Here is a 230686-nt window from a genome sequence, read left to right as displayed (position 1 = left end):
CGAAGTTACAGAAGGTCATGTCTGAAATTGATCAGGCGTCTAATGAAGTGGCTGAGTCTGCGGGCAGTAATGTTCGTTTAGCGAGTGATTCTAAACGCTTGATGGGTGCACAGAATGAAAGAACCACAGAAGTGGCTTCGTCCATGTCAGAAATGGTATCTACGGTAGATCAGGTGGCAAAAAGCTCAGAAATTATTTTGCATCAGATTCAATCAGTTGATCAAAGAGCTAATCAAAACCGCGAACAAATGGATACCAACATTCATAAGATCGAACATCTTCTCGATCAAATAGAAGAGTCGACTTCGGTTGTGAATGAACTGGATGAGCATTCGAAGAGTATAGATCGTATTTTGGAGGTGATCCAAGGTATTGCGGAGCAGACGAACTTATTGGCATTGAACGCGGCGATAGAAGCGGCTCGTGCTGGAGAGCAAGGTCGAGGCTTTGCCGTGGTAGCAGATGAGGTTCGTACTTTGGCGACTCGAACGCACAGCTCCACTGAAGAGATTCAGCACGTTATCGCACAATTACAGCAAGGCGTGACAAAAACCGTTGCTAGTATGGAGGATAGTCGTAAAAGCGCAACTTCTAGTGTTGAGGAAGCCCGCACAGTCGGATTATCACTGGTTGAATTGCAAAGCAGTATGGCTGAGATTCGAGACTTGAGTATGCAAATTGCCACCGCCGCCGAAGAGCAATCTGCCGTGGCACAAGAAATAAAACAAAATGTATTAGAAATATCTGAGATGTCTGAACAAGCAGCATTGGGGTCTGATCAGAGCGAGAAAGACAGCGAAGGATTGTCTAAACTGGCATCTCATCAGAAGCAACTACTTAGTCAATTTAAGATTGTTTGATGGTTTTTCTAAGATAGGTTGCGTTAATATTGGGGTAACTTAATTCTCTGGAGATAAAGTTCATGTCGATTCTTATGGGTGATATGTTACCTCATGGTGCGTTTCAGGTGATGGGAGAAGAGGGTCCAGAGACAGTAGATGTCACTGAATTCTTCTCTGGCAAAACTGTGTTGATGTTTGCCGTACCGGGTGCTTTCACTCCAACTTGTAGTGCTAGCCACTTACCTGGCTTTGTTGTGCACTTTGATGCTTTAAAAGAAAAAGGGATAGACGACATTGTTTGTCTTTCTGTGAATGACGTTTTTGTTATGAATGCTTGGGGTAAGGCAAATAACGCTGAAAACCTGATAATGGCCGCTGACGGTCTGGCTGAGTTTACTTGCTCTATGGGATTAGAGCTGGATATTTCCGCCGCTAAAATGGGCATTCGTAGCCGTCGATATGCCATGTTAGTGACCAATGGCATTGTTCAGCAGTTATGGTTGGATGAGCCTGGTGAATACAAAGTGAGTTCAGCTGAATATGTTTTGTCTCAGCTATAAGCTTTTTGTTTAGCCTTATTAGTCAGGCAAAAAAAACGACGCACCGAGCGTCGTTTTTTTATATCTCATCTTTATGCTTCGTTCATTATTGGTTAATAACCAAATAAGGTTGGTAAGAAGGTTACCGTACTTGGCACAAAGGTAATCAAGATTAGTACTGCCAGCTCAACTAAGAAGAGTGGCATGATTTGTCTTGATATAGCTGCAATACCTACGTTAGCAATCGAGTTAGACACGAATAAACAAATTCCCATTGGTGGTGTGACAAGGCCGATCATCAGGTTGAAAATCACCACAATACCAAAATGTACTGGATCGATACCAAGACTCATCGCAATAGGATGCAGAATCGGTAGCAATATTAACATCGCTGCGATCCCTTCCAGGAATAGACCGACAACCAGTAAAATTACGTTGACTAGGATTAGGAACATCCAAGGACTAGATACTTGCTCTAGTACCATTTGGCTAACCGTTTGTGGCACTCTTGAGAAAGTTAATAACCAGTTCGCTGCAGCAACAACGCCAATCACGATTAGGATTACAGACGAGTCACGCATGGCTCGAATGAAAATGCGTGGCAAACTCGATACTTTCAGGCTTTTCAGGATGAATATACCTGCCAATAAAGCATAAGCAGCAGCAAAGGCAGCAGCTTCCGTTGGTGTCACAATGCCGGTAAGGATTGAGCCCACAATGAAAATTGGCATGAATAGCGGAATCCAAGCTTCAACGAAGGCTTTCCAGCGCTCTTTCATGGACAGTTTTGCTTTTAAAGGCGCGTAATGACCCGCAAAAAAGTAAACATAGATAGATAAACCAATAGCTAGAAATAGTCCAGGTGTTACGCCCGCAAGAAAGAGTGCAGGGACAGAAACACCGGTAGTGATCAAAGCATAAATAATCACTGGAATACTTGGCGGAATCATCGGCCCGATAACAGACGATGCGGCGGTTAATGCCGCAGCAAAAGAGCGCGGATAACCTTCTTTTTCCATCGTCGGAATAAAAACACGTCCAAGTGCCGAGGTATCGGCAACAGCTGAACCAGATAATCCGGCAAAAATGACAGATGCCCAGATGTTTACATGGGCAAGGCCTGCTTTCATATGACCAACTAAAGCGTTAGCAAAGTTGATAATTCGGCCTGTAATACCACTTTCATTCATTAGCTCGCCAGCCAGAACAAAAAGTGGAATCGCTAAAATAGAAAAAGAGTCTAAGCCGCTGAAAATACGTTGGGCGACGAGACTGACATTAAAAGGTAATGTGTAAACATGACCTACAACGCCTAGTAAAATGGCGAACGCAATAGGGCTGCCAATAATCAAAAGAACAATAAGAATCCCAAGACCTAGCATGATTACTGTCCTTTCTCTAACGTTGTTGATTGAAAATAGTCGATTAGACGAATGAGTGCGGCAATAGTTAGACACACGCCACCAATAACCATGGCGACTTGAAAATAATACATCTGAATGCCTGTGCCAGGAGCTTGTATTGCACCTCGCTTCATCATGAAAATGTAGCCGGAATAGGTCAGTACGCAGCCGCTTACTAGTGCGATAACGTCAGATATAAAATGTAGAGCATGACGAATTTTGGCTGAGACCAAGTCTTCTAAAAAAGTAAAACGAATGTGAATGCCTTCTAAATAACACAATGCCATCCCAAACATAGTGCCGTAGATCATGGCGTATTTTGCGACTTCCTCGCTCCATTGGATCGGTGAGTTAAATAAGTAGCGACTCAAGCTACTAACTAAAACAACGCCAAAGATAACGAATAGGGATGTACCAGTTAAAATTGCGAGAGTATTTTTATAGAGGCGCTTCATGGTGAGCTTTCCGGGTTGTGACAAAGGAAAAGTAACCGAAAACCATAAGCAAAGTTTTCGGTTACCTGATTTCAAATACTGAACTTATTGCGAATTGCTAACGACTTTTACAGACATTTGAGCACGTTCGATCCACTCTGGTTGCACTTCACCTTTCAACCAGTTTATAACAGCTGGTTGCGCAATATCGCGGAACTTAGCTAGTTGAGCAGGTGTTGGCGTGGTGATTTGCATGCCGTTTGCTGCAAGAGACTTTAAGCCTTTAGCAGAGTTAAATTGCTGTACTGCACGACCTAAGGTTCCTGCTACTTTAGCTGCGCGGTCAATAATAGCGCGGTCTTCATCGCTCAATGATTGATAAAGATCTTCGTTGATTAGCAAGAAATCTGTGCCGTAAACGTGACCGTCTAGTGTTAGGTATTTTTGGAACTCATAGAATTTGTTCGCTTCAATAACACTAACAGGGTTTTCTTGTCCGTCAACCACGCCAGTTGTTAATGCAGATGGCACTTCAGGCCATGCGATTGGTGTAGGTTCTGCGCCCATCGCTTTTACCATTTCTACGTACAGAGGCAATGTTTGAACGCGGATTTTCAAACCATTCAAATCTTTTGGTTCTGCAACAGGACGTTTAGAGTTAGTGAAGTTACGGAAGCCTGTTTCGCCATAGGCAAGAGTGCGTAGTCCGCTTTCTTTTAAGCAATGCTCAGACAATGCTTTACCGAATTCGCCGTCTAGAACTTCCCAGGCCACAGGGGCTGATGGGAATAGGTAAGGAATTTCTAGAACCGCTGCTTCTTTACAAACTTTAGCAAAGGCGCCAGATACCATTGTCATGCTCAATGTGCCTTCTTGAGTAGACTGAACAAGATCCGTTTCGCCGCCAAGCTGGCCAGAAGGGTAAACATTGACTTCAATACGACCACCAGACTCTGCTTCCACTAAGTTTTTGAAAACTTCAGTTGCAGCGCCTTTTTTAGAGGTCGTCCAATCTTGAGGATCTACGTGGCCAATAGTCAAAGTTAGGTCTGCTGCGCTAACGCTACTTACTGCCCCAGCTGCAAGTAAACCAAGTGTGATTTTTTTTGTTAGATTCATTTTTACGTCTCCAAGCTCGGGATCGTGTGTCCCGGTCGTATTATTTTTGTATTTTCTGTCTTACTTTGTCGTAAGTCAGGCTGTCCTGTATTCGCAATTCACATTTTTACGCTTTTAAATAATATAGGATCATTCCAAAAATACCCTATATTTTTTCCTAAAGACCGACAAACACGTAAATGTAGTGTCTTTGCATAATTCTCGATATTCGCTTGTTGGCCTGCTTTGCTAAGCAACACCATCAAAATGTCGTAATTTTTGCATTTTTAGAAATGAATTTTTTATGACTCTTATATATCGAAAAAGGAATACAAAAACATTTTTTGTCTGCATGTTTTTTATAAAGTCTATATATATCAATGTGGTGGCTTAGTTTTTAGTATAGGGCAGGCCTACAAAAAAACGAATTCCACCAGAATAAATATCTGAAATGAGTAGATATGACACCTGTATTTAAAAACAGCTATCTCAAAATGCAATACCCTTTCGGCCAAATTGAAATAGCCAAATTGTCTACACTTAAAGAATACTCTGAACATATTGGGATTGAATGACTGTTCAAATAAAAAAGGTAAGGAACATAAAAGTAGACGCCTAATCTTCTATTCCACAGCAATTGCCTTAAATGAAAGCAGTGTCTCAAATAAAAACAACGCCTTAAATAAGAATAGAGAGTAGTAACATGATTATAGATTGCCATGGACATTACACGACGACACCACCTGGTGTTGGTGAATACCGCGATAAGCAAAAAGCTCAGGTTGCTAAAGACCCTGCTTTTGTTGGTGAAAAAGGTAAAGTCATTGTTTCGGATGACGAAATTCGCGACAGCATTATCAATAATCAACTGCGTTTACAGCAAGAGCGTGGTACTGACTTAACTATTTTCTCTCCTCGTGCTAGCTGGATGGGACACCATATTGGTAATGAGTACACCAGCCAATATTGGACCGAACACCAAAACGATTTGATTCGCCGCGTTTGTGATCTTTTTCCTGAGAACTTTGCTCCTGTTGCACAATTACCACAATCACCAGGTGTTGACCCAGGCAAGTCAGTTGCTGAGATTGTTCGTACAGTTGAAGAAATGGGCTTTATTGGTATCAACTTGAACCCAGATCCAAGTGGCGGTTATTGGCAAGATAAGTCTTTGGCAGATCGTTCTTTTTATCCTATCTATGAAAAAATGTGCGAATACGACATCCCTGCGATGATCCATGTAAGCGCGGCATGTAATGACTGTTTCCACACCACTGGATCGCATTATTTAGGCGCAGATACTACTGGTTTCCAGCAATTGATGATGTCCGATGTCTTTAAGGATTTTCCTGAGCTAAAAATCATCATCCCTCATGGTGGCGGTGCCGTTCCTTATCACTGGGGACGTTTCCGTGGCATGGCACAAGACCAAGGTTTTGATCTTGCTGAACGTGTGTTGAATAACATCTACTTTGATACTTGTGTTTATCATCAACGTGGTATCGATCTACTTCTTGATATTATTCCTACTAAGAACATTTTGTTTGCTTCTGAGATGATCGGTGCTGTACGTGGTATTGACCCAGAAACAGGTCATTATTTTGATGACACGAAACGTTATATCGACAACAACACAGTGCTATCCGCAGAGCAGAAACAAGCTATTTTTGAAGGCAACGCTCGTCGTGTTTTTTCCAGACTTAAGGCGTAAGACTTTCGATTAAAAAGGGATAAAAAATCATGCGAAACAATGTAGTAGTACAAAATATTGAACGTGCCGACCAAGCTGTAATCGATGGTTTAGCTGAGTGCGGTGTAGCGACGATTCATGAATCTCAAGGCCGTGTTGGTCTATTGGCGCATTACATGCGTCCAATCCAGATGGATAAAACCATTGCTGGTTCTGCTGTCACTATTTCTGGCGCCGCTGGTGATAATTGGATGATGCACGTGGCGATTGAACAGTGCAAAGCGGGTGACGTGATGGTGTTTGCGCCAACGTCTCCTTCGAATCACGGCTTCTTTGGGGATTTGTTAGCAACATCAGCGCAATCTCGTGGTGTGGTTGGCTTGATTATCGAAGGGGGCGTTCGTGATACTCGCGATCTTCGCCAAATGAACTTCCCTGTTTGGTCAAAAGCCGTGTTTGCTGAAGGTACAATTAAAGAGACTGTTGGTTCTGTGAACGTGCCTATGGTTTGCGCTGATGCATTAGTTAACCCAGGTGATGTGATTGTGGCTGACGATGACGGTGTGGTTGTCGTGCGCCGTGAGAATGCTGCTGAAGTATTAGAATTGTCTCGTAAACGTATGGCAAACGAAGAAGCAAAACGCGTACGTATGGCGAATGGCGAATTGGGCTTAGACATTTATGAAATGCGCCCACGTCTAAAAGAGAAAGGCTTAAAGTATGTCTAAACATTCAGGCGTTATAAAGAGTGCGCCTTGTATGTGGATGCGTGGCGGCACATCAAAAGGGGCGTATTTCTTAGCGGAAGATTTACCTGCTGATGTTGATGCGCGTGCGCAGTTTTTATTGCGCGTGATGGGCTCGCCAGATGAACGTCAGATCGACGGCATCGGTGGTGCAGATCCATTGGCATCAAAAGTCGCTGTGGTGAAAAAGTCTGCACGTGACGATGCCGATGTGGACTATTTATTCTTGCAGGTGTTTGTTGATCAAGCGATTGTGACCGATGCGCAAAACTGCGGCAATATTTTAGCGGGGATTGCGCCATTTGCCATTGAGCGAGGCTTGGTCGAAGCACAAGAGGGCGAAACCTCCGTACGTATTTTCATGGAAAACACAGGTCAAATCGCAGTAGCACGTGTGTTAGTCAAAGACGGCGAAGTGCAATACGAAGGCGATGCTCGTATTGATGGCGTGCCTGGTTTCTCTGCTGCGGTGCCGATCATTTTCCAAGATACCGCTGGATCGAGCTGTGGTGCTTTGTTGCCAACGGGTAACGTAGTCGATGTGATTGATGGCATTGAAGTAACTTGCATCGATAACGGTATGCCTGTTGTGATCATCCGTGCTGTTGATATGGGGATTACTGGTACTGAATCTCGTGAAGAGCTTGAAGCCAATGACGAACTGCGTGCGAAGCTAGAATCCATTCGTTTGCAAGTTGGTCCTATGATGAATCTGGGTGACGTGAAAGAGAAATCCGTGCCTAAGATGACCATGGTGAGCGCTGCAACAAATGGTGGAGCGATCTCGACGCGTACGTTTATTCCTCATCGCTGCCATGCCTCTATTGGCGTATTAGGCGCAGTCAGTGTGGCAACAGCGGCGGTTCTGAAAGGCTCTCCTGCTAATGAAGTAGCTAAGTTTAAGTCAAGTGCTCGTATGACTTTGGATGTTGAGCATCCGATTGGCGCGATGACGGTGATTTTAGATCAAGATGAGAACGGCGATGTCGGTTCTGCCGCCATTTTACGTACCGCAAGAAAGCTATTTGACGGGCAAGTATTTGCCCATGGCAATGGTTTATAGATGCGCGATTTTAATTGATAGTAAAACGAATTATAAAAAATAGGTATTTGAACATGATGGACAAAGATTATATTCCATTTCATCCTGCTCCAAGCAAACCCGCTTTCAAAGCGCCAGCAGGCGCGGTAGATGCGCATTGCCACGTTTTTGGTCCAGCGGATAAATTTCCCTACCATCCAAAACGTAAATACACGCCTTGCGATGCGTCAAAAGAGCAGTTGTTTGCCTTGCGTGATCATCTAGGTTTTTCTCGCAACGTAATTGTTCAAGCGTCTTGCCACAGTACCGATAACTCGGCTTTGATCGATGCGTTAGAAGCCGCTGGCGACTTGGCTCGAGGCGTCGCGTTTGTGGATGATTCCATTACCCACGAAGAACTTGAAAAAATGCACGCGGCGGGTGTTCGTGGGGTGCGTTTTAACTTTGTTAAACGTCTTGTAGACAGTACGCCAAGAGAAGTGTTTTTCTCAATTGCTGACAAAATCCGTCCTTTCGGTTGGCACATTGTGGTGTACTTTGAAGCCGCGGATCTAGAAGACTTGATTCCTTTCTTGAAAGAATTGAATACCACTATTGTGGTTGACCACATGGGAACGCCAAATGTTGCCAATGGCGTGGATCATCCAGATTTCCAGCGTTTTGTTAACTTCATGGCGGATAATGACAATGTTTGGTGCAAGGTTAGTTGCCCTGAGCGTTTAACACAGCACGCACCTGATTATTCAGATGTTTATCCTTTTGCTCGTATGTTGGTGGAAAAATTCTCCGATCGTGTATTGTGGGGAACGGATTGGCCGCATCCTAACATGAAAGTCGAAGCGCCAAATGATGGCCACCTTGTAGATGTGATTCCTCATATCGCGCCGACGCAAGAGCTACAGCAAGCGTTGCTGGTGGATAATCCAATGCGTCTGTATTGGGAATAATCCAAACTCAGCCGCGAAGTATAAAAATAGAGGTTACCAACATGGCTAGTAACTACACAGATCGACAGTTCCAAGGTACGTACCTTTTTGATGGTCAAATGGCCAAAAAAGGCTATGGCTTAAATAAAATGTGTTACTCGTTTAATGATCAAGTGGCACGTGACGAATTTAACGCCGACCCAGAAGCTTACTGTGAAAAGTTCAAACTCACAGAAGCGCAAAAAGAAGCCATTCGTAATAGAGATGTGATTGGGCTTTTGCGTGAAGGTGGCAGTATTTATTATTTAGCAAAGTTTACTGGTTTGCTAAAGCTAAACATGCAAGATATTGGTGGATTGCAAACAGGCATGAGCACTGATGAATTCAAAGCAATGCTAGAAAAAAATGGGCGAGGAGAAGTCTAATGGCTAAAATTATTGGTGCAGTAACGACTTCTCATATCCCTGCGATTGCGAACGCAATGGCAAATGGGTTGGAAGAAACGCCATACTGGAAACCATTTTTTGATGGTTATCCACCAGTGCGAGATTGGCTAAATGAGAAAAAGCCTGATGTCATCATCTTGTTTTACAACGACCACGGCTTAGAGTTTTTTATCGATAAAAAGCCAACGTTTGCAATGGGGGTTGCAGATGAGTATTACAACTCTGATGAAGGCTGGGGTATTCCGACGATTCCACCAGTGACTGGTGAGTCTGATTTGTCTTGGCACATTGCTAACAGCATTGTCGACGAAGGCTTTGATATGACGATCTGCCAAGAAATGAAGGTTGATCATGGTTTAACGGTTCCACTGAACCTTATGTGGCCAGGTCATAAATATGGTCATGTAAAAGTTATTCCAGTATGTATCAACTGTGAACAGTACCCAATGCCTCAACCTAAACGCACGTTTGAGCTGGGCAGAGCGATTGGCCGTGCTGTGGAATCTTACGAAAAAGACATCAATGTGGTTGTCTTTGGAACTGGCGGCATGTCTCATCAGCTGGATGGCGAACGTGCGGGCTTTATCAATCGTGCATTTGATATCGATTGCCTTGATAAGTTGGTTACTGACCCTGAAGCCTTAACGAAATACTCTAATATTGATCTTGTTGAGCAAGGTGGAGCGCAAGCTGTTGAGCTAAATATGTTGATTGCTATGCGTGGAACCTTGTTGGGTAAAGTGACAGAATTGCATCGTAACTATCATGCGCCAATTTCGAATACTGGCTCTGGCTTGATGTTGCTAGAGAATGAATCGCCAAAATAACAAACCTGCTTGAATAGACGGTTGTTGTTAAGACCAATATATCCGCTATCTACAAAGTAGATGGCGGATTTTTTACTTCTCGATATTCAAAAGATTATTAACCGTATTAGAAACGTGTATCGCGCCTTTCAATATCTCATCTATGATGCCAGACGCTTCGTCTATTAATTGTGCGTTCTCTTTGGAGCGTTCGCTTACTTTGCTCATGCTTGTTTTGGCTTGGCGGGTTAGGTTGCTGTTTTGTGCAACCATGTCTTCAATTTCAATAGTAGATTTACTAGTGCGAGAGGCTAGAGTTCTCACTTCATCCGCTACTACAGCAAAACCACGGCCATGTTCGCCTGCGCGGGCTGCTTCTATCGCGGCGTTAAGCGCCAATAAGTTAGTTTGGTCAGCAATTGAGCCAATGGTAGTTACTATTTTTGCGATGCTTTCAGACTGATGATTAAGCTGTTCAATAAGGTCTGTAGAGACTTCAACATCAGCAACGATTTTGTCTGATGTTTCGACAGTACGGCGCAAAATTTGTGCGCCATTTTCTGAAACTTGCGCGGTTTCTACAGAAGTTGAATGAGCCACTTCGGCAGCATGTTGAATGGCGAGTTGAGTATTAACCCTATCAGTAATATCAGAGGCTACTTTAAGTACTTTAACGACTTTACCAAATTGGTCGAAAATAGGGTTGTAACTGGCTTCTAACCATACAGTTTGTCCTTGTTTACCAACACGCTCAAATTGGCCAGTTTTGAAGTCGCCATTAGCAAGCTCTGTCCAAAAGTCTGGGTTGTCCTGATAAAATTGTTCAGTACAAAATTTACGGTGATGCTGGCCAATTATGTCTTTTTTTGACTGATAACCTAATGCCATTAAAAAATTGTCATTTGCGCTAATTACAGTGCCGTCTGGTGTAAATTCAATGGTGGCAGAAGAGCGGTCAATAGCGTTGTAAACGGCTAGCTGACTGTCTGCTATAAGTTTAGCCTTGGTCACATCGGAAGCAATCTTTATTACTTTCACTACTATGCCATCTATTTCAACAGGAAAATAAGTCGCCTCAAGCCAAATATCCGAGCCGTCTTTGTGCTTGCGCAAAAAGGTACCTTCTTTGCTTTTTCCTGTCGCTAGGTCTGGCCAGAAATTTTTGTAATCTAGGCTAGATGTGATTTGAGTCGGGCAGAATAGGGCGTGCTTTTGTCCTTGAACTTCTTCAAGAGAGTAGCCAACCGCATTAAGAAATAGGGGATTTGCTTCTAGTACGGTGCCATCAGGTAAAAAACTGATAGTAGCGCAAAATTTGCTCATTGCTTCTATTGCTGCACTATCGACAGATTGAACTGGTTTATATTCGGTCTGTTTTTTACTGAAAAACATCTGGTGACTCTCCCAAAAGTAATTTTCTTTTAGTTTTTTCTGCTTGATTTATGATCAAACTATAAAGAGTGTTTATAGTTTAAGCTGTCGTTAAAATGTCCAGAAATGTAATGGTTAGGTAGATTTTTTGTAGGTTAAGGTAATTACTTTTCTGTATACAGCAATGTACTTACTGTATTTGAAACGTGTTTAGCGCCTTTTAAAATCTCATCAATGATGTCTGATGCTTCATTAATTAGTTGTGCGTTTTCGCTTGAGCGTTCACTTACTTTACTCATGCTATTTTTTGCTTGAAGGGTTAAATTACTATTTTGTTTGACCATGTCTTCAATTTCGACCGTGGATTTACTTGTTCTGGCGGCGAGCGTACGAACTTCATCAGCGACAACAGCAAAACCTCTGCCATTTTCTCCTGCACGGGCGGCTTCTATCGCCGCATTTAGCGCTAACAAGTTGGTTTGATCGGCAATCGAGCCAATGGTGGAGACTATTTTGGCGATGCTTTGCGATTGGTGATTTAGCTGCTCAATCAGATCGGTAGATACTTGAATATCTGCTACGATTTTGTCAGAGGTATTAACGGTACGGCGTAATATATCTGCGCCATTTTCAGACACTTTGGCGGTTTGTAACGATGTTGAGTTTGCCACTTCAGCAGCGTGCTGAATTGCTAGTTGCGTATTTACTCGTTCTGTAATGTCTGAAGCGACTTTAAGAATCTTAATAACTTTGCCAAATTGGTCGAAAATTGGGTTGTAGCTAGCTTCGAGCCAAATTGTTTTGCCTTGTTTGTTTATACGTTTGAATTGTCCTGTTTTGAAATCACCATGAGCTAACTCTGCCCAGAATTTAGGATTTTCTTGATAAAATTCAGGTGTGCAAAATTGACGGTGATGTTGACCAATAATGTCTTTTCGAGAACGGTACCCCATAGTAGAAATGAAATTATCATTAGCCGTGATAATAGTGCCGTCAGGCATAAATTCTATGGTTGCTGAGGATCTATCAATAGCGTTATAGACAGCACTTTGGCTATCAGTAATGATTTTATTTTGCGTAACATCGGAAGCAATTTTAACCACTTTGACTATTTTTCCATCGACTTCGATTGGAAAATAAGTGGCTTCAAGCCAAATGTCTGAACCGTCTTTATGCTTACGTAAAAAAGTGCCTTGTTTACTTTTACCAGCGGCTAAATCTGACCAAAAATATTTGTAATCTTGACTGGATATAACTTCAGTTGGGCAAAATAGAGCATGTTTTTGACCTTGAATCTCTGCCAGTGAATATCCCACGGTATTGAGGAATAATGAATTAGCGTCTAACACTGTGCCGTCAGGTAAAAAATTAATAGTTGCACAAAACTTTTCCATCGCTTTGATGAAAGCCGAATCTTCGTTCTTAGGTATGATTTCTTCGTTAGCTTTCTTTTGTTTCGTAAAAAACATTACAGTTCCTCGCTTGGGATGTTTCGTCAGTAAGACAGCAGTATCCCCCTGATTTCGTGTAGGCATATTCCTACAGAATTGGTTGAATTTTACACTGTAATGCTTGGCTTTAATGTGTGATAAGTGTCATATACGTGTGATGTTTGTTAGTGGTTCACTAATACTGAGTAACACTGTGTGAATAGATGTTGTCTTTTGGGGAAGAAAAAATGATTAGCTATGAGTGGCCCTGTAGATAAGGAAGTTAGCCTTCTCTAAAGGGCCTGAATAAATTATTTTTCAGTCATTCGAGAAAACATGGTTTCAAACTGACCGATATTCTGTTGGATATAGTCAATAAAAGAACGCATCGCTGGGGTTGGGTGACGTCCTTGTTGATGGATTAAACACCAAGATCGGCGAAGGGGAAAGTCTTTGATCGGTACTTCGATTAAGGTGCCAAGAGTTAATTCAGAGAGAATGCATAGTCTGGGCAATACAGCCACACCAAGCCCTGCAATAACAGCGTGTTTTATGGCATCATTGGAGCCAATTTCCATTTCTGCTTGCAGGCGAATGCGTTGTTTTTGGCAATGCAGTTCTAGTGCTAATCGACTGCCTGAACCCGCTTCTCGAAGTAGTAAATTGTTTTCTAAAAAGGTACTTAATGAGGTCTCTTCTAGAGTGAGAAGAGGGTGGTTTTGTGGTACGACAGCGATTAACTCATTGTTCAAAAAAGGTATGCTAAACATAGGCTTATCATTCTGTACCATGCCCATTATTGCTAATTCATCATGGTTTTCGTTGAGTCGTTCAATGGCCGCCGCGCGGTTCATGACTTTCACATTTATGGTGACGTTTGGATGCAGGCTGGTATAAGCCCGAAGTAAGTAAGGCACCACATATTGCGCTGTACTCACAGCAACCAAGGTTAACTCACCAGATATCAGCCCCGCTTCTTCTGATAAGTCATCTTGAAAACGTTGTATTTCATCAAACATGGCCTGAATGCATTGAGCTAATCGCTTCGCCGTCGCAGTGCTGTAAAGCTGGCGACCAACGTATTCAAACAGTGGTTGTTCCAGTGCTTGTTCAAGTTGTCGTATTTGGTTGCTAACGGCAGGCTGACTAAGACCCAACATATCGCCAGCTCGGCTGTAGCTGCTTAATTCATAAACGCTCTTAAATACTTGCAACTGTCTAAAAGTGAGTCGGCTGACTAAACTTTGTACACTTTGAGGCATTGTTTTTATTTCCCCTTGGTTTATCTATTTTTTCTTATCTATCAGGAATAGCTTATACATAAATGTCGTAATATCAATTTTTACTTTGGTTGGTATTTGAGTAGTCTGAATATTCAGAGATATTTGTACAAAAGTTGTGCTGGCTACGTTGTGCAGTGATCTCTTCAAACAAGAAAGGAGTGACTCATGTTAAAAAAAGTGTTGATCGCTAACCGAGGTGAAATTGCGGTTCGTATCATTCGCGCTTGCTCAGAGGCTGGGATTCGCTCTGTCGCGATATTTACGGAACCGGATCGATATGCGTTGCATGTCAAACGTGCAGACGAGTCTTACTCGTTAGGCGATGATCCACTTGCCGGTTACTTAGACCCTTTGCGTCTAGTGAACTTAGCCATAGAAACAGGTTGTGATGCGATTCACCCAGGTTATGGTTTTTTGTCTGAAAATGCGCATTTTGCAGAGCTGTGTGAGCAAAAAGGCGTTACCTTTATTGGGCCTCATTCTTCTGTCATTCATAAAATGGGCGATAAAACCCAAGCGCGGGACAGTATGCGTGCTGCAGGTATTCCAATTACACCTGGCTCAGAGGGGAATTTAGCGAACCTTGAAGAGGCGCTTGCCTTAGCTGGGAAAGTGGGTTATCCGGTGATGATCAAGGCAACCTCTGGTGGTGGCGGTCGAGGCATTCGCCGCTGCGATACACCAGAAGAATTAACCTCCCAATATCCTCGTGTTATTTCAGAAGCGACCAAAGCCTTTGGTTCAGCTGAAGTGTTTTTAGAGAAATGCATTGTTGACCCTTGTCATATTGAAGTGCAAATTTTGGCGGATTCCCAAGGTGATGCGATTCATTTGTATGAACGTGATTGCTCGATTCAACGTCGTAACCAAAAGCTCATAGAGATTGCACCAAGCCCACAACTCACTCCAGAACAACGCCAATACATTTGTGATCTCGCGGTGCGAGCAGCCAAAGCAGTAGGCTATGTCAACGCGGGTACAGTGGAGTTCTTATTGTCTGGTAATGAAGTGTATTTTATGGAAATGAATACGCGAGTTCAGGTTGAGCACACGATTACCGAGCAAATCACCGGTGTCGATATTGTGCGTGAACAGCTTCGTATCGCGGCTGGTTCGCCGCTCAGCTTCCGCCAAGAAGACATTAGTTATCGTGGTTATGCGATGCAGTTCCGTATTAACGCGGAAGATCCAAAGAACGATTTCTTACCCAGCTTTGGGCGTATTACTCACTACTACGCACCGGGTGGACCGGGGGTTCGTGTGGATACGGCGATTTATACTGGTTACGAGATTCCACCTTACTTTGATTCCATGTGTTTGAAGTTGGTGGTGTGGGCGCTGACCTGGGATGAGATGGTGGCGCGCGGTCGTCGGGCTATTGACGATATGCGTTTGCATGGTATCAAAACCACGGCCAATTATTATCAGCAAATTCTAAAACATCCAGATTTCATCAAAGGGAAATTCAATACTGGATTTGTTCCAGCGCACCCTGAATTATTAAATTATTCCGTTAGACGCCATCCAAGTGATATCGCTTTGGTGTTGGCAGCCGCTATTGCAGCGCATGTTGGTCGATAATCCGCAGGAGGAAGGAAAATGAGTCAAGTTAAACAAAAAATAGAAGTGACAGATGTCACCTTGCGTGATGCTCACCAATCACTTATTGCTACACGTATGCGTACGGAAGACATGCTACCTATTTGTGAGAAACTCGACCAAGTAGGCTTTTGGTCTTTGGAAGTGTGGGGCGGCGCAACTTTTGATGCCTGCGTACGCTTTTTGAAAGAAGACCCTTGGGAGCGTTTGCGTCAGCTTCGTGCGGCTTTGCCTAATACTCGTTTGCAAATGCTGCTGCGTGGTCAAAACCTTTTGGGTTATCGCCATTATGCTGACGATGTTGTGGAAGCTTTTGTGCAAAAAGCCGCAGACAATGGTATTGATGTTTTCCGTGTGTTTGATGCGCTAAATGATCTGCGCAACATTGAAACGGCTATGAAAGCGGTGAAAAAAGCCGGTAAACATGCTCAAGGTACGATTTGTTATACGACCAGCCCAGTGCATACGCCAGCCTTGTTTGTCGAGCAAGCCAAAGCCATGCAAGCCATGGGCGCGGACTCTATTGCCATTAAAGATATGGCGGGATTGTTAACACCTTATGCGACTTATGATCTGGTGAAAGCCATCAAAGAAGCAGTCGACTTGCCTTTGGTCGTACACAGCCACTCAACCTCAGGTTTGGCGCCTTTGTGTCAGCTTAAAGCCATCGAAGCGGGTGCCGACCGTATTGATACCGCGATTTCATCCTTTGCCAGTGGCACCAGCCACCCAGCGACTGAGACTCAAGTGGCGGCTTTGAAAGATACCGATTACGACACGGGTTTAGATTTGGCCTTGTTGTCAGAGATTGCCGATTACTTCCGTGATGTTCGTAAAAAGTATCATCAATTTGAAAGTGAATTTACTCGCGAAGATGTGTCTGTTCAGGTTAACCAAGTACCGGGCGGCATGATGTCCAACTTGGCGAACCAGTTAAAAGAGCAAAATGCCTTAGACAAGATTCGTGAGGTGTTTGCCGAGATTCCTCGTGTTCGTGCTGACTTAGGTTATCCGCCTTTGGTAACGCCTACCTCGCAAATCGTTGGTACACAGGCGGTTTATAACGTATTGGCAGGTCAGCGTTATAAAACCATCACCAATGAAGTGAAACGTTACTTGTTGGGTGGCTACGGCCAACCGCCAGCGGCAGTCAATCCAGACGTGCAGAAAAAAGCCGTAGGTAATGAATCGGTTAACGATGCTCGTCCTGCAGATTCATTGTCTCCAGAGCTTTATAAGCTGCGCAAAGAAATCGGCGAGTTAGCGAAATCAGAAGAGGACGTACTGACCTTTGCTATGTTCCCTGAACTAGGCCGTGAGTTTTTACAGCAACGTGCTGACGGAACCTTGGTTCCAGAAGTCTTGCTACCGCCAGAGCAGGCTGGCCAAGGTGCAGCAGCGGGTGGCTTAGCTACCGAGTTCAAGATCGATGTGCATGGTGAAGTCTACAATGTGGAAATCACCGGCGTGGGTGACTTTGGGGTTGGCAAGCGCAAGTTGTACTTGTCTTTGGACGGTATGCCAGAAGAAGTGGTGTTCGAATCTCTGAACGAATACGTTGCTGAAGGTGGTGCGGGTCGCTCTCGTGCCACAGAACCAGGCCATGTTAGCGCAGCAATGCCAGGTAATATCATTGATGTCTTGGTCAAAGAAGGCGACACGGTAACAGCGGGTCAAGCTGTACTCGTCACTGAAGCGATGAAGATGGAAACCGAAGTGCATGCCAATGTGGCGGGTACGGTAAAAGGCGTTTTCGTTAAGAAAGGCGACCGAGTTACCCCGGGTGAAATGCTGATTGAGATTGCGTAAACCTAGGTTCGGTTAATACCCTAGAAAACGCTTTAAAAACAAAGCCCCTTTGTTATCGACAAAGGGGCTTTTTATTGGCTGAGCAGGTTTGCTAAGGTTAAAACTCTTCTGTATCGATTTCGGCTTGTTGGGCTGCGGTATATCGCGTGCCGTGGACGTTATTTTGATTAATCATCTCGTCTAGCAAGCTGACTTGTTTGGCATCTAGCTTTAATTGCGCCGCTTCAAAATTGTCTCTCATATGGTTAACCGAACGAGTGCCCGGAATAGGGACAATATTTTCATCTTTTGCGGTGAGCCAAGCCAAAGCCAGTTGCGCTGGAGTACAGCCGATGTCTTTGGCAAGGGCAAAGTAATCGTTCAACAAGGCAAGATTATTCGGGTAATGCTCGGCGTTAAAGCGTGGCATGTTATTACGAATATCTTTGGCTTCTAAATCGGCGATGTCTTTCAGAGTACCGGTTAAGAACCCGCGTGCTACTGGGCTGAAAGCGACAAAAGTAATATCTAATTTTTTACAGGCTTCTAAAACCGCGATTTCTGGATTGCGTGTCCATAAAGAGTATTCGGACTGAAGGGCGCTAATAGGGTATTCGCTATGGGCACGGGTTAAGGTTTCGGCGGACACTTCGGATAAACCAATGGCTCCAATTTTGCCTTCTTTTACTAGCTCACCCAGTGCGCCTGCGCTTTCTTCGATGGGCACATTGAAGTCCAAGCGATGCAAATAATACAAATCGATATGCTCTGTTTGCAGGCGTTTTAGGCTGTCTTCGCATTGCTTACGGATGTTTTCTGGTCGGCCGTTAATCTCTTTTTTGCCATCCACCATCGCCATGCCACATTTGCTGGCGAGGAAGATTTCATCTCGGCGATCTTTTAGCGCTTTGCCAACCAAAAGCTCATTGTTGCCGCCGCCATATAAAGTCGCGGTATCAAAATGGCGATAGCCCATTTCAAAAGCTTGATGAAGTGCCTTGATAGCTTGATCTTCTTCAACCGGTGAGCCATAAGCATGGGATAGGTTCATGCAGCCTAAGCCGATTTTGGGGCTGGCTAAGTGAGGGTGTTTTGACATAACAATATCCTTAATAAAAACAGGGAGCCGAAGCTCCCCGTTTGAGTGTTGTTGAGTCACTTTAGAGTCTTGTCACTTTAGACTATTGCGACCTAGGCTTCTAGGCATTCTTCTAAGCGATGTAGGGTTTCCATCGCTTCAATGGCTTGAGTCACACAAGAGTTTGGTGCACGACCTTCTTGAATCGCTGCAATGAATTCTCTGTCTTGTAGTTCGATGCCGTTATTTGAAACCGCTACGCCAGATAGGTCAATCTTGTTTTCGCTGCCGTCGAATAGATCGTCGTAGCGCGCGATATAAGTGCCATTATCGCAAATATAACGGAAGAAAGTACCGAATGGACCGTCGTTATTGAAGGACAAAGATAGCGTACAGATTGCACCGTTAGGCACTTTCATACCAATGCTCATGTCCATGGCGATGCTCAGTTCAGGATGGATCGGACCTTGAAGTGCTTGAACCTTGCTTGCTGTTTCGCCAGTTTGGTACTGGAACAAATCCACAGTGTGGCAAGCATGGTGCCATAGAAGGTGGTCAGTCCAAGAACGTGCTTGGCCAAGGGCGTTTTTGTTGGAACGGCGGAAAAAGTAGGTTTGCACGTCCATTTGTTGAACGTTTAATTCGCCAGCCATTATCTTGTTATGAATCCACTGGTGCGAAGGATTGAAGCGACGAGTGTGTCCTGCCATGGCAACTAGGCCAGTTTTCTTTTGTACTTCAACCACTTTGCGAGCGTCTTCAATGTTGTCTGCCATTGGAATTTCAGACATAACATGTTTGCCAGCTTCTAGGCATTGAATCGTTTGTGCTGCGTGCATTTGAGTTGGGGTAGCTAGGATTACCGCATCAACGTCATCACGAGCTAGGCTTTCTGCTAGATCCGTTGTGTAGTGATGAACACCGCGCTCTTCAGCGAAGGCTTTAATCGCATCGATTTTTGTGCCAACCACAGAAACGACTTCTGCACCTTCAATCGCCTTAATGGCGTCCATGTGTTTCATGCCGAAAGCGCCTGATGCACCAGCGATACAAATTCTCATTAGTCAGCTCCTGTAAATATGAGTCTGTTATTTTAAAAAATTAGGCTTTGATATTATTAAAGAATCTAACATTCGTCGCCTCTTGGGGGTAATCCATTAACCGCATAAGCTATTCATTTTTTGCAATGACAGTTTTTAGCTTTCACCGAAAATGTTCTGAGATATCTCGTAATAAACTCAGAAAGTGGGATTGAGTGACGGTCGGAAGCCAGCTTTTTCGCACACAAAGCCCAATTGGTCGGCGTGTATGGTCCAACGGAAAGTTGATGACATTGAGCAATTCAATATTAATTTCTCGCTCCACTTGGTGTGCCGAGATGAGAGTCAACCGATCGCTTTCGATTAATAGCTCACGAATAAGTATCTGTGAACTGGATTCAACCAATCGTGTTGGTAAGGCGATACCAGCGTCTTTGAAAATGTCTTCGAAAGCTTGCCTAGTCGGTGTGCCTTTGGCGGGAACGACCCAAGCAAACTCGGCGAGGTCTTGTGCGCTGATGGTGCTTTTGCTCATTAATGGATGATCTTTACGAGCCACTACCGACAATGGTGGCGCCCATAATTCTTCCTGAACCACATCATCCGCCGGTGTTGGATGACGTAAGGCACCTAATATAATGTCGATGTCGCCTTGGCGTAGGTGATGAAGCAAATCCGCATACGGACCTTCGGTTACATTGATGTTCACATCAGGATGACGCTCGTTAAACTGTAAAATCGATTTTGGCAAAATGGTCATACGTGCCAAAGGCATGCTGCCTATTGTGATAGTACTGACATCTTTAAACTGTAAGGCGTTGATCTCGTAAATGCCTTGGCGTAATTCGCTGAAGGCCAATTTTGTTGCTTTTGCTAAGATTTGAGCTGCTTTGGTTGCGCTGGTGCCTAAGCTGTTTTTTTCGAATAATATAACGCCGAGCAGGCGCTCTAAGTCACGAGCCGCACGATGCACTGAAGACTGCGACACAGCTAGATTTCGGCTCGCAATGCTGAAGTTTTGCGCTTCGCTCACAGCAATTAAAGCTCTTAATTGTGTGGTGCTAATTAAGGCGATGAGATTTTTAGGTGTACGTTCTTTTTGAGTCGCGTCTTTAACGATTTCTTGTGTGGCGGTTTGAATGTAATCTATGGCGCGACTAACACGGTTTTGCCATACCTCGCCTGACGGTGTGGGATACATGCCATCTGAATGGCGCTCAAAAAGCGGTGCACCTAATAAGCCTTCTAGCTTGGCGATGGCTTGCGTGATAGCTGGCTGAGATAAAAAGATATGTTCAGAAGCTCGGGTGATGCTTTTTAGTTCTGCGACTGCTAGAAATACCCGTAAATGCCGTAAGTTGGGAATTGCTATCTCCATGAGACCTCCTTAGTTTTTTATAAACTATATCAAAAATGAATATCAAAGGAATCAAGGATTAAGATTAATCTCTGATTGTTTGATATATGCAACCAGAATGGCCTGATCATCTAGAATACATGGAAATAATGCGTTCTATTTTTCAAATGGTAATAATAGATTTGGGTACAACTTTTTTATTGTTCGTTTGTTTTGATGCCTGCTGTTTGATACAGGTAATGCTGATATAATTTTTTCACTCAAAATACATGTCAAATTGTCATACAACAAAACACGAGTTTTGGTATACGCTTCTTCTATCTTTGATAAAAGAAGCGTTTTTGTATCAGTGACCTGTGTTGCTTACGTAAGACTTAACAAGGGGTTTCGTTCCAGAAGGACTCCTTAATAGAGCATTAACACACTGTTAGTAGCAGCGTTTTTTTATCTTCTAATTCTCAATTATTAACGCTATGACATTCTTTTTTGGAATACGTTGGAGGCAATTACAATGTTACATTTAGGTCTAATTGGTCAGGCTATTGCCGCTTCTCGATCTCCTTCTCTACACATGATGTTGGGTGAACTAAAGCAGTTGCCAGTGGATTACCAGTTGCAAGTGCCAGAAGATGAAACGGCTGAATCCTTTAACGCCAAGCTTGCTGAAATTCGTGCTTTAGGCTTTGTCGGTACGAATGTGACTTTTCCCTATAAACAAATTGCCATTGACAGTGCGGATGAAGTAAACGACGCGGTGAAGAAAGTTGGCGCCAGCAATACCTTGTTACTAAAAGACGGCAAAGTCTGTGCTTTTAATACTGATTACACGGGCTTTATCCGAGGCTATAAAGGCCGAGTTGGGGATTTGCCAGCAGGTAAAGTACTGATGATTGGCGCTGGTGGTGTGGGCCGAGCGATTGGTTTTGCCTTGTTTGAAGTGGGTGCGACAGAAGTGTTGGTCACCGATTTGAGCGAACGCAGCGCGCAATCTTTGGTTGATGCTATTAATGAAGCAGGTTACAAAGCACGCGTTGTTGCCAAAGAAGACATTGCTGAAGCGGCAGCTGAAGTTGATGGTTTGGTAAACTGCACGCCTGTAGGTCATTTGAAAAGCCCTGGCATGCCATTGGCGGCAGAGTTGATTCAAGTGCAGAAATGGGCATTTGATGCGGTTTACACCCCAATGGATACTGAATTCTTAGTGGAAGCGAATAAAAAAGGTCTGCAAATTGTGTCAGGCTTTGATTTGTTCTTTTATCAAGGAATCGATGCTTTCGAAATCTTCACTGGTCAGGAAGTAACGGATGTTAAACCTGTTTGGGATCAATTCCGTGAAAAATACGATGTAGTGAGCTCATTGATCTAGAGAGATTGTTGGTAACTAAATAAATTCATAGAATGAGTGATGAAGAGAAGACGCCAAATGGCGTCTTCTAGTTTGGTTTATCCACTAAGATAACTTTGCTCGTGATATAGTGCAGAGGTCTTACAAGAAAAAGAAAAGGCCTTTAAAATTTTCTATGATTAACTCCGATGACCGTAAATTGGTTGGGCAATCTGTTTATGAGCAGCTACGTTCAGATATCGTAACGGGTAAGCTTTCTCCAGGTGAAAAGCTTAAATTAAACGCTTTGCGTATTCGTTACAGTGCCAGTGTTAATACCTTACGTGAAACCTTGATGCGCTTAGTATCAGATGGTTTTGTACTATTTGTAGATCAAAAAGGTTTTACGGTAAAACCCGTTTCTACCGCCGATTTGCGTGAATTATTAGAGCTGAGACAAATGTTGGAGTTGTCGGCAGTACGCAAATCAATGGAAAATAAAATAGGTCATATGGAATGGAAGTCCGCTTTGATCAGCGCGCATTTTCGTTTGAACTGTGTTGAAAAGCTGATGATGGAAGATGAAGGTAGCCATGTTCAGGCATGGGAAAAAGCTGACCGAGACTTTCACGTTACCATGGTGTCTCATTGTGGTTCGCAGCAGTTGATTCGTTACCACGCATCAGTGATTGAGCTTTATATGCGTTATCAGGTGTTGGCGTTACACCGCCGGCCATTTCGCGGCCAAGCTTCTGTAGAAGAGCATCAGAAACTGCTTAAACACCTTCTTGATGATGAAATTGAGTCAGTATTGACTATCTTAGATTCGCATATTCAGAAAGGGTTGGTCCTACCAGATCCTGAAAAAATATCGCTCAATACAAAATCTAAAGCTATCGCTTAACGCTCATTCGATATGATTTCTATGATGAAAACTCTAGCCGAGTTAAAAGCATATAACGCAATAAACCACGAGGATATGGTGACATGGAAGCCGTAATAAACATCACAGCACCGATCTTTTTTTTGATATTTGTGGGATTTATCTGTGTTCGATATTCCTTTCTGCCGCAAGCTGCAATTCCTGGGTTAAGTCGTTTTGTTTTGTATCTTGCCTTGCCTGCTTTGATTTTTATGAAATTATCAAGCATGGAGCTGAAAGAAGTCCTGCATTTTGACTATCTTGCTGTGTATGCAGCGAGTGGTTTAGCGACTTTTTTTATTACTGTGTTGCTGAGCTGGCGATTGCTTAAAAGTGGTTTGGTTGATGCTGGCGTAAGAGGTGTTGGGGCAACCATGTCAAACAGTGCTTTTATTGGCTTTCCTGTCCTATTACAGTTTTTTGATCCTCCTTTGACGCAGGCATTTGTGATGTCGTTGATGGTCGAAAATATTATCTTTCTGCCAATTTGCTTAATTTTTATAGAAACAGTGTTGGGTAAGAGTGAAAGCAGTGGTAAAGCGCTTTTCATTGTTGTTTTAAAGCGCATCTCGACTAATCCATTATTAATTGCGTTAGTCGCTGGCCTAACGTTTTCTATTTTTGAACTAGGTTTGCCGAACTTTATTGGCAAAGGCTTGGATTTACTGGCTGCATCGGCTTCTGCAGCTGCGCTTATTGTGATTGGCGGCTCTTTAGTTGGCGTATCTATTAAAGGTCAACTAAGCCCTATTTTGCTGGTGGCTGCTGGTAAGTTAGTGCTGTTTCCAGTGCTGGTTACCTTGTTCTTGTTGCTTACACCTAACATGGCAAACGAATTCAAAATCGCGGTAATTATATTCGCTTCAGTGCCTATGTTTAGCACTTATCCCATTGTTTGCGGGGCATATGGCGCGCGCAGTTTTTGCGCCAGCACTTTGTTAATAACCACTGTGTTGTCATTTTTTACCTTGAGCGTCTTATTGCGATTCTTTGTATAAGAGTAAGACCATCCCCCAGTTTGTTTGAATATTTATATTGATTTATAGGAGCAATTATTATGTCTACCATCATGGTATTAAACGGTCCAAATTTAAATTTACTTGGCACTCGTGAGCCAGCAACTTATGGTTACGAGACGCTCGCTGATGTTGAAGCTATGTGTCGTGAAGCGGCGGCATCATTAGGTCATGAGGTGGAATGCCATCAATCTAACCATGAAGGTGTTTTGATTGACCTCATTCATGAAGCGGGACGTCGTATTAAAGCGGGCGAAGTATTGGGTGTGGTATTCAATCCAGGTGCTTATACTCATACATCTGTTGCGCTTCACGATGCGATAAAAGGCGCGGATGTGCCAGTGATTGAAGTCCACATTTCCAATGTACACGCTCGTGAAGCCTTCCGTCATCATTCTTATATTTCCCCTGCAGCAACGGGAATTGTCGTTGGTATGGGCGTTCAAGGGTATGTGTTGGGGATTCAGGGCTTAGTGCATAAGATCAAAGCTTAGTGCTTGCTAATACTTTGTTAAAAACAGATTCAAAATACTCATTTATAATCCATTTTTGTCTTTCTGATGGTCTTAGCTTAAGCCCATCAGAGACAAAATAACGGCAAGCGTGACGAATGACGCCAGTGTGGTGATCAATAAAATACTTGCACAAAGAGAACGGAATCCATACTGGCTACCGATAATGGGATAAATACTCATCATAGGAACGGCCGCAATCAAGATACCACCGAGCAGCAGGTTACGGTCCATTTCTGGCATAAAGAGTGCCACGACAGCAATCATCAATGGATGTAGTACTAGTTTTCCTGTGGTGACAAAGCAAATATCTTTGGCATTGCCTGCTAGGCTGGTTCCGACTAATGAACCACCAAGTACAATGAGTGCGAGTGTGGCAGATGCTCCGGATAGCATGACCAATACTCGATCAATCACAGCAGGCAATTCTAGATGAAAGGTCGAGGCTAATACACCGCCAGTGACGGCCAGAATCAACGGATTTTTGATCAACCTTTTTACCACGGTATAGAGCATGTAGGAGGGTTTTAAGCCTTGTCCTCTGGAAGCGCTTATTTCTAGAATCACAAAGGTGATTGGCAGAACCAGAATGTTTTCTATGATTAATGACATGGCAAATGCTGCCGTTGGGGGATCACTAAAGGCCAGTAACATCACAGGATAAGCGAAAAATGCCGAGTTTGAACAGGACATTCCCGCGCCTTTCAACGTACTCTCTATTAAAGAACGCCCCATTATTTTTAAGCTAATCACCATTCCAATAAGAAGGGTTAAGATTGAACCAATGGCGTATGTGGCAAGATAGGTTGGGACAATAACCTCATTAAATTCCATTCTGGCCAAGGTGCTAAAAATCAATGCAGGAAGCGTGAAATACATGACGATTTTCGCCATGCCCGCAATGGTGTCACCAGGAACCAACTTAACGCGAACCGCAAAGTACCCCAACATAATCATGATAAAAATTGGAGTAGTGATCGCAACAATAGTCAGCATCTAAGGTTCCTGTTTTTGTAACTAAAAGAGCAGTTTAAATGGCTGGGCCATCTTTATGGTGATGATCAATCGGTTTGTAGTAGCTGTCTAAGGTTTGTGCCGTATCTCGAATGGCATTCATAAAGAGTTTAAGCGCCATAGACGGCACCGAGTCCGCTCGTGTTGTTAAACCAACCGCCCCTAGCGTTTCTTTTGTGTCGATAGGCAATTCATCCAGTTCGCCATCCGAAATTTCTCGCGCTACTACGCCACGGGAAATGATCCACACTGCATCGTTGTTGCGAATAAACTCCTTACCAAATGAATCTGATACGGTGTCGATTCTATCGGTGAGAGTGCTAACCCCTTGGGATAATAAAAAACGATCTACATAAGGTGCGGTAATGGAACCTTTTGGCGGGTAGAGCACGGTGTAATTGGCAATATCGCCGATTTGGAAGTTTTCTTTTGTTAACAATGGGTGATTGGGGCGAACGGTAAAAGTTACCTGTTCAGAATACAAATGTTGGAATGACAAGCCAGACATGGCTTCTGGAACGCCTAAGCGGCCAACTACTAAATCCAATTCGCCAACTCTTAGTTGGCTCATTAATAAGGCGTTGGGGCCAGAGACCAAATGCAGACGAACATCAATACCACCAGTGCGAAAGCGCTTCACGGATTCCGGTAAAATACTGGTCGCAACGGTTGGTAAAACACCAATACTGATTCGGCTGATGCCTTTTTGTTGTGCTTGAACAACGCGTTCGGTGCCTTCTCGTAATGCGGCAACACTGGTGCTAGCGTGCTCCAGAAATACATTGCCGAATGGAGTCAACTCAACGCCTTTTTTACTGCGCTCTAAGAGCCTGACGCCTAAAATGTCTTCCAATTCTTTCAGTTTTTTTGATACAGCTGGTTGGGTGAGAGCTAATACATCGGCGGCGCGAACAACGCTGCCTTGGCGAGTGACTTCTAAAAAACATTGAAGGTGGCGATATTTAATACGGTTTTCTAACATAAAAAGTCTCCCATCGTACACGCATGGTTTCAGTCGCTGCTAATTGGTTATTAGGTAGTCAGCCACTAAGTAAGAAACACTAAGGAATCAGGCTCATTACAAGCGCTAATAAGGGAATGATTTTCCTATATTACACTCCTATGTCACGTTTTTGGAAAGATGCTATGTATTCCTTTTTCGATATATTTTTGGCGCTTTATTTCATTCTTAAGATGACGTTCAATTTCAAAGTCTTGTGCTAGCATCAATATTAGTAAATATAGAAGCAAAAAACAGGTTTGTTTCTCATATATCGTTTTCGTTATGAAATGTAGACAGTCAGGGCGTAAGAATGAAAACAGCACTCGCAACCGTAACCATATCTGGCACGCTGAGAGAAAAATTCGAAGCGGCGGCAAAAGCTGGCTTCCAAGGTGTGGAAATCTTCGAGAATGACTTAACTCAGTTCGATGGTTCGCCAAAAGATGTGCGCCGTATGGCGCAAGATCTAGGCTTGGAAATTATTGCTTTGCAACCATTCCGCGATATGGAAGGCATGCCTGAGCCAATGCGCTCGCAAAAGGCAAAGATGTTGCAACACAAAATAGATGTTGCTCATGAGCTGGGTACGAATCGTTTGTTGTTTTGCAGTAACGTGCAGCCTTATTCTTCTGCGGATCGTGATGTTTGCGCGGCGGACTTATTTGCTCTGGCTGAAATAGCTAAAAAAGAAGGCATCATGCTGGGTTATGAAGCCCTAGCTTGGGGTTTCCATATTGCTGATTATCATGAAGCATGGGATTTAGTGAAGCGTGTTGATCATCCGAACTTGGGGATAATTTTAGATACCTTCCACATGTTTTCCCGTGGCAACACGCTAGATGTTCTGCGTGATGACATTCCTTTAAACAAGATTGCGCTGGTGCAAGTGGCTGATGCGCCAAGTCTACAGATGGACGTGTTGCAATACAGTCGACATTTCCGTTGTTTCCCTGGCCAAGGCGACATGCCAGTGGTCGAGTTTCTACAAGTTTTGAAAGACAAAGGGTTTGATGACTATTTGTCTCATGAAATTTTCAACGACGAATTCCGCTCTTCTTCTCCACTGGAAAAAGCCATTGATGGCATGCGTTCATTGATTTGGCTCGATGACCAAACAGTGAGTAAGCGTGAAGAAAAAACCACTCCGATTGTGGCGCCACAAGTGAGCGATGTTGAGTTTATTGAATTTGCGATTGAAGGTGAAAGCGGAGAAGCGCTGACCAATACCTTGGCTCAGCTGGGTTTCCATGAAACACACAAGCATCGTTCTAAAAACGTCAGTTTGATGCGCCAGGGCAATATTAACCTGATCCTTAATCGCGAGCCGAAAAGCCAAGCTCACGAGCATTTCCAAAAGCATGGAGTATCTGTTTGTGCTATGGCGTTTGCCTCTGAAAACGTCAAAGCGACCTTGTCTCTTGCAGAGCGCTATCGAGTTGAGCGTTTTGATAATCAGGCAGGCCCTGGCGAATTAAATATCCCAGCGCTTCGCGGTATTGGTGATAGCTTGGTGTACCTTGTTTCAGCAGATGCTGCAGTGCGTTTTTTCGAAGTGGATTTCAAACCGATTCAGGGCATTCAAGGCGAAACAGGCGTTGGCTTAACCCGCTTTGATCACATTGGCCAAACGGTTTCCAATACCGATTTTCTATCGGCGACTTTCTTTTATAAGTCCTTGTTTGGCTTCGATATCGATGCCAGTCAAGACTTGCCGGACATTCATGGGTTGGTCGTGAGTCGTACCGCGCTAAGTAAAGACAAGCGTGTACGTATTCCATTGAATATGACCAACGCTCGTGGCGCGTCGGCGCAGCGTTTTATTCAGAAATCAAAAGGTTCTGGTGTGCATCAAATTGCGTTTGCTTGTGATGATATTTTTGCTGCGGCAAAAAACATTGATAGCGAAAAACAGCTGCCAATCCCACAGAACTATTATCGTGATATTGAAGCGCGCTTTGGCTTGCCTGCAGAGATGATTAAAAAATTGCAGTCACACAACATCATGTATGACCAAAATGACGAAGGTGAATTCTTCCATTTTTATACAGAAGAAGTGCATGGCGTCTTTTTTGAAGTTGTACAACGAGTTGGTAATTACAGCCGTTATGGCGAAGCGAATGCATTTGTCCGTCTTGCCTCACAGGCGCGCCAAGAGAAAAAATAAATCATTGTCATTGCGGGGAATGATGTATTTTAGGCGTATCCTTTTGTGAGGAAACTATGCCGGAGGAAGGAAACTTCCTCCGGTTTTTTTTGCTTTAATAAAGTGAAAAAGACAGTTGCGTCTTTTTGTTATTTGGCGGTTACTTGGAACTGACCAACCAGCGAGTTGAGTTTTAATGCTGACAATCCAACGCGGGACGAGCGTCTTTGTAGTGCAGCAATCGAGCGTTGCATTTGTTCTGTCGCTGCACCCATTTCATGGGCAGTTTTTGCATTTTCTTTGTTGCTTTCATTGAGCAATAAAATAGTCTCAAACATGGTGTCGACTAAGGCATACAAGGCACTGTCGCCAGTGTTGGTTTGTTCGTTTGCCATGAGATTTTTATCGACATTTTCTGCGCCTTTTTCCATAAAACTCACCGCACTGCGTGTTTCTTCCTGAATACCTTCTAGCATGGATTGTATTTCTTCTGCAGCGGCGGCTGTTTTGGACGCTAGACTGCGTACTTCATCGGCCACCACGGAAAATCCACGTCCATGTTCGCCCGCTCTTGCGGCCTCAATAGCGGCGTTTAATGCCAATAAATTAGTTTGGTTGGTGATGTCCGAGATGGTGGTAATGATACCGGCAACTTCATTGGTTTTTTGATCTAGTGACTTTACTGATTCCGCCGTGGCACGTACTACATCGCGTATTTCTTGTGTGCCTTTTTTGGCGTCTAGCAAGCGAGATTGTGTTTCTGCTGCTACTTGATTCATCGCTTGCTTCAAATCATCCGCGGTTTTCGATGCGTTTTGCACTTCGTTTATTTGTTGTTGAAATACGTTAAGCATGCTTTCTACGGTGGACTCGAGATAATGTGAGGCTTGGCTAGCTTCTTCATTAGTACGAACCATAAAGTCATTAGACTTTTTAACGTTGGTGCTGGCAGAGATAACTTGTCCCATGGTGGTATCTAGGTTATCGATAAAGCTGTTCATCCAGCGTCCCATATCGCCGGTTTCGTCATTAGCGAGGTCGTCGTCAAGGCGTTGTTTAAGGTTGCCTTCACCTTCGGCGATGGTTTGAATCACTTCTGTCATTTGGCTCATGCTATTGCTTATTTTTTTGGTGCTGAGCCTATTAAACAGCAGCCCAGCAACGCCTAAGCTGGCGAAAGCCGCCACGCTGGTCAAGACGATGGATAAATTGGTGTAGGCTTGTAATGAGGTACTAACGACAAGAGGAACACTGGAGGCCATTAGGTAGCTTTTCATTAATTTTAGATTGATAGAGCGACGACGATAGACTTCTTCCAAATCGCTTTCACACATCATTCCCCATGTGTCTGGGCTGCCTTTTAACTGAAAGGTGACGCCTTTACCGATAACGGGAATGTGTCGATAGTCAGAATAGCCTGGGTAAGTTACAAAAAGATTCTGACCGTTTTTAATGGTTTCTCGTACCCCTGGATGCAATTCTTTTGTTGCTGGGTCAGTAAAGCGGATTTCAAATTCGGTATGCTGTTGAACTTTTACAGCTCCCCAATTTGTTGTGATTCCGCCTTTTAGATTCTCTCCATGGCTGAAGGTATTGTCTTCAAAACGTGAACGGGAAAGCGCTGTTCCGGGTAGTAGGGATTTGTCGAACTCAGATTTCACCATGAACAAATAGTTGTCGCCGGATTCTTTATAAATATGTCCGGCTTCGCGCTGAATCAGGTCGCCAACAACATCATTGGGAACACGAGCGCAAATGGCACCTACGCTGACACCGTTTTGTTTAATTGGCAGATAGAACATCAGGGTCACTGCATCATGGAATTTTGAGCTGGAAGCACCAATGCTTAGCGTGTTTTGGTCCACATAAGGTCCATGGAGGAACTGATGATTTAAGCCAGCTTCTACTGCTTTAGCTTGTAAGTCTATTTTATTAACGCGATCTTTGTATGTGGATTTGAGCACTTTGCCTTGAGTATCAATCACAAAATATTCGGATACATCAGGCACTATGTTTAGGCGTTCTTCTAGCGCTTCTTGTTCAATATATGGGAATGAGCCGGTGATGATTTCTAACAAAACATCCAACTGCGACCATTGATTATTTACCCAAGTATTGAGTAGTTTTACCCTTGTGTTGGCAATGCTTTCAAAGGTTTTTTCGATATTAGGATAGGTTTCTTTATTTAAGTAGCATGACCAAAAAAGAGAGAGTCGACCAGTATTGCCAAACCAAGGTAACCAACGACGTTCTTTTGCTGAAAGTAACATCTGATTGCTTTTCAAACTCATGTCTATATCGCTCCATTGCGTTAAGCACTACTTCGTTGCAGGCGCTTAGGGGAGCTTTAAAAAAGCAATTTTTTTGCCATTGTTTTCTCAATTTAAAACTTTAGTTTGATGTACTGCAAACTTATAAAGTGACATTATAATTCGACTGGATATAAAGAATAAAACAGTGTTTTATTTAATCTTGATATTTTAGGCTTGCACCGTATTGGTTTTTTTATGGTTTTTATTGCTCCAGATTGGTTCGTTTTGGCGATAAGAATCAACAATATGGCGCTTTCAGATGTAAATTGAAGGATTAGCCAAGAATCAATAATAAGTATTTTTGAATGGTGGAGCCTAAAAAAACCGGCTGTGTCATTGATTAAACGAGACAGCCGGTGTTTGTTTATTGCTAATAAAAAGCTATGCAGATGGGCGAAAAACTTTCCGTTTTAACCATTTCGTCCAAATAGGAGATTTAGTAAAGAGGATCAATACAATCACGCTGAACAATACGGTTGATAGTGGGCTATGGAGCATATTGATAAACAAATCGCTTACGCTGCCGCGCTCCGTCAGAATGGCACGACGCCAGTTTTCATCGGTTAGTGAACTCAGAATTACACCTAAGATTACAGGGCCAACCGGAAAACCATAGAGGCGCATAAAGTAGCCAAACACGCCAAAGGCTAACATCCACCAAATATCTGTAATGGCATTGTTAATTGCATAAGCGCCAACAATAGATAAAAGGAAAATCAGCGGAATCAAAATGCCTTTAGGGCATTCGACGATTTTCGAGAATAGTTTGATGCCAGTTAAGCCAAAGATCAGCACGAAAATATTGGCTAATGTTAGGTTGCCGACGGTAAACCAGAACATGTGAGGTTGTTCGACTAACAGCAAAGGACCTGGATTCAAACCATGTATAAACAAGGCGCCAATGAATACCGCGGTTACTGCGTCGCCAGGAATTCCCAAAGTTAACATTGGAATATAAGCACCACCGACTGCGGCGTTATTCGCCGATTCTGGTGCGATCAAGCCTTCTTTAGCGCCTTCTCCAAATGGAACTTTTGGATTTTTGGTAACGCGTTTAGCGTGGTCGTAAGCCATCAGAGCGGCAATATCACCGCCGGTTCCCGGCAGCGCTCCCACAATCACACCAATGAAAGAGGTTTGTAGACTAAGTGGCATGTACTTTTTAATGTCTGACCATTTCGGAATGATGCGAGATATCTTCTGCTTCACTACGGCTTTGTTCATATGGTGTAACTGATGCAAGGCTTCAGAGATACCAAACATACCAATCATCACCGCAACAGGGTTAATGCCATCCCAAAGCTCGACCACGCCAAACGTAAAGCGCTCCTCAGCTGTCATAGGGTCTAGACCAACGGTACCTATCAATAGTCCAAGAGCGCCCGCAAAAATACCTCGTGCCAAACTGCTACCAGACAAAGAGCCTACTAACATAATGCCGAGTATGCCCAACATCATGTAATCACGTGGTTGAAAGGTGATGGCAAACTCACTCACTGTCGGTGCCGCAATCGCCAAGACGATAATGCCGACAAAACCACCGACCACGGACATAACCGTAGACAAACCAATGGCTTCCCCAGCTAAGCCTTTTTTCGCCAACGGGTAACCGTCTAATGCCGTAGCAATCGCGGAAGGTGCGCCTGGGATATTGAGTAATATAGCGGTACGAGAACCACCATAAACTCCGCCCATATAGACGCCAACCATAAGACACAGTGCGTAATTCACGTCCCATGAGAACGTAAACGAGATCAAAATAGAAACGGCCATAGTGACCGATAAGCCGGGAATCGCGCCGACATAAATCCCTAAGAAAGTACCTAGCGCTGTTAAGCCTAGTAATTCTGGGGACAGCCAAGACATGGCGAAATAATTAAAAGCATCCATAAGATGACTATCTCCACAAAGATGTTATTGAGGATAGAATTTCGCGCTCAGGCATTATGCCTTCGGGAAGCACGACTTGAAAAACGAGGCGGAAAATAATGTACACAACAATCAGTGATAGCAATGTAATAGCGAGCGTCGTGAGTGGACTGCGTCGATATAAAAACTGGATGGAAATAAACAGAAAAACAAAGCTTGTCAGAACGAATCCTAGACTTTCTAAAACCACTGAATAGATGAGAATCAACGCCATAATAAACGCCACTACTGGCGGGAAGCAGTGATAAACGAAACGAACATCTTCTGCGGCTGGTGCTTTCAGCGTATTCAAAAACGTCACGCAGGATGCCAGTACCATGGCAGCGGAGGCGGCAAGTGGAAAAGCGCCAGGAGAGCTTAACGAGCTGAAGCCTGAAATTTTATAAGCTTGCCAAAACAGATAAACACTTCCTAAAACCAGCAGAAAACAAAAAATACGCTCGCCGGGTTTGCGAGTTGTTAATGAAGGAGATTGACTGGACATTGTAACTCCAGATAAAACAAAAGATGGGACGCGCTTACAGTGAGTAAGTCGCGTCTAGGATCAAAAAGGAGTGACTGCCTTATGGTTTACGGATGCCAAACTCTTCTGGTGAGAACTTACTAAAACCAGCGTCATGTACTAGCCAAGAAGACGTTGAACGGTAAGCTTCTAGGAAGTAATCAGCTTCTTTACCAGAAATATTCATGATGGTAAAACCGCGCTTTTGCATTAGGTCAACAAAGTCCTTGTTGTAAGCAGCTTTTTGGAAGGCCGCTTGTAGTTTTTCTACGGCTTCATCTGGTGTGCCTTTTTTTACGAACACGCCAAAGAAAGGTCCCCATGGTAAGTAAGATTTCATACCTGGTAATGCATCGGTAATAGGCGCAAGGTCAGGAAGTAGCTTATTTGACTCCACGTCGACAAGGCTGATGGCTTTCATTCGGCCCGCTTTAATTTGTTCGATGGTCGCGCCTAATACAGCAGGCATTACATCAATAGCACCACCTTGTAGTGCTGTTAACGCTGGACCATCACCATTGTACGGAATGCTGATGTAGTTTAGTTTGACTTGAGAATCCAGCATGGCAGTCACAATAGAGGTTAATCCGCCAGGGCCTGTAGAGCCGAATTTTACTTCGCCTGGATGAGCTTTTGTATACTCGATGAGTTCTTGCATGGTGTTAAATGGTGCGTCGTTGTTTGCCACAATAATTGGCGTTCCACGAGCCAATACATTTATTGCAATCATATCGCTGTAGTCGATATTGGAAAGCCCTAGGATTTTATACATCTGAGGATTTTCGGCGCCCATCAGAAGGGTGTAACCGTCGGCTTTTTTTGCATTGACATATTTAGTCGCAATAGCACCAACGCCGCCAGTTTTGTTGGTCAGGATGATATCGCCGCCAAGCTCTTTTTCAACGTGTGGGGCAATAGAGCGCATAACTGTATCAGTTGAGCCACCGGCTCCCCATTGGATAATGCCTTGAATGTCTTTGGTAGGATAATCAGCGAGAGTTAGACTGGAAGTAAGGGATAGTGCTGCTAGTAACGCAATTGTTGTTTTTTTCATTAGGGGCCTCTGTAGCGTCCATCTTGCGATGGTTTTGGCTTGGTTAGTGTTTTTTTTATTATCGTCTATAAATACCTGATTAATCCTTAAACAGATATTTTGCAACCGTTGTAACCTTAGCCGATGAGTGATTATTGATAAATACTATATGTATTCCATATTTTACTCATTTTATTGTCTTTTAGTTATAGATGACTAAGTTTAAATATGTAAATTACGGGAGATTCGGCCAGAAAAAAGTAAGATTGTAGGCTTCATCAATATCAATCCTTTGATATTGATGAAGAAGTAAACGATTTTGCTTAGGCTTGATTGGAAAAAGCGATGCGAGTGAGGTTTTCTGGCTGGTCGTTTTTCACCACAACATTGTCTTCAATACGGATGCCGCCATAAGGCATGAAGTGCTGAATACGTGCCATATCGCAACCGTGATTTGATACCTCTGCCTTCATCTTGTCGATCAGCATTGGAATAAAATATAAGCCAGGCTCTATGGTGATCACCATATTTTTCTCTAATGTTCTGGTGAGGCGCAAGAATGGAGCACTATCGTCTGGCTTGCTTAATGTACCCGCTTGATCAATTTGATGACCGCCCACATCGTGAACCTGCAAGCCAAGCAAGTGACCCAAACCATGGGGAAAGAAAACTTGTGGAATGCGCTTGGTTAACTGCTCCTCAACACTTAACGAGCAAATCTTATGCTCAAGAAGTAACGTCGCAATACCCACTAGTGTGTCTTGATGCAAATCTCGGAAGCTAACACCAGACATGGCGCTGCGGCAAAGCTTTTGCTCCATCGTATCGAGGTCATTGATCAAGGCGTTAAAGTCATCATCGTGGCGGGTAAAGGTACGCGTAATGTCACTGGCATAACCATGCTCGTTGGCACCTGCATCAATAAGCAGTGTACGAGAATTCGTCATTTGCTCTATGGATTTATGTTCATAATGCAGCACTGCAGCGTGCTCGTTTAAACCGACAATGCCTGGATAGGGTTCTTGAAAAGCGCTTTGCTGGCTGGCTTTTAAGAAGGCGAGATGAATTTCTAGTTCGCTCCCGCCTGCTAAGAAGGCTTCTTTTGCTGCGATATGACCGGCAGAGCCGCGCATGCTTGCTTGGCGCATGGCTTGAATTTCGAAATCAGTTTTTACCGCTTTGGCAAAATCTACATAGGCTTTTAAGCCTTCACAGGCCACAGCGAATGGCATCGATTGTGGGCCAAGCCAAGCGGTTTGTTTAGGTAAGTCTGCAAACCATTTATCTGCTTTTCGTGCGGTAACAATGTTCCAATCGTGTTGCCAATCGCCGCTCGGAACGGGGTTTGGAGCGTGCCAAAAATCATCACGAATAGGCCATATTAAGGTCGGCTTTTCGCCCGTTTTTAGTACAACATAGGTTTCTGCACCTAGAGTAAAAGGTAACCATTGCTGTGCGCCAGAATAGGCATGAAAAGGATGGGTGTGATCATCCTGGAAATAATAGCTTTTTTCCCCTGAGGCTAAAACAATGGCGTCTAGGCCAAAATGTGTCATGGCGTTTTCATATCGATTACTGAGAACGGCAAGATGTTCTTGATAGAGTGTCGTCATAGAAGGGCTCATGTTTATCTGCAAGTGTTAGCTAGAATGCAGGCTTGTATCCATTCAATCTGCATTTTGTATTCAGGGGGATATAAACCATTAGGATACGCTAAGTTTAGCGCGGATTGGCACTATTTTTTGGCTGTGATTCTATTGAAACCCAGTACTAACCCTTTGAATAAGATGAACGCACAAAGTACAGAAAAGAACGCCAACAATAAATCATTTTCTACATCAAACAAGGCTTTAAAAGCATAGAAAAATACAATCGTTAAAATAATGCGCAAAAGACTCTCGACCAATTGCATAACTTTGGGGGAGGTAACCATAGTGTTGTATTTCCTTATAAAGAAATGGGTTGAAAAAATATTTTCCCATAAAACAGCTAAGTCTATTATTTGATGGGTAAATATACTGATGTGACAAAGTCTTTTGAGTGGTTGGTTTGTAATGGCCCCACTTCAAAAACTTCCACACCATAGCGTCGTCGATGAGGTTTCAGATGGTGTAGCCTCATAAAACTGTATAAAACATGCCACCCCAAAGAAAGGTTTTGGTAACTTCCCATATAGCGTAGATGTAAATAACTACCTCGTAAGACAATACGCTCTGGGTAGAGTTCACACGGTACAAGGTTTTGAACGGGAATGCCTAATCGCCCAGAAAAATAATGGTGGGCGATGTCAGCTTTTTTGTACAAGGCGAAACATGGGCCTGCAGGTGGATTTTCTGGACCAAGCTCGGTAATTAAATCGTGGAAACCTTGATCCATTTTTTGTGACATTGGCTGGTTACTTACCACAAAAGGTCGAGTCACCGCATCCACATTATCCAGCCTGGTTCGTTCGAGCCACTCAAAGGCGGGAGCGTTGTATTCATGGCTTGATGCTTTGCTGTATTTGTTTAGGTAAGCCAATAATTTTAGTAGCGCGAGTTCTGTGTCTTTATCTGCGCGGAGGCCGTAGTTTCTTTGTTTCCAACGGCTGAAAAAAGGCAGTTTACCAGTAATCTGGATGGTGACTAAGGTGCGGTCTTTTTGTTTGGTTAGATCAATATTGAAATGCACATCGTTTGGATAAAAAGCTGGTGCTTCTAATAGTGTATGAAAGTAATGAGCGCTAGAGCGAGATGGCTCTAGAGTAATATAGCCATCTTTAATGAGTTTACCTTGCCAAACTAAGCAAGTAGGTAAAACTGAATGAATGCCTGAGTTTAAGTATTCATAGTCAACATAAGCTTTAGGTTCATAAATAAGCCAAGGTAACCAGGTTTTCCAGTTGGTAAGGTCGCTTAAATCTTCTGCTATCACCTCAATAGGTACACCGATGACTGCATTTTGCCGACTAAAAAAGCGACCATTAAATAAAAATAGATACGCTAACAATACTGTGGTGCAAAATGTAATCAGGAATACAATGACAATCATATTTTTGCCCTATCCGTCGAATGTTGATAATGCTCAGAGATACGCGTTTATCTGCTAAGTGCTGAAAATAGGCAATCAGAATCTTGCTTTTCACAGCATAGTGTTTAATGTCACCTTTTAGCAAGAGCATGTTTTTTGCACAAGAATGAAATCGGGCGCTGAATATTGGCAGGAGATCATAAAGATGAAATCAACATTAGTGTGGGATTGGCCTGTGCGCATTAGCCATTGGCTGATGGTGCTTTTGTTTACAGGTTTGATTGTGACAGGGAAATCAGACGGTGATTATATTCAGTACCATTTTTATATGGGCTATGGTTTGTCTGCGGTGATTATTGCTCGTGTTCTTTATGGTTTTTATGGCTCTTATTACGCGCGTTTTAGTCAATTTGTGAAAGGGCCAAAAGCCGCTTTTCGCTTTGCTATGTCGCTGCTGTCTGGTCGACCCAAAAAATATTTAGGTCATAACCCGATCGGTGCATTAATGGTGGTGGTTTTGTTACTCGCGCTTTCAGTACAGTGGGGTACAGGACTGTTTACCAGTGATGAAGTGTTTTGGTTCGGCCCATTTAATTCTTTAATTTCAGAAGATTTAGCTAGCCAATTAGCGTCGATTCATCACTTCTTACCTAACGTCCTACTTGGGCTGGTCGCTGTGCATGTGTTGGCTGTGTTATATCATGAGCTATGCCTCAAAGAGCGTCTAATTGAAGCTATGATTCTTGGTCGAAAAAAGCATCACACAGCGACATCTATTGAAGCGGCTCCTGTTGAGGTGAAGACGCCCCGCTGGGGCGTGATCTTTTCTTTATTGATGGGGCTTTCGTGGTTAGCTGCACTCTGGCTGGCACCTATTTAGTAGTGTATAGACAAGTTTATTGTTTGTTCTTGCCGACTCACGATATAATTTCCCCTTAAATTCATGAACATATGGAATCTCTAGTGTCTGACGTAACCGCTCCCAATTTAGCTAACTTGTTCGATGATTTACCAGATGCACCACAGCCTATTTATGCCAAACTAAAACAGGCTATCTCGTTAAAAATTTCATCGGGTGAGTGGCAAACGAATCAACGTATACCTTCGGAGGCGGAAGTCGTTAAGGCATTGGGTGTGAGTCGTATGACGGTGAATCGTGCATTACGTGAATTAACGGCAGAAGGCTACCTTGTTCGTCACCAAGGCTTAGGTACGTTTGTTGCGGAGAAAAAAGCTCATTCAGCGTTATTTGAAGTTCATAACATAGCGGAAGAGGTTGCTGCTCGTGGCCATAAACATCGTTCTGAATTATTAGTACTGGAATCTGCCAAAGCCTCCATGGAAGAGGCAATGACGCTCGGCGTTCGTACAAATCATGGCATTTTTCGCTCTGTGGTTTTGCACTTCGAAAACGATTTACCTATTCAAATAGAAGAACGAATTGTTAATGCAACGTTAGCACCAGATTACGATAAACAAGATTTTGCCAGACACACGCCTTATGAATACCTGATGAGCGTAGCACCGATGACGGAAGGCGAGCATTTAGTGGAAGCTGTCTTGCCTAATGCTGTCGAATGCGAACGCCTACAAATTCAAGCATCAGAACCTTGTTTACAAATCAAACGTCGTACTTGGGCGGGCGATGATATCGTCACGGCTGCTCGCCTATTACACCCTGGTTCGCGTTTTCAACTATTCGGACATTTTGGTCGTTAGTTTTTTTGTTTTATTTTGGTGCGTCGAAGCCCTTTTTAGTGCATAGAAAGGGCTTTTTTATGTGCTGTACGACCTATCTTTTCTTATTTTCCTTTATTTCTCTCGCGATTAGTTTGAAAAAAAATGTTGGCATATGGCTTGCTTGTATATACATGTTACTACCAGTTGTTGTATAAAATATTATTGATGCAATTAATTCCATTAGGTGTGGGTTAGCTGAGGCGCATCGATAACTTGTGGCCAAATTAAAAAAACGAACATGAGGAACGATCACATGAAAGTAATGAGCAAAGTAAAATGTGTTGCTGTGGGCCTTGCTTTAACTGCTGGCGCAAATGCCAGTTTTGCCAGTGATTGGTGCGATTCAGGTAAAGCGGTGAAATTTGCAGGACTGAATTGGGAAAGTGGCATGCTGCTAACTGAGATCATGCAAACACTTTTAAAAGAAGGTTATGGCTGTAAAGTAGATAGCTTACCTGGTAACTCTATCTCAATGGAAAATGCTCTTAGCACCAATGATATTCAAGTGTTTGCGGAAGAGTGGGTAGGCCGAAGTGAAGTGTGGAATAAAGCGGCTGAAGCGGGCAAAGTCGTAGGTGTTGGAGCGCCAGTAGTCGGCGCGGTAGAAGGTTGGTACGTACCACGTTTTGTGGTTGAAGGGGATGCTTCTCGTGGTATTAAAGCCAGCGCTCCTAATTTAAAAAATATTGCCGATCTCGCTCAGTACTCTGCTATTTTTCGAGATCAAGAAGAGCCCTCTAAAGGTCGCTTCTATAACTGTCCTGCTGGCTGGACATGTGAAACAGAAAACACAGAAATGCTAAAAGATTATGGTTTAGAAAACAGCTATACGAATTTCCGATCCGGCACGGGCCCTGCCTTAGATGCAGCAGTACTGTCTAGCTATAAACGTAAAGAACCTATTTTATTCTATTACTGGTCACCAACCGCGCTTTTAGGTCGTGTTGATGTAATCAAATTAGAGGAAAAACCGGGCGTAGACAAAAGCGTTACTATTCAAGTTGGACTATCTAAAACCTTTCACGATGAAGCGCCTGAGCTTGTGAATGTGCTTTCGAAAGTAAATATCCCTATTGATCTGTTAAATACCTATTTAGCGCGTATGAGCGTAGAGCATATTGATGCGCCTGAACTTGCCAAAACTTTCTTAAAAGAAAAGCCTGAGATTTGGACGACGTGGGTGAGTGCTAACGCGGCGAAAAACATTCAAAGCGGTCTTTAATCATGACGCCTTCTCTTAAAGGAAATGCAGAGAAGGCGCATTTTTCGAATAAAAATTAGGTACTGATATGTTTCCACAGCAGTTTACTTTTACAACCGCTAATTGGATCAACGCTTGGGTTGATGATCTTGTAACCAATTACGGTGATGTCTTTCGACATATTTCTGATGTCCTTTTAATTTCCATCGTGAATCTTGAAAAGTTTCTCCGCTTTGTACCCTGGTGGATGATGCTTATATTTGTGGCGGTCATTGCTTTTCATGCGACTAGAAAAATTTTGCCAACGGTGATTCTTACAGGCTTGCTCTTTTTTGTCGGAGCGGTTGGCTTGTGGGATAAACTCATGCAAACCTTGGCGCTGATGCTAATTTCCACCTTTATTTCGGTATTGATTGGTATACCGATGGGAATACTTTCTGCGCGCAGTGATAGGTTGCGAAAAGTACTTATGCCGATGCTGGATATCATGCAAACCATGCCTAGCTTTGTGTATTTGATTCCTGTGCTTATGTTGTTTGGCTTAGGGAAAGTGCCTGCTATTTTTGCGACAGTTATTTATGCTGTGCCACCTCTTATACGGTTAACAGATCTGGGTATTCGCCAAGTGGATAAAGAAGTTATTGAAGCTGTGCATTCTTTTGGTGTGACACGTTCTCAGCTGCTCTTTGGTGTGCAGTTGCCTTTGTCCTTGCCTAGCATTATGGCGGGTATTAACCAGACGACCATGATGGCTCTTTCTATGGTTGTGATTGCTTCTATGATTGGTGCTCGAGGATTGGGTGAGGACGTTCTTATTGGTATTCAGACATTGAACGTTGGGCGTGGGCTCGAAGCTGGATTGGCCATTGTTATTTTAGCTGTGGTGTTTGACCGAATCACACAAGCCTATGGCAAGCCAAAATACGGAGCATAAGTATGACCTCTTCAAAGCAAAAAATAGTAATCGAAAACGTATTTAAGGTATTTGGCGACAATGTTCCCGCTGCAATAAAACTGATCGAAAGCGCTGAATCAAAAAGTGATATTTTGGCCAAAACCGGTTGTGTGGTTGGCGTAAATGACATTTCAATGAGCATCGACTCTGGCGAGATTTTTGTCATCATGGGGTTGTCTGGTTCAGGAAAGTCGACCTTAGTACGCCACTTTAATCGTCTTATTGACCCGACAAGTGGTCATATTTACGTAGACGGTGAAGACATCCTGCAATACAACTCAAATCAACTACGTCAGTTCCGCCGTAATAAAATCAGTATGGTGTTTCAAAGCTTTGGTTTATTGCCTCACAAAACCGTATTGGACAATGTTGGTTACGGTTTAAAAGTACGCGGTGAAACCAAAGCGTACCAAGAAGAAAAAGCCAATTATTGGATAGACACGGTTGGCCTGAAAGGTTATGAATCTCGTTATCCTGCACAATTATCTGGCGGGATGCGTCAGCGTGTAGGCTTGGCGCGTGCGTTAGCTGCGGATACCGATATTATTTTGATGGATGAGGCGTTTAGTGCCTTAGATCCGCTTATTCGTACTGAAATGCAGGATCAGCTTTTAACATTGCAAAGTACGCTTCACAAGACCATCGTATTTATTACCCATGATTTGGATGAAGCGCTACGCATTGGTAACCGCATCGCCATCATGAAAGACGGACAGCTTATTCAAGTTGGTACTCCCCATGATATTTTGAATAATCCAGCGGACGAATACGTAGACCGCTTTGTTCAGCGTCGCGCTGCGACAGTGTGAGAAATGAGTTAAATCATGAACAATAAAGAAACTGTGATCATTACTGAGCAAGCTATTTACTGGCAGGACGTTGTGCAAGTAGCACGTTATGGCGCCTTGCTAGAGTTATCGGACTCTATTTGGGAGAAAATTGATAATGCCCAGCTTATTGTTCAATGCATTGTTAAAAGTGGCAAAAATGCTTATGGCATTAACACAGGTTTAGGGTCGCTTTGTAGTGTGAGTTTGACGGCAGAGCAACTGAGTAAGTTGTCTCGTAACACCTTGCTCAGCCATGCTTGTGGCGTTGGGCCAATCTTACCCGATGAGCAGTGCCGCGCCATTATGTGCGCGGCGGTGGTGAATTACAGTAAGGGAAAATCTGGTATTCACCGCAATCTGGTTCAAGGCTTATTGGATTTCTTGAATCGTGGAATAACACCTCAGGTGCCTAGCCAGGGATCAGTCGGTTATTTAACGCATATGGCGCATATTGGTGTTTGCTTATTAGGTATCGGAACCGTTTCTTATCAAGGCAAGGTAGTACCAACCACCGATGCTTTTTTGGCGGAAGGGTTGGAGCCAATTAGATTGGGTGCAAAAGACGGTTTAAGTCTAGTGAACGGCACGCCATGTATGACAGGGTTATCTTGTCTTGCGATAGATGACGCATGGCGCTTAACCAAATGGGCAGATGTTATTAGTGCGTTAAGTTTTGAGGCATTAGAAGGCCAGCAAGATGCACTCGACCCAGAAGTCTTATCGTTAAAGCCTTATGAAGGTGTACAAACGGTTGGACGTAATTTACGAGGTCTGCTCAAAGGTAGTGAAAATCTAACGAGTCATCACGGCATTCGCACTCAGGATGCCTTAAGTGTTCGCTCTATTCCTCAAGTGCATGGCGCGGTAAGAGATCAACTTAAGCATGTTGCTATGCAAGTAAATACGGAGCTTAGTTCGGCTACTGACAATCCGTTGGTGCTTGGCACGCCGGAAAATTATCGTGTGGTCTCGCAAGCCAATCCTCACGGTGAGAGTGTGGCCATTGCGGCGGATTTGATGGCCATCAGCATTGCTGAGTTAGGAGGCATTTCTGAACGCCGCTTGGATCGACTGGTGAATCCATTGGTCAGCGGTTTACCTGCCTACTTGGTGTCTGAACCAGGTGTGAACTCTGGCATGATGATTGTTCAATATGTGGCTGCTTCTTTGTGTGCCGAGAACAAACGCTTTGCGGTACCTGCAGTGACAGATAATTATGTGACTTCTGCCTTGCAGGAAGATCATTTGAGTATGGGCACCATGGCTGCGCTTAAGTTATTAACCGTACTGGAAAACACTAACAAAATCTTAGCGATCGAGTACCTTTGTGCCGCCCAAGCCTGTGAGTTTATTGAACCTGGCAGCATGGGAGAGGGAACTTTTAAAGCGTGGGAGCTGATTCGTGAAAGTATTCCTTCTTATGATGAAGATCGCTGGTTAGCACCAGAAATCGAAAAAAGTAGTCTGTTGGTTCGCAGTAACGCGTTGCTAGCAACGCATTTTGCGGATGTTCAGTAATATTCAATAGTAAGAAAGTCGCTCTAAAAAAAGACCCTTTCAACTTAGATTGGTTGAAAGGGTCAAGGGAGTACTTTTTTAAAGTGTATGCTTGTCCGAGTGAAGCGTTAAATCGCGGTCACTTTTATCAATATGCCGTTTCCTTGAGCCAATGTCGCATTGGTTTCTTCTGAAAAAATTACCATGCTGTGTGCTTTGATTAGCAAAGGAGTTGCGCTCTCTATATCCATCACAGTGTCCTCAGCAGCATAAAAACCACTGAACAAGGTGTCACTAGTTGAGATCGAGGTATCGTTATTTGAAAGTAATACCGAGCAAGGTGCTGAGTATGCTTCTACTTTTGCTTGAGTGTCGGTGTCTCGCACCATGATATTCAGGTCTTCAATTTTGCCACTTTTCAGTGTGGCATAAGTTTCATCACCACCTGAGAAGCGCGCTATGTCTAGTAGCTTGTTTAAAATATGACTGCTTTTGCTGCTGCTATCTGTGTGTTCGAGTGTCATGCCTTCACCAGATAACAACACCAAGGTGCGATGCAATCCGCTGAAATCGGAAAACATGCCGTTTTCCACAACCGAAGCCTGGCTGATACGAAAACGTAGGCCTATTTCATCTTCATGACGTTGAATCTCTAGGGTTTCGCCAAGGCCGTTTTTCCATGGCATTCGCAAGTATTGTGATTGCTCGATAATAATGAAATTAGGCATGGTACATGGCCTTTTTAATGACTTGAGTAAAGGCCAGACGGCTGCTGTCTTCATGCTGGTGGTGGAAGTCTTTTATAGTGTGTTTGCCAGCGACAAAAACGTCTTTCACAAGGTTTTCATTAGTGGCGAATAGCCAGCGATTGAGTAGGTCTTTTGCTTCACTTGCGGCGATAAAAGGATGAGATTCGTCGAGCACTATAAAGTCTGCTCGGTTACCTTGAATTAACCCTAATGACACATCGCAGGCTTGATTGCCACCCAACAAAGCTTGCTGATAAAGGTTGTCACCAATACTGGTTTGGTCGGCACGATATAAACGATTGCGTTGTTGGTCGCGTAGGCGCTGCCCGTATTCGTAAGTTCGTAATTCTTCGACAATCGACAAGCTCACATGGCTGTCTGAGCCAATACCCCAACGGCCTCCGTCTTGTTCGAACGCTACACCTGGGAAAATGCCATCGCCTAAATTTGCTTCTGTCGTCGGGCAAAGCCCTGCTACCGCTTGGTTGCTGGCGATGGCTTGGCGTTCTGTATCGGTTAGATGAGTGGCGTGAACTAAGCACCAGCGACCATTTAGGCCGACTTCATTATGTAGCCATTCCACTGGACGTTGCCCGCTGAAAGCTAAGCTGTCTTGCACTTCTTTTTGTTGCTCGGCGATATGAATGTGTATCGGAACGTCTTGTTTTAACGCAGAAAGTACAGTTTCAATTTGTGGTTTGGTCACAGCGCGCAGCGAGTGAAAACAGATCCCCAATTTATGGCGAGGATGATTTGCTAATGCTTTATCGCAGGCTTGATGTAACGCCAAATAAGAATCTGTGCTGTTGATGAAGCGCGCTTGTCCGGCGTTCGGTGCTTGTCCTCCAAAACCAGAGTGAGAATACAGCACAGGTAGCAACGTTAAGCCTAGCCCAGACTCGTCTGCTGCAGCGATGATCTGATTCGACATTTCTCCGAGCTGGCCATAATGCTTTCCGCCAACATCGTGGTGTAGATAGTGGAATTCCCCGACTTGTGTATAACCGGCTTTTAGCATGTCGATATAAAGCTGTTTGGCAATGATATGAGCATCATCTGGCGTAAGTTTTTGCACGATCTTGTACATCAAATCGCGCCAACTCCAAAAACTATCATTCGGATTTAAGCTGACTTCTGCGGCTCCCGCCATTACTCGCTGAAAGGCATGAGAATGCACGTTGGCAAGTGTTGGTAAGACGGGGCCAGATAAAACATGGCAGTCTGTTGTTGGCACGCTGTCTGCTGAAAAAGAGTGAAATTGACCATTTTGAACAGAAAAAAGCACATCTTTCGCCCAGCCAGAAGAGAGCAAAGCGCGTTGCGCAAAATAGTATTGAGTGCTATCGCAATGAGTGGGGTTATGGCTAGTCACAAGTCCTGTCCTAATGAATATTGATGCTTTGAGTGTAATGGAAAATATAATGTATATACAAGTGTGTTTTTTATGAGTTTCTTTTTCATCCGGTGATTCACTTATGTCGTGCTTGATTGTTAAGGTTTTTTTGCTTTTTAGTGTGTGTCACTTGTCCTTTTTAATTTGAATTCGTTGGATTTATTTTCAAAAATGGCTTGCATCTAGAAAAATTAGATTTTATCTTTAGATGAATTGTATATACATGTTCGTTAAATCTTCCTTTTAATCAGAATCAAAAGACATTCTTTGATAGGTGAAAAAATGACTAAGCAAACACTCGCTCAAAAACGTTACCGCGCAGGTGTCGTAAAAGCAGCAACTGGAACAACATTGACAGCTAAATCTTGGTTCACTGAAGCGCCAATGCGTATGTTGATGAACAACCTGGATCCTGATGTAGCGGAAAACCCAGAAGAATTGGTGGTTTACGGTGGTATTGGTCGTGCGGCGCGTGATTGGGAATGTTATGACAAGATTGTTGAATCCCTAAAAGAGCTAGAAGAAGACGAAACCTTGTTGGTGCAATCAGGTAAGCCAGTGGGTGTATTCAAAACCCATAGCAACGCACCTCGTGTATTAATCGCTAACTCAAACCTAGTGCCACATTGGGCCAACTGGGAACATTTTAACGAGCTAGACGCGAAAGGCTTGGCGATGTACGGCCAAATGACAGCGGGCTCTTGGATTTACATCGGTAGCCAAGGCATTGTACAAGGCACTTACGAAACCTTTGTTGAAGCAGGTCGTCAGCATTACGATGGTAAATTGGCTGGTCGCTGGGTATTAACGGCGGGTCTTGGTGGCATGGGTGGTGCTCAGCCACTAGCAGCAACCTTGGCTGGCGCGTGTTCATTGAATATTGAATGTCAGCAAAGCCGTATAGATTTCCGTCTACGTACTCGCTATGTGGATGAGCAAGCGACTGATTTAGACGATGCCATGGCGCGCATTAAAAAATACACAGCGGAAGGCAAGGCGGTGTCTATCGCGCTTTGCGGTAACGCTGCAGAAATTCTACCTGAAATGGTAAAACGTGGTATTCGCCCAGATATGGTGACAGACCAAACATCGGCTCACGATCCATTAAACGGCTACTTACCACTAGGTATGAGCTGGGAAGAGTACCGCGAGAAAGCACAAACTCAGCCAAAAGAAATCGTAACTGCTGCGAAAAAATCCATGGTGAAACATGTTCAAGCCATGTTGGATTTCCAAAAAATGGGTGTGCCAACGTTTGATTATGGTAACAACATTCGTCAAATGGCGATGGAAGAAGGTGTCGAAAACGCCTTTGATTTCCCAGGTTTCGTACCTGCTTATATTCGTCCGTTGTTCTGCCGTGGTATTGGGCCTTTCCGTTGGGCGGCTTTGTCTGGTGATCCAGAAGATATTTATAAAACCGATGCCAAAGTAAAAGAGTTGATTCCTGATGATGAGCATTTACACCGTTGGTTAGACATGGCTCGTGAGCGTATTCAATTCCAAGGTTTGCCAGCGCGTATTTGTTGGGTCGGTCTTGGCCAACGTGCCAAACTTGGCTTAGCTTTTAATGAAATGGTGCGTAGCGGTGAATTGTCTGCGCCAATCGTTATCGGTCGTGACCATCTTGACTCTGGTTCTGTATCTAGCCCGAACCGCGAAACGGAAGGCATGAAAGATGGCTCAGATGCCGTATCAGATTGGCCTCTATTGAATGCCTTGTTGAACACAGCATCTGGTGCGACTTGGGTATCTTTACACCACGGCGGTGGCGTAGGTATGGGCTTCTCTCAGCATTCCGGCATGGTAATTGTGTGTGACGGTAGTGACGATGCGGCAGCGCGTATTGCTCGTGTTCTTCATAACGATCCAGCGACTGGTGTGATGCGTCATGCGGACGCAGGTTATGATATTGCTATCGATTGCGCGAAAGAGCAGGGGTTAAATTTACCTATGATCACTGGTGCTCAAGCGAAATAATCCGCTGTTGATGGAAAATTTGTAGGCCGGATGAGGGAGGAACGACCGTTATCCGGCGTTTTGATTTGAGAATAAAAAGATTAAGGAACACTATGTTTGAATTAACCATAAAACCAGGTCAATTGACTCTAAACGAATTGCGTCAAATTAGCCGTCGTCACGTTAAGCTGACGCTAGACGAAAGCGCTTTCCCCGCGATTCACGCCAGTACACAAGTTGTTAATGATGTAATTGCAGAAAATCGCACTGTGTATGGTATTAACACTGGCTTTGGTTTGTTGGCGAATACGCGTATTGCACCAGAAGATTTGGATGAGTTACAGCGCAGCATTGTGTTGTCTCATGCGGCGGGTATTGGTGCTTTGATGGAAGACAAAACCGTCAAACTGATTATGGCGCTGAAAGTAAACAGCCTTGCCCGTGGATTCTCTGGTATTCGCCTTGAAGTGATTCAAGCTTTGCTGACCTTGATTAACAAAGAAGTGTATCCATGTATTCCGAAAAAAGGCTCTGTAGGCGCATCGGGTGATTTAGCACCATTGGCTCACATGAGTACTGTGTTATTAGGTGAAGGTAAAGCCCGTTATCGTGGCGAAGTGATTTCTGGTCAAGCGGCCTTGTCTATCGCTGGATTAGAGCCAATTGCTCTTGCGCCAAAAGAAGGTCTAGCGCTATTGAACGGTACTCAAGCCTCTACAGCGTTTGCATTAGAGGGACTGTTTGAAGCAGAAGATCTATTTGCTTCCGCGATTGTCTGTGGTTCTTTGTCTGTGGAAGCTGCGCTTGGTAGCCGTAGTCCATTTGACGCGCGAATCCATGAAGTACGCGGTCATCAAACGCAAATCGATGCAGCGGCAGCGTATCGTCATCTATTAGGCGAAACATCAGAGTTGGGCGATTCTCACCAAGGCTGTGAGAAAGTCCAAGATCCGTATTCTCTGCGTTGTCAGCCGCAAGTGATGGGCGCATGCCTAGAGCAAATTCGCAGCACCGCAAAAGTCTTGTGTGTTGAAGCCAATTCCGTATCCGATAACCCATTAGTATTCGCCGCGGAAGGCGACATCATTTCTGGTGGTAATTTCCACGCAGAACCTGTCGCTATGGCAGCGGATAACCTTGCTTTGGCGATTGCTGAAATTGGTAGTTTGTCTGAGCGTCGTATGGCTTTGCTGATCGACAGTAACCTAAGTAAATTACCGCCATTCTTGGTGGACAACGGCGGTGTAAACTCTGGTTTCATGATTGCGCAAGTAACGGCGGCGGCATTGGCGAGCGAAAACAAAAGCTACGCGCACCCAGCGTCAGTAGACAGTTTGCCAACATCAGCGAACCAAGAAGACCACGTTTCTATGGCGACCTTCGCTGCGCGCCGTTTGAAAGATATGGCGGAAAATACACGCGGTATTTTGGCGGTTGAGATTTTGTCTGCGGTACAAGGCTTGGACTTCCGCGCACCATTGAAATCCAGCAAACGTCTAGAAAACGCTCGTGCGACATTGCGCGCTCGTGTGCCTTTCTACGATAAAGATCGTTATTTCGCGCCAGATATCGAAAAGGCCAATGAATTGCTATTAGAAGCGGTGCATAACGAGACGATGCCAGAAGGGCTATTGCCTAGTATTAAATAGCCAAGTTTAGTGGTTTAAGAAAAGGAAAAGCTATGACAAACGATACTCCAATGAAGTTAGACAGCCTATGGCGCGGCGCTCATATCGCCACCATGGAAGATGGCCTGTATAGCGTGATTGAAAACGCAGCGATAGGCGTCGTCGGCGGCCGTATCGTTTGGATTGGTGAAGCTCAAGAATTACTAAACTACGACACTCGAAACGAACACGATCTGGGCGGCGGATGGATCACGCCGGGGTTGATTGATTGCCACACGCACCTTGTGTTTGGTGGTAATCGCGCAGGTGAATTCGAACAACGGTTGAATGGCGTAAGTTATCAAGAAATCGCCAAGCAGGGCGGCGGTATCGCTTCCTCTGTGAAGGCAACTCGTGACGCCAGCGAAGTGGAGTTAATCGCTAGCGCTTCTCGTCGTCTGAAAAGCTTAATAGCCGATGGTGTGACCACAGTTGAGATCAAATCTGGCTATGGTCTGTCCCTCGATTCAGAATTGAAAATGCTTAGCGTAGCGACGGAACTAGGAAAGCAATTTCCCGTGACGGTAAAACGTACTTGTTTGGCTGCACATGCCATGCCGCCAGAATATGACGATAAAGACGCTTATATTGATTACCTATGTGACACGGTTCTACCAAAAGTGGCTGAGCTTGGCGTGGCTGATGCGGTGGATGCTTTTTGCGAAGGCATTGCCTTTAGCACCGAGCAAGTGGCGCGCTATTTTAAAACCGCAGAGTTATTGGGCTTGCCAGTGAAAATCCATGCGGAGCAATTGTCTTCTTTAGGTGGAACTTCTATGGCATCGTCTTTCAAAGCCTTGTCGGCGGATCATATTGAATTTATCGAAGAGTCTGATGTAAAAGCTATGGCAGAGTCCGGCACGGTGGCTGTGTTATTGCCGGGGGCGTTTTTTACACTAAAAGAAACCCAACGTCCGCCGATCGCCTTGCTGCGCCAATATGGCGTGCCGATGGCGATTGCCACGGATGCCAACCCAGGAACATCGCCCGCGTTATCGCTTCGACTGATGATGAACATGGCGTGTACCTTGTTCGCACTGACGCCAGAAGAGTCGTTGGCGGGTGCGACAATTCATGCAGCAAAAGCATTGGGTATAGCAGATACTCATGGTAGTTTAGAAATCGGGAAAGTTGCCGATTTTGTGTGCTGGGATGTAGAAAGCCCTGGCGAGTTAAGCTATTGGCTTGGCGGCAACCTAGTAAAAAATAGAATCTATGAAGGCAAAAGTAGTTAAGAGGAAACATAATGACAACGCATGACGTATTAACCGTACCGGCATTTGATTTTATTCAGGGCGATTCGCCTTTGCTGGTCAGCATGCCGCATTCTGGTTTGAACTTAACGGCTGAGGTACAAGCAGGATTGACAGATCAAGCTAAAAAACTGCCCGATACCGATTGGTTTATCCCTGAGCTTTATGATTTTTTAGAATCGTTGGGTGTGGGTTTTATTAAGGCTAACTACTCTCGTTATGTCATCGACCTTAATCGTCCCTATGATGACAAGCCACTTTACGCGACGAAAACCACGGGCTTGTTCCCCGACATTTTATTTGAAGACACGCCTGTTTTTGCTGAAGGCAAAGCACCAAGTGACGAGCATAAAACCTTTTGTAAAGAGCATATTTGGAAACCCTATCACGGCACGATTGAGCAAGAACTCGCGCGATTAAAAGCCAAGTTCGGTTACGCGATTTTGTTTGATGCTCATAGCATTGCAGCTGAAGTGCCTATGTTGTTTGATGGGAAACTTCCTGATTTCAACTGGGGGACAAACGAAGGCAAAGCTTGTGACGAGACAATCGCCAATGCCGTCACGCAAATACTGCGACCACACTACACGCAAGTACTCAATGGACGTTTTAAAGGCGGCTACATTACTCGTCATTTCGGCCAGCCTGATAACAACATTCACGCGATCCAACTCGAACTTTCTCAAGCAACGTATTTAAATGATGAGTTGGCAAAACAGTCAGAATATCAATTGGATGAAAAGAAACAGCCATTGATTATACAACAGCTGAAAGACGTGATTGAGGCTTGTCAGCACCTTAGTTTATAAAATCAGCTGTTTTATAGTTTAAGAGTCCTCATGTTGTGAAAGCAGCATGGGGATTTTTTTTTGATGCTATATCTAGTCTCTTTTTTCTTGACGGTAGTGTCACGTAGCGTCATCGTTGTTACATCAAACTTCATAGGAAAAGGAATTCTTATATGTTCAAAGGCTATTTTTTAGCGTCTTCTGCTGTTATCAATCGTTGCTCAATTATTAATCGACAAATCACGCCATTGGCGTATAATTTGGAGGTGTCATGGTAATTGTTGAAACGCCTATTTTTACCAAACTCATTAATGAAATAATGAGCGACGATGAATATAAAGAGTTGCAGGAGGCTTTGGTTATAAAGCCCGATCTTGGTGTATTGATTAAAAACAGTGGCGGCTTAAGGAAAATTCGCTGGTCTGTGGATGGTCGTGGAAAAAGGGGCGGCGTACGAATCATCTATTACTGGATGACAGAGAATGAGCAACTTTACATGATGTATATTTTTCCCAAAAGCACTCAAGAGAATTTAACCGATGCGCAAACCAAAGCGCTAAGACAAATAGTAGAAAGGTGGTCACAATGAATGACGACATGTTCAATGAATTGCTAGAAAGCGTACAACAAGCCGATAGCATCATAAAAGGCCAAGCCACGGCAGCACGAATCACAGAATTTGCAGACCCAGAAGTGAAAGCCATTCGCACCAAAACAGGCCTAAGTCAAAGTCGTTTTGCTAACTTGCTTGGTGTAAGTAAACGTACGTTAGAAAACTGGGAGCAAGGCCGTCGTCACCCAACGGGGCCAGCACGCGCCTTACTTAAAATCGTTGATGTTGATCCAGAATATGCGCTAAAAGCGCTGCATGGTTAGAAAACAGTAAACTATATTTTATCTATTGGGGCGGTGCATTAATGAATTAGCAGTTCATTTCATCTATACTCACGGTTGAAAAATGAACATCAAATAAGTGTGGATATCATGGCCAGTTCAACTCAAATTAAAGCTTTAATGCAGTCGCATATCGACCAAGATGACGATAGGTTTTTATCTATCGCGCTTCAGGTTGCCGCGCATGAAGCGAGAAGTGGTCATGACAAGCTTGCTCAAGAGTTAAAATTACTTGTTGATAAAGCTAAGAAAAAAAGTCGCGCAAACCTTCCTGTATCCATTGCAAGCAGTATTAAAGACTCTACAGGATTATTATCGACAAGCCATCCTAAGCTTCGTTTTAGTGACCTGATTGTCTCCTCAGAAGTGAAGGGACGATTAGAGCGTTTAGTCAAAGAGCAGAAGCATTTAGTCACGCTTAAAAATCATGGCCTCTCACCTAGACGAAAGTTGTTGCTGGCAGGAAAACCTGGAACAGGTAAAACCTATACGGCTTCCGTTCTAGCTGGGGAGTTGAACTATCCATTATTTGAAGTCCGCCTTGATGCTGTTATTACAAAGTATCTTGGGGAGTCTTCTACTAAGTTACGCCAGATTTTTGATGCTATTAGAGATGTCAGGGGGGTCTATTTTTTCGATGAGTTTGATGCTCTTGGTTCGCATCGTGGATCAAATAATGATGTCGGTGAAGCAAGGCGTATATTGAACAGCTTTCTACAAATGATTGAGCAAGATGACTCAAATAGCGTTATTGTCTGTGCGACTAACCATATTGAGGCGCTCGATCATGCGTTATTCCGCCGCTTTGATGACGTTATCCGATATGAGTTACCAACAGAAGATGAAATTGTTCTGCTTTTTAAGTCTCGTTTGCGTTCATATGTTGCTAAGAATTTCGCTTGGAAAAAATTAGCCTCGTCTGCTCAAGGTCTAAGTAATGCGGAAGTAACCCTCGTTGCCAACGATGCGATCAAAGAAATGCTCATTCATGATTATCCTGCAATTTCACTAGAAATGCTTAATTACGCCATCCAAGATAGATTAAATATGAGTAAGCATTTCACCATTTAATAAGGAATATAAATGGCGAATAACGATTTTGATAAGCCACATTTTTTCTTAAGCTTTACCGCCATTCCAAAAAATTACACCGTGCCACCTTCTGGAGGTGGTGGAGACCCTAAGCTGACACCGGCCCAAAACCGTTTTTTACATAGTAGAAAACTGCGTGGTGATTTAGTTACCATTTCAGCAGATTTGGATTCACTCAAGCATGATATTGCTGCTACTTCATTAGAGATGGAAGTAGGTATTCAAGTTGAATTCGAAAGTTTTCCTGACATCGAATTGGCTGTAGAAAGTCTTGCGGATGAACGTAAAAAAATTGATCTACTCAATGTCAAAACAGTTATTAGTGGTGAGCATGAAAAAACTATGGCTACTGTTTTTATTCCTGATGGACAGTTAGCTTATCTTGAGCAAAAAATAGCAAGTTATTTTAATGAAGATAAAGATATAAACGGTAAACCCAGAGATAACCAGAAGCTTATTGATTCGATTCAGTCAATACGTAGAGCTGTATTCTCCGCTATATGGTCGGATGGTAAAGATCTTTTACCTGAAGATAAAGATGCTTCAATTTTGTGGGAAATATGGCTGTCTACACCAAATAGAAATAAACCTAAAAAAGCGGGAATTAATAATTTTAGTAAAGAAATTGTGTCCGACTTTACTAAAATTGCCAACCAGTTAGAAATAAAAGTCTCTCCTCATAAATTGCTCTTCCCTGAGCATACAGTCCTTCAAGTTAGCGCCAGTCAGAATCAACTTTCAAGTAGCTCATTACTCTTAAATCGTGTCGCAGAAATTAGAGCGCCTAAAGTGACAGCCGAGTTTTTTGATGTTATGCCAAGTGAAGAGCAAGAAGAGTGGTCTAAAGAGTTATTAGAGCGTTTGAATAAAACGGATAATGGCAACGAACCTTACATTTGTATTATTGATACCGGTGTCAATATTGAGCACCCATTGCTAAAGCCTTTTACAGGTACTAATAACCAGTTGACGATAACTCTAGACGAAGACCCAATGGATAAGAATGGTCATGGCACAGGAATGGCGGGGCTGGCTATGTGGGGGGATTTAACTGATGCGCTTGCCACAAATGATGCATTAGATATTAGTCATAGACTAGAGTCCGTTAAAGTACTAAATCACAACGGTGATAATAAAGATAAACCTCTTGGTCTAGTAACTGCTGATGCAGTTGCTGAAGCCGAAAATACAGACTCTTCTCGTGATCGTATTTTCTCAATGTCGCTATCTGCCAATACAGGTACAGAAAAAGGTAGAGCCTCATCTTGGTCAAGTGCACTAGACTCTCTAGCTTCTGACTATTTAGGCGAACGAAAATATCCGAGATTATTTACAGTGTGTGCAGGCAATACAGATAAAACTTTTTTAATGGATTACCCTGATTATTATACTCAACTACAGGATATACATGACCCAGCTCAAGCTTGGAATGTTATTACTGTTGGGGCATACACAAATAAGATAACACTTACTGAGTCTGGAGATTACCAGCCCTTAGCAAAATCTGGTGGTTTATCGCCTTATAGTACGACATCAACTATATGGGATAAAAAGAATACGCCCATTAAGCCCGATATTGTTTTTGAAGGTGGAAATATTGGCAGAGACCTGTTTGGCTGTACTGGAATGCATGACTTGAGTTTATTGAGTACTAATAGTGATTTTTCTCAACGATATTTTCAAACGACTAATGCCACTAGTGCAGCGACAGCCTTAGCGGCTCGTTTTGCCGCACAAGTGAAGGTTGAATACCCAGATTTATGGCCAGAAACTGTCCGCGCTTTAATGATTCACTCTGCTGATTGGACTGAGGAAATGTATAACTTAATTTCGGTCGATTGTACTCGTGAAAATATTCAGAAAAGCCAGGCAGCTAAGTTAACAAGGATGGTTGGTTTTGGTGTGCCAAATTTAGATGAGGCGATAAAAAGTGCTAACAATTCATTGTCTTTGGTTGTTCAAGATGAGTTACAGCCTTTTTGTAAAGATGGTAGTAAAGTTAAAACCTATAAAATGAATTTATATGATTTACCTTGGCCGAAAGAGACTTTGCAGAGTATAGGGGAAGCGAGTGTTGAGCTAACGGTAACGCTTTCTTACTTTGTTGAGCCAAACCCTTCGAGTCGAAATGTGTTAAATAAGTATGGTTATGCGAGCCATCAACTCCGTTTTGATGTTAAGCGACCGTTAGAGTCTGACACTGATTTTCAAAAGCGTATGAACAAAGCTAGTCGGGCAAATAAAGAAGATAAACCAAATAAAACAGAAGATCCGAATTGGTTGATTGGAACTGATAATCGACATAAAGGCTCAATACATAAAGATATTTGGCGAGGTTCGGCGGCAGATCTTGCTGAACGAGGTCAAATAGCGATTTATCCTGCAAATGGCTGGTGGAAAACTCGTGCCTCTCACGAACGTTATAATTCAAGGGTAAGATATGCACTAGTCGTTTCGCTTTCAGTGCCTGAGGTCGATATTGATATCTATAGTGAAGTTGAGAATGAAATTAAAGTAAGAGCGTCAGTTTCTATAGAGCAAACAGTATAAATTTAGCTTAAACAAACACTTAAACAAGATTGTATGAAATCCGCCATTCTGTTCCTCGTCCTTTTGAGGCGGATCTTGCTGTTGAGCGGATAAACCGTGTTACGTCTTGGGCGCGAGCGAGTGATGTTTTGGTGATCCATGTGCAGCATGAAAAAGCAGGTTCTGTGATCGAATTTGGCTCTGCTGGTTGGCAGTTACAGGCGGGGTTAAAGGTAGAAGAGGGTGATGAGTTTATTCGCAAGACAACACCGGATTCTTTTTTGCGAACTGATCTTGAAGCTTTGTTAAAGCAGCATAGCGTTGAACACTTGATTGTTTGTGGGTATGCCTCTGAGTTTTGTGTCGATACTACAATTAGACGCGCTGCAGGCTTGGGCTATTCAGTTGAACTGGTCTCGGATGCTCATACAACGCATGATAAACCTCATGCAAGTGCCGAGCAGATTAGAGCGCATCACAATGCTACTTTGCCGAATATAGCGAGCTTCGGTGTCAAGATCTCAGCCATTTCATCTAATGAATTGGTCAGGTAGAGGTCTTAAAGAAAAACCTACATTAGACGCTGCTAAAGGCTAATGTAGGTTTTGTAGGGTTGATCTGAAATTTAAGTGTTAGATGTTGGTCTTAACTTCTGTTCCAGATTCGATGGATTCGATACAGGCAAGAGAGATAGCCAGTGCTCGATGAGCGTCTCGACCATTTGGTCCCGTTTGTTTGCCGCTTTGGATGGCATCTGCAAAAGCACGAACTTGGGCTGTGTAGCCGCTAGCAAAAATATGAGAGTCCATACGCCAAGTATCATCTTTGGCGCCATCTTTGTCGAAACAGGTCATGTTGGTTTTACGAACATCACCCATTTGAACCATGCCTAAAGAACCCAGTACTTCAGCTCGCACGTCATAACCATACATGGCACAGAAGTTTGCTTCTGCTACAGCGATAGCGCCGTTGTCAAAGCGTAGCGTGACGGTTGCTACGTCTAGATGGCCATGAGACTTTGCGTCTGGACGTACAAGCGCATCAGCAATTGCGCGAACTTCAGTGACATTGGCACCTTCGTTCAACCAAAGTAGGGTATCAAAATCGTGAATTAGTGTTTCGTAAAAAATTGTCCATGTAGGGATTTTGAACGGATCACCACCCCAAGGGCCAGGATCACGAGTCAATGAACGTAGTTGCTGAGGCGTACCAATAACGCCTTCTTGAATCTTCGCTTTTGCATCGGCAAACGCTCTATCCCAGCGACGGTTAAAACCGATTTGATAAGGAAGGCCAGCGGCTTCAGCTGCGGCAGATACTTCATCGATTTCTGCAAGTGTTAAACCTGCTGGTTTCTCGCAGAATACCGCTTTACCTCGCTCCAGAAAATATTTTGAAAGATTAGCGTGAAAACGTGCAGGGGCGGCAATAACGACGCCATCTATATCTGGGTGGTTGGCAACTTCGTCGATGTTATCAGTAATGAAATCGCAACCTAGTTTTTCGCCTAGCTTTTTGGCGCCTTCTAGGTTCTGGTCGAAAATACCGAATAAATTCGCGTTGCTGATATTAAATGCGATGTTTTCTGCATGGTGAGAACCCATGCGCCCAGCGCCTACCAGTACTAGGTTGACAGGTTTTGTTGTCATGATGTTGAGTCCTTTGTTATTTTTTTTGAGAAAATGCGTTGCGAAAACGAGTAAGAGCAAGTTCTGAGTCGCTTTCAGGGAAACCTTCAAAGCCAATGACGCCTTGGTAGCCTATATTTTCAAGGTGGGCAGAGATGGCTGGATAGTTCATTTCTCCAGTGCTAGGTTCTTGTCGGCCTGGAACATCTGCTACTTGGATTTCACCAATATGAGGCAGGTAACGAGTAAGTGATTCTATTAGGTTACCTTCATCAATTTGCTGGTGGTAAAGGTCCAGCATCATTTTTAGATTCGGGTGATTAACTTCAGAAATTAGTGTGTAGACATCTTCTGCAGTGGCAAATGGAACCCCAGGGTGATCCACTTTACGATTAAGGTTTTCTAGTACAAACATAACGTTGTTGTCGGCGCCAATTTGCGCTATTTCAGACAGTGTTTTGTAGGCTTGAAGCCAATCGCGTCCAGATACAATCGGGCGAGGGTTCACCGGTAAACCTTTATTATCTAAGCCTGTTCCATGTAGGTTTAAGCGTGGTACGCCAAGACGTTTTGCAACCGCAACGGACTCATGGATGGTGGCGATGAGCTTATCTTTATTTTCTATAAAGTCGCCCTCGATGTAGCCTGTCATAGAGGAGAATTCGACACCTGTTGCAACTAACGCATCTATGTCGTGTTTAGTCCAATCCCAAAGTTCTGGTAAGAATCCTAAGCCGGCAATTTTTTGTACGCGTTCAGCGATAGGAAGTTCGGTAAATAAGGTTTCTGCGCAGCAGGAAAGCGAAAATGTAGACATGACTATGACCTCTTTAAAGGGGCTGGAAAAAAACATGGGATTTTTATTTGAATAAGTAGTTCGAAAAAACGCAGCGGCTTGAAATTACCGCTGCAAAAAGTTTCGAGAAAATACAGTCAGAGAATATTTATCTGACATATCCATCAAAAAAGTGATCAATTCCGATAAAAAACCACTAGTTTGATAGATTCTTTAGGGTTAATTTAGATTAGCGAACTCTTCCATATTTGCTGGAGTGACTAATTTAAATGGAACCCACACTTTTTGTGGCACTTCCTCGCCTCTTGCGAGTTTAATCGCTACGTCAACTGAGCCAGCGCCTTGTGCTTTTGCATCTTGGAAAACGGTGACATCTAAATCGCCTTCGCGCATTGCTTGCAGTGCATCTTGTGTTGCATCAACGCCAGCTACTACCACTTTATCCATGTCCATACCGATTGCCTTCATAGCCTGAATAGCACCGATTGCCATTTCGTCGTTGTTAGCAATAAGGGCATCAAATTTAGTGCCTGCAGAAAGCCAGTTGGTCATGATGTTGTTCGCAACAGAGCGCTGCCATAGGCCAGTGTCTTTGATAACGACTTTCATGCCTTTGCACTCAGGTGTATCTATTACATCGTAAATGTCTTGAGTACGTTGGATGCCTGTTTGGTCGGTTAAGGCGCCCATTAAAACGGCTATTTCGCCTTTGCCACCAAGTAGTCGACAAACTTCTTTAGTTTGCAAGGTTCCTGAATCAACTTCATTAGAGGCGATAAATGCTTGATTATCAGGGAGAAGGTCTATGTTGATTGGCTGGCGGTTAACGTAAACAAGAGGAATATCTGCGGCTTGAGCGTCATCACTGATTGACACGGTGGCGTCTGTATCAACAGGGCTGATAATGATGGCATCAACACCTGAAGCGATAAAGTTTTGAACTTGGTTGAGTTGAGTGCCAACTTGGTTTTTGGCATCTTCGATTTGTAAGTCCACGTCATCTATGGATTTTCCACGCGCTTCAATAGCTGTACGTAGTAGGGTGAGGAAGTTGTCATCATAGGTTGCCATAGAGACACCTATTCGCAAATTCTCAGCAAGGACTGTAGGGCTCAAGAAAGTGGCACCTAAAGTGATGCTGGATGATAAGGCGATAGTTACTAGCTTTTTCATATTTTTATTCTCCTAGTGTGTTTTTGCTGAATTTGCTCTCGCGTGCAGAGTCAGTGGTGATGAGTATGCACCCGAGTGCAGAAAGGCGTCAATAGTATTTGGAATGTTTTTTTCAAATTGTTAAAAAAAGAAATAAAATATTTTTTATGCATGATTTGGATGGCAGTCCTAGGGATTCAATGACAAAATAGAATGAATATTCATTAAGTCGTAACCGCATGAAAAATAATAAAATTAAGTCTTCAAAAGTCACTTCGGTAGAAGTAGCTGAGTTAGCTGGTGTTTCACGTTGGACTGTGTCTCGTGCTTTTACTTCAGATAAACCTATTTCTGAAGAGGCACGCCAACGGGTTCTTCTTGCTGCAGAGCAGCTCGGGTATAAACCTAATTTGTTGGCTCGAAGCCTTTCTACTCATAAAACAGGTGTTATCGCTGTCGTTGTTGATACATTCCAAAACTATAATGTGATGAAGCTACTCGACCAATTAACGGTCGAGTTACAAAAGCATGGGTTGAGGGCATTGCTGATTAATGTCATGGATGAAGACAGTGTTGCGGATCTGGTTGAACATGCCGATCAACTACAAACAGATGGGGTTATTTTTCTGGGTGCAACACTAACCGGAGATTTTGTTTCGTTAGCCAGTAGAATTAAAAGAATCCCGCTTGTGATTAGCTTTCGTGACTGTAATTTACCTGAACCATTGGTGCTCAATACAGATGATTATATGGCTGGCAGGGAAATATCTGAGCTATTGATCAATGAAGGTGCATTAAGTTTTGGTTATATTGCAGGGCCTTCTGGTATATCTACCCGCGTCAATCGTCGCGAAGGCTACGAAAGTCATTTAAAGGAAAATGGCTTTACGCTTAATCTCATCTTGAGTGCGACAAATTATGATCAATTTATTGCTTATGACGTTTTCTGTGATTATCTAGAAAGAACAGCTAAAAAAGACAGAATTGACGCTATTTTCTGTGAAAATGACACAATTGCTTTCGGTGTAATTGATGCGTTAAGAGTTCATAACTGCTTAGGATCTATTGCGGTTGTTGGATTTGATGATATTTCTTTTGCAAAAAGTCCTTCCTACAATTTAACAACCTATGCGCCGCCAGTGACTGAGCTGATTGGGTTAACTGTACAAGCCATGCTTAGAGATGATGTTCAACGGACCGTTATGAAAGGCAAGTTAGTTGTGCGAGAGTCGCATAAGCGAAAATGATGTTTTAATTTACAGAATCAGATAAAGGTTATCTGATTCTGTAAGCGGTTATTTAGATTTTATAGTACTGTTAGCACATCTTCGATTGCTAGACGTGATTTAGGCAAGGCTGCGTTGTAATCTTCGTCTTTGTGGTGATAACCGATAGCGAGTGCTACGTCGCACTGGTAACCCTCAAGTTCTGCATTGAAAATTTCACCAATTAGTTCTGGATCAACACCTTCCATCGGTGTGGAGTCAATACCTAGGCGAGCTGCGGTGTGCATGACATTGCCAAGGGCTATGTAGGTTTGCGCTTTTGTCCACGCAGCATTGTTACCACTCTTATCCATGTTCATTTCTGCGAAAGCAAAACCACCAAATGCCTGCTCTCTGTTTTCAGGCTTGGTGCGACCATCCTCAATACCTTTATCGACAACTTTTGCGTAGTCTTCTCGGCTGTAATGGGTTTTGTGAGCAAATAAGATGATGTGCGATGCATCTTTGGCGTGCTTTTGGTTGAACTGAAACTTGTTCGCAAAAGTATCGTGAAAGCGTTGTTTTGCTTTCTCACTTTCAATCACGATAAATTTCCATGGTTGAGAGTTAATAGAAGAAGGCGATAGGCGCATTGCTTCATAAATAACCTCTAGGTCGGCCTGAGAAATTTTCTTTGAAGCGTCGTATTGTTTTGCTGTATGACGCTTTTCTAAGTCGGCAATAATCTGGTGTGACATCTTCTATCTCCACAATAAGTAAAAGTGTTTGGCGCTCTATGAAACTAGAAGCGCTAAAAATAATGGCGCTATAGTAGCGAGACTTTATTAAATGAAGAACAGGGTTTTTATTGAATTATTCTCAAATATTATTTGATAATGGGTAGTAACTTTCTTTTTTGATAAGGGCTAAGTCATGCAACTTGAAGATCTTCGGGTCGTTCTGAAAGTCGCAGAGTTTCGTAGCATCACGGCTGCTGCAACACATTTAGATATGCAAATGGCGACAGCAAGCGCGGCCGTTAAGCGAATAGAGGCTGCACTTGGTGTTGAGCTGTTTGTGCGTACAACACGTCACTTGCGTCTTTCCAGTGCCGGTGAACGCTATTTGCCACAATGTATTGCCGCCATGTCTATGTTGGATCAAGCCAAACAAACTATTCACAATGATTTGGATATCATTAGTGGCGAGATTCGTTTAGCTGTTTCGTCTGATTTGGGGCGAAATATCGCGATTCCTTGGGTGGATGATTTTATGGAGCAGTATCCACAAGTAACCTTAAGAGTACATGTTAGCGACAGCAATATTGATTTCTATCGTGATGCGTTGGATATTGCCCTGCGTTATGGCGCGCCTGCAGATTCAAATTTATACGGTTTTAAAATTTGTAATGTGCCTCGATTATTAGTGGCGAGTCCAAGTTATCTTGAATCACACGGTACACCAGAACATCCTAAAGACTTGCTCAATCATCAAGGTTTGTTTTATCAGCTACAAAATATCTTGAACGATACCTGGCACTTCACATGTAAAGAGTTAGATGAAAATCCTGGTGCAGAGCGCTCTTATAAAATTAAGCCCAAAGCTTATTGTGCAGCGAACGATGGTGATTTGGTTCGGCGTTGGTGCGTGGCTGGGAAAGGCGTGGCAATAAAGTCCTCGCTGGATATTGCCAATGACTTGCTTACTGGTCGTATAGTATCGCTGATGCCGGACTATAAAATCCCTCAAGGTGAACTTTGGTTAATTAGTCCGAGTCGTCAATCTATTACGCCAACAGTGCGCCTTTTGCGAGATATGTTTCGAGAGCGCACCAGGGGGCTTTTAACTCAATTGGTAGATAAAGGGCTGTTAGAGCAAAGTGTACTAGAGGATTAAATGCCCTTCTTTGCGGCATGTTTTATAAAAAATGCTTATTTAAATAGGACTTTTTTTCTAAAAAAAGTACTTGAAAATTTGCTTGGTGATCCTATTTTTAGCAATGTAACAGGTTCGTCTAGTTTAAAGAGAACTTCTGTTACGTCTTTTGATGATTAGTATTTTGCTTCAATTAGGAGGACTTATTATGAACTCAATTGATTTTACCCCACTTTATCGCAGCAGCATTGGTTTTGACCGTTTGGCATCTTTACTCGACAACGCCCTAACAACGGACAATGTGTCAGCTGGTTATCCACCTTATAATATCGAAGTAGTCGATGATAACCGCTACGCCATTTCGCTTGCTTTAGCAGGTTTTGAAGAAAGCGATCTAGATATTAAGGTGGAAAAAAATGTGTTAACAGTCCGTGGTGAGAAAGCGGATTCTGGTGAGCGCAGATATCTCCATCAAGGCATTGCAAACCGCTCGTTTGAACGCAAGTTTAATCTTGCTGACTATGTTGAGGTGACGGATGCCAAGCTAAAAAATGGGCTGCTTACCATTAGTTTGGTTAAAGAAATTCCGGAGGCAATGAAGCCAAGAAGTATTGCCATTAATCAAGCAAGCAATGGTGTACTTGAACATCATAAAGAAGGCTCGAGCGAAAGTAAGTCTAAAGTAGCTTAAGCAAAAATCGTTTATTAAGCGCAAGGGCTGTGAGGAATCACGGCCCTTTTTTTATCTGTTTTTAGTCATCAATGTTATTTTGCAAACAGTTGCTTCATATCTTTAAACGCTTTGAATTCTAGAGCATTGCCACACGGATCAAGGAAGAACATGGTGGCTTGTTCACCCACTTGGCCTTTAAATCGAATATAAGGTTCAATAATAAAATCTGTCTCAGCTGCCTTAAGTCGCTTCGCTAATGCTTCCCATTGCTCCCAAGTTAATACCACACCAAAGTGCGGAACCGGTACATCATGTCCATCCACTGAGTTCGTGCCAGCAGCTTCCTGATATGGCATTTTTGGGTGATGATGGATCACCAGTTGATGACCAAAGAAATTGAAATCTACCCAAGCCTCGGCGGATCGTCCTTCTTCTAAACCGAAAACATCACGATAAAATGCCCGTGCTAGCGGAACATCGTAAACGGGAATGGCAAGGTGGAAAGGTTGTACACTCATTTTTATCTCCTGCAAAGGTCTCGACTGATTTTAAATATTGTAAATCGACAAATAGAACAATAATATCAATGAATATTTTTATAATTGATAAGAAAAATTGATCAATGATTAAAGAGCTCAAAACACTGATTACCGTGGCAGAGGAAGGGACGTTCGCAGCAGCGGGTAATAAAATTGGTCTAACACAAGCGGCGGTTAGTGCTCAAATACAACGATTGGAAAATGAGTTAGGCTTGGCTTTGTTCGATCGAGTAGGGCGTTCTGCTCATCTTAATCATGCAGGATTGTCTGTATTAGAACAGGCGAAAGATATCGTAGAGCGTTGTCGTCAATTAGGCACTACGCCGCAAGCATCGGAAGGCGTTAAGCTCATTAATGTTGGTGCGATTACTTCGATACAAAGAACGCTTTTACCTGCAGCTCTAGCGCAATTTCATCAGCAACATACTCATTGTCGAACTCGAATTTCCCCCGGTGTTTCGATGGCGTTGTTGGATCAAGTAGATTCAGGAGAGTTGGATCTTGCTGTAATGATTAAACCTACTTTCGTGGTGCATTCTGATTTGGTATGGGAGGCCTTGATAGAGGAGCCGTTTGTCCTAATCGTTCCTCGTAGTTATGACGTTAATGATTGGCAAATTGCGCTCAAGCAATCCCCCTTTATTCGTTACGATCGAACCTCGTTTGGTGGGCGGCAAGTGGATAAGTTGCTACAGCATCTGCCTTTTGATCTTGATGAAAGGTGTGAAGTTGATGAGATAGGTGCGATTGTTAAGCTGGTAGAGTTAGGTGTTGGCGTTGCCATTGTGCCGCAAACAGAAGAACATCGAACTTGGCCTAAGTCTGTCAAAGCGTTAAAACTCGGCGATCATAATATACAGCGTGAAATTGGCTTGGTTTATAAAAAACACTCACTTGTTGATCTTGATATAAAGGGGTTAATTCAGTTGATCAAAATGTCACGTGAGTTGCTATAGTGATGAGAATCAATTGTTTTTCCATTGGAATGATGTCGAGGTAGGGATATGGCGGATTTTCTTGTTTTAGGTGCAGGCATGGTTGGTGTGAGTAGTGCACTGGCGCTACAAGCTCGTGGCCATCAAGTAACCATTGTTGATCGTACTGGTGCCGGTCGTGAAACCAGTTATGGTAATGCGGGCATGATCCAAGTCGAGGCGGCTGAGCCCTATGCGTTGCCAAGGGACATGGTAACCTTATTTAAATACGCGCTTGAAATTAGCAATGATGTGACTTGGAAGGTGAACGGTGCGCTACAAATGGCGCCAGCTTTATGGTCATATTTTTGCCATTCTTTACCAGAAAAACACGCTAAGATTTCTCGTGTTCATTCTCAACTAACTTTTCGGTCTACGGCTGATCATGAGCCGTTGATTCGCGATTCCGAGTCTGAGCATTTGATCACTCATTGTGGACTTGTCATGCTGCATCGAGACGAAAAGGAATTTGAGAAAGCCTCGAAAAAAGCTGAATTCCTCATGAAAGAATATGGTGTTACGTCTGATATTTTTGATGGCAAAAGCTACCAACAAAAAGAGCCTGCCTTGAAGAAAGCGCCAGCGGGTGCTGTGCATTATACGCAAAGTTGGAGTTGTTCTTCTCCGGGAGATTTAACCAAGTCCTATTGTGATTTATTCGTCAAACGAGGTGGTCGCTTTGTCACGGGTGACGCAAGTACCTTGCAACATACTATTTCAGGTTGGCAGATTCTCACCAGTGATGGCGAGTTGAAGGTCGAGCAAGTGGTCGTAGCACTTGGGCCTTGGTCACCAGAGTTATTAAAGCGCTTTGGTTATCGAATTCCGATGGTGTACAAGCGTGGTTATCATGGACATTTTCTCGCACCTAAAACGCTTCAGCGTCCTTTTCTGGACGTGGCAAATGGTGTGCTGGCAGCGCCCATGGTTAAAGGTTTAAGAGTTACTACTGGTGCCGCTTTGGTGCCGCTTAATTCTGCTATTGATACTAGCCAGCTTAAACGTGGAGCTCTCGCATTGAATGAAATTATTGATTTAGGCGAGCAAGTGGAAGAGCCGCAATGGATGGGAACTCGTCCTTGCATGCCTGACATGTTGCCACTTGTCGGTGAAGCGCCAAATCATAAAGGCTTATGGTTTCACTTTGGTCATGGGCATCAAGGTTTCACGCTTGGGCCAACAACGTCAGAGTTGTTGATTCAAGCAATAGATGGCGAATCTAGTGAGTTACTAGAAGCGCTTGCGCCAGTTAATCGTTTGTAATCAATCTAAAGAAAAAAAAGTAAAAACAAAAAAAGCAGAGTTTGTGAAAACGTCTGCTTTTTATTGACCAATTCATTAGCGCCTTGAATTAGTTGCTTTTCAAGTAGTTGAGCATAGTGTCAGCATCAGACACTTCGAACGGATCGCTTGGTGCATCGTCTTGGTAGCCCGCTTCAGAGAACATTTTCTTGATCTCACCGTTTTCAACCAGCATAGAATAACGCCAGCTACGCATGCCAAAACCTAGGTTGTCTTTTTTGACAAGCATACCCATTTGGCGAGTGAAGTCACCGTTGCCGTCGGGTAGAAGGAAAACGTTTTTCGCGTTTTGGCTTTTGCCCCACTGGAACATAACAAACGCATCGTTCACAGAAATACAAATTACTGCATCAACGCCTTGTGCTTTGAATTCTTCGTAAAGCTCTTCGTAGCGTGGTAAGTGAGATGTTGAGCAAGTTGGAGTGAATGCGCCAGGCAAAGAAAAAACAACGACTTTTTTGTTGTTGAACAAGTCTGCAGTAGTAACATCTTTCCATTCAAATGGGTTTGGTCCACCTAGTTCTTCGTTACGAATACGGGTTTTAAAGACAACATTAGGTACATTAGTGATCATGTGTTTTCCTTTTCTTTAGGTTAATAATTAGTATTCTTGCGTATTAGCGTTTCAAAAAACCGCGTTTCTGTAAGAAGCTTAGCATATGTTCGCGTTTCTTTTTCTGTACAGCGGCCGCAGTTTGCTCTGACCAATTGCTGCTTTTCTGATTATCTCCACGGCTTTGGTAGTAAGCCTGCATCTGCGCATCATATGCTTTAACATCTTCTGCACAACGGCTGCTGTCGTAGCTGTCTTTGTGAAGGATGACATCAACAGGTAGTCGTGGTTTTAAATCAGGCTGTGCGTCAGGATAACCAAGACAAAGGCCGAAGATTGGATAGACTTGATCAGGAAGATTTAAGATTTCAGCAACTTGTTCTGGATCGTTGCGAATACCACCGATAAACACGGCACCAAGGCCAACAGATTCTGCACCAAGCATTAGATTTTGTGCAAAAAACGTTGCATCGGTTGTCGCTGCAATAAAGTGTTCCGCGTTACCTTCTAACTCACCTAAACCTTGCTCTAAGCTGCAATATTCAACACGGGTAAGGTCTGCACAAATAACAAAAAACTCTGGCGCAGATTCGACCCATTTTTGGCCGCCAGCCAGCGTCGCAATTTTCTGACGGTTTTCTTTGTTAGAGACTTGGACAAGGGAATAGGCCTGAATAAAGCTTGAAGAGGCTGCACCTTGTGCACACTGGATTAGTTGCTTAAGTAATGTTTCATCAATGGCTTTGTTTGTGTATTGACGAATTGACTTGTGATTTGACTGAGCTTGAAGAATTGGGTTCATAGTTAACATCTTTTAAAAATGAGATGCGTAGATACTAGAGGCTTAATGGTTATGGGTCAAAGTGCTTGGAGCTTACAAAAAGGAGATTTAAAGAAAAGGCTTACCCAAATGGGCAAGCCTTGCTATGTGCAGGTGAAGCAATTGTTTAGAAGCGGTATTCAGCACCAACACTGGCTTGTTGGAAGTCAGAGTCGAAGTCTGAATCAGAATCCACATTGTCTGCGTCTAGATCAACGTCGTACCAGGTGTACTGAGCATTAACAAGTAAGTTTTCTGTAACTTTAAAGTTAACACCTGCGCCTGCAAATAAACTTTTGTCGTCTGAACTGCCTTTAACGGAAGCGATGTTATAGTCGGTATCGTGCCAAAGTTGACCTGCTTTCGCAAAGATCTCAACTGTTTGCGTGATAGGAATCGTACCTTTCAGCGCAGCGGTGTAACCCGTTGTTTCTGCACTGGCAGCACTGTTGCCATAGCTACCAAAGTCAATGTAGCTACCTTCTAAGGCAAGAAAAGAGTTGAATCGGTAACCGACAATCCCTTGTGCTACATCGTTGTCGTCATCAAAGTCATCATCGTTTTCCACTTTAAGGTAACCGTAATTACCGCCAACATAAAAGCCACTGTTGTTTTCAGCTGCCATGTCTTCTGCTTTTACTGCTGCGCTGAATGAGGCTATAGCGATACTACCTGCGATTACTGGAATAAACTTTTTCATTGTATAACTCCTTTTAGTTACTTAATTGAGAACTTCGCGAGTTGAGTTACTACTCTGGTACATCGATTTCAGAATGGCTAGGTTTTCGGTGTGAGTTACCTATTTGCTTCATTTTCTATGCGTTAAGCCTAGATATAAGACGCTTTACTGATACTTCAGATGGGGATCACTTGAAAGAAAGTGTTCTTCAAAAACGAAAAATGCCAGCTTTGAAAGTAGGGCTGGCATTTTTTTAGTCTCTTATGCTTTGTCGCTTAAGAGCCGTTAAGCGGTCTTTATTGGTGGCGTTTAATGATATTGATGACTAGCAATTTCTCCCCATAGACTTTCTATTCGATTATCTCGACCGCAGCTGGCGCGATAGTAAGCGTAACGAATGGGATTTTTTGTATAGTAACTTTGATGATATTCCTCGGCAGGGTAAAAGGGAGTGGCAGGGATAATCTCGGTTACAACGTCTTTTTTAAAGGGCTTGGTTTCTTTGATCTTGGCTAACGATGCTTCAAAAACCGCTTTTTGTTGATCGTTTTGGTAAAACATTGCTGTTTTATAAGGAGAGCCTTTATCACAAAATTGGCCTTCAGCGTCCGTAGGGTCGATGGTTTTCCAGTAATAGTCTGCTAACGCTTTTAATGAAACCACGTCATCATCAAAGTGAATTTCGACAGCCTCGAAGTGTCCAGTTTTTCCTGAAGAGACTTGTTTGTAAGTGGGATTTTCAGTGTGACCTCCTGTATAGCCAGAGATAACATCGCTGACGCCTTGAACCAATTCAAAATCAGATTCTACACACCAAAAACAACCACCAGCGACGATCATGGTTTGTGGTGCGGCTTGCGACGCGCTACTAAAAGCTGTTACTCCAGAAAGAAGTAGCAAACCTAAGGCGCTGATGAGTGCGTTTCGGATAATCATTTAGTATGTCCTTTGGTCATAAGAAAGATGTTACGTCGTACTTTGACGTTCTGGGGAATGCTTTTCTTACACTTATGTATTTCTTATTTCTATTTTTCTTACGCTTATATAGTAGAAGTAAACAGTTAAGGAGATGAAGATTTTGAATGCTAGTTAAGGCAATAGCCAATTTAATACGTTATCTTCCTACTTAATGACCTATTTTTTGTACATTTGAATGTCAGACTAGTTGGACATCTAAGGTTAGTCGCTGTTCGACTGTATATATGCTGAGCATATTAAAGACATCTAGATAATCAATTAAACAAATATAGAGTTGTCTTATAGTATGTTTATCAGTCAATTCAACTCTCCTGTTCATGGATACGATCACTGCTAGCTAGTACTGATAGGTAAGCTAGTTTTACCACTGTGCGGTTTGAGGTTTGAAAAGAAATATTCTTTGTTACAAATTTTTATGGGGTAGTCATGAGTGCATTTGTTACTGAGCGCGTTTTAAGCGTTCACCACTGGGATGAAAATTTATTCAGCTTCAAAACCACACGCAATCCAAGCTTACGTTTCGATAATGGTCAATTTGTTATGATTGGCTTGGAAACGGAAACTCGTCCTTTGATGCGTGCTTACAGTATTGCTAGCCCTAACTATGAAGAGCATTTAGAGTTTTTTAGTATAAAAGTACCTAATGGTCCGTTAACGTCGCGTTTGCAGCATTTAAAAGTTGGCGACGATGTTTTAGTAAGCCGTAAACCGACTGGCACTTTGGTAACTCGTGATTTACACCCCGGCAAAAACTTGTATTTGTTATCTACTGGCACAGGTTTAGCGCCTTTTTTAAGTGTGATCCAAGACTTTGATGCCTACGAGCAGTACGAAAAAATTGTGCTGGTTCACGGTGTTCGCCATGTGAGTGAATTGGCTTATGCAGACTTTATTGAAAAAGAACTGCCTGAAAATGAATTTTTTGGCGAGCAAGTAAGAGACAAGCTAATCTATTACCCAACTGTGACGCGTGAACCGTTCCGCAATCAAGGCCGCCTGACCGATTTGATTCGCAGTGGCAAATTGGCCGAAGATATTGGTTTGCCTCAATTAAATCCTGCTCATGACAGAGCCATGATTTGCGGTAGTCCAAGTATGTTAAAAGACACGTCCGCTTTGCTTGATGAGCTTGGTTTTAAAGAATCACCAAAAATCGGTGTGCCAGGGGATTATGTTATTGAGCGAGCGTTTGTCGAACATTAATAGCGAGAGATGTTCTCGTTGACAAATAATTTTAGGAGATTTTATGAGTTCTGATACCAAATCGAATCAAGATTACGTTCCTCCGAAGGTTTGGACATGGGATGCTGAAAATGGCGGTAAATTTGCCAGTACTAACCGTCCAATAGCAGGTGCGACGCACGAAAAAGTCCTGCCAGTGGGTAAGCATTCATTACAGCTACACTCCTTGGCGACACCGAATGGCCAAAAAGTTACTATCATGCTGGAAGAACTTTTGGCTATGGGAATCAGTGCAGCAGAATTCGATGCTTACTTGATTAACATTGGTGAAGGCGATCAGTTTGGTTCAGGTTTTGTTGAGATCAATCCTAACTCCAAAATCCCTGCCTTGATGGATCATAGTACTACGCCACCTACGCGAGTATTTGAATCAGGTTCAATCCTGCAATACTTGGCTGAAAAGTTTGATGCCTTGGTGCCAAAAGACTTAGCTGCAAAAGCGGAGTGTCGTAACTGGTTGTTCTGGCAAATGGGTTCTGCGCCATATTTAGGCGGTGGATTTGGGCACTTCTACGCTTACGCACCGACCAAGATGCAGTATCCTATTGACCGTTTTACCATGGAAACCAAGCGTCAGTTAGATGTTTTAGATAAGCAGCTAGCGAATAACACTTATATGGCTGGCGAAGAGTATTCTATCGCTGATATCGCGATTTGGCCTTGGTATGGCAATTTAGTGTTAGGTAATTTGTACAGCGCGGCTGAGTTCTTAGACGTTGCTAGTTATAAGAATGTCTTGCGTTGGGCAAAAGCGATTGAGCAGCGCCCAGCGGTACAGCGCGGTCGAATTGTAAATAAAGCTTTTGGTGATGGAGTTAAGCTTCAAGAGCGTCACGATGCCACTGATTTCGACGGTCTTATTGAGTAAAATATAAACCTGTAATGGCGCATTTATACTAAGAGGCAAGTCATCAAATGACTTGCCTCTTTTTTTTATTGGCGACAAATAAGATGTGTTCGAAAAATAAACAGTTATTTACGTCTCTTCTGCTGCTTGTCACGATTTTGTAAGACGTGTCTGTGTTAGAGTAGAGGTCTACGAAACCTGTTGGCCAGCATGATGCTGCAACCTACTCTTTGTTTGTGTCCATGTACTAGGCGATGTTTGCCTTTTTTTTGCAGCGGCTAGATAAAAGAGAACAGCTCTACGTCTTATTTAGAGAGCTTTACCATGCAAAATTTAACGCAAGATGGACAAAACCTAGTTAATTCCCTTTCCCGTCGTTACAACCTAAGCTTTGATGCCGTGATGCACATGCTGATTGCCGTAAACAACGGTAGTGGTTCTATGGCACAGTTCAACTGCCCTGAGCTAGGCGGTGGCGGTCAGTGGATGCGTGGCGGAATGACCATGGTTGGAGATATGTTCAACTATGGTTTGAAATCGACAGTGGATAACTTGTGTAATGAATTGGCTAATGGCCTTGCCAATATGCAGGTGTTCATGCCGTTACCAAAGGGCTCGAAATCCAGTAATCAATGGTGGCCGGGCGATCTTGGCCAGCCTTTTAGCAGCGGTGCACAAAACAGCACTCGTTATGCTATTTTTCCGAATCGCCTTGCGGTTGAAGTGAACGGCAATGTGACGGTTTACGATACGTTAGACAATAACATCGGTGGCATCAGCCAGCAGCAGGGCGGTAACTCATCGCTGACTTTTTCCAGCCAATATGGCACGATTCCGGTTAATACCTTACCTATTGTTTCGGGGGCAGGTTCTAATAACTCAAATACGAGCAATCAATCATCACAACAAAACCTAACACCACAGAATAACTTTGTGGCTGCGCCTGCGCCAATGGCGTTTACGCAGGCTCCTGCAATGCAAACGCCTCAGAACTTGACGAATACAGCATCGGTCGATGAAGTTATCCAGTTGATTGAAAAATTAGCGAAGTTACGTGATATGGGGGCTATTTCAGACAACGAATACAATTCTAAAAAAACGGATTTGCTTAATCGCATTTGATTGAGTGAATAGCGTATTTTGTTAGAAATTGCTATTAATTAGAGTGGCAGGATGGCATTAGCTTGTAACATGGCTTGTATGTTATCTGCCGTCATTGGTTTGGCGTAATAATAGCCCTGTCCGTAAAGACAACCCATTTTGATCAGTATATCGGCTTGAGTTTTATTCTCGATGCCTTCTGCAATAGCTTCGCTGCCAAAAGAATTCGCCAGCATGATGGCAGTAGATACAACAGCTTGTTTTTTAGAATCTTGTTCGATGCCATTGGTAAAAGAGCGATCAATTTTTATGTGGTTTACATTGAGATTGCTGATATAAGACAGAGAGCTCATACCTGTCCCAAAATCGTCTATGGCCAATTTGATTCCAGCATTTTTAAAGTCACTTAAACGACTCGATATGTCATCTATGTTAATGCTGGTAGAGGATTCGATTAGTTCTATTTCTAGTTTACGTGGATCAATTTTATGCTTTTTAAGCAGCGTAATGGTGAATTCTAATAGACTTGGGTCAAGTAAATTGTATGGTGATAGGTTGATCGCGATTGGTGTCAATATGCCCTGAGTGTGCCAAATATCAAGTTGTTCAATGGCATTTAGAATTACATAGCGTCCAAACTCTTGAACGCGTCCACTTTGCTCTATAAGGTCAATAAAGTGTATTGGAGCAAGAAGTCCATCGGTGGGATGATGCCAACGAGCTAATGCTTCTACGCCAATAATATGGCCATTTTTAAGTGACACTTTTGGCTGATAGTGCAGTTTAATTTGTCTGTCTGATAATGCATTATCGAGATCCGCACGCAATTTTAAACGTTGGCGACCGCACTTTTTATTACTTTCACTAAACATACTCCAACCACTGCGTTTTTGCTTTGCTTCATGCATGGCGGTATCCGCGCAAATGATTAGGGATTCAGCATCTATTGCGTGGCTTGGGTAGTGTGAAAAACCTATGCTGGCTCCTGTACTGATTGAAAGATTGTTTACCATAACCGGCTCATTGCAGATAAGTATTAACTTCTGAACCAATTTATAGGCTTCTTCTATGCTTAATTCAGGAGACCAAATAATAAATTCATCGCCGCCAATACGAACAAGAGTTTGTGTTTCATTTAGCGCTTGCTTTAGTTTCTGCGCTACTTTTATCAATAGCGTGTCCCCCGCCGCATGCCCAAATGAGTCGTTTACTTCTTTGAATTTATCCAAATCAATAACGAAGAGGCTAGCTTGCTGAAGCGCTAATTTGTCAATATAACCTGATTTTAACGGTTTTGTGTCTATTGGGTTGGGGATGACGTTTTGCATCATATTGGTCAGAAATAGTCTGTTAGGTAGGCCTGTTAACGAATCATGAGTGGCCAAATGAGCAAGTGTATCGTTTTTGCCTTGAACACGTTTATTCATCCACGATGATAGGGTGAGGGCGAACCAAGTCGCTAACCAGAAGACGATAATGGAGGTAATGATTAGGCGTTTCATGACAAAATTTAGCGTGTCATCGATATTTTTCGAGGTCTTAATAATGGTGATTTGGTATTGCTCTCCTAGAATCATCTGCCAAATAAATTGCTTATCGTCCAATACTTCCACACCGTTCGGCATATCTTTCATAGGCATACGCTTGTAGGTATGTGATGCTAATGCTGGCATCAAACGTTCTAACTGAAAGGGGGATATTTTATTAGTAATAGACCACTGTAAATTCGGGCCGGAGAGGTTTAAGTAAAATTCTGATGAGTCTAAATTATCATTGAAATACACCAGTTCGATAAGCTCAGATACCCGTTCTTTTGAATCTTCTTTATCTGTTAATAGAAGTTCGCCTTGCAGTAGCATGGCTTGGCGGTGCAGTGAATCCAGTTCTGTTTTTAATCCTAAGTCAGCGGCAAGGCGATAAGATACAACCACATAAATTGTAGAGACAGATAACGCAACACTCAGACAAATCATTATCAACTTTAAGCGAAAAGATTTATCTCTTTGCAATTCTGATAGTGGTGGCATAAAAACCTTGAAAGATAAGCGTATTTTTATTTTTTACTTTTGTCAGTACTAATACCTGCAAAATGGTAGACGGGACACCATCCAAACAGTAGAGATATCAAATTGAGGGCGCCAAATATACCTATGAGTACTTCTAAAATGGGTTCCTGTAGATAGTCGCCGTTGAAAACAGCAAAACCAGTAAACACAATCCCAACAACACCTCGAATCGCTCTATCTAAAGGGTGTAAGTTTTTCTTCATTTTGGGACGGCCTCTTATTGATTAATATATCGACTACTATGAGATAGTCGACTTTGGGCAGATAAGAAACAAGATTAAGACTGTAAGGAATTGCATCGCAATGTAAGTCTGAGCAGTTTAATTTTATTAAACTCCTTTGATAATTTATTGTGAGCAATGTTTTTTAGAAGCTCATAGACTATGCTTTTTCAGGTGTAGGTTGTTTTTCGTTATACGTGCTAATCACTTCTATGGTTTTAGGATAGACTTTACCGTTCTAATACAAGGTTATGCTTTTATGGTCGTACTGCTTCTTGCTCAGGTAATTCTATTTTCTATTTTTCCTCTGTATTTTTCTTTTCTTAGCGGTAGCTTACGGCGCACATCTTTTTATACTTACATTGCTTTAGTACTGCTAATTGGTGGCTTTTTTGGCAATGTGTACAGCCTTCCAATTACAGAAAAGATTAATATTTCTGGCGGAAATCTTTGTTACGGTGCTTTTATGATGGCATCTGTTCTGTTTGTGTTTGTTGAACGAGACATTTTTATACTTCGCCATTTAGTACGCCTTGTTGTGTTGGTTAATGTGTTCAATGTATCGCTGTCCTTGCTGGTGGGCAAAATTCTTACGACACCAGGCATCATCAACCCTCACAGTATTTCTGCAGCATTATTTGATGTCTCTATTGCTTTTATTATATTAGGTGGCTCGCTGATTATTGCGGAGCTGCTGTTTCTGTTTTATTGCTTTGATGCAGTGAAAAAACGTCAATGGTCTTATCCAGTGACGACTGCTGTTTATATTTTGCTGTTTATTTTTACCTTGTGTCTAGATGGTGTGCTGTTCCCATTTATTGCTTTCGGCATCAATCCTGTCGTGCTTGATATTGTTATCGGCGGATTGAGTGGCAAAATAGTCATGGCTTGTTCCTTTAGTATTCCTCTCATCTTTTTTGCCATCATAGGCCATCGTTCTTTGTCTGCTTACCTAGCAAACGACACGGTAAAATGGTCTTCATTATTTACGATTAACCGTCAGCTGAAACGTGAATTATCCGAGAAAAATTATGGCCTGAAGCAAGCCGCTACCGTGTTTAATAACGTAAAAGAAGGTCTTGCAGTTGTTGATACAAGTGGTCTGATTATCAAGGCGAATCCTGCGTTTTGTTCTATGGTTGGTCTATCTAAAGGGTTAATTCCTGGCGTGACACCTATTCATACACTCTTTTCATCCGCAGATTCAGATATGCACCCTATTGATAAAAGTGGTCATTGGCGTGGCGAGGTTAAGTTTGGTAAGGCTTCTCAAGGATTATTGACAATTACACCTGTTGGCGCTGAATCTAGTCAGGCTGAAACCTATGTTTATTCATTAGTAAACATAGATGAGCTGAAGGAAACACAAAATGAACTTTTTTACTTAGCGCGCCATGACCCATTAACAGGCTTAGAGAATAGGCGTGTATTGGATGAGATAATCACCGACCTTTCTGCAGAGAGCATATGTTTGATTGTTGTCGATCTCGATCATTTTAAAGACGTAAATGACAGTTATGGGCATGGTGCAGGTGACATGGTGTTGTCTGTGGTTGGCCAGCGATTGTTGGGCACGTTAAGTAGTATTCCGACATTTACGGCTCATGTGTGCCGAACAGGTGGTGATGAATTTGCGGTCTTGATTGTTACATCAGATAAAGAGGTGATTGATCAATTAAGCCAAACTATTCAAGGTGCTTGCAAGTCAGTGATAACGCTTCCACAAGGAAGTGAAATTTATGTATCTGCAACCTTAGGCGTTAGTTTTCAAGGCCCTAGTGATAAAGGAGATATATTACAAAAAGCTGATTCTGCTTTGTATGCAGCTAAAAGTGAGGGACGAGGCAGTATTGGCTATTATGAAGAAAAGTTAACCAGTGTTAGCCAGAGAAAAATACAGTTGAGTGTGAAGCTAAAGCAGGCACTTGAAGCCGAACAATTACAAGTTTTCTACCAACCTCAATACGCCAGCGCCACGAAGAAAATTGTTGGTGTTGAGGCTTTAGTGCGTTGGTATGATGCCGAGCTAGGGTGGATTGGACCGGATGAGTTTATCCCAGTCGCAGAAGAAATGGGCTTAATTGAAAAGCTTGGCGAATGGGTTTTGTTGACCGCCTGTAAGCAGGGTAAAGCTTGGCTTGATAGCGGTATAAAGGATATTAAAATGTCGGTGAATGTGTCCGCTCATCAGCTGCGTTTTGGTCAATTTATGAATACGGTCAAACATACTTTGTTAAAAAGTCGCTTACCTGCTTCGATGTTACAACTTGAGTTAACGGAGTCCTCGTTTATTGAGCGTGAGCAAGACGTCATTCCTCAACTTGTTGCGCTAAAAGCCTTGGGTATTCAGTTAGCAATCGATGACTTTGGTACAGGATATTCTTCACTTTCCTATGTTGCTATATTGCCTTGGGATACGTTAAAAATTGATCGTAGCTTTATCAATCGTCTACCCGAAGACAAAGCACAACGCCAAATGACAGATACAATTCTACAGCTCGCTAGCAATATGGATTTAGTCATCGTGGTTGAGGGTGTGGAAACTCAAGCTCAATTTGATTATTTACAATCAAAAGGGTGCGAGATCATACAAGGCTACTATTTTTCTCCTGCTGTGCCAGCCGATAAAATTATTTTCCCGACAAATCGTTCGACATGTATCAGAGATGAAGAGTTATAAAAAACATCAGCCCTTTATAAATAGATAAAGGGCTAATTAGTTTTTATTGAGAAACGCAAAATTTGATTTGAATAACCTTATTTGCGTCTTGCTTGATCAGTGTCTCCAATCTTATTCTGCTGATATAAAGGTTTCTATTTATATCATGGTGAGGATTCTATGCTGAACTGCATGCCTATATCATTATCAAAGGTTCTGTTATTCATAATAAGCGGAATATCCCTTGCAGCATGCTCCGGTAATCGTATTCCTGTATCGGATCATAGTGATGGAAAGATTTTCTATAATGAAGACCGTACGGCTGAGGTCGGGAAGAGTCTTTTTGACGTAATTAAGTGGAAACTATGGGGCGATGCCGAGCCATGGCCTGAATTCGTTGATGATAATTGGAAACCTAATTTTACTCAGCCCCTTATGCCGGGTGAAGGCATGGTTACTTTTATTAATCATGCAACAGAGCTTGTTCAATTTGAACGTCTTACCGTATTAACTGATCCTATTTTTTCCGAGAGAGCCAGTCCATTTTCATGGATAGGGCCGAAACGACACAGAAGTCCGGGGGCTTCTATAGAAGCATTGCCAAAAGTGGATGTCGTTATTATTAGCCATAATCATTACGACCATATGGATCTTGATTCATTAGTCGCTATCAACAAGAAAGATCATCCCACCTTTATTGTGCCTTTAGGGAATAAAAAATACCTCGAAGATAAAGGCATTAAAAATGTTGTAGAGCTCGACTGGTGGCAAAACTATTCATCAAAAGATGGTTCTATTATTACACTTACTCCAATGCAGCACTGGTCTACCCGAGGGCTATTCGATCGCTTTGAAGCGCTTTGGGGAGGATATGTCATTGAGTCCTCAGATTTAAAAGTCTTATTTGCAGGGGACACCGCTTACAATCGTCAGTTTAAAGAAGTGCAAGAAAAAATGGGGCCAATGGATCTGAGTATTTTGCCTATTGGTGCTTATGAGCCACGTTGGTTTATGAAAAATCAGCATATGAATCCTGCAGAAGCGGTTCAGGCTCACCTAGATCTTAAGTCTAAATTAAGCGTGGGAATGCATTTTGGTACGTTTCAATTGACCGATGAGGGTATTGATGATCCCGTGATGGATTTAGCCAAGGAACTGGCTGCTGAAAAACTTGATCCAAAAGAATTTATAGCGCAGAAAAATGGTCAAACTATTTTTTTTAATAATGTTAAATCTGATAATCAATAAGAGGAAATGTACTATTGAAAATACTATTTTTTCTAATTATGACTATATTAACAACAAGTGTCTTTGCTTCGACACAAGATGAAATAAATCATCTATTGGAGTATGTCGAAAAAACAAATTGCCAATATGAAAGAAATGGTTCCATGTATAATGGTAAGGAGGCGTTTGATCATATACAACGCAAGTACGATTATTATCAGGATAAAATCAAATCGGCAGAGGATTTTATCGATTATTCTGCTAGCAAAAGCGCGATATCTGGAAAGCAGTATCTCATTCATTGTGAGGGGAACAAGGTAGTGAAAAGCAGTGACTGGTTAGCTGCTGAACTCAAGCGTTTTAGAGCCGAGTATAGATAGAATGGGCAAACTGTCACATGCTTTCTTGAAAAGCCAACTCGTCGAGATTTCTTCACACCTCTCGACGAGTTGGCTTTTTCGTTTTGAGAAAAATACAAGAATAAAATAGCTGCGAAAAATACAAAATATGTAAGCAGAGGTTTTTCTTTGTTGTAGATAAGTAGATTTCATTTAGCACGGGAATCATCTAAGGTAAACTTTAGCTTAAAGTTTGCTGGAAAGGTCCATTTTTAATGTTTGTAAGGTTCCTGCGTCCAAACAATCTCTCCCAAAAAATGATGCGTGTGATTTTTTCCATTTATTTGGTTGTTACCCTTCTAATCACAAGTTTACAGTTTTTGAGCGAATATCTGAAAACGCAGGATGCTATTGTCTGCGAATTACAGCAATTGGAAGCAACGGTTCGGGGTCCTATTTCTACTAGCTTGTGGCAGTACAACCGCAACCAGTTAGATTCGCTTACCTCGGGGCTGATTCAAATGCCAATTATTGAAGGTGTGGATGTTTTAGACCAAAATTCGCAAAGTATAATATCGAAAAGATTCTACGACTCTAGCTCTGTTCCACTGTCTATTTTTGATTCGACATCAGCATTAAGCTGGACTCTAAATGGCGAAAGCATACCTCTTGGTACGCTGGTACTTTATTCATCCTCAGGTGTGGTGCTAGAACGAGTTTGGTTCGGCTTTGCTTTGATTGCTATTACCGCATTCATCAAGTTAACTGTCTTATTCTGGCTGTTTATTTGGGCCTTTGACCGCTATTTAGCAACACCTTTAAGAGAGCTAATGTCGCAAGTGAATGAGGTGCAGTTAAGCACAAGTATCAGTAAGCGCATTCATTTATCGAACGCTGAAAATAACGAACTTAGTCAGCTTCAAGAACATATGAATAATATGCTTTCCGCTATGTCTTCGGACAGAGAGCGATTGTTAGAAGACGAGCAAGCCAAGCGAGATTGGTTAGAGAATGCCGTGGCAAAACGTACCGAAGACCTACAAATTCTCAATGAAAAACTCAAATACCTCGCAACAAGGGATTCTTTGACGGATGTCTTAAATCGAGGAAGCTTTTTTGAAACAGCCCAACAGTTGTTGGTGCTTTCCCAGCGTCAAAAATCGACAGCGTCTTTTGTCCTGATGGATTTAGATTTTTTTAAGCGTATCAATGATACTTATGGTCATTTTATCGGGGACAAAGTACTCATCCACTTTACCCAAACACTTCAGGGCTTTTTAAGAAAATCAGACCTTCTTGGTAGAGTGGGCGGCGAAGAGTTCGCTATATTTCTTCCAGATACCGGATTGGATGCTGCCTGCCAGCTTGCTGATAAAATACGTCAAACTATAAGTGATGCTGCGTTAGAAGTGGAAGATAAGACAGTCACTTATACTGTAAGCCTTGGTGTTGAATCATCGGAGCCTGAAGATCAGTCAATTGATGAACTGTTTAAACGTGCCGATTTGAAGCTCTACGGAGCGAAAGATAAGGGGAGAGATCGTGTTGAAAGGTAATAAACTAAGAATGCTATCCTTCCTTATGTTTGCCTTGGTAGCTGGCGTGTCGAGTGTTAGCCATGCGAAGACACTAAAAGTGTGTTACGACCAATGGCCACCGATGACCATATTCCCAACAAAAGAAGCTCCTGAGCGTGGTGTCGTCATCGACATGGTTGAGCAAATATACTCTTCAAAAGGATATGCCCTCGAATACTTTGAAGTACCTCTAGCAAGAGGGTTGGACATGGTGGCCGAAGGGTTATGTGATATGTTGCCAGAATATCTCTATTCGAAGAATTCAGAGAAAGGCTTTAGCTACGCCGATGAAGCAACTTTTTCATACGTCACCGCTTTTGTTGTTCGAAGGAATGATTCTTGGCGTTATCAAGGGGTTCAATCTTTAAAAGGCAAACGAATCGCAACGGGTCCTGGTTGGGATTACAGCTCGATGAGTGCTAGCTATCAAAACTATATCGATGACCCGAAAAACGCTAACTTTGTTGAAGTCATCGCGGGTTATGATGATGTCGTTGATCGTATCTTTCAGATGATTAAAGAAAATCGCGTCGATTTATATGCAGATAACGAGCTTGTCCTGCAGTATGTTTTAAACCAGTTGAACTTGAACAATGACCTCATAGTCGTGCGTCCAGGTTTAGAGAAAAACCTAGTTGAAATGCCTATCTTTTCAAAAAAAATCCCCATCGAAAAAAGACAAGAATTGATCAATATTTGGAACCAAGGTCGCTTAGCGATGAGGGGTGAAAAAGAGCGAGCTCTTCTTAGCAAGTATAAAGTCTCGTTGTAAAAGTCGCGTAAGGCCGACCTGCATACCTTTTGAATTGTTGTAGACTAAAGAGATGAGCTTACTGTGAGGTAAACTCATTGAATACTGCCCCATCTAGAATTGACTAATTCAACGGTGAACTTGAGTCACCGTTGCCATCAGCTAAGAGACATCTACTGAAATGCTAAGTAATACAACTGAACTCCAGCTTGACCCAATTGATGCTGTTATCACTTGGGTCGATGGAAATGCTGTGAAACACCGTCAGAAACGACAAAAATATATGGCAATGGAGTCTCTGCCACTACATGAAAATGCGTCGAATCCTCATAGGTGGATGTGTAACGATGAAATCTTATACTGCATACAATCGATCGAAAACCATGCGCCGTGGATAGGTAAAATCTGGATAGTTGTCGATGAAGAAGGCCCAGATTTATCAAGCCTCTCAGAAAGCATTAGAGCTAAGATACATCTTGCCTATCATGCGGAAATTTTTGACGGATTCACGCATGTGTTACCCACATTCAACTCTTTGACCATTGAAAGTATGTTGTGGCGAATTGAGGGGCTGAGTGAGCGATTCATCTACTTTAACGACGATGTATTCTTGGCTGCACCTTTAAAACCGACTGATGTGTTTGATGGTCTAGCGCCTGTTTTGCGAGGCAAATGGACTGATTTTAGTGATCAAATTAGCGGCAGTAAAGCACGTGTTGACCCTGCGAAATTCCATTACTTTATGCAGGTGAATGCTGCTAAAATGTTGGGCTTTTCAGCATCAGAGTTGTATTCCGCCGCTCATGTTGTCCATCCATTTCGACGTTCAAAAATGGCGGAGTTGTTTGCTCGGTTTCCTGATTGCTTTCTAAATAACATCAAGTATAGATTTCGGAACTTGGAGCAATTTTTTCCACAGGGTCTACATAATCACGCTTGTATCATTGACAAAGAGGCCAAGATCAACACGTCAGATGATCACCTTCACATCTCAAGTGGATATGGAAAAGGTCAGCCTCCTGCCGACACTTTAGCGATACTGAGTAGAGCGACAGATCCTAGCATTAAATTTTTATGCGTTAATGACCTTCCTCAACTTATCGAGATCATTCCCAATGCTGCAGAATGGATTGCTCAGGCAGTTGGCGGTTTTCCGTTAAGCGATAGCAATTCAACCAGTGAGAGATTATGTCTGCAACCAGATAGCGTTGAGATAGAGTTTGTAGCGTAAGAGTAGAAAAGCAGAAAGCCGAAAATCCAATGATTTTCGGCTTTCTGCTTTTCTACTAAGTGGTATGAGTATTAGTATTAGTATTAGTATTAGTATTAGTATGAGTATGAGTATTAGTATTAGTACTGAGAGTCTTTTAACACTCGTTCGCCATAGATGCCATTTTTCGGAATCGGCTTGTAGCTAGAGTTCGCTGCGCGCATTACACGAATCCCTTCTGCACCAGCGTCACGGGCAGAAATAATGTCACCATCTGCATCACCATAATACATCTTGATGTCATTCTCCTTGATGTACTTGGTTTTTGTGTATTCAGTACGGCTTGATCCTGCAAAAATGACATCGTGCATATCTTTGATATCAAACGCCTTTTTCAAATATTCCGTGGTGAAGTTACAGTCAGAACCGGTACGACCAGTGATGAAATAAATGCTATCACCACGTTCTTGGTGCATAGCAATTAATTCTTTAGCAATATTTTTAGGCATGCTGAATGCATCCCAACCACAGTTTGCTTTATCCCAAAAGTCTTGATTCGATAGGTAAGAGTAACCATTTGGTGAAAATTCTTGCTGACCACGATAAAAAACTGGCGTGCTAAACAAGGTCGTATCATCGATATCAAAACCAACCGCAAAAGGCGCTTTGCCTTGCAGTTCCTTCTTGATATCCGCAACAGAAATCATCTTCACATCTGCTGGAGTACCTGCAGTCGTCATATCGATAGTGGAATAGCCTTTATGAGTACCTGGTGTTTTTGGATCCGCGTTAGCAGACAAGCTAGCGACACAAGCCAGTGCAACAGTTATCGAGTGTAAAGTATGGTTCACATTGTTCCCTATCGGTTTCATTGTTAGTGACTTGCGTATCTTATCTCTAAAATATATGACTTTCTATCATCTTGTTTAGTGCCAAACTGGAAATCCAAAAATTAATAAATGTGTACTTTGAGAGAAAGTCGTCGATATATTAGGTAGCGCGGAGCGCTTTATTGAATAAGCAATCTTAACTAACACCCATGATTAGATGGTCAAACTAGTTTTGATTTCATAAAAAAGTGATATTGTTAAGCTGATAGCTTAACAATTAATGTACTTATTCATGGCCTAAATAGGAGCATCATATGAAAAGTGATGACAAGTTGATTCTTAAATACGAAGGAGGGCAGACAGATCGACATGTCATTGATGCTATTCGCTTTGGGGAGTCGCTTAAAGGTGTTGGGAAGTTATATTCATCAGTTGCACACCTTTTATTTACAGGGGAACTTTTGCAACCAAGGGCTAAGCCATTAGTGAGAGTTGAAGCATCTGAGAGTGGCTCTGGGTGTTATGAAATAGGAGTTCTTTTAAGCACTGTAGGTGCTCATTCGGATTTATTTTTATCCCAGAATATGGATGTTTATAAGTGGCTTATCTCTAAGATGGTTGGTTTTATTCATAATGATGCAACTGGTAGAGGTGATGCTAAAAAAGTAGCGGATGAAATAATTAAGGCATCAAAAGAAAATCCAGAAGTTAGTCAAATATTAGCTCAGGGAGCTATTGATAATCAAAAGGCTCTTATTGAAATTCTGTCTAGAGTGGCACTCGATAATCGTGGACCTTTGAAGTCGCTTGTAGCTCCTGTCGGACCAGATTGTAAATCACTCCAGCAATTTGAAGGTGGGCTTTTAACCACAGAGGCTGATGCCGATGCAATTCGTTCGAAAAAAGAGCTAACAGTAGGTGATATTCAAGACTATGTTTGCGAGCAAATTACTGGTTTAGATGTATCTACAGGCCTTTGCAAATTAAAAATTAAGGACATTGAAGGTATTGTGAATGGAAAAATCAGTGATCCTGTATTAGAACTCCCTCATAACGTATATTCAACTGCATTAGATATGCATACGAAAATAATCATTACAGCTAAACCTCATTTACAATTAGATCAAATTAAAAAGCTCTACATCTCTAATGCGCTCCCGCATTATCAAGAATAGACTTAGTATTGAAAACAAGTGTGACGCTTCATATGAGGTAGGCGTCAGTTTCGAGTATGAAGCGTCACACGGTTTTCTGTCTGAGGCAAAGAGTCCACTAAAAGTTTAGTTGTTCTTCTTCAACCCCAAGTAGTTCTCTATCCCTTTGATCTGGTCTTCCGCGTGGTGGTTGACGTAAAGCACGGTGGTTTCTTTTCCTTCACAAATTTTCTCGATCAGCGCGAGGACGAGTTGGCGGTTCATGTCGTCTAGGCCAAGGCAGGGTTCGTCTAGGATCAATAATGGTGGGTGTTTCACCATGGCACGGGCGATGAGTAATAAACGCTGGTCGCCGTAGGAAAGCTTGTTAAATGGTTGGTCGGCGCGGTCTGCCATGCCTAGCAGTGCAAGCCATTGGTCGGCGATTTGCTTTTGGTTATCGGTGGATTTGCTGTACATACCGATGCTGTCGTAGAAGCCGGAAATAATGACGTTTTTACAGCTGGTGCTGACGCGATATTCCCATTGCAGTGCCGTAGAAACGTAGCCGATAAATTGTTTGATTTGCCAAATACTTTCGCCGTTGCCGCGCTGGAAACCAAAGACGAAAATATCGTTGGTATAACATTGCGGATGATCGCCGGTGATCAAAGATAAAACGCCTGTTTTGCCGCTGCCATTGGGGCCGCTGAGTTGCCAATGTTGGCCGCGTTCTATGGTCCAATCTAGCTTATCAACAATCACGGTATCGCCGTATTTGATGGTGGCTTGGTTAAGTCTGACCAGCGGTTGGTTTGGGTCGAGTGCTGGCAAGGTGTTGGCTGGATCAGCTTCAGGTACTTGTAGGTCTGTGGTTTTTAAATGCAGTAACTGATACAGCTCGTTAAAGGCACTTTCGTCTTTTTTGTCTACTGTTAGCGCCAGTTCGCCCTTATCTACATAGGCGATATGAGTGATGAAGGTCGGCATTTCATCAAAGCGGTTGAGCACTAAGATCATAGGCGTGGTGTCTATGATGGAAGCAAGATGAGTTTGTAACATGGCTAGAGTGTCGACGTCTAAACCGTCGAACGGTTCGTCGAGTATTAATAAATCGGGTTTGCTAGACAAAGCGCGAATCAGCATGACTTTGCGGGTTTCGCCTGTGGAAAGTTTACGAAAGGCGCGATCCAGCAGTGGATAAATACCAAACTTTTCCACTAACTTTGATGCTAGGTTTGGATCGGCGCATTGATCGAAGATCATTTCCCGCACGGGCGTGCCAAGAGAAATGACGTCCATGATATCTGCGTCGTCTTTTTTCAGTTCTTTAGCGATCAATTCGGCTTGGGCCTCAAAGGAGACTAATCCCACATTTTTCGGTAATCCTGAAATCGAACCGTTTTCAATATCGCCCACTCCGGCTAAGACTGCTGCCAAAGCGGACTTACCGGCACCATTAGTGCCTGTAATCACCCAATGCTGGTTGGGCTCTATGGTCCAGTTAATCTCGCTTAGGGTAAAGCGATCATCAAAGTTCACTGTTACTTTGTTGAGGAGGATGTTGTCTAAGCGGATGCTGTCCATGGTATTTCCTAATGTTTTGTTTAGAACCAGTAGAGACAAAAAAGCCGAGATTATTTATAGAAACAATCTCGGCTTTTTATATAAACATTACGATGTCATGAGCGAAGCCAAGACGAGGCAAAAATAGACGAGAAAGCAGAGTTTATAAGTATAAATGAGCATTTCGAGTCTATTTTTAACAAAGTATTGGCGAGCGCAATAATCGTATTAAACGATTTTTTTCATGTCCGCCATGTGACCACGCAATACCGCGCCAACTGCTTCTACTGGGTGTGAACGAAGCGCTGTATTAACTTCGATCAAGCGAGCATTGTCTACGCCGTTGTCTTCTACAGAAAGACCTTTACCGATAACGTCGGTTTTGATGTCTTTCATGAAGTCAGCCAATAGTGGAACACATGCGTGGTTGTATAGGTAGCAACCGTATTCTGCTGTATCAGAGATTGTCGCGTTCATTTCGTACAATTTCTTACGAGCAATAGTGTTCGCGATTAGTGGCGTTTCGTGTAGAGACTCGTAGTAAGCCGATTCAGCAATGATGCCAGCAGCAGTCATTGTTTCGAATGCTAGCTCAACGCCCGCTTTAACCATAGCAACCATCAAGATACCGTTGTCGAAGAATTCTTGTTCAGAAATTTCTACATCGCCAGCAGGTGTTTTCTCGAAGTTAGTTTCTGCTGTGTCTGCACGCCATTGAAGAAGATTTTTATCATCGTTCGCCCAATCTTCCATCATAGTTTGAGAGAAGTGACCGCTGATGATGTCGTCTTGGTGCTTGTTGTACAAAGGACGCATGATCACTTTTAGCTCTTCAGAAAGATCGAATGCTTTGATCTTAGCTGGGTTAGAAAGACGATCTAGCATGTTGGTCACGCCGCCGTATTTCAATGCTTCAGTGATAGTTTCCCAACCGAATTGGATCAAACGAGATGCGTAACCAGTGTCGATGCCTTCTTCAACCATTTTGTCGAAGCAAAGGATCGAACCTGTTTGCAACATACCACAAAGGATAGTTTGCTCGCCCATAAGGTCAGATTTTACTTCTGCGATGAAAGAAGACATCAATACGCCTGCTTTGTGACCGCCAGTACCAACTGCGTAAGCTTTCGCTAGTGCAAGACCTTCGCCTTTAGGATCGTTGTCTTCGTGAACAGCGATTAGAGTTGGAACACCGAAACCACGAACGTATTCAGCGCGAACTTCAGAACCTGGGCACTTAGGAGCAACCATGATTACAGTCAAATCTTCACGGATTTGCATGCCTTCTTCTACGATGTTGAAACCGTGAGAGTAAGATAGGCAAGCACCTTCTTTCATAAGAGGCATAACTGCTTTAACAACAGGCGTGTGTTGCTTGTCAGGAGTAAGGTTCAAAACAACATCAGCCGTTGGGATCAAATCTTCGTAAGTGCCAACAACAAAACCGTTTTCAGTTGCGTTTTTCCAAGATTGACGTTTTTGTGCAATGGCTTCAGGACGCAAAGCATAAGAAACGTCTAGGCCAGAATCGCGTAGGTTCAAGCCTTGGTTAAGACCTTGTGCACCACAACCGATAACAACCATTTTTTTGCCTTTAAGCGCTTCTACGCCATCTGCAAATTCAGAGCTGTCCATGAAGCGACATTTTGCTAATTGAGCTAGTTGCTCGCGTAGCGGCAAAGTATTGAAGTAGTTAGCCATGTTATACACATCCTATAGATTTGATTAATGTATCAACGATAAAAACACGCTGATATTAAAAATGGATTACACAGTCGCCAAGCAATGATTTTCCTGACGTCCTGCGAGTAGGGTTAATCTAACGTAGTGGAACCTTTTCGTAAATTGATATATTCGCAATATAGCGTCCCATTTTTTGCAAACATGTTTTATGATGAACGGACACTAATCGTGCGAAGGTTTCATGATGAATATTAAGACGCTTAAACAGTTCCTCGCCTTGGCGGAAACATTGAACTTCGGACGCGCCAGTGACGAATGCCATATCAGTATTTCTGCCATGTCGCGTAACATTCGGCACTTAGAGGATGAGCTTGGTGTGGCGCTGTTCAACCGCGACAATCGCACCGTGGCATTGACCCAAGAAGGGCAGAAATTTCTCAAGTATGCGCGTGATACCAGCCGACAATGGAACTTAATTCGTCATGAACTGACGGATAATTCCGACCAGCTTAGCGGTGAAATCAGCCTATATGGCTCGGTAACGGCGAGTTACAGTTTTTTGTATGAGTTGCTGCGGCGTTTTCGTATTGCCTATCCTGCTATTGAAATCAAACTGCGCACGGGTGATCCAGAACACGCTATAGCCCATGTTCTCGATGGTAAAGAAGACATTAGTCTTGCTGCACGTCCAACTAACTTGCCTCGTGGATTAGCCTTTAAACCTATCGCTATCTCGCCTTTGTTGTTTATTGCGCCCCTTGAACAACAAGTGCCGAATGTGCCAACAAATACGCCAACTACGCCAGAAGAGTGGTCAAATATTCCAATGATTCTTTCGGAAAGTGGTGTGTCTCGAACGCGTGTCGATGAATGGTTTCGCCAGCATGATATCGCGCCACGGATTTATGCACAAGTCACAGGTAACGAGGCGATCGTGAGTATGGTGAGCTTAGGTTTTGGAATTGGTGTAGTGCCAAAAATCGTCTTGGATAACAGCCCGTTGGTGGACCGTATAAAGGTGCTAGACGTGCAACCTGAGTTGGAACCATATGATATTGGTTTGTTTACATTGAAGAAAAGCTTGAAGAACCCGCTGGTTGAAGCCTTTTGGAACTTGATGGAAGAAGAGGCGTTGTAGCGCCTCTTCTCTTTTTTGCTGTTTGAGGTGAAAAGCTTAACTTATTTCCAACCGCCCTGGTCCATTAATTTAACCGCTTGACGGTTGTTTTCACCCAAGACACTCAAAGACACTTGATCGGCTTTGAACTCACCAAAAGTCGCTAAGCTTTCTGGAGGTGCGACGCCTTCAATAACCGCGTATTCGTTGTTCACGTTGGCGTACCATTGTTGGCTTTGCTGGTTAGTTAGGAAGTCGACTAATTGTTTGGCGTTGTCTGTGTTTTTAGAAGATTTCGTAATGCCGATACCGCTGACATTCATATGCGCGCCGCGTTGGTTGTTGGCTTGGTTTGGCCATAACAATTTTAGCTTGTCAAAGACAGCGCGCTCATCAGGCTTGTTACTCAAACCTAAACGGCCAAAGTAATAAGTATTTGCTACAGCGATGTCACAAACACCCGCCGCAACCGCTTTTAGCTGATCCGTGTCGCCTCCAGCTGGTGGGCGAGCAAAGTTAGCAACCAAGCCTTTAATCCATTCTAGGGTTTGCTCTTCTCCGTCTGCATCAATCATGGAAGCAACCATGGATTGGTTGTATATATTGCTAGAAGAGCGAATGCAAATTTTGCCTTTCCATTTTGGATCGGCTAGATCTTCGTAGGTTGACAAGTCAGCAGCAGACACGGTTTCAGGATTATAAAATATAACGCGAGCACGTTGAGACAAACCATACCAGTATCCATCGCGATCTTTTAGATGCTCAGGTATAACATCGTTTAGGTTGCTAGTTTCAAACGGCTGAAGCACGCCAGCTTCTTTTGCTCGATATAAACGTCCTGCATCCACAGTGATAAATACATCCGCTGGGCTGGCGTCACCTTCTGATTGTAGGCGACTCAATAAAGCGTCAGCGCTGCCTGTAATTAGGTTGACCTTGACGTTATTCGCTTTTGAATAAAGATCGAGCAGAGGTGCGATGAGTGCTTCGCTGCGAGCAGAGTAGACATTGACCTCGCCACTGGCGTGAACAGATGTGCTACTAAAAGCGAGTATTGAGGTAGCACCAGCTAAGGTGAAGAGTGACGTTTTTATTGTTGAACGTTTCATTTCGAGTACCTTTCTATGAGATAAAATTCATTTGGTTCATGAATAACTTTTATTATAGACAGAAAATAATGAAAATCGTTCCAGTTTACTATTTCTTTAAAGTGTTTGTTATTTACGGGTATACCGGACACACGCAGTTTCGACCGTTTGATTTTGCTTCATATAATGCTTTATCTACCATGTCGAGGGTGTCTTCTAGATCTGCTATTGGATCTAATTCAATAACGCCTGCAGAGAGTGTGATATGCACGGTTTTCTGGTTGATTAAAAAGCTATGAGTCGCCATGTCTTTGCATAATTGCTCGGCAATTTTGAATGCGTTTTGTATATCGGTATCTCGCATTAAAATATAAAACTCTTCGCCACCAACACGAAACAAAGTATCTGAGGAGCGTAATTGGCTTTGTAACCAGTTGGTGATTAATTGCAGTGCTTGATCGCCTCCGCCATGGCCAAATTTGTCGTTAATTTTTTTGAAAAAATCCACGTCTAGGGTCATTAAACTGAGTTTTTTCTCTGAATGTTTTCGTTTTTCGAATTCATTGTGAATGATCAGATTAAACTCTCTACGATTGGACGCTCCGGTTAACGGATCTGTACGAGTGGCTTTATCTAACTGACGAATAAGTTGGTTGCGTTCAGTAACGTCTAGCATGACGCCTACTTGACCAAGGGGTTGTTGCTTTGATCCGGTGAAGACCGCTTTATTGAATTCGATCTCATGAAGAGAGCCATCGCAAAGTAGTACTTCTGCCTCATAGCGTTGAGTACCGCCTTGGGCTAATAATTGGCAATCGGCTTCATAATATTTGTCTGCAAGGTGTTTGGGGGCGATATCGTAGACTGAATGCCCAATCACCTCTTCTCGAGAATGTCCTATAAACTGGCAAAATGCAGTGTTACACCCTCGATAGATGTGTAGGTGATCTTTGAAAAAAATAGGTGCTGGAATAGCATCTATAATGACTTGTAAGATGTCATCTTCCGTTCGATGGAAGCGATTCAAAACAAATTTTGACAGTTCAGATATTAGCCATGCTGTAAGGTGTTCGTCATCACGAGCAAAGCAATTTTCAGCGCCTCTTTGTATCCATTTTACGCTGCTTTCTAAGCTCCATTCGTCGACAATGATAATAGCTTTTCTAGATGCTAGAAGAGGCCAATCTGATACTGCTATATCGTTTTCTGCAAGTAATATTGTTGATAGCGCCGGAGACTGATCAATATCTTGTACAGCTCGCCATTCGATAGTTTTTCCATAAGTTGATAGCCGTGTATCTAATTGCGTCTTCCATGATGCTAACAGTGGAGAAAAATATAAAATAGAAGGAATCATTAGTATCCATGATCGTTTGTTTATTAATCAATATCGTCTCATAGCTTGAAAGGTAGTTGTGTAAAAAAGTGTAGGGATTTTAATAAGCTATGTGTGTTTCATGTTGTTTTTTCATGATGGGAACAGGGGAAATAAAACAGCCTCTCACGCTCAATTATTTGATTAATAAATCGGCGCAAGAAGGCTTTCTATTATCAAGATTAAAGTTTAAAAAAGCTTAATTGCTGCTGCACGTCGACACTGCTTTGAGCCATGTTAAGCCCCGAGTGTTTTGCCATTTCTGCACTTTGTTTTGTTAAGCTTTGCACAGAGTGCATTTTCTTGGTGATGTCTTCGGACACCTCGGTTTGCTCTTCTATTGATTGAGCAATGTGTTGGGCTTGCTCTGACACTCGCTCAATGCCAACTAAAATGTTACTGGTTAACTCGTTGGTTTTTTCGACTTGGTCTTTTGATGATTCAACCAATTTTAAACTCACTTCCATGCGATTAACGGCTTGCCCACTGGCCGTACTAAGTTGTGCCAAGAGTGTTTCAATTTCATTTACGCTGTCTTGTGAGCGCTGTGCTAGCGTTCGAACTTCGTCGGCAACAACCGCAAAGCCTCGGCCTTGTTCCCCTGCACGAGCTGCCTCTATTGCGGCGTTAAGAGCCAGTAGATTAGTTTGCTCTGCGATACTACGAATAACGTCTAAAATGGTTTCTATATTGGTTGTTTCTTGGCGTAGTTGAGTAACAACAGTTCCTGTTTCTTTTAAGGAGTTAACCAGCTGATTTATTGCGTCTAGGGTGCCATTTGCTGTGGTTAAACTATTTTGCGCGACAGTGCGAATGTCGCTGGCAGCATCTGCTGATTGTTGAGTATTGTCAGCAATAGTACGGTTATTCGCTGACATTTGATCAAGTGCCACAACTACTTGTGTGGTGTTGTCCATAATATGGACAGAATATTCGCCGACTTCTTGGTTTACTTTTAATACCTCTTGGCTGTTTTCATTAACCTTCTCTACCGAACTAAGTACGCCCGCAATGACTGAACGTAGGTTTTCAGCAGACTTATTGATGGCATTGCCAAGTTCGGCAATTTCATCAGTTCCTGATACTTTAACGGGTTTGTTGAGATGACCTTGTGCCATATTTTGTGCTGCGTTACGAACCGCCAAAATACCTCGGACTATGTTATTCGATATCAAATAGCTGAGTGTGATGGAGATAACAATCGCGATTAAAATAGAGAGCCAGAAACCAATTTCAATTTCTGCAATAAGACTTTCTGTTTGTTGTTTTGCCTCTATCACTTCTCTGTTTGTTTTGTCGGTGAGAGCAGCGAAGTATTTCATTAAGTCATTGTATGAACCGATGAAGGCAGAGAATACTGGAAAGGGTGCTTTGTTGTCCGTTGAGTTTTCCATTGCGCTTACGAAGGTTTTGCTCTTGCTTTGGAAGTCGTTGACGAGCGTTATAAGCTTTCTCGATTCGTCAGACTGCTTTGAAAGGCCTTTATTAAGCTCATTAATTAGAGACGGTGTGGTGTTGTAACTCTCTGAAATGGCTTGTAAGTAATCGGGGATTTGCTTATCGAGTGATAGTAGATAGGCAATCTGCAAACCTCGCACATTGAGCACTATATTGACTTGTGCTTCTTTCACTCGTTCCAAATTAAGTGAGACGTTATGGTTTTCTTCATAGAATCGGTCAAAGCGATTTGCTAATTCTGTACTTTTTGCTTTTATTAAACTCAGTGCCATCAAAAATATAATGATGATGGATAAAATGAGGGTAATAAATTTTGCCTTGACGGATAGGTTGTTCATGTCGGTTCCTTCAACGTTCAGTGATTGTTTTGCGTTATATTAGTGCGATTTTTTGCATCGTTTTAGTGCGTAGTTTGTATGGCATTTTTCATGAAAAATCAAAGCAATTCTTATGAAAGAAAGATTATTTAGTATGGGAGCGGGCATGTTTAGGTTTTCTGAATGGATCAGAGTCAGTAATAAGATAACTGTCAATAAACATTCATATTTCGCTATTCCGTTACGCTCAAAAAAGTGGACAATAGCGGTCTTTCTTATCGCTCACATTCCTGCAGGTCATCATGATATCAATCCCCTCTTCTGAGGATACGGCTTCTCGTCGTGTTCAATACTTGCGCGTTTTTGTGCTGGGCTTTAGCGCCTTTATTTTTAACACCACGGAGTTTGTTCCGGTCGGATTATTGACGGACATCGCGCAAAGCTTTTCGGTTTCACCAGCTCATGTCGGTTGGATGTTGACTGTTTATGCTTGGATTGTGGCGCTTATGTCGCTGCCAATGATGTTATTGACGCGTAAGTTAGAGCGTAAAACATTACTGCTAGGTCTATTTGCTTTGTTTATCGCGAGTCATATCTTGTCTGTGGTGGCGTGGGATTTCACTGTCCTATTGATCAGCCGAATCGGCATTGCCTTTGCCCATGCAGTGTTCTGGTCGATTACGGCGTCTATTGCCATTCGTGTTGCGCCGCAAGGAAAACATACTTTTGCATTGAGTGTGCTGGCAACAGGAACCGGTTTAGCTATGGTGCTTGGCGTACCTGTCGGTCGTATCATCGGTCAGTTGTTTGGCTGGCGTACGACGTTTGCTTTTATCGCGATTGTGGCATTAATCATCATGTTAGCCATGTACCGTTTATTGCCTAGTTTGCCTAGCTTGTTTTCGGGGTCTCTTAGCAAGGTACCAGAAGTACTTCGTAATAAAGTATTGTTAGGTATGTATTTGTTTATCTTCGTAATTTTCTCAGCTCATTACACGGCTTACAGCTACATAGAGCCTTTCTTAAAAGAAATTGGCGCAGCCAGTGGGCACTTCACCACATTAGTACTATTGTTATTTGGTATGGCTGGGATTTTTGGTAGTTTGCTGTTTAGCTATTTTGGTGAAAGAGCGAATGCCCTGATGTTGATTTCAAGCGTCATTATTGCATCCTTATGCATGAGTGTTTTGTATTTTGTAGCCCCCACTGTGTCCATGCTGATTACTAGTATTCTTTTATGGGGGGCGTCGCTGATGATTATTGGTTTGAGCATGCAGATACGAGTGCTGAAAGTAGACGATACAGCCGCTGATATTATTATGTCTTTGTATTCAGGCATTATAAATTTGGGGATTGGTGCAGGGGCTCTAATTGGTGGTCAGGTCATACAACTTGTCGGCTTGGGTAGTGTTGGTTTTACTGGTGCTTTACTAGGTTTTTGTGCTTTAGCAGTGATTTTGACGCTATTAAAACGGATTAAAAAATCTGCAGAGTAAATGTTCTTTTTTGTTTATTATTTAGGATGATGAATATGGTTCGTTATCCTATCTTGATAAAGATATTAAGTTCATATGTGTTAAGGTGCATGAAACAGGTAGCTGATATTACGCCTGAATTTTGTATGTCTTTAGTGTGACTTAATAAGATCCTTCTATGTTTAATTGGTTTAATGTCTCTATGACACGGAAAGTCAGTAGTCTTTCATTTATTCTTTTGTCGTTCCTTTTTGTGGTGATTCTTTATTCGACGTATCAAACACAAAAAATCTACAAAGAAATGCAAGAAGTTGCTGAGATTGATATTCCTCTCACCGAAGTCATCGCGGATATCGAAATACTACAGCTTAAGCAGCATTTATTGATGGAGAGTATTCGCCTGCAAGGGGATGCTTTCTTTGCTGATGAGGTATTACAGAAAAAAAGCGTCAAAGGCTTTGAAGAGTTTAGTCTGCAACTATCCTTACAGCTTGATAAAAGTATTAACATACTTCACTCAGGTATGAAATTCGGCACTATTCGCATCAACGTGGCCGACCACCAATCTTTGATCCAACAAATTAATGCCCTGCACAGTCATAGAATCGGTTTTGAAAATTCATTTTCACGCTTTTTAGGTAAAAGAGAAAAGCATGATTTAGATTCTTGGGAGAGGCTAGAAAAGCAGAGTGGTTTACTGGATGCGCAATCCGAAAAGTTACTTATAAATATTGAACAACTCACAACTAAAGTCGCTGCGACAGTAGAAAAGCAAGAGCGTGACTTTATGATCGTAAACGCCATATTAGGTTTTTCAGCCTTTGCCATTGGTGGTTACTTAACCCTATTTACGATTTTGTCTTTTCGTCGGAAAGTAGGTTCCTTGCGTGGCCAGATAGAATCGCTACATCGTTCTATTTCTTCTGATGAGAGCAGCAATACATTGCGAAGCAAAGGCACGGATGAATTGGATCAGTTAGAAAAGGATTTAAAAATTCTGGTGGCGCGCTTCTCGTTGGAACAAGATAACCGCGATGAAGTCGAAACCCAACTAATGGAGCTTGCGACAAAAGATAAACTGACGGGAGTGTTTAATCGACATAAATGGGATGAACAGATTAAGGATGAAATCGCGTTAGCCAATCGCGGACATCACTTTAGCTTGATCTTATTGGATGTTGATCATTTCAAAAAAATTAACGATTCTCGCGGCCATGACGTGGGGGATAATGTGCTCAAGCTGCTGGTTAGTACCCTGAGAAAACGTCTGCGTGAAACTGACATACTATTCAGAATCGGTGGTGAAGAGTTTGCCATATTACTTAGAGATACCAATCTTGACGATGCTAGAGTGCTTGCAGAGCAGTTACGTAAAAGAGTCGAAACTTTGAATGAAAACGGTATTCCATCATTCACCATTAGTTTGGGAGTAACTGATTATCAAGACGTCGATGATCAGAGTCGCATCGTAAAACGTGCAGATGTTTTACTTTATGAAGCTAAAGACGCAGGACGCAATTGCGTTATGGCAGGCTAGCCTTTAGCTATTTATCTGATACCTATCAAGAATCTTTATGTTTAATTGGTTGAATGTCTCTATGACCAGAAAAATCAGTAGTCTTTCATTTGTTCTTTTGTCGTTTCTTTTCGTGGTGATTCTTTATTCTGCGTATCAAACACAGAAGATTTATAAAGAAATGCATGAAGTGGCAAAAATTGATGTGCCGCTTTTTGAAGTTATGGCTGACATGGACATGTTGCAGCTTAAACAACACTTATTAATGGAAGGCATTCGTCAGCAGGGAGATGCCTTCTTTGCTAATAAGTCGATGCAAGAGAAAAGCATAAAAGGCTTTGATGAATTTAGCTCACAACTTGCAGCCCAGCTTGATAAGTCTATGGAAATACTTCGAACAGGGCTTGGGTTTGGCAGCGTGAGAATCAAATTGATGGATCATAAGGCATTGATTCAACAGATCAACCTGCTGCATCAACATCGAATGAATTTTGATCTCCTTGTGGACGAGTTTCTAGCACAAGATCAACAAGGCTTTTCAACTGCTTGGCCTTTACTGGAGCAGCAAGACAGTGAATTAGCTGATCAAGCTGATATATTGCTAGTAAATATTGAACAACTTACAACAAAAGTTGCCGCCACAGTAGAAAAGCAAGAACGTGACTTTATGATCATCAATGCTCTATTAGGCTTTTCAGCCTTTGCTATTGGTGGTTATTTAACGCTCCATACAATTTTGTCTTTTCGTCGGAAAGTGGGTTCGCTGCGAGGCCAAATAGACTCTCTACATCGTTCCATTTCTCCTGATGAAAGCCGTAATGCTTTGCGTAATAAAGGCTCTGATGAACTGGACGAGTTGGGACGAGATTTAAAAATTTTGATGGCGCGCTTCTCGTTGGAGCAAGATAACCGCGATGAAGTTGAAACCCAACTTCTAGAATTGGCGACCAGGGATAAACTGACAGGTGTATTTAATCGCCATAAATGGGATGAACAAATTAAAGATGAAATCGCGCTCGCTAACCGCGGTCATCATTTCAGCTTGATCTTGTTAGATGTTGATTATTTCAAAAAAATTAACGACTCCCACGGTCATGATGTAGGCGATAATGTACTCAAATTGTTGGTTAACACATTACGAAAACGCCTGCGTGAAACTGACATACTATTCAGAATTGGTGGTGAAGAATTTGCCATATTACTAAGAGATACCAATCTTGAAGACGCCAAAATACTTGCAGAGCAGTTACGCAAGAAAGTTGCAGCTCTGGATGAAAGCGGCATGCCGCCATTCAGCATTAGTTTGGGCGTGACTGATTATCAAGATTTTGATGATCAAGTTCGTATTGTCAAACGTGCCGATGTTTTGCTTTATGAAGCCAAAGGCGCTGGACGTAATTGTGTTATAGCCGGCTAGTTGGTTGATAAAAAAAAGCCACTTTTGGCAATGGATTGACCGTTTACGAGAATCTCTACTTCATGTAACCCAGCGTAGTAGACTCGTGTAGTGATGGTTTTGAAAGGGTGTTTCTTGCTCATAGAGACTTGCTTACCAGCGGCCAACGTCGCTTTTTTCCACTTAAATACCTTGGGTGTTATTTTGCCGTTTTTCTTCTGATGATGAATTACATAGTCAATCATTAAGGTTTGATCTTCCTTGCTGGTGGATTCAAACAACAATGAAAACTCTAGATGATTATTCAACCTTACCTGTTCATCATGTATTTCTAGCTTAATATTGTCTAACTTTGGCTGGGCATAACCAAATACGTCAAGAGCCTTACGGTTGCCTTGTTTTAACAAGGTACGACAAGCATGGCGAATCAGCTTTTGGCGATTTGCATCTGCGTCTTGCATCCATTTTTCTGCGATATCTGCCACAAGATCGGGGTGATCTTTGGCAATATCATTGAGGTTATTTGCTACGGAGCGGCGTACGTATTCTTCTTGATCGTCTTTTAGAGCTTCAAGCAATTCAATCACCGGTGCAGGATCCTGAATAAAACTCGGTAACTGCATCGCCCAAGGTAAGCGTGGTCGAGTGCCTTCGGAAATCAAACGTCGCACATGTTTGTTATCGTCTTTAAGCCAGCTTTTGAGAGCGTTGAGTGTTTCTTCAGGAGAAGCCAATAAGAAAAAGCGAATGCTAAACTCAGATGTAAAGCGCCGAGTCATGGCGTTCAGCAAGCTCATGGAAAGATCATGATGTGCAAGACCGTGAAGCCCCACATAATCCCCAATGGGCATAACAGCCCAGCCTGAAATTCCGTTACTTCCAATTGATACTTCTTGCTGAAGCTCAGGCGCTGCTTCTTTTGATTCTGGAGCCAAAGAAGCAAGTAGGATATGTCCTGCTTGTTCGAAATTGTCAGGTAAATAACGGCTCATAGCAGCAGTGATTTGTTGTGAGCGAGCTTTTAGTTCCAGTGTTTCAAGCTGATAAGAAGCGGCATCAAGAAACCCTTGTTGATCGAAGTCTTGCCAATGGCGTTGAAAGTGCTCCGCCATATTGCCGATAACGCTGATATTGAAGAGGTTTTTAAAAGGTTCTGTCATATGCCTATCTTCCTGAGTGATGGCTGAAAGAGTAACCTTATCGCTAGCCTCTGTCAGTTGTTGTCAGTATAAAACAGCCAATATTCCAGTGTGAGATTGAATATTGGCTGTGATGATTTTGCTGTCAATTTATTGGTTGGTAAGAATATCTGTTATAGCTTCTGATTTACCTTTTCCATCAAGGCGTCCACTTCTTTGTGACGGCCCATATCAGCAATCGGACGGTTTGGTCTAGGCGCTGCTTTTTTTGCGATGTCTAGGTGTTGTTTCGCGCCTTCATAGTCACCGTCGTCGTATAAAAACTCAGCAAGGAAGTAGTTAGTGTCGATGCTGGTTGGGTTCATTTTGTAAGATTGCACTAGCAGTTCTTTGGCTTTTTTGTCGCTACCAAAGCCAATCGGCCAGCCTGGTACTTTATGATAAAGCACGCCTAAACTTGTCATAGCGGAACCAGATAACGCGCTAGGGTTAATGGTAATTGCGTCTTCGAAGGACTTCTTCGCCGCTTTTGCTAAAGATAACGCACCCAATCCGCCTTTTGCACCCGCTGTGCTCGATTGAATAATACCAAGCCAAATTAGATCATCTGGGTTTTTAGGATCAGCATTAACTAATTCTTGCGCCTTGATCGCAAGATCGTTAAAGGCCGCTTCTTTGGCGTCGTCGCCTTCTATTTGGTAATTAATTTGTGCCCAACGCTGTTGAATCTCTAACAAGCTAGAGGTGTCAGCGGCCCAAGTAGAGGAAACTAATCCTAGAGTGAGTAGGCTAGCAGTGATAAATGATTTCATGATAATGCCTCTTGTGCGGTTTGTTCGACGTCTTTTTCACGACGTAGAAAACGTTTAATAATAGGAAGTTTTTTAAACAACGCCTTGTCCACAATGTGTGGGAAAGCACCGTTGATTTTGACAAAGAGCTTTTCAGGAAAACCGACAAACTGTCTGGCGTGACCTGTTTCAAGTTGCTGAATTAGCGCATTGGCAACGCTTTCTGGTGAATCTACGTTATTGCCCAAGGCTTTGTTCATCGCCATGGCTTGATCGCTGTTAATGCTGGTAGCGGTTGCTCGTGGTGCAAAGTAACTAACATGAACATTGGTATCTGCTAATTCACGGTACAAGGCTTCGGTAAAACCGCGTAGGCCAAATTTGCTAGCACAATAAATCGATTGTCCGGCGAAACCTATGCTGCCAAAGGTCGATCCTACATTGACCAAGTAGGACGGTGCTGGTTGCTGTAAACCGGCTTTTTGTAATAAAGGTAGCAATTCTTGAGTGAGTAGAATCGGTGCTAATAAATTGGTTTCTAAGGTGTCTACAATGACGGCTTCTTCTGTGTCTTCCAACAAGGAGAACTGCCCAATACCTGCGTTATTAATCAGCATACTGATGGCATTCAATTCAGCTACGAGGCAGGTTTTTTCACGGCCCTGCAGTGTGCTGATGTCTGCGACGAGTATCTTGTGTTCGCCAGTCAAAGAGTCGCTAAGCTCTTGCAGACGCGATTCACTTCGACCTTGCAGAATCAAGCTTACGCCTTTGTTAGCTAAGGCTTTCGCGATGGCTTGGCCTATGCCGCCCGTCGCACCAGTTAATAAACAGGTTTGTTGTTGCCATTGCATCATGCTTCTCCTATGCCGCGTCGGCTTGAGCTGCGCCATCTAGCTCACGGAAAATGTTGGCGTACAATTTGAAAAACATTTTCGCACTATGAATGATCTGATCTTGCTCGTTTTTATCGGTGATTTTATTCATCAGATTTTCAAAGAAGACGATGTGTTCTTGATCCAATGAACCATGCGAACGTAAGTAGCTAAAGGCATTCGCTGGCAGGCCGAGTTTGTTTTTGATTTGCTCTGCGGCGTTATCTGCCAAGGCAATGCTGGTGCCTTCCAGTACGAAAACCATACCGAAAAAACGCAATGGATTAATGCGATTGACCGCATCATAGGCGTACGCCACCATCAATTCCGTTGCTGATGCTGGTTGGCTTTTGCGTACTGTTTCTTTATCTGCACCGCAGGCAGCGATGTCGTTTAGGATCCATTCTTGATGACCCATTTCTTCTTCAATGTATTCGCCAACGGCTTCACGTAGCCATTCTTTTTCTTCTGGTAAACGACTACCCACCGCCATCAATAATGGCACTGTGTGTTTGACGTGGTGATAAGCCTGAGTCAAAAAGTCGACGTAGTTTTCTAAGGTAATTTGGCCATGAAAACAACGTTGGATAATAGGTGATGTCACCAAGTATTGTCTTTCAGCTAGGGTTTCTTGTTGTAGGCGTTGGTAAAGTGTCATAGGGATTCTCCATATACGGTATTTAATTGTGAAAACTTGTCTTGGTATAAAAGTTCAATTTGGTCTGTAAAGCGTGCCAGAATTTTGTCGCGAATCGGTTTTCCAGTAGCGGTGACCATGCCAGGAATTGTCATCAATGGCTGCGCCAGTGGGAGCCAAGTACTAATGCGGGCGTAATCTGGCAACTGTTGATTCACCATGGAAACCACCTGTTGAATTTGTTCTTCGGTGATGTTTGCTGCTGCAGGGCTGAGTAATGCCCCGCAATAAGGTTTTGCTTCACCAAACACTAATGCTTCGCGGAAATACCCTGTCGCCATAAGTTCAGCTTCTACCCATTCTGGTGATAAGTTGCGACCAAAAGAGTTAATGATGATGTTCTTCTGGCGACCATCAATATTCAGAAAACCATTGGTTAGACTGACCAAATCGCCAGTGCGTACTTCTTGTGGATAAAAACTGTCGGGTTGATTGAGGTAACCAAGGAATAGGTTGCCAGTGATCACCAATTCACCTTGCTCAATGTGTAGTTGATTGTGAGGCAACACGGCACCAGCGGAAGCTTGGTCCTGTTGCGCAGGTGTATTTAATGACACCACAGACGCGCATTCAGATAAGCCGTAACCTTGGTAAACAGGCAAACCAAGAGCATGCGCTTTTTGTACCAAACCAGCCGCAACTTTACCGCCGCCAACCGCGATAAACTGCAAAGATTTAGGCGGCTTCCAACCTTGTTGGCAGGCGCCAACAAATAAAGAAAGTAACTCTGGCACTAAAATTAAACTGGTTGGCTGCTGCTGGCTGATTAATGTCAGTAACTGCTGTGGCTGAGTCAAACGGCTACCACTAAAGCCGCGCTCTTCTTGGCTTGCCAGAATGATGGTTCCGCCGACCAAAAGAGGCGAATAAATCCCTGTGATATTTTCTAACAAGGTCGCCAAAGGCAATAAACACAAGTGACGAACATCTTGTAATGCCACGGCATCAGCAATGGAATGGGCGACATTTAGCTGGGATTCGTTACTCAAACAAACGCCTTTCGGGCTGCCTGTTGTGCCAGATGTAAAAGTGATCTTGTTGGTGCCCGTTGGAATTCGTGGTTCGTGCTGTACTGTTAAACGAGTAACATAAACCCCTTCAAATGGGCTGTCTGTTGCGTCATGGTTAGCTGAGCTGTTCCTGTTACTGGGAATATTGTTGTCTTGTGTCAGCATCAATTCGATGCCGCTTTCATTTAACAAGTGTGTGGTTTGTTGCGGGCTAAAAAAGCTCGGCACTGGCACACAACAAAGCTCTGCGGCTTGGCAGGCTAGATCAAATAAAACCCATTCAATGGTGTTGTCCATGGCGATGGCGACACGAGACACTTGTTGCTCCATTAACCAGTTTTTACGAGCAGTTACGGCATCGGCTAATGCTTGATAAGTGAGCTGTTTGTCTTGTTGTATTAGGGCGACTTTATTGGCCCATTCTGGAGAAGAGAAATACCACATCATGCGTTCCTTAGCTGCTGCAATAAGTGTTGAAAATTCGCTTGTACAAGATCCATTAAGGCTTCAAGTTCAGGTTGTTGCAGCGCTAGTGCGACTGCTTTTTTTACATCCAAAAACATTACTTTAGGGTTGTTGTCGTAATAGCTTCCCCATTGTGTTTCGTCATTTTTTAGTAGGTTTGGATTCGCATCTGCTAAAAAGGTCAGTGGCAATTTCAGCTTGCCAAGTAGTTGGCGAACTTTATCTGTTCCGGCAAAAACCAAATAATTCACATCAGATAGATACAAACCCATTACGACTGTCATTAATAACGGCAAGGTAAAGCGTTGGTTTTGGCTATAAAGATTCCCCAATTCTGCAACACTGGCGCGTTCTGTCCAGATGCCGTGTTCTTGTAAGCTCTCGGTAATCGACATAGGCAAATACTGTTCGACAAATAGTGGCTGAGTGCCGCGACGAACGCCCATCACTGCTCTTAACCCTTGCGCTTTAATGCCAAGCAGAATCGGCATGAAAGTGTTTACATCGGCTTGATATTTTTTTGCAAACCCGTCTTTAACAAAGATTTCTAAATCCCGTCTAGCGCAACCGTCTGCATTTGCAGCAACAAACTCATAGGGCATAGTTGGGGTAGCGACTTTGGTTCGCATGGTGTCGGTATGTACTGAATCTGAATGCTGCATAATGGAAACCCCCTCAATTTGTATAGCTTCAGATTAAAGGCCTAGGATTAAGAAAACCTTATGCCTAATCATTAATTTATTAATATTGACAAATTAATTTCACCGTTCATTTATCAAGAAAAAAGCATTTATTTTCATTGGGTTATGTTTGATTTTTAGTCTTTTTAAGATGTGTTGATCTCTTCAAAAACAGAGTTTTCTTAAGGATTTTTAAGAAAACTCTTGGAAATTAAGCACTGGATGGCAATGTGATATAAAAATATCGTTATATTTTGTTGAAAAGGTAGGGCTGCTTTTCTGATCCTAAGGTTAGCTCTTGATTTTGCTTTGCCTAAAATGCATGGATACCTTCGAATTATTCCGCTTTTTCGATGCCTTTTTGCGGCTTAACATCGTTCCATTCTAATGACAATGTGAAGAACTCACTAAGAAGGTATGGATGGAAGCATGTGATCTAAACGCAGCTGAAGCGCGCCGCTTGATGGCGCAAAAGTCATTGTCTGTTATGGAGTTGGCGCAAAGTTGTATTGCACGAATGAATGCGGTGAATCATGCGGTGAATGCAATTGTTGCTTGTGATCCAGACGATTTGATGACTCAAGCAAAGCAAGCTCAAAAAGCCATTGATAAAGGCGAGCCGCTGGGTGCGTTACATGGTTTGCCTCTGAGCGTAAAAGACATGGTTGACCTTAAGGGGTTCCCAACAACATTCGGTAGCACAATTTACAAAGATAATATGGCTACATCCGATGACCCAATGGTCGCGCAGTTACGCCAAGCTGGTGCCTTGCCATTAGGCAAAGCCAATAATCCAGAATGGAGTGCGGGCGGTAATACACGCAATGCGGTTTATGGTGCAACGGCGAACCCATTTGATGTGACGCGCTCGGCAGCTGGTTCGTCTGGCGGCTCGGCGGTGGCTTTGGCTTGTGGCATGACGCCATTAGCAACCGGATCGGATACTGGTGGTAGCTTGCGTAATCCTGCGGCCTTTTGTGGCGTGGTTGGCTTTCGTCCGTCACCGGGCGTGGTGCCGGGACACAGTCGGCCAATTGGCTTAATTCCTATATCAACCAATGGACCAATGGCGCGTTCTGTCGAAGATGTTGGTTTGATGTTATCGCAGATGATTCGCCCTGATCGTCGAGACCCTTGGGTTTCTATAGTGGAAGGCGTTGGGCAACATAACGCCGATGCTTATCGTCATTTTCCAGACTTTGATTTGAGCAGCGCGAAAGTGGCGTTTACCAACGACTTTGGTTTTGCCATGACGGAAAAACTGATTAAAGAATCCTTCCAAGAAAAAATCGACAAGTTTGGTGCTGTATTCGCCCAATGTGACAATGCGCATCCTAGCTGTGAGAACGCCGATCATATTTTTGCCGTTCTAAGAGCGCTTAATTTTTCGGGACATCATCGTGATTTGTCTCGCAAATACCCTGATCAAATGGGGCCAAATATTCTGATGAATATTGAAGAAGGCGAGTCATACAGCGCATTAGATGTGGTGAGTGCGCTGAACAAACAAACCGTCATGTATCGAGAGTGGCAGATGTTTTTCGAAGAATATGACTTTATCCTTGCGCCAACCACGACCATTAGCCCACGAGATTGGCATGAACTTTACCCAGAGCAGATTGATGGCAAGCCGACACAAAGTTATTATCACTGGCTTTCTATGGCCTATGCATCGACCTTAACGGGTCATCCGTCTGTGACTTTGCCTGTTGGGCGAGACAAAAACAACATGCCGTTTGGTTTACAGATTATTGGCCGACGCGGTGATGATTTATCTACCTTGGCGTTTGCTAAAGCGTTAGAAGCCTTGTTAGAAAAAACGCCCGATCTAGCGCGCCCAAGAGTCGATATTGCTATGTTGTCTGGTTTGCCAGCGTTGAAAAATACAGACGGTTTTATGGGATTCTAATTTATCGAAAGCTTTCATGGAGTATTTAAGTGACTGACTATATTTCTACCCCTGTTGTGCAGTCGCTCATTGCATTGCAGGAAATTACTTGGGTCAATCCGAAAAAAGTGCGTTTTGATGAGGTTCAATCCAAGCTGTCTCTGCAAATGTCAGACATGCTAGATGCGTCGGATCGACTCTCGCGTTTTGCGCCTTACCTTGCTCAAGTGTTTCCAGAAACAGCTGTCACTAACGGCATCATCGAATCTGAATTAAAGGCCATTCCTGCTATGCAGCATGCCTTGTCGGATTCGATGAATCTAGAAGTCCTCGGTCGTTTATTGATGAAGTGCGACAATCAATTGCCGATTGCAGGCTCCATCAAAGCTCGCGGAGGAATTTATGAAGTCTTGTTGTATGCTGAGCGTTTGGCGCTAGAGAATGGCTTATTGCAAACCACTGACGATTATCGAGTATTGGATTCAGAGCATTTTCGAGCGCTGTTTGCCAAGCATCAGATCGTCGTCGGATCAACTGGGAACCTTGGCTTAAGCATTGGCATTATGAGTGCTAAATTGGGCTTTGATGTCACGGTTCATATGTCGTCTGATGCCCGTGAATGGAAAAAAGCTTTGCTGAGAAGTAAAGGCGTCAATGTCGTTGAACATACTGCTGATTATGGCGTTGCTGTAGAGCAAGGACGACAGGAAGCCATGCAAAAAGACACGGCGTATTTTATCGATGACGAAGATTCCACTTCGCTGTTTTTAGGCTACAGCGTAGCGGCGTTACGACTACAAAAACAGCTAGTCGAGCAGGGCATTGTTGTCGATAAGGACCATCCCTTGTTTGTCTACTTGCCTTGCGGTGTTGGTGGCGCACCTGGCGGTATTACTTTTGGCTTAAAACAAGTATTTTCTGATCATGTGCATTGTTTCTTTGCTGAGCCTACGCATTCTCCTTGCATGGTATTAGGTATGGAAACGGGTTTGCATAATGGCATCTCAGTGCAAGAGCTGGGCATTGATAATCAAACCTGTGCTGATGGCTTGGCAGTTGGCCGACCTTCTGCTTTTGTTGGCCCTATGATGGATTCGCTGCTCAGCGGTATTTATACGGTTTCTGATGATAATATGTATCGTCATTTGGCCATGCTGGTGGATGCAGAAAGTATTCCGGTGGAACCCTCTGGCGCAGCCGGTGTAAGTGGCGTACTGCGAGTGTTAACTGAGGGAGCTGATTACGTAACGGCTCACCAGCTCGGCGATAAAATGTCGCAAGCAACACATATCATCTGGGCAACCGGTGGCGACATGGTGCCGGAAGAAGAAAGAAAAGCTTATTATGAAAAAGGCCAAGCCTTGCTGTCTTAAAGTACATTTGTCTTAATGAAAGAGCCAAAAGTAATACTTTGGCTCTTTTTTTCCTCTCTATTTTTTCTCTTTAATAGCGACGCAGCGGTGCTTTTACGACAGTACCAAGTTTATATCCTCAATGTTCTCTTCATGCTGCATTTTTTCGATCATGTAATCTAAAAATACTCTCACTGCTGCAGGTAAGGTGCGGCCAGATAGGGTTTGTACTTCAATATTGCGAATGTCCATGCCTCGGTCACGAATTGGGATAGCGACCAGTTCGTTGGCAGCCAGTTGGTGGCGCATAGATATTTCTCCCGCAAGATGCACGCCGCCTTCATAGGTCGTAAAGCGATTTAATGTCGCCATGTTGTTGGATACCAAAACGGGATCGAATAACAGATTTAAACGACTGCAACAGATATCAAACAGCTGTCTTACTGTGGTGTTTTCTTCTGGTAAGGCAATCGGATAGGGTTGTAATTGCGCGAGAGTGACGGTTTTTTTGTTGGCCAATGGGTGGTTTGGATGGACAACAGCAACGACGGGTGAGGGCTGTCGATAGGCGACTTGGATGTCTTTGGCAGGAGACAAATTTAAAGTAACGCCTATGTCAGCATCCCCATGACTAACACGCCGCGATACTTCCGCAGGTGAGCTGACATTGATATGAAAATGAATACCTTCATGTTTTTTTCGAAAATTTGCAATGTTACGTGGTAAGAATTCCATCGCAAAACCTTCCGAACACGAGATGTTTACATGACCTCGATTTAGACCTTCCAAAGCGGCAATTTCGGACACAACTCTGTCCGATTCTAGTGCGTTCTTACGTGCATACACGGCTAACATTTCACCAGCTGCACTCAATTCCATGCCGCGAGGGCGGCGTTCAAACAGGGTTGTACCAAGAATATCTTCTAGGCTATTTATCTGCCTACTTATAGCGCTCGCTGCTACATTTAGGTGCAATGATGCCTCACTAATAGAACCATATCTAGCGACCTCTAAAAAGTAACGCAGAGCCGTGTCTTGTAAACGTAATGCGGCTTTCATCGTGTTTTTCCTGCATTTTAGTGAATATTGGCGGTTTTTTATAGCATTTTGATAATTCTGTCATTTCGCCATAGTCATGCTTTTTTGGCAACGATTCTTTGCATTTTTTTTAATTGTGGCAATGGTTGTTTTTGCATAGTGTGAATGAAAGTTGCATTACATGAATATCAAATTTAAGGGCTTAAAAGGAACGAAACGATGAAAAAACTCAGTCAGAATAAGTTTGCTCTATTACCAGTATTAGACCGCGCTCCACGTAGAACTTTTGTCAGCGCTCTTATTGCATGTTCTCTAGTGGGTGCGGCTGCGCCAGCACTTGCTAATAAAGCGAATGATACCTTGGTGTATGCCGTGGGACTTGAGCCAGAAAACGTCAGTCCTTATCACAACAATGTGCGGGAAGGGATTATTTTGTCGCATCTTGCTTGGGATACCTTGATTTATCGAGACATGGAAACAGGCGAGTATCAGCCTTTGTTGGCAACCAGCTGGAAGTGGGAAGATCCGACTCATTTGCTTTTCACTTTGCGTAAAGGCGTCACTTTTCAAAACGGCGATGCTTTTAGTGCAGCGGATGTGGCTTTCACCTTTAATTATGTAACGTCACCTGAGTCTAAAATCGTCACCCGCCAAAACGTCGATTGGATTGATCATGCGGAACAAGTTGACGAGTACACAGTGCGCTTGGTGCTGAAACAGCCTTTCCCAGCGGCATTGGAATATTTATCTGGTCCAACGCCTATTTTCCCTGAAAAATATTTTAAATCCGTTGGCATTGAAGGCTATGCCAAAGCGCCAATTGGTACTGGCCCTTATAAAATCACCGAGGTGCTAAGTGGTGAAGGGGCGAATTTAGAGCGGTATGAAGGCTATTTTGAAGGTGGTCCAATTAAAAAGCCTGCCATCGGTAAAATTCAATTTAGAGTCATTCCTGACCCAGATGCTCGTCTTGCTCAGCTGATGACAGGCGGCGTTGATTGGACTTGGCGCGTGCCCTCTGATCAGGCAGATGAAATGAAAATGATGCCAAACCTAGAAGTGATTAGCTCCGAAACTATGCGAGTGGGCTATTTAGCAATGGATACCAGCAGCGAGGCCTTAAAGGATTCGCCATTTCGTAATAAGTTGGTACGTGAAGCAGTGAATTATGCGATTAATCGTGACGCGCTAGCGAACGAATTGGTACGTGGCGGTAGCCGTGCGATTTATACACCATGTTTCCCTTCTCAGTTTGGTTGCGACGTGTCTGCTGGGAAAAAATTCGAGTACGACCCTACAAAAGCGAAGGCTTTGCTCGCTGAGGCGGGTTATCCAAATGGTTTTCAAACCGATTTTTATGCTTATCGAGACATGGATTTAGCCGAGGCTGTTTTAGGTGATCTTCGCGCGGTTGGTATCACTTCTAAAATGCACATGTTGACCTATGCGGCATTGCGTAAAGAGCAGCGATCAGGAAACGTGCCTTTGGCTTTCCAAACATGGGGTTCTTACTCTGTAAACGACGCATCAGCCATGACCAGTGTTTATTTTAATGGGGGGGCAGACGATATCAATCATGACAAAGAAGTGATGGCTTTATTGGATGCTGCGGATACCAATGTAGACCCTGAAATTCGTAAGAAAAACTACAGTGAAGCGATTAAGAAAATCACAGAAGCGGCTTATTGGGCGCCCATGTTTTCTTATTCAAGTAACTACGCCTTCAGTAAGGAGCTGAATTTCACCGCTTATCCTGATGAATTACCTCGCTTTGTAGAATCAAGCTGGAAGTAATGAGTAAGACGCTTACTGCTGTGCGTAAGCGTCCTAGTTTGCGCTTAGGTGCCTAATGTTCAAAGGCATCTAGGCGTTTTTGGGGAGAGGTTATGTTGGTATTTATATTTCGTCGATTACTGGTGGCGTTTAGTGTGGCGATTACTGTATCTATCGTGAGTTTTATGTTGCTGCATTTGTCAGGCGATTTGGCCATTTCTATAGCGGGTCCAGAATCTACTGCAGAACAGGTAGAGCAAATTCGTATCGATTTTGGCTTGGATAAACCCATGGTCTATCAATACTTTGATTGGCTGTGGTCGGCAGTTCAATTGGATTTTGGTCGTTCTTATTATTTTCAAGATACCGTGATGTCACTGATTAGTGATCGTTTGCCGGTGACACTGACTTTGGGCGGTTTGGCATTAGCATTGGCAACTGTGATTGCCATTCCTCTTGGCGTGATTGCTGCTATCAAGCAGGATACTTGGATTGATCGTTTGGCGTTAACCATCGCGGTTATTGGTCAAGCCATGCCAAGTTTTTGGTTCGGTTTAACCTTAATCGTAATTTTCGCGGTGAATTTGCATTGGTTACCTGCGGGCGGTAATGAGACATGGCAGCATTTTGTTTTACCTGCTATTGCGCTGGGTTATTACGCCATGCCAGCCATGATGCGTTTAACGCGTACTGGCATGCTGGAAGTTTTGAATTCCGATTACATTCGTACTGCTCGCTCTAAAGGTTTGAATGAATCGTCTGTCATTTTTAAACATGCACTGCGCAATGCGGTGATTCCTGTGGTGGCTTTAGCTGCGGTTGAACTGGGTTTTATGTTAGGTGGTTCGGTGGTCATCGAATCGGTGTTTTCTTTAAAAGGTTTGGGCCAGCTCGCGTGGGATGCGATTACCCGTAATGACTATCCAGTGGTGCAAGCCGTGGTGTTGATTATTGCGGTGTTTTATATCCTGTTAACTTTTCTAGCGGATGTGATCAACGCCATGCTTGATCCACGTTTGCGTGTCCGCTGAGGTGTCTACTATGTCTGATTCTACTTCTACTGTTTCAACGGCTGCGAGCGCCAGCACTTTTTTACCAGAGGTTCCCGAGTGGCGCCGCATGATGAATCGCTTCTTGGGTCACCGTGGTTTGTTAATGGGGTCGATTATTCTGGGACTGATCGTGGTACTGGCGATTTTAGCACCTTGGTTGGCGCCTCATGATCCTTATCTACAAAATATTTCACAGCGCATGATTCCACCCGTTTGGCATGAAAAGGGCTCGTGGGAACATGTTTTTGGCACCGATAAATTGGGGCGAGATTACCTAAGTCGCTTGCTTTACGGAGCACGAATTTCGCTGACGATTGGTTTGTCCGCCGCGCTTATTTCTGGGCTGATTGGCACGACATTGGGTGTGCTGGCGGGTTATTTCGGTGGTCGAGTCGATGCGGTGATCAGTTATATCATTACCACGCGTTTGGCCATGCCGGTTGTTCTTGTGGCGTTGGCGATGTCGGCTTTAGTCGGCGGCTCCTTACAAATGGTAATCATCTTATTGGGCTTGCTGTTATGGGATCGATTCGCCGTGGTGGCTCGTTCCACGACTCAGCAATTACGCGATGCTGAGTTCATTGCTTCGGCAAAAGTGTTGGGTGCATCAACGACTTATATTTTAGTGCGTGAATTATTACCCAATATTTTAAGTGCGTTAATTGTAGTGATGACCTTGGAAATGGCTCATGCCATCTTGCTGGAAGCGACCTTGTCCTTTTTAGGCTTGGGCGTTCAGCCGCCAATGCCCTCTTGGGGATTAATGATTTCGGAAGGCAAGGCGTACATGTTTTTCAAAACTTGGGTTATTGCGATTCCTGGCATTGCATTAATGGTGTTGGTATTGGCGATTAACTTAGTTGGCGACGGTTTGCGTGATATGAACGCGCCAGAAGGCCGGAATTGAGGCCAGAGGAGACATCATGAAACGAATACTCGACGTAAAAAATTTACAAGTCAGTCTGCCAACGCCAAATGGCAATTTACGTGCGGTACGTGGTATTGATTTGCATGTGAATAAAGGCGAAATGCTCTGCATCGTAGGGGAATCTGGGTGTGGTAAATCCATGACGTCTATGGCGCTGATGGGCTTATTGCCGAAGCGAGCTGAAGTGACCGCCGAGGCAATGCAATTTGACGGTATGGATTTATTGTCCTTATCGAAAAAAGAGCGAAATCAAGTGCGCGGCATGCGTATGTCGATGATTTTTCAAGAGCCGATGACCTCGCTGAATCCTTCTTATACCTTGGGTAATCAGCTTTGCGAAGGCATTATCAAGCACAAAAAAGTAAGCAAAGACGAGGCCAAAAAACGCGCAGTGTATTTATTGGAGCGTGCTGGTGTGCCGTATCCAGAAAAGCGCTTAGATCAGTATCCGCATCAATTATCGGGCGGTTTGCGTCAACGGGTGATGATCGCCATGGCGTTGATGTGTGAACCAGACTTGATTATCGCGGATGAGCCAACTACGGCATTAGACGTGACGATTCAAGCGCAAATATTGCGATTGATTCGTGAGCTTCAGCAAGAGTTCGGCACCGCCGTTATTTTTATTACTCATGACCTTGGTGTGGTAGCGCGTATTGCCGATCGTGTGGCGGTGATGTACGCCGGACAAGTAGTGGAAACCGCTTCCGCGCAAGATTTGTTTGCCGATCCACAACATCCTTATACCAAGGGCTTGCTCAACTGCATTCCTATCCCAGGTAAAACCTTACCGGGCAGTCATCTAGAGTCTATTCCGGGCGTGGTGCCGAGCTTGATTGGCGAGCTTAAAGGTTGTGCGTTTGAAAACCGTTGCAGTGCCTCGATTGGCGAGTGTTGTTACCGTTCGCCTAGTTTGGAAAATCATCTAGGCTCAGAGGCTCATCAAGTACGTTGTCCTGTTGCGACGGCGTCATTTCAGGAGGCGGTGTAATGGCTGAATACGCTTTGGAACTATCGAATTTGTCCCGTCATTTTTATCTTAAAAATGGCGCATTTAAAGAACCTACATTGCTAAAAGCGGTGGACGGTATTTCGTTGCGCATTCGTCCCGGTGAAACCTTGGGTTTGGTTGGCGAATCTGGCTGCGGGAAAAGCACCTTGGCGAAAATGATTCTAGGTTTATTAGAACCGACCGATGGTGATGTGTTGATTAATGACAAGATGCGAGGCGCAAGCTCTCGTTTGTCGATGTCTCGTCAGCTACAACCGATTTTTCAGGATCCTTATTCGTCTTTGAATCCACGAAAAACCATCGAACAAATCATTCGTTTGCCCTTGCAGTTGCATAAAATTGGTGACGCTAAAAGTCAGCAAAAAGCCGTGCAAGACATCAGTGATTTGGTAGGTTTGCCTGAGCGCTTGTTAAAAAATTATCCAGGGCAATTATCAGGTGGTCAACGTCAGCGGGTTGCTATTGCTCGTGCCTTGATTCTAAAACCTAACATCTTGGTGTGTGATGAGCCGACTTCGGCGCTGGATGTGTCTGTGCAGGCACAAATTCTTAACCTATTGATGGATTTGAAAAAAGAGCTAGGACTAACGTATTTATTTATCAGCCATAACCTTGGCGTGGTGGAACATTTGGTGGATCGAGTGGCGGTGATGTATCGCGGCAAAATTGTCGAGCAGGGTACACGGGAAGAGATCTTTCAAAATGCTCAACACCCTTATACTCAAGCCTTGTTGTCTTCTGTTTTAACACCTGAACCTGCTTTGGGCTTGCCTGAGGTGTTGGATTCTAGCGCGTGGGATCGTGCTTCTTAATCGGTTTGATTTTACCTTTTAGCCTAGCTTTTATTTTTTTAAGGAGACAGCATGAGTCGTCAATCGACCATTCAAGGTGCGGAGTTTTATTTTGATTCCGGTGCTTTTTTTTCGGCGTTAGAACAGCGTGTTAGCGTTCATAGTGAGAGCCAAAATTACGAAGCTTTTGATCAGTTACACGCTTATTTGCAAGACATTATTATGCCCGAGCTTGCTTCTTTGGGCTTTCAATCACGCATTGTTGCCAATCCAGTTACCGAAGCAAATCAACCGGGTTCTTGGCCATTTTTGATTGCGGAACGAATCGAGGATCCAGCTCAACTAACGCTGCTGACTTATGGTCATGGCGACGTAGTACGCGGTTATGATGATCAATGGAAAGCTGGATTGTCACCTTGGAAAGTAGTGGTGGATGGCGACCGTTGGTATGGCCGAGGAACAGCGGATAACAAAGGTCAGCACACCATTAACTTTGCAGCATTAAAACAGGTGATTGATGCGAAAGATGGCAAGCTAGGATTCAACGTCAAAGTGATTCTAGAAATGGGTGAAGAAGCTGGATCACCAGGGTTAGCAGAGCTTTGTGAGCTTCATAAAGAGGAGCTTGCGGCGGATTTGTTTATTGCCTCTGACGGCCCACGATTAAATGCTGAGCATCCGACCATTTTCCTTGGATCGCGAGGTGGTTTTAATTTTGATATGAAAGTGTTGTTGCGCGATGGCGCTCATCATTCTGGTAATTGGGGCGGTTTATTGAGTAACGCTGGTACGCGCTTGGCCCATGCTTGGGCGTCTATGGTGGATGCCAAAGGCAAGATTCTCGTTAAAGGCTTATTACCTGCGCGTTTGCCTGAATCTGTACGTGTTGCTTTAAAAGACATTCCCGTGGGAGAAGGAGTAAACAGCCCAGCCATTGATCCTAATTGGGGTGAGCCCGATTTAACCCCAGCAGAGCGGGTTTTTGCGTGGAACACTTTAGAAATATTGGCCTGTAAAACCGGCAATCCAGAGATGCCTGTCAATGCAATTCCCGGTTACGCCAGCGCCCATTGTCAGCTGCGTTTTGTGGTCGAAAGCGACAGCCAAAACTTCTTAAAACACATTCGAGATCATTTGGATCTACATGGTTTTAGTGATGTTGAAGTCACTGATAGCGGCCATACGATGGAGGCGACACGCCTTGATCCAGAGGACCCTTGGGTGGAGTGGGCCTTGGGTTCTCTTGCGCAAACAACGGGAAAGAAACCAGTGTTATTGCCTAATCTAGGCGGCTCATTACCAAATGATGTGTTTGCCAATATTCTCAATTTACCCACCGTTTGGGTGCCTCACTCTTATCCAGCTTGTAGTCAACATGCGCCAAATGAACACGTATTAGCGCCAGTGTGTCGTGAGGCGTTGCAGATTATGACGGGGCTTTTTTGGGATTTATCAGAACAAGGTTCATCGATTCAGGCAAAACGTTAAGGAGAACGACATGACATTAGCGACAGTAAAAAAGGTAAGCAATAGCGGGCTTGCGCCCTATGCGGATTTACTTTGTGATTGGCTAGCCACTCAAGAGGACGAGATGATTCAGTGTCTGCAAGAATTAGTTGATACCGACTCAAACAGCTATGATAAAGAAGGCGTTGATGCGGCTGGAAAGTTAATGGCGTCTTGGTTAGAAGCCGACGGTATCGAATGTCATTGGCATAAATCAGATAGTTCTGGTGATGTATTGGAAGCACGTATTGGCTCTGGATTTGATAAAAAAGATTCTCAGCCGGCCATCTTTCTGATGGGACATAGAGACACGGTTTTCCCTAAAGGCACTGTTGTAACACGAGGTTTTACGCGTGACGGTATGACGGCGTTTGGGCCAGGCGTGGCGGACATGAAATCTGGCTTGGTGCTGAATTGTTTTGTGTTAAGAGGTTTGCAGCATTTGTTGAATAACTCTGATATTGACGAATTGCCTCACCCCGTTGTTGGCTTATTTACTGGCGATGAAGAAATTGGTTCGCCAGAAGGTCGCCATGTTATTCAGCAAATGGTGAAGGGCGCGAAAGCGGTATTTAATGCCGAACCTGGTCGTATCAGTGGCAATGTGGTATCGGCTCGAAAAGGTGGTGCGAGCTTTGAGATTGTTGTCAAAGGCAAAGCCGCTCACTCTGGCGTAAATCACGCCGATGGTGCCAGCGCTATTGGTGGCTTGGCCTTAATCATCACGGAGCTGCATGCGTTGACCGATTACGAAAGCGGTGTCACGACCAACATTGGTTTAATCAGCGGTGGTATGTCTTCTAACACAGTTGCGGCAGAAGCCAAGGCACGTTTGGATTTACGTTACATTACCAAAGAGCAAATGGTCGATGCAATGGACGCCATTCAGGCCATTATTGATATGCCTAGATTGCATGGTGTGACGGCTTCGGTGCGATTGATATCGGCGTTTCATCCGTTTGAATCAAGCATGAGTGATGCGTTATTGGCGCATTATCAAACGCAGGTCGAGTCGCTAGGGTTTTCCGTTGAAGGGGAATTTACCGGCGGGTGTTCGGATGCCGGTTTTACTTCGTCGATGGGAGTTCCGACTTTGTGTGGAACTGGGCCTGTGGGCGCGAAAATGCACACCGAAGGCGAGCTTTGTTTGCTGGATACCTTTGTTCCTCGTACTCAAGCTGTAGCGAAAAGTGTATTGCTTTTGCCATAAAGGCTTCTATGTATTGCTTTTGCCATAAAGGCTTCTATAAGGAGAGCGTTATGCTTCACCCAATTGAAACCGAATTAGCACCATCTGAATCTGATGTTTGTTCACAAGCAATAAAGTCTGGAAACTGGGCGTTTTTATCTGGACAGATTCCTCTCATAGCTGAAACTAATGCATTGTTGCAAGGCTCGATTGCCGAACAAACCGCTCAGGTTTTTCATAACTTGAGTGCTATAGCAACGGCCTCTGGTGGTTCACTTGAACATGTGGTGAAGCTGACCATTTATCTTAAAGATATGGCGAATCTAGCTGAATTCAATAAGGAAATGATTAATCACCTTAGTTCGCCACTTCCTGCAAGAGCAGTTGTCTCGGTAAGTGCATTGCCAATGGATGCCAAGATGCAAGTGGAAGCCATTATGATGATTCCAGATCCAGTTTGGTCGCTTGCTGTTACTTGATCAATTTTTAGTTCTTCATACTTCTAATTCTCAATAATGGTTTCATACCTCCCTTAGACCGCTTTTTCAGTATGTAAAAGCGGTCTTTTTTTGCTTTAAATTACGCTTTTTTCTCGTTCAATATCTTCGCTAGATTGGTGCTTTATAGGAGAGAATAATGTGTTTTTACTGATGAAATTATATTTCGTATTTATAGTTTTTTTGACTATTTATTTGTCATTTTATTGGTTTATGTTGTTTTTATTTTTCTAAAATAATTGATATTAGAAAGCACCTTTCATAGTTTGTTCGGTAGTCTGTTTATAAGTTAAAACGAACTGCTTACAACGAAGAGCTTAAATCGACAAACTTTAAACTGATAAGGAACGACGACTATGAACCTGAAAAAATTTGAACGTTACCCACTTACATTTGGACCAACGCCAATTGAAAAGCTACAACGTCTATCTGATCACTTAGGCAATATTGAAGTTTACGCGAAACGTGAAGACTGCAACTCAGGTTTGGCCTTAGGTGGTAACAAACTTCGTAAACTGGAATACATAGTGCCAGATGCCATTGCATCCGGTGCGGATACCTTGGTGAGTATTGGTGGTGTGCAATCTAATCATACTCGTTTGGTTACCGCGACAGCCGCTAAAATTGGCATGAAATGTCGCTTGGTACAAGAAAGCTGGGTGCCATTTGAAGATGCGGTTTATGACCGCGTTGGTAACATTTTGATGAGCCGTGTGATGGGCGCAGAAATCGATCTTGTGAATGATGGTTTTGACATTGGTATTCGTGAAAGTTGGAAAAACGCCATTGAAGATGTAAAAGCCAAAGGCGGGATTCCGTACCCAATTCCAGCAGGTGCGTCTGTGCATAAATTTGGTGGCTTGGGTTATGTGGGCTTTGCTGAAGAAGTGCGTGAGCAAGAGAAAGAGCTAGGATTCAAATTCGACTACATCGTAGTGTGTACCGTAACGGGTTCTACTCATGCTGGTATGGCTGTGGGTTTCGCGGCAGATGGACGTTCAAAAAATGTTATTGGTATTGATGCGTCTGGTACGCCAGAGCAAACCCGTGCGCAAGTGCTTTCTATCGCACAAAAAACTGCAGAGTTGGTTGAACTTGGTCGTGAAATGACCGCTGACGACATTGTTATCAATGAAGATTACGCTTACCCAGCTTATGGTGTCCCATCTAATGAAACAAATGACGCGATTCGCTTGGTCGCGCGTTTAGAAGGCATGATGACAGATCCCGTTTATGAGGGGAAATCCATGCAAGGCTTGATCGACTTGTCTAAAAAAGGCTTCTTCCCAGAAGGCTCAAAAGTGCTTTACGCTCATCTTGGCGGTGTTCCTGCTATTAATGGTTATAGCTATATTTATCGTAATGGCTAAGCGTTATTAAGCTATCTAAAACGCTGTGTTTTATCGACAAAAAGGCTTCCACTGAGAAGCCTTTTTGTTTTTAAAGTATATTATGGGCGTGCACCAATCAGTTTGTCGATGCGTCTGAAGTATCGATGCTTTACAATCTTAACTGGCGCATTAGAGAAAATAAAAAAAGCCTTAATGCAGAAATTGCTAACGGGCAAACGTCGCGTTGTGTTGGAAGTCGAAAAGTAAAAACTAAGCAGCTGAGAGGAATCCATGTGGGTGTTTAACTGTACGAAAGCCGCAGTGGAATTATTTACCACTAAGGTAAAAGGTGAAAAACGTACTTGTGTGGAAACGCCGCCACACAAAACCATTACCGAAGCCATTGAACAGGCAAGAGATGGTGTAGTGTTTCCTAATCGTTTAGGACTAACCGATGTGTACGATACGGATTGGCATTGGTTGGTGCATTGTATTTCGGTGAAACGCCAAAAATACTTGCTGGTGATGGACTACAATACGCGTTATTGCATGACCATGTTGGCTCCGAAAAAAGGTGATGTCGCTAGTTTTTTAAACGATTTTGAAGGGCATTTGTATCTGAATATTATGGGCATTACTGCACCGCATAATATGGTTGTAAAAGACATCGCTGAATCGTTAGAAGCGTGCCATGAACTCGGCAACGGTGCGGTGTTTTACCAACGCAGCGATCGCAGTGCGCAAGCTCATATCAATGACGTGTCTTGGCATTTGCAGCGCCATTGCTACGAAGACTTTATACTCGAAGAGGAAGAAGACTTACTCGATTTTAACCTCTTTACTGGTAGAATAATACGTAGCGTGAAAGGCCAAAAAGGTCACTTCTATCCGGTTCAGGCCTTTTTACTGCAATGGCTCAACGCGTATTCTTCTGACCCAGAAAAAACCATCACACCGAATTTACTGGAAGCAAAAAGCTATTTTCAACACTTCTCACTAGACGGTCTGTCAGAAGACGATTCGGATGACAAAACCGCTGAAGCTGCGCTCGACGAATTGCTCAAATCCTTGCCAGCTGGCGTGGCGCATTTGGGTGAAGGCTCATTGAGTCAAAAAAATACCAAGCCAAAAAACACCAACTCCAGTTCTGGAAAAAAACAAGGCGTTAAGCAAAAAGACGTTAAACACAAAGACAATGTCATTGATTTCTCTGCTTATCAAAAGAAGTAAGAAACTGACAGGATGGTATGGCTTAGCGTTATTTGAGCGAATAACCATTTGTTGTCGCCTTTTTGTACGAATCAGTCATCTCTTTTTTGTTTTATTGCGTATAGTTTGTAGTGTAAAAATATAACAATATTCGTTCCCGATAAAACAATAAGGAGATTATATGATTACGGTTCATCATTTAGAGAATTCCCGCTCCCAGCGTATTTTATGGTTGTTGGAGGAGTTAGGGCTTGAGTACGAGATTGTGGAATACAAGCGTGATCCTGAAACGGCTTCTGGACCAGAATCGTTGAAAAAAGTGCACCCGCTGGGTAAATCCCCAGTGATTACTGATGGTGATTTAACCGTGGCTGAGTCTGGGGCGATTATTGAGTATTTGTTAGACCAATACGACACGGAAAAACGCTTGAGACCAACGGATGGCAAGGCACTATTGGATTACCGTTATTGGTTGCACTTTGCGGAAGGTTCTCTGATGCCTTTGCTGCTAATGAAGCTTGTGATGATGAAGGTGCCACAAAGTCCAATGCCGTTTTTTGTAAAACCGATCGCCAAGGCTTTGAGCAGTAAGGTCCAAGAAAAATTCATTATGCCGCGCATTAATCCGCAGATGCAGTTTATTGAAAAAACTCTGGGTGAGCATACTTGGTTGGTTGGTGACAAATTAACCGCTGCAGACATTCAGATGAGTTTTCCATTGCAAGCGTCGAGTACACGTATGGATTTGACTAAATATCCCAATATTGCTCGTTTTATCAAGCAGGTAGAGTCTGTTCCAGCTTACCAACAAGCGTTAGCAAAAGGCGGAGCTTTCACAACCTTGTAATGGGCTTTTTTTAGGGGGCTTCCTGCACCAAGCTGATGGTTTGTTGATTAATCTCAGTTTGGTGTTTGATTTTTATTCTATTTATTGATATTCGTTCTCATTAAGTGTATTTTTGCACTCTCTTTGCAATATTTCCATTTTAATGAGGTTGAGCGGATCAATGAGTCCTGAGTGTCAAGCGTCCCAAAATGTTGGTGAGCTTTATGTTGAACATAGCCGATGGTTAACAGGATGGATTCGAAATCGCCTAGGTTGTCATGAATTGGCAGCAGATATTGCACAAGATACTTTTGTACGATTACTTAAAAAGCCGAAATATTTTTCTAATATGGGCGAAGCTCGAGCCTTTTTAAGTACGATTGCTAAAGGACTGTATATTGATCATTGGCGTCGTAAGCAAGTCGAGCAAGCTTGGTTAGAATCCTTGGCGCATTGTGAAGAAGAATTTGTGCCATCGGCAGAACATTCAGCAGCTATGATTGAGTTGCTTTGTGAGCTAGATGCGATGATCGCTAAGCTGCCTAAAAAGGTAGCAAATACGCTTATTTTGTCTCAACTCCATGGTTTGACCTACCGAGAAATAGCAGAACGCTTGTCTGTTTCCGAACGTATGATAAAGCGCTATATGGCGCAAGCCATGCTGCAATGTCTTTTATTCAAATCCGATCAGTCACTTTAATCTTATGTCATCTTCTAAACCATCTAACTATGTTCATCTGGAAGCCGCTTCAGAATGGTTTGCTGTGTTATCTGATAAGCCGATTTCAGAAGCCGATCGACGTGCTTGGCAGCAGTGGTTAAACGAAAACGAAGCGCACCGTAAAGCATGGCAACAAGTGGAATCGATTGGCGTAATGTTCTCTTCTATTCAAGACAGTAACGCACAGCAGTCGGCGAGTTATGTGTTAGAAAGTGGTAGCTCAATGAGTCGTCGTCAGTTGATGAAAGGCGTGTTAGGAGTTACTGGTGTTGCGGCATTAGGTTGGATTGGTTGGAATGAAACACCATTGCCTAGAATGGCGTCTGCATGGATGGCTGATTTCCATACGCAAGTCGGGCAAGTGGAGGCTTACGATTTAGAGGATGGCGCTAAGGTCTGGCTGAATACGAATAGTGCGATGAACCGATCCTATGGCCGTAATTATCTAGGTCTGTCTCTCGTGACGGGCGAGATGTTGGTGCAAACTCAAGCATCTTCTGACAGCCGAGTTTTGTCTGTTTCCTGTGATCATGGCATTGTTAATTCCGGTCGTGATTTAGCCCGCTTTTGCGTGCGTCAGCTATCAAATAAACAGGCTATTTTAGCCGTTTACGAAGGGGCCGTTTCTCTTACGCCTTTGAATTCAACGCTATCTAAGACGTTTTTCGCTGGTCAAGCAGTGGCTTTTACCGCTAACGCTATGGACGAGACTCAGCCAGCTTCTCTGCTTTATGAGTCTTGGCGTAATGGATTATTAATTGTTGAAGATATGCCGCTAGCAAATTTTATGGCGGAAATAGGGCGTTATCACTATGGCCATATTAATCTTGATCCTAGTGTAGCGGACTTACGTGTTGTGGGGACTTTTCCTACTCACGATATGGATCTTGTGCTTTCTATGTTATCTAAATCTTTTCCTATACGTACAAAGCATCCATTGCCTTGGTGGATTAGTATTTCCGCAGCTTAACGTTCACTGGAATTTATTTTCAAAGTATTTTAAAAAAACATTTTTTTTCATGTCCCTTTCTTCGCTTACATTCGGTAATAGTAATAAGAAGTATTATTATTACGGAGTTTCTATGGCCTTTTTCCGATTACCAAGACAGAGATTCAAGCAGCGTACAACCGCTTCTCTGCTTGCTATAAATACGCTTCTCGCCAGTGGCGTAGCGTTGACGATGACATCCCTTGCTTATGCCGAATCAGCTGCTGTTGAAAAGCGTTACTACAACATTCCTGCAGGACCTTTATCACAAGCCGTTAATACTTTCGCCGCTGTATCGGGTATGTATTTAGGTGGTAATGGGGCGCTTCTTAAAAACAAGAAAACACTCGGTTTTGACGGTGAATACACACCAGGACAGGCATTGGATTTGTTGCTCGCAGGCACAGGTCTTTCTTATGATATTGGTGACGATAAAAGCATTGTTTTAGTGGATTCTAGTTCTATCTCCAAAAGTGCCGACGGCATAACCATGGCGCCATTGTTGGTTCGTGAAGATAAAGTTGTAACCACCTTAGGTACGAGCATATTAAGTGCGAGTGAAATCGAGAGTATGGCAGGAGAGACTGGAAATCTTACTGACTTACTTCGTGGGAATGGTGCGGTTCGTTATAGTCGTTCTTCGAGCACTTCAGCAAGTAGCGCAAGCATGCGTCCTGACGAAGTTTCTATTCATGGTCAGTCACATTATCAAAACTCGTTTGTTATCGACGGGATGTCTGCTAATAATGATTTAAATCCTGGAAACTCCGAAGATACTTATTCCAATCCGATTAATCCGAGTAATTTGAGCATGCTGTCCGGCAGTTCATCTCAAAGTTATTATATTGACCCTGATGCTGTGGAGTCAGTTACTGTTTATGATTCTAATATTCCAGTCGAATTTGGCGGCTTTCTGGGGGGGGTTATTTCCGCAAAATTAAAGCGATATGATGGCGAAGATTATTTGTCAGTAAAATATGCTATCTCTAGGGATGAGTGGGATGAAATGCACGCTGATGAATCTTTAGAGGAAGATATGGCTGATGGTGATTCATTAGAAGGAGAGTATACGCCAGAGTACTTAAAGCAGACCTATACATTGACCGGTGCGCAAGGAATTACAGACAAGCTTGGTATGACATTTACTGCTTCTCGTGCGAACTCTAATTTTGATCAAAGCTATGTAAGAAATATTGGTAGAACTGTTTATGGAAAACAAGGTATTTCTTACGATGATACTATTGATAACTTAATGGCTAGATTTGACTATAAAGCTAATCAAAATTTAGATATTGGTGTGTCTATCCTTTATGCAAATCGTTACCATGATGGAGTGACTAATGCCTCATATGACTCTGCATTTATAAAATCACATAAAGCATCAGGTATTAGCTCTGAAGTGATATATAAAACAGACTCTGGAACATTGACGACGACATTGTCTTACGATGAGGCAAGAGACACTTTGTCTTCCGATGATTCAGAATATATATATCACTATACCGATTATTATAATGGACTGTGGCCTTATACCGGTGGTTATGGAAACATAAATCAGCAACAGAATACGACTACTCTTAAATTCGACTGGCTACACAAAGCATTTGATGTAGGCTCTTTTAAACACACCTTTAAAGTCGGTGCTGAATTGAACCGAAAAAAACAGTTTTATCAAGTAGAAGATCAAATTGTCAGTGAAAACTATCAGTGTGTAATTAGTGGCTGCGGTGATACAAATAGTGATGGTGTTATTGACTATGATGATGAATATCTTCGTATCCTTAACATTGTTGATGCAAATAAGCTGGAAAAATCATCTCATTCAGAAGGTGTTTACTTATCTGATACTATTGAAAATGGAGATTGGACTTATTACTTAGGATTACGTGCGGATTATGAGTCTACTTTAGAAAATTTAAACTTCTCGCCGCGAGTCAATGTTCAATGGGATGTATTTAGTGATAATAAAACCCGTTTAATCACTGGGGCAAACCGTTATTACGGACGAGATTTTTTCCAATATGAGGTTAATAGCCAGTTGCGCTCTTGGCGTACGACTTATCGATATAATACTGATGGTACACTTAACCGGTTTACCTCTTATTCTGATAACTCTTTTTATGATTATGATCTTGATACGCCTTACTCTGATGAGCTGGTATTTGGTGTAATTCAGCAAGTAGGTAATGTTGATGTTACTGTAAAGTATGTGAACCGTGAAACTCGTGACATGGTAACTCGTTCTAAGACTGCATCAGGATTGAATTACTATTCAAATTTTGGCCGTAGCTCTACCGATACTATTTCTTTAAAGTTAACAACTCGAAAACCTTTTGAGTTCGGTGGAACAAAGACTGATGGTGAATTTTCTATTAGTTACCAAGAAAGTGAAACAAATGCGTTGTCAGATGTATCTTATGAGGATGAAATTAACTCTAATCAAATTTATTATAAAGGCAATGTTATTTATAACTCACAATTACCTAAGTCTGACTTCAATATTCCGTTTAGTATAGCATTCTCTACTTCAACGGCTATTCCAGATTGGAATCTAGTTTGGGCTAATCGAATTAATGTCGAATCTGGCGGTAAAATAGCTCAGGATACAGGAGATAATTATACAGATCTATCCGGCAATTATGATATTTATGATGATCTCGAATTTAATAGTTTAATTACTTTAGATACGTCATTTGAATGGAAGCCGGTTGTCTTCAAAGAAGTAGAAGGTTATTTTAAACTTTCTATAAACAATGTGTTTGATGATTATATTGATAAATCTACTAGCTCAGGAAGCTATTCTTATACTTTAGGCCGCTCGACCAGTATAGAGGTTGGTATGCGCTTTTAAGCAGATGTTCCTTTTATCTCCTTTCTTTTCTTGTAAACAAGTGCTCTCTCCAGCATTTGTTTATGGCTGTTTTTAAATAACTTCTTTGTGAGCTGTTTTATGCTTTTTTTACAGAAATTTCTGAGTATTGCTGGGGTGATTTGTTTGTTTGCTCTGACGGCCCAAGTGCATGCAGACGACAACGCTTTACCTTGGGATAAGCGAGTAGTACAAGGTACCTTGGATAATGGTTTTCGCTATTACCTGTTTGATTCACGCCAAGAAAAAGACGCACCAAAAGGGCTGACGTTAGCGAATTTGGTGGTGCTTTCTGGAGCCATTGATGAAGAAGAAAACCAGCTGGGGGTCGCGCACATGGTGGAACACATGGTGTTCCACGAGAGTGATGCATTACCGAATGGTGTGCGAAAAGCTTTGACCGATATGGGGTTAAAACAAGGTCGTGATTTTAATGCCATGACGAATAGCGAAAATACTCGCTACATGGTGAATTTGAAAAATACCACCGCAGAACAGTTGAATACTGTGTTAGGGATTTATCAGCAAATCGCCTTTCATGCCAAGATCAAAGCGTCATCATTGGACAAAGAGCGCTTAATTATTCAAGAAGAGTGGCGTGGCAAGTTGAGTCATCGTTCTCGAGTCAATGATGAAAAAAAAGCCTTATTGCGGGTTGGTTCTTTGTATCCTGAGCGCCCCGTTATTGGCACACAAGCAACCATAAGAAATACTCAGGCAAGTGAGCTTCGTAATTTTTACCAAGATTGGTATGCACCCAATAATATGGCTCTGGTAATTTATGCGCCTGTCGATAGTGTGGAACTAGAGAAACAAATTAAACGTACATTTGGCGAGGAACCGAAACGAATCTTGCCTAAACGCCACACTAAAGACCCCGTTTTAGATGCTGATCTTAAGATAGGTCAACTGACTGATCCTGGCAGTAAAATGAACCGAGTGGCGTTTTTGTACCGTTTTAAAAATGAGCAGTCCAACACGGATGAGAGTCGTCGTGATGGTTTGATTGATTACATGACACGAAATTTGTTAACCGATCAAATTCGCCGACAAAAAGAAGTATTGCCAGACCATGTACGAGTGTTATCCAGTACCAAAGGTTCTGTTTCGCCCAATGTGGATATTCTGGGTTTTTCGGTGAATGTTGATGAGGGGCACCACGCGCTCGGTTTGAAAACGTTAATCCAAGAGCTAGAACGCATCAATGCGCATGGCTTTTATCAGCAAGACTTTGATCAGGTTTATCAAAAAGTCATTGATACAGCAGAGCGCAATAAAGACGCAGCGAAAAGTCGAGGTACTATTTGGGCGGTTAAAATGGTGGATGCGGTGACTTCTAATAAAGTGCTGTATGACCCTAAAGAAAGTAACGATCGTCTGTTGCAGCTGGTAAAAACCATTTCATTGGACGATGTGAATGCTCGTTTGAGGCAATGGCTATCTTCGCCAGATCGTATTCTGTATACGCAAGCTGTTGGAGGAAAAAATATTGATATAGGCACAGCGGAATCCGTTGAAGCTATTTTTAAAGAAATGAAGTCTCGACAGCTTGGAGCCTTAGAAAAAGAAAAAACTGTAGTGGTAAAAACATTACCTGCGGTTACTAAAAGCGGTTCGGTGTTGCTTACATCGAGAAGCGCAGAATTGGGTATATCAAATTGGTCATTATCAAATGGCGATAAACTCACACTGCTCGATCCCAGTGTGTTGGCCGAGCATTATCAAATAGATAAGTCCGAGGAAGATAATAAAACTTATTTTACGGCCCTCTCTGCTGCGGGTTATAACGTAAAAAAAGGCTCTGTTTGGGCAGAACAAATCGCTGCGCAAATGTCTGATGCGACTGGGATATATGGTTGGAGTGATGAAGAGTTCCAGCAATGGCGAAAAGAGAATAGTGTGTTTTTGTCATCTAAGCAAAAGGAACAAAGTCTTGCGTATCGCGGAGCGATTGATGATGAAAAGTTAGATAAGCTATTGGGGCTTTATCATATTAACCAAGTTAACCCCCAAATTGATGCTGATGTTTACGACAGCATAATAAGAAATTTGAAAAGAAGTGCCAGCATTAAGGTAGAGCGTCCTATCGAGGTGTTTTCCCGTCGTCTAGCGCAGGCACGCTTCGGTAAAAGAGAGTTAACGGTTAGCTTATCTAATTTAGCGCCTTTGTCGTTAGAAGTAATACAGCAAACGCGTTACAAGCAAGCGGTGTTGCCTGTTCATTATTTTATGGTGTCTCGTTTGCCTGAAGAGGATATTAAAGACTTAGTTACTTTGTACCTAGCTAATATTCCACGTGACTTGAATGCGCAAATGGATAATACCACTGCAGTTGTACAACAAGCAGGTCAAGTGATTGTTGATGTTTCATTAAATACAGAGCCGAAAGCTGAATATAGGATGTATGCGTATCAATCTATTCCTTGGTCACCTATTGCTGCGCTTCAGTTGACTTATTTAGGTGAGCGTTTAGAGGCGCAGTTAAAACAGCGTCTACGTAGTGAAGTTCAAGGTGTTTACAGCGTAAGAGTAGGTTTGGATCTAAACAAAGATACCAATCGTGCTGAACTTAAAATTCAATATTCGAGTTCACCAGCACGCTTAGATGACTTGGCTGACATGACGAAAGCTGTGTTGTCTGATTTACCAAGCATGGTTACAGAAGATTGGGCGAATGAAATACATGACGCGTTTAAAGATGTTGAGCAGAACCGTTTGGAAAAAGCTTTTGATGCCACCTTATCACATCGTCTTGAATTGAGCGAAACCCTGTATGGTGATGCTCGCTATTTGGGTGAAATGGATGAATTGACATCAGGTTTAACATTGGAAAAACTAAAAAACTTGGTCGATACATTAACTTTTAGCGATAGGGTAATCGGTTTGTATCGTCCTTTGGATTAGGTATTTAGATAACGAACCTACAAAAATCAAATGCCCAACAGTGATATTGTTGGGCATTTTTATTGGGAAATCTTTTCTGATTATATATTTGTGGAACTAAGCTTGTTGCTCGACTTATTAGAGCGTCATGAATACTATGAAAGTCATTATTCTGTGAATTTGTCTTAGTTAGCTGTTTTGGTAAGGAAAGCATGCATGTCGCGTCCCGTGAAATTACTCAGCGTGTCTATCGCTCTTATCTGTCTCTTGTTGGCATTGAACTTTGGTTTGCGTTCATCAATGGGCTTTTTTATGGCGCCCATTTCCCAAGAGTTTGGCTATGGGCGAGAAGTGTTTGCCTTTGCTCTGGCGCTACAAAACTTATGTTGGGGATTATTTCAGCCTATTGCTGGCGCCTTTGCCGATCGTTACGGCACCTTGAAAACCTTGTTCATTGGTGCCGCGTTATATGCATTGGGTTTGTATGTAACCGCGGGTGCTGATGGCGTGCTAGGACTCAATATGGGCGCAGGCGTACTGATGGGCATGGGTATAGCGGCGACAGGTTTTGGTGTGGTCTTGCCAGCGATGGCACGTATGGTATCGCCTGAAAAACGTTCCTTTGCTTTGGGTTTAGGCAGTGCTGCGGGTTCTGCTGGGCAGCTATTGGTTATTCCAGTGGCGCAAGAGTTTATCGCAGGGTATGGTTGGAGCAATGCTTTGCTTCTTTTGGCTTTGGGCGCTTTGATGATGGTGTTGTTGTCTAGTCCGTTTCGCCATGAAAAAGACGGTATGAATGCTAATTCTAATGCGACAGATGTGGCGCAAACCATGAAAGAAGCATTGCGCGAAGCCAGTGCTTATTCGCATTACTGGTTGTTGGTGGTTGGCTTTTTTGTGTGTGGTTTTCAATTAGCCTTTATCACAGTTCACATGCCTGCGTTTTTATCTGACCAAGGTTTTTCCCCAGATATTGCTGTAGCAAGTTTGGCTCTGATTGGGCTGTTTAATATTTTTGGCTGTTTATTGTCTGGCAGTTGGGCAGGAAAGTACTCGAAGAAAAAATTACTCACCATTATTTATGCGCTAAGAGCCTTGGCGATTGCCTTGTTTATGACATTGCCGATGACAGAAATATCGGTCTATGTGTTTTCTATAGTCACTGGTTTGCTTTGGCTAGCGACTGTGCCGCCGACATCGGGATTAGTCGCGCAAATGTTTGGCCTACGTTACATGGGCTTGCTTTACGGCATCGTCTTTTTAGGCCATCAACTTGGCTCGTTTAGCGGCGTTTGGTTAGGCGGTTATCTATACGACAAAACGGGGTCTTACGATGTTGTTTGGTGGGCAGCCTGTATTATTGCTTTGATTACGGCATTGATTCATATCTTAATCGACGAGCGCCCAGTGGCACGTCTTCGTGCCACTGTGGCTTGAGCTTCTACTTCTACTAATGGATTATTTAAAAGTTATATTTTTTCAACAGAAAGTAAAAAAAACAGTATTCCTAAGAATATGGTCATAACTACAATGACACTTATGGTTAGAAGTTTTAATGCTAAATTATACCAAATCGGCATGACTTCATGGCAGTGTCGTATTTTTCGAGTTTTATCTAAAAAAGGAAAAAGTAAAACCGAGCCAAACATGGCCGTTCTCAATAAAGAAACCGGAAACCGACTCATAAAAATGAGTTCGGTTTGTGTAAAATGCGGCTCTTTAAAATAGCTATCCATCAGTTTTTTAGGGGTAAATAAGGTTAACAGAGACCAGAGAGTAGGTATCCATATTAGCCCTCCCATGGCTGTGAACATCATTACTAAAAAAAGATAATCAAATGTGTCTTGAGTTATTTGCATAGTTTATCGACCCCAGATAAAGACACTAGATCTGCTTCACCATCATTGCTCGCCACAATAATTGCTCCTAGCTGGTGTTTATGATGTGTTAGATAATATTCACTGAGAGTAAAAAAAACAGTATTCCTAAGAATATGGTCATAACTACAATGACACTTATGGTTAGAAGTTTTAATGCTAAATTATACCAAATCGGCATGACTTCATGGCAATGTCGTATTTCTCGAGTTTTATCTAAAAAAGGAAAAAGTAAAACCGAGCCAAACATGGCCGTTCTCAATAAAGAAACCGGAAACCGACTCATAAAAATGAGTTCGGTTTGTGTAAAATGCGGCTCTTTAAAATAGCTATCCATCAGTTTTTTAGGGGTAAATAAGGTTAACAGAGACCAGAGAGTAGGTATCCATATTAGCCCTCCCATGGCTGTGAAGAATGCAATCAAAAAAAGAAACTCATAAGTTGGTTGGCTTATTTGCATAGTTTGTCGACCCCAGATAGAGACACTAGGTCTGCCTCACCATCATTACTCGCCACAATAATTGCTCCTAGCTGGTGTTTATTATGTGTTAGGTAATATTCACTGAGAATAAAAAAAACATTATTCCTAAGATCATTATAAACATCAGCATGGAGCTTATGATAAAAACTCTTAATGCCAATTTATACCAAAAGGGCATGACTTCATGGCAATGTCGTATCTTTCGGACTCTATCTAAAAAAGGCAATACGACAACCCAACCAAACACAGCGGTTCTAAACAGGGAAATTGGAAATCGGCTCATAAAAATGAGTTCGGTTTGCGTAAAATGCGGTTCTTTAAAATAGCTGTCCATCAGTTTTTTAGGGGTAAAGAAGGTCAACAAAGACCATAGCGTAGGCGTCCATAGAAGTCCTACCATGACCGTGAACATCATCACTAAAAAAAGATAATCAAATGTGTCTTGGGTTATTTGCATATGCTGTCGACCCCAGATAAAGACACTAGATCTGCTTCACCATAATTACTCGCCATGATAACGGTTCCTAACTGGTGTTTATGATGTGTTAGGCGATATTTACTGAGAGTAAAAAAAACAGTATTCCTAAGAATATAGCCATGATCAGCATGGAGCTTATTATAAAAATTTGTAATGCCAATTTATACCAAATTGGCATGACTTCATGGCAATGTCGTATTTTTCGGACCCTATCTAAAAAAGGCAGTACCACAATCCAACCAAACACAGCGGTTCTAAACAGAGAAATCGGAAACCGACTCATAAAAATGAGTTCGGTTTGCGTGAAGTGTGGTTCTTTAAAATAGGTGTCCAGCAGTTTTTTGGGGGTAAAGAAGGTCAACAGAGACCAGAGAGTAGGTATCCATACTAGCCCTCCCATGGCTGTGAAGAATGCAATCAAAAAAAGAAACTCATAAGTTGGTTGGCTTATTTGCATAGTTTGTCGACCCCAGATAGAGAAACTAAATCTGCTTTTGTTCCCGAAATGGTATACACCTCTCTAAACGCTTTCCCAGCAGCATAGCTGCCAATGGCTGCGGCGCTTCCCAGAACTAATATGGTGGCCCAGCCCACAGGGGTTGATGCTAAAAAAATACTAAGCGCAAGGCCTGTACCAGCGCTCACTAAACTGCCAGCAATAGTCTCTACAAGAATCTCGTTTTTCTCTTGTCGGGATTGGGCGGTTGCGATGTTATAGCACCCCATGCCAACGCCGGCAGCGGTCAATACCACCCCGCCATGAGTAGCGAGTTTGGATAATCTCCCCAAACGATCTAAGTGGTTGGTGACATTGGCTGTGGCGGGGATGGCTTTAGAGCGAGAAATCTGTAGGGCTTGTCTTGCTGTTTGTCCTTTTAGCAGCACTTTTTCAAATGGGCCAAGACGCTGGGCAAACGCTTTTAGGGCTTTTTGTCTGCGGTAATCATATTGCCCTTTGGTTAGGGTGCCTTTCTTGTATTGGTTATACAGTCTTTCTACTTCTTGAATCAGGGCAGTATTTTGCTGGTTAACTAAGCCCCCCATAGAATTTAGCGCCGCTCCTGAGCTGGTCGCTAAGATATCATAATTATCCTGTAGCCAAGATAAAGCCCAAAGCATTTCTTGTTCTTGAGTATCTATTGGTATGTGCATTTTATATTTGTCTAAACCGTCTCCCAATGTTGGGTGGAACTGGTTACTTCTATTACTGAATTCAGCGAGAACTTTTTTATTTTCATCTGATGCTAAGCACATGCCAACCGAGTTAGGTGTCATTGGCATAAGGCGAATAACTTGTTTAGGTTGGAGTAAGTTTGGATTAGTTATTTGCTTATTATGATATGAAACAAGCGCTAGAGCAGATTTGTAAGGTCGCTACCGTAAGTTACATCGTAAAAATTAGAGATAATCTGACTTAACGTGTCTCCTTGCTTAACTGTATATATCACAGGCTTGAAAAGCGGGCTAACAGGAGATAGTGAGGCATTGAAACTATCAAAATCCGACATACATAAGTCCTTTATATTTTTTGGGGAAATACTTTTCCAAATAATCAAAATCTGTTGATATTTGTTAGCAATTCTATCCTAGAAACCACTTACGGGGCAAATGGACTTCCTAGGCTAACTAACTACAGGTATTGTTCTTTAAGGTTGTAAAAAATGGTATTCATATCTTGATTGATGAGCGCCCAGTGGCACGTCTTCGTGCCGCTGTAGCTTGAGGTCTCTTATCCTTGTGCTTGCCATTGTTGTTGGTAAAAACGCTCAACTTTGTCACCCTCCCATTGAAACAAATACAGCCAGCCGTTATCGATCAATTGCCTGACAATGTCATGCTTTGCAGCGATTTTCTCGATCTCGGCTTTTGGGGCGGCAATGTAGACCGCAAGTCGGACCGGCGTGTGCATCCATTTCTCACCATCGCTTAGTGATTGCATAGACAAACCTATGCGCAAGTCCCCACCGTTGCCTTCAAATACACCAATGTTGCCACCCACGGCATTGTGCAGCACTTTATTACCACAGCCGAATTTGAAGTTATCCGTCACCGATAAGTTGTATTGCATGTTGATCCAGTGAGTCACCAGCATGGGCGCCGTTAAAATGCGTTCTAAGATGCTGAAATCGGGGTCATGGTGTTGATCATAGTCGTGCAGAAAACTGCGGCCTTGTAAGTCAAGGTGTCGAGTCTGCTGGCGTGGCGCGATGATAAAGGAATGGTTGTTGGCGAGTCCCCATTCTGGGTTCACTTGTGACCAGTCGTTGGCACGTTTGGTAAAGGCCTTCGAACGTTGTTTGTCTGAAACATTCAGCAAGGAGGCATCTAATTTTGCTGCGCGTTCTTGCTGGGCGAGAAACTGTGCATTTTCAAACCAGCGCGTTATTTTGCTGTTGAGGTCTTTCGAGCCTTCTGTGGTATCAAAGCAAGTTAATTGGTCTGTGGTGGTGTTATGTAACGCAGGGACAAATTGCGTGTCACTAGGAATCTTCATCCCCATGTCGTTTAGTAAGGCGCGTACCTTGTCATCATTTAATAGTGAAGCCAACACTCTCACGTTAACTTCGCCACTTTGGCCGCCGCAAGCGCCACATTCTAGTCCTGCTGCATGAAGGTTATTGCTGGTATGGCTACCGTGACCAACGAGCATGACAAGAGGCGCGTAAGTTGTTAGCTTGATGGTGTCTAAAATCCCCTTTGCCAAATTGGCTTTATCTTGGTCGGTTAAAGCCACGCCTTGTTGGGTCAATTGCCAATGGGTATTTGGTGCTAAACGATTGGCTGGGTGTTCTTGTCGCTTGGAGAAGAGGGTTTGTTTGAACATTTTAAAGGCGTACCACCAACCCATGGATTCCACCATGGAAAACGATGCAGGCGCTGCGTGCCCCCAACGATGCCAGCGGGCTTCTTTTTGCTGGTGGTGAACGTGATTTTTATCACTTTTACATTCGGTTGCAGTGATGGAGGCTTGCAGCAAACCAGGAAGCTGCGGACGTTCATAGTGGCTGTCTTGCGCTTTGTATTCGATAGGTAAGCCAAAGAAGCCGGCAAAGCCAAGGGTCTGAATCGTATCGGACTGCTTTTCCAGCGCGCGGCGAAACACTTCAGAACGAACGTCGATGCAGAAAATCGCTTGGAGTTCAGGTCTAGTTGACAGTGCTGGAACAGGTTGTTCCGTTGTTAGTGTTTTATGTAGGTTTTTTTGTTCACTGTATTCCAGTGCTAAGGCCCATACTTTAGGCGTTAATAGAGCGTCTTGATGGGCTTCAATCAATTGTGGAATGGCATTTTTTTGTGCTGACCATTTTGTTTCTATCGCGGCGTGTAATGGTATCGATGTGTGTTTTAGGTAACGCCAAACAACTAATTCCCAGGCCATTTTGATGGCAAGTAAAGACTCTACATGGTTTTCTTTTGCTAAGTTTTCGTTGTTATCTCCTTTGGACCAATTCAGGTAAGCCAAGTAGCTGCTCCAACCATTAATATCCAGCAATAACGCTTGGGCATAGAAGTGCAGCGCTTGATCGTCCAAGGCCAATTCTTCGATAGCGAGGGCAAACAAGGCTTCTTTATCGCTGGGTAAGTGATGAAAGAAATCGATTAGCTTGGATTCGGCCATGATAATACTTAGGCCTTTGTCTTCATTGGTGACTTCTAGCCAATGGCTGTAAAGATCGAGTTCGCTGTCGATGTTTTGTTGTCTCAGAGTGGGGCTTTGCTGTTGATAATGGGCCGCGCAAAACTGGCTTACTTGGTGAGTGATTTCGTCGTGCCAAGACATTTTATGGGCGGAGCGTTGTTGATCTGTAAGATCAGCAATATTGCGCCATGGAGAAGGCTGCTTATTTGGATTGGATAGATGCTCAAGTAAGTCTTTCGGCGCTAAGTTGATCTCATATTGTCTTGCCGCTCTGACAAGGCAATCTTGTGAAATCCGCCCTTCATCAAACCAGGCTCGATAAGAAGAAATGGGTAGGTAGGTTTTAATGCCCGCCAAGGCAGATAATTCATCTGAGGTTTCATCAAAGGGTTTATTTACCAATGACCAGAGCGGATTCACCGCGATCAGTTTATCCAGCGGCCAGTGGGGCGCGATGGTACTGGCCGCATCAAGCAATAGGTCTTTTTGCAGCATGCTTAACGTATTTGTGGCCTTGATAGTCATGCGATTCTCCTAAGGTTTTAGCGACGGTTGATTATTGGTTGTTTCGTGATGCTGTTGCTTGGTTCTAGCGGGTAAAGTGACTGGCCAGAATTTCAGTACCAGACGTGTTAGCCATTCATCCAGATAAAGCCCTGCGAACAATGCGATTGATAAGCGACGAACAGCACGCCAGCGTACTTGATAATGCAATAGCGCACTCAAGAGGAAGAGCAGGCTAAATAAAACCATGGCCCAGATATCGGCTAGGGAAAAAGCCTGAACCGTATGGGTTGAATAGGTCGGCAATGCGTAGTGCGTGGCGTATTTTAATGCGGCATAAATCACACACAAAAACACGCCCATCGCGAAGGTGTAAACAACCGAAGGCGAGTGCTCGCACGTGCGCCATTGTACGATAAGGACAGTGAGCGCGAGAGCAAATAACCACCAAGTACTAAACGCGCTGTCGAAGCCAAATAAGATTCGCACAATCACCACAATCGCAGTACTTAAACCAAGGGCAAGTAGCCAAGTTTGCGCGTTAGGCACGACGGCTTTGTTCGTCGGTGAAGACTGAGTATTGTTTTTTGCCGCGCTAGAAAGGCGCAATCTAATGGCGTCATTCACCGCGTTGCCGGAGTTGAGGAATGAGTAGGCTTTGTAAAACGAATGGGCGAGCAAATGCAGCAAGACTAATTCGTACAAACCTAAGGCGAACTCTAACAGCATCAGACCCATCTGAGCACAAGTCGACCAAGCAAGGCGAACTTTTACGCTGATTCTAGTGGTCATTATCAAAGCACTGGCGAGAGTCGAAAGCCCTGCCACAACCAATAACAACCAGATAGCGACAGAACTTTGCGCAACCACTGGCGTAAACAAAAGCAGTAGATAGCCACCTAAGTTAATCACGCCGGCGTGCAACAAGGCGCTAACGGTGGTTGGTGATTCTACTACTTGTATTAACCAGCCATGAAAGGGGAGCTGAGCGCATTTGATTAATGCCGCCAAGGCAATCAAACAAGCCGCCACTTGCTCTTGCCAGTGTAATGCCAAGCCGGCGCTAGATTGGGCAACAGCGGTATCGATAATGGTGTTGATGTATAGACTGTCGTATTGCTGGTAAAGCAAGGCAAAGGCGGCAAACAAAGACAGTTCGGCGACTCGCGCCAGCATAAATTTTTTGTGCGCAGCAAGAATGGCTCGCGGACGATCCGCATAAAAGGTTAATAAATTGTTGAGTGACAAACTAATGCCTAACCAACCTAGCCAAAAAATCACCAAATGGTTGGTGGTGACTGTGATAGCTACAGAGGCTAAGGTAAACATCAACCAACGATAGTAGCGATTTAGATTAGCTTGTCCCGCCATGTAATTACGAGAAAAACTGATCAACACCCAGCCCATAACAGTCACGAGGCCAAGCATGATCTGATTGAGTGCCGTGTGGCGAATTAAGATAGAGGATTGCCAAGCATCGGTGAAAAAGTAACTGACCGGAAAGGTAGCGAGAAAGATAATCAGCAAGATAAAGCTTAATCGAGACGCTTTTTGTGCCACGTATTTGGTTTTCTCACGGCCGAGATACCAGCCGCCAAAAAACAGCGTAAAGGGAATGAAAATCGGTAAGAAACTTAACACGACTAAGGACATACACAACCTACGTTTATGGGATTTAATAAATTGGGGCGATTATGAAGTCTTTATTTTGTTAATAAAAATACATATATTGTTATTTAACGTTCACTTTTAGTTATATATTTAAAGGATGATAGGCAATGAGTCGATTGAATTATCATCATCTGTATTATTTTTGGCGAGTCGCTAGGAGCCCAAGCCTGACGGAAGCGGCGGAAACCTTGCATATCTCTCAGTCTGCTCTGTCGGCGCAGATCAAGCAGCTGGAGCAGAGCTTAGATGTGGCATTGTTTATTCGCCAAGGGCGTAAGCTGGTACTGACCGATGTTGGGCGTCGGGTGTTGGCTTATGCGCAAGATATTTTTAATACCGGTGAAGAGTTAGAGAAGTTTATCCAGAAAGACAGCGCCACGCAGGTTCAGCATATTACCATCGGCGTGCAGAGTAATTTGTCGAGGAATTTTATCGAGAGCTTTATTGCGCCTTTGTTAAAAAGCGAGAACGTGGATTTTTCGCTTTCATCAAGAGGCATGACGGATTTGCTCAATGGACTCGTCAATCATGAATTAGATTTGGCGCTGACCAATCGTGCTATTTTGAGCGAAGGTCATGATACGACATGGCGAAATCAGTTGGTTGCTAGACAAGCTGTGGCGATTGTTGGGCCCTATGGCAAAAAGCCCGAGACGCCTTTTCCACAAGGCTATGAAGACAAGAAATGGGTGGTGCCAGGAAAAAATACCGATATTCGTTCGTCATTCGAGTCCTTTTGTGCCACTCATCAATACCAGCCAGATATCAAGGCGGAAGTGGACGATATGGCGATGTTACGATTATTAGCAAGGGACAGTGGTTACTTATCTGTATTGCCGCCTGTGGTGGTAAAAGATGAGATTCAATCGAAAGTGCTACAGGACTATGAAAGCATTCCTCAAGCGTTTGAAAACTTCTATGCCATTACTATGCCGCGAAAATTTACTTCGCAGCCTGTGCTTGATTTGATTAAGATCGCGATTCATCAGTATTCTGTCGATCATTCAATTTAAATGCAGGGCCAAGATTTAAAAGGAAATGAAATATGACACCCTTGCAAGTCTATCAGACTCGTCTAAAGCAGAACGAAGTGACGTTTGATGAGAACCAGCAGCCCGCGTTAAATGAGTTAGAACGAGTTTATCAATTGTTACTGTCGAACCTATCAAATGGCGACGCGTTAGAATCAATCAAAGGGGTTTATCTTTGGGGCGATGTGGGTCGTGGTAAGACGTTTTTGATGGATTTGTTTTACGACTGTTTGCCTGATGGAATGGCGTTAAGACTGCATTTTCATCATTTTATGGCGCGTTTACACCGAGAGTTGAATCTTGCCTTCGGCCAGAAAAATCCCTTAAAAAGCATTGCGAAACGCTTGGCATCAGAATGCCGCGTGCTGTGTTTTGACGAGTTTTTTGTCTCTGATATTGGCGATGCGATGTTGCTGAGGGGGTTGGTTGAAGCCTTGTTTGAAGAAGGAGTGGCGCTGGTAGCAACATCGAATATTGCGGTGGAAAACTTGTTTCAAAATCAGTTACAAAAAGAACGCTTCGCTCCAGCTATTGCCTTGTTGCAAGCGCACTTGAATAGCATTCATCTTGGTGGCGAAGAAGATCACCGACTACGTCATACAGGCTTTTCGCCGATTTATTTTGTTAAACATGAGCAAGATATGTCGGCTTTGTTTAAGCAGCTTGGGCAAGGGGAAGTGAGCCAGCAGCCGCTGCAAATCTGTCGTCGTGCGATTAAGGTGATTGAGTCAGCGGATAACATTGCTTGGTTTGATTTTTATGCTTTGTGTGATGGCCCAAGGTCGTCGTTAGATTACATTGAACTGGCGCGAACTTATCCGATGATAATGCTGACAGGAATTCCTGAACTAAGCAGTGAGCCTTTCGAACACATCAAGGCTCGTGGCACAGAAGACGGCGCTATTGGTTCAGGTCAGACCGGTGATCGTGCGGTGTCATTGAGTGTAAATGACGATGCCGTACGTCGTTTTATCAGCTTGGTAGACGAGTGTTATGACCATCAGGTGGTTTTATTATTAAACGCTGACGTGCCTTTGGATAGCTTGTATTTAAACGGTTCATTGTTGTTTGAGTTTCGCCGCACTTATAGTCGTTTAATTGAAATGAAATCCCATTACTATCAAGCGTTGCGAATAGGAATTGCGGGCAAGCTTTATTGACCAAATAGACGGGTTAAATGGTTGATTTCATTCTGACTATTTTTGCTAAGTTTTTCGTAAAAGCTTGATAAAACCAGAATGCGCGACCACTATATTTAAAGACATTAATAAAATGACAATAAGGAGGGCGATCATGCAGTATGAAGATCGCGTTGATGCGTTAGTCGCACCAAAAGGTTCGTTAGAAATGTTGTCTCAAGATGAGATTTCTCGTTTGTCAGAAGAAACAGGTCCGCTTCATGACCTATTCCACCGTTGCGCCTTAGCTATTTTGAACTGCGGCAGCGATTCTGATGATCCGCAAGCAGCCATGGAAGAATTTAAAGATTTTGAAATCCGCATCGTACAACAAGAACGAGGCGTGAAACTGCAGCTGAAAAATGCACCTGGTAGTGCCTTTGTCGACGGCAAGATGATTAGCAGTGTGCGTGAAATGTTATTTAGCGTATTGCGCGACATTATTTTCACTCAGCACGAATACATTCTTGCTCGTGGTTTAGAAAACGCCAGTTCAGACAAATTAACCAATGTGGTGTTTGAATTATTACGTAATGCCAATGTTTTCCGCCGTATTCAAAACCCAGATATGATTGTTTGTTGGGGCGGCCATTCTATTGCGCGTCACGAGTACGATTATACCAAGCGTGTAGGTCATGAACTGGGCTTACGTGAGTTAAATATTTGTACCGGTTGTGGACCAGGGGCAATGAAAGGGCCGATGAAAGGCGCCGCCATTGCGCATGCTAAACAACGTATCAAAAACGGTGTGTATTTAGGTTTAACAGAGCCAGGCATTATTGCTGCTGAATCACCAAACCCTATCGTCAATCAGCTGGTGATCATGCCAGACATCGAGAAGCGTCTTGAAGCCTTTGTTCGTGCTGGACACGGTATTGTTGTCTTCCCTGGTGGTGCCGGAACGGCAGAAGAGATTTTGTATATTTTGGGTATCTTATTACACCCGAAAAATGCTGATGTACCATTTCCTTTGGTATTTACTGGACCAAAAGAAAGTGCGGATTATTTTGAGCAAATTCATGCCTTCATTGGCGATGTACTAGGCGCGGAAGCGCAGAATAAATACCGCATCATTATTGAAGATGAAGTGGAAGTAGCTCGTGCCATGAAGCAAGGTATGGAAGAAGTTCGCCAATATCGTAAAGCTCATCAAGATGCGTTTTACTACAATTGGAAGCTGCATATTCCAGAAGAGTTCCAGCATCCATTTGAACCAACGCATGAAAAAGTGCGTGAGCTAAATCTGCATTTCAATCAAGAGACGCATTTGCTTGCCGCGGATTTGCGTCGTGCCTTTTCGTCTATCGTTGCCGGCAACGTGAAAGCGCAAGGTGTGGCGTACATCAAAGAGTTTGGGCCGTTCGAAATTCATGGTGACAAAGCCTTATTGGCGAAACTGGATGCCTTGTTACAAGCCTTTGTTCGTCAACAACGGATGAAGTTGCCGGGCAGTGCTTATGTGCCGTGTTATAAGGTGATCACAGATTAGTTGGATGGCTACTGCGCTCGCCAAATACTTCGTTAAGTGCAGTGATACTAAAAAAGGGCTTCTCGTGAAGCCCTTTTCTGTTTTTATGGTTAAGCCTAACCAAATACCGACCAGCCTATGCTTTCTGACAGGGCTTCAAGCGCTGCCATGCCTGCTAGTGAGTTGCCCGATTTATTGAGTTCGGGCGACCAAACACAAACTGAAAAACGATTTGGGACGATGGCTAGAATACCACCTCCAACACCGCTTTTTCCTGGTAGCCCAACACGATAAGCAAAGTTACCCGCTTCGTCGTATAAGCCGCTGGTGGCGAGTAGACCGTTTACCTGAGTCGTTTCTCGCGCACTAAGCACTTGCTCACCACTAAGCTGTGAGTAGCCCTTGTTGGCAAGGAAACTAAAGGCCTTGGCTAAATCTACACAGTTCATGCGCATGGCGCAGTTATCAAAGTAGCTGTGCAGCACGTCTTCGACGTCGTTTTCAAAATTGCCAAAGGCTTTCATCAAATACGCCATAGACGCATTGCGTGCGCGAAATTCGTATTCTGAGCTGGCAACGACTTTATCTGAGTTAAGTAACGGGTTATCGGCTAAGCGACGAATGAACTCTCGCATGGCGTAATGGGGTGAGGCAAAACGTGACTGATTCATGTCGCTGATTACCAAAGCACCAGCATTTATGAAGGGGTTACGCGGTACGCCCGCTTCGTATTCTAACTGTACGAGTGAATTAAACGGATTGCCAGAAGGCTCACGTCCAACCCGTTGCCACATGTCCTCGCCATAATGTTTGATAGCCAAGGTTAAGCTAAAGACTTTAGAAATACTCTGGATAGAGAAGTCTGTATAGGCTTGGCCTGCATGATACAGCTCACCATCGTTGCTATAGATGGCGATGCCAAATTGATTCGGATCGACATTGGCCAATGCGGGTATGTAGTCAGCGACTTTGCCTAAACCGATTAATGGTTTTACTTTTTGTTCAATTGAATGCAGTAAATCTTCCACGTGGTTCTCAGTTTTATTTTATGGGAAGTGAATGGTTGAGCTTGATGGGTGGCTAGTATAGGTATTTACCTAAAGATTTCTAGAGATAAAGGGGGGATTTGGCGAATAAGGCTGCTTTTCAAACACCCCATTTGAATTCTTGGTGTGTTTGAAAAGCAAGAGGGAAGCCGTTATGACGCTTTTGTTTCTCTTATATGTTCTACGTGTAGATTAATCAGTTGTCCTGATATGGTCGCGTTGTTGGGTATATTCGGTAAATTATCGATTGGGTACCAGTTGGCTTCTTCTATTTCACCAGGTGCGGGCGTGATTTCACCTCCGGCATAATCGGCAAAAAAGCCGACCATTAGTTGGTGTGGAAAGGACCAAGGCTGGCTATCAACATAGCGTATGTTGGTAACTTCTAGGCCAACTTCTTCTCTTACTTCCCGTGCAACTGCTTGCTCTAGGGTTTCGCCAGCTTCAACAAAGCCTGCAATATTACTGTATCTATCTTTTGGCGCTAATGGGCCACGGGCCAGTAGTATCTGATCATCTTTGCGGATCGAGACAATGATGCAAGGTGAAATTCGAGGGTAGTGTCGCAGATTGCAAGATGGACAGATTTTTGTATGTTCTGCTGCGTGTTTTTCTCTCATCGCGGTACCACAGCGTCCACAAAATTGATGATCTCTATCCCACGTAGACAACTGATGAGCACGACTTAATAAAATGTAATTGTGTCGATCTTGTAGGAAGAGTAACTCTCTTAGCCCAATTTCTGTAAAGCCTTTAGGAATAGATTCAAAGCGACAGACAAAGATATCTTGCCCATGCCATTGACCGCAATAAACAGCGCTCATATTTGCGTTAGGTTGGAAATGCGTAAAGGGCGTAAGAAATTGATTATCTGACTCTATTAGTACTTGATTTCGGTATAGCAATATATAGAGCGCATCTTGGTGAGGAAGCGGATGGTTTTGAATGCCAATGTCTAACATGTAATTGCTCTGTTTGCGTCTAAAAGAATTACGCTAACGCGATCATCTTCTAGACGCAATAAGCTAGACAGATTTAATTCCAATCTAGAATGACTTTTCCTGATTTACCTGATCCCATAGTGTCAAAACCTTGTTGAAAATCATCAACTTTAAAACGATGGGTAATGATTGGGCTAATGTCTAAACCAGATTGCAACATGGCGACCATTTTGTACCACGTTTCGTACATTTCTCGGCCATAAATACCTTTGATGATTAGGCCTTTAAAGATGACTTGGTTCCAATCAATGAGCGTGTCTTTGCCGGGAATACCTAGCATGGCAATTTTTCCGCCGTGGTTCATGCATTCCAGCATTGAGCGGAAGGCCATGTCATTGCCAGACATTTCCATACCAACGTCAAAGCCTTCGTGCATGCCAAGCTCACTCATGACGTCTTTTAATGATTCACGACTAACGTTGACGGTACGAGTTGCCCCCATCTTTTTTGCCAGATCAAGGCGGAAGTCGTTCACATCGGTTATTACCACATTGCGTGCGCCTACGTGTTTAGCAATGGCGGCTGCCATGGCGCCAATTGGGCCTGCACCTGTGATTAAAACGTCTTCGCCGATTAAATCGAATGACAAAGCTGTATGAGTCGCGTTACCAAACGGATCAAAAATCGCTGCTATGTCGTCGCTAATATTGTCGGGGATCTTGAAAGCGTTGCTAGCAGGAATGACTAAATATTCTGCGAATGCACCGGTTCGGTTAACACCAACCCCGAGGGTTTTTCGGCAAAGGTGACGACGTCCAGCACGACAATTTCGACAAAGGCTACAAGTAATATGACCTTCACCAGATACTCGATCACCTATCTTAAAGCCTGTCACTTCAGGGCCAACTTCGGCAATTTCACCAATAAACTCATGGCCGACAGTCATGGGTACCGGAATGGTATTTTGTGCCCAGTCATCCCATTGATAAATGTGCATGTCTGTTCCGCAGATCGCGGTTTTGCGTATTTTTATGACAACATCATTATGTCCGCATTCGGGGTGAGGGACGTCCGTCATCCAAATGCCTTTTTCAGCGTGAAGCTTCGCAAGCGTTTTCATTATTTATTTCCTTCCTTCAATGACGCCCATCTCGCGGCCTACTTTGGTAAAGGCGTCTATGGCGCGATCAAGTTGTTCCGTTGTTAGTGACGCTGACATCTGTGTGCGAATTCTGGCTTTGCCCATTGGTACAACTGGGTAAGCAAATCCCGTCACAAAAATCCCTTCCTTATATAACGCATTTGCCATCTCTTGTGCGAGCTTTGCGTCCCCTAAAATGACAGGAATAATAGGATGATCACCAGGGACTAGGTTAAAGCCTAAAGCGCTCATTTTGGTACGAAAATATTGGCTGTTTGTTTTTAGTTGCTTGCGGGCTGAATCACCTTGTTTGAGAGCCTCGATAATTTGTAAGCTGGTGGCAGTAATGACGGGCGCCAGTGAGTTTGAAAACAAGTAAGGGCGAGAACGTTGGCGTAACCAGTCGACAATGCTTTTAGAAGCGCTGGTGTAGCCACCAGAAGCGCCGCCAAGGGCTTTACCCAATGTGCCAGTGATTATGTCGATACGACCGAGTACACCACAATATTCATGGCTACCGCGGCCATTTTCGCCCAAAAAACCTACCGCATGAGAATCGTCTACCATGACTAACGCATCGTATTTGTCGGCAAGGTCGCAAACTGACTTAAGGTCGGCGATGATGCCGTCCATGGAGAAGACACCGTCGGTTACAATCAGCTTGGTTTTCGCACCGTCTTTATCGGCTTGTTGCAGTTTGGTTTCTAGCTCACTCATGTCATTGTTGGCGTAGCGGTAGCGCTTGGCTTTGCATAAACGAATGCCGTCAATAATGCTGGCGTGGTTGAGCGCATCACTGATGACAGCATCTTCATCATTAAGCAGTGTTTCAAATAAGCCGCCGTTGGCATCAAAACAAGAAGAGTAGAGTATGGTGTCTTCCATTTGTAGAAAATCACTAAGGCTTTTTTCTAATCGGGTGTGTATGCTTTGTGTACCACAAATAAAGCGAACAGAAGCCATGCCGTAGCCGTAATCATCTAGCGCCTGATGAGCGGCTTTTGTGACTTGGCTATCATTTGCCAGTCCAAGATAGTTGTTTGCACAAAGGTTAATTAAAGGTGTTTTGTCAGCTGTAGTAATTTGGCTGGCTTGTGGCGTGATAAGTGGGCGCTCTATTTTATAGAGGCCTTCTTCTTTAAGTGTTTGAAGTTGCTTGTCCAATTTTTTGTAAAAAGCGGATTTACTCATGATTTTTCCTCTTGTGGAGATAGGTCTTCCTTTTGCTGAAAGCTCCTTGATGTCTCTTGAGTGTAGGAGGGCGGCTTCAATATGAGTAGATGCAGTGACATAGTAAAATGGGCATAACAGTTTTGCCTTGGTGATGAGCTGGTCATCCCCTCTGTTCGTCCGTAGAATGCGTGTGAATATTAAGCAAAGAGGAAACGACATGTTGTCAAAGGTTCATTACGGCATTTTTTTGGGGGCATTAAGTACTAGTGCAGCGTTGCAAGCTCAAGATTACTTGCCTGTACTTCAATATCATCATGTAAGTGCTAGTTCACCGAAATCGACTTCTGTTACTCCTGAGCAGTTTACCGAGCAAATGGACTATTTGAAAAACGCAGGCTTTCAGGTTGTGGATTTGCGTTCTGCGTTGGATGATTTAAAAGCCAATAAACCATTACCTGAAAAAGCGGTCGCTATTTCGTTTGATGATGCTTACCGCAGTATTTACCAAGCAGGCTTTCCAATCCTTAAAGAGAGAAACTTTCCCTTTACAGTGTTTATTAATACAGAACCTGTTGAACGTAAAAGTCGTAGCTTCTTAACTTGGGAGCAGATGAAAGAAATGGAACAGTCTGGTGGTGTATTTGCTAATCACACCATTAGTCATCCTTATATGTTGCGTAAAGAGAAGGGTGAGTCTGATGAGGCTTGGTTGTCTCGTATGACAAAAGAAGTAGATACAGTTGAAGGTTTACTAGAGAAAAACCTTGGCCATTCTCCAAAAATGTTGGCTTATCCCTATGGCGAGTCTAATGGACAGATCCGAGGCATGATGAAAGAGCGGGGGATTATGGCATTCGGGCAACAGTCTGGTGTAGTGAGTGCGGAATCTGATTTCGAAAACTTGCCGCGTTTTCCTGCCTCTGGCGATTATGCCAAGTTATCTACGTTAAAAACGAAATTAAATGCCAAGCCAATGCCTTTGTTGTCTGAAAAGACTGGTGGGGATTATGCAACAGATCAGCCTGTTTCGATTAGCTTGACCTTTAAAGAAGGTCAGTACCGTTTGAAAGACTTAACCTGTTATGTAGCAGGCCAAGGCAAAGCTAAGCTAGATTGGGTATCTGATACAGAAGTAACGGCGACTGCTGAGAAACCATTCGGCGTTGGTCGTGGCCGTATTAACTGCACGATGCCAGACAATTTAGGCAAGCATTATTACTGGTATTCCAATGTTTGGATCCGTTCTTCTCCTGATCAGGGCTATGTGAGTGAAAAAAGTTAAAGTTTTTTAAAAAAGAGGTTGCACTGAAATTTCAAATCAGTATTATACACCTCGCTCGCAACGGAGGGGTGGCAGAGCGGTTTAATGCACCAGTCTTGAAAACTGGCGTAGGTTAATAGCCTACCGAGAGTTCGAATCTCTCCTCCTCCGCCATCTTATAAAGATGGTTGTTGTGAACAAGATAAAATATTAGTTCCTCGATAGCTCAGTTGGTAGAGCAAATGACTGTTAATCATTGGGTCACTGGTTCGAGTCCAGTTCGAGGAGCCATCGGAGTATAGCGCAGTCTGGTAGCGCGCCTGCTTTGGGAGCAGGATGTCGGGGGTTCGAATCCCTCTACTCCGACCATTATATTTTATCATCACCATTGGTAATGGTGGGCGTAGCTCAGTTGGTAGAGCTCCGGATTGTGATTCCGGCGGTCGTGGGTTCAAGCCCCATCGTCCACCCCATTACTTGATAGTTGGGTCGTTAGCTCAGTTGGTAGAGCAGTTGACTTTTAATCAATTGGTCACTGGTTCGAATCCAGTACGACCCACCAACTATCCCTATACAGAATTCTAGTCTGATTAATTCCTCGATAGCTCAGTTGGTAGAGCAAATGACTGTTAATCATTGGGTCACTGGTTCGAGTCCAGTTCGAGGAGCCATCGGAGTATAGCGCAGTCTGGTAGCGCGCCTGCTTTGGGAGCAGGATGTCGGGAGTTCGAATCTCTCTACTCCGACCATTAGTTATTCAAGTTTAAAAAAATTATGAGCGGGTCGTTAGCTCAGTTGGTAGAGCAGTTGACTTTTAATCAATTGGTCACTGGTTCGAATCCAGTACGACCCACCATTTCTCTCATAATCTTCCTGCATTTCGCACATATTCCTTGATATTTATCTAGATAGCTTCAAAATCGTCTATCGTCTATCGTCTATCGTCTATCGTCTATCGTCTATCGTCTATCGTCTATCGTCTATCGTCTATCGTCTATCGTCTATCGTCTATCGTCTATCGTCTATCGTCTATCGTCTATCGTCTATCGTCTATCGTCTATCGTCTATCGTCTATCGTCTATCGTCTATCGTCTATCGTCTATCGTGTTTATCTCTTGGGTGTGTGTCGCTAGGTGTGGAGTGTGGGTGTTTTTTATGTGTATAAGTTTTCCGCTCAAGGGGTGTTGTGTTTCTGTCTTGTGCTGTATGTGGGGGCTTTTGGGGTAGTTTTTGATAGTGGTGTTGTGGTTGATTATATTGGTAGTTTTGGATGTGTTGTGGTTAATGGAGGGTTGTTGCTCTGATTTTGGGTGATGTGTTTTGTGTGTATTGGTACGAAGCTTGTATAGGTGGAGGTGTGTTGGTTCTTAAGTGATTTTTCTTGTGGATAAAATTGTTAATAAGGTGGTGTTTTGTTTTTGATAAAGCGGATGGGTGGAGTTTTGTAAGACGATTTTTATATTGCAGGATGTAAGATATTGAATCTTAGGTAGAAACTGCTAATGGTGGAGGGAGGTGGATTCGAACCACCGAAACTTTCGTGGCAGATTTACAATCTGCTCCCTTTGGCCACTCGGGAACCCCTCCACAGCAGCGCGACGTATAATATACATCGCGCCTTACTATGTAAACAGTTTTTTAAGATTTATTTAACAATAGTGCTAATTTCGCTTTCATACGCTCTTCAGGAGATAGGTTGTCATAAATATCTTCTTGTTTAGGTGCGTTTTGAGCTGGTTTAGGTTTTGAGTTTGCTTTGTTTTTGGCTTGTGTTTTTGGTTTGCTGCGAGCGGGCAGTGAAGGTCTTTCTTTCGCTGGTCTATTATTGGTTGCTGTTTTTGCTTTTTTAGGAATCATTGATTCAGGTAAAGCTGGCTCGTTATTAACAGCGACGCCTTCTAGGTCTATACGTGGCTGACCAGACAATAGGCATTTCTTGTATCTGTCTGAGCGCGTATAAGCGGCTAGGGCGCGTTTTTGCTTGCTGGCATTGAAGTCATCGTCCAGCACCATGTCTTTGTCTATACCGACCTTTAGAGGCTTAGGTTGATTCCAGTCAAACGCTTTGGGATAACGGTCTTCAAGCATTTTGATCAGACGGCGATTATTTTTCTGATTCTTTTGACGCTTTTTTTGTTCAGGCGTCAGAGTCGCTGTCTCTGTGGTGCTGTCACTTGCTTCTGGTACGCTAATGTCGGTATCGACTAGTTTGTCGTCTTCTTGCAAGCCGTTAAGCTCAGGTTGTTGTGTGGTCATGTAATCAATCTGTTCTGTTGTCGTGGTTGTGGTGCTGCTTTCAGCATGCTCGTGTAATAAATCAAAGTTGAGTTGATATTCAACCGCGTTTGATTTTATTACTTTCTCAGAGGTAGATGCGTCATTTAAAAGGTCAAGAGAGTCTTCAATATAAAGCTGCAATTGGTCTTCAGTTGAGCGATCTGCCATATGTTGCAATAGATCCATTGAGGCGCTGTACTCAATGGAAGGATCGTTCTTTTCTTTTAATCTTTGTATTTCCTCGTTGGCACTTTCTAACTGCTTGGTTAGCCAGTTAATCCTTGCTTCGAGTTTAGCGATAAGTTGTTCCATAAAGACACAAGGCTCAATTTTTTATTGGAGTCAGCGGAATACTTGGTGTATTGCTTGTGCCAATCATTTCTTTTCGCTGATCCTCGTTTGGTAGGGTAATGGAAATATTGCTACCTTTCTGCCACCAAACGTAAGTCATTGTTATTAAAAAACTAGCAATGAAAATGGGTAATAATTTCATCTTACTCAGAAAGTAAGTCCTGCGCCAACCATGACGTGTCTGTCGTAGGTGTCACCGCTGCTGTTTAGTACTCTTACGAATATATCTAATCGTGATACATCTGATATCCCAATACGAAAACCTGCTTCTGGATAATAGACGGTACTGTCAAGAAATGACACGCCACCTCCTATAAATGACCACATTGGGATGCCAGGCAAAATTTGAAGTGCGGGTGTTGCGCTATAATAACGAGATCCTAAAGAGATGGAATTCTCGAATTCTTCGCCTGTGACAAATGACAAACCACCATAAAAAGAAATATTTTCTGGCAGAGTGTACTCCATTGATGCATCTATAATGGAGGTGACATTTGTCTCTCCTTCAGGGGTTGTTGGTCGCGCCGCTGTTGATGAAAAACTTACCAAACTCGCAATTTGACCTTCTGCTGATGCGTTGGCACTCACTAGAACTAAAGCTGCAAGTAGAATCGATTTCATTGTTTGTCGTCCATTTGATTTAAGCGATTTAGCATTTGGGAAAGAGATGATTCCCAATTTGACTGTTGCTCTTTGGTTTGAGTTAGTGTGTTTTGGATTTCACTTTTTTCTTCGCTAAGCTCGTAGTTTTGCATTTCTAATTCGGCTATACGTTTACGTAATGAGCCCATTTCTTCTACTGCTTCGTTAATACGTTGTTCTAGGTGGTGTAGTAGTTCGTTATTCATTGTATCTGTCCTAAAAAATAAAAATCGCCGTTTGTGTATGGGCGTAGTTGTATAAAATTACCAGGCAATCACGACATCCTGTTGTTGCACGTTTAATATATGAGAGTCAACAACGAGCTCTCCAACTGAAAAGTTAGGTTGCACCTGTTTTATTGTAACACTGATGTTTGCATTATTCAGCTGAGTTTGAGCAGATTGCAGCTGATTGAAAACCTCGTAACGTCGATAAACGTTGAATTTATCTCCTTGTTTAATTCCGGCTAATGATCCTGCTGCTATATGTATTCTATTGCCTTCTGTGCGAAAAATATTTGCTATGAAGGGTTGGCAACGCAGTTGTTCACTAGTATCTAATGCGCTTTCTTTGAGTGCCTGCTGAACAACTTTACCATAATGTACTGTCCAAAATTTTGCACTACCAAAACCTATCCTTGCGTGATCTGATATATCCCAATTACCTACTTCATTGTATCTATGTTCGAACAATAAGGCGCCACTGAAGCCATCATAAATATAGATATCGACCACAAAGTTTCTTTCTTTATCAATGTTTTCATCTAATAGGTCTTTGGCTTTCTTATCATCTGGATGCCTTAGGTATAGCTCCCCGATGTCTCTAATAACGCCGCTGACAATATATTGAACGCCTAGTTGTTCACTGATTCTTGTGACATTTGTCAGGGAGCCGTCATAATTGGTAGAGGATGGTGCGTTTATGAGGTCAGGATAAATTGCAATGTTAGTTGCTGTTAAGGCTCTTAAGTAGCCTTGTTTGTTTATTTCATCAGCTAAATCTTTTGGAAGCTCTCTGGAAATATTACTGAGCTCTCCCAATCTTGCTTGTTGAGGAACTTGTAATTCAAATCCTGTCACACCAACTGTTTTCTTGTAGTAGCTTGTTGGCCCTGTGCTGCACTGTGAATCTGGCGTGACATCTACGCGAGCTACAATAGTGAGGAAGTCTCCGTTTTGCTCCTCAGAAAGAATTCTAGCTTTTTGTACATAGCCTGAACTACGTATTTCTAAATTAGATTCGAGTTCACCATTATAGAGTTCATCTTTTATATTAACTCTGGATCCAGATTCTAAAACGGCTTGTTTTATAGCTTGTTGAGTGGCTCTATAGCGAGCGTCAGCAATATCATTATTATAAATAACGGCTTCACCGACAGCGGTAATGCTTTTCGCAAAACTGGCTGTTGATAATAAAAGCGTGATGGCTATGATTGGTAAGCGTTTCAAAAGTAACATCTGTTATTCAATGCTGTAAAAGTTGGTCGTTGGCGTTGTATTTTGAACATTCACGGCGCGATAACCTGGTTGAATTTTACAATTTGGATCGGATTGTATGTTGTTGGAGCCTAAACATTGACGAAAATTCTCTTGTAATGCCATTTCAACAACCGTTTCGAATGTGCCGTCTTCATGTTCACGTTGAGAAACGACTTTCGCTCCAACTAGGTAAGCATCAACATAGGTTCTTAACTCATCGTTTTGCATGACCATGTTGCTTAATGAACTTGAGCCATCAATTTTCAAACCATAGACTCGTTCTGATAAGTTTCTATAAGCATCTAACATAGAGCTGCGCATAGTCATAATGCGGGCTTGAGATTTTGTTAAGCGTCTATTAGACATCATTGCTGCGTAACCTGTGGCGGTAACAATGATTGGTTCTTGCTTGATAACAGCAATCGTGTTGTTTGCGTTTAAGGCACCATTCTGTACATAGGCTGACGAGCCGTTTCCTATTACGTTGCCGTTACAAGGAGCGACAGTAGTACAAGGCGTTCCATCTGCGCTTTGTTGGTAAAGACCTTGGCAACCAGCAAGTGTCATTGCACTTATGGTTATAAAAAAAATTCGAAGTGATAGTGTCATGTTGGTGCCCTTTGTATGAAATCTTTGCCTTAATGTCCTGCGTTGAAATAAGTGTGTTTTACATAGTGCGAATTCAACTGAACGACTTAGAACTGCAGGTGTTATTGTGAATAGTTTGCTTAAAAATCCTTTTATTTTTCAACATACCTAATCTAATGGACAAAATGTAAACCATTTTGCTCTCTAGCGTCCATGTTTGGGCGCTTAAAAAAGCGCTTTTTCTTTGTTTTTGATAGTAAAACTGTTATTTCAGCGCATATTTTTGAGTCTTCTCAATTATTTTACGTTCAGTGGCGTTTTTCTAGAAGGAACTTTACATATCTAATTGAGGTGGTGAAGGTGTTTTTGAGATGGTGTAGACTGTGTTTTTGTACAGTAATTTTTGGGATGTTATATTGCAGAATCGAAAGATTATTCATATAGATGCTGATTGCTTTTATGCTGCGATAGAAATGCGCGATGATCCAAATTTGCGAAATATTCCGATTGCTATTGGCGGTCCTGCAAGTGGCCGCAGTGTGTTATCCACTGCTAACTATGCTGCTCGTGTTTATGGTGTTCGTTCTGCTATGCCAACTTCTGTAGCAAAGCGCCTTTGTCCTGCTTTGCTCGTTATACCTGGAAACATGAATAAATACCGAATTGCGTCTGAGCAAATGCACGCTATTTTTCGAGAGTTTACTGATCTTATTGAGCCGCTATCGTTGGATGAGGCGTATCTTGATGTAACGCACTCACCGGATTTTCAAGGTAGTGCCACACGCATTGCAGAAGAAATACGCTCAAGAATATTTAAAGAGATAGGTATTACAGTTTCTGCAGGGGTGGCAACGAATAAGTTTATTGCTAAAGTGGCAAGTGATTGGGATAAGCCTGATGGCTTAACGGTTGTCACGCCAGAAAAGCAGTTTGAATTTGTTTCGAATGTTCCGGTGAAATTCATTTCAGGGATTGGCCGTGTTGCGCAAGAAAAGCTTGCAGCGCTTGGCGTGTTTAAGTGCTCAGATTTACAGGCGTTAGACTTTTCTGTTTTGCAAAAAAGTTTCGGAAGTATGTCATTTCGTTTATCTCAATTTGCCCTTGGTATTGATGATCGTCCAGTGACTGTTTCTCGGGAAAGAAAGAGTATTTCGGTGGAGCATACTTTTTCAAAAGATTTGCTTGATCTCAAAAAATGTCAGGCAGTTCTACCTATCTTGCTGAGCGATCTAAAAAAGCGTATGGCGGGAAGAGACTTCGAATCTCAGCTCAGCAAGTATTATCTCAAAGTAAAATTTGACGACTTTAAGCAGACAACAATAGAGCAACCAATTAAAGCCAAATTATCTGATGACGTGTTTTCACAACTACTGCAACAGGCTTATTCTCGGTCTCGACGCCCAGTTCGTTTAATTGGTGTCGGTTATCGTTTGTCTCCACCAGAGCCTCACCAATTAAATTTACCTTTTGTTTGAGTGTGTAAATTTTGATCAATTCCGTGATGCCTTACTATACTTAAGGGCGAATAATACGGAGGTGCTCATTATGTTGAAGCAACAGAGTAAGTTTGATTATACAAATCTAAGTATGCCTGATCCCTTGTCGCATCGGTTACGATTTGAAGTAGAGCAGACGTTGAGTTGTTTGTATGCAGATGCTTCTTTGGTGGATCAAATGGATGGATTGTATTTGCCTTTTTCTAATTGGTTGAGTCAAAAAGCTCATGCAGGTAAAGGTCCCTTAATTGTTGGCGTTGGAGGTGCGCAAGGGTGTGGGAAAACCACATTTTGTAGTGTTATTAGTCGAATTCTAAGTAAAGGATTCGACCTGAATTGTATTGTGATAAGTTTGGATGATTTATACAGTACTCGGCAAGATCGTATGAAGTTCGCTAGTAAAACAACCTCAATGTTTTCTGTACGAGGTGTACCTGGAACTCACGATGTAAGTTTTGCTCTTACGCTTTTTGAGCGATTGAAAAATCTTAAAGAGGGTGAGGTGATGAAGTTCCCTCGTTTTGATAAATCGATTGATGATCGAAAAGCGGTGCATCTATGGCAAGAAGTTCAGGGGCCTGTTGATGTAGTGCTATTTGAAGGTTGGTGTGTTGGTGCGCCGCCAATAGATGAAATGATGGATCAACCGCTTAATAAGCTTGAAGCAGAGATGGATGCCGATGGTCAGTGGCGTAATAAAGTGAATCAATTATTAAAAGATGACTACAGGCAGTTATTTGCACAAATTGATCTGATGGCTTGGATGCAAGCGCCAGATTATGAAGTCGTTTATCACTGGCGTAATAAGCAAGAGCGTGTTTTGGAAAATCACCTTCATGATATTCATGGCGTCTTACTGGATACAATTGACTTGAAGGTGATGTCTTCAGAAGAGTTGAAACGATTCATGCAATATTACGAAAGATTGACTCGTCACATGCTGGCGGTGATGCCAAGTAAGGCGGATGTGCTGTTTAAGTTAAATGAAAAGCAGGAAGTAACGGAGATGCGCTTTCCAGTTGAGCATTAAATTATGATATTAAAATGTCATTTAAAACGGTGGAGTGAAAGCAAGGTGTCGAGTGGGAAACGTCAATATGATAGGCTATTGCGAATTGCGATAGCCTATTTTTTTGGAGTGTTAAAAAATGACTGAATTATTGCCTTCTGTCTTAGTGGAAACAAACGAGCAGCCTGACGCCGCTATTATTTGGTTACATGGTCTTGGATCAGACGGTCATGATTTTGAGTCTTTGGTTCCTGCTTTATCTTTGTTGCCAACGTTAAAAGTACGCTTTGTTTTTCCTCATGCTCCACGCCGTCCTGTTACGGTAAATGGCGGTATGGAAATGCGAGCATGGTATGACATTTATGAAATGACGCTAGAACGAAAAGTTGATATGGAAAATATCGATGAGTCATGCCTACAAGTTGAACAGTTGATACAAGATCAAATAGATAAAGGAATTGCTCCAAATCGAATTATTTTGGCAGGATTTTCACAAGGCGGAGTTATTGCTTATCAAACCGCTTTGCGAACTAAGCATGTATTAGCAGGTATTCTTGAACTATCAACTTATTTAGTTAATGGTGATGAAGCGCCTGAAGCAGATGTCTGCCCTAACGGGAAAACGCCGATTCTTATTCATCACGGTTTGCAGGATCCTGTGGTTGCGCCAGTGCTGGCAACTCAAGCAAGGGATCTTTTAGTATCTAAGGGGTATTCTGTCGCTTATCAATCTTATGATATGCCTCATTCTGTATGTCCTGAGCAGGTTCAAGACATCTCTCATTGGTTAAATGCGAGATTGGCGTAGCAAGTTTGGTTAAATTTTCTCGTCTTATTTAAGGAGCTTTATAGTGTCTAATCATTATGGTGAGTGGCTTGATTTTGCGAAAAATCTAGCGATTAAGGCTGGCGAGATGATCGTTGAGGCGCGAGAGAATGCAACCTTTGTGCGTGACTACAAAATGGATCATGAGCTAGTTACCTCGACTGACATTGCGGTTGACCAGTACATATGTAATCGCATAGTTAAAAGCTATCCTTCACACCGTATTTTGTCAGAAGAGTCTTCGCCAAATATAGAGCTTGGCAATATTGGCGATGACATACCTATTTGGGTGATTGATCCGATTGACGGTACAGTGAATTTTGCACATGGTCATCATCATGTGGCGGTTTCTATTGGTCTTTATATTGGTGATCAGCGAATTTTAGGTGTGGTAAATGCTCCCTTTTTAAAAGAGTGTTTTTGGGCTGTGAAGGGGTCGGGTGCTTTTTGTAATGATAAGCGCTTGACTATTTCTGGAGCGCAAGAATTAAGGAATGCATTGGTTGCAACTGGGTTTCCTTATCAAAAAACAGCGCTAGCGCCGATTGTAGAAAGGGTTTCACATGTTTTGCACCATTGCCAAGATATTCGTCGTAATGGTTCTGCCGCACTGGATTTATGTTGGGTGGCTGCTGGTCGTTTGGATGCGTATTTTGAAAGCGTGAAACCTTGGGATATGGCGGCAGGGGCTTTAATAGCGGAGGAGGCTGGTGCGAAGGTCGGATATTATTTATCTAACACATCGGTTTGGCCTGATGTGGTGAACGGTGAGGGACTTTTAGTGTCGACGCCTCAATTGTACGATGATCTGCGGGCTCTTATTGATGTTGGCTTATAACGTGTTTATTTCTGGTTGATTGGGTTTTTTTATGTCTTTTACTACATTTATGATTGTTTTGCTCTGTTGTGTTGGTGTTATTGTCGTTTCTCTCTGGTTTATTCGTCAACAATTAAAGTTGAATAAAGCACGAGAAGAAAAAATTCGTGCTGGAGAAAATCGTTTTATTGAAGAGCGTCAAAAAAGAATTGATAGTATTCGAGTTCTTTTGAAAACAGTGGGAACAGAAGAACTCAATTGGATAGAAGCCAGTATTCGAATAAAGCATTTATTAGATCAGTTGAGCGAAGACTTATCCGAACATGAAGATATCTCGGCTTTTTATATTATTAATGAGAAAACTCAGCATATTCCAACTCATGAACAATGGGGGGATTTGCCTAAGCCTGCGAAAATGAAATTTCGACTCGAAATGGATAGTTATGAGGTGGAGCATGCGGAGCATTTGCAGCGCGCTAGATCCTCGTTAATGGCTTATGACTTTAAATAATGTTGCTTCAGCTGCTGGTTTCTATCAGTTTTTTGTTTTTACTGTTAGTTTTACTAGTATTGTTTTTTATTCGTCATCAATCGAAAGTACCCTATTATAGATTGACGCAAGAGCAGTGTGTAACCTTGCTAGAAAAAGCCGTTCAGGGTGTTCTACCTGAATATGAGTGGCATGCTTTTATCGGTATGACTGTAAGGGATGACGATGTACTTGATGACCTAAGAGAGCAATGTTTATTAGTTGATGAGCTTGGGGTGAAGGGAACTCAATTAATTAATGGACGGGTTTGTATTATTTTTAATAAAAAAGGTATTTATCAGCTGGAAATATTGTTGGATGAGTGGCAGCATAAATCAAATTATATAGTCTGATTTTATTTTAAAATGGAAGAGCATAGGGTTTAAGTATATGAATGAAATAGAGGCGTTATTTGATCAAGGCTCTGAGTTGATGCCTTGGTTAGCAGACAGTGTTATTAATTTGGTGGTTGGTCTAGTTGTTTTCTTTGTTGGTAAGTTTATTGCCTCTAAAGTTTCTCACTGGTGTGAGAATCGAATGCTTAAAGCTTCCGTTGATAAGGCTGTTGCAGGTTTCGCATCGAGCATTTTATATGCTTTGATGTTTGCTGGCGTAGCTTTGATGGCACTGGGGCAAATCGGAGTAGAGACGACATCCTTTATAGCTATTCTTGGTGCGGCAGGTTTGGCTGTTGGTCTTGCCTTGCAAGGATCTTTGTCTAACTTTGCATCAGGTGTACTGATAATCTTATTGCGTCCATTTCGTTCGGGTGACTTTATCGATGCCGGCGGTCAGATGGGAACGGTTAACCGTATCGAATTATTTCATACACACCTTAAAACGCCTGATAACCGAGTCATTATCGTGCCAAACTCTTCTGTGATGAATGGTTCTATTGTGAACTTTTCTCGTGAGGCTACTCGTCGTTTAGATCTTGTTATTGGTATTAGTTACGACGCTGATATTCGCTTGGCGAAACAGATCATGGAAGAGATTGTTAATGCTGACGAACGTATTTTAAAAGATCCTAAATGTTTAATCGCGGTTTCTGAATTAGCTGATAGCTCAGTAAACTTCTTCCTGCGTCCTTGGGTTGCAGCGGGGGATTACTGGACGGTGCGAGCGGACCTTTTGGAAAAAATCAAATACACCTTTGATGAGCGTGGTGTTGGTATTCCATACCCTCAAATGGATGTTCACGTTCATAAACAAGAATCGTAAGCTTAGATAGCTTTCGCTTCTTGTCGCTGTAATATGTGAAATGCCGCCAAGCAACAGCTGGCGGCATTTTTGTTTTTACTATCTTTCGTTTTTTAATAACTAAAAAGGCTGCTAATAATGAGTCGATATCGTCCTCCTTCGCCACCAAAGTCCGCTTATATTACTTATGAAGGTGCGCAAGCTTTGTTGGCTGAGCTTAAATATTTGTGGAAAGAAAAGCGTCCAGCTGTGACTGAAACAGTTAGAGAAGCTGCGGCCCAAGGAGATCGTTCGGAGAATGCGGAATATATATATGGTAAAAAACAGCTTCGTGAGATAGATCGTCGTGTGCGTTATTTGGAAAAACGTTTGGATGTTTGTACTGTGGTGGATCGTCTTCCTGCAGATAAAACGAGAGTCTTTTTTGGGGCTTGGGTGACGTTAGAAGACGAAGAGGGCGAGCTGCGTACACATCGTATTGTTGGTCCAGATGAGCTAGATCATGACCCAGCTTACATCAGTATTGATTCACCAGTGGCGAAAGCCTTGTTGAAAAAACAAGAAGATGATGAGGTGACTATTCGTCTGGCAACAGGAGAGAAAACCTACACGATCGTGAATATCGAGTACCATCCAATCCCATCCTTATAGCTCACAATATCTATATTAGGGTGAGTTAAGAGCAACAGTGAGGGGATAAAATTTGCTGTTGCTCTTTGGTTGCGTTAGCGAATAGAAAGCTTATCAATGCAGCTTAGTAAGTGTTGATTAAATATCTCATTTGTCACTATTCCTTTCTCTGCATCGAAATTCTCATAGAAGCTGGGTAACGAGATTGCGCCGATTACTCTGGCAGCAAAGTAGGGCGCTGAAGCTTGTGCGGCGGCTAAAACGCTTTGTGCTCCACTTGGGCCGGGTGAAGTGGACAGCATGAGAACGGGTTTATTTTGAAAGACTTTCATGTCTATTCGGGACGTCCAATCAAACAGGTTTTTATAGGCCGAAGTATAAGAGCCGTTATATTCAGCGAATGACACGACAATGCTATCTGCAGCACCAATGGCATTATAAAAATCGTGGGCGAGTTTTGGGATGCCGGATTCTTTTTCTCTTTCTTCACTGTAAATTGGCATTTCAAAGTCATTGATATCGATTAGCGAAACATCCGCATTGTTTATTTGCTGTGCAGCGTAAAAAGCCAATTGTTTGTTAATGGAGTTTTTGCTATTACTTGCACCAAAAGTAAGTACTTTCATTTTAGTTTCCTTGGTTGACGTGAGTAGTTGGAATAGAGTGTTTTTTCAAAGTGGCGGCACCTGCAATGGCTAGAACTAAAGTAAAAGCCCCTGCTAATAAGTAAAAATCGCTGAATCCTAATTTGGCGATAAGAGCTGAGGTGACAAAAGGTGAAACAAATTGCCCAATGAAGATGCTGCTGGTCAGTACACCAGAAGCGAGTCCGCGTTTGTGGTTTGGCACAAGCTCCATGCCTTTCACCATGAAAGTAGGCATCACCAATCCCATGCAAGCGCCCATGAGGCCGCAGCCAAGAATAACTAAGCTGAACGATGTGGCTTGTGATAGCACGAGCATGCCAATACTCATGGCAATAAAGCCGATGAGTGCGACGCCATAGCTTTGGATTTTGGCGACCAGCTTGCCAAAGAATACGCCAGTTATCGCGGCGATTAATGTCCCCATTCCGATTGCCAAGCCTGATTTACTTGGATCCGTGATACCAATATCGGCCATAAAAAATGGAATTTGTGTTGGTAGGATATAAAAGACGATTAAGTGGCAGAAAAGGAGAATAGAACAGCCGATGAGTGGTAGTTTCCAGCTGGTATTAGTATCGTCTTGTTGGTTATCGCTGGGCTGATTGGTTTGCTTGCGGTCACGAATAGACAGGAATATGAGCGGAAGCAACAGAATAGCAATGGCGTAGGTATAAAAAGGCAGCCTGGCGCTGATGCCTGCTAAATAGCCCGCTGTAACGATGAAAAGAATGCCGCCAATATTAGAGAAAGCTTGTTGCAGTCCCATAAATTGGCTTCTTTTCGGACCAGAATAATAGTCGGTTATTAACGCCGTTACGGCGGTCATTAGTCCAGCGACACATATGCCCAGAATGGCTCGGCTGATAATAATGGCTTCTAAATCTTGCAGCTGTGCGCCAGCAGCACCGGCGATGGCAAAGACGATAGTCGCAATGATGATTTGATTTCGGCAACCGAACTTATCCGCTGTCCAGCCTAAGATCGGCGCAAAAATCACCACAAACAAAGCTGGGATGGGTAATAGCATTTTTACCCAAAAATCGGCTGAGGGTGTTCCTGAGAATTCATTCGCTAAACCAGGTAACGCCGGAGCAATTGTGGCATTGGACATGACGGTCAGTGTGGAAATCAGTAGCAGGCAAAGTGCTCTGGATTCTAATAGATTGGTTTTCATTAAGCTTCTTCCTAGGTACAAATAGTATTTTTTCCCTGCTTTCTCAGCTGTTTATTAAGTACTGTGCTTGAGCTAGCTTGGATTTATAGCTATTCTGCGACCTAAACTTAAGTTGAGGTCAAGCATAAAATGCGAAAAATAATGATGCCTGAATGGATTTCAGTGGGCGTGTTAAGTGAAAGGACGGGCGTATCGGTGTCGGCTTTGCATTTCTATGAAAGAAAAGGGTTAATCAAGAGCCAAAGAAATACATCTAACCATAGGCAGTATCCAAAGCATGTCATTCGGGTTGTTTCTATTATTCAGGTCGCTCAGCGGACAGGATTTTCTTTGGAAGACATTTTATTGGAGCTTGAAGGATTGCCAAATCGCACCCGCGTCACCCTAGAAGATTGGGAAGCGTTGGGTTCACGGTGGCAAAGAGAGTTAGATAAAAAGATCATCCAATTGACGGAGCTGAAAGAAATGATGGCCGATTGTATTGGTTGTGGTTGTCTGTCGTTGGAAAGATGTCAGCTTCTTAATCCTTATGATGAGTTAGGTGAAAAGGGCACTGGACCAAGGCTCATGACGGAATAGACTGTGTTTCTTGGCTTATTTCAGTGAGCTTGTGTGCAAGTTAGCCGAAGAGGTATTTTATTTTCAGTTGGTGTCTTTTATAGATACCATGGACTTTAAGTGATGCGCAATTAAAGTCTTAGTTGTATTTAAGGGTTCTATGAAAATTCATTATGGTATGGCGCAATGGCAGCATCCGGCTTGGGTAAACTGGCTTTATCCTGCTTCACTTCCTACTGCAGGGCGAATTGGCCGATATTCGGAAGTATTTTCGACAGTTGAAGTGGGGAGTACTTTTTATACTAAAGTGGATGATGCTCAGCTATTGCGTTGGTATGAGTCTGTAAATGAGTATTTTAAGTTCAGTTTTAAGGCACCACAAACCGTTACTCATCGATTGTTAGAGCGTCCTTGGCGCGATGTTCGGCATGATTGGGTAGCTTTTATGCTTTCGTTGCAGCCCTTGCAAGCTAAGCTCGGTCCAACCATGTTACAGTTTCCTGCTATATGCGATGAGCGTGCTTTGGACACTATTTTAGCTTTGTGTGACATGTGGTCGTTAGCTACGCCTTTGTCTGTTGAAGTGCGTAATCTTGCTTATTTTGATAAGTCTCAAACAGAGCGACGTTTTCTAACCGAATTGTCTGGTAGAAAAGTGAATCGTGTGGTGATGGATTCTAGACCAGTTTTTTCTACGGAAGCGTATTGCGAAAGCTTGGTTGATGCTCAGAAGAAAAAGCCGAGAGTGCCTTGTCATCCCGTAGTTACTGCGAATCATCCAGTCGTGCGTTTTATTGGTCATCCTGATTTACCGCGTAATGAGATATGGCTTGATCAGTGGTCGGCGAAACTGTCGCAATGGCTATCAGAAGGGCTCACGCCAAGTGTGTTTGTGCATTCGTCGGATAATATTGCTGCACCAACTCTAGCGGCACAATTAGATGAAAAAGTTCGCTCGCTAACGCCCAATTACCAGAGTGCTTTGGTTCTTCCGCAAAGTCAGGAGCAAGTTAGCCTTTGGTGAGTTTAAAGAGTTGATTTCTCGTTTTTGTCAGATCGTTGGAAAATATTATGTATTCATTAGTGTTTTACGTGCCTGAATCTCATTTAGAGTCTGTTAAACAGGCTGTGTTTTCGGCTGGGGCAGGTTCAATGGGAAACTATGACTCTTGCTGTTGGCAAGTAAAGGGGCAAGGGCAGTTTAGACCAACAAAAGGAGCAACGCCCTTTCTTGGACAGGTCGATGAATTAGAGTCGGTTGATGAGTGTCGTGTTGAAATGGTAGTGGGTGATGACGTTAAAGCGAGTGTCTTAGCGGCTTTGTTGTTGGCGCACCCCTATGAAGAGGTGGCCTACCACTTTATTCCGATACAGTGTTGAAATGAATGGTGTCTTCGTGAAAACCATATTGACCTTTTTTATGATCTTCGATGAAAAGCTCTATGGTCTTAGTGACGCTACTAAAAGCCAGTTCATCCCAAGGGATTTCATCAAGATCAAATAAGGCAACTTCAGAGCTTTCTTCTGTGGTATGAAAGTCATCTTTTTCTAATTCTGCGATATAGAAAAGGTGAACTTGATTGATTCTAGGGATGCTGATCATGCTAAAAGCTTGTTTGCATATGGCTGTTGATCCGCTTTCCTCTAATGTTTCTCTTAAAGCGCCTTCGCTCGTGGTTTCTTGGTTTTCCATGAAACCAGCAGGCAAAGTCCAGAAACCTAAACGCGGCTCAATATTTCTTCGGCATAGTAAAATTTTGCCGTCGTAAAGAGGGATGGTTCCGGTAATCAATCTAGGATTATCATAATCGATAAACTCGCAACTTGGGCAAACCGCACGTAGCCGATTATCCCCAGCAGGGATGGTCATATTAACGGCGTGACCGCATTGCGGGCAGTATCTCATGATGTTTCCTTAACGTTTCAGCTGAAGCTTGGCGTATTTAACGACTTTATCTTCGATTTCTTGGATTTCGATCATGTAATGTCCAACCCATAAGCTAATTGGGTGCTCAGGGATGAATTCCAATGTTTCGATGATAAGGCCGTTTAGTGTTTTTGGTCCGTCTGTTGGTAAGTGCCAATCAAGCGTTTTATTGATTTCTCGAATGTGTGTCGAACCTTCGATTCTAAAAGAGCCGTCATCAAGAGTTTGAATTTCTTCTTCTTCGTCTTGGGTTGGCGGAGTGAATTCGCCCACAATTTCTTCAAGTACGTCTTCTAGAGCCGCAATGCCTTGAACGTCGCCATACTCATCGACCACGATACCCATTTGCTGATGGTCTTTTTGAAAGTTCAGCAATACAGTGTTTAGGGATGTGCTCTCTGGGATGAAATAAGGTTCAACCGTTGCTTTTAAAAGTGCTGCTTTTGATGGTGTCGGGTCGCGTAAAAAGACCGCCGCATGGCGAGCATGAAGAATACCGATGACTTTATTGATCTCACCATTATAAACTGGCATACGAGTGTGTCTGCTTTGGCAAATCTGCTCGATAATTTCTTCAATAGTGTCTTCAATGTCGATACCAATGACTTCATTTCGAGGGATCATGATGTCTTCGACAGAGACTTTTTCTAAATCAAGGATTGAAATGAGCATCTCTTGGTGAGCAGCAGGAATTAAGCCGCTTGCTTCATTTACCACGGTTCTTAGCTCTTCGGAGTCAAGTGTGTCGTGGTTTTTTTGAGAAGCATGAACGCCTATTAGACGTAGCAATCCGTTGGATAAACCATTTACCACCCAAACAAGTGGGTAAAGAACTTTTAATAGAATGGCGAGGATCCAGGATGCTGGAAAGGCTATTTTTTCTGGATGTATTGCAGCCAGTGTTTTGGGTGTTACCTCTGCGAAAATCAGTACTACCATGGTCAATGCAGCAGTGGCTATGGCCACACCTGCATCGCCCCAGAGGCGCACAGCAATGATGGTTGCTATCGCTGAGGCAAGGATATTGACAAAGTTGTTTCCGATTAAGATGACGCCGATAAGTCTATCGGGGCGTTCTAAAAGAGAGTTTACCTTGATTGCTGATCGGTTCTTGCTTTTAACAAGGTGTTTGAGTCGATACTTGTTGATCGACAGCATCCCTGTTTCGGAACTCGAAAAGAAAGCAGAAAGTAAAATAAGACAAAAAAGTATTCCACCAAGAACACCTAAGGGTACTTCGTTCAAAAAGGGATCGCCTCAATTATGTAGATAAATGGATTATTGGTTCTTAAGATCGGACTGTCAAACATACTTTACGCCATTGTCGATTAATGGCGTAAAATTTGTAGTGCTATTTGGCTGCCAAAGTAGCCTAACATGAGTAGGAAAAAACCACTCAACGTCAGCTTTACCGCTAGTTGCCCGCGCCATCCGGCTATATGTCTGCCAAGTAATAATCCTGCAAATACAAACCAAGAAGCAATTGTGAAAAATGTTTTATGGACTAGATGCTGAGCAAACATATCTTCAATGAAGTAAAAGCCAGTCGCTATTGTGACCGTTAGTAGGATGAAGGCTGCCCAGATGAATTCAAACATCAAGCGTTCTAGAACTTGTAGTGGTGGTACTCTAAGTAGTTGCTTTAGTTTGTGGTTTTTGAGCTGATATTCTTGCATAGCAAGCAAAATACCAACGCCGCAAGCTGCTGTGAATAAGCTATAAGCAACAGAAGCGATAAGAATATGAGCGCTAGTGCCCCAAGAATTGCTGTGCAGTTGGGTTAGGTTCCACGGCTCGATGGCATTTAATACGATAATAATCGCGCCAAGAGGGAATGCGGCACCGAGTAATAGTGACAAATCTTTGTCGCGGTTGCTGAACCAAAGCAGGCTATTACCAATTAAGGCAATGAGCAGTCCAATGGTTAAAAAGTTAAAGCCGTCTCTATTCAGTAATACTTGTGAGAGAGAGAAGGTGTGTATAGCAATCGTAATTGCCCCAATATACTGGGTGGAGCGATTTTCTGGACGCAGGTAATACGCTGTGCCAGCAATCAAACAAGCGATACAAGCAAGCCAAAGCGATAATTGAGTCATGAAACTAAAGGTTCCGCAGGGTAAAGGTATAGGGTGATAATCATTTATCCGTTATAATAGAGACAATTTCACCTTGGATAAACTGAAACCGTAGGTTTTTTCCATTTAGAGCCAAAATTTGAGGGCAATATGTTCGACAATTTATCGAATCGCTTAACTTCCTCGCTTGATCGTATTCGAGGTCGAGCTAAATTAACTGAAGACAACATACAAGAAGTGTTGCGTGAAGTGCGTATGGCGCTTCTCGAGGCTGACGTTGCTTTGCCTGTTGTTAAAGACTTTATTGCTGCAGTAAAAGAGCGTGCAATAGGGACGGAGGTTTCCAAAAGTTTGAGTCCTGGTCAAGTATTCCTGAAGATCGTTAAGCAGGAACTTGAGAATGTCATGGGGCAGGCTAACGATGGCCTTAATCTTCGTGCAGCCCGCCCAGCAGTAATCTTATTAGCTGGTTTGCAAGGTGCTGGTAAAACCACATCTGCGGCTAAACTAGCAAAATACTTAAAAGAGCGTGAGAAAAAATCGGTGTCGGTTGTTAGTGCTGACGTTTATCGTCCAGCGGCTATTAAACAGCTTGAAACATTGGCGAGTGAAGTGGGAGTAGATTTCATCCCAAGTGACTTGTCACAAAAGCCGATTGATATTGTTAATAACGCTATCGATTACGCTAAAAAAGCCCATAAAGATGTGTTGATTGTCGATACGGCAGGTCGTTTGTCGATTGATGAAGACATGATGGCAGAGATTAAAGCTCTGCATGCCGCTGTCAATCCTATTGAAACTTTATTCGTTGTGGATGCCATGACGGGCCAAGATGCGGCGAATACGGCAAAAGCCTTTGGTGATGTGTTGCCGCTTACTGGCGTTATCTTAACTAAGACCGATGGTGATGCTCGAGGTGGTGCTGCGTTATCTGTTCGTCATATCACGGGTAAGCCGATTAAGTTCTTAGGTGTGGGTGAGAAAACCGATGCACTAGAACCTTTCCATCCTGATCGTTTGGCGTCTCGTATTCTTGGTATGGGCGATATGCTTTCCTTAATAGAGGAAGCAGAGCAAAAGATTGACAAAGAGAAAGCCGAAAAACTTGCAGGTAAGCTGAAAAAAGGCAAAGGCTTTGATTTAGAAGATTTCAAAGAGCAGCTTCAGCAGATGAAAAGCATGGGTGGCATGAGCTCCATGCTAGATAAGCTTCCAGGTATGGGCGGGCAGCTAGGCAATATCCAAGATAAAGTGAACGACAAAATGTTTGTTCAAATGGAAGCCTTGATTAATTCCATGACACCAGCTGAACGTCATAATCCAGATGTTATTAATGGCTCTCGTAAAAAACGTATCTCAACAGGTGCTGGCTTACAAATTCAAGATTTGAATCGTCTTCTAAAGCAGCATAAACAAATGCAGAAGATGATGAAGAAGATGACCGCTAAAGGCGGGATGAAGAAAATGATGCGTGGTTTAGGTGGAATGATGCCGGGTGGTGGTATGCCTGGCGGCGGAAATTTCCCTAAATTTTAAGCGTATCTTCTTGTTTTTACTAACGGCAGTTAAAAAAACTGCCGTTTTTAATGTCTGGGTGAGTAATTCGCCCTTTTGTTTTTCTAGTTAATCGACTAGAATATGCCGCCTTCTTGTTGTATGAGTCAAAAATTCGACTCGGCAAGGGGTGTTTCGTTAAGCAATAAGGAACCAATCATATGGTAACTATTCGTCTTTCTCGTGGTGGCTCTAAAAAGCGCCCATTCTATCATTTGAACGTGGCTGATAGCCGTCGTGCACGTGATGGTCGTTATATCGAGCGTTTGGGTTTCTTTAACCCTGTTGCTCGTGGTCAAGAAGAACGTCTACGCATCGATCTAGATCGCGTAAATCATTGGGTTAGCCAAGGCGCTCAACTTTCTGACCGTGCTGCGCAGCTTGTAAAAGATGCTAGCAAAAACGCTTAATACTGAGGTAATGCTATGTCTGAGTTAAAACAAGCGGCCGCTCCTGAGCAAGCCCTTGTGGTTGGACGCATTACATCGGTATATGGTGTTAAAGGGTGGGTGAAGTTATATTCGCACACCGACCCAATGCAAGGGATCTTAGATTACAAGCATTGGTGGTTGAAAACTCCTAGTGGGTGGAAGATCGTTGAATTGAGCCAAGGCCGTCTGCAAGGGCGAGGTTTGGTAGCATCGGTAAAAGGTTATACTGACAGGGATCAAGTAAAAGATATCTGTGGTATGGACGTTTATATAGATGCAGCAGAACTACCAGATTTGGAAGAAGGTGATTATTACTGGAGCCAACTGGAAGGACTGAGGGTTATTACCAAAGAGGGTGTCCTCTTAGGGAAGGTTTCTCAACTTATGGAAACTGGTGCGAATGATGTAATTGTTGTCCGCGCGTGTGAAGGTAGCTTTGATCGTGAAGAGCGATTGATTCCTTATGCTCCAGGAACTTATGTTTTAAACATCGATTTAGAACAGCAGGAAATGGTAGTTGACTGGGATCCAGAATTTTAAACAGATAAGCTGAGGTCACAACGTGAAGGTTAGCGTTATATCGCTCTTTCCGGAAATGTTTCAGGCCATTACCCAATATGGAGTAACAGGCAGAGCCATTAAGTCTGGGTTGGTTGAGGTGGATTTTTTTAATCCTCGCGACTTTACACATGACAAACATAAGACTGTAGATGATCGACCTTATGGTGGTGGTCCAGGGATGCTGATGAAAGTGCAGCCTCTCAAAGATGCTATTGCGAGTGCCAAATTATCGGTACCCAATGCAAAAGTTATTTATCTATCCCCTCAAGGGCGTACGCTAACGCAAGAAGGCGTGCAACAGCTTGCTAAACAAGCAGAATTTATTCTGGTAGCAGGTCGTTATGAAGGCGTTGATGAACGTTTGATTCAATCTGAGATTGATGAAGAATGGTCAATTGGCGACTTTGTCCTAAGCGGTGGTGAGTTGCCGGCAATGGTGCTCATGGATGCTGTATTTCGTATGGTTCCAGGAGTATTAGGAAAGCAGGCATCTGCGGATGAGGATTCATTCTCTGATGGTTTGTTGGACTGCCCGCATTATACTCGCCCAGAAGTACTAAATGGTGAACCTGTGCCATCGGTGCTGCTTAGTGGCAACCACGAGGAGATTAGACGCTGGCGTTTAAAGCAAAAGCTCGCAAGAACTTTTCAGCGCCGGCCAGACCTTCTGCAGAACCTTGAGTTGGACAAGGAACAGCAGTTGCTGTTAGAAGAGTTTATTCGCGAAACTGAAGATTCAACCTCGGCAGAGTAGGAATTGCGAGCTTATCAGAAAGAAGAACCTTCATGCTGATAAGAAACCATATCATTAGGAGTCACATCCATGAGTAATAAAACTAAACTGATTCAGCAGATTGAAGCTGAACAAATGACAAAAGAAGTCCCAGCCTTCGGTCCTGGTGACACTATTGTTGTTCAAGTTAAAGTTAAAGAAGGTTCACGCGAGCGTCTACAGGCCTATGAAGGCATTGTAATCTCTAAGCGTAACCGTGGTCTTAACTCAGCATTTACCGTTCGTAAAATTTCTAGCGGTATTGGTGTTGAGCGTGCTTTCCAAACGTACAGCCCTTTGGTTGAAAGCATCGAAGTTAAACGCCGCGGTGACGTGCGTCAAGCTAAGATCTACTACCTACGCGAGCGTTCTGGTAAATCTGCACGTATCAAGGAAAAATTGGCTAAACGTTAATTTTTTCTTATTAAAAAAAGGCGACGTAAGTCGCCTTTTTTTATGGAACTAACCCCCTCACGTATGGCCTAATAGAGACTATTTACATGTCTTTGAGGTTATCCATGAAGCGTTTTTTTCGATTATTATCTCGTGTTACCGCAATAAGTATTTTGTTTTCTATTGCAAGTTTAGTGTTTGCTGATCAATCTGCAGTTCTATCTGCTGTCCAAAAAGCTTTGCCTCAATACGAAGTTGAAAGTGCTGAGTTGCATCAAGGTGCAGGTCTGTATGTTGTTGTCTTGAAAAACGGCCCAACGTTACATGTTACTCAAGATGGAAAATATTTCGTCGCGGGTGATCTTTATCAGATAAACGACACAACGCTTGTTAACGAAACAGAAAAAGCAAAACTTGCCAAAATTGAAACACTTCCAGAATCGCAAATGATCGTCTACAAAGCAAAGGACGAGAAAGCGCATATCACCGTATTTACCGATGTTGATTGTGGTTACTGCCGAATGCTCCATAAAGAAGTGCCAAAACTTAATGAGGCGGGTGTTACTGTGCGCTATTTGGCTTATCCAAGAGCCGGTATTGGCTCAGAAGCTTATACTAAAATGGTCAGTATTTGGTGTTCAGCAGATCCTAAAGAGTGGCTTACGCAAGCAAAATTAGGCGCTGAAATTCCTGAAAACAAATGTGTTAACCCAGTTGCAGAACAGTATAAACTAGGCAACGAAGTGGGTGTGCGTGGTACGCCAAGTATCGTGCTAGGTAACGGTGAGTTTTTACCAGGATATTTACCAGCGGCTGAGCTGGTTAAACACCTTGGGTTATAGTCTTATCGCGAAATATTCCACTAAACATGAGTCTTCTTCAGCCTTTTCTACGTTGGGTTTGAATAATACTGGCGTTATAATGAGTCAACTTGTTACTTAGCCTGTATTTTATAAAGGGTTAAGTAACCTATAAAAATTAAATTATCTCTGTGGGGTATTGTTTTGAAACCGGTAAAAGTCGGAATTTGTGGACTGGGGACAGTGGGGTCCGGTAGTTTTAACATTCTTCGTAATAATGCGGAAGAGATTACACGACGTGTGGGTCGCAGTATTGTTATTGAGCAAGTAGGTGCCCGTCGTGATAACGACGCTTGTGATACCTCCGGTATCAATGTTACCCGTGATATTTTTGATGTGGTCAATAATCCAGAGATCGATATTGTTCTTGAGTTGATTGGCGGAACTTCTGTTGCGAAAGAGCTGGTTCTTACTGCCATAGAAAATGGCAAACATGTTGTGACCGCAAACAAAGCGCTCATTGCTGAGCACGGCAACGAAATTTTTGCTAAGGCTCAAGAGAAAGGCGTCATCGTTGCTTTTGAAGCAGCAGTTGCTGGCGGTATTCCCATTATTAAACAGCTTCGTGAAGGTTTGTCTGCCAACCGAATTGAGTGGTTAGCTGGTATTATTAACGGCACGGGTAATTTTATTTTGACCGAAATGAGTCAGAAAGGCCGTGAGTTTGAAGATGTGTTAGCGGAAGCCCAAGAGCTTGGTTATGCCGAAGCTGATCCTACCTTTGATATTGAAGGTATTGATGCGGCACATAAACTAACAATTCTTGCATCCATTGCATTCGGTATTCCATTGCAATTCGAAAAAACCTATACCGAAGGTATCAGCCGAATTACTTCTGAAGATGTGGCGTTTGCTGACGATCTTGGTTACGCCATCAAGCATTTGGGTATCGCTCGCCGTTCCAAAGCGGGTATTGAATTGCGAGTTCATCCAACCTTGATTTCTCATAAGCAGCTATTGGCGAATGTAAATGGCGTGATGAACGCTATTATGGTGCAAGGCGATGTTGTTGGGCCGACTTTGACTTATGGCGCAGGTGCTGGTGCATTGCCAACAGGCTCTTCTGTTATCGCGGATGTGATTGATGTTGCTCGTACTTTGACTGCAGATCCAACCAATAGAGTGCCTCACTTGGCGTTCCAGGCTGACTCTTTATCTCATGTGAAAATTTTACCAGTAGAAGAAATTGAATGTGGTTTTTTCCTTAACATGACCATTAAAGACCGTGCTGGTGTTCTTGCGAATATCACACAAATCTTATCGACTAATGACATTAGCATAGAGTCTCTTATTCAGCGTGAGCGCGAAGGTAGCGAATTGGTGCCACTAGTTGTGATGACTCATGATGTTAAAGAACGCAATATGAATGCTGCAATTGCGGCGATTGAAGCCTTGCCGGATGTTGCTGGAACAGTGCAGCGAATCCGTGTTGAAAACTTGGCGTAAGAGAGAACAAATATGAAATACATTTCTACTCGTGGTAAAGCGCCAGCGCTTTCTTTTGGTGATGTGTTATTGGCTGGTTTGGCAAATGATGGTGGCTTGTATGTGCCAGAAACCTTACCCCATTACAGTAAAGAAGAGATCGCTTCTTGGGCGAATCTTAGCTATCAAGAGCTGGCTTTTAAAGTAATGTGGCCTTTTGTGGAAGGTGACATTCCTGCTGACGCTTTTAAAACTATGATTAATGATGCTTACGCTGGTTTTAATCATACTGCTATTGCGCCTATGGTTCAGGTTGGTAACAATGAATGGATCCTTGAATTATTTCGTGGTCCGACCTTGGCGTTTAAAGATTTTGCGTTACAGTTACTTGGTCGTTTGATGGATTATGTTCTGTCTGAACGCAAAGAGAAACTGGTTATCCTTGGTGCGACATCGGGTGATACTGGTTCGGCAGCGATTGAAGGTTGCCGACATTCTGAGCATCTGAATATTTTTATTTTGCATCCATATCAACGAGTATCTGAAGTACAGCGTCGCCAAATGACAACTGTTATCGATGACAATGTATTTAACATCGCAGTGAAAGGGAATTTTGATGATTGCCAAGGCATGGTGAAGTCCAGCTTTGCTGATCAGTCTTTCTTAAAAGGTGCTAAGTTAGGTGCGGTTAACTCGATTAACTGGGCCCGTATTATGGCTCAGATTGTTTACTATTTTTCTTCGGCTTTGTCTGTTGGCGCACCGCATCGTAAGGTGTCGTTCTCTGTGCCAACCGGTAACTTTGGTGATATCTTTGCCGGTTATTTAGCGAAAAAAATGGGTTTGCCAATTGATCAGCTTGTGGTTGCTACCAACCAGAACGATATTTTGCATCGTGTCATTGCAGAGAACGATATGAGTCGTCAGTCTTTGAATGTTACCTTGTCTCCGAGTATGGATATCATGGTTTCAAGTAACTTTGAGCGTTTGTTGTTTGATGCCCATGGTCGTGATGGCGCTGCAATTGATGATTTGATGGCACGTTTTAACAAGGGCGATGTGTCGTTAAATGATCAAGCTTGGTCTTTTGTAAAAGAGAACTTTGATAGCTATAAAGTCGATGACAAGAAAACCTGCGAAGTGATTGCTGATGTGTTTTCTAAGACTCAATACCTTCTTGATCCGCACACGGCGATTGGCCTTGAAGCGGCTCGTTATTGCTGGAAAGATCAGTCTGTACCAATGATTACCTTGGCAACAGCGCATCCAGTGAAGTTTCCTGAAGCTGTCGAGAAAGCTGGCTGCGAAACGCCTGTATTACCTGAACACATGAAAGATCTTTTCGAGAGAGAAGAATCTTATGAAGTGTTAGATAACAGCTTGAGCGATGTTCAGGCGTTTGTTGCTGGTAAGATTTAGCTACAAATAATTCAGTAAGACTAATAATAACGGCCAATCAAAGATTGGCCGTTTCTTTTTCCCCTCATACTTTTGCGCTCTTCATATGAATATCATATTACTCGATCCTAAAAATACACTTGGTGATGGCCTATATGGGCTGACGTTGCGCCAACAAGCACACATTTCAAAAGTAATTAAAGCTCAGCAGGGGGATGTTCTGCGAGTAGGGGTTTTAAATGGAAAGATAGGAGAGGGTATTTATGAACCTCCTAGTGACAATCAGCCTGGCTACATTCATTCGCTAAATCTTTCTGCGCTGCCGCCAGAGCCTCTGCCCATGGTATTGGTTATGGCTTTGCCAAGACCAAACATGCTGAAGCGAACCTTGCAAAATATCACTGCGATGGGAGTGAAGGATTTATACCTAATTCATTCGGCCAAAGTAGAAAAAAGCTACTGGCAAAGTCCTGTTTTGCAAACCGAATCTATTCAACAATGTTTGTTAGAAGGTCTAGAGCAAGCTAAAGATACTGTGATGCCAAACTGGTCTTTAATTCCTCGGTTTCGTCCTTTTGTAGAAGATCAGTTGCCAGATGTTTTAAAAGGCAAAATGGGACTGCTTGCACACCCTTATTTGGCTAAACGCTGTCCTGTAGATATTCAACAGCCTTGTGTTTTGGCTCTTGGGCCTGAAGGTGGATGGAATGAATTTGAGGTGAGTAAATGGCATGAAGCTGGAATGGAATCGGTACATTTAGGGGATAGAATCCTAAAAGTTGAAACCGTTGTGCCTGTTTTGTTATCACGTTTGTATCCAGCCTAGATGGCTAAGTATATGAATTGTTGTATTTTGTAACCACAGGAGGTTATGAGAGGAGCTATTTTAAGCTTTGGTGTAGGATTGTGTGTATTGGGGAGTTTACTATTATATTCCCCGCCATATACGACTTAGAGATGCTGGGTCGGAGAATATGCATGACAAAATACGCACATAAATCAAAGTTTGATAATAAAAAAAATAAAGCTAAAGCTTCTTGGCTGACCTTTTTCTATGTCGGTAATACTGATGATGTATTTTCCGAAAATATCCGTCGGGTTTTCATTATTAACCTTTTCGCCTCTGTCGGTGTACTTTTCACTTTACCGTTAGGTATTGTGTCGCTCATTGAAGGGAAAGCTGTCCTTGGTTCTGCTTTGATATTGATTGCATTTTTATATGCAATGAATCACATCTATTTACGTCATACACACAACCATGCTTTGTCTGGAAATTTTGTCATTTACCCTTTATATGCCTTGATGATTTACCTTGTTTATACCGGAGGAGTGAAGGGAACAGGGCATGTTTGGATATATTGTATTCCTGCCGTGTCTTTATTTTTGAATGGTATGAAGAGAGGGATGATTGAGCTTGGCTTTTTTACTCTTGCTTTAATTATTACTATGTATTTTACGAATAGCCATTTTGCCGAATTTGGTTATGACCCGGCGTTAAAGACGAGAATTCTATTTTCCTTTATTGTCGTGGTGTTTCTTTCTGGCATTTATGAATACTCGATGTCTCGGTTTAACCAAGAATTAAAGGAAACCTCGGCCAAACTTAAACTAGTCGCTTATACTGATGCCTTGACTGAGCTGCTCAATCGTAGGGGGATGCTACAACGGCTCGAAGCAAGTTCTTATACAAGTTTTCATCTTTTGTTGGCAGATGTCGATTTTTTTAAGAGTATTAATGATGAGTATGGTCACGATGCTGGAGATTATGCGCTTACGCAACTTGGCAAAATTATTCAAACCTCTCTTTCGGAAGGAGATTTAGCTGCTCGCTGGGGTGGTGAAGAGTTTTTGATAGCGGTTTGTGATTGCGCTGAGCCTGAAGCTTTTGCTTTGGCGGAATCTATTCGGCGGCGTGTAGAAGAGTATGAGTTTGCTTATTTAGATCATAAGTTTCGTATGACAATGAGCTTTGGTGTGGCGACGATGAATGAAACAACGTCGCTTAGGGAGGCAATTACCTTAGCGGATAATCGTTTATATAGCGCCAAGCGTGCGGGACGAAATAGAACTCGTAGAAGCTAAATAATATTACCTTTGTTGATGGTACTTCATAAATAAAAAGACCCTGCTTAATTTATTAAGCAGGGTCTTTGTTTTTCTATAATACGGTAAGTGTAATTACTTGTTGTCTTATTTTTACTATTTGGCTTTTATTGAGAGACGGGTTTAGAGCCAAAGACCCCAAAATAAGCAATATATAGGTAACAAATCACTGGCATAACAAATGAAATTTGCAGGCCAATTGAATCCGCAATAGAGCCCTGCAATACAGGTAATATAGCGCCACCAACAATAGCTAAGCATAATAGACCGGAACCACGGCTAGTTTGTGGTCCAAGATCTTTCAAGGCAAGACTGAAAATAGTTGGGAACATAATGGAGTTGAATAGACCAACTAATAAGATAGACCACATAGCAACATGACCATCATTTAATATAGCGCTAACAATCAAAGCTATAGCAGCTAGAGCATTAAATGTGAGCAAGTTACCTGCTGAGATGCGCTGCATTAATGCTGCACCAATGAAGCGTCCAACCATAGCGCCACCCCAGTAATAAGCAACGTAGTGGGCTGCATCAGCTTCCGCAAGTCCCGCGATGTTTTCAAGTCCAAAGAAGTTGACCAATAAACTACCGATAGCGACTTCTGCACCAACGTACATAAAAATAGCGACAGTCCCCAACACCAAATGACGGTGTTTTAAAATACTAACGCTTGGTGCATCGGTTGTATCTTCTTCTATATTTGATGGCGTTGGAAGGCTGATACGAGTAAAAATTGCTGCTAAAAGAATCAGCAAAATCGCTAAACCGATATACGGAATAATAACGCTTTCTGCTTCTTGCGCTTTCGTCGCGTATTGTCCTGCAACTGTGAATAATAGAGCGCCACCGACAAGAGGAGCAACGGTTGTCCCTAATGCATTAAAGGCTTGAGAAAGAGTCAAACGACTTGATGCTGTTTCAGTTGGCCCCATCACTGTTACAAGAGGGTTGGCTGCCACTTGAAGAATAGTAATCCCTGCGGCCAAAACGAAAAGAGCAGTTAAGAATATGCTGTATTGCTGTGCTTTTGCAGCTGCGACAAAAAGTAGACAGCCAGCTGCTGCAATCATTAAGCCGATGCCAATGCCGCGCTGGAACCCCACTTTTTTAACCAAGTTCCCAGCAGGGATCGAGACGATAAAGTACGCGCCGAAGAAACACATTTGAATCATCATAGCTTGCGTGTAGTTAAGATCGAAAACGCCTTTCAAGTGCGGTATTAGGATGTCATTAAGTGAGGTGATAAAGCCCCACATAAAGAACAATGATGTTAAAGCGATCAAAGCAAAACGCTGGTTTGATTGTGGCTTGTCTGCCACGGAAGTGTGATTATTCATATTTTTTTCCGATGAGTTAAAGCAAGAGTTACTCAGTTTTTATCTTTAGGATGTTTATCTAAATCAAAAAAGTGCGGCATCATAGCACCGAACATCTTAACTTTCTGGTCAGGCGTCGAGGGAATAAAGCGATAGCCTGAAATATTCCTTTTTTGCGTTACTTTTGTAAGAAAACCTCACTTATTTACGTCTAATGTAACAAAGTATAATGCTTCATGATTTTGATTTTTAAGCACTTTATACTATTTTTGCTTTGTGGGATTGCGTGAACTAGCGTTTTCTTCTAGTAATAGCGAGGCGCGCGTGAGTCGTCATTTTCGTGTTATTCTTTGACTATCTGTTTATCCTGACTTTGAGATCTCTATGCGTATTGAACGCCGAGCTGTACCTGCTGAACAAAATGACTTTCCCTCGACTATGTCTGCGACTTTACAGCGCGTTTTTTTGTCTCGTGATGTGGTGTCTGTTGCTCAGCTGGATTATCGCTTACCGCATTTATTAAGACCTGATTCTTTATTTAATCTAACCACCGCAGCAAAGATATTGGCAGATGCAATTGTTGCAGGTCAGAAGATTCTGATTGTTGGCGATTTTGATGCTGATGGCGCGACCAGTACTAGTTTGGGGATTCTAGCTTTAGAGGCAATGGGAGCGATTGCTCCAGAATATTTGGTGCCAAACCGTTTTGAATTTGGCTATGGCCTGACACCGGAGATTGTTGAGGTTGCGCAAGAGCGTTCGCCTGATGTCTTAGTGACGGTGGATAACGGCATTGCCAGTATTGATGGCGTGTTAGCGGCAAAATCCTATGGCATGAAAGTAGTTGTTACCGATCACCATTTGCCCGGCGATACTCTGCCAAACGCCGACGCCATTGTGAATCCAAATCATCCGAATTGTGGCTTTCCAAGCAAAAATTTAGCGGGCGTTGGAGTTATCTTTTATGTGATGTCTGCGCTAAGAGCCGAGTTGAATAGCCGTAACTGGTTTACTGAGCAGCATATACCAGAGCCGAAAATGGCGGATTATTTGGATTTAGTCGCGCTCGGAACCGTTGCAGATGTCGTGCCTTTGGATGCTAATAATCGCATTCTCGTTCAGCAAGGCATCAAGCGTATTCAAGCTGGTTTGGCTCGTCCGGGTATTCTTGCCTTATTAGAAGTAGGGCGGCGTGATCATACTCAATTGAAAGCATCAGACCTGGGTTTTGTTGTTGGCCCACGATTAAACGCGGCAGGTCGTCTAGATGATATGTCGATCGGTATTGAATGTTTGTTGGCGGTTCATCCCCATCAAGCCCGTGATTATGCGCAACAGTTGGACCAATTTAATCGAGAGCGCAAAGCCATTGAATCTGATATGAAAGAACAGGCTGAGCTGGTGCTTGTGTCTTTACTAGATGAAGAGCAAGACATGCCAAACGGTATGTGTTTTTACGATGCGGATTGGCATCAAGGTGTGATTGGCATTTTAGCTTCGCGAATGAAAGATAAATGCCATCGTCCAGTGATTGCTTTTGCCAGAGTTGGTGAAGACGAATTAAAAGGTTCAGCTCGTTCGATCCCCGGCGTTCATATTCGTGATGCATTGGATTTATTGGCCAAGCGCTATCCGCAGTTGCTTAGCAAGTTTGGGGGGCACGCCATGGCGGCAGGCATGTCTATTAAAGAATCGCATTATGACGCTTTTCGGCTGGCATTCGATGCCATCATTACTGAATGGGTGACGCCGGAACAGCTAGAAGCAACTTTATTGACAGACGGCCCGCTGGCGCCGGAAGACTTTAGTCTGAGCTTTGCTGAGCAAGTGCGTTTATCTGGCCCATGGGGACAGATGTTCCCAGAGCCGTGTTTTGATGGTGTGTTTGATATTCTGCAGCAGCGTATTGTCGGTGAAAAACATCTTAAGCTTATGGTGCGTGAGCCAAGCAGTGGGCTTTTATTGGATGCGATTAGTTTTTTTGTCGATCTGGATCAATGGCCTAATGATAAAGCGACACAAGCACGCCTGGTTTATAAGCTTGATGTGAATGAGTTTAGAGGTCAGCGCAACCTACAGTTGTTGGTGGATTATCTAGAGCCTGCTTGATTGGAGCCTCTATAACAGAAAAATGAAGATTCGCTCTTTTGCCGAACAAATTGGTTTTGGCACTGCGTATCAAGTTAAAAGTTGAGGTATAATGCGGCTCCCTCATACATCACTCTAATTTTACTGGAGCTCATTCATGACTGCACTGGTTCTTGACGGCAAACTTTGCGCCAAAGAAACTGAAAATCGCCTACAGGCTCAAGTTACCGAGCTTAAAGAGCGTACCGGTTGCACCCCCATTCTAGCGACAATTCTAGTGGGTGCTGATCCAGCATCAGCCACTTATGTGAAGATGAAAGGCAATGCTTGTCGTCGCGTTGGTATGGATTCTATGGCAATTGAATTGTCTGAAACCACGACCACTGAGCAGCTACTAGAAAAGATCAACGAGCTAAATGATAATCCAGACGTGCACGGTATTTTGTTGCAACATCCAGTGCCAGAGCAAATTGATGAGCGCTTGTGTTTCGACGCGATTGCGGCTCACAAAGACGTTGACGGTGTAACCTGTCTTGGTTTCGGTCGCATGGCAATGCAAGAGCCAGCCTACGGTGCGGCTACGCCTGCTGGTATCATGCGTTTGCTTGAAGCATACGATGTGAACCTAGAAGGTAAGCATGTTGTTGTGGTTGGTCGTAGTCCAATTCTTGGTAAACCAATGGCTATGATGATGTTAAATGCCAATGCCACGGTGACCATTTGCCATTCACGCACACAGAATTTGCCTGAATTTGTGAAACAAGCTGACGTGATCGTTGGCGCTGTTGGCAAACCAGAATTTATCAAAGCAGAGTGGATAAAAGATGGCGCTGTGGTTGTTGACGCTGGTTACCACCCAGGTGGCGTTGGCGATATTGAGCTTGCACCTTTGACTGAACGCGTTGCGGCGTATACACCTGTCCCTGGTGGCGTTGGTCCAATGACAATCAATACTTTAATTCTACAAACATTAGAATCTGGCCTAAAACAACTAGGCTAATAGACTTGAAAGGTTTGTATCACTGCCCCATATTGTTGGTATGAGATCGCAATATGTGACAGAAAGCCGCACCATTAGGTGCGGCTTCTTTTTTATAAATTGAACAGAAATAGGTAGACAGTTTATGTCCACAGAAATGTTAAAAGACGCATTGGACTTCGATTTAATCGCCGATGTTTTTGTCACAGAATCCATTACCGCGTCACCATCAGAATTACATGGCCAACTTTGTGGTTATTTGGCATCTGGTGTGACTCTGCCATTGGAAGATTGGCTTACCATGGTTGTAGAGTTTTGTGATATCGAAGGTTGGAAAGAAGACGCTAGCCGAGCTGTAATCGTTGAGCTTTATACAGCCACACTGACTTTGTTCCAAAATGGCGAGTTTGCGCTTGTGCCGAGCATTTCCGATGAAGATGCTGAATTATGCGAAAGAGGTGTGACTTTGGCGCAATGGGCCCATGGCTTTTTGGCTGGTTATGGCTTGTCTGGGCAAAAAAATGATTTGTCTGATGAGACTAAGCAAATTCTGCGTGATTTTGCCAATATCTCTGGCATGCAAGCGGAGATGCGCGCATTAGAAGACAACAATGATAACGAAGCTGATTTAACAGAATTGGTTGAGTACGTCAGACTGTCGGCAATGATGTTGTACACTGAGCATCATGATATCAATCCCGATGTAGATCATACTAAACAGAATTCCCTGCACTAGATTTTTATACTAAATCAAACTGTTATCGCTAGTGTTAAATGGAATGACAATTAACAAGAGAGACCTTCTATGAAAATCGATACTCAAACTTACCAAGCTCGTCGTGAACGCTTGATGCAATCGTTACCTGAAAACAGTGTGGTTGTTTTGCGAACGGGTGAGTTGGCGACTCGTAACAATGATTGTGAGTATGAGTTTCGTCCTCATAGTAGCTTTTTCTACTTAACGGGATTTCCTGAACCAAGCGCCTACGCCATTATTAGTGGCCGTGGAGAAATGACCTTAGTGACTTTGCCAAAAGATCCTGAGCGTGAGCAATGGGATGGTTTTCGTTTTGGTAGTGAGGGGGCGATAGCAAATTTTGGCGCAAGTGATGCCGCTCCGCTAGAAGAGTTAGACAAGGTCGCTTTTTCTGCTCTGGATGGCGCGCAACATGTGGTGTATTTGTTTAATGATGATGTTTTACGCGAAAAAATTGCCAGCTGGCGTGATGCTATTGCCGCACGGGTCAGAGTCGGCGCTGTTGCACCAGCAAGCTTCATTGATCTTGCCCCTCAGGTTGCTGAAATGCGTTTGCACAAAGACGCAGAAGAAATTGCCATTATGGAAGCCGCTGCGCAAATCAGTGTTGAAGCGCATAAGCAAGCTATGCGATCTGTTCGTCCTGGTATGAATGAATACCAGTTAGAAGCAGAATTGAATTATGTGTTTATGAAGTCCGGTGCGCGCCAACCTGCGTATAACAATATTGTAGCTTCAGGTAGTAATGCTTGTGTTTTACATTACATCAAAAATGACGAAGTGATCGAAGATGGCGATCTTATCTTGATTGATGCGGGGGCGGAGTTGGGTTGTTACGCTGCGGATATTACTCGTACTTTTCCTGCTAACGGTAAATTTACTGAGCCACAAGCGGCGTTATACCAAGTTGTATTAGACGCTTACCATGCTGGTATGAAAGAGCTTAATGTCGGGACGCCTTATGAAGCTTGCCATAACGCAGCGGTTCAAACATTGACCGAAGGCCTGGTTGCTCACGGTTTATTAACTGGTGATGTCGATCAACTGATCGAGAGCAAAGCATATCGAGACTTTTACATGCACAATACTGGGCATTGGTTAGGTCTGGATGTTCATGATTGTGGTGCTTATAAAATCGAGGGTGAATCACGTTTGCTAGAAGAAGGCATGGTGCTAACTATTGAGCCTGGGTTATATGTTTCGGCTGATAACGAATCTGTCGATGCAAAATGGCGTGGTATTGGTATTCGCATTGAAGACGATGTACTTATCCGCGCCGATGGCCCTTATGTTTTGACCCATGGGTTGCCTAAAGAAATCACAGACATTGAAGCTTTAATGGCTGAAAGTCGATAAAAAACACTGAGACGAGACGGAGTAAAGAAGATGGCTAAGTCGTACGATTTGATAATAGTGGGCGCTGGTATGGTTGGTGCTTTGTCTGCGATATTGTTGGCTAAATCTTCTTTACGAATTGCCCTTGTTGATAAACATGACGGTGAGTATCGTTTATCTACGCCGCCCGCTTACGATGCTCGAGTGAGTGCTATTTCCAGCCAATCAAAGAGCTTACTTGAAAAAGCCAATGTGTGGCAGGGCATTGCCCATGACCGTATTGCCTCCTATGACAATATGGTGGTTTGGGATGGCCTTGGAGACGGTTTTATAGATTTTAATGCTCAAGCGACGGCTATGCCTGAGCTTGGTCATTTGGTGGAAAATGCCGTTTTAAATCAACAATTAATGGTACAGGTCCAACGCTTAAAAAATATCGACCTGTATTTAGGCGATACTTTAGAGTCTCATGAATTAAGTGAATCTGGTGTAAGAGTGGAGCTAACCTCCGGCCATATGCTGGATGCGCAAGCCATTATTGCTGCAGATGGCGCTATGTCCAAACTGCGTAGCGAGAATGCTTTTGATACGGTTGAGTGGGACTATGGTCATCATGCGATCGTAACGACTATCGAAATAGCGCAATCCCATGAAAATACTGCTTGGCAGAGTTTTGGTGAAGAAGGCATTTTGGCATTTCTTCCACTTCCTTCAGTCAATCAAAAACATTTTGTGTCTATTGTTTGGTCCGTACCGCCAAAAGAAGCTGAATCTCTGATGGCGCTTGATGAAGACGCTTTTTGTCGTCGTTTGCATTACGCAATGAACAAACGATTTGATGTTTTGGGGCTTACTCAAGTTCGTCAAGCGATCCCATTGAGACAGCGTCATGCCAAGCAATATGTAAAAGCCGGATTGGCATTGGTTGGTGATGCCGCACACACGATTCACCCTTTAGCTGGACAGGGTGCAAACTTAGGTTTTGGTGATGTAAAAGCATTAGTAGAAGTGCTAGAAAAAGCCTATCGACGTGGGGAGCATCTTGGGGCTAGTAAAGTATTGCGCCGTTACCAGCGTGCTCGTATGCTAGATAACATTGCTATGGCCGCAGGTATGGAATCCTTTAAACGTCTATTTTCGACTCAACAACCTCTTGTTGTTCAGCTAAGAAATATCGGTATGAAGCAATTTAATCAAGGTGAGTCTTTGAAGAAAAAATTGGTTGCCCGAGCAGCAGGTTTGTCGTCTTTTTCTTAATATGAGCTCTTTTTTGGCTATTGCTATTTGGAGCTAAGTGGCGTGTTTTCAAAACGCTACGTATTTCCGGTTGCAAAACGTGCTTTGTGTCTTATTCTGCATGTATAGATATGCAACCAATTAGAGTAAAAGGCGGAATGCTATGCAAGCAACAGATCTCCTAAAGAAAACGGACAAACTTCCCAATGTTCCAGATGTTGTTCGCGAGCTGATTCAGCTTCTTAGTGATCCAAATGTAAAATATTCTGACCTCACTGAGCGTGTTTCTCACGATCAGACTATTTCATTAAAAGTATTACGCGTGGTTAACTCAGCCTATTTCGGTTTATCGAGAAAAATATCTTCTATCGATGAGGCGACTGTATTACTAGGTACTGACAAGCTAAAAACCTTGGTTATTGCTTCTGGCTTTTCCAATTCTGTCGCAAAGGTAGAGGGGATTAAGCTGCCTGAGTTTTGGGCTGATTCTTTTCGTGTTGCCGAGTTGGCGCAATGGTTTGCAAAACGTACGCCTTTAGTCCAAGAAGACGAAGCGTTTACCGTTGGTATTGTCCATAACATCGGGCGATTGCTGTTGCATCTTACTGCGCCAGAAATTGCGTTAGAGATTCAATCTTTGGTGGCAAATCGTAAGGCGGGTCGTGTGAAAGCAGAGCAAGATTTACTTGGCTTTACGTCTCAAGATGCAGGTAAAGCACTAATGGATTTATGGAAGTTCCCTGCTGGGCTAGGGTATGCAGTGCAGCATCATAAGCGTCCTTTTTCGGATGATGAACCAAACCCACTTGCCTGTGTATTGAATTTAGCCTGCTATATCAATGCGTGTATCCGCAATGAGCGAGAATACGACTTAGTGCGAGAAGGGTTTCCGGCAGCAGTAGCTAAGGCAGCAGGTCTGCCTGAGGGAATCATTTATGAATTGGATGATGCTCTGGCTATCGGCGATGGGCTTAATCAATTATTGCATTAAGTTTTTTTATTCGCTATCTCCTAAATTGGTTGACTGACTCAAGTTGAAAACGAGCGAAGCCAGCCTTCGGTTTTACTCTTATTTACAGATGCGCCAATCCCTTTGAACAAATGATAATCGCTAGTGTTTAGTATTGTGTTGTGCTAATTTCTTGTCTCATTTTTTATGGTCTTTTCTCTCGTTGTCTTTAGGCATGTTTTGTCTTTGGGAAAAGTGAATGTCTTGAATAGGTGGAAGGTTAATATGTCAGTAAAATTGTGCCAAGCGATGAAAAAGCAAGGACGAAAGTCTATGTTGAATTATGTTGGATTTGCTGCGTTGGCCTCGCCATTACTTCTTTCTACCGGTTTACAAGCCAAAGGCGAAGTAAACATCTATTCTGCCCGTAAAGAATCTCTTATTAAACCCGCGTTGGATAAATTTTCAGAGCAAAACGATGTGGTTGTTAACCTTATTACGGGTTCTGCTGATGCGCTATTGAGCCGTCTAAAAGCCGAGGGTGACGCGAGCCCAGCAGATATTTTTATTACGGTTGATGCTGGTCGTTTGCACCGTGCAAAGGCGGCTGGGGTATTAAAACCAATCCACAGTGACGTATTAAGCGCTAATATTCCAAGTCATTTACGCGACAGTGATGGCTACTGGTTTGGTCTGTCTCAGCGTGCTCGCGTAATTTTTTATAATCCCCAAAAAGTATCAGCAAAAGAGTTGTCTACTTACGAAGACCTGGCTGATCCAAAGTGGAAGGGACGTATTTGTGTGCGCTCTTCAGCTAATATCTATAACCAATCTCTGGTTGCTTCTATGTTGGATGCTGATGGTCGTGAGAAAACTCAAGCTTGGGTCAAAGGGCTGGTATCTAACCTAGCACGTCCGCCTTTTGGTGGTGATGTGGATCTATTAAAAGCAGTTTCTGCGGGTGTTTGTGATCTAACTCTAGCTAACACTTATTATTATGGTCGTCTTGGTCAAAGTGATAGCGCAGACGAAAGAGCGGTTTATGACAAGGTAAAATTGTTCTGGCCTAATCAGGCAGAAGGTGAACGTGGCGCTCATGTAAACGTCAGTGGTGCAGGTATCACTGCCGCAGCAACAAATATTGAAAACGCCACATTACTGCTAGAATTTTTAACCAATCAAGCATCTCAAGAATGGTACGCTCATGTGAATAACGAATACCCTGTGGTAAAAGGCATTGGTGCTCCAGAAATGCTAGCTCCATTTGGTACTTTCCGAGCGGATACTATTTCATTAAGCCAATTAGGTGAAAACAACCGCGAAGCCGTTGAAATTATGGATATTGCTGGTTGGAAGTGATTTTTCTGACATTCGCTCTGTGCAACGAGCTTTCTGATATGGTTTTTGATGATTGATGGCTAATTTAGCTCACCCGAGTTTAGCAAGTAAGTCTAAGTGGAATTGGTTGAAAATAGCGGCAATGCTTATTGCCGCTATTTTGGCATTACCCATTTTGGTTGTTTTGGTTAATGTTTTGATCGGTGATGGTGAAGTGTGGCGACACCTTTATCAGACGGTGTTAGCAGAATACATTTCGAACTCACTGTTGTTGATGCTAGGTGTTGGCATTGGTGTGCTGGTTATCGGTGTGCCCTGTGCTTGGTTGACTAGCATGTGTGATTTCCCTGGTCGTACTTTTCTCTCTTGGGCTTTGCTGTTACCTATGGCTGTGCCTGCTTATATTATTGCTTATACCTACACTGGTGTGTTGGACTTTGCAGGCCCAGTGCAAACCTTCATTCGCGACCTTACCGGTTGGCGTTATGGTGAATATTGGTTCTTTGAAATACGTTCTCTTGGCGGCGCCATCGCTATGCTGACTTTGGTGCTTTATCCTTATGTGTATCTCATGAGTAGAGCGGCTTTTTTAGAGCAGTCTGAGAACACTTTAGAAGTCAGTCGAACACTTGGCTATTCTGGCCGCGCTGTTTTTTTTAAATTGGCACTTCCCCTTGCTCGTCCGGCAATTGTAACGGGTCTGACCTTAGCACTGATGGAAACATTAGCCGATTATGGCACAGTGCAATATTTCAGCGTCAACACATTCACAACGGGGATTTTACGAACCTTTTATGGTTTTGGTGATGTGGCTGCGGCCTCACAGCTAGCGGGCATTTTGCTGATGTTCGTAGCAGTATTGATTCTGCTTGAGCGATATTCACGGCATCGCATTCGCTACCATGCGTCAGGTCTAAAAAAGGCCAGCAATCGACGTATGATTTTGAACGGTGGCCGTGGCTTGCTGGCCTGTATCTTTTGCTGGCTGCCTATCCTTGTTGGCTTTCTTATTCCTGTGAGTGTGTTGGCGTATTGGGCGGTATTTAAAGCAGAAATGCCCGGCACAAACTTTATTCAACTGGCGTGGAATTCATTTTATCTTGCCGCTATGGCTTCTTTAATTGTAGTGAGTTTAGCCTTGGTTCTAAGTTATGCCATTCGCTTGAATAATGGTAAAGCGGTCAGAGCATCAGTTGGTATTGCAGGCTTAGGTTATGCCTTGCCTGGGACGATTATCGCGATAGGTACTATTGTTCCGTTGGCTTGGTTAGATCATCGCATTATTGATTTGGTTAAACATTATAGTGGTGAAAGAGTCGGTTTGATTTTCTCTGGTACCTTAGTGGCATTGCTGTTTGCTTACACGGTTCGCTTTATGGCCGTTTCTTTAGGTGCAGTGCAAAATGGTCTTGGAAAGATCAAACCTAGTATGGACATGGCCGGGCGCTCGCTGGGAATGTCGCCTTTTAAAGTTTTAACGCGCATTCATATTCCGCTATTAAAAGGTTCGGTCTTAACGGCCATGCTTATTGTCTTTGTCGATGTATTGAAAGAGTTGCCAGCGACCTTGGTATTACGGCCATTTAATTTTAATACCTTAGCGGTGCGAGCTTTTGAACTCGCATCAGATGAACGTTTGGTCGATGCCGCTCCTGCTTCGTTAATGATAGTGCTGGTGGGGTTGGTGCCAGTGATTTTGTTGAGTCGTTCAATTTCCTCTCGCACTGACGGTGCTAAATAGCGTTTATTAAAAATAGGATTGCATATGTCATCGTTACCTCCTCATAAACTATTGAAAGAAATGACACTGGCCGATGTTTCAGTTGGTTATGATGGAGATGCGGTTGTCAAAAATGCTTCTTTCAAGCTACTAGAAGGCCAGATAGGCTGTTTGCTCGGGCCAAGTGGTTGCGGTAAATCGACCTTGTTGCGTGCGATTGCTGGTTTTGAGTCTTTGATGGCGGGTGACATAGTCATTGATGGCGAAGTGATTTCTAGTCAATTACACATTGTAAATCCCGAGCACCGTTATATTGGTATGGTGTTTCAAGATATCGCCTTGTTTCCACATCTTACCATTGCACAGAATATTGCCTTTGGTTTATCTGCTTGGCCTAAAGAGGCGGCACAGGAGCGCGTTACCTATTTGTTAAGTCTGGTTGGTTTGTCGGGTTTCGAATCGCGCTATCCACATTCGCTTTCAGGTGGTCAACAGCAACGTGTCGCCTTGGCACGAGCCATTGCTCCTAAGCCTAAACTGCTATTAATGGACGAACCTTTTTCTGGGTTGGATGCCAAGTTAAGAGAAGAATTGGTGCCTGATATACGTGCCATATTGCAACATGAAAAAATGAGCGCGTTATTGGTAACTCATGATCAGATGGAAGCCTTTGCTATGGCGGATCAAGTATCAGTTATGAGTGAAGGCATGATTCATCAGACAGGTTCTCCGTATCAGATTTATCATCGACCAGAAACGCGCTTTGTGGCGAGTTTTATTGGCCATGGGGATTTTCTGACCGCTACAGTCTGTGGGCCAGATTGCGTGCATTCAGATTTGGGTAATATTCGTGGCGATTTAGATCACGGCTTTGCCGATAATACCCAAGTGGACTTATTAGTTCGTCCTGATGATATTTTGCATGACGACGACAGTGAATTTGTTGGTGTGATTGTGAGTAAATGGTTTCGTGGATCACACTTTTTATATCGTGTGAAATTATCTTCTGGCAAAGTGGTATATTGCTTCGCTTCTTCTCACCATAATCATTCTGTTGGTCAGGAAATTGGGCTAAGCGTTCATTTAGATCATCTGGTGATGTTCCCGCGCTAGCGTTGTTTTCCTGCTGCTGAGGTCTGGACATAAAAACGCCCAAGTTATTTGCTTGTAAATCACTTGGGCGTTTTTATGTCTGGTTAGGCTTTTCTTAAAATAATAGAGCTAGATGGTTCCGATGCCTTGCTCATGGCAGACTTCAATCATGCCTTCGAAATCGTATTCACTCAGTTCTAAATGATCTAGGGCGTAATGCCCAATTTTTTGCCATTCATAGTCTTCATTTGCTCCACCTATGTGTCTAAAGGTTGAGGCAATGTGTTCTGCCATTTTTAAAATGGAAGCAAAGGTTAAATTAATCGAGTCGCCTGGCACCCTGTGGCGGAATAAGTACTCGACACGGTGGTGTTTGGCTATGACAGCACAGCAGCTTTTAGGTAACCCCCATGACTTTGCCAAATAATAACCGACAACGGAATGGTTAGTTTTAAAGGCTTGGTTCTCAACGTCAGTCAGGTTGAATTCTGGATCTTGATAGCCTTGCTTTAATATATCTTGGTAGCCGTCGAAGCGCTTAAGCATCAAAGGAATGCCTGCATTATGAAAAAGCCCAAGTGCATAGCATTCATCTTGATATTTAAAGTCGAGCTGATTGGCTAGACTTGAGCAAATTGCGGCAACATCACTCGCCGTATCCCAAAAGCTGTGTAGTGATTGTATTGCTTCATCAGATAATTCACTTTTTACCGCAAGGCCATTCACAATATTCGTGACGCTACTTGGACCAAGTAGCATCACCGCTTGTTGAATTGAAGCGATTTTCTTGGGTAAATCATAAGAAGCTGAGTTGACTAGCTTTAGTACAGCAGCTGAGAGGCTCACATCCTGTGAAATAATTTCTGATATGCGGTCCATGTCTGGGTCAGGCATGGCTTGTTCCATATGCAAATCCACCATAATCTGTGGTTGTGGTGGAATACTGATGCCTTGCAAGATGAGTTTGAGCTGATTTTCATTTAATGTAGATGACATGGACACACTTCTTTAAGGCAAGTAACTTTACCACTACGTAATTCGTAGCAATTGAATCTAGAGTCTTTATAATAGCGTTTTTTAAATATACTGGGTGAAAATTTTGAGTGTTATTCGACTAAAAGGTCAAGCTGATCGCCGTTTAAGGGCTGGACATCAATGGATTTACAGCAATGAGGTAGATACCTCAGCGACGCCATTAAAGCAATTTACCCCTGGGGATCAGGTTGTTGTCGAAACAGCTCAAGGTAAGCCTCTTGGTATTGCGACAATAAATCCTAACACATTGATTTGCGGACGTTTAATGAGCCGTAGTACCGATACTTTTTTAAACAAGTCGACCTTGGTTCATCGTATAAAGATTGCTTTGTCTTTGCGCGAACTTACTTATTCAGCGCCTTACTATCGTCTTGTGTTTGGTGATTCTGATGGCTTGTCAGGTTTGGTTGTTGACCGTTTTGCCGATATTTTGGTAGTGCAGATATCGACAGCTGGCATGGAACGGGTGAAAAACGAGATTATTGAAGCTTTGCAGGATGTCGTGAAACCATCTGCTATTTTGATGAAAAATGATGGCAAGATGCGTCAAATCGAAGGTCTTGAAACTTATGTTGAAGAAGCTTTCGGCACGGTTCCTGAGTTGGTTTTCTTACAAGAAAACGGTGTGTTATTCCAAGCGCCAGTGTGGGATGGGCAAAAAACAGGCTGGTTCTATGATCACCGTGAGAACCGTAAAACCATGCAAGGCTTTTGTGATGGCAAGCGCGTACTAGATATTTTTTCTTACATTGGCGGTTGGGGGGTTCAAGCTGCTTCAGCTGGTGCAACTGACGTTACTTTTATCGACGCATCTGAAAGTGCCTTAAGCCATGTGGGTGAAAATCTTAAGTTGAACCAATACGAAGGTGGTTCTAACTTGATGCACGGAGATGCATTTGAAGCGATGCAGTCTTTGATTGAAGACAAAGAGCGTTTCGACGTGGTTGTCATGGATCCACCAGCCTTTATTGCTCGCCGTAAAGACATCAAAGCCGGCGAAGGTGCTTACCATCGTGCAAACCAGTTAGCGATGCGTTTGGTTGCGAAGGGCGGTATTTTGGTTTCTGGTTCGTGTTCTATGCACTTAGAGACAGCTCGATTGCACGATATTATTCGTAGCAATAGTCGTCAATTAGAGCGTTTCTCGCAATTGATTTATCGTGGAACACAAGCACCAGATCATCCGGTGCATCCTGCGATCGAAGAAACTGAATACCTAAAAGCCCTGTTTTATCGTATTCATAACAATATGGGCTTATAAGCTCACTTTGTTTATATGATTTAACAGTAAAAAGCGCTGTCGGATTGGATCTGGCAGCGCTTTTTCATTTGGCATTCTTATTATTTTGTTAATTAATCTCTTAACGAAATATGCTGCCAGCCACGATCTTGCGCAATTTTTGTTAGAGTCTCATCAGCATCAACAGCAATAGGGTGGCTGACTAATTCTAGTAATGGCAAATCATTACGAGAATCACTGTAAAAATAGCTACCTTCCATCGTGTGGCCAGTTTCAGCCAACCAGTCGTTCAAACGAGTGACCTTGCCGTCTTGGAAGCTTGGTACGCCAACAATTTTGCCTGTGTAATGATCGTCAATAATCTCTGGCACAGGCGCAATGATGTGATCCATACCCAAAGCATCGCCTATTGGTCCAGTAACGAATTGATTGGTCGCGGTGATCATCAGCAAGAAATGACCTTGGTCTTTGTGATGTTTTATCAAAGCGTTAGCTTTCTCTTGCATCATCGGCTGAACTTTTTCTTGCATGAAAGTGTTGTGCAGCTTGGTTAATTCTTCCCTCGAAAACTTGGTTAATGGCTCTAAGCTAAATGCCAAGTATTCGTGAATGTCTAAAGTACCCGCCTGGTACTCCTCAAAGAACTTATCATTGGCCAGTTTGTAGTCTTGACTGTTTACAAGCTCTTTCTCAACGAGAAACTGTCCCCAAGTGTAATCACTGTCGCCGTTTAATAATGTACCGTCTAAGTCAAATATTGCGAGTGTCACAAGCCATCCTCAATTCTTCAAAAGTGCGTGAATTATAGCCTTGGCGATAATAAATAACAGCAGTCTTAATTGTGCGGATGGGGGAATTATGGAACAATGAATCTAATTTATTTTTATATTAAAAGGTGATAGCTCGTGATTGATGCAGACGGATACAGACCGAATGTGGGCATCATATTGATGAACGAGCGTGGCCAGCTCCTTTGGGCGAGACGTGTTGGGCAGAATGCTTGGCAGTTTCCACAAGGAGGGATTAAACCTGATGAAACACCTGAAGAAGCTTTATATCGAGAGTTAAAAGAAGAGGTGGGATTAGACCCACATCAGGTGGAAATTATAGGGAAAACCCGAGGTTGGCTGCGTTATCGTCTTCCTAAGCGCATGCTAAGACACAATAGTAAGCCTTTATGTATTGGGCAAAAACAGAAATGGTTTCTTCTTTCTATTCGTTGCTCTGATGCTTCTGTTTGCGTGGATGGAACGGAAACCCCTGAATTTGATGGCTGGCGTTGGGTAAGTTATTGGTATCCACTTGGTCAGGTTGTGGCGTTCAAAAAAGACGTTTACCGCCGAGCTTTAAAAGAGCTTATTCCCAGCGCACATCGCAGACTAGAAAAGTGATAAACTTGCTGGCTTGATGCTGGAGGTTATAGATTGATGGGAGAGCTATGCTAAGTTTGTTAAGACGTATTACCCAGGAGGTGACTGCCGCGCAGTCTTTATCTGCGGCACTGGACATTATTGTTCGACGTGTCCGCAGAGCAATGCGTGCAGAGGTGTGTTCTATTTATTTGGTAGACACGAACACCAAAGAATATGTCTTGATGGCAACACGCGGTTTGAATGCAGATGTTGCAGGTAATGTTAGTCTAAAAGCCGATGAAGGCCTAGTTAGTTTGGTTGGCCGAAGGGCTGAACCTGTTAACCTTGAAGATGCTCATATTCACCCATCTTTCCACTATCTAAAAGGCTCAGGTGAAGAACGATACCGTTCTTTTCTAGGTGTGCCTATTATTCATCATCGCCAAGTCTTAGGCGTGTTGGTGGTTCAGCATGAAGATAAGCGTCGTTTTGATGAAGGCGAAGAAGCCTTTCTTATCACTCTATCTGCTCAATTAGCGGGTGTTATTGCTCACGCTGAAGCGACAGGGGCGATTACTAACCTCAATCCCAACGCTATTCCTAGTGGATCAGATTTTCGTTACAAAGGCATCCCAGGAAGCTCTGGTGTTGCTATTGGCCGCGGTGTTGTGGTTTTCCCTCCAGCTGATTTGGATGTTATTCCTGACCGCCACACGACCGATTTCGATGAAGAAATTCAGGACTTTTATCAAGCACTTGATGCCGTTCGACAAGACATTCGTCGAGCCAGTAATCGAATTAGCCAACATCTTTCAGAAGATGAAAAAGCCTTGTTCGATGTTTATCTAAAAATCTTAGATGACAACTCAATAGCTGGTGAAATTGTTCGAAAGATCAAAGAAGGTAATTGGGCGCAAGGTGCATTAAGACAGGTTATTCAGGCGCATATTCAGCAGTTTAACCGCATGGATGACCCTTATTTACGCGAGCGAGCATCCGACCTTCGTGATCTTGGTCGCCGTATATTGTCACATCTTCAAGAAAAAGCGCCTAATATCGCGGAGCGCTTTAGCGAGCCTTCGATTATTGTTGGTGAAGAGCTCACAGCATCTATGCTTGGCGAAATTCCAATTGATAAGATCAAAGGCCTAGTCTCAGTAATGGGATCCGGTAACTCTCATGTGGCGATTCTAGCTCGCGCGATGGGCATTCCAACGGTTATGGGCGCATTAGATTTGCCTTATGCTCAGCTGGATAAAGTAGAGCTTATTGTTGATGGTTATTTGGGGAAGATTTTCACCTACCCATCTGAAGCGCTTATTGAAAACTATCAACAAATTGTTGATGAAGAACGTTTACTAGAAGAAGAATACGAAACACTTAAAGACTTACCTTGTGAAACGCTTGATGGTCATCGTTTATCTTTGTATGTGAATACTGGTTTATCCGCAGATATTGCTCGTTCCTTGGATCGTGGTGCGGAAGGTATCGGTCTTTATCGTACAGAAGTGCCTTTCATGGTGCGGGATCGTTTCCCTACTGAAGCGGAACAGGTGGTTATTTATCGTCAGCAATTAGAAGGCTTTGCTCCTTCTCCAGTAACGGTTCGCACCTTAGATATTGGTGGTGATAAAGCGCTGCCTTATTTCCCTATAAACGAAGCGAACCCTTTCTTAGGTTGGCGTGGTATTCGAGTTACTCTGGATCATTTGGAAATTTTTATGGCGCAAATTCGCGCCATGATAAAAGCCAGCGCAGGTTTGTATAATCTAAAAATCATGCTACCTATGATCTCCAATGTTGCAGAAGTCGAAGAGGCGTTGGCACTGATTCGTCGGGGTTATGCCGAAGTGAAAGAAGAAGGTTACGACGTCAAAATGCCGCAAGTTGGCGTGATGATAGAGATTCCAGCCGCGGTTTATCAAGTCAAAGAATTGGCTGAGTTAGTCGATTTCTTATCCGTAGGAAGCAACGATTTAACGCAATATTTGCTTGCTGTCGATCGAAATAACCCGCGTGTGGCAGACTTGTATAATTCTTTCCATCCTTCTGTGTTACGTGCACTGCTTAGCATCGTCGATCAGGTCAGAGATGAGGGTGTTGGTTTAAGCGTGTGTGGTGAAATGGCAGGTGATCCGATGGGCGCTATTTTGTTAATGGCCATGGGCTACGATGTGTTGTCTATGAGTTCGACTAGTCTTCCTAAGGTAAAAGCGGTTATTCGTAATATTTCAATGGAACAATCACAAGCTATGCTGAACGAAGTGATGAAACTATCTCATGCCGAAGCGGTCACACAAACCATGACACGACTCATGCGCGAAGCGAATATTGAGCGTTTGATTCGACCATCTAAAACCACCAACGTGGACTAATACCTACCAGAGATTTTTTCAATATTATGAGATATTTACACGACGTCATGAGCGAAGCCAAGACAAGGCAAAAACAGACGAAAAAGCGGAGTCTATGGGTTATAAATGAGTATTTTGAATCTGTTTTTAACACGGTATTGGCGAGCGCAGTAGTCGTTGAAAAGGTCTCATTATGATTTCATATCCAAACATTGATCCTATTGCCGTATCAATTGGACCAATTTCCGTGCATTGGTACGGTATTATGTACCTGATTGGCTTTGCTGGTGCCTACCTATGTGGCATGTATCGCGCCAAACGCTCTAACGGACTTTGGACTCCAGAAATGGTTAGCGATGCTATATTTTATGGCGCTCTTGGCGTCATATTAGGTGGTCGGGTTGGCTATATCTTGTTTTATCAGTTCTCTGCGTTTATTGATAATCCGCTTATTTTAGTTCGTATTTGGGAAGGTGGTATGTCTTTCCATGGCGGATTACTAGGCGTTATTACCGCTATGTTCTTCTTCGCTCGTCGTTACAACAAGCACCTAGTTGATGTAACCGACTTCTTGGCGCCGTTTGTACCAATTGGTTTAGGTGCTGGGCGTTTAGGGAACTTTATTGGCGGTGAGCTATGGGGCAAACCCACAGACGTTTCTTGGGCAATGGTTTTTCCTAATGATCCGCTGCAACTTGCTCGCCATCCTTCGCAGTTGTATCAATTTGCATTAGAAGGTGTCGCGCTATTTTGCATTTTGTGGTTCTTCTCGCAAAGAACAAAACCTCGTTATTGTGTTTCTGGTATGTTCCTACTTTTCTACGGTATTTTCCGAATCCTAGTAGAATTTGTTCGTGAGCCAGATATACAAATTGGTTATCTTGCTTTTGGTTGGCTGACAGAGGGACAGCTCTTGTCTTTACCAATGGTGATAATTGGCGCAGGCTTAATCATGGCAGGCCTTAAGCTGAATACATTTCCAAAAGCAAGTACTTCAAAATAGCTCAACAGGTTTAGCGTTAGATTAAAACCAGCCATACGGCTGGTTTTTTTTGGACGGATAAAGCTAATTGTGATTTCTGTGTATTTTTTCCAAGATATAAAATAGCAGATTAAAATTGCATCATTGTAGCTTGATGGCTACAATTGTTTTTATGAAGTATGAAATCAAGAAAACGGATGTTTTTGATCAATGGCTGTCTAAACTAAAGGATCGACAAGCTCTTTTGGCGATAAACATGCGAATTATTAGGGCGATTAACGGCAACTTTGGTGATAGCAAAGTGATTGCGAGTAATCTCTTAGAGATGCGTGTTTTTGTAGGAAAAGGCTATCGAGTTTATTACAGCGTGCGTAATAACGAAATTATCTTGCTCATTAATGGTGGCCATAAAGGCACGCAGAGCAAAGATATAGAGAAAGCGAAGATCTTGCTTAGTGAGTGGGAGCAAACATCATGACATTAAAGACAAGCGATTTTAATCCGTTTGATTATATTGAGACACAAGAAGAAGTGCAGGCTTTCTTACAAGAATGTTTGGCTGACGATGACCCAAATACTTTTATTGAAGCATTGGGATTGCTGGTTAAAAAGCATGGCGTAACCGATATTGCTTTAGCATCTGGACTGAACAGAGAAAGCTTATATAAAACCATCAGTGGTAAAACAAAGCCGCGCTTCGACACGATTTTTAAAATCATGCAGGCACTAAATTTTCGCTTCACCACACACTCAGCTTGAAATGGAACTGCGTCTATTATCTCGGTCTGACTCTAAACCTTTGCTGTTATTTGAAACAGAAAACCAAGTGTGGTTTGAGTCGCATATCAATCCACGGGAAGCTGGTTTTTACAGTGACGACGGTGTAAAAAAACACATTGAAGAGTTTCTTTCGCAGCATCAAAGAAAAGCCATGCTGCCGATGCTTGTTATTGATGACAATGGCGAAATTATTGGTCGCATCAATTTAACCGATATTAATCTGGTATTGAGTGAGGCTTATTTAGGTTATCGGTTGGGTGAGAAATTTACTGGACGTGGCATCGCCAAGCGTGCAGTTGAACAAATAACTCAACTGGCTAAAGAGCTTAATCTGCAAACGTTAATAGCCTTTGCTTCAGTGGACAATATTGCATCGCAAAAAGTACTGACATACAACGGATTTGTAGACGTAAAGCAATATGCAAATTTTGCTGAAGTGCAGGGTAAAAGCATTAATTGTATTGAATACCAGAAAACCATTTAGGAAAAAATATGACACTCCTAGTTAGAGAAGCGCAAGTAAAAGATGCACTAGGCATAGTCAATATTTTGAACCCTATTATCGAGGAAGGCCTTTTTACCATACTTGATATTACTTTTTCGGTAGAAGAGGAAGAGCAATTTATTCAAGACTTCCCTGAGAGAGGTGTGTTTCATGTGGCGTTAAATAAAGAGACTTCAAACGTCGTTGGCTTTCAAAATGTCGAGCCGTTTGCTGCCTATACTCATGCTTTTGATCATGTTGGTATTATCGGCACTTTCGTTGATGCTAGCTGCAGAAGGCAAGGCGTTGCATCGAGTTTATTCGAAGCGACTTTCAACTTAGCGAGATCAAAAGGTTATGAGAAGTTATTTGCCTACGTCAGAGAGGATAATCCAAACGCTTTAGCGACGTATTTAAAACAAGGCTTTGAAGTCGTTGGAACTGCAAAAAAGCATGCTAAAGTTTGTGGTCAATACATTGATGAGATTTTGATAGAAAAGTTCTTATAGGATTAATCTATCCACAAAAAATAACGTCAATAAAAAAACGGCGAATCAATATTGGTTCGCCGTTTTGCTTTTAGGTCTCTTGAACTGAGAGTTGCTTAAACTGAAAAAGGGTAGGCAATAGGCTCGTGGAATTGGTAGCCTTCTATTTCAAAATCACCCATGGTTACCCAAGTTTCTATGTCTTTTAAAGATTTTATCTCTGGGTTGATTTTTAAAGTTGGCAGAGGGTAAGGCTCGCGCTTTAGTTGTACGTCTCGCATTAATTCTAGTTGATCTTCATAGATGTGAGCGTTCACTATCTTATGAAAAGCTTTGCCCGGTTTTTTGCCAGTGATTTGCGCAACGATGGCAAGCAATACGTACACCTGAACCATGTTGAAGTTTAACCCAAGCGGTACATCACAGCTACGCTGAGTGCTGTTCAGATAAAGCGTATCACCAAGCAGTGAAAAGTGATGGCTGTACATACAAGGACGAAGACAAGCCATGTGAAACGCGCCAGGGTGATAAAATGTGAGGATTTCCCCACGGTTATCCACACCACGAGTTAGGTCATCAATAATTTGTTTTAATAGGTCGATATGACCGCCGTCTGGTTTTGGGAAATTGCGGCCAATAGCGCCGTAGCAAAGCCCCATGTCATCTTCGCCTTTACGATAAGGGTTGTTTAGCCAAACTTCGTTTTCATTGGCATTGGCGTCCCATGTTTTGGTGCCCAACGCACGAAAATCCGCCGCGTTATCATAGCCTCTTAAATAACCGATGATTTCGGCAATAGCAGACTTCCAATAGCTTTTGCGGGTGGTCACGAGGGGAAATTCGCCTTTGCTTACATCATAGGTGAGGTCGGCATTAATAACGGTTAGGCAGCGCTTGCCAGTACGTTCGTTATTGACCCATTCACCTTCGTTGACGATGCGGTTGCAAAGATCTAAATACTGTTTCATAAAAAATGCCTTGTCTGTTTTTCCTGATGACGTTTGCTAGTGCAGGTTAGGAAATGCAATCTGGATCGTCATGGGTATAATAAATGCCATTGATTATATCAGAAGCCTTTGCTCTTGGATTGTCGGAGCAAAGAAGAGCCAAGATTTTTAAGCAGGTTATTGTATGTTGTCACTTATTGTCGCTATGTCTACCAATCGAACCATCGGAATTAATAACTCCTTGCCTTGGCATTTGCCAAATGATCTTAAATACTTCAAGCAAGCGACGATGGGCAAACCCATTGTTATGGGACGTAAAACCTTTGAATCGATTGGCAAGCCATTGCCAGGTCGTCGCAATATTGTTATCAGTCGTGACCCAGCTTATCAAGCAGAAGGAATCGACGTGGTGACGACATTGGAAGATGCCATTTCCCTTGGCGAAGATATTTGCTTGGTCAATGGCCAAGAAGAGGTCATGGTTATCGGCGGCGCGCAAATTTACCAACTTGCCCTTGAGCGCGCAGATCGTTTGTACGTTACTCACGTTGATGCAGAAGTAAAAGGCGATGCGTTTTTTCCAGAAGTAGATTGGCCATCGTTTACCCTAATAGGTGAAGAAGCGTTCGCCGCTGAAGGACCAAATCCTTACGACTACCGTTTTTCTGTTTACCAAAGAACCAGCGCAGAGTAATTCATTATGTGGCAGCAAGTTGAGGTTCAATTACCAGCGATGCGTCGAGGCTTTCATTTGATTACCGATCAGGTAGAAGAGGCTTTGTCTAAATTATCGCCTGTGTCGATAGGATTGTTGCATGTTCAATTGCTTCATACTTCGGCGTCTTTGACGATCAACGAGAATGCCGATCCTTCGGTCCGCCGAGATATGGAGCGTCATTTTTCTCACATGGTGCCAGAAGATCAGCCTTATTATGAGCACATTTACGAAGGCCGCGACGACATGCCTGCGCACATTAAGGCTAGCATGTTGGGCTCATCCCTGACGATTCCTATTCGGGATAAGAGGTTGTGCTTAGGGATTTGGCAAGGCATTTATTTAGGTGAACACCGTGATCATGGTGGTGCGAGACGGATTGTTTTAACTTTGCAAGGCGACTCTTAGCTAGCAGCTCTTTCAGTGGATGAACTAAAAACGCCGCATTTTTTAATGCGGCGTTTTTATTTTTGAAAGCTTAAACCTAGTTAACGACGATTTGTTTGCACGAAGCTTGCCCGTCTTCAACCGCTTGGTTTGCGCTAAGTGCTAGTTCTTCTATCGTTTCACCATCTTCTGGAAAGGCTGCGATACCAATGCAGAAATCCATAGGATCTGAATTGCCTTCAAACAAAGCTGAGCTTTCACTTTCTGTCGGGTTGATGATGTGTTTTAGCAGATTTTTCGCATCTTTTACGCTGGTGTTAGGTAGCAATAACAGCAGTTTATCAGGCTCTACTCGTGCTAATACATCGGCCTCGCGTATCTTTTTATAGATATAGCGAGCGGAAGTTTGAATGGCTATATTACGTGCTTCCATTGGGAGCTTGCTTAGGCGATCATTAGCATCAAGGTTGATTTTCGCCATGGTTAAAGGCGTATATTGACGTTTCGCTAAGCCTAGTTGCTTTTTAAAGTGCGTCAGCGCCGCGCCACGAGTCAATAGCCCTGTTAGTTCATCAAAGGTAGCTTGGTTACGTAGATGTTCTTCTAATGCTTTCTGGTGGCTAATATCTACCATGAAGCCTATGATCTTCTTGATGCTACCATCTGGTCCTTTGGTATAGCTTCTGCCGCGCTCTTTTACCCACAGGTAACGCTGATCACCAGTCAAGATTCGATATTCTACTTCATAATAATCTTGATTTAGCGCGACATGTTCATTGACTATGGTGGCCAATTTTTTTACATCATCAGGATGAACGAGTGCGTGCCATTCAGTGGTTGAGCGTGGTGTTTTATCAAGTGGATAATTCAATAGTGTCGCAATGGATTTTGAGCAAGATACTAAATCAGACTCAGTTTCCCATATCCACAATCCCGCAGAAGATTCAGTCAGTGCGAATTTGAGTAGGGTGTTTTCGGCAGCAGAAAGATCCATATGATCAGTATTGTAAACACAGGCCAAAACCGTTTCGCCAAGATGACGCATCTCAAGCTGCATATTGATGAGCTTGTCGCCGACACGAATCAAGCTTTCACAGCGCTCAATACTGCCGTTTTTAACCTTATTGTTGAGTGTCTGCCAATCTTCTGAAGAGACGGCGTCCTCGCAAAGGGATTCCCATGTGTTGGAAGGTGTCGCATTAAAATTTTCAAATAAAATTTCAAAGTTGCGATTGTATGATATTAGCTTGCCTGTGCTGCTTTCTAGAATAAAAGCGGGCGTTGGCATGTACTTAAACGCGAGTTCGAAAGGCGTGTTCATGACGCGCTCCTCTATAATATAGCTATTCAGGGGTAATCCAAGTCACTTGGTAACCCGCTTCATTATCTTCTGCTAGCAACTTGCTGAGCACTGGCAAAAATTCCTTGGCTTCTTTTTCTAGAGTCCAAGGTGGATTGACGATAATCATACCGCTTCCTGCCATACCGCGCTCTTCTTCTGTGTTTCTAATGCACAACTCAAGCAAAAGCACATTACGAATATTGGTTGTCTTCACCGATTTTAAGAGATCGTCAGCTTGTCTGCGGTTTAATACCGGATACCAAATGGCGTAAGTACCTTGAGGGAAGCGTTTGTAACCATCTTCTAATGCTTGAACCACATATTGGTAATCTTTTTTCACCTCATAAGGCGGATCCATTAAGACGAATCCACGCTTTTGCGGTGGTGGCAACATGGCTTTTACTGCAGCAAAACCATTGTCTTTGACGACATTGGCTTTACGCTTATTTGGAAAAAGCGCCGCTAAAATTGGGTAATCGTTTGGGTGCAGCTCACATAAGTGTAGTTTGTCTTTTTGACGAACGTAATAATCGACAATCTTAGGGCTGCCTGGGTAAAACTCTAAGGTATCTGTTGGGTTCATCTCGCGGACGATGTCTAATAGATTTTCCAATGGTTCAGGAAGGTTATCTTCGGTTAGCAGTCGTGCAATACCTGAGTGAAATTCTTTGTTCTTTTGCGCCTGCTCAGAGTTTAGCGAATATTGACCAATGCCAGCGTGTGTATCCAAATAGAAAAAGGGCGCGTCTTTTTTTATAAAATGGCGACATATTTGACTGACCGTCAAATGTTTTAAAATATCAGCGTGGTTGCCTGCATGATAAATATGGCGATAGCTGAGCATTGTTTTTCCTGTGGTAAGATATTAGGTTGTGAATGAAAAAGGCCGCAACGCCTGTATTTGGCAAAGCGGCCTTTTGCGTATTACTTTTTAGATACTAGTCGATTTGACTAATATCACGTACCGCTCCTTTGTCCGCACTAGTCGCAAAGTGTGCATACACTTTTAGTGCAGGAGAAACTTTACGTGGGCGGACTTCAACTGGTTTCCACGCGCTCGCGCCTTTAGCATTCATGGCGTCGCGACGGTTTTGTAGCTCTTCATCGCTAAGCAAAACATTGATCGTACGGTTTGGAATATCGATCAAAATACGGTCACCATTTTCAACTAGGCCGATTGCGCCGCCAGCAGCCGCTTCAGGAGAAACGTGGCCGATAGACAGGCCAGATGTACCACCAGAGAAACGACCGTCAGTTAATAGTGCGCAGGCTTTTCCTAACCCTTTAGACTTAATGTAAGACGTTGGGTAAAGCATTTCTTGCATGCCTGGTCCACCTTTAGGACCTTCGTAGCGAACGATAACAATGTCACCAGCTTCCACTTTATCATCGAGAATGTTCTTAACCGCTTCGTCTTGAGATTCCGTTACGTGAGCACGGCCTTCAAACACAAGAATTGATTCGTCTACACCGGCACTTTTTACAACACAACCATCAAGAGCGATGTTGCCATAAAGTACGGCTAAGCCACCTTCGAGGGAAAAAGCGTTTTCGATAGAGCGAATGCAGCCTTCTGCACGATCACCATCTAGAGAAGGCCAGCGAGTAGATTGGCTGAACGCGGTTTGCGTTGGAATGCCAGCAGGTCCTGCTTTATAAAACTCTATGACCTCAGGAGTCGGTGAACGCATAATATCCCATGTCTCTAATGCTTCGAGCATGGTTTTTGAATGCACAGTGTTACATTGGTTATGCAAAATCCCTGCGCGATCCAGCTCACCTAGCAAGGCAAAAATACCACCGGCACGGTGTACGTCTTCAACGTGGTATTTCGGTGAGTTTGGCGCTACTTTGCATAGTTGAGGCACTTTACGAGACAAGCGATCAATGTCTTGCATGGTGAAATCAACACCTGCTTCATTGGCAATTGCCAATAAGTGCAAGATAGTGTTGGTTGAGCCGCCCATGGCGATGTCTAAAGTCATGGCATTTTCAAAGGCTTCGAAGCTTGCAATAGCGCGTGGTGCCCAGTTTGCTTCATCGTTTTCGTAGAAACGTTTAGTGATGTCTACGATGCGACGACCAGCATCTAAAAACAAACGGCGACGATCTGAATGGGTCGCTAATGTTGTGCCGTTGCCCGGCAAGCTTAGACCAAGTGCTTCGGTTAAGCAGTTCATTGAGTTCGCGGTAAACATGCCAGAACAAGAACCACAGGTTGGGCACGCTGAGCGTTCGTATTCGGCAACTTTTTCATCTGTTGCCGTAGGGTCGGCAGCGATAACCATGGCATCGACTAGGTCAAGTTTGTTCTCGGACAGTTTGGTTTTGCCCGCCTCCATTGGACCGCCAGATACAAAAATTACCGGAATGTTTAGGCGCATAGCGGCCATTAGCATCCCAGGTGTGATTTTGTCACAGTTAGAAATACAAACCATGGCATCGGCGCAATGGGCATTAACCATATATTCAACAGAATCTGCGATCAGATCACGAGATGGAAGGCTGTAAAGCATGCCGTCATGACCCATGGCGATACCGTCGTCGACAGCGATAGTGTTAAATTCTTTCGCTACACCACCTGCGGCTTCAATTTCACGAGCGACCAGTTGGCCCATGTCTTTAAGATGTACATGACCTGGTACAAATTGAGTGAAAGAGTTGACCACTGCTATGATTGGCTTTTGAAAATCATCGTCTGTCATTCCTGTTGCACGCCATAGAGCGCGAGCTCCGGCCATATTACGGCCTGAGGTGGTTGTCTTGGAACGGTATATTGGCATTATTTTCCCCACAGATTTTTGCTTTATTGTGCTTTATGTAGTTGTCCACATTTAATGAGTCCATGTTACCAAGATTATTGCCTATGCCCAATGGCAATTTTTAGGCAATATTGAGACACTGTACAAATCAATACTAATACTTTTATTGAAATGGAAACGATATGGCCGAAAATGTACTATCAGCCCACTCTAATGTCGCATTGGCAAGACAGCCAATTGTAGATAGTCGCCTTGCTGTAATGGGGTATGAACTTCTTTATCGCAAAAATACTTTTGCGGCGCAGGCTGATGTCATTGATGAGGTTGGCGCAACGGCTCAGGTTATTGCTGCTAGTCTTTTTGAGCTTGGTATGGAAAACCTTGTGGGGACAAGTAAGGCGTTTATTAATTTTCCTCGGGCTTATCTATTAAGCCACAGTGGTATGCCTATCAATAAAGAAAATATCGTGGTTGAAGTGTTGGAAGGTTCGGGCTTTGATGCCATTTTATTGTCGTCTTTACGTCGCTGGGTAAAAGATGGTTGCTCCATCGCATTAGACGATTTTGTGTTTGATAGTAAGTTAACACCTTTTATTGAACTAGCTGACTACATTAAATTAGATGTTCAGGCTTTAGGTCGAGATAATTTCCATCAGCAAGTTGAGGCACTAAGGGGCTTTAGTATTAAAATTATTGCTGAGAAAGTTGAGACGTGGGAAGACTATCAATTTTGCCGTTTGCTAGGCGTTGAATATTTTCAGGGCTACTTTTTTGAAAAGCCTGAGCTGGTATCTAGCAAAGCGTCTAAAGTGAACAGCATGACACTATTGCGCTTGATGTCATCGCTTTTAAATACTTCTACTTTAAGTGTCGACGATCTAGAGCGAATCGTTAGTCAAGATGCGGGGCTGGTTCATAAGTTACTGCGTTATTTGAATTCTCCAGTGACAGGGCTTGTTGCTTCTGTTGATTCTGTGCGTTTGGCTATTATGCTGATCGGTGTGGAGAAATTAAAATCGCTAACAAATTTGCTATTAATGTCTGAGATGGTAGGTGATAGACATGTTTTGCTCGAGCAAATCATGGTGCGTGCAAAACATGCTGAGTTGTTTGCCCAAAACCGAGGTTATAACAATCAGGATAAATATTTCTTAGCGGGAATGTTATCGATGATTGATGTTTGCACAGGTATGCAATTAGACGAAGTACTTGGTGAGCTGCCTTTGCCTAGCGAGTTTATCAACGCCATTGTGCACCGATCTGGAAGAGTGGGTAATGCGCTTGATCTGGTTGAGCACTATGGTAACGGTTATACCATCAAGAATCCTCAAGACTTAGAAGATTTGAAACAGACCTATTTAGACGCGATCAAGTGGACTGACGAGTTTCTTGTTGCTATATGACTCTGTATGGTTGAATGAATAATCAAGGTTTGTAGTCCTTTTCTTACATGCCTGTAGGCGTTTCCCGTTTGTTACGTGGCTAAATGTCATATCTCTCTGTAGTTTTTGTTTATCTTATTGATTTTTAAGTAAATATTTTTATCTTATCGTTTTTTTGAAAAGTTGATATATTTTTTCAAGCTGGTAAATTGAGTCTTATCCAAACGGAATTCATGGATGAAAAGCGCATGAAGTGCTTATTGATATACCATAGATGGTGTTGAGGATTGAGCTTGGATGTTCAAGAACAATGGATTGTTCAAAGGAATAACGTGGTTTGATGGATTGCACCATGCGATAAGGATAGTTTGGATGCTTCATGATGAAGCGAACAGTGATGTTTTAACTCATCGGAAGAGTTGCTTGACAGGATGTTAGCAAAAAGCAGGGTTGCCAATAGGCGCCCTTTTTTTTGTCTAAAATTTATCATACGTCGATTTTCATCGGTATGAAAGTTAAGCATAAAAAAAGCGACTCGAGAGTCGCTTTTTTACATTCTTGGCTTTGAAATTTGCTACACAGTTAAATTAGCGCTCTAAATGCTCTAATTTATCTTCAACACCATCCCACTGAGCGGCATCAGGGAGTGCGTCTTTTTTCTCTGCAATGTTTGGCCAGATCAAAGATAAGTCTCTGTTCAATTCTACGAACACTTCTTGGTCTTCAGGCAATTCATCTTCAGAAAAGATGGCATTGGCTGGACATTCAGGTTCACACAATGCGCAGTCGATACACTCGTCAGGATTGATGGCTAAAAAGTTAGGGCCTTCGTAGAAGCAGTCCACAGGACAAACTTCAACACAGTCAGTGTATTTGCAGCGAATGCAGTTATCGGTAACGATGAAAGCCATTCGACTTCTCCTTACAAGGTATAAAAATGATTGCGCACTATTTTAGAGGTATAGGCCATTTGGCGGCAAGTAACAATCGTAAAAAGTCTACATTTATCTGCTATTAGCTTATATCGACAGCAGCTTATATCGAGACCTTTTGTAAAGGTCTCGATAACGTATTACAGCTGAGATTTTAGTTTGTAAAGGGCGCTAATGGCTTCTAACGGCGTCATATTATCTAAATCTAGCTCTTCAAGGGCATTTTTCAAGGCATTTTGTTCTGCTTGAGCAAACATATCCACTTGTTGGGGCTGATAGCCATTCTTGCTTTCTTTGGCCAAGTGCTGCTTGGCGTTAACTTTAGTTGAGCTTGAATGTGTCTTGGTTTCTATGGGCTTTGTATCGAGATCAATGCCAGTAACCACTTCTAGCTCTTTAAGCTTTTGCTTGGCGTGCCCAATAACATCACGAGGAACGCCAGCTAGTTGTGCAACTTGCAAACCATATGATTGACTTGCTGGGCCTTCATGCACCTTATGTAAGAAGACGATTTCATCTTCGTACTCTGTTGCTGTTAAGTGAACGTTGGCCGCGTTTTCTAATTGGTCAGCTAATGTAGTAAGTTCAAAATAATGCGTTGCGAACAACACGTAGCATTTTAACTTATTGGCTAAATAGTCGACTGCAGCCCAAGCCAATGATAAACCATCAAATGTACTGGTGCCGCGTCCGACTTCATCCATCAAGACCAAGCTGTTTTTGCTGGCGTTATTGAGGATGTTTGCCGTTTCTGTCATTTCCACCATGAAGGTTGAACGACCGCCAGCAAGATCGTCAGATGAGCCCATGCGCGTAAAGATTCGATCGACCACTGAAATAGACGCCGATTCAGCTGGCACAAAACAACCTGTATGCGCTAACAATGTGATGAGAGCGATTTGGCGCATGTAAGTCGATTTACCGCCCATGTTAGGGCCAGTAATCATCAGTAGTGAGCGTTTGTCATTCAGATCAAGATCGTTTGGCACGAAAGGTTCTGAAATAACTGATTCCACCACAGGATGGCGTCCACCGATGATTTGAATACCACCTCGATTGTGTAATTCAGGGCAGGTAAAGCTAAGCACGTTAGCTCTTTCTGCAAAGTTGTTTAGTACATCGAGTTGCGCCAAGGCTTGGCTGGTGGTTTGTAGCTCACCTAAAATTTCATTAAGTTGCTCTAGAAGTGCTTCGTAAAGCTCTTTTTCTCTAGCAAGAGATTTGGATTTAGCACTCAGTGCTTTGTCCTCAAAAGCTTTTAATTCTGGCGTGATAAAACGTTCGGCATTTTTTAGCGTCTGGCGACGAATGTATTCCACCGGTGCCTGATCGGAATGCAGACGACTAATTTCGATGTAATAACCATGAACTCGGTTAAAGCCGACTTTTAATGAGCTGATGCCGGTACGAGCTTTTTCGCTGCGTTCCATTTCGGCAAGAAAGTCTGTGGCGTTGGTGGATAATGCCAGAAGTTCATCTAATTCTTCGTCGTAGCCTTTGGCAAAAATACCGCCGTCACGAACAACCGACGGAGGGTTTTCGACAAGGGCTTTTGCCAACGTATCTGTGACAGTGGGTTGCGCCAGAATGCGCTGATTGAGCTCTTGTAAGCGTTCAGATGTTGCGTTTGCCAGTAAATTGTTTATTTCTGGTGCAGCTTCAAGGGCAAATCGCAGACGCAATAAATCTCTCGGACGGGCAGAGCGTAAGGCGACTCGTGACAATATGCGTTCTAAATCGCCGACTTTTTTAAGCGGCGTTTCAAAAACATCATAAGTTTGGTTTTGTTGTAACTCCGCGACGACTTGTTGGCGAGCCTGAATTTCGTTCAAATCACGAATTGGCGTGTGTAACCAGCGTTTTAACAAGCGGCTGCCCATTGGTGTAGAGCATTTATCGAGAACTTCTACGACTGTATTGCTGGTACCGCCAGTAAGGTTGATATCGATTTCTAAGTTGCGTCTAGTCGCGCCATCAATCAGAACCGAATCGTCTTTATGCTCTACCATGATGGATTGAATGTGCGGTAAAGCAGAGCGTTGAGTATCTTTAGCGTATTGAAGTAAAGCACCTGCAGACGCAATAGCGGCTGTCATGGCCTCACAACCAAAACCAGACAAATCTTTGGTGTTGAATTGCTGAATCAATTGGCGGTAACTGGATTCATAATCGAAGTGCCAAGGGCCAAGTTCAGAGATGCCTTTTTCCAGCTTCAGTGTCTTTCGTGCAGGGAAATCTTCAGAGATCAAAATTTCTCTCGGTGACAAACGCTGTAATTCACTAGAAAGCGCTTCGTGACCATCTACTTCAAATAAGCAAAAACGGCCACTGGCCATATCTAAATAAGAGAAACCAAAAATATCGAGCCCTTTGCGGGATTGATGAGCAAGTGAAAGCAGAAGGTTTTCGCGTTTCTCTTCCAGGAATGCTTCATCACTAATGGTACCTGGCGTTACGATGCGAGCGATTTGGCGTTCAACTGGACCTTTGCTGGTGGCTGGATCGCCCGTCTGCTCAGCCACAACAACGGACTCGCCCATACGAACTAAGCGCGCAATGTAGTTTTCCGCAGCGTGATAGGGAATACCAGCCATAGGAATCGGCATGCCACCAGAATGACCGCGAGCCGTGAGTGTAATATCAAGCAACTGGGAAGCGCGTTTGGCGTCATCGTAGAAAAGCTCGTAAAAATCTCCCATGCGATAAAATAGCAGCTGGTTTGGGTGCTGAGACTTAAGGCCGAAGTATTGGCGCATCATCGGTGTATGATTATCTGCTGGTGTTTTGCTCATTCGGGAAGCTCGATTGTGATCCAAAAAATAGACGGGTATTCTACGGGATATTTTCCTAGGATTTAAGGGATAATGATAATGAATCAAATGCAAAAAATGACACAAGCTGCGCAACAAGCCAGCGAACTCTTACAAGCAAGAGGGTTTTTACTCGTCACCGCGGAGTCTTGCTCTGGTGGGTTGATTGGTGCGGTATGCACGGAAATAGCTGGCAGCTCGTCGTGGTTTTTTGGTGGTGTGATCAGCTATGCCAATGAAGCTAAGATACGCGGTTTGTCGGTAAAAGAAGAAACCCTGTCATCTTTTGGCGCTGTGTCTGAGCAAACAGTGAAAGAGATGTGTGCTGGCGCCTTACAATTAGGCGGTGACATTTCTGTTGCTGTTAGTGGTGTGGCAGGTCCTGGGGGCGGCTCGCCAGAAAAGCCTGTAGGCTGTGTTTATATTGGCTGGCAATTACGCGGACAAGAAGCCAAAGTTGAGCGTTTTCAGTTTTCTGGGGATCGTCAAGCGGTAAGAGAAGCGACTGTTTTAGCTGCTCTTCATGGTGTGGAAGAGATGCTTGAAAGCGGTGAAAAATAATACTGTTTTTATATACAGTATTTCTTGAGATTACCTAAAAAAAACGATAGAGTTACCAACAACGACAATTAGTCACAACGAAAAGTAGCCACAAGGATTTCATAATGTCATCTATTGCAGACAACAAGAAAAAGGCGCTGGATGCAGCGCTGTCTCAAATCGAGCGTCAATTTGGTAAAGGCGCCATCATGAAGATGGGCGAAGGTGCCAAGCTTGATATTGATACGGTTTCTACTGGATCGTTAGGTCTGGATATTGCGCTAGGTGCGGGTGGTCTTCCTTATGGTCGTATTTGTGAAATCTACGGACCAGAGTCCTCAGGTAAAACAACATTAACACTGAGTGTTATTGCAGAAGCTCAGAAGCAAGGTAAAACGTGTGCCTTTATTGATGCTGAACACGCTCTCGACCCTTCTTACGCAGAAAAGCTTGGTGTAAATATCGCCGATCTTTTGATCTCTCAGCCAGATACGGGTGAGCAAGCGCTTGAAATCGTCGATATGCTAGTACGTTCAAACAGCGTTGACGTTATCATTGTTGACTCGGTAGCAGCTTTGGTTCCTAAGTCTGAAATTGAAGGCGAAATGGGTAGTTCTTCTGTTGGTGTTCAAGCGCGTTTGCTTTCTCAAGCAATGCGTAAATTGACCGGTTCTATCAAGAACGCCAACTGCCTTGTTATCTTCATCAACCAAATTCGTATGAAAATTGGTGTGATGTTCGGCTCTCCAGAAACGACTACGGGTGGTAACGCACTTAAGTTCTACTCTTCTGTTCGTTTGGATATTCGTCGCATAGGCTCAGTGAAGCAGGGCGATGAAGTGATTGGTAATGAAACCCGCGTTAAAGTAGTGAAAAACAAAATTGCGCCGCCATTTAAACAAGCTGAATTCCAAATCATGTATGGTGCTGGTATTTACCGCATGGGCGAAGTCATCGACCTAGGTGTTAAGCAAGGCTTTGTTGATAAAGCGGGCGCTTGGTACGCTTACAATGGCAATAAAATTGGTCAGGGTAAAGCGAACGCAGCTCAATTTTTAGCTGATAACCCTGAGATGGCGAAAGAAATTGAAGCTAAGATCCGTGAAGATTTATTGCCTAAAACAGTTAAGGCAGACGCCAAACCTAACGGCAAAGAAACCGACGTTGAAGCAGACGAAGAAGCAGAACAACTAGACTTCTAAATTCTTCTAGCAAACATAATACTTTTTAAAAGCAGGTCTTGTACCTGCTTTTTTTGTTTTTGTAGAGAGTGCGTTAAAAAATGTAGGTTTGATGGTTTCTTACGGCATATCCTTCTATGATTATTTATTTTAAGACTTTGCATTAAATAGGACTGTCACACTATGTTGATTTGGCAATGGGGACTTATTGCATCAAGTGTACTTTTGCTTGTGGTGTTTATATTTGTTTTGTTGAGATACTTTTCTCTGAAGAGAAAAGTATCAGAGGCGAATGTTGCTGATGAGTCAGAATTTACGAGTCTTAATAATAGCAATAGCCAGCAAGATGCATCAAAAAGTGAAAAAAGGCAGTGGTTGGCTTTGCTTGAACAGCAGCGAAATATCTGCGCTCAATTGCTTGTTGAGTTGCCGAAGTCTGACTTTCAGGGGCGGGCAGCTTTGTCGTGCTGGGCCATTTTTTTAGATGTTGAAATACATATCATTGAGCACTCTGTACCTAACGCGAAAGTACTAGAGTTGTTAGAAGCATTTAAAAGTCTTTTGGATAAGGTGGATCGAGCACAGGAAATTGATGCGCTATTGAAGTCGTTGAAAGTGAATCAGTCTTTATTGAGAGAGTTAAATAAAGTGATTCAGAAGGCGGGTGAAAAAGTATTTGCCCAAGTGAACATTACATCTGAGTTAAATCTACAGCTCGAAAAGCTTCATAAACAATTAGATAAAGAAGCAGAGCTTGATGAATCGCTTGCCATACTTCGAGCAGAGATGGCGAGCATGTACGAGTTTGCGGAACGCTTAAAGTTGCATCTCGCGGAAGTGAAGGAAGAAGGTGATAACGCTCTTTATGTCGATGCCTTAGAGGCGTTTTTAAATGGCGCAGATCAGTCTGACTTCTTACATTCTGTTCGGTCAGAGTTGGATGATAAAGTATCTGATCTCAAACAGTTAGCGGCCTACCAGAAAACAATTATAGCCGACTTGAAAGAGCAAGTGCGCAAAGTGAAAATAGATCATGAAGGTGATGGGAAGCATATTGGTGTCTATGATATTTCAATTGCGCGACTTGAAAAGACACTATTAGAAAGCAGTCGAGTGATTAAGCGTTTAGAAGGCAAGCTTGAAAGTTTACAGGCTATTAGATACAACCTTAATATTGACGTGATTAAGCGTGATGAGGCCCTTAAACGAAAAAAAGCGTTACTTGAAGAACAAGGTGAAGGTTTTGCGCAGGGCATTGATATATATGGGGTTATGGACGAAGAGCGTAACACCATGAAAAATATGGAAGACTTGCTTCATCAGGATTCGTTTACCGAAGAATCTGATGCTTTTGCCAATGAGCAAGCTTCAAAGTTAAGCTCTTTGCGTTTAATGGTCAATGAGTCTGAGTTGTATGTAGAAATGCTTGAGCGGGATTTAGATAAAGCGAGAGATTTACGTGAAAATCTTGAGCATAAATTGCTTCATCCCGAAGCGATTAAAGCGGCGGTAATAGGTGAGGACGAAGAAGATCTTTTAGTCATTCAAGATCAAGAGGAAATTGAAAACCTTCGAGAAATTAATGAAGAGCTAGAAGAAGAACGAAAACGTCTAGAAGCAGAATTATTTGACGGACAAGATCAATCTAAAGAGTTTGATCGATTACAGAAAAAAATTGCCGAGCTAGATGAAAAAATAGAATCCGTCCAAAAAAGCTATGTTGAAATGGAAGAGCGTTATCTGACGGCGCTTATGGCAAAAGAGGAGAACTTATAAGTTCTCCTCTGAGCTTACCTCAACGAATTTAATAAAATTCGTTGAGGCGTTTTCACATTGATACTAGATACGGAAACGATCGACTAATTTACTTAGCTGTTGCACATCGTTAATTAAACGGTTTTTAATGTCGACGGTTTTTTGCGTGTATTCCACGTTTGAAGAAGCCGTATTTGTGACATCATTGACTTGTTCTGCTATCTCGCCAGCTTGCTGGTTTTGCTCCTGAATAGAGGCTGATATTTGTTGATTGGTGTGACTCAATGTATTGATCGATGCAATAATCGCCGTGAACATTTCGATGCTTTCTTTTGCTTGTGTTGATACATCTTCGGTCAATTTCTGGGAAGAGCGCATAACCTGTGCCGCATCAGCAGAGCCTTTCTGGATGCGTTCTACAACGGTTTCGATCTCTAACGTAGATTCGTGTGTTCTATTTGCCAAACTACGCACTTCATCTGCGACGACAGCAAACCCTCGACCTGTTTCCCCCGCACGGGCGGCCTCAATGGCAGCGTTCAGTGCCAATAGGTTAGTTTGTTCGGCAATACCTCGAATAACATCCAGAACATTACCGATGTTTTGACCGTCGGTTTCTAAGGTAGAAACAACAGACGAAGCTTTGTCCATTTCATTAACGACGTTGTGAAGGGATTTAAGTGTCTGCGATAGATTGGTTTGGCCTTGTGTTGAGCTGGTATTGGCTGCAATTGCCATGTCGCCACACTTGCTGGCATCAGCAGATACTTCGCTTAAAGAGCTTGTCATAGCGTTGACGGAATTGGATATTTCGTTGGTGCCCTGCTGTTGATGTTTGGATAAACGATCAACTTGTTGCAGTGCGTCATCAATTTGTGCGGCAAAACCTTGAGTGGTAGACACAGTGCTAGCAACTTGTTTGATTACGGAATGGACAAGTTCGATAAATCCATTGAGGTGTTTTGCTACTTCGGCCATTTCGTCTTTTCCTGAGCTGTCGAGACGAGTCGTTAAATTGCCATCGGCACTGTTTAAACCTTCTAAAACGGTAATCATTTGACGAAGAGGGCGAATAATCAGACGATTTGCGGCAAAGGCTATAAAGGCAGATATTACAAGGACGATTACTAAACCAAGATAGTTATTCAGCTCAACCTTATGAATAACACTTTCTAAATTTGCTGCACTTTTTTCGACTTGGCTATCGCCTTCTTCTTCTAAAACTTCAATAAATCCCAATAACGTTTCGACATGTTGGTCGAACTCGGCAACGGCACTCATTGAGATCTCTTTGTTGTCAGAAAGAATTTTTCCTTTTAAGGTTTCTAGCTTTGCTAAATAATTGTCTAAAGTAGTTAATGCTTGGGTTTCCATTAGTCCAGATGCTTTCATCCTACCTAGAGCTTCTAAGGTGAATTTATTTGTTTCTATAATTTTATTTCTAGCATCTGCTAATGACAGTTCATTATTGATGAAAGCATCAAGGGTGATTATTTGTGATTGTATTCCAATGGTTCCTTCCATAGCGCCATCCGCTGCATCCCATGCATTGCCTGTAATGTAGATAATTTCGGAGTTTAACTTGCTGATCGATAGCATGCCTAAAATAGCGTTACCTAGAACTATGATTACGAATAAAAATATGCCTAGGTAAATTTTGACTTTTATCGTCATTAGTTTTCTCCAAAATAAGGACTTAATGTTTTTTAACTCTAGTATATAAATTTATTTATTTGATATTTTTATGCAGATTTATTTTCTGTCGTTTTGAGATTAAAAATTAAAAAACTAAAATGACAATGGCGCGTTATCTTTAACTTCTTTCATTACGAAAAAAGTACGCAGTTGTCTTACGCTTGGTAAAGCCAGTAACTGATCACTGTGCAGTTTATTGAAGTCGGCCATGTCCTTGACTCGCACCTTGAGGAAATAATCAAAATCTCCCGCTACTAAGTGGCAATCTAAAATAAAAGGTAGATTAGCAATAGCACTCTCAAAGGTCGCAAAACTTTCTTGTGTCGACCTGTCCAACACCACCCCCACCAAAACTAAAGCACTGCGTTCTACCTTGTCGGGGGCAATGACTGCTCGTACTTCGCTAATATAACCGTCTTTAAAAAGTTGATGCGTTCTGCGGTGGCAAGTGGCAGGACTCACGTTAACCTGCTCTGCTAAATCCGCATTGGTTAGACGACCATCTTGCTGCAATAAGCGCAGGATTTTTTTATCAATCTTGTCCATGAAAGTTGCCTTACTATTTTTAAAATCATTGATTAAGTGAAAGACTCTTATGGAAAATATCAAAATAGTGCAATAAGAGGAATGATTTTTGGCTTATTTCAAAATATCTAACCAAGTAAATCTTTTGTGTTTAGTCTTGGTGCAGAGGGTGTGTATAAAAAGGGCATTATAGTAAAATTGGTAGCCGCTTTATTGTGCATTTTAAAGGCATTTGATCTTGTTAAATGGTTATGAATTTATTCTATGTGTTGATTTTAAAGGATAAAATTCTAAGCGTTTTTGGGGATTCTTTTGTTTGGCATTATCTTTGCTAAATAATATGTTCGTGTAGGTATTTCCTGCAGGAATTTTATAAGTGGCCAATGTCGGTCAACTTAGTCAATGGCATCGTCGCCCGCTACTAATCCTTTTGGTAGCACTCGGTCAGGCTCCTTTAGAAAGGAAGTTACTGATTAGGGAGGCGTGTCTCTATATTCTCTCTTTTCTTCTTCCTTCTCAAAAAGCCATTTGATTTTTTCAATGCTGATCGTGTTATTGGCAAAACGTGTTTGCTTATTTATCAGACATAGATTTACGGGGGCATTTGTTGATTTTTATCTTGGTCTAATTTTTAGGAGTAAAAAATGAAAAAGATTGATGTAACGGAAGCTATTTTTGCCATTAAGAAAGAGAAAAACCTAACTTGGGAAGCCATTGCTGATGCAGTAGGTATGACAGACGTTTGGATAACATCCGCATGTTTGGGTATGAATAGCTGTACTGCTTAAGTCGCTGAAAAGCTGGTAGTGTTTTTGGGTTTACCTGCAGAAGCAAAATCCATCCTTATGGAATACCCAACCAAAACCTGGGATCAAGCAATTCCACAAGATCCGCTTATCTATCGATTGTACGAAGTAGTCGGCGTTTACGGTCCAACATTAAAAGAAGTGATTCAGGAAAAATTTGGTGACGGCATCATGAGCGCGATTGATTTTTCAATGAAGGTAGATAAGGAAGAAAACCCCAAAGGTGATCGCGTGATTTTGACATTGAACGGAAAGTTTTTACCTTATAAATCATGGTGATAGAGAATTCTTGATTTAGGGAGTGTTGATTTAGAGCGTTTTGTTTTTTGCAATTTAAAGATAAGAGGGCGTGAAAATGGCTTACATAGAACCAAGTGAATTTGTCACCAAAATGGTCGACGCAGGCGAGCAAAAAGTTTACATGTCGACCAAAGATACCATTATTCGTGCGTTTATGGCGGGGGCGATTCTGGGGTTAGCGGCAATCTTTGCGATCACAGTAGCGACTAAAACGGGCAGTCCATTGATCGGAGCAATCCTATTTCCTGTTGGCTTTATCATGTTGTACTTGATGAAGTTTGATCTACTGACTGGCGTGTTTACTTTAGTGCCTTTAGCTTTACTGGATAAGCGTCCGGGTGTGACTCCAGCGCAAGTGCTGCGTAACTGGGGGTTGGTGTTTATAGGCAACTTTGGTGGAGCATTAACTACAGCGTTCATGATGTCGTTTATTCTAACTTACGGTTACTCGACGGACGGCGGCGAGTTGGCTGCAAAAGTAAGCGCTATCGGTGAATCGCGTACCTTGGGTTATCAATCTCATGGTGCGGGCGGTTGGTTTACCATCTTTATTCGCGGTATGTTGTGCAACTGGATGGTGTCTATGGGCGTTGTTGGCGCGATGATTTCCACTTCTGCGGGAGCCAAAATGGCCGCCATGTGGATGCCGGTGATGCTGTTCTTCTTCATGGGGTTTGAGCACTCTATCGTTAATATGTTCTTGTTCCCATTCTCTATGATCATGGGTGGTGATTTCACCTTCATGGATTATTTGATCTGGAACGAAATTCCAACGGTATTGGGTAACCTTGCAGGCGGTTTGTTATTGGTCGGTTTACCACTTTACCTTACCCATGTGAAAACATCTGCATCACGTAAACTCGCATAACGCTCGTTTTGCTAAACAAAGCTCTCAACTCTGCAAGTATTGGTGCTTGCGGAGTTTTGCTTTATTTAAGGGGGTAGGATGAAGGCACTCTGCATCAGCATCGGCAGCGCGACCAACAAGGGTAAAAAAGACATCAATCAAGATTTCTTGGGTTGTCAGATACCACCAGAACCGCTGTTAACGACCAGAGGTGTCTCGCTTGCTATCGCCGATGGCATCAGTTCGAGTCAAGTGAGCCAAGCTGCCAGTGAATTTGCCATTACGCGATTTTTCGAAGATTTTTACCACACCTCTGATGCGTGGTCGGTGAAGACATCGGGTGAGAAGGTCATTAAATCCATCAATGCTGCTCTATATTCTCAAACACAAAACGGCCCAAGCCGATTCGACAAAGACAAAGGCTATGTGTGTACCTTTACCGCTATTGTACTTTGCGCCAATGCGGTTCACATCTTTCATTTAGGCGACAGTCGAGCCTATCGATTAGTCGATGGAAAACTCGAGCAATTGACGCAAGATCATCGTCGCACAGTATCCGTCAGCGAGAGCTATTTGACTCGTGCCTTAGGCATAGAGCCGATTATAGAGCTGGATTATCAAACTGTACCGATGAACAAAGACGACGTCTTTGTGATGGCAACCGATGGCGTGTATGAATTCGTCACGGCTGAGCAAATGATTACCTGTATTGCCGAGTCTGAGAGTTTGGATCAGGCCGCAGAACACCTTATTGCGCTGGCATTGGAAAACGGCAGTGACGATAACCTTAGTATTCAAATCGCCCGAGTAGAGGAAGTGCCAAGTTATCAGCTGGAAGATGTTCAGCAGGGCGTCAGCCTATTGCCTTTGCCACCGCCATTAAGAGAAAGAATGACGTTTGATGGTTACGAGATACTTCGTTCTGTCTACGTGAGTAGTCGCAGTCATGTGTTTTTGGCCCGTGATATGGACAGCAATGAGCTGGTGGTGATTAAAACGCCGTCAGCAGAATTAAGCGGTGATGGGGCGTATCTAGAAAGCTTTATGCTGGAAGACTGGATTGCAAAACGGCTCAATAATCCTCATGTGGTCAAAGCCATGGAATCGCCAAGACAACGGCATTTTCTCTATCTGGCGACGGAATACATAGAAGGCCAATCTCTTGCTCAGTGGATGATAGATAACCCTAAACCAACACTAGAACAAACCCGAGACATCATTTCGCAAATCGCCAATGGACTACAGGCTTTCCATCGTAAAAGCATGATTCATCAAGACATTCGTCCGGCGAACATCATGATCGATAAACACAATACGGTGAAAATCATCGACTTTGGTTCCACCTACATCGCTGGCGTGAGCAACACCAAAGGCGAAGAAGTCCTACGGGGCACCATGCGCTATTCCGCACCAGAATACTTTCTTGGTCACGCGGGGTCAGAACGTTCCGATATTTACGCGCTTGGTGTTATTGCTTATCAAATGTTATCCGGCAATCAATTCCCTTACAGCCCCAAAATAGCCCAAGCCAGAAGCATTGCAGCTCAACAACGTTTAACTTATCGCAGTGTTATTACCGAAGCCTCTGAACTGCCAGTTTGGATCGATGACGCATTGCACAAAGCATTAAACATAAATCCACTAAAACGTTACGAAGAAGTCTCTGAATTTGTTTACGACCTTCATCATCCGAATCAAACCTTTCTAGATCGAACTCGACCGCCATTAATGCAACGTAACCCTGTTATGTTTTGGCAAGGGGTGTCTTTTGCTTTGTTTCTCGCGATCTTATTCTTGCTGGTCAAATGACGTTGTTATTTTTTTGCTCACCTAGGTCGTCTAATTTTTTTAAATACTAAATTTCGTTTTCGATGCGATTTCATTGGCGTTATAGTATTTCTACTATTGAGACGAGTATTAAACCTATGAAGCAAGACATAGTGCATATTTTAAACACCGACGACTTCTGGCGAGATTATAAACACATGGTCGTAGCAGGCATTCACTTTGCTCGACCACCCGCCGAACAGGAATACGACACAGTTGCTGTATTCGAAGACCTATACGGTAACTTGTGGGACTTGTTGCAACTCAAAGACAATCATTCAATTTCTAGACGATTGAAAGCTTTGGTTTGATAAATCTTTTGCGTTCGCGGATAAAACAGACTGTATTATCAGTTATGAGCGCAGCTTTTTTAGACCTGTGTTTGGTTAAAGCAAAATTATAAAAATATTATTAACCCGAGGAGAAACGGATGTTTATTGCTGTTTATGAATTTGAAATTAAAGAAGGCACGGAAGCTTCTTTTCGTAATGCATGGCTTGACGTCACAAAAGCGATTTATAAAAACTGTGGCAGTTATGGTTCAAGACTTCACACGTCAGATAAACCCAATATTTTGGTGGGTTATGCCCAATGGCCAAGTCGAGAGCAGTGGGAAAAGATCAGTGACCTTACTGATGAGGGTTACCAGCGTGCACGTAATGAAATGCGCAGTTGCTTAGTTCAATCCAAAACAGTTTACGAACTGGAAGTCTGTGATGATTACCTGCAAACCTCTGTAGCATCGGAGTGATATCCGAGGTTTTATAAATGGTTAGCTTTCAATTTTTATTTAATTTAGAAGGATCTTTAGTTGAGACGCCTATGCAGTAAACTCTTTCGTCTCACGAAAGACGACATCTCTAAATGGACACCTATTGGCCGCCATAATAAACGAGTGAAGAGCCTCATCTTTTTTGGCGGTTATGCGACACTTTTTTGTAGTGTTATCTGGGGATTATATTATTTGAGTCGAGGAAACTGGCCACATTTTGTTATCAATCTGATTTCAGTCATTACCGGAGTCACAATACTTGTGCTGGCTTATGGCAACCATCTGCGCAGTGCCGCAATTATTATGTGTCATGCTCTGTTGTTTACGGTAGTTCTCGCTTCTTTGAGTGATATTCCTATGAATGGTATTCCTCGCTCTGTTCATATGAACTTGCTACCAGTCGTCGCAGCTACCTTTCTTATTTTCCATCGAGAAGGGATTTATCTACGTTTGCTTCTACCGATTATTGGTCTGGTTTTTTTTCTTGCTTTGGCGCTTAACGTGATGCCAATTCCCTCGTCAGATTTGGCAGCTCCTATAGAGGGGCGTTTAGTTGGCGTGTGGATAAACCATATCACTGGAATAGTTGGTGTCAGCATTGTTCTCGCAATGATGCAGGCGAATATGAATGCACGTAGTGCTTTGGAAAGCGATATGCGCCAAGCGATTGCACGTGGCGAATACCATTTTCACTATCAACCACAGATTGATGAATTTGGTAGTATTTTTGGCGTAGAGGCGCTTTTGCGCTGGCGCCATCCTACTCGGGGCAGTATCTCTCCAATGGAGTTTATTCCACTCGCTGAGGAAACTGGGCTAATTATTCCCATTGGCGAATGGGGGTTGCGTATGGCTTGTACTCAGCTAGCAGAATGGGCTAAGTCACCACAGACCTCTCACCTTATTATCGCGGTTAATGTCAGTGCCACGCAATTTCGTCAGCCAGATTTCGTTCAGGAAGTGAAGAGTATTTTATTGTTGAGTGGTGCCGCGCCTTCTAAGTTGAAGTTGGAATTGACTGAAACTGCATTGGCTGATGATATCGACGTTGTGGTGAAAAAAATGCATGCTTTGAAAGACATAGGCGTCACTTGGTCACTAGATGACTTTGGGACAGGCTATTCTTCGCTAAGTTTACTCAAGCGCTTACCTTTGGATCAGCTGAAGATTGATAAGTCCTTTGTTAGCGATTTGTTATCTGATAAACGCAGCCTGGCCATTATTACTACGCTTATTGATCTAAGCCAAAATTTGAACTTAGCGGTGATTGCCGAAGGGGTTGAAGACGAGAAACAGCTAATGGCGCTGAAATCAATAGGCTGTTTGTCCTATCAGGGATATTTGTTTAGTCGCCCTCTGCCGATATCAGAACTAAACAATTTGATTATTGGCAACAATGTAACAGGCCACATTAGTCGCCATCCCGAGTCGGTGTAAGTACTCATTTAATAGTCACTATTTAATATTCACTTCCATTTTTAGTTAAAGGAACAATCATATGCAGCATGCTCCTCTTTCCGTGCAAGTGACACGCGGTGGTATTGTTGAAAGCGAACACAGTATTAAGGCGGTTATTGTTTCAAGTAGTGGCGAAGTGGTTGAATCTTGGGGCGATGTAGATACATTGGTTTATCCTCGCAGCGCGATAAAAGCCATGCAAGTATTGGCCTTTATCGAGATGGGCGGTGCTGAGCGCTTTGCTTTTAGTGATGAGGAAATTGCTATCTGCTGTGCGTCTCATAGTGGCGAGCCAGAGCATGTGGCAACAGTACAGAGCATGTTAGATAAGTTGGCATCGTCTGAGTCCGACTTTGAGTGTGGCTGTCATTGGCCATCTCGTGCTGAGGCTAGCTACGCGTTAGCGGGAGAAGGAAAAAAGCCGAATCAATTACACAATAATTGCTCAGGTAAACATGCTGGAATGTTGGGGTTAGCGAAATTGCTCGGTGTTCCATCACAGGGTTACATAGGTATTGATCACCCCGTACAACAGAAAATTGCCGATACCATGGCAGAAATGTGCGAGTACGATTACAGTACAGCACCTTGGTCGCCAGATGGTTGCTCTGCGCCAACATGGGCGATGCCACTGACCAATCTTGCTTTAGCGTTTGCTAAGTTTGCGAGTCCTGAAAACTTATCGGAAGAGCGCCAAAAGGCCTGTAAAACCTTATATGATGCTGTAGTGAAACATCCTTTTATGGTGGCGGGAACCGATCGTTATTGCACCGATATGATGACGATATTGCAAAAACGTGTGTTCCTTAAAGTTGGTGCAGAAGGTGTTTATATCGCTGCGATTCCTGAGCTAAAACTCGCCATAGCGCTGAAATGTGAAGATGGCGCGGTTCGAGCGGCGGAGTCCGTAATGACGGCATTATTGGATCATGTTGGCATTACATCTTTCGTTGCGGATGACGTCATGCAGAAATATCGTTCCGTTACTTTGAAAAATTGGGAAAAGCGTATAACGGGCCAGATAGTTTGCCGAATTTAATAATTGAATAAGGCTTGGTATTAGTATGATTGAGTTCAAATTTAATAAAGACCTCTCCCGCTTGCGTCGTTTGGCTTTGACATCTCAAGGTTTGCTGCAAGCTAGTCCGTTTGGTAATGGGCTGACTGGCGCGCGTAAAGCCTTGATTCATTTAGGTTACGTGCAGATCGATACTATTTCTGTGGTGGAGCGGGCGCATCACCATGTGCTGCATTCAAGAGTACCTAAGTTTGAACCTTCGATGACCAATAAACTGTTGCTGGATGGCGATGTGTTTGAATATTGGTCTCACGCAGCAGCGTTTTTGCCCATGGACGATTTTCGTTTTTCCTTGCCTTACAAGCATGCGATTAAAAGCGGTCAAACCCACTGGTATAAAGATCCTGATAAAAAGCTGATGTCAGAATTGTTGGCTCGCATTACGACTGACGGACCACTTCGTTCTCGAGATATCGAAGCTAACACTAGCAATAATGGCGCAGGCTGGTGGGATTGGAAGCCAGCGAAGAAAGCCCTTGAGCAACTTTATATGCAAGGGGATCTCATGGTTTGCAATCGTGAAGGCTTTCAGAAAACCTACGATTTAACCGAGCGAGTTTTGCCTTCCCATGTTGATACTACAATGCCTAGTTTGGAAGAATTTGCGAACCATTTAGTTGATCAGCAATTACGTTGTCACGGTCTTGTTACCTTAAAAGGGCTGACCTATTTACGTCGTAATACAGGGCTTCGCAACGCTGTGAAAAACTTAGTTGATGAGCGCTTGGTGCAAGGCTTGTTAGAGCTGGTAAAAATCCCTAATGGCGATGTGTTTGTAATAGAACCGGACGCACTGGAACGCCGCTTACCTCGATTGAATAATCGTCTATTGATACTCTCGCCCTTTGATAACAGCGTGATTCAGAGAGACCGGCTCAAAAGTCTGTTCCAATATGACTATCAGATTGAATGTTATGTGCCAGAGCCCAAACGCCAGTATGGTTACTTCTGTCTGCCACTATTGTTTCGAGGGGAATTTATCGGTCGTATGGATTGCAAAGCCCACCGAAAAGAACGCCGTCTCGAAATCAAATCGCTATACCTAGAAAAACAGAGTTTTGATGATGACATGGTGATTAGCGCCTTCGTTGAAGCCATTAAAGCTTTTAGCGAATTCCAACAATGTGATTCTGTGATGCTAACATCCGTTGAGCCTAAGCATTTAATGCAAATTCTAATTAATAGATTGGGTCAGTAGTAAAAAATCCCCCTCATTTATAATCTTCTTTCAGACGTAACTGACACCAAAGTGACACTGTGGAAAGCCTTTTTGCCTGTTTAACTGAAATGGTCTCAACTAAGACATTGACGGATTTCAGTTTCAAAACAGGAGTATCAAAATGGCGCTTTCAATTCACCCTTCGGTTGGTATTGCTCGTTTGGGCAATGCAGATGGCAATGATTTTGTTTTAAACCCTATCAAAATTGGCGGCTTGCCTTATGAGCATGATGATAATTTGCAGCCAACAACGGAAGTTATTTATTTTAAAGATGAAGCCGGACGTGTTCGTCGTCAGGGACAGGTATTTAAAGTGTTGGATGAACAGGATCATGAAATCACCTTGGATTCCGCGAACGTTAAAAGCATTGAGTGGAATGTTCATTTAGCTAATAAAAAGGCAGCATGGTATGCATTTAGTGAGCTGAACGGAAATTTGCTGTACGGCGAAGCAAATAGTTATAAAAACCGCGGCATTGAGTGGCGAAATCCCTCTGTGACCAGTGAACCTGAGAGACAAAAGCTTATTATTGACCTAGGCCCTCGCACTGTTTCAGGTAGCTTAAAAAGCGCTGAGTTTGATAAAGACAATATCCCGAGCAACTATACGAAAGCATCTTATCCTGGTCCTGTGCTGCAAGGGGAAGATTTTAAGAGCTTAGGCACCTTGTTGACGGATGATAAGGGGCGACTCATAGTGCTGGGCGGTTATGGCCGTGCCGGAGGTAATACCGATTTAGAAGGGTATGGCGGTGGTGACGAATGGTTTGACGATATATCTGATGGTCCTGTTACTTGCGTAGTAACTTACACTGATGGCTCTCCAGCGCAAACAATGAAAGCTTGGGTTGTTGTTGGTTCGCCTGATTTTGCCCCTGAAATTGTTAATATTTCTACGCTCAATGACACGTTTTTTGATGTGGGTGTCCGTCATTTCGATTTAGTCCCAAATATGTATGCTCATGGGGAATTTAATAATGGTTTTGTTGCCAATTTTGAACGAGACATTCAACCCATCATTCATCGTATTAGCCAATACCAGTGGGTTGCCAATGTTCAGTCGATGAGTGGTTTCTTTTCTTATCAGTTTGATTACCGCGATAACAGCGATGGCAATAAGCCGAATAGGATGAAGTACTACAATTACTTTCGGCAACTAGATAATAAAGTTATTGGCGATTACGATCAGCCACAACAGACTCTTATGAGCTCTTCATCAGAAGGTGAAATGCTACCTATGATGCCCATGAATTCAGGAAGTAATTCGGTTAAAAGTGCTAATGCCTATGATTTAACTGACAATGTGGTTGAGAAGTTTCTCGCTTTAGATGCCACACAAATGTTTTTGTTGGAGCAGTGGGCTGAAGGCAAATTTACCTTAGGTGCTACAGACGCTTTACCTGTCAATGAAATGGATGCGGCAAGTATTGGCAATTGTGTTGGTCTGCCAATGTGTCCAGGTATTGAAGTTACTTGGAGCTTACAAAACTCCAAATTGTATGAATCTGCTTATCAGATAAAGCATTTTAAGGACGATTATTCTCAACAAGGGTTATCACCGAGTCGAGATGAATGTGAAGGCGGAGGTTGCGAACCGGGTGATTTAACGAAACGTATGGCGTGCCCTTGGCAAGCTGACTTCTTTAATTGCACGGTACAGGTAGTTAATTTCAGTGAACCTAAAGTGAACAAAGCGACACAGGTAGAAACGTCCTTATCGCTTACGAAGTACAACTGGAAGGATTTGCCCGATGGCGTGAAAGTACCTAAAGAATACCAAGTGTTAGCGACACAAGATGTGGAGGAGAAAACGCCACTTCCGCCAGCATATTACAGCTATTGGTGGCCACCACAAAGCCCTTGGGATGTATTAACAGGGGAGTTGGATGTGACAGGCCAACTGAATAGTCACCTTCCTGCTGGTCAACAGATCAATTACGCTCGCGGAATTAATAGCTATGGGCAAATGGTTGAACACTGGTCCGCTTTAGCTTTTATTCGGGATCGTAATGCAAAAAATGAAGGCTTCCCTTATTTTACGGAATCAGAAAGAAACCATGAGTTGTTTGATTTTAAGGAAGTGGGGGTTGGGCAAATTAGTGGTAACTCAGAAGATAACGATACCACCATACCGGTATTTTTTATCAATACGAATAAAGTGTCGTTGGATAAGTTAAAAGGTGAAACCGACAAGAAGGAAACGAAAAAAGGCAAACTAATGACACAGTACTTCGAGGAACGAGCGTTTAAACCTGTTCGTACTAAAAATACCCTTCATCGCTCAGGAACTAGGATGAGGGGATAGTTATGGATAAATACGATGTCATTGTGATCGGAGGTGGCCCCGCTGGGGCCGCTTGTGCGCTTTCGCTGATGCGGCACCACAATAAAAGCGTTTTACTGCTAGAGCGTAGTGATTTTACTCAGCAGAGAATTGGTGAGCAGGTTTCTCATAGTATTTTTGATTTTGTGGATTATCTTGGTCTTTCTCCAGAGGACTTTGGAGCGGATTGTTTTGTTCCAAACTACGGTAAAATCAGTTACTGGGGAAGTGATATTGCGAGTAGCCACCACAGTTTATTTACCGCGCAAGGACAAACCTATCAGCTTGATCGTGCTGTGTTCGACGAGACTTTATTGATGACTGTGGTGGAGCGTGGAGGCACTATTATTCCACGCTGTAAACAAATCAAAGTGGCGCAGCAAGGTAGTGTTTGGCAGGTACAATTATCACACCCAGCACAAGGCGATTTAGATTTTCAAAGTGATTATTTGATCGATGCTTCTGGCAGGCAAAGCAAATTAGGGGGGGAATTAGGAATTGAGCGTACTGTGACAGATCAGCTTGTTGGTGTTGGTGCATTTATTCATCATCCGCAGCGGGTGTTTGAGCAACAACAAAGAATTGAGAGCTGTGAATATGGCTGGTGGTATATGGCGGGGCTGTCTAAAGAGCTTGCGGTAGTAACTTGTTTCACTGATGTGGATCTGATGAAAGAGATGAAGCTCAACCGTCAAGCAATATGGAACACCCATCTTGCCAAGACAAACGCCATTGCACCCTATTTACAAGGCAGTCATTCAACACAAGCCAGACTTTGGGTGAAACAGGCCAATAGTCAGTATTACTCTTCCGCTTTTCCAGAAAAATTTGTGGCAGTTGGTGATGCTGTGGCGTCTTTTGATCCAGTATCTTCCATGGGAATTGGATTCGCCATGAGCAGTGCTTGTCATGGTGCCCATGCCTTAATAAGTGCCGAAGAGGGCGTGGTCCAGTATTATCAAAATGATATCCAACGGATTTTTGATGAGTATTGTGAAATTAAAGACCGTATTTATCAAAAGGAGCAACGTTGGGTGGGCCTGCCTTTTTGGCAGCGTCGCGCCCTTTTTGCCAGTCTGGAACGAAGTGTTGTGAACGTGTAATAGAAATGTTTTATAAGTCTATTTTTGTATCTCCTTCACTCGCACTCTTTCCGATTTTTGGGGAGTGTGTGAGGATGAAGGGTGGTCTGAAGGGGCATTTTTAGCATCATTGATTAAGAGGGTCTCAACTGGGATATCGTAAAATTTAGCAATGTGCGCTGCTGTTCGATAAAGTACATTCATGCCCAATTCCGCACGCTTAATTGAAGACATAGAAACCAACAGCCCTTGTTTAAGGCATTGTTCTGCAAATTTTTCTTGGCTTAAGCCACAGCGTCTTCTTTGTTCTTTTAGCAAACTAACATTTAGTGGAATGCGCCCATCCTTGTTGCTCATATGTCATCCTTAATGTTGATGAAAGTGTTCTAAAGCGTTCAAATAAAATGATCGCAGAAGAGCACAAAGTATAGTCACTCACTGTGAAATTAATAATATGCTCTTTAGGCTGAAAAATAACAAGTAATCTACTTACTTCTGGTGGAATGCACAGAAAGACTAAAATGGGGGCAGCAAAGTTTGCAGATCGGAAATATTCAAAAAGGTACTCGGTGATTATCAAGAAAATTGGCAATATTTAGTTTTTAAGCTTGGCTGATTTACTAAAGCTAAAAAATAGCGTGGTGAATTGTCTTAGTATCAGCTCTTAGTCGGCATTTTTATTCACTTAAATGAATTTCTGTAGAGGACTTTACCGTTCGAAGTGATACCGAGGTCTGGAATTTTCGGATATTGGCTTCTGTGTGAAGTACTCGGTCGACAAAGCTTTCATAAGCCTGGATATCTGGCACAGTGACAACCATCATAAAATCGTAGCTGCCAGTTATTTGGTAGCAATGTCTAACTTCTGGGGCTTTGCTCACGACGCGCTTAAAAGCGTCATACACATCTTTTCGGTCTCGCTCCATTTCTACTGACACCAGCAAAGTCAGCTTATTCCCGCTCAATTCTGGATTTACAATAGAGACATCACCCACAATGATGTTGTCATCTCTCAGTCGTTTTACTCTTTTATGGCAAGCTGGTGGTGATAAGCCTACTTCTTCGGCCAGTTCCACGTTTGCGATACGATTATTTCGTTGCAAGATGGCTAGGATCTTTCTGTCTATTTTGTCTAATTCCATAAATTTCTCAAAATAATAATTATACGAAAGAAAATTTCTTAACAGATTTTATATTAGAAATATTTAGCGTTATCAATTATTAAATTGATCGACATATTTCCTCTTATCTCAATAGACTTCATTTATAAATTGTTTGGAGCAAGATAAGTGAATAAACGCATATCCCGTTGGGTTGGACTTTTGTGGAATGGTCTCTGGAAAGAGATCATTGATGTCACCTGGACGCTTTATAAGATCATGATCCCGATTATTATCGTGATCAAGGTTATTGAAGAGTTTGGTGGTATAGAACTGCTAAGTAACTGGTTGAGTCCTGTTATGTCTTTAGTTGGTTTGCCCAGTGAGATGGGCTTGGTGTGGGCAACAACGCTCGTTACCAATATGTACGCTGGGCTTGTGGTATTTATGAGTTTAGATGCCAATCTAACCGTCGCTCAAGTCTCTATTTTAGGAACGTTATTGCTGCTAGCACACTCATTGCCAGTAGAAGTGGCGGTGGCTAAAAAAGCCGGAGTAGGTATTGTTGCAACACTGGTGATTCGTCTTGGTGGTGGTTTATTAATGGGGTGGATACTTCACCACATTTACCAAAGCGGAGATCTATTAAACACAACTGCGCAGACTGTTTGGAAACATACACCAACCAGTGATCCTAGCTATATAGCGTGGGCGCTTGACCAACTTCAAAGTCTTGCGATGATTTTTGTGGTGATCGCTGCGTTAATGACACTGTTACGTTTGCTGAAATTACTTGGCATCGAAAAACTCATGGCAATATTGCTTAAGCCGATTTTGTCTGTGCTGGGCATCAGCAGAGAAGCCACCAATTTGACGATTGTTGGCATCACGCTAGGTGTTTCTTTTGGTGGAGGTTTGCTTATTAACGAAGCAAAGCGAGGACATATTTCTCCGCGGGATATTTTTGTCGCCATGATGCTACTCAATCTACTTCATAGCTTGATTGAAGATACGCTGCTGATTCTGTTAATTGGCGCGGACTTTATGACTATTTTCTGGGGACGGATAGCGTTTGCAGTGGTAGTGATTGGGATTCTAGTTTTTGCTCTCAAACGAATGGATGAAAGCACTTGTCGTAAGTACTTGTATAAAAAAATCAGCGAGTAACGCTTCTACTGTTAAAGATAAACAGCATGAAAGTTTAGCGCTTCCATGCTGTTTTTTTTGATACCGAATTTAACTTTAATTCAAAGCTATTTATTCAAAGCCCAAACAGCGTTGGCAAGTATAAGGTGATGATTGGCACGTAGGAGATAAGTGCAAGCAAGCTAAAAAGCACCAAGTAGAAGGGCGCGAGGGCGACGATGACTTTTTCGACTTTTACCTTGGCAACAGTAGCCCCGACGAATAAGCCAGTTCCGACAGGCGGGGTGATGGTACCGATGGCTAGGTTGAACACCATGACAACGCCGAAGTGCACAGGATCGTAGCCAACTTTCATGGCAATCGGTAGCAAGATCGGCGTGAAGATCAAAATCGCCGGCCCAATATCCATAAAGCAGCCAATAACCAGTAATAAGATATTAATGATCAGCATGACCATGACTGGGTCGTTAGAAATCCCTAGGATCAAAGCGGATATCGCTGCCGGAATACCTGTGAATGCCATGGCAAAGGATAAGGTGGCAGATGCTGCTAAAAGCAACATGATGGTGCCAGTAATGTGCGATGTTTCGATTAGGAACTTAGGCAAAGCGCGAAGCGGTGTGGTTTTATGGATGAAGAACGCCAAAATCATGGTGTAAATGACTGCAATACCTGATGCTTCTACAGGCGTCACTACACCCATAACAATCCCACCAATAATAAACACGATGAGAAACAAACTAGGAATGGCATCAAGAGTTATCTTAATGGCTTCTTTAAAGGGTACTCGATCTGACAATGGGTACTTGCGCTTTTTGGCAATAATAACGGTGACTAGCACCAAGCCCAACGCCCAAATAACACCTGCTACAGCGCCGCCTAAAAACAAGGCTGCGACAGACGTACCACCGGAAATTAATGAGTAAATGATAAAGGCTGTGGTAGGTGGCACCAACATGCCTGTTGGGGCAGAGGCAATATTCACTGCTGCTGCAAAGGATCTGTCATAGCCTTCTTTGGCTTGAATCGGCACCATGACGCTACCAATTGAAGTCGACGCCGCAATGGCAGAGCCTGAAATACAGCCAAATAATACGTTACCCGCGATGTTAGTTTGCGCTAAAGAGCCCGGAATGCGTCCCGCGAGCAGTTTGGCGAAATTAACCAAGCGAATGGCAATGCCGCCGGAGTTCATAATGACACCAGAGAGAATGAAAAATGGTACGGCTAACAGAGAAAAACTGTCTAAGCTGGCAACCATTTTTTGCGCGGAAGTAAAAAGCGCCATATCCACAGGCACCATCATGGTAACAGCGGCTAAGGAAGAAGCGACTAGGGCAATCGCAAGAGGCAAGCCCAATAACGCCAACACAGAAAAGGTAATGATAAGTACAAGACTCGCTTCACCAGCCATGTTTATTCTCCCATGCTTAGTGGTTGATCGATATCAGAGTCAGTCTTGGTGTTCATTGGCTCTTTTAATACATCAATCAAATTCAAAATAGCGTACAAAATCAGCAATACTCCGCAGGCCGGTAACGCTGCGTAGTAACTTCCCATTGGAAGTTGCAGCACAGCCGTAAGCTGTTTAGAGGCAATTTGCATGCTATGTAAACCGCCTAAAATCAGTACATAAATACTAAAAATAATAAAACTGATAGGAACCAGCAGCTTAAGAAATTTGCGGAACTTACCGCGCGCAATATCGCGCAGTAAGTCAATGGCCATGTGCGAGCCACGGCCAGCAGAATAAGCGGCTCCTAATAGAGACAACCAAACCAATCCTAGTCGCAAAATCTCTTCGGTATAGGTCGAAGGGTCGTTGAATACATAGCGACTAATGACTTGCCAGCACAACACTCCGACCATACTGATCAATAAGAGTGAGCAGGTTGTCCCTAAACAAATATCTAGGAAACGTCTTATTTTTGGCATTACTTTGACTCCGCTTGCTGGCGGATTGCCTGATAAACCTTATATTTTTCCGGATCTGATTTTAGCTCGTCATACATCGGCTGAACGGCCGCTTGGAACTCCGCTACATCTGGGTAATAGAAGGTGACGCCAAATTGTTTTTCACTTGTTGCTTTCGCTTCATTGACCGCTTGTGCCCACGCTTGCTTTTGGAACTCTGTGGATTCTTTCGCGGCTTCTTGAACGGCTTTGCGCTGCGTTGGAGTTAGTCGATCCATTGTCGCTTTAGATATCAAAACGATGTCAGGCACACGAGAGTGCACATCGTAGGAATAGTTTTTTGCCACTTCCGCATGGCGAGCAATGGTCAAAGCGAACTCGTTGTTTTCCGCACCATCTAATACGCCTTGCTGAATAGACGAATACACATCAGCTTGTCCCATGGCGATAGGCGAACCACCGAGCATTTTTACCATCTTGATAGAGGTTGGGCTTTGCATGACGCGAATTTTTAGACCTTTTAGATCTTCGACATTGCGGATGACTTTTTTCGAGGTGTAGAAGCTACGAGCACCGCTGTCGTAATACGTTAGACCTAAAATACCTTGGCCTTTTGAAGATTCATAAATCGGCGTGGTGATTTTAGGGTTATCCATTACCTTATAAAAATGCGCTTGGCTATCAAACAAGTAAGGCATAGAAAATACGCCATATACAGGCGAGAAGCTTTCCATTAGGCCGCCACTGACTTTGGTCATGTCTAACAAACCGGCTTGTAGTAGTTCGACCATTTCCCGTTCGCCACCTAGTTGGCTATCAGGGAAAAAGGTGACGGTGACATCGCCTTTGGTTTTTTGATCGACCAATTCAGCAAATTTTTTCATCGCTTCTACGGTTGGTGTGGCATTACTGGCATAACCGAAACGCAAGTTTTCTGCGTAAGCTGACGCGGATGCCACGCCCAAGCCAATAAGTGCTAATGCTGTAGTAAGTAGTTTGATTTTCATTTTCTTATCCTTCTTATGTTTATTTTTTTCTTAAGAAATTGATAGCTGAGTTTCCTTTAACCTCAGCTAGATATAGCGACGTAAATATTCACTAAGGCATAAAATCGCCATTGCTTGCCCGTAAGGCATAGAGGTGATTTTGATGTTTTTGTAATACTCTAAATCGTCGCCCATGGCGGTACCAAATGAGGTATTTTGCAGCTCGCCTTGCGCGTCAATGTTGCCATAGACCGCTTTAATTGCTTTTTCGGCAACAGGTAAGTAGTCACTAGAGAGATAGCGTTTGCGAACGGCTTTTAAAATGCCATAGGCAAATCCCGCGGAGGCTGAGGCTTCTAGATAAATGCTGCTATCGTTTAGTAAGGTGTGCCAGAGGCCATCGCTGTGTTGTAGCTCGCTCAGGGCTTTCACTTGACGTTCTAAAGTTGAAAGTAAGAAACGGCGAATGGGGTCGTTCTCGGCCAAATCTAATAATTCGATGAATTCTGGAATGACGATAGTGATCCAGCTATTACCGCGGGCCCACAAGGCTTCGGCGAAGTTGTGGTTGCCTTCGAAGGTCCAGCCGTGGAACCACAGGCCGCTTTTGGTATCCATCAGATATTGGATATGAGTCAGAAACTGGTATTTTGCTTCTTCCACGTAATCCGGTTTGTTGAGCAATTTACCGATTTTAGCGAGCGGTAAAACACTCATCATTAAGGTGTCGTCCCACATTTGGTTGTGGTTCACGCTGTTATAAACAATGTGCTGAAGACCGCCTTCTTGTACGCGCGGCATTTCGTACATGACCCATTCTGCCCATTCTTCCAGATAAGGAATCCAAGACTCTTTTGGCGTACGTTCATGCAAACAAGCCAGTGTTAAAAAAGGTGCAACCGTGTTGATGTTTTTAGTTGGCGTGCCTTCACTCAGGCGTTGTTCGAACCAATCGTGAATAATTTTTAGCGTGTCTGGGTTGTTGGTGAGCTGCCAATATTTGAACAAGCCATATAAGCCAATACCATGCGTCCATTCCCAGCCAGCCCAGCCTTTGGTGTCGATCACTCGGCCATCTTCAAGGCGTAGCAGAAAGTCACCAGTGGTGTCTTCAATGTTGATGAGGTTTTGAGTCAAAAGATCGATTGTCTCTATGACTTGATTGCGTGAAACAACATGCTTTTTTTCTCTTAGTAATTCATGCATTTTCAATCCTTTTTTTATTTTTGTACTTTGTCATCTGCTAACTCAATATAAGCGACAAAGCATTATCTTGAAACGAATGATTTTATTTTATTTCCCATTTAAAATATTTTAATAAAACATTGTTTCTAAAATATATTTGATCAAAAAAATATAGCCTCATTTGAAAGCTATATTTTTTAATCGCTCGCTCTTTTTATCTGTTTTACTACACAATCCCTGAGCCAGTTTTATTCGGATCTGCTGGACGAGCCTTAGCGACGGCAGCACGGTAGCCACTCGCTCGATAACAGCTAACAGGGTCGATGGCACCACCTGCCTGTAAACGGGCCATTTGTAAGATTGGCTCAACGTCCATGTTATAGGCTTGCTTTAAGCTGGCCTGTGCCATCATTGGGTCGTTTGCTTCTTGGTATTGAGTTAAGGCTTCGCGATCTACTAATAAGCTTTTCACAAAGGCGCGTTGCACTTCGGCAGCGCTGTACATCAAGCTTTCCACAGGGTCGGTCACGTTGTGTGATTGATCCAGCATGTAAAATGGGCTGTACGAAGGATCTTGGCTGCGGATGTCTGTTAGTTCATTGAAGATCAAAAACAACTGATAAGGATTGATAGAGCCGCTGTCTAAATCATCATCACCGTATTTACTGTCGTTGAAGTGAAATCCGCCCAGCTTGCCGAATTGCGCAAGACGACTGACGATCATTTCGATATTGACGTTCGGTGCATGGTGGCCCAAATCCACCAGAGACAAACAACGCTCGCCGGTTTCTTTCGCGGCAAGGTAGCTGCTGCCCCAATCCTGAATCACGGTCGAGTAGAATGCAGGCTCAAAAATTTTATGTTCCAACAGCATGTTCCAGTCGTCTGGCAGGCTGTTGTAGACCTCTTTGATGCTTTCTAAATAATGCGTGAAGCTGTTTTTAAAGTGTTGTTGGCCGGGGAAGTTGGAGCCATCGCCCACCCAAACGGTTAGTGCTTTAGAACCGAGCTTTTGGCCTAATTCCACCACGTCGATGTTATGAGCAATAGCCTGTTCACGCACGGCTTTGTTGGTGTGCGTTAAACTACCAAATTTATATGACTCATCCTGACCGATTTGGTCTTGGAAAGTGTTGGAGTTCATCGCATCAAAGTGTAAACCGTATTGTTCGGCGTACTGGCGCAGTTCCTTTGGATCTTTTGGTCTGTCCCAAGGAATATGCAGAGAAACGGCTGGAGTAGCTTGTGACAGTTGTTGGATAACAGAACAATCATCTAGCTTTTCGAAAATATTGCGTGGCTCGCCTTTGCCTGGAAAACGGGCGAAACGCGTGCCGCCAGTGCCAACACCCCAAGAAGGTACGGCAACGGTAAATTGCTTAGCTTGTTCTAAAATAGAGTCGATTTTGATGCCGGAGCGATCCAGCTTTTCCGCCAGCGCGTTGTAATCACTTGTGACGGCGGCTTCTT

General features: G+C 43.0%; 205 protein-coding genes, 9 tRNA genes and 4 pseudogenes (2 of these 218 cut by a window edge). 134 read left to right on the top strand and 84 right to left on the bottom strand.

Annotation, left to right across the window (positions count from 1 at the left end; genetic code table 11):
- Together CYL31_RS18490 and CYL31_RS18485 are read left to right on the top strand one after the other, a co-directional pair.
- Positions 1 to 860, top strand: the 3' end of a protein-coding gene (locus CYL31_RS18490; protein ID WP_212916606.1) for a methyl-accepting chemotaxis protein. It extends 1117 nt beyond the left edge of the window; the window shows 860 of its 1977 coding nt (coding positions 1118-1977); the start codon falls outside the window, past its left edge; the stop codon is at positions 858 to 860.
- Positions 861 to 922: 62 nt separating this feature from the next.
- Complete coding sequence (locus tag CYL31_RS18485; RefSeq protein WP_212916605.1) at positions 923 to 1402, top strand: peroxiredoxin; 480 nt, start codon at positions 923 to 925, stop codon at positions 1400 to 1402.
- 92 nt (positions 1403 to 1494) lie between these two features.
- On the opposite strand, the gene CYL31_RS18480 is transcribed toward CYL31_RS18485, so the two are convergent.
- The 3 genes from CYL31_RS18480 to CYL31_RS18470 form a co-directional block, all read right to left on the bottom strand.
- Positions 1495 to 2763, bottom strand: coding sequence for a TRAP transporter large permease (locus tag CYL31_RS18480; protein WP_212916604.1), 1269 nt, complete (start codon positions 2761 to 2763; stop codon positions 1495 to 1497).
- A 2-nt stretch (positions 2764 to 2765) separates the two neighbouring features.
- Positions 2766 to 3239 (bottom strand): TRAP transporter small permease, encoded by a 474-nt coding sequence (locus CYL31_RS18475; RefSeq protein WP_212916603.1) that lies wholly within the window; start codon positions 3237 to 3239, stop codon positions 2766 to 2768.
- An 84-nt stretch (positions 3240 to 3323) separates the two neighbouring features.
- Positions 3324 to 4337 carry a DctP family TRAP transporter solute-binding subunit gene (locus tag CYL31_RS18470; protein ID WP_212916602.1) on the bottom strand — a complete coding sequence of 338 codons (1014 nt, stop codon included), beginning with the start codon at positions 4335 to 4337 and terminating at the stop codon, positions 3324 to 3326.
- A gap of 682 nt (positions 4338 to 5019) precedes the next feature.
- Between CYL31_RS18470 and CYL31_RS18465 the strand changes: the two genes are divergently transcribed.
- From CYL31_RS18465 to CYL31_RS18440, 6 genes are read left to right on the top strand one after another with little or no spacing between them, the layout of a single operon-like run.
- Positions 5020 to 6027 carry an amidohydrolase family protein gene (locus tag CYL31_RS18465; RefSeq protein ID WP_212916601.1) on the top strand — a complete coding sequence of 336 codons (1008 nt, stop codon included), beginning with the start codon at positions 5020 to 5022 and terminating at the stop codon, positions 6025 to 6027.
- Positions 6028 to 6056: 29 nt separating this feature from the next.
- A complete protein-coding gene (locus CYL31_RS18460) occupies positions 6057 to 6734 on the top strand; it encodes a 4-carboxy-4-hydroxy-2-oxoadipate aldolase/oxaloacetate decarboxylase (RefSeq protein ID WP_212916600.1) in 678 nt (225 codons plus the stop codon).
- Entirely contained in the window at positions 6727 to 7815 is a 1089-nt protein-coding gene (locus tag CYL31_RS18455; protein WP_212916599.1) for a 4-oxalomesaconate tautomerase, read from the top strand. Before CYL31_RS18460 ends, CYL31_RS18455 begins: the two co-directional genes overlap by 8 nt.
- Before the next feature lie 53 nt (positions 7816 to 7868).
- Positions 7869 to 8741 carry an amidohydrolase family protein gene (locus CYL31_RS18450; RefSeq protein WP_212916598.1) on the top strand — a complete coding sequence of 291 codons (873 nt, stop codon included), beginning with the start codon at positions 7869 to 7871 and terminating at the stop codon, positions 8739 to 8741.
- 41 nt (positions 8742 to 8782) lie between these two features.
- Positions 8783 to 9145 carry a protocatechuate 4,5-dioxygenase subunit alpha gene (locus tag CYL31_RS18445; RefSeq protein WP_212916597.1) on the top strand — a complete coding sequence of 121 codons (363 nt, stop codon included), beginning with the start codon at positions 8783 to 8785 and terminating at the stop codon, positions 9143 to 9145.
- Positions 9145 to 9993, top strand: coding sequence for a class III extradiol dioxygenase family protein (locus CYL31_RS18440; protein ID WP_212916596.1), 849 nt, complete (start codon positions 9145 to 9147; stop codon positions 9991 to 9993). The genes CYL31_RS18445 and CYL31_RS18440 overlap by 1 nt, the downstream gene beginning before the upstream one ends.
- Positions 9994 to 10065: 72 nt before the next feature.
- Here CYL31_RS18440 and CYL31_RS18435 read toward each other — a convergent pair whose 3' ends face one another.
- The 4 genes and pseudogenes from CYL31_RS18435 to CYL31_RS18425 form a co-directional block, all read right to left on the bottom strand.
- Positions 10066 to 11364, bottom strand: a complete 1299-nt coding sequence (locus CYL31_RS18435; protein WP_212916595.1) for a methyl-accepting chemotaxis protein — start codon at positions 11362 to 11364, stop codon at positions 10066 to 10068.
- Positions 11365 to 11507: 143 nt separating this feature from the next.
- Positions 11508 to 11876, bottom strand: a pseudogene (locus CYL31_RS20940) (methyl-accepting chemotaxis protein); the annotation flags it as partial.
- A 171-nt stretch (positions 11877 to 12047) separates the two neighbouring features.
- A pseudogene (locus CYL31_RS20935) lies at positions 12048 to 12737 on the bottom strand (PAS domain-containing protein); the annotation flags it as partial.
- Positions 12738 to 13084: 347 nt separating this feature from the next.
- Positions 13085 to 14035: a LysR family transcriptional regulator gene (locus CYL31_RS18425; RefSeq protein WP_212916593.1), complete on the bottom strand. Its 951-nt coding sequence runs from the start codon at positions 14033 to 14035 to the stop codon at positions 13085 to 13087.
- Positions 14036 to 14221: 186 nt separating this feature from the next.
- Here CYL31_RS18425 and CYL31_RS18420 point away from each other — a divergent pair, with 186 nt between their 5' ends.
- Together CYL31_RS18420 and oadA are read left to right on the top strand one after the other, a co-directional pair.
- On the top strand, positions 14222 to 15637 hold the full coding sequence (locus CYL31_RS18420) for an acetyl-CoA carboxylase biotin carboxylase subunit (protein WP_212916592.1): 1416 nt from the start codon (positions 14222 to 14224) through the stop codon (positions 15635 to 15637).
- 18 nt (positions 15638 to 15655) lie between these two features.
- The gene (gene oadA / locus CYL31_RS18415) at positions 15656 to 17464 is read left to right on the top strand and encodes a sodium-extruding oxaloacetate decarboxylase subunit alpha (protein WP_212916591.1); all 1809 of its coding nucleotides are present in this window, start codon (positions 15656 to 15658) and stop codon (positions 17462 to 17464) included.
- A gap of 97 nt (positions 17465 to 17561) precedes the next feature.
- Here oadA and CYL31_RS18410 read toward each other — a convergent pair whose 3' ends face one another.
- From CYL31_RS18410 to CYL31_RS18400, 3 genes are all read right to left on the bottom strand, one after another.
- On the bottom strand, positions 17562 to 18542 hold the full coding sequence (locus CYL31_RS18410; protein ID WP_212916590.1) for an aldo/keto reductase: 981 nt from the start codon (positions 18540 to 18542) through the stop codon (positions 17562 to 17564).
- A 92-nt stretch (positions 18543 to 18634) separates the two neighbouring features.
- A complete protein-coding gene (locus tag CYL31_RS18405; protein ID WP_212916589.1) occupies positions 18635 to 19582 on the bottom strand; it encodes a Gfo/Idh/MocA family oxidoreductase in 948 nt (315 codons plus the stop codon).
- Positions 19583 to 19724: 142 nt separating this feature from the next.
- Positions 19725 to 20939: a LysR family transcriptional regulator gene (locus CYL31_RS18400; RefSeq protein WP_212916588.1), complete on the bottom strand. Its 1215-nt coding sequence runs from the start codon at positions 20937 to 20939 to the stop codon at positions 19725 to 19727.
- A gap of 490 nt (positions 20940 to 21429) precedes the next feature.
- Between CYL31_RS18400 and CYL31_RS18395 the strand changes: the two genes are divergently transcribed.
- From CYL31_RS18395 to aroQ, 4 genes are all read left to right on the top strand, one after another.
- Positions 21430 to 22284, top strand: a complete 855-nt coding sequence (locus CYL31_RS18395; protein ID WP_212916587.1) for a shikimate dehydrogenase family protein — start codon at positions 21430 to 21432, stop codon at positions 22282 to 22284.
- 154 nt (positions 22285 to 22438) lie between these two features.
- On the top strand, positions 22439 to 23146 hold the full coding sequence (locus tag CYL31_RS18390) for a GntR family transcriptional regulator (protein WP_114411290.1): 708 nt from the start codon (positions 22439 to 22441) through the stop codon (positions 23144 to 23146).
- 83 nt (positions 23147 to 23229) lie between these two features.
- On the top strand, positions 23230 to 24162 hold the full coding sequence (locus CYL31_RS18385) for an AEC family transporter (protein ID WP_212916586.1): 933 nt from the start codon (positions 23230 to 23232) through the stop codon (positions 24160 to 24162).
- A 59-nt stretch (positions 24163 to 24221) separates the two neighbouring features.
- Positions 24222 to 24674, top strand: a complete 453-nt coding sequence (gene aroQ, locus CYL31_RS18380) for a type II 3-dehydroquinate dehydratase (protein WP_212916585.1) — start codon at positions 24222 to 24224, stop codon at positions 24672 to 24674.
- 72 nt (positions 24675 to 24746) lie between these two features.
- On the opposite strand, the gene CYL31_RS18375 is transcribed toward aroQ, so the two are convergent.
- Both CYL31_RS18375 and pcaQ read right to left on the bottom strand, forming a co-directional pair.
- The gene (locus CYL31_RS18375) at positions 24747 to 25688 is read right to left on the bottom strand and encodes an AEC family transporter (protein WP_212916584.1); all 942 of its coding nucleotides are present in this window, start codon (positions 25686 to 25688) and stop codon (positions 24747 to 24749) included.
- A gap of 34 nt (positions 25689 to 25722) precedes the next feature.
- Complete coding sequence (pcaQ, locus tag CYL31_RS18370) at positions 25723 to 26688, bottom strand: pca operon transcription factor PcaQ (protein ID WP_212916583.1); 966 nt, start codon at positions 26686 to 26688, stop codon at positions 25723 to 25725.
- Positions 26689 to 27019: 331 nt separating this feature from the next.
- Here pcaQ and CYL31_RS18365 point away from each other — a divergent pair, with 331 nt between their 5' ends.
- The gene (locus CYL31_RS18365) at positions 27020 to 28873 is read left to right on the top strand and encodes a bifunctional sugar phosphate isomerase/epimerase/4-hydroxyphenylpyruvate dioxygenase family protein (RefSeq protein WP_212916582.1); all 1854 of its coding nucleotides are present in this window, start codon (positions 27020 to 27022) and stop codon (positions 28871 to 28873) included.
- 128 nt (positions 28874 to 29001) lie between these two features.
- Here the strand turns inward: CYL31_RS18365 and CYL31_RS18360 are convergent, their stop codons facing one another.
- The 7 genes from CYL31_RS18360 to CYL31_RS18330 form a co-directional block, all read right to left on the bottom strand.
- On the bottom strand, positions 29002 to 31143 hold the full coding sequence (locus tag CYL31_RS18360; RefSeq protein ID WP_212916581.1) for a methyl-accepting chemotaxis protein: 2142 nt from the start codon (positions 31141 to 31143) through the stop codon (positions 29002 to 29004).
- A gap of 402 nt (positions 31144 to 31545) precedes the next feature.
- A complete protein-coding gene (locus CYL31_RS18355) occupies positions 31546 to 33054 on the bottom strand; it encodes a tripartite tricarboxylate transporter permease (protein ID WP_212916580.1) in 1509 nt (502 codons plus the stop codon).
- 7 nt (positions 33055 to 33061) lie between these two features.
- Positions 33062 to 33577 (bottom strand): tripartite tricarboxylate transporter TctB family protein, encoded by a 516-nt coding sequence (locus CYL31_RS18350; RefSeq protein WP_212916579.1) that lies wholly within the window; start codon positions 33575 to 33577, stop codon positions 33062 to 33064.
- Between the two features lie 79 nt (positions 33578 to 33656).
- Positions 33657 to 34649 (bottom strand): tripartite tricarboxylate transporter substrate binding protein, encoded by a 993-nt coding sequence (locus tag CYL31_RS18345; RefSeq protein ID WP_212916578.1) that lies wholly within the window; start codon positions 34647 to 34649, stop codon positions 33657 to 33659.
- A gap of 302 nt (positions 34650 to 34951) precedes the next feature.
- Positions 34952 to 36253 (bottom strand): Xaa-Pro dipeptidase, encoded by a 1302-nt coding sequence (pepQ, locus tag CYL31_RS18340; RefSeq protein ID WP_212916577.1) that lies wholly within the window; start codon positions 36251 to 36253, stop codon positions 34952 to 34954.
- A gap of 110 nt (positions 36254 to 36363) precedes the next feature.
- Entirely contained in the window at positions 36364 to 36561 is a 198-nt protein-coding gene (locus tag CYL31_RS18335; protein ID WP_212916576.1) for a hypothetical protein, read from the bottom strand.
- Positions 36562 to 36626: 65 nt separating this feature from the next.
- Positions 36627 to 37658, bottom strand: coding sequence for an SRPBCC family protein (locus tag CYL31_RS18330; RefSeq protein WP_212916575.1), 1032 nt, complete (start codon positions 37656 to 37658; stop codon positions 36627 to 36629).
- Positions 37659 to 37842: 184 nt separating this feature from the next.
- Here CYL31_RS18330 and CYL31_RS18325 point away from each other — a divergent pair, with 184 nt between their 5' ends.
- The 6 genes from CYL31_RS18325 to CYL31_RS18300 all read left to right on the top strand — a co-directional run bounded on the left by CYL31_RS18325 (position 37843) and on the right by CYL31_RS18300 (position 43881).
- The gene (locus tag CYL31_RS18325) at positions 37843 to 38517 is read left to right on the top strand and encodes a cytochrome b/b6 domain-containing protein (protein WP_212916574.1); all 675 of its coding nucleotides are present in this window, start codon (positions 37843 to 37845) and stop codon (positions 38515 to 38517) included.
- 83 nt (positions 38518 to 38600) lie between these two features.
- The gene (gene hutC, locus CYL31_RS18320; RefSeq protein ID WP_249411627.1) at positions 38601 to 39356 is read left to right on the top strand and encodes a histidine utilization transcriptional repressor HutC; all 756 of its coding nucleotides are present in this window, start codon (positions 38601 to 38603) and stop codon (positions 39354 to 39356) included.
- Positions 39357 to 39630: 274 nt separating this feature from the next.
- Positions 39631 to 40599 carry a glycine betaine ABC transporter substrate-binding protein gene (locus tag CYL31_RS18315; protein ID WP_212916572.1) on the top strand — a complete coding sequence of 323 codons (969 nt, stop codon included), beginning with the start codon at positions 39631 to 39633 and terminating at the stop codon, positions 40597 to 40599.
- 67 nt (positions 40600 to 40666) lie between these two features.
- Positions 40667 to 41512: an ABC transporter permease gene (locus CYL31_RS18310; RefSeq protein ID WP_212916571.1), complete on the top strand. Its 846-nt coding sequence runs from the start codon at positions 40667 to 40669 to the stop codon at positions 41510 to 41512.
- Between the two features lie 2 nt (positions 41513 to 41514).
- Positions 41515 to 42342: a quaternary amine ABC transporter ATP-binding protein gene (locus CYL31_RS18305; protein WP_212916570.1), complete on the top strand. Its 828-nt coding sequence runs from the start codon at positions 41515 to 41517 to the stop codon at positions 42340 to 42342.
- Between the two features lie 15 nt (positions 42343 to 42357).
- Complete coding sequence (locus CYL31_RS18300; protein WP_212916569.1) at positions 42358 to 43881, top strand: HAL/PAL/TAL family ammonia-lyase; 1524 nt, start codon at positions 42358 to 42360, stop codon at positions 43879 to 43881.
- 107 nt (positions 43882 to 43988) lie between these two features.
- Here the strand turns inward: CYL31_RS18300 and CYL31_RS18295 are convergent, their stop codons facing one another.
- Positions 43989 to 44588: a HutD/Ves family protein gene (locus CYL31_RS18295; protein ID WP_212916568.1), complete on the bottom strand. Its 600-nt coding sequence runs from the start codon at positions 44586 to 44588 to the stop codon at positions 43989 to 43991.
- Complete coding sequence (locus CYL31_RS18290) at positions 44581 to 45981, bottom strand: formimidoylglutamate deiminase (RefSeq protein WP_212916567.1); 1401 nt, start codon at positions 45979 to 45981, stop codon at positions 44581 to 44583. The genes CYL31_RS18295 and CYL31_RS18290 overlap by 8 nt, the downstream gene beginning before the upstream one ends.
- Positions 45982 to 46284: 303 nt before the next feature.
- Between CYL31_RS18290 and hutU the strand changes: the two genes are divergently transcribed.
- The 9 genes from hutU to CYL31_RS18245 all read left to right on the top strand — a co-directional run bounded on the left by hutU (position 46285) and on the right by CYL31_RS18245 (position 56738).
- Positions 46285 to 47982, top strand: coding sequence for a urocanate hydratase (hutU, locus tag CYL31_RS18285; protein WP_212916566.1), 1698 nt, complete (start codon positions 46285 to 46287; stop codon positions 47980 to 47982).
- A gap of 92 nt (positions 47983 to 48074) precedes the next feature.
- The gene (gene hutH, locus CYL31_RS18280) at positions 48075 to 49610 is read left to right on the top strand and encodes a histidine ammonia-lyase (protein WP_212916565.1); all 1536 of its coding nucleotides are present in this window, start codon (positions 48075 to 48077) and stop codon (positions 49608 to 49610) included.
- Positions 49611 to 49642: 32 nt separating this feature from the next.
- Complete coding sequence (gene hutI / locus CYL31_RS18275) at positions 49643 to 50863, top strand: imidazolonepropionase (RefSeq protein WP_212916564.1); 1221 nt, start codon at positions 49643 to 49645, stop codon at positions 50861 to 50863.
- 11 nt (positions 50864 to 50874) lie between these two features.
- Positions 50875 to 51690, top strand: a complete 816-nt coding sequence (gene hutG, locus CYL31_RS18270; protein WP_212916563.1) for an N-formylglutamate deformylase — start codon at positions 50875 to 50877, stop codon at positions 51688 to 51690.
- Between the two features lie 250 nt (positions 51691 to 51940).
- On the top strand, positions 51941 to 52258 hold the full coding sequence (locus CYL31_RS18265; RefSeq protein WP_212916562.1) for a type II toxin-antitoxin system RelE/ParE family toxin: 318 nt from the start codon (positions 51941 to 51943) through the stop codon (positions 52256 to 52258).
- Positions 52255 to 52545 carry a NadS family protein gene (gene nadS, locus CYL31_RS18260; RefSeq protein ID WP_212916561.1) on the top strand — a complete coding sequence of 97 codons (291 nt, stop codon included), beginning with the start codon at positions 52255 to 52257 and terminating at the stop codon, positions 52543 to 52545. The genes CYL31_RS18265 and nadS overlap by 4 nt, the downstream gene beginning before the upstream one ends.
- A gap of 108 nt (positions 52546 to 52653) precedes the next feature.
- Positions 52654 to 53634, top strand: coding sequence for an AAA family ATPase (locus tag CYL31_RS18255; protein ID WP_212916560.1), 981 nt, complete (start codon positions 52654 to 52656; stop codon positions 53632 to 53634).
- Between the two features lie 12 nt (positions 53635 to 53646).
- Positions 53647 to 56205, top strand: a complete 2559-nt coding sequence (locus CYL31_RS18250; RefSeq protein WP_212916559.1) for a S8 family peptidase — start codon at positions 53647 to 53649, stop codon at positions 56203 to 56205.
- A gap of 29 nt (positions 56206 to 56234) precedes the next feature.
- Positions 56235 to 56738, top strand: coding sequence for a cysteine hydrolase family protein (locus CYL31_RS18245; RefSeq protein WP_212916558.1), 504 nt, complete (start codon positions 56235 to 56237; stop codon positions 56736 to 56738).
- A gap of 78 nt (positions 56739 to 56816) precedes the next feature.
- On the opposite strand, the gene CYL31_RS18240 is transcribed toward CYL31_RS18245, so the two are convergent.
- From CYL31_RS18240 to CYL31_RS18230, 3 genes are all read right to left on the bottom strand, one after another.
- Positions 56817 to 57833 (bottom strand): Gfo/Idh/MocA family oxidoreductase, encoded by a 1017-nt coding sequence (locus CYL31_RS18240; RefSeq protein ID WP_212916557.1) that lies wholly within the window; start codon positions 57831 to 57833, stop codon positions 56817 to 56819.
- A gap of 16 nt (positions 57834 to 57849) precedes the next feature.
- Positions 57850 to 58629: a TIM barrel protein gene (locus tag CYL31_RS18235; RefSeq protein WP_212916556.1), complete on the bottom strand. Its 780-nt coding sequence runs from the start codon at positions 58627 to 58629 to the stop codon at positions 57850 to 57852.
- A 198-nt stretch (positions 58630 to 58827) separates the two neighbouring features.
- Positions 58828 to 59781, bottom strand: a complete 954-nt coding sequence (locus tag CYL31_RS18230) for a sugar ABC transporter substrate-binding protein (RefSeq protein ID WP_212916555.1) — start codon at positions 59779 to 59781, stop codon at positions 58828 to 58830.
- A 218-nt stretch (positions 59782 to 59999) separates the two neighbouring features.
- Between CYL31_RS18230 and CYL31_RS18225 the strand changes: the two genes are divergently transcribed.
- On the top strand, positions 60000 to 61007 hold the full coding sequence (locus CYL31_RS18225) for a LacI family DNA-binding transcriptional regulator (RefSeq protein WP_212916554.1): 1008 nt from the start codon (positions 60000 to 60002) through the stop codon (positions 61005 to 61007).
- 59 nt (positions 61008 to 61066) lie between these two features.
- Here CYL31_RS18225 and CYL31_RS18220 read toward each other — a convergent pair whose 3' ends face one another.
- The gene (locus CYL31_RS18220) at positions 61067 to 61723 is read right to left on the bottom strand and encodes an NAD(P)H-dependent oxidoreductase (RefSeq protein ID WP_212916553.1); all 657 of its coding nucleotides are present in this window, start codon (positions 61721 to 61723) and stop codon (positions 61067 to 61069) included.
- A 175-nt stretch (positions 61724 to 61898) separates the two neighbouring features.
- On the opposite strand from CYL31_RS18220, the gene CYL31_RS18215 reads away from it, so the two are divergent.
- A complete protein-coding gene (locus tag CYL31_RS18215; RefSeq protein WP_212916552.1) occupies positions 61899 to 62861 on the top strand; it encodes a LysR family transcriptional regulator in 963 nt (320 codons plus the stop codon).
- A 187-nt stretch (positions 62862 to 63048) separates the two neighbouring features.
- The gene (locus CYL31_RS18210; protein WP_212916551.1) at positions 63049 to 63531 is read left to right on the top strand and encodes an Hsp20 family protein; all 483 of its coding nucleotides are present in this window, start codon (positions 63049 to 63051) and stop codon (positions 63529 to 63531) included.
- A 74-nt stretch (positions 63532 to 63605) separates the two neighbouring features.
- Here CYL31_RS18210 and CYL31_RS18205 read toward each other — a convergent pair whose 3' ends face one another.
- Positions 63606 to 64031: a VOC family protein gene (locus CYL31_RS18205; protein WP_212916550.1), complete on the bottom strand. Its 426-nt coding sequence runs from the start codon at positions 64029 to 64031 to the stop codon at positions 63606 to 63608.
- Between the two features lie 104 nt (positions 64032 to 64135).
- On the opposite strand from CYL31_RS18205, the gene CYL31_RS18200 reads away from it, so the two are divergent.
- Both CYL31_RS18200 and CYL31_RS18195 read left to right on the top strand, forming a co-directional pair.
- Entirely contained in the window at positions 64136 to 65008 is an 873-nt protein-coding gene (locus CYL31_RS18200; protein ID WP_212916549.1) for a LysR substrate-binding domain-containing protein, read from the top strand.
- A gap of 48 nt (positions 65009 to 65056) precedes the next feature.
- The gene (locus CYL31_RS18195) at positions 65057 to 66289 is read left to right on the top strand and encodes an NAD(P)/FAD-dependent oxidoreductase (protein ID WP_212916548.1); all 1233 of its coding nucleotides are present in this window, start codon (positions 65057 to 65059) and stop codon (positions 66287 to 66289) included.
- Between the two features lie 88 nt (positions 66290 to 66377).
- On the opposite strand, the gene CYL31_RS18190 is transcribed toward CYL31_RS18195, so the two are convergent.
- From CYL31_RS18190 to msrA, 4 genes are all read right to left on the bottom strand, one after another.
- Positions 66378 to 66902, bottom strand: coding sequence for a peroxiredoxin (locus tag CYL31_RS18190; protein ID WP_212916547.1), 525 nt, complete (start codon positions 66900 to 66902; stop codon positions 66378 to 66380).
- 43 nt (positions 66903 to 66945) lie between these two features.
- Positions 66946 to 67683 (bottom strand): oxygen-insensitive NADPH nitroreductase, encoded by a 738-nt coding sequence (gene nfsA, locus CYL31_RS18185; protein WP_249411626.1) that lies wholly within the window; start codon positions 67681 to 67683, stop codon positions 66946 to 66948.
- A gap of 145 nt (positions 67684 to 67828) precedes the next feature.
- On the bottom strand, positions 67829 to 68401 hold the full coding sequence (locus tag CYL31_RS18180) for a porin family protein (protein ID WP_212916545.1): 573 nt from the start codon (positions 68399 to 68401) through the stop codon (positions 67829 to 67831).
- Between the two features lie 288 nt (positions 68402 to 68689).
- Positions 68690 to 69316, bottom strand: a complete 627-nt coding sequence (gene msrA, locus CYL31_RS18175; RefSeq protein ID WP_212916544.1) for a peptide-methionine (S)-S-oxide reductase MsrA — start codon at positions 69314 to 69316, stop codon at positions 68690 to 68692.
- 468 nt (positions 69317 to 69784) lie between these two features.
- Here msrA and CYL31_RS18170 point away from each other — a divergent pair, with 468 nt between their 5' ends.
- From CYL31_RS18170 to CYL31_RS18160, 3 genes are all read left to right on the top strand, one after another.
- Positions 69785 to 70561, top strand: coding sequence for a ferredoxin--NADP reductase (locus CYL31_RS18170; RefSeq protein WP_169460685.1), 777 nt, complete (start codon positions 69785 to 69787; stop codon positions 70559 to 70561).
- 43 nt (positions 70562 to 70604) lie between these two features.
- Entirely contained in the window at positions 70605 to 71468 is an 864-nt protein-coding gene (gene yghU / locus CYL31_RS18165; protein ID WP_212916543.1) for a glutathione-dependent disulfide-bond oxidoreductase, read from the top strand.
- Between the two features lie 303 nt (positions 71469 to 71771).
- Complete coding sequence (locus CYL31_RS18160; protein ID WP_212916542.1) at positions 71772 to 72569, top strand: SHOCT domain-containing protein; 798 nt, start codon at positions 71772 to 71774, stop codon at positions 72567 to 72569.
- A 38-nt stretch (positions 72570 to 72607) separates the two neighbouring features.
- Here the strand turns inward: CYL31_RS18160 and CYL31_RS18155 are convergent, their stop codons facing one another.
- Together CYL31_RS18155 and CYL31_RS20930 are read right to left on the bottom strand one after the other, a co-directional pair.
- Positions 72608 to 74575 (bottom strand): putative bifunctional diguanylate cyclase/phosphodiesterase, encoded by a 1968-nt coding sequence (locus tag CYL31_RS18155; RefSeq protein WP_212916541.1) that lies wholly within the window; start codon positions 74573 to 74575, stop codon positions 72608 to 72610.
- 26 nt (positions 74576 to 74601) lie between these two features.
- Positions 74602 to 74817, bottom strand: a complete 216-nt coding sequence (locus CYL31_RS20930) for a YgaP family membrane protein (protein ID WP_212916540.1) — start codon at positions 74815 to 74817, stop codon at positions 74602 to 74604.
- A gap of 277 nt (positions 74818 to 75094) precedes the next feature.
- Between CYL31_RS20930 and CYL31_RS18145 the strand changes: the two genes are divergently transcribed.
- The 6 genes from CYL31_RS18145 to CYL31_RS18120 all read left to right on the top strand — a co-directional run bounded on the left by CYL31_RS18145 (position 75095) and on the right by CYL31_RS18120 (position 82618).
- The gene (locus CYL31_RS18145) at positions 75095 to 77515 is read left to right on the top strand and encodes a sensor domain-containing protein (RefSeq protein WP_212916539.1); all 2421 of its coding nucleotides are present in this window, start codon (positions 75095 to 75097) and stop codon (positions 77513 to 77515) included.
- Between the two features lie 159 nt (positions 77516 to 77674).
- The gene (locus tag CYL31_RS18140) at positions 77675 to 78742 is read left to right on the top strand and encodes an MBL fold metallo-hydrolase (RefSeq protein ID WP_212916538.1); all 1068 of its coding nucleotides are present in this window, start codon (positions 77675 to 77677) and stop codon (positions 78740 to 78742) included.
- Between the two features lie 14 nt (positions 78743 to 78756).
- Positions 78757 to 79101 carry a DUF5329 family protein gene (locus CYL31_RS18135; RefSeq protein WP_212916537.1) on the top strand — a complete coding sequence of 115 codons (345 nt, stop codon included), beginning with the start codon at positions 78757 to 78759 and terminating at the stop codon, positions 79099 to 79101.
- A 338-nt stretch (positions 79102 to 79439) separates the two neighbouring features.
- Complete coding sequence (locus CYL31_RS18130; RefSeq protein WP_249411625.1) at positions 79440 to 80615, top strand: sensor domain-containing diguanylate cyclase; 1176 nt, start codon at positions 79440 to 79442, stop codon at positions 80613 to 80615.
- Entirely contained in the window at positions 80602 to 81408 is an 807-nt protein-coding gene (locus CYL31_RS18125) for a substrate-binding periplasmic protein (RefSeq protein WP_212916535.1), read from the top strand. Before CYL31_RS18130 ends, CYL31_RS18125 begins: the two co-directional genes overlap by 14 nt.
- A 160-nt stretch (positions 81409 to 81568) precedes the next feature.
- Positions 81569 to 82618, top strand: coding sequence for a stealth family protein (locus CYL31_RS18120; protein ID WP_212916534.1), 1050 nt, complete (start codon positions 81569 to 81571; stop codon positions 82616 to 82618).
- A gap of 119 nt (positions 82619 to 82737) precedes the next feature.
- Here the strand turns inward: CYL31_RS18120 and aphA are convergent, their stop codons facing one another.
- Positions 82738 to 83448, bottom strand: coding sequence for an acid phosphatase AphA (gene aphA, locus CYL31_RS18115; RefSeq protein WP_212916533.1), 711 nt, complete (start codon positions 83446 to 83448; stop codon positions 82738 to 82740).
- A gap of 293 nt (positions 83449 to 83741) precedes the next feature.
- Here aphA and CYL31_RS18110 point away from each other — a divergent pair, with 293 nt between their 5' ends.
- Positions 83742 to 84602 carry a DUF7946 domain-containing protein gene (locus CYL31_RS18110; protein ID WP_212916532.1) on the top strand — a complete coding sequence of 287 codons (861 nt, stop codon included), beginning with the start codon at positions 83742 to 83744 and terminating at the stop codon, positions 84600 to 84602.
- A gap of 105 nt (positions 84603 to 84707) precedes the next feature.
- On the opposite strand, the gene modF is transcribed toward CYL31_RS18110, so the two are convergent.
- Together modF and ilvC are read right to left on the bottom strand one after the other, a co-directional pair.
- A complete protein-coding gene (gene modF, locus CYL31_RS18105) occupies positions 84708 to 86147 on the bottom strand; it encodes a molybdate ABC transporter ATP-binding protein ModF (RefSeq protein ID WP_212916531.1) in 1440 nt (479 codons plus the stop codon).
- A gap of 207 nt (positions 86148 to 86354) precedes the next feature.
- Positions 86355 to 87827: a ketol-acid reductoisomerase gene (gene ilvC / locus CYL31_RS18100; RefSeq protein ID WP_212916530.1), complete on the bottom strand. Its 1473-nt coding sequence runs from the start codon at positions 87825 to 87827 to the stop codon at positions 86355 to 86357.
- Positions 87828 to 88053: 226 nt separating this feature from the next.
- Between ilvC and ilvY the strand changes: the two genes are divergently transcribed.
- A complete protein-coding gene (gene ilvY / locus CYL31_RS18095) occupies positions 88054 to 88947 on the top strand; it encodes an HTH-type transcriptional activator IlvY (RefSeq protein ID WP_212918940.1) in 894 nt (297 codons plus the stop codon).
- 41 nt (positions 88948 to 88988) lie between these two features.
- Here the strand turns inward: ilvY and CYL31_RS18090 are convergent, their stop codons facing one another.
- The 3 genes from CYL31_RS18090 to CYL31_RS18080 form a co-directional block, all read right to left on the bottom strand.
- The gene (locus CYL31_RS18090; RefSeq protein ID WP_212916529.1) at positions 88989 to 90035 is read right to left on the bottom strand and encodes a Fe(3+) ABC transporter substrate-binding protein; all 1047 of its coding nucleotides are present in this window, start codon (positions 90033 to 90035) and stop codon (positions 88989 to 88991) included.
- A gap of 112 nt (positions 90036 to 90147) precedes the next feature.
- Positions 90148 to 91371: a sensor domain-containing diguanylate cyclase gene (locus tag CYL31_RS18085; protein WP_212916528.1), complete on the bottom strand. Its 1224-nt coding sequence runs from the start codon at positions 91369 to 91371 to the stop codon at positions 90148 to 90150.
- A gap of 200 nt (positions 91372 to 91571) precedes the next feature.
- Positions 91572 to 93185 carry a methyl-accepting chemotaxis protein gene (locus CYL31_RS18080; RefSeq protein WP_212916527.1) on the bottom strand — a complete coding sequence of 538 codons (1614 nt, stop codon included), beginning with the start codon at positions 93183 to 93185 and terminating at the stop codon, positions 91572 to 91574.
- Positions 93186 to 93466: 281 nt separating this feature from the next.
- On the opposite strand from CYL31_RS18080, the gene CYL31_RS18075 reads away from it, so the two are divergent.
- The 3 genes from CYL31_RS18075 (at position 93467) to CYL31_RS18065 (ending at position 97572) form a co-directional block, all read left to right on the top strand.
- Complete coding sequence (locus CYL31_RS18075; protein WP_212916526.1) at positions 93467 to 94660, top strand: sugar transporter; 1194 nt, start codon at positions 93467 to 93469, stop codon at positions 94658 to 94660.
- Positions 94661 to 94817: 157 nt separating this feature from the next.
- Entirely contained in the window at positions 94818 to 96176 is a 1359-nt protein-coding gene (locus CYL31_RS18070) for a GGDEF domain-containing protein (RefSeq protein WP_212916525.1), read from the top strand.
- A gap of 37 nt (positions 96177 to 96213) precedes the next feature.
- Positions 96214 to 97572, top strand: a complete 1359-nt coding sequence (locus tag CYL31_RS18065; RefSeq protein WP_212916524.1) for a GGDEF domain-containing protein — start codon at positions 96214 to 96216, stop codon at positions 97570 to 97572.
- On the opposite strand, the gene CYL31_RS18060 is transcribed toward CYL31_RS18065, so the two are convergent.
- From CYL31_RS18060 to CYL31_RS18035, 6 genes are all read right to left on the bottom strand, one after another.
- Positions 97569 to 98711, bottom strand: coding sequence for a DNA alkylation repair protein (locus CYL31_RS18060; protein ID WP_212916523.1), 1143 nt, complete (start codon positions 98709 to 98711; stop codon positions 97569 to 97571). The two genes, CYL31_RS18065 and CYL31_RS18060, sit on opposite strands and share 4 nt — an antisense overlap.
- A gap of 152 nt (positions 98712 to 98863) precedes the next feature.
- On the bottom strand, positions 98864 to 99502 hold the full coding sequence (locus tag CYL31_RS18055) for a tetratricopeptide repeat protein (protein WP_212916522.1): 639 nt from the start codon (positions 99500 to 99502) through the stop codon (positions 98864 to 98866).
- Positions 99499 to 100338: an SDR family oxidoreductase gene (locus CYL31_RS18050; protein ID WP_212916521.1), complete on the bottom strand. Its 840-nt coding sequence runs from the start codon at positions 100336 to 100338 to the stop codon at positions 99499 to 99501. Before CYL31_RS18050 ends, CYL31_RS18055 begins: the two co-directional genes overlap by 4 nt.
- 7 nt (positions 100339 to 100345) lie before the next feature.
- Positions 100346 to 101014 (bottom strand): iron-containing redox enzyme family protein, encoded by a 669-nt coding sequence (locus CYL31_RS18045; protein WP_212916520.1) that lies wholly within the window; start codon positions 101012 to 101014, stop codon positions 100346 to 100348.
- Complete coding sequence (locus CYL31_RS18040; protein ID WP_249411624.1) at positions 101011 to 102510, bottom strand: AMP-binding protein; 1500 nt, start codon at positions 102508 to 102510, stop codon at positions 101011 to 101013. Before CYL31_RS18040 ends, CYL31_RS18045 begins: the two co-directional genes overlap by 4 nt.
- Positions 102507 to 103190 carry a thermostable hemolysin gene (locus CYL31_RS18035; protein WP_212916519.1) on the bottom strand — a complete coding sequence of 228 codons (684 nt, stop codon included), beginning with the start codon at positions 103188 to 103190 and terminating at the stop codon, positions 102507 to 102509. Before CYL31_RS18035 ends, CYL31_RS18040 begins: the two co-directional genes overlap by 4 nt.
- Before the next feature lie 439 nt (positions 103191 to 103629).
- Between CYL31_RS18035 and CYL31_RS18030 the strand changes: the two genes are divergently transcribed.
- Positions 103630 to 105117, top strand: a complete 1488-nt coding sequence (locus tag CYL31_RS18030) for an amidase (RefSeq protein WP_212916518.1) — start codon at positions 103630 to 103632, stop codon at positions 105115 to 105117.
- A gap of 29 nt (positions 105118 to 105146) precedes the next feature.
- The gene (gene dsdA / locus CYL31_RS18025; protein WP_212916517.1) at positions 105147 to 106469 is read left to right on the top strand and encodes a D-serine ammonia-lyase; all 1323 of its coding nucleotides are present in this window, start codon (positions 105147 to 105149) and stop codon (positions 106467 to 106469) included.
- A 93-nt stretch (positions 106470 to 106562) separates the two neighbouring features.
- Here the strand turns inward: dsdA and CYL31_RS18020 are convergent, their stop codons facing one another.
- Positions 106563 to 107507: a LysR family transcriptional regulator gene (locus CYL31_RS18020; RefSeq protein WP_212916516.1), complete on the bottom strand. Its 945-nt coding sequence runs from the start codon at positions 107505 to 107507 to the stop codon at positions 106563 to 106565.
- A gap of 198 nt (positions 107508 to 107705) precedes the next feature.
- On the opposite strand from CYL31_RS18020, the gene CYL31_RS18015 reads away from it, so the two are divergent.
- The 16 genes from CYL31_RS18015 to CYL31_RS17940 all read left to right on the top strand — a co-directional run bounded on the left by CYL31_RS18015 (position 107706) and on the right by CYL31_RS17940 (position 128498).
- A complete protein-coding gene (locus CYL31_RS18015) occupies positions 107706 to 109280 on the top strand; it encodes an ABC transporter substrate-binding protein (RefSeq protein WP_212916515.1) in 1575 nt (524 codons plus the stop codon).
- Between the two features lie 92 nt (positions 109281 to 109372).
- Entirely contained in the window at positions 109373 to 110290 is a 918-nt protein-coding gene (locus CYL31_RS18010) for an ABC transporter permease (RefSeq protein ID WP_212916514.1), read from the top strand.
- Positions 110291 to 110300: 10 nt separating this feature from the next.
- On the top strand, positions 110301 to 111218 hold the full coding sequence (locus CYL31_RS18005) for an ABC transporter permease (RefSeq protein ID WP_212916513.1): 918 nt from the start codon (positions 110301 to 110303) through the stop codon (positions 111216 to 111218).
- A gap of 16 nt (positions 111219 to 111234) precedes the next feature.
- Positions 111235 to 112230, top strand: coding sequence for an ABC transporter ATP-binding protein (locus CYL31_RS18000; protein ID WP_212916512.1), 996 nt, complete (start codon positions 111235 to 111237; stop codon positions 112228 to 112230).
- Positions 112230 to 113063 (top strand): ATP-binding cassette domain-containing protein, encoded by an 834-nt coding sequence (locus CYL31_RS17995; RefSeq protein ID WP_212916511.1) that lies wholly within the window; start codon positions 112230 to 112232, stop codon positions 113061 to 113063. The genes CYL31_RS18000 and CYL31_RS17995 overlap by 1 nt, the downstream gene beginning before the upstream one ends.
- A 51-nt stretch (positions 113064 to 113114) precedes the next feature.
- Positions 113115 to 114530, top strand: a complete 1416-nt coding sequence (locus CYL31_RS17990) for a M20 family metallopeptidase (protein WP_212916510.1) — start codon at positions 113115 to 113117, stop codon at positions 114528 to 114530.
- 10 nt (positions 114531 to 114540) lie between these two features.
- Positions 114541 to 115758 carry a M20 family metallopeptidase gene (locus tag CYL31_RS17985; RefSeq protein WP_212916509.1) on the top strand — a complete coding sequence of 406 codons (1218 nt, stop codon included), beginning with the start codon at positions 114541 to 114543 and terminating at the stop codon, positions 115756 to 115758.
- A 50-nt stretch (positions 115759 to 115808) separates the two neighbouring features.
- A complete protein-coding gene (locus CYL31_RS17980) occupies positions 115809 to 116216 on the top strand; it encodes a Rid family detoxifying hydrolase (RefSeq protein WP_212916508.1) in 408 nt (135 codons plus the stop codon).
- Between the two features lie 374 nt (positions 116217 to 116590).
- On the top strand, positions 116591 to 117604 hold the full coding sequence (locus CYL31_RS17975; RefSeq protein WP_212916507.1) for a 1-aminocyclopropane-1-carboxylate deaminase: 1014 nt from the start codon (positions 116591 to 116593) through the stop codon (positions 117602 to 117604).
- A gap of 252 nt (positions 117605 to 117856) precedes the next feature.
- Positions 117857 to 118795, top strand: coding sequence for a DUF6933 domain-containing protein (locus CYL31_RS17970; RefSeq protein WP_212916506.1), 939 nt, complete (start codon positions 117857 to 117859; stop codon positions 118793 to 118795).
- Positions 118796 to 118955: 160 nt separating this feature from the next.
- Positions 118956 to 119621, top strand: a complete 666-nt coding sequence (locus tag CYL31_RS17965) for a glutathione S-transferase (RefSeq protein WP_212916505.1) — start codon at positions 118956 to 118958, stop codon at positions 119619 to 119621.
- 160 nt (positions 119622 to 119781) lie between these two features.
- Entirely contained in the window at positions 119782 to 120300 is a 519-nt protein-coding gene (locus CYL31_RS17960; protein WP_212916504.1) for a sigma-70 family RNA polymerase sigma factor, read from the top strand.
- Positions 120301 to 120304: 4 nt separating this feature from the next.
- Positions 120305 to 121291: a DUF4880 domain-containing protein gene (locus CYL31_RS17955; RefSeq protein ID WP_212916503.1), complete on the top strand. Its 987-nt coding sequence runs from the start codon at positions 120305 to 120307 to the stop codon at positions 121289 to 121291.
- A 112-nt stretch (positions 121292 to 121403) separates the two neighbouring features.
- On the top strand, positions 121404 to 124160 hold the full coding sequence (locus CYL31_RS17950) for a TonB-dependent receptor (RefSeq protein ID WP_212916502.1): 2757 nt from the start codon (positions 121404 to 121406) through the stop codon (positions 124158 to 124160).
- A gap of 99 nt (positions 124161 to 124259) precedes the next feature.
- A complete protein-coding gene (locus CYL31_RS17945) occupies positions 124260 to 127082 on the top strand; it encodes a M16 family metallopeptidase (RefSeq protein WP_212916501.1) in 2823 nt (940 codons plus the stop codon).
- A gap of 195 nt (positions 127083 to 127277) precedes the next feature.
- Positions 127278 to 128498, top strand: coding sequence for an MFS transporter (locus CYL31_RS17940; RefSeq protein ID WP_212916500.1), 1221 nt, complete (start codon positions 127278 to 127280; stop codon positions 128496 to 128498).
- A gap of 32 nt (positions 128499 to 128530) precedes the next feature.
- On the opposite strand, the gene CYL31_RS17935 is transcribed toward CYL31_RS17940, so the two are convergent.
- The 6 genes from CYL31_RS17935 to CYL31_RS17905 form a co-directional block, all read right to left on the bottom strand.
- Positions 128531 to 128920 carry a hypothetical protein gene (locus tag CYL31_RS17935; RefSeq protein ID WP_212916499.1) on the bottom strand — a complete coding sequence of 130 codons (390 nt, stop codon included), beginning with the start codon at positions 128918 to 128920 and terminating at the stop codon, positions 128531 to 128533.
- 88 nt (positions 128921 to 129008) lie between these two features.
- The gene (locus CYL31_RS17930; protein ID WP_212916498.1) at positions 129009 to 129398 is read right to left on the bottom strand and encodes a hypothetical protein; all 390 of its coding nucleotides are present in this window, start codon (positions 129396 to 129398) and stop codon (positions 129009 to 129011) included.
- Positions 129399 to 129964: 566 nt separating this feature from the next.
- Complete coding sequence (locus CYL31_RS17925) at positions 129965 to 130354, bottom strand: hypothetical protein (protein WP_212916497.1); 390 nt, start codon at positions 130352 to 130354, stop codon at positions 129965 to 129967.
- Entirely contained in the window at positions 130345 to 131178 is an 834-nt protein-coding gene (locus CYL31_RS17920; protein WP_212916496.1) for a hypothetical protein, read from the bottom strand. Before CYL31_RS17920 ends, CYL31_RS17925 begins: the two co-directional genes overlap by 10 nt.
- Positions 131179 to 131626: 448 nt before the next feature.
- Positions 131627 to 134062 (bottom strand): YbcC family protein, encoded by a 2436-nt coding sequence (locus CYL31_RS17910; RefSeq protein WP_212916494.1) that lies wholly within the window; start codon positions 134060 to 134062, stop codon positions 131627 to 131629.
- 9 nt (positions 134063 to 134071) lie between these two features.
- The gene (locus CYL31_RS17905) at positions 134072 to 135694 is read right to left on the bottom strand and encodes an NADH-quinone oxidoreductase subunit L (protein ID WP_212916493.1); all 1623 of its coding nucleotides are present in this window, start codon (positions 135692 to 135694) and stop codon (positions 134072 to 134074) included.
- A gap of 125 nt (positions 135695 to 135819) precedes the next feature.
- On the opposite strand from CYL31_RS17905, the gene CYL31_RS17900 reads away from it, so the two are divergent.
- The 3 genes from CYL31_RS17900 (at position 135820) to ppnN (ending at position 139410) form a co-directional block, all read left to right on the top strand.
- On the top strand, positions 135820 to 136725 hold the full coding sequence (locus tag CYL31_RS17900; protein WP_212916492.1) for a LysR family transcriptional regulator: 906 nt from the start codon (positions 135820 to 135822) through the stop codon (positions 136723 to 136725).
- 32 nt (positions 136726 to 136757) lie between these two features.
- Complete coding sequence (zapE, locus tag CYL31_RS17895; RefSeq protein WP_212916491.1) at positions 136758 to 137903, top strand: cell division protein ZapE; 1146 nt, start codon at positions 136758 to 136760, stop codon at positions 137901 to 137903.
- A gap of 133 nt (positions 137904 to 138036) precedes the next feature.
- Entirely contained in the window at positions 138037 to 139410 is a 1374-nt protein-coding gene (gene ppnN / locus CYL31_RS17890; RefSeq protein ID WP_212916490.1) for a nucleotide 5'-monophosphate nucleosidase PpnN, read from the top strand.
- A 95-nt stretch (positions 139411 to 139505) separates the two neighbouring features.
- Here ppnN and glsB read toward each other — a convergent pair whose 3' ends face one another.
- From glsB to CYL31_RS17870, 4 genes are all read right to left on the bottom strand, one after another.
- Positions 139506 to 140417 (bottom strand): glutaminase B, encoded by a 912-nt coding sequence (gene glsB / locus CYL31_RS17885; RefSeq protein ID WP_212916489.1) that lies wholly within the window; start codon positions 140415 to 140417, stop codon positions 139506 to 139508.
- Between the two features lie 170 nt (positions 140418 to 140587).
- On the bottom strand, positions 140588 to 141397 hold the full coding sequence (gene nudC / locus CYL31_RS17880; protein ID WP_212916488.1) for an NAD(+) diphosphatase: 810 nt from the start codon (positions 141395 to 141397) through the stop codon (positions 140588 to 140590).
- A gap of 73 nt (positions 141398 to 141470) precedes the next feature.
- On the bottom strand, positions 141471 to 142496 hold the full coding sequence (tdh, locus tag CYL31_RS17875) for an L-threonine 3-dehydrogenase (RefSeq protein WP_212916487.1): 1026 nt from the start codon (positions 142494 to 142496) through the stop codon (positions 141471 to 141473).
- 3 nt (positions 142497 to 142499) lie between these two features.
- Entirely contained in the window at positions 142500 to 143708 is a 1209-nt protein-coding gene (locus tag CYL31_RS17870) for a glycine C-acetyltransferase (RefSeq protein ID WP_212916486.1), read from the bottom strand.
- 199 nt (positions 143709 to 143907) lie between these two features.
- Here CYL31_RS17870 and CYL31_RS17865 point away from each other — a divergent pair, with 199 nt between their 5' ends.
- The 9 genes from CYL31_RS17865 to CYL31_RS17825 all read left to right on the top strand — a co-directional run bounded on the left by CYL31_RS17865 (position 143908) and on the right by CYL31_RS17825 (position 145807).
- On the top strand, positions 143908 to 144972 hold the full coding sequence (locus tag CYL31_RS17865) for a polysaccharide deacetylase family protein (protein ID WP_212916485.1): 1065 nt from the start codon (positions 143908 to 143910) through the stop codon (positions 144970 to 144972).
- Between the two features lie 62 nt (positions 144973 to 145034).
- Positions 145035 to 145125, top strand: a tRNA-Ser gene (locus tag CYL31_RS17860).
- A 41-nt stretch (positions 145126 to 145166) separates the two neighbouring features.
- Positions 145167 to 145242: transfer RNA gene (locus tag CYL31_RS17855), tRNA-Asn, on the top strand.
- Position 145243: 1 nt separating this feature from the next.
- A tRNA-Pro gene (locus CYL31_RS17850) sits at positions 145244 to 145320 on the top strand.
- Positions 145321 to 145348: 28 nt separating this feature from the next.
- Positions 145349 to 145424, top strand: a tRNA-His gene (locus CYL31_RS17845).
- Between the two features lie 13 nt (positions 145425 to 145437).
- A tRNA-Lys gene (locus tag CYL31_RS17840) sits at positions 145438 to 145513 on the top strand.
- A gap of 33 nt (positions 145514 to 145546) precedes the next feature.
- Positions 145547 to 145622 (top strand) — tRNA-Asn (locus CYL31_RS17835).
- Between the two features lies 1 nt (position 145623).
- Positions 145624 to 145700: transfer RNA gene (locus tag CYL31_RS17830), tRNA-Pro, on the top strand.
- Positions 145701 to 145731: 31 nt separating this feature from the next.
- Positions 145732 to 145807 (top strand) — tRNA-Lys (locus CYL31_RS17825).
- Between the two features lie 647 nt (positions 145808 to 146454).
- On the opposite strand, the gene CYL31_RS17820 is transcribed toward CYL31_RS17825, so the two are convergent.
- The 6 genes from CYL31_RS17820 to CYL31_RS17795 all read right to left on the bottom strand — a co-directional run bounded on the left by CYL31_RS17820 (position 146455) and on the right by CYL31_RS17795 (position 150308).
- A tRNA-Tyr gene (locus CYL31_RS17820) sits at positions 146455 to 146538 on the bottom strand.
- Between the two features lie 51 nt (positions 146539 to 146589).
- A complete protein-coding gene (locus CYL31_RS17815) occupies positions 146590 to 147540 on the bottom strand; it encodes a ProQ/FINO family protein (protein WP_212916484.1) in 951 nt (316 codons plus the stop codon).
- Between the two features lie 186 nt (positions 147541 to 147726).
- Positions 147727 to 148200: a hypothetical protein gene (locus tag CYL31_RS17810; protein WP_212916483.1), complete on the bottom strand. Its 474-nt coding sequence runs from the start codon at positions 148198 to 148200 to the stop codon at positions 147727 to 147729.
- Positions 148197 to 148427 (bottom strand): cell division protein ZapB, encoded by a 231-nt coding sequence (locus tag CYL31_RS17805; protein WP_212916482.1) that lies wholly within the window; start codon positions 148425 to 148427, stop codon positions 148197 to 148199. Before CYL31_RS17805 ends, CYL31_RS17810 begins: the two co-directional genes overlap by 4 nt.
- A 57-nt stretch (positions 148428 to 148484) precedes the next feature.
- Positions 148485 to 149678, bottom strand: a complete 1194-nt coding sequence (locus CYL31_RS17800; protein WP_212916481.1) for a flagellar assembly protein FlgT — start codon at positions 149676 to 149678, stop codon at positions 148485 to 148487.
- A gap of 3 nt (positions 149679 to 149681) precedes the next feature.
- Positions 149682 to 150308: an LPP20 family lipoprotein gene (locus tag CYL31_RS17795; RefSeq protein WP_212916480.1), complete on the bottom strand. Its 627-nt coding sequence runs from the start codon at positions 150306 to 150308 to the stop codon at positions 149682 to 149684.
- A 395-nt stretch (positions 150309 to 150703) separates the two neighbouring features.
- Here CYL31_RS17795 and dinB point away from each other — a divergent pair, with 395 nt between their 5' ends.
- The 8 genes from dinB (at position 150704) to greB (ending at position 156815) form a co-directional block, all read left to right on the top strand.
- On the top strand, positions 150704 to 151762 hold the full coding sequence (gene dinB, locus CYL31_RS17790; protein WP_212916479.1) for a DNA polymerase IV: 1059 nt from the start codon (positions 150704 to 150706) through the stop codon (positions 151760 to 151762).
- A 70-nt stretch (positions 151763 to 151832) separates the two neighbouring features.
- A complete protein-coding gene (locus CYL31_RS17785) occupies positions 151833 to 152813 on the top strand; it encodes a hypothetical protein (protein ID WP_212916478.1) in 981 nt (326 codons plus the stop codon).
- A 118-nt stretch (positions 152814 to 152931) separates the two neighbouring features.
- Positions 152932 to 153600 carry an alpha/beta hydrolase gene (locus CYL31_RS17780; protein ID WP_212916477.1) on the top strand — a complete coding sequence of 223 codons (669 nt, stop codon included), beginning with the start codon at positions 152932 to 152934 and terminating at the stop codon, positions 153598 to 153600.
- Positions 153601 to 153643: 43 nt separating this feature from the next.
- Positions 153644 to 154456: an inositol monophosphatase family protein gene (locus CYL31_RS17775; protein ID WP_212916476.1), complete on the top strand. Its 813-nt coding sequence runs from the start codon at positions 153644 to 153646 to the stop codon at positions 154454 to 154456.
- A 31-nt stretch (positions 154457 to 154487) separates the two neighbouring features.
- Positions 154488 to 154946 (top strand): DUF2489 domain-containing protein, encoded by a 459-nt coding sequence (locus CYL31_RS17770; protein ID WP_212916475.1) that lies wholly within the window; start codon positions 154488 to 154490, stop codon positions 154944 to 154946.
- The gene (locus tag CYL31_RS17765; RefSeq protein WP_212916474.1) at positions 154946 to 155317 is read left to right on the top strand and encodes a hypothetical protein; all 372 of its coding nucleotides are present in this window, start codon (positions 154946 to 154948) and stop codon (positions 155315 to 155317) included. The genes CYL31_RS17770 and CYL31_RS17765 overlap by 1 nt, the downstream gene beginning before the upstream one ends.
- A gap of 37 nt (positions 155318 to 155354) precedes the next feature.
- Positions 155355 to 156185: a mechanosensitive ion channel family protein gene (locus CYL31_RS17760; RefSeq protein ID WP_212916473.1), complete on the top strand. Its 831-nt coding sequence runs from the start codon at positions 155355 to 155357 to the stop codon at positions 156183 to 156185.
- A gap of 117 nt (positions 156186 to 156302) precedes the next feature.
- Positions 156303 to 156815, top strand: coding sequence for a transcription elongation factor GreB (greB, locus tag CYL31_RS17755; protein WP_212916472.1), 513 nt, complete (start codon positions 156303 to 156305; stop codon positions 156813 to 156815).
- A gap of 74 nt (positions 156816 to 156889) precedes the next feature.
- Here the strand turns inward: greB and CYL31_RS17750 are convergent, their stop codons facing one another.
- Positions 156890 to 157420 (bottom strand): NADPH-dependent FMN reductase, encoded by a 531-nt coding sequence (locus CYL31_RS17750; protein WP_212916471.1) that lies wholly within the window; start codon positions 157418 to 157420, stop codon positions 156890 to 156892.
- A 1-nt stretch (position 157421) separates the two neighbouring features.
- Entirely contained in the window at positions 157422 to 158615 is a 1194-nt protein-coding gene (locus CYL31_RS17745) for an MFS transporter (protein WP_212916470.1), read from the bottom strand.
- Positions 158616 to 158756: 141 nt separating this feature from the next.
- On the opposite strand from CYL31_RS17745, the gene soxR reads away from it, so the two are divergent.
- The 3 genes from soxR (at position 158757) to CYL31_RS17730 (ending at position 160553) form a co-directional block, all read left to right on the top strand.
- On the top strand, positions 158757 to 159194 hold the full coding sequence (soxR, locus tag CYL31_RS17740) for a redox-sensitive transcriptional activator SoxR (RefSeq protein WP_249411623.1): 438 nt from the start codon (positions 158757 to 158759) through the stop codon (positions 159192 to 159194).
- 139 nt (positions 159195 to 159333) lie between these two features.
- Positions 159334 to 160197, top strand: coding sequence for a DUF72 domain-containing protein (locus CYL31_RS17735; protein ID WP_212916468.1), 864 nt, complete (start codon positions 159334 to 159336; stop codon positions 160195 to 160197).
- A gap of 47 nt (positions 160198 to 160244) precedes the next feature.
- A complete protein-coding gene (locus tag CYL31_RS17730) occupies positions 160245 to 160553 on the top strand; it encodes a YqfO family protein (RefSeq protein ID WP_212916467.1) in 309 nt (102 codons plus the stop codon).
- Here CYL31_RS17730 and CYL31_RS17725 read toward each other — a convergent pair.
- From CYL31_RS17725 to CYL31_RS17715, 3 genes are all read right to left on the bottom strand, one after another.
- Positions 160534 to 161079 (bottom strand): NUDIX hydrolase, encoded by a 546-nt coding sequence (locus CYL31_RS17725; protein WP_212916466.1) that lies wholly within the window; start codon positions 161077 to 161079, stop codon positions 160534 to 160536. The genes CYL31_RS17730 and CYL31_RS17725 overlap by 20 nt on opposite strands.
- A 9-nt stretch (positions 161080 to 161088) precedes the next feature.
- Entirely contained in the window at positions 161089 to 162345 is a 1257-nt protein-coding gene (locus CYL31_RS17720; RefSeq protein WP_212916465.1) for an HlyC/CorC family transporter, read from the bottom strand.
- Positions 162346 to 162428: 83 nt separating this feature from the next.
- On the bottom strand, positions 162429 to 163196 hold the full coding sequence (locus tag CYL31_RS17715) for a cytochrome C assembly family protein (RefSeq protein ID WP_212916464.1): 768 nt from the start codon (positions 163194 to 163196) through the stop codon (positions 162429 to 162431).
- 129 nt (positions 163197 to 163325) lie between these two features.
- Here CYL31_RS17715 and ffh point away from each other — a divergent pair, with 129 nt between their 5' ends.
- From ffh to CYL31_RS17665, 10 genes are all read left to right on the top strand, one after another.
- Entirely contained in the window at positions 163326 to 164711 is a 1386-nt protein-coding gene (gene ffh, locus CYL31_RS17710; protein ID WP_212916463.1) for a signal recognition particle protein, read from the top strand.
- A gap of 179 nt (positions 164712 to 164890) precedes the next feature.
- Entirely contained in the window at positions 164891 to 165139 is a 249-nt protein-coding gene (rpsP, locus tag CYL31_RS17705) for a 30S ribosomal protein S16 (RefSeq protein WP_012071436.1), read from the top strand.
- A gap of 15 nt (positions 165140 to 165154) precedes the next feature.
- Positions 165155 to 165700 (top strand): ribosome maturation factor RimM, encoded by a 546-nt coding sequence (rimM, locus tag CYL31_RS17700; RefSeq protein WP_212916462.1) that lies wholly within the window; start codon positions 165155 to 165157, stop codon positions 165698 to 165700.
- Between the two features lie 22 nt (positions 165701 to 165722).
- Positions 165723 to 166475, top strand: a complete 753-nt coding sequence (gene trmD, locus CYL31_RS17695; RefSeq protein WP_114412617.1) for a tRNA (guanosine(37)-N1)-methyltransferase TrmD — start codon at positions 165723 to 165725, stop codon at positions 166473 to 166475.
- Between the two features lie 69 nt (positions 166476 to 166544).
- Entirely contained in the window at positions 166545 to 166907 is a 363-nt protein-coding gene (gene rplS, locus CYL31_RS17690; RefSeq protein ID WP_012071433.1) for a 50S ribosomal protein L19, read from the top strand.
- 104 nt (positions 166908 to 167011) lie between these two features.
- A complete protein-coding gene (locus CYL31_RS17685; RefSeq protein WP_212916461.1) occupies positions 167012 to 167728 on the top strand; it encodes a thioredoxin fold domain-containing protein in 717 nt (238 codons plus the stop codon).
- A 162-nt stretch (positions 167729 to 167890) separates the two neighbouring features.
- A complete protein-coding gene (locus tag CYL31_RS17680; protein ID WP_212916460.1) occupies positions 167891 to 169192 on the top strand; it encodes a homoserine dehydrogenase in 1302 nt (433 codons plus the stop codon).
- Between the two features lie 12 nt (positions 169193 to 169204).
- Positions 169205 to 170590 (top strand): threonine synthase, encoded by a 1386-nt coding sequence (thrC, locus tag CYL31_RS17675; RefSeq protein WP_212916459.1) that lies wholly within the window; start codon positions 169205 to 169207, stop codon positions 170588 to 170590.
- A gap of 85 nt (positions 170591 to 170675) precedes the next feature.
- Positions 170676 to 171395 (top strand): 16S rRNA (uracil(1498)-N(3))-methyltransferase, encoded by a 720-nt coding sequence (locus CYL31_RS17670; RefSeq protein ID WP_212916458.1) that lies wholly within the window; start codon positions 170676 to 170678, stop codon positions 171393 to 171395.
- Positions 171396 to 171547: 152 nt separating this feature from the next.
- Positions 171548 to 172651: a GGDEF domain-containing protein gene (locus tag CYL31_RS17665; RefSeq protein WP_212916457.1), complete on the top strand. Its 1104-nt coding sequence runs from the start codon at positions 171548 to 171550 to the stop codon at positions 172649 to 172651.
- A 128-nt stretch (positions 172652 to 172779) separates the two neighbouring features.
- On the opposite strand, the gene CYL31_RS17660 is transcribed toward CYL31_RS17665, so the two are convergent.
- Complete coding sequence (locus CYL31_RS17660; RefSeq protein ID WP_212916456.1) at positions 172780 to 174012, bottom strand: sugar MFS transporter; 1233 nt, start codon at positions 174010 to 174012, stop codon at positions 172780 to 172782.
- Between the two features lie 363 nt (positions 174013 to 174375).
- Here CYL31_RS17660 and recJ point away from each other — a divergent pair, with 363 nt between their 5' ends.
- The 9 genes from recJ to CYL31_RS17615 all read left to right on the top strand — a co-directional run bounded on the left by recJ (position 174376) and on the right by CYL31_RS17615 (position 185506).
- The gene (gene recJ, locus CYL31_RS17655) at positions 174376 to 176100 is read left to right on the top strand and encodes a single-stranded-DNA-specific exonuclease RecJ (RefSeq protein WP_212916455.1); all 1725 of its coding nucleotides are present in this window, start codon (positions 174376 to 174378) and stop codon (positions 176098 to 176100) included.
- Between the two features lie 136 nt (positions 176101 to 176236).
- The gene (gene folD, locus CYL31_RS17650; RefSeq protein WP_212916454.1) at positions 176237 to 177079 is read left to right on the top strand and encodes a bifunctional methylenetetrahydrofolate dehydrogenase/methenyltetrahydrofolate cyclohydrolase FolD; all 843 of its coding nucleotides are present in this window, start codon (positions 176237 to 176239) and stop codon (positions 177077 to 177079) included.
- A 124-nt stretch (positions 177080 to 177203) separates the two neighbouring features.
- A complete protein-coding gene (locus tag CYL31_RS17645) occupies positions 177204 to 177794 on the top strand; it encodes a UPF0149 family protein (RefSeq protein WP_212916453.1) in 591 nt (196 codons plus the stop codon).
- Positions 177795 to 177863: 69 nt separating this feature from the next.
- Positions 177864 to 179171 carry an aminopeptidase P N-terminal domain-containing protein gene (locus CYL31_RS17640; RefSeq protein WP_212916452.1) on the top strand — a complete coding sequence of 436 codons (1308 nt, stop codon included), beginning with the start codon at positions 177864 to 177866 and terminating at the stop codon, positions 179169 to 179171.
- A gap of 30 nt (positions 179172 to 179201) precedes the next feature.
- A complete protein-coding gene (locus tag CYL31_RS17635; RefSeq protein WP_212916451.1) occupies positions 179202 to 180407 on the top strand; it encodes a UbiH/UbiF/VisC/COQ6 family ubiquinone biosynthesis hydroxylase in 1206 nt (401 codons plus the stop codon).
- 142 nt (positions 180408 to 180549) lie between these two features.
- A complete protein-coding gene (locus CYL31_RS17630) occupies positions 180550 to 181377 on the top strand; it encodes an HDOD domain-containing protein (RefSeq protein ID WP_212916450.1) in 828 nt (275 codons plus the stop codon).
- A gap of 291 nt (positions 181378 to 181668) precedes the next feature.
- A complete protein-coding gene (locus CYL31_RS17625; RefSeq protein ID WP_502845439.1) occupies positions 181669 to 182694 on the top strand; it encodes a Fe(3+) ABC transporter substrate-binding protein in 1026 nt (341 codons plus the stop codon).
- A 55-nt stretch (positions 182695 to 182749) separates the two neighbouring features.
- Complete coding sequence (locus tag CYL31_RS17620) at positions 182750 to 184414, top strand: ABC transporter permease (protein WP_212916448.1); 1665 nt, start codon at positions 182750 to 182752, stop codon at positions 184412 to 184414.
- Positions 184415 to 184438: 24 nt separating this feature from the next.
- Positions 184439 to 185506 carry an ABC transporter ATP-binding protein gene (locus CYL31_RS17615; RefSeq protein ID WP_212916447.1) on the top strand — a complete coding sequence of 356 codons (1068 nt, stop codon included), beginning with the start codon at positions 184439 to 184441 and terminating at the stop codon, positions 185504 to 185506.
- 108 nt (positions 185507 to 185614) lie between these two features.
- Here the strand turns inward: CYL31_RS17615 and CYL31_RS17610 are convergent, their stop codons facing one another.
- The gene (locus tag CYL31_RS17610) at positions 185615 to 186481 is read right to left on the bottom strand and encodes an HDOD domain-containing protein (protein ID WP_212916446.1); all 867 of its coding nucleotides are present in this window, start codon (positions 186479 to 186481) and stop codon (positions 185615 to 185617) included.
- 103 nt (positions 186482 to 186584) lie between these two features.
- Between CYL31_RS17610 and CYL31_RS17605 the strand changes: the two genes are divergently transcribed.
- The gene (locus CYL31_RS17605; protein WP_212916445.1) at positions 186585 to 187781 is read left to right on the top strand and encodes a class I SAM-dependent rRNA methyltransferase; all 1197 of its coding nucleotides are present in this window, start codon (positions 186585 to 186587) and stop codon (positions 187779 to 187781) included.
- 92 nt (positions 187782 to 187873) lie between these two features.
- On the opposite strand, the gene CYL31_RS17600 is transcribed toward CYL31_RS17605, so the two are convergent.
- On the bottom strand, positions 187874 to 188530 hold the full coding sequence (locus CYL31_RS17600; protein ID WP_212916444.1) for a histidinol-phosphatase: 657 nt from the start codon (positions 188528 to 188530) through the stop codon (positions 187874 to 187876).
- 135 nt (positions 188531 to 188665) lie between these two features.
- Here CYL31_RS17600 and CYL31_RS17595 point away from each other — a divergent pair, with 135 nt between their 5' ends.
- The 7 genes from CYL31_RS17595 to CYL31_RS17565 all read left to right on the top strand — a co-directional run bounded on the left by CYL31_RS17595 (position 188666) and on the right by CYL31_RS17565 (position 194221).
- Positions 188666 to 189151, top strand: a complete 486-nt coding sequence (locus CYL31_RS17595; protein WP_212916443.1) for an RNA pyrophosphohydrolase — start codon at positions 188666 to 188668, stop codon at positions 189149 to 189151.
- A 47-nt stretch (positions 189152 to 189198) separates the two neighbouring features.
- Positions 189199 to 191487: a phosphoenolpyruvate--protein phosphotransferase gene (ptsP, locus tag CYL31_RS17590; RefSeq protein WP_212916442.1), complete on the top strand. Its 2289-nt coding sequence runs from the start codon at positions 189199 to 189201 to the stop codon at positions 191485 to 191487.
- 172 nt (positions 191488 to 191659) lie between these two features.
- The gene (lgt, locus tag CYL31_RS17585) at positions 191660 to 192469 is read left to right on the top strand and encodes a prolipoprotein diacylglyceryl transferase (RefSeq protein WP_212916441.1); all 810 of its coding nucleotides are present in this window, start codon (positions 191660 to 191662) and stop codon (positions 192467 to 192469) included.
- A 151-nt stretch (positions 192470 to 192620) separates the two neighbouring features.
- Positions 192621 to 192926, top strand: coding sequence for a type II toxin-antitoxin system RelE/ParE family toxin (locus CYL31_RS17580; protein WP_212916440.1), 306 nt, complete (start codon positions 192621 to 192623; stop codon positions 192924 to 192926).
- Entirely contained in the window at positions 192923 to 193207 is a 285-nt protein-coding gene (locus CYL31_RS17575; RefSeq protein WP_111608168.1) for an addiction module antidote protein, read from the top strand. Before CYL31_RS17580 ends, CYL31_RS17575 begins: the two co-directional genes overlap by 4 nt.
- Position 193208: 1 nt before the next feature.
- Complete coding sequence (locus CYL31_RS17570) at positions 193209 to 193712, top strand: GNAT family N-acetyltransferase (protein ID WP_212916439.1); 504 nt, start codon at positions 193209 to 193211, stop codon at positions 193710 to 193712.
- 8 nt (positions 193713 to 193720) lie between these two features.
- Entirely contained in the window at positions 193721 to 194221 is a 501-nt protein-coding gene (locus CYL31_RS17565; protein ID WP_212916438.1) for a GNAT family N-acetyltransferase, read from the top strand.
- 95 nt (positions 194222 to 194316) lie between these two features.
- Here the strand turns inward: CYL31_RS17565 and CYL31_RS17560 are convergent, their stop codons facing one another.
- Positions 194317 to 195168 carry a thymidylate synthase gene (locus CYL31_RS17560; protein WP_212916437.1) on the bottom strand — a complete coding sequence of 284 codons (852 nt, stop codon included), beginning with the start codon at positions 195166 to 195168 and terminating at the stop codon, positions 194317 to 194319.
- Positions 195169 to 195331: 163 nt separating this feature from the next.
- Here CYL31_RS17560 and folA point away from each other — a divergent pair, with 163 nt between their 5' ends.
- Together folA and CYL31_RS17550 are read left to right on the top strand one after the other, a co-directional pair.
- Positions 195332 to 195841, top strand: coding sequence for a type 3 dihydrofolate reductase (gene folA / locus CYL31_RS17555; RefSeq protein ID WP_114413264.1), 510 nt, complete (start codon positions 195332 to 195334; stop codon positions 195839 to 195841).
- A 6-nt stretch (positions 195842 to 195847) separates the two neighbouring features.
- Entirely contained in the window at positions 195848 to 196270 is a 423-nt protein-coding gene (locus tag CYL31_RS17550) for a secondary thiamine-phosphate synthase enzyme YjbQ (protein WP_212916436.1), read from the top strand.
- 76 nt (positions 196271 to 196346) lie between these two features.
- On the opposite strand, the gene CYL31_RS17545 is transcribed toward CYL31_RS17550, so the two are convergent.
- The 3 genes from CYL31_RS17545 to ilvD form a co-directional block, all read right to left on the bottom strand.
- Entirely contained in the window at positions 196347 to 197570 is a 1224-nt protein-coding gene (locus CYL31_RS17545; protein WP_212916435.1) for a sensor domain-containing diguanylate cyclase, read from the bottom strand.
- 22 nt (positions 197571 to 197592) lie between these two features.
- The gene (locus CYL31_RS17540; protein WP_212916434.1) at positions 197593 to 198435 is read right to left on the bottom strand and encodes a 23S rRNA (adenine(2030)-N(6))-methyltransferase RlmJ; all 843 of its coding nucleotides are present in this window, start codon (positions 198433 to 198435) and stop codon (positions 197593 to 197595) included.
- Between the two features lie 94 nt (positions 198436 to 198529).
- Positions 198530 to 200374 carry a dihydroxy-acid dehydratase gene (gene ilvD, locus CYL31_RS17535; protein WP_212916433.1) on the bottom strand — a complete coding sequence of 615 codons (1845 nt, stop codon included), beginning with the start codon at positions 200372 to 200374 and terminating at the stop codon, positions 198530 to 198532.
- Between the two features lie 161 nt (positions 200375 to 200535).
- On the opposite strand from ilvD, the gene CYL31_RS17530 reads away from it, so the two are divergent.
- Positions 200536 to 201756 carry an EAL and HDOD domain-containing protein gene (locus tag CYL31_RS17530; protein ID WP_212916432.1) on the top strand — a complete coding sequence of 407 codons (1221 nt, stop codon included), beginning with the start codon at positions 200536 to 200538 and terminating at the stop codon, positions 201754 to 201756.
- A 566-nt stretch (positions 201757 to 202322) separates the two neighbouring features.
- On the opposite strand, the gene fdxA is transcribed toward CYL31_RS17530, so the two are convergent.
- Both fdxA and mutS read right to left on the bottom strand, forming a co-directional pair.
- Positions 202323 to 202646 (bottom strand): ferredoxin FdxA, encoded by a 324-nt coding sequence (gene fdxA / locus CYL31_RS17525; protein WP_012071401.1) that lies wholly within the window; start codon positions 202644 to 202646, stop codon positions 202323 to 202325.
- A gap of 161 nt (positions 202647 to 202807) precedes the next feature.
- Positions 202808 to 205459: a DNA mismatch repair protein MutS gene (gene mutS / locus CYL31_RS17520; RefSeq protein ID WP_212916431.1), complete on the bottom strand. Its 2652-nt coding sequence runs from the start codon at positions 205457 to 205459 to the stop codon at positions 202808 to 202810.
- 78 nt (positions 205460 to 205537) lie between these two features.
- On the opposite strand from mutS, the gene CYL31_RS17515 reads away from it, so the two are divergent.
- The 3 genes from CYL31_RS17515 to CYL31_RS17505 all read left to right on the top strand — a co-directional run bounded on the left by CYL31_RS17515 (position 205538) and on the right by CYL31_RS17505 (position 208974).
- Positions 205538 to 206038: a CinA family protein gene (locus CYL31_RS17515; protein WP_212916430.1), complete on the top strand. Its 501-nt coding sequence runs from the start codon at positions 205538 to 205540 to the stop codon at positions 206036 to 206038.
- A 104-nt stretch (positions 206039 to 206142) separates the two neighbouring features.
- Entirely contained in the window at positions 206143 to 207219 is a 1077-nt protein-coding gene (gene recA, locus CYL31_RS17510) for a recombinase RecA (RefSeq protein ID WP_212916429.1), read from the top strand.
- A 162-nt stretch (positions 207220 to 207381) separates the two neighbouring features.
- Positions 207382 to 208974, top strand: a complete 1593-nt coding sequence (locus CYL31_RS17505) for a coiled-coil domain-containing protein (RefSeq protein ID WP_212916428.1) — start codon at positions 207382 to 207384, stop codon at positions 208972 to 208974.
- 63 nt (positions 208975 to 209037) lie between these two features.
- Here the strand turns inward: CYL31_RS17505 and CYL31_RS17500 are convergent, their stop codons facing one another.
- The gene (locus CYL31_RS17500; RefSeq protein WP_212916427.1) at positions 209038 to 210627 is read right to left on the bottom strand and encodes a methyl-accepting chemotaxis protein; all 1590 of its coding nucleotides are present in this window, start codon (positions 210625 to 210627) and stop codon (positions 209038 to 209040) included.
- A gap of 114 nt (positions 210628 to 210741) precedes the next feature.
- Positions 210742 to 211194: an Lrp/AsnC family transcriptional regulator gene (locus CYL31_RS17495; RefSeq protein ID WP_212916426.1), complete on the bottom strand. Its 453-nt coding sequence runs from the start codon at positions 211192 to 211194 to the stop codon at positions 210742 to 210744.
- Positions 211195 to 211817: 623 nt separating this feature from the next.
- On the opposite strand from CYL31_RS17495, the pseudogene cynS reads away from it, so the two are divergent.
- The 10 genes and pseudogenes from cynS (at position 211818) to lodB (ending at position 222906) form a co-directional block, all read left to right on the top strand.
- Positions 211818 to 212258 (top strand): annotated as a pseudogene (cynS, locus tag CYL31_RS17490) (cyanase).
- Between the two features lie 76 nt (positions 212259 to 212334).
- A complete protein-coding gene (locus CYL31_RS17485; protein ID WP_212916425.1) occupies positions 212335 to 213147 on the top strand; it encodes a formate/nitrite transporter family protein in 813 nt (270 codons plus the stop codon).
- Positions 213148 to 213225: 78 nt separating this feature from the next.
- Positions 213226 to 214935 (top strand): bifunctional protein-serine/threonine kinase/phosphatase, encoded by a 1710-nt coding sequence (locus CYL31_RS17480; protein ID WP_212916424.1) that lies wholly within the window; start codon positions 213226 to 213228, stop codon positions 214933 to 214935.
- A gap of 140 nt (positions 214936 to 215075) precedes the next feature.
- A pseudogene (locus CYL31_RS17475) lies at positions 215076 to 215264 on the top strand (VOC family protein); the annotation flags it as partial.
- 119 nt (positions 215265 to 215383) lie between these two features.
- Positions 215384 to 215704 carry a putative quinol monooxygenase gene (locus CYL31_RS17470; RefSeq protein WP_212916422.1) on the top strand — a complete coding sequence of 107 codons (321 nt, stop codon included), beginning with the start codon at positions 215384 to 215386 and terminating at the stop codon, positions 215702 to 215704.
- A 60-nt stretch (positions 215705 to 215764) separates the two neighbouring features.
- Positions 215765 to 217162 carry a putative bifunctional diguanylate cyclase/phosphodiesterase gene (locus CYL31_RS17465; protein WP_212916421.1) on the top strand — a complete coding sequence of 466 codons (1398 nt, stop codon included), beginning with the start codon at positions 215765 to 215767 and terminating at the stop codon, positions 217160 to 217162.
- Positions 217163 to 217223: 61 nt separating this feature from the next.
- Positions 217224 to 218222, top strand: a complete 999-nt coding sequence (locus CYL31_RS17460) for an asparaginase (protein WP_212916420.1) — start codon at positions 217224 to 217226, stop codon at positions 218220 to 218222.
- Positions 218223 to 218247: 25 nt separating this feature from the next.
- Entirely contained in the window at positions 218248 to 219459 is a 1212-nt protein-coding gene (locus tag CYL31_RS17455) for a winged helix-turn-helix domain-containing protein (RefSeq protein ID WP_212916419.1), read from the top strand.
- 142 nt (positions 219460 to 219601) lie between these two features.
- Complete coding sequence (gene lodA, locus CYL31_RS17450; RefSeq protein WP_212916418.1) at positions 219602 to 221785, top strand: CTQ-dependent lysine 6-oxidase LodA; 2184 nt, start codon at positions 219602 to 219604, stop codon at positions 221783 to 221785.
- Positions 221786 to 221787: 2 nt separating this feature from the next.
- Positions 221788 to 222906, top strand: a complete 1119-nt coding sequence (gene lodB, locus CYL31_RS17445; protein ID WP_212916417.1) for a lysine-epsilon-oxidase maturase LodB — start codon at positions 221788 to 221790, stop codon at positions 222904 to 222906.
- 18 nt (positions 222907 to 222924) lie between these two features.
- Here the strand turns inward: lodB and CYL31_RS17440 are convergent, their stop codons facing one another.
- Both CYL31_RS17440 and CYL31_RS17435 read right to left on the bottom strand, forming a co-directional pair.
- Positions 222925 to 223242: a helix-turn-helix domain-containing protein gene (locus CYL31_RS17440; RefSeq protein ID WP_212916416.1), complete on the bottom strand. Its 318-nt coding sequence runs from the start codon at positions 223240 to 223242 to the stop codon at positions 222925 to 222927.
- A gap of 320 nt (positions 223243 to 223562) precedes the next feature.
- Positions 223563 to 224027: an Lrp/AsnC family transcriptional regulator gene (locus CYL31_RS17435; protein ID WP_212916415.1), complete on the bottom strand. Its 465-nt coding sequence runs from the start codon at positions 224025 to 224027 to the stop codon at positions 223563 to 223565.
- Between the two features lie 147 nt (positions 224028 to 224174).
- Here CYL31_RS17435 and CYL31_RS17430 point away from each other — a divergent pair, with 147 nt between their 5' ends.
- Entirely contained in the window at positions 224175 to 225152 is a 978-nt protein-coding gene (locus CYL31_RS17430) for a hypothetical protein (RefSeq protein ID WP_212916414.1), read from the top strand.
- Positions 225153 to 225246: 94 nt separating this feature from the next.
- On the opposite strand, the gene CYL31_RS17425 is transcribed toward CYL31_RS17430, so the two are convergent.
- The 5 genes from CYL31_RS17425 to rhaI form a co-directional block, all read right to left on the bottom strand.
- Positions 225247 to 226545, bottom strand: a complete 1299-nt coding sequence (locus tag CYL31_RS17425) for a TRAP transporter large permease (RefSeq protein WP_212916413.1) — start codon at positions 226543 to 226545, stop codon at positions 225247 to 225249.
- Positions 226546 to 226547: 2 nt separating this feature from the next.
- The gene (locus tag CYL31_RS17420; protein WP_212916412.1) at positions 226548 to 227066 is read right to left on the bottom strand and encodes a TRAP transporter small permease; all 519 of its coding nucleotides are present in this window, start codon (positions 227064 to 227066) and stop codon (positions 226548 to 226550) included.
- Positions 227066 to 228052 carry a TRAP transporter substrate-binding protein gene (locus CYL31_RS17415; protein WP_212916411.1) on the bottom strand — a complete coding sequence of 329 codons (987 nt, stop codon included), beginning with the start codon at positions 228050 to 228052 and terminating at the stop codon, positions 227066 to 227068. Before CYL31_RS17415 ends, CYL31_RS17420 begins: the two co-directional genes overlap by 1 nt.
- 66 nt (positions 228053 to 228118) lie before the next feature.
- Positions 228119 to 229237 carry a beta-galactosidase BglB gene (gene bglB, locus CYL31_RS17410; RefSeq protein WP_212916410.1) on the bottom strand — a complete coding sequence of 373 codons (1119 nt, stop codon included), beginning with the start codon at positions 229235 to 229237 and terminating at the stop codon, positions 228119 to 228121.
- 205 nt (positions 229238 to 229442) lie between these two features.
- Positions 229443 to 230686, bottom strand: the 3' portion of a protein-coding gene (gene rhaI, locus CYL31_RS17405; RefSeq protein WP_212916409.1) for an L-rhamnose catabolism isomerase. Its footprint extends 49 nt past the window's final position; 1244 of the gene's 1293 nt are visible here — the last part of the coding sequence; the start codon falls outside the window, past its right edge; it ends in the stop codon at positions 229443 to 229445.

The sequence above is a fragment of the Marinomonas sp. A3A genome (assembly GCF_018336955.1).
In the GTDB taxonomy this organism is placed as follows: Bacteria; Pseudomonadota; Gammaproteobacteria; order Pseudomonadales; family Marinomonadaceae; genus Marinomonas; species Marinomonas lutimaris.
The sequence above is the reverse complement of the archived record's forward strand: the minus strand, read 5'-3'. Positions and strand labels throughout refer to the sequence as shown.

What these genes read in the sequence shown, in the direction of transcription:
- CYL31_RS18485 (WP_212916605.1), top strand. Translation starts at nt 923, where the DNA reads ATGTCGATTCTTATGGGTGATATGTTACCTCATGGTGCGTTTCAGGTG.
- CYL31_RS18480 (WP_212916604.1), bottom strand. Translation starts at nt 2,763, where the DNA reads ATGCTAGGTCTTGGGATTCTTATTGTTCTTTTGATTATTGGCAGCCCT.
- CYL31_RS18475 (WP_212916603.1), bottom strand. Translation starts at nt 3,239, where the DNA reads ATGAAGCGCCTCTATAAAAATACTCTCGCAATTTTAACTGGTACATCC.
- CYL31_RS18470 (WP_212916602.1), bottom strand. Translation starts at nt 4,337, where the DNA reads ATGAATCTAACAAAAAAAATCACACTTGGTTTACTTGCAGCTGGGGCA.
- CYL31_RS18465 (WP_212916601.1), top strand. Translation starts at nt 5,020, where the DNA reads ATGATTATAGATTGCCATGGACATTACACGACGACACCACCTGGTGTT.
- CYL31_RS18460 (WP_212916600.1), top strand. Translation starts at nt 6,057, where the DNA reads ATGCGAAACAATGTAGTAGTACAAAATATTGAACGTGCCGACCAAGCT.
- CYL31_RS18455 (WP_212916599.1), top strand. Translation starts at nt 6,727, where the DNA reads ATGTCTAAACATTCAGGCGTTATAAAGAGTGCGCCTTGTATGTGGATG.
- CYL31_RS18450 (WP_212916598.1), top strand. Translation starts at nt 7,869, where the DNA reads ATGATGGACAAAGATTATATTCCATTTCATCCTGCTCCAAGCAAACCC.
- CYL31_RS18445 (WP_212916597.1), top strand. Translation starts at nt 8,783, where the DNA reads ATGGCTAGTAACTACACAGATCGACAGTTCCAAGGTACGTACCTTTTT.
- CYL31_RS18440 (WP_212916596.1), top strand. Translation starts at nt 9,145, where the DNA reads ATGGCTAAAATTATTGGTGCAGTAACGACTTCTCATATCCCTGCGATT.
- CYL31_RS18435 (WP_212916595.1), bottom strand. Translation starts at nt 11,364, where the DNA reads ATGTTTTTCAGTAAAAAACAGACCGAATATAAACCAGTTCAATCTGTC.
- CYL31_RS18425 (WP_212916593.1), bottom strand. Translation starts at nt 14,035, where the DNA reads ATGCCTCAAAGTGTACAAAGTTTAGTCAGCCGACTCACTTTTAGACAG.
- CYL31_RS18420 (WP_212916592.1), top strand. Translation starts at nt 14,222, where the DNA reads ATGTTAAAAAAAGTGTTGATCGCTAACCGAGGTGAAATTGCGGTTCGT.
- oadA (WP_212916591.1), top strand. Translation starts at nt 15,656, where the DNA reads ATGAGTCAAGTTAAACAAAAAATAGAAGTGACAGATGTCACCTTGCGT.
- CYL31_RS18410 (WP_212916590.1), bottom strand. Translation starts at nt 18,542, where the DNA reads ATGTCAAAACACCCTCACTTAGCCAGCCCCAAAATCGGCTTAGGCTGC.
- CYL31_RS18405 (WP_212916589.1), bottom strand. Translation starts at nt 19,582, where the DNA reads ATGAGAATTTGTATCGCTGGTGCATCAGGCGCTTTCGGCATGAAACAC.
- CYL31_RS18400 (WP_212916588.1), bottom strand. Translation starts at nt 20,939, where the DNA reads ATGGAGATAGCAATTCCCAACTTACGGCATTTACGGGTATTTCTAGCA.
- CYL31_RS18395 (WP_212916587.1), top strand. Translation starts at nt 21,430, where the DNA reads ATGTTACATTTAGGTCTAATTGGTCAGGCTATTGCCGCTTCTCGATCT.
- CYL31_RS18390 (WP_114411290.1), top strand. Translation starts at nt 22,439, where the DNA reads ATGATTAACTCCGATGACCGTAAATTGGTTGGGCAATCTGTTTATGAG.
- CYL31_RS18385 (WP_212916586.1), top strand. Translation starts at nt 23,230, where the DNA reads ATGGAAGCCGTAATAAACATCACAGCACCGATCTTTTTTTTGATATTT.
- aroQ (WP_212916585.1), top strand. Translation starts at nt 24,222, where the DNA reads ATGTCTACCATCATGGTATTAAACGGTCCAAATTTAAATTTACTTGGC.
- CYL31_RS18375 (WP_212916584.1), bottom strand. Translation starts at nt 25,688, where the DNA reads ATGCTGACTATTGTTGCGATCACTACTCCAATTTTTATCATGATTATG.
- pcaQ (WP_212916583.1), bottom strand. Translation starts at nt 26,688, where the DNA reads ATGTTAGAAAACCGTATTAAATATCGCCACCTTCAATGTTTTTTAGAA.
- CYL31_RS18365 (WP_212916582.1), top strand. Translation starts at nt 27,020, where the DNA reads ATGAAAACAGCACTCGCAACCGTAACCATATCTGGCACGCTGAGAGAA.
- CYL31_RS18360 (WP_212916581.1), bottom strand. Translation starts at nt 31,143, where the DNA reads ATGAGTTTGAAAAGCAATCAGATGTTACTTTCAGCAAAAGAACGTCGT.
- CYL31_RS18355 (WP_212916580.1), bottom strand. Translation starts at nt 33,054, where the DNA reads ATGGATGCTTTTAATTATTTCGCCATGTCTTGGCTGTCCCCAGAATTA.
- CYL31_RS18350 (WP_212916579.1), bottom strand. Translation starts at nt 33,577, where the DNA reads ATGTCCAGTCAATCTCCTTCATTAACAACTCGCAAACCCGGCGAGCGT.
- CYL31_RS18345 (WP_212916578.1), bottom strand. Translation starts at nt 34,649, where the DNA reads ATGAAAAAAACAACAATTGCGTTACTAGCAGCACTATCCCTTACTTCC.
- pepQ (WP_212916577.1), bottom strand. Translation starts at nt 36,253, where the DNA reads ATGAGCCCTTCTATGACGACACTCTATCAAGAACATCTTGCCGTTCTC.
- CYL31_RS18335 (WP_212916576.1), bottom strand. Translation starts at nt 36,561, where the DNA reads ATGGTTACCTCCCCCAAAGTTATGCAATTGGTCGAGAGTCTTTTGCGC.
- CYL31_RS18330 (WP_212916575.1), bottom strand. Translation starts at nt 37,658, where the DNA reads ATGATTGTCATTGTATTCCTGATTACATTTTGCACCACAGTATTGTTA.
- CYL31_RS18325 (WP_212916574.1), top strand. Translation starts at nt 37,843, where the DNA reads ATGAAATCAACATTAGTGTGGGATTGGCCTGTGCGCATTAGCCATTGG.
- CYL31_RS18315 (WP_212916572.1), top strand. Translation starts at nt 39,631, where the DNA reads ATGAAAGTAATGAGCAAAGTAAAATGTGTTGCTGTGGGCCTTGCTTTA.
- CYL31_RS18310 (WP_212916571.1), top strand. Translation starts at nt 40,667, where the DNA reads ATGTTTCCACAGCAGTTTACTTTTACAACCGCTAATTGGATCAACGCT.
- CYL31_RS18305 (WP_212916570.1), top strand. Translation starts at nt 41,515, where the DNA reads ATGACCTCTTCAAAGCAAAAAATAGTAATCGAAAACGTATTTAAGGTA.
- CYL31_RS18300 (WP_212916569.1), top strand. Translation starts at nt 42,358, where the DNA reads ATGAACAATAAAGAAACTGTGATCATTACTGAGCAAGCTATTTACTGG.
- CYL31_RS18295 (WP_212916568.1), bottom strand. Translation starts at nt 44,588, where the DNA reads ATGCCTAATTTCATTATTATCGAGCAATCACAATACTTGCGAATGCCA.
- hutU (WP_212916566.1), top strand. Translation starts at nt 46,285, where the DNA reads ATGACTAAGCAAACACTCGCTCAAAAACGTTACCGCGCAGGTGTCGTA.
- hutH (WP_212916565.1), top strand. Translation starts at nt 48,075, where the DNA reads ATGTTTGAATTAACCATAAAACCAGGTCAATTGACTCTAAACGAATTG.
- hutI (WP_212916564.1), top strand. Translation starts at nt 49,643, where the DNA reads ATGACAAACGATACTCCAATGAAGTTAGACAGCCTATGGCGCGGCGCT.
- hutG (WP_212916563.1), top strand. Translation starts at nt 50,875, where the DNA reads ATGACAACGCATGACGTATTAACCGTACCGGCATTTGATTTTATTCAG.
- CYL31_RS18265 (WP_212916562.1), top strand. Translation starts at nt 51,941, where the DNA reads ATGGTAATTGTTGAAACGCCTATTTTTACCAAACTCATTAATGAAATA.
- nadS (WP_212916561.1), top strand. Translation starts at nt 52,255, where the DNA reads ATGAATGACGACATGTTCAATGAATTGCTAGAAAGCGTACAACAAGCC.
- CYL31_RS18255 (WP_212916560.1), top strand. Translation starts at nt 52,654, where the DNA reads ATGGCCAGTTCAACTCAAATTAAAGCTTTAATGCAGTCGCATATCGAC.
- CYL31_RS18250 (WP_212916559.1), top strand. Translation starts at nt 53,647, where the DNA reads ATGGCGAATAACGATTTTGATAAGCCACATTTTTTCTTAAGCTTTACC.
- CYL31_RS18240 (WP_212916557.1), bottom strand. Translation starts at nt 57,833, where the DNA reads ATGACAACAAAACCTGTCAACCTAGTACTGGTAGGCGCTGGGCGCATG.
- CYL31_RS18235 (WP_212916556.1), bottom strand. Translation starts at nt 58,629, where the DNA reads ATGTCTACATTTTCGCTTTCCTGCTGCGCAGAAACCTTATTTACCGAA.
- CYL31_RS18230 (WP_212916555.1), bottom strand. Translation starts at nt 59,781, where the DNA reads ATGAAAAAGCTAGTAACTATCGCCTTATCATCCAGCATCACTTTAGGT.
- CYL31_RS18225 (WP_212916554.1), top strand. Translation starts at nt 60,000, where the DNA reads ATGAAAAATAATAAAATTAAGTCTTCAAAAGTCACTTCGGTAGAAGTA.
- CYL31_RS18220 (WP_212916553.1), bottom strand. Translation starts at nt 61,723, where the DNA reads ATGTCACACCAGATTATTGCCGACTTAGAAAAGCGTCATACAGCAAAA.
- CYL31_RS18215 (WP_212916552.1), top strand. Translation starts at nt 61,899, where the DNA reads ATGCAACTTGAAGATCTTCGGGTCGTTCTGAAAGTCGCAGAGTTTCGT.
- CYL31_RS18210 (WP_212916551.1), top strand. Translation starts at nt 63,049, where the DNA reads ATGAACTCAATTGATTTTACCCCACTTTATCGCAGCAGCATTGGTTTT.
- CYL31_RS18205 (WP_212916550.1), bottom strand. Translation starts at nt 64,031, where the DNA reads ATGAGTGTACAACCTTTCCACCTTGCCATTCCCGTTTACGATGTTCCG.
- CYL31_RS18200 (WP_212916549.1), top strand. Translation starts at nt 64,136, where the DNA reads ATGATTAAAGAGCTCAAAACACTGATTACCGTGGCAGAGGAAGGGACG.
- CYL31_RS18195 (WP_212916548.1), top strand. Translation starts at nt 65,057, where the DNA reads ATGGCGGATTTTCTTGTTTTAGGTGCAGGCATGGTTGGTGTGAGTAGT.
- CYL31_RS18190 (WP_212916547.1), bottom strand. Translation starts at nt 66,902, where the DNA reads ATGATCACTAATGTACCTAATGTTGTCTTTAAAACCCGTATTCGTAAC.
- nfsA (WP_249411626.1), bottom strand. Translation starts at nt 67,683, where the DNA reads ATGAACCCAATTCTTCAAGCTCAGTCAAATCACAAGTCAATTCGTCAA.
- CYL31_RS18180 (WP_212916545.1), bottom strand. Translation starts at nt 68,401, where the DNA reads ATGAAAAAGTTTATTCCAGTAATCGCAGGTAGTATCGCTATAGCCTCA.
- msrA (WP_212916544.1), bottom strand. Translation starts at nt 69,316, where the DNA reads ATGATTATCCGAAACGCACTCATCAGCGCCTTAGGTTTGCTACTTCTT.
- CYL31_RS18170 (WP_169460685.1), top strand. Translation starts at nt 69,785, where the DNA reads ATGAGTGCATTTGTTACTGAGCGCGTTTTAAGCGTTCACCACTGGGAT.
- yghU (WP_212916543.1), top strand. Translation starts at nt 70,605, where the DNA reads ATGAGTTCTGATACCAAATCGAATCAAGATTACGTTCCTCCGAAGGTT.
- CYL31_RS18160 (WP_212916542.1), top strand. Translation starts at nt 71,772, where the DNA reads ATGCAAAATTTAACGCAAGATGGACAAAACCTAGTTAATTCCCTTTCC.
- CYL31_RS18155 (WP_212916541.1), bottom strand. Translation starts at nt 74,575, where the DNA reads ATGCCACCACTATCAGAATTGCAAAGAGATAAATCTTTTCGCTTAAAG.
- CYL31_RS20930 (WP_212916540.1), bottom strand. Translation starts at nt 74,817, where the DNA reads ATGAAGAAAAACTTACACCCTTTAGATAGAGCGATTCGAGGTGTTGTT.
- CYL31_RS18145 (WP_212916539.1), top strand. Translation starts at nt 75,095, where the DNA reads ATGGTCGTACTGCTTCTTGCTCAGGTAATTCTATTTTCTATTTTTCCT.
- CYL31_RS18140 (WP_212916538.1), top strand. Translation starts at nt 77,675, where the DNA reads ATGCTGAACTGCATGCCTATATCATTATCAAAGGTTCTGTTATTCATA.
- CYL31_RS18120 (WP_212916534.1), top strand. Translation starts at nt 81,569, where the DNA reads ATGCTAAGTAATACAACTGAACTCCAGCTTGACCCAATTGATGCTGTT.
- CYL31_RS18110 (WP_212916532.1), top strand. Translation starts at nt 83,742, where the DNA reads ATGAAAAGTGATGACAAGTTGATTCTTAAATACGAAGGAGGGCAGACA.
- modF (WP_212916531.1), bottom strand. Translation starts at nt 86,147, where the DNA reads ATGGACAGCATCCGCTTAGACAACATCCTCCTCAACAAAGTAACAGTG.
- ilvC (WP_212916530.1), bottom strand. Translation starts at nt 87,827, where the DNA reads ATGGCTAACTACTTCAATACTTTGCCGCTACGCGAGCAACTAGCTCAA.
- ilvY (WP_212918940.1), top strand. Translation starts at nt 88,054, where the DNA reads ATGAATATTAAGACGCTTAAACAGTTCCTCGCCTTGGCGGAAACATTG.
- CYL31_RS18090 (WP_212916529.1), bottom strand. Translation starts at nt 90,035, where the DNA reads ATGAAACGTTCAACAATAAAAACGTCACTCTTCACCTTAGCTGGTGCT.
- CYL31_RS18085 (WP_212916528.1), bottom strand. Translation starts at nt 91,371, where the DNA reads ATGATTCCTTCTATTTTATATTTTTCTCCACTGTTAGCATCATGGAAG.
- CYL31_RS18080 (WP_212916527.1), bottom strand. Translation starts at nt 93,185, where the DNA reads ATGAACAACCTATCCGTCAAGGCAAAATTTATTACCCTCATTTTATCC.
- CYL31_RS18075 (WP_212916526.1), top strand. Translation starts at nt 93,467, where the DNA reads ATGATATCAATCCCCTCTTCTGAGGATACGGCTTCTCGTCGTGTTCAA.
- CYL31_RS18070 (WP_212916525.1), top strand. Translation starts at nt 94,818, where the DNA reads ATGTTTAATTGGTTTAATGTCTCTATGACACGGAAAGTCAGTAGTCTT.
- CYL31_RS18065 (WP_212916524.1), top strand. Translation starts at nt 96,214, where the DNA reads ATGTTTAATTGGTTGAATGTCTCTATGACCAGAAAAATCAGTAGTCTT.
- CYL31_RS18060 (WP_212916523.1), bottom strand. Translation starts at nt 98,711, where the DNA reads ATGACAGAACCTTTTAAAAACCTCTTCAATATCAGCGTTATCGGCAAT.
- CYL31_RS18055 (WP_212916522.1), bottom strand. Translation starts at nt 99,502, where the DNA reads ATGAAATCATTTATCACTGCTAGCCTACTCACTCTAGGATTAGTTTCC.
- CYL31_RS18050 (WP_212916521.1), bottom strand. Translation starts at nt 100,338, where the DNA reads ATGATGCAATGGCAACAACAAACCTGTTTATTAACTGGTGCGACGGGC.
- CYL31_RS18045 (WP_212916520.1), bottom strand. Translation starts at nt 101,014, where the DNA reads ATGACACTTTACCAACGCCTACAACAAGAAACCCTAGCTGAAAGACAA.
- CYL31_RS18040 (WP_249411624.1), bottom strand. Translation starts at nt 102,510, where the DNA reads ATGATGTGGTATTTCTCTTCTCCAGAATGGGCCAATAAAGTCGCCCTA.
- CYL31_RS18035 (WP_212916519.1), bottom strand. Translation starts at nt 103,190, where the DNA reads ATGCAGCATTCAGATTCAGTACATACCGACACCATGCGAACCAAAGTC.
- CYL31_RS18030 (WP_212916518.1), top strand. Translation starts at nt 103,630, where the DNA reads ATGGAAGCATGTGATCTAAACGCAGCTGAAGCGCGCCGCTTGATGGCG.
- CYL31_RS18020 (WP_212916516.1), bottom strand. Translation starts at nt 107,507, where the DNA reads ATGAAAGCCGCATTACGTTTACAAGACACGGCTCTGCGTTACTTTTTA.
- CYL31_RS18015 (WP_212916515.1), top strand. Translation starts at nt 107,706, where the DNA reads ATGAAAAAACTCAGTCAGAATAAGTTTGCTCTATTACCAGTATTAGAC.
- CYL31_RS18010 (WP_212916514.1), top strand. Translation starts at nt 109,373, where the DNA reads ATGTTGGTATTTATATTTCGTCGATTACTGGTGGCGTTTAGTGTGGCG.
- CYL31_RS18005 (WP_212916513.1), top strand. Translation starts at nt 110,301, where the DNA reads ATGTCTGATTCTACTTCTACTGTTTCAACGGCTGCGAGCGCCAGCACT.
- CYL31_RS18000 (WP_212916512.1), top strand. Translation starts at nt 111,235, where the DNA reads ATGAAACGAATACTCGACGTAAAAAATTTACAAGTCAGTCTGCCAACG.
- CYL31_RS17995 (WP_212916511.1), top strand. Translation starts at nt 112,230, where the DNA reads ATGGCTGAATACGCTTTGGAACTATCGAATTTGTCCCGTCATTTTTAT.
- CYL31_RS17990 (WP_212916510.1), top strand. Translation starts at nt 113,115, where the DNA reads ATGAGTCGTCAATCGACCATTCAAGGTGCGGAGTTTTATTTTGATTCC.
- CYL31_RS17985 (WP_212916509.1), top strand. Translation starts at nt 114,541, where the DNA reads ATGACATTAGCGACAGTAAAAAAGGTAAGCAATAGCGGGCTTGCGCCC.
- CYL31_RS17980 (WP_212916508.1), top strand. Translation starts at nt 115,809, where the DNA reads ATGCTTCACCCAATTGAAACCGAATTAGCACCATCTGAATCTGATGTT.
- CYL31_RS17975 (WP_212916507.1), top strand. Translation starts at nt 116,591, where the DNA reads ATGAACCTGAAAAAATTTGAACGTTACCCACTTACATTTGGACCAACG.
- CYL31_RS17970 (WP_212916506.1), top strand. Translation starts at nt 117,857, where the DNA reads ATGTGGGTGTTTAACTGTACGAAAGCCGCAGTGGAATTATTTACCACT.
- CYL31_RS17965 (WP_212916505.1), top strand. Translation starts at nt 118,956, where the DNA reads ATGATTACGGTTCATCATTTAGAGAATTCCCGCTCCCAGCGTATTTTA.
- CYL31_RS17960 (WP_212916504.1), top strand. Translation starts at nt 119,782, where the DNA reads ATGAGTCCTGAGTGTCAAGCGTCCCAAAATGTTGGTGAGCTTTATGTT.
- CYL31_RS17955 (WP_212916503.1), top strand. Translation starts at nt 120,305, where the DNA reads ATGTCATCTTCTAAACCATCTAACTATGTTCATCTGGAAGCCGCTTCA.
- CYL31_RS17950 (WP_212916502.1), top strand. Translation starts at nt 121,404, where the DNA reads ATGGCCTTTTTCCGATTACCAAGACAGAGATTCAAGCAGCGTACAACC.
- CYL31_RS17945 (WP_212916501.1), top strand. Translation starts at nt 124,260, where the DNA reads ATGCTTTTTTTACAGAAATTTCTGAGTATTGCTGGGGTGATTTGTTTG.
- CYL31_RS17940 (WP_212916500.1), top strand. Translation starts at nt 127,278, where the DNA reads ATGTCGCGTCCCGTGAAATTACTCAGCGTGTCTATCGCTCTTATCTGT.
- CYL31_RS17935 (WP_212916499.1), bottom strand. Translation starts at nt 128,920, where the DNA reads ATGCAAATAACTCAAGACACATTTGATTATCTTTTTTTAGTAATGATG.
- CYL31_RS17930 (WP_212916498.1), bottom strand. Translation starts at nt 129,398, where the DNA reads ATGCAAATAAGCCAACCAACTTATGAGTTTCTTTTTTTGATTGCATTC.
- CYL31_RS17925 (WP_212916497.1), bottom strand. Translation starts at nt 130,354, where the DNA reads ATGCAAATAAGCCAACCAACTTATGAGTTTCTTTTTTTGATTGCATTC.
- CYL31_RS17920 (WP_212916496.1), bottom strand. Translation starts at nt 131,178, where the DNA reads ATGCCAATGACACCTAACTCGGTTGGCATGTGCTTAGCATCAGATGAA.
- CYL31_RS17910 (WP_212916494.1), bottom strand. Translation starts at nt 134,062, where the DNA reads ATGACTATCAAGGCCACAAATACGTTAAGCATGCTGCAAAAAGACCTA.
- CYL31_RS17905 (WP_212916493.1), bottom strand. Translation starts at nt 135,694, where the DNA reads ATGTCCTTAGTCGTGTTAAGTTTCTTACCGATTTTCATTCCCTTTACG.
- CYL31_RS17900 (WP_212916492.1), top strand. Translation starts at nt 135,820, where the DNA reads ATGAGTCGATTGAATTATCATCATCTGTATTATTTTTGGCGAGTCGCT.
- zapE (WP_212916491.1), top strand. Translation starts at nt 136,758, where the DNA reads ATGACACCCTTGCAAGTCTATCAGACTCGTCTAAAGCAGAACGAAGTG.
- ppnN (WP_212916490.1), top strand. Translation starts at nt 138,037, where the DNA reads ATGCAGTATGAAGATCGCGTTGATGCGTTAGTCGCACCAAAAGGTTCG.
- nudC (WP_212916488.1), bottom strand. Translation starts at nt 141,397, where the DNA reads ATGTTAGACATTGGCATTCAAAACCATCCGCTTCCTCACCAAGATGCG.
- tdh (WP_212916487.1), bottom strand. Translation starts at nt 142,496, where the DNA reads ATGAAAACGCTTGCGAAGCTTCACGCTGAAAAAGGCATTTGGATGACG.
- CYL31_RS17870 (WP_212916486.1), bottom strand. Translation starts at nt 143,708, where the DNA reads ATGAGTAAATCCGCTTTTTACAAAAAATTGGACAAGCAACTTCAAACA.
- CYL31_RS17865 (WP_212916485.1), top strand. Translation starts at nt 143,908, where the DNA reads ATGTTGTCAAAGGTTCATTACGGCATTTTTTTGGGGGCATTAAGTACT.
- CYL31_RS17815 (WP_212916484.1), bottom strand. Translation starts at nt 147,540, where the DNA reads ATGGAACAACTTATCGCTAAACTCGAAGCAAGGATTAACTGGCTAACC.
- CYL31_RS17810 (WP_212916483.1), bottom strand. Translation starts at nt 148,200, where the DNA reads ATGAAATCGATTCTACTTGCAGCTTTAGTTCTAGTGAGTGCCAACGCA.
- CYL31_RS17805 (WP_212916482.1), bottom strand. Translation starts at nt 148,427, where the DNA reads ATGAATAACGAACTACTACACCACCTAGAACAACGTATTAACGAAGCA.
- CYL31_RS17800 (WP_212916481.1), bottom strand. Translation starts at nt 149,678, where the DNA reads ATGTTACTTTTGAAACGCTTACCAATCATAGCCATCACGCTTTTATTA.
- CYL31_RS17795 (WP_212916480.1), bottom strand. Translation starts at nt 150,308, where the DNA reads ATGACACTATCACTTCGAATTTTTTTTATAACCATAAGTGCAATGACA.
- CYL31_RS17785 (WP_212916478.1), top strand. Translation starts at nt 151,833, where the DNA reads ATGTTGAAGCAACAGAGTAAGTTTGATTATACAAATCTAAGTATGCCT.
- CYL31_RS17780 (WP_212916477.1), top strand. Translation starts at nt 152,932, where the DNA reads ATGACTGAATTATTGCCTTCTGTCTTAGTGGAAACAAACGAGCAGCCT.
- CYL31_RS17770 (WP_212916475.1), top strand. Translation starts at nt 154,488, where the DNA reads ATGTCTTTTACTACATTTATGATTGTTTTGCTCTGTTGTGTTGGTGTT.
- CYL31_RS17765 (WP_212916474.1), top strand. Translation starts at nt 154,946, where the DNA reads ATGTTGCTTCAGCTGCTGGTTTCTATCAGTTTTTTGTTTTTACTGTTA.
- CYL31_RS17760 (WP_212916473.1), top strand. Translation starts at nt 155,355, where the DNA reads ATGAATGAAATAGAGGCGTTATTTGATCAAGGCTCTGAGTTGATGCCT.
- greB (WP_212916472.1), top strand. Translation starts at nt 156,303, where the DNA reads ATGAGTCGATATCGTCCTCCTTCGCCACCAAAGTCCGCTTATATTACT.
- CYL31_RS17750 (WP_212916471.1), bottom strand. Translation starts at nt 157,420, where the DNA reads ATGAAAGTACTTACTTTTGGTGCAAGTAATAGCAAAAACTCCATTAAC.
- CYL31_RS17745 (WP_212916470.1), bottom strand. Translation starts at nt 158,615, where the DNA reads ATGAAAACCAATCTATTAGAATCCAGAGCACTTTGCCTGCTACTGATT.
- soxR (WP_249411623.1), top strand. Translation starts at nt 158,757, where the DNA reads ATGATGCCTGAATGGATTTCAGTGGGCGTGTTAAGTGAAAGGACGGGC.
- CYL31_RS17735 (WP_212916468.1), top strand. Translation starts at nt 159,334, where the DNA reads ATGAAAATTCATTATGGTATGGCGCAATGGCAGCATCCGGCTTGGGTA.
- CYL31_RS17730 (WP_212916467.1), top strand. Translation starts at nt 160,245, where the DNA reads ATGTATTCATTAGTGTTTTACGTGCCTGAATCTCATTTAGAGTCTGTT.
- CYL31_RS17725 (WP_212916466.1), bottom strand. Translation starts at nt 161,079, where the DNA reads ATGAGATACTGCCCGCAATGCGGTCACGCCGTTAATATGACCATCCCT.
- CYL31_RS17715 (WP_212916464.1), bottom strand. Translation starts at nt 163,196, where the DNA reads ATGACTCAATTATCGCTTTGGCTTGCTTGTATCGCTTGTTTGATTGCT.
- ffh (WP_212916463.1), top strand. Translation starts at nt 163,326, where the DNA reads ATGTTCGACAATTTATCGAATCGCTTAACTTCCTCGCTTGATCGTATT.
- rpsP (WP_012071436.1), top strand. Translation starts at nt 164,891, where the DNA reads ATGGTAACTATTCGTCTTTCTCGTGGTGGCTCTAAAAAGCGCCCATTC.
- rimM (WP_212916462.1), top strand. Translation starts at nt 165,155, where the DNA reads ATGTCTGAGTTAAAACAAGCGGCCGCTCCTGAGCAAGCCCTTGTGGTT.
- rplS (WP_012071433.1), top strand. Translation starts at nt 166,545, where the DNA reads ATGAGTAATAAAACTAAACTGATTCAGCAGATTGAAGCTGAACAAATG.
- CYL31_RS17685 (WP_212916461.1), top strand. Translation starts at nt 167,012, where the DNA reads ATGAAGCGTTTTTTTCGATTATTATCTCGTGTTACCGCAATAAGTATT.
- thrC (WP_212916459.1), top strand. Translation starts at nt 169,205, where the DNA reads ATGAAATACATTTCTACTCGTGGTAAAGCGCCAGCGCTTTCTTTTGGT.
- CYL31_RS17670 (WP_212916458.1), top strand. Translation starts at nt 170,676, where the DNA reads ATGAATATCATATTACTCGATCCTAAAAATACACTTGGTGATGGCCTA.
- CYL31_RS17665 (WP_212916457.1), top strand. Translation starts at nt 171,548, where the DNA reads ATGACAAAATACGCACATAAATCAAAGTTTGATAATAAAAAAAATAAA.
- CYL31_RS17660 (WP_212916456.1), bottom strand. Translation starts at nt 174,012, where the DNA reads ATGAATAATCACACTTCCGTGGCAGACAAGCCACAATCAAACCAGCGT.
- recJ (WP_212916455.1), top strand. Translation starts at nt 174,376, where the DNA reads ATGCGTATTGAACGCCGAGCTGTACCTGCTGAACAAAATGACTTTCCC.
- folD (WP_212916454.1), top strand. Translation starts at nt 176,237, where the DNA reads ATGACTGCACTGGTTCTTGACGGCAAACTTTGCGCCAAAGAAACTGAA.
- CYL31_RS17645 (WP_212916453.1), top strand. Translation starts at nt 177,204, where the DNA reads ATGTCCACAGAAATGTTAAAAGACGCATTGGACTTCGATTTAATCGCC.
- CYL31_RS17640 (WP_212916452.1), top strand. Translation starts at nt 177,864, where the DNA reads ATGAAAATCGATACTCAAACTTACCAAGCTCGTCGTGAACGCTTGATG.
- CYL31_RS17635 (WP_212916451.1), top strand. Translation starts at nt 179,202, where the DNA reads ATGGCTAAGTCGTACGATTTGATAATAGTGGGCGCTGGTATGGTTGGT.
- CYL31_RS17630 (WP_212916450.1), top strand. Translation starts at nt 180,550, where the DNA reads ATGCAAGCAACAGATCTCCTAAAGAAAACGGACAAACTTCCCAATGTT.
- CYL31_RS17625 (WP_502845439.1), top strand. Translation starts at nt 181,669, where the DNA reads ATGTTGAATTATGTTGGATTTGCTGCGTTGGCCTCGCCATTACTTCTT.
- CYL31_RS17620 (WP_212916448.1), top strand. Translation starts at nt 182,750, where the DNA reads ATGGCTAATTTAGCTCACCCGAGTTTAGCAAGTAAGTCTAAGTGGAAT.
- CYL31_RS17615 (WP_212916447.1), top strand. Translation starts at nt 184,439, where the DNA reads ATGTCATCGTTACCTCCTCATAAACTATTGAAAGAAATGACACTGGCC.
- CYL31_RS17610 (WP_212916446.1), bottom strand. Translation starts at nt 186,481, where the DNA reads ATGTCATCTACATTAAATGAAAATCAGCTCAAACTCATCTTGCAAGGC.
- ptsP (WP_212916442.1), top strand. Translation starts at nt 189,199, where the DNA reads ATGCTAAGTTTGTTAAGACGTATTACCCAGGAGGTGACTGCCGCGCAG.
- lgt (WP_212916441.1), top strand. Translation starts at nt 191,660, where the DNA reads ATGATTTCATATCCAAACATTGATCCTATTGCCGTATCAATTGGACCA.
- CYL31_RS17580 (WP_212916440.1), top strand. Translation starts at nt 192,621, where the DNA reads ATGAAGTATGAAATCAAGAAAACGGATGTTTTTGATCAATGGCTGTCT.
- CYL31_RS17575 (WP_111608168.1), top strand. Translation starts at nt 192,923, where the DNA reads ATGACATTAAAGACAAGCGATTTTAATCCGTTTGATTATATTGAGACA.
- CYL31_RS17570 (WP_212916439.1), top strand. Translation starts at nt 193,209, where the DNA reads ATGGAACTGCGTCTATTATCTCGGTCTGACTCTAAACCTTTGCTGTTA.
- CYL31_RS17565 (WP_212916438.1), top strand. Translation starts at nt 193,721, where the DNA reads ATGACACTCCTAGTTAGAGAAGCGCAAGTAAAAGATGCACTAGGCATA.
- CYL31_RS17560 (WP_212916437.1), bottom strand. Translation starts at nt 195,168, where the DNA reads ATGAAACAGTATTTAGATCTTTGCAACCGCATCGTCAACGAAGGTGAA.
- folA (WP_114413264.1), top strand. Translation starts at nt 195,332, where the DNA reads ATGTTGTCACTTATTGTCGCTATGTCTACCAATCGAACCATCGGAATT.
- CYL31_RS17550 (WP_212916436.1), top strand. Translation starts at nt 195,848, where the DNA reads ATGTGGCAGCAAGTTGAGGTTCAATTACCAGCGATGCGTCGAGGCTTT.
- CYL31_RS17545 (WP_212916435.1), bottom strand. Translation starts at nt 197,570, where the DNA reads ATGAACACGCCTTTCGAACTCGCGTTTAAGTACATGCCAACGCCCGCT.
- CYL31_RS17540 (WP_212916434.1), bottom strand. Translation starts at nt 198,435, where the DNA reads ATGCTCAGCTATCGCCATATTTATCATGCAGGCAACCACGCTGATATT.
- ilvD (WP_212916433.1), bottom strand. Translation starts at nt 200,374, where the DNA reads ATGCCAATATACCGTTCCAAGACAACCACCTCAGGCCGTAATATGGCC.
- CYL31_RS17530 (WP_212916432.1), top strand. Translation starts at nt 200,536, where the DNA reads ATGGCCGAAAATGTACTATCAGCCCACTCTAATGTCGCATTGGCAAGA.
- fdxA (WP_012071401.1), bottom strand. Translation starts at nt 202,646, where the DNA reads ATGGCTTTCATCGTTACCGATAACTGCATTCGCTGCAAATACACTGAC.
- mutS (WP_212916431.1), bottom strand. Translation starts at nt 205,459, where the DNA reads ATGAGCAAAACACCAGCAGATAATCATACACCGATGATGCGCCAATAC.
- CYL31_RS17515 (WP_212916430.1), top strand. Translation starts at nt 205,538, where the DNA reads ATGAATCAAATGCAAAAAATGACACAAGCTGCGCAACAAGCCAGCGAA.
- recA (WP_212916429.1), top strand. Translation starts at nt 206,143, where the DNA reads ATGTCATCTATTGCAGACAACAAGAAAAAGGCGCTGGATGCAGCGCTG.
- CYL31_RS17505 (WP_212916428.1), top strand. Translation starts at nt 207,382, where the DNA reads ATGTTGATTTGGCAATGGGGACTTATTGCATCAAGTGTACTTTTGCTT.
- CYL31_RS17500 (WP_212916427.1), bottom strand. Translation starts at nt 210,627, where the DNA reads ATGACGATAAAAGTCAAAATTTACCTAGGCATATTTTTATTCGTAATC.
- CYL31_RS17495 (WP_212916426.1), bottom strand. Translation starts at nt 211,194, where the DNA reads ATGGACAAGATTGATAAAAAAATCCTGCGCTTATTGCAGCAAGATGGT.
- CYL31_RS17485 (WP_212916425.1), top strand. Translation starts at nt 212,335, where the DNA reads ATGGCTTACATAGAACCAAGTGAATTTGTCACCAAAATGGTCGACGCA.
- CYL31_RS17480 (WP_212916424.1), top strand. Translation starts at nt 213,226, where the DNA reads ATGAAGGCACTCTGCATCAGCATCGGCAGCGCGACCAACAAGGGTAAA.
- CYL31_RS17470 (WP_212916422.1), top strand. Translation starts at nt 215,384, where the DNA reads ATGTTTATTGCTGTTTATGAATTTGAAATTAAAGAAGGCACGGAAGCT.
- CYL31_RS17460 (WP_212916420.1), top strand. Translation starts at nt 217,224, where the DNA reads ATGCAGCATGCTCCTCTTTCCGTGCAAGTGACACGCGGTGGTATTGTT.
- CYL31_RS17455 (WP_212916419.1), top strand. Translation starts at nt 218,248, where the DNA reads ATGATTGAGTTCAAATTTAATAAAGACCTCTCCCGCTTGCGTCGTTTG.
- lodA (WP_212916418.1), top strand. Translation starts at nt 219,602, where the DNA reads ATGGCGCTTTCAATTCACCCTTCGGTTGGTATTGCTCGTTTGGGCAAT.
- lodB (WP_212916417.1), top strand. Translation starts at nt 221,788, where the DNA reads ATGGATAAATACGATGTCATTGTGATCGGAGGTGGCCCCGCTGGGGCC.
- CYL31_RS17440 (WP_212916416.1), bottom strand. Translation starts at nt 223,242, where the DNA reads ATGAGCAACAAGGATGGGCGCATTCCACTAAATGTTAGTTTGCTAAAA.
- CYL31_RS17435 (WP_212916415.1), bottom strand. Translation starts at nt 224,027, where the DNA reads ATGGAATTAGACAAAATAGACAGAAAGATCCTAGCCATCTTGCAACGA.
- CYL31_RS17425 (WP_212916413.1), bottom strand. Translation starts at nt 226,545, where the DNA reads ATGGCTGGTGAAGCGAGTCTTGTACTTATCATTACCTTTTCTGTGTTG.
- CYL31_RS17420 (WP_212916412.1), bottom strand. Translation starts at nt 227,066, where the DNA reads ATGCCAAAAATAAGACGTTTCCTAGATATTTGTTTAGGGACAACCTGC.
- CYL31_RS17415 (WP_212916411.1), bottom strand. Translation starts at nt 228,052, where the DNA reads ATGAAAATCAAACTACTTACTACAGCATTAGCACTTATTGGCTTGGGC.
- bglB (WP_212916410.1), bottom strand. Translation starts at nt 229,237, where the DNA reads ATGCATGAATTACTAAGAGAAAAAAAGCATGTTGTTTCACGCAATCAA.